The sequence below is a fragment of the Flavobacterium palustre genome, assembly GCF_014639535.1.
Classification (GTDB): domain Bacteria; phylum Bacteroidota; class Bacteroidia; order Flavobacteriales; family Flavobacteriaceae; genus Flavobacterium; species Flavobacterium palustre.
Window position 1 is genome coordinate 173,015 of record NZ_BMGA01000003.1, and the last position, 230,686, is coordinate 403,700.

The following is a 230,686-nucleotide window of genomic DNA, read 5'->3' on the forward strand; positions in this document are numbered from 1 at the left end:
AAGCGACTTTCTTTAAAAATTTATCAAACCCTAAAATGACAAATTCTATACTTTTATATTCTATTTTAATCTATTTCTAATGAGATGTTTTCCATAAAAATTTGTGGCTCTCTCTCATTTTGCCAATAATCAGCCAGAATACTCAAAACAACATCTTTTAATCCACTGAAAGAACTTTCTAACTGATTCTCTTCATCTTTGATTACTTCAATAAGTAAATCATTTACTTTTCTAATCTTATCGGAATTTGTCATCTTGTCTATAATTAATTCGTTAATTATTTCCTTTTTTTATTCGGGATAAAAGTATAAGAATTCCGTTTTTATGGCAATACCCACTTTTAGTGATTTTTCGATAAGAAATTAAGAAAAAACAACGTATTATCTTACTGTAAATCCAAAAACGTTATTATCACACTTTTTAAGACACGCAAACGCTTAATCCAAATTTGACATAACGCCAATAATTGAATTAAAAAAATGAGCAAAATAAAGGCCAGCAAAATATACTTAGTGGTTGTAAAATCAATATTATAGCTAAAGAATAACAACAATCCGCAAATGAAACCTACTCTGGCAATTATGGCAATCAAAGCATAGTGTTTCAATCTGACATAAAGACGTTCTAAAGCTGTTTTAATATCAGAACCATCCGTTAAATATTTATTGTAATAATAGCCGTAAAGCCCGTGAGCAATTGGTAAAATAAGACTGATTACCAAAATTAAGTTCACCCAGAAAGGCTTTGTCGCACCGTCAAACATGGAATAATATGCCACTAAAAATAAAAACCAGATCAAAACCTCCATCACAATTTGTTTACGAATTGACTTTAAAACAGGGTGTTTGTTTTCCTGTAAAAGCGATAACTGCATTTCATCGGTTTTCAAAACGGGTTTTACAGCATTCCAATCGGACTTTAAATCGTCTATTTCCATGATTTATTGCATTAAGGTTTTAATTTTAGCTTTGATTCGATTGAGTTTTACCCCAACATAATTCTCATTGACACCTGTGATTTCAGCAATTTGCTGATAAGACAGTTCTTCAAAGTACAAGCTGATTAAAGCTTTTTCGCTATCATCAAGCAGTTTTAAAACAGCAAACAATCGTTCTTGTCTTATTAGGACCTCATCATTTGGATGTTCTTCTGCAAAATCGGGCAATTGATTCTGATAATTAATTGTTGTGGTTTTCTTTCGAAAAGAAGCGATAGCGGTATTCAAAGCAATACGATATATCCAGGTACTCAACTTTGATTCTCCTTTAAATTTGGGATAGGATTTCCAAAGCTGGAAAACAATTTCCTGAAATAAATCTTCCCGATCTTCAGGACTATCCCGATACAATCGACAAAGTTTATGAATCATCGCATTGTACCGGGAAAGCGTAGCTAAAAAATCTTTCTCAATAGATTCCATTTATAATCATTTCGTTTTGAATACAGACTAAGGTACACAAATTCTATTTCTGTCCCTTGTTTTCTATTTTTAATTCTTTCTTTATCAAACGAATATCTTTAATAATCTGCTCGTTTTGAACTTTCAGACTATCTATTTTTTCCTGTAATTTTTCATCTCTGATTTTTGATCTTCCTTCTGGCGAAGATTCTTTTCCACAGCTCACTACTACAAAGAGAAGCATCATAAATATTGTTTTCATAATAATTGTTTTTTGACTCATTAGTTGTTCGAATTTTAAAAAACTTACAACTTTTATAAAAAAATATTTCAGCAATAAAGATTAGAGACTAAAACAAAATTATAACCAATTAATTTAAAACACTTTAAAACAATTTTAGCGTTTTTTTTGTAAATTTATTTAGATTCAAAACCTCTCTAAAAAACGGAATAATCTAAATTTATAAAACAAATTCAAAGATGGAACCAGAACTACAACAAATCCGTGAGCAGCAAAAAGACTCCTGGAACAAGTTTTCCCCGGGCTGGAAAAAATGGGATGACTTAATTATGGATTTTTTAAAACCCATAGGCGATAAAATGATAGAACTTATCAACCCTAAAGAAAATGAAAACGTGCTCGATGTAGCATCGGGAACCGGTGAACCCGGCATTAGCATTGCTGCAAAAATTGGAAACGGTAAAATAATATTTACCGATTTATCAAACGGAATGCTGGAAATAGCTAAAGAAAATGCAAGTAAAGCAGGAATTCCTAATTTTGAAACTCAGGTTTGCGATGTTTCCGAACTTCCTTTTGATGATAACAGCTTTGATATTGTTAGTTGCCGACTCGGTTTTATGTTTTTTCCTGACATGCAAATGGCGGCTAAGGAATTAGTAAGGGTTCTCAAACCCGGAGGACGATTCACAACATCAGTATGGTGTGGTCCTGAAAAAAACTTTTGGGTAACAGCCGTTGGCGGAACCATAAACAAAAACATGGGACTTACACCTCCTCCTGAAGGTGCACCGGGAATGTTTAGATGTGCAAAACCCGGTTTTCTTGCCGATATTTTTAAGGAAGCCGGACTTAAAAACGTTTCAGAAACTGAAGTAGCAGGAGCGGTAAATTGCGGAACTGCCGAAACCTATTGGGACATGATGACTGAAATTGCTGCTCCATTTGTAGCTGCATTAAGTAATGCCGATGATGCTATGAGAGCAAAAATAAAACAGGAAGTTTATGAATTAATCAACGAAAAATACCCTGATGGAAATGTTTCAATTCCCTCCAGTGCATTCGTTATTTATGGTGAAAAATAATATTTAGACATTTTCATCCGTTAATTTATATATAGCCAAATTAAAAAACATTCAAAAAACTTGCGCAACCAATTAATTGCATTTATATTTGCAACTAATTGGTTTCTTAATTTTTCAAAGTGAGAAGAGATATTTTTCAGGCAATTGCCGATCCTACCCGACGCGCCATTATGGGTCTTATTGCGGTTCAGGCAATGACGCCTAATGCCATTGCCGAACATTTTAATACCAGCCGACAGGCTATTTCTAAACATTTACGCATACTTTCGGAATGTGAACTGCTGCAACAAGAACAAAAAGGCAGAGAAATTTATTATCAATTGGAAATAAACAAAATGAAAGAAATAGACCAATGGCTGGCGCAATTCAAAGCCATTTGGGAAAACCGTTTCAACGAATTGGATAACATATTAGCAACTCTTAAAAATAAAACCGATGAAAACGAATCTACAATTTGACTTTATTGTCAACAAAGAAAACCACACTGTAAACGTAACAAGAGAATTTGCAGCCCAATTGCCTCTGGTTTGGGATGCCTGGACTAAACCTGAAATACTGGATTTATGGTGGGCACCTAAGCCTTATAAAACCAAAACCAAATCGATGGATTTTAGAGAAGGAGGCTTTTGGTTTTATGGCATGGTCGCTCCTGACGGATTGATACACTGGTGTAGAAATGATTATCAAAAAATAGACATTTTAAAAAGTTTCTCAGGCTTAGATGCTTTTTGTGACGAAAACGGAGTAGTCAACACCGATTTTCCCCGCACCGTTTGGAACAATACTTTTACCGAAAACGGAGAAACCACAACAGTAACTATCGTTGCACAATATGAAAATTTAGCCGACTTAGAACAAATTATCACAATGGGATTCCAGGAAGGATTCACTATGGCTTTGGGTAATTTGGATGAGTATTTAAACGAAATAACTAAATGAATCCATTAAAACGTATAAGTTCAATAGCAGTTATTTTCTTTTTGAGCCAAATCAGTTTTGGTCAAGTCAATCTAAAAATTGAATCTGACAAGACTTATTTTACCGAAGGAAAAGACAGTGTTTTAACGTATCAGGCTTCCGAAAAATCAATCAACGGCAAGTTTGTCCGTTCTAATTATATTCATCCGTTATACACTCTGAATGGTGCTGTTCTAACTGAGGACTTCCCTGCTGATCATTTACATCATCGGGGAATATTCTGGTCGTGGCATCAGCTATATATTGGTGATAAACGAATTGGCGATGCCTGGGAAATACAAAATTTCAAATGGGAAGTCGCATCGGTAAAGGAGAAAAAACAAAAAGACAATAGCAAAGCAATACAAACAACTGTTTTATGGAAATCACCTTTATGGAAAGCCAAAAACGGAGAAGAAAAAGCTTTTGTAAAAGAAACAACAATCATTAAAGTTCATCCAAAACAACCGCAGTATCGTTTAATTGATATTGAAATTGCATTATTGGCACTCGAACCCAATATGAAAATTGGCGGCTCAGAAGACGAGAAAGGCTATGGTGGTTTTTCGCCCCGAATAAAACTGAGTGATGATATTGTTTTTGCTGCTCCGACCGGAAAAATCACTCCAACAAACCTGCCGATTCCTGCCAGCGAATGGATGGATATCTCGGGTTCGATAGGCAAAAATGGCTCAGCGGCAGGATTGACTATTTTATGTAATCCCAAAAATCCCGGTTTTCCAAATCTGTGGATTTTACGTGCCAAAAAAAGTATGCAGAATGCTGTTTTCCCTCATCCGGGAGCAAAAGCAATTCCGTTATCCAACAAAAAGCCAACTGTTTTACGCTATCGATTAATTATTCATGATGGCGATGCTGAAAGCATTCCAATTACTGAAATTTATAAGAACTACACTAAAAAAAAATAGCCACAGATTAAAAGATTTTCAAAGATTACTTTACTAAAATCTGTGTGAATCTGTGAAATCAGTGGCGAAAAAAAATAAAAAGGAGCCATCACAAATATCTTTATCGTGATGGCTCTTCTATAAAATTCAAACCTAAACATTAGTTCGAAACGACCTTGTACGTAGGATCTTCAATAATATTAACTACAATAATTCCCTCGGCATTTTGCAACAGCTGACGACAATCTTCACTTAAATAACGTAAATAGACTTTTTTACCTGCTTTAGCATAACGCTCAGTAATTTTGTTTACTGCGTCAATGGCACTCATATCGGCAATTTTACTTTCTTTAAAATCAATAACCACCTCATCCGGATCATTAACTACATCGAATTTCTCAGCAAAAGCAGTAGTGGAACCAAAGAACAAAGGACCGTATATTTCGTAATGCTTCACTCCTTTGTCATCCAGATATTTTTTGGCACGAATGCGTTTCGCACTTTCCCAGGCAAAAACCAAAGCCGAAATAATGACTCCAATTAATACCGCCAGAGCCAAATTATGCAATACAATCGTAATAATTGCAACAGTAACGCCAACAAAAATATCCTGTTTAGGCATTTTATTGATAATTCTGAAACTCATCCATTCAAAAGTACCTATTGCCACCATAAACATCACGCCTGTTAAAGCCGCCATAGGTAATTTTTCAATCACCGGAGCACCAAACAACACAATACAAAGAATCGTCAACGCAGCTACAATTCCCGATAAACGCGCTCTGGAACCTGCCGATAAATTCACTAAAGTCTGAGCAATCATAGGACAACCTCCCATCCCAAAGAAAAATCCATTCAATATATTAGCACTCCCCTGAGCCAGGCATTCCCTATTGCTATTTCCCTTAGTTGCTGTAATCTCATCAACTAAATTCAGAGTCAGCAAACCTTCGGTTAATCCCACACAAGCCATAATCAAACCATACGGAAGAATTAATTGAAAGGTTTCTAAATCCAAAGGAATATTCGGAATATGAAAAGGCGGAAATCCACCGCTTACCGACGCAATGTCAGCAACAGTTTTAGTTTCAATTCCAAAACCTAAAACCAATGCAAAAACTACCATAATAGCTACTAAAGAAGCCGGAACCGCTTTAGAAATTTTCGGAAACCCCAATACAATTGCGATAGTTAAGACTACTAATCCCAACATGATATACAACGGATTCCCTGACAACCAAACACTTTCACCATTGACAATGGTTTTAAACTGTTCCAATTGCGACATAAATATCACCACCGCCAAACCATTCACAAAACCATACATCACCGGTTGCGGTACCAGACGAATGAATTTACCCAATTTGAACAAACCAATTAAAATCTGGATGACTCCTGCCAAAGCCACTGCCGCAAAAACATAATCCAATCCGTGTGATTTCATCAAAGCAATTAGTACAATTACCGTAGCACCTGCCCCACCGGAAATCAATCCCGGACGTCCGCCAAAAATTGCCGTTACCAATCCCATAATAAAAGCAGCATACAAACCTACCAGTGGCGGAAATCCTGCCAGAATAGCAAAAGAAAGCGACTCAGGAATCATCGTCATAGCGACCGTTAATCCGGCTAATATTTCGGTTTTATAGTTTACTTTTTGCGAAAAATCAAATAGGTTAAAATACTGTTTCATGCTGTTGCAAAAGATGATTAAATAAAGCCAAACAAATTACTTGGTAAGCTTTTCAAGAATTGCAAAAGTAAGTTTTTTTAATCTGCTGAATCTGCAAAATCTGCGTGAACATTTTTTAGCTGTTTTTTAATTATATTTAAAAACAGAAAATAGTTTAGTTTTAAAATAAAATTTACCAATGGAAACCAACGCTTTTTTCGGAGACGCTTTCGAATACAACTATCATTTCAATCAGGAACTTATTGCTTTGTTTGAAAAACAGCAGCCATCCATTCCTGAAAAATCAATCCAATTACTCAACCATTTGATTAATGCGCAACAAATTTGGAATGAGCGGATTCTAGAAGAAAAAATCGCGATTGATGTTTGGGAAATCCGACCTTTGGAGAATTTGAAAAATATCAACCTAAGCAATTATAACAGAAGTCTCAGCATTTTAAATACCATTGCACTGAATCGAAAAGTAGAATATAAAAACTCAAAAGGAATTGAGTTTTCAAATTCGGTTCAGGATATTATTTTTCATGTGATTAATCACTCTACATACCATCGGGCACAAATTGCAAGCAATTTAAAAGCCAATGGAATTGAGCCCATAAATACTGATTATATCTTTTATAAAAGGAAATAATACTTAAAATTCATCAAAATTAATTCCCCTAACCCCTAAAGGGCGTAATTTTGATGAATTTTAAAGAAATTTTCACCCTTTAGAGCAGGGAAAAAAAATTTCTTATTCAAAATCTCAAAAAATCCTTTTTTACAATTTAAACAAAAATATGAGATAGATTTTTTAACTTCGTTGCCGCAATGAAAATAAGTACCTTCATATTATCTATTTTAATACTTGTTTTGTCTTTAAAACCTTGTTCTGACGGAAGTAATACAGAAGACCTGAAAAAAGACAACATTAGTCTGAAGCATAATCATCAGGAAGATCATGATGATTCTTGCCCTGTAACTTGTATTTGCAGCTGCTGCGGAATGTCGGTAACTTTCGAATCTATTAAAATCTTTACTTTTAGAATCCATTCAGCCATTTCTAATGTAGTAGTATCTTCTTATCAATCCAATTATCAATTTGATTCTGTTGCTGCTATTTGGCAACCTCCTCAATTAATTAGTTAAAATACCCAGACAACTCGTCCATTTTTTAATTAATTAAATTTCATTTCAAATGAATAAATTTATAATGAGCATTATGCTCCTACTCTTGTCGTGTCTGACAGTCAAAGCACAAAAAAGTGATATCCAAATCCAAGTTCTTTCTGAAAAAGAACCTATAATTGGTGCCAATGTGTATCTGGAATCCGAACAAAAATTAGCCGTTACAGATACTGATGGAAAAGTGCATTTTTCCAATATTTCCAATGGAAAACAAAACATAACTATTTCTTATCTGGGTTTTGAAACCTTAAAGAAGACTATACAAATTCCGAGTCAGTCGGCGTTTGTTTTTCATTTGGAACCCAATGAAAACGAACTCGAAGAAGTGGTTTTACAAACTTCAAGAACCAGCAGAACAGTTCGAAAAATACCCACCCGAATTGAATTTATCGGCAGCGAAGAATTAGAAGAAAAAGCCACGATGAATCCTACGAACATTTCGATGGTTTTACGCGAAAGCACGGGAATTCAAATGCAGCAAACTTCTTTGAGCAGCGGAAATTCGAATATTAAAATCCAGGGACTTGACGGACGTTACACCCAACTTTTAAGAGATGGTTTTCCTTTGTATTCCGGTTTTTCCAGCGGATTGAGTATCATGCAAATTCCACCTTTGGACTTAAAACAATTTGAAATTATCAAAGGAAGTTCGTCAACGCTTTATGGTGGTGGCGCTATTGCGGGATTAGTAAATATGATTTCCAAAACTCCAGATGAAGAAGCTGATTTAGACATCATGCTGACTCAAACCCATGCTTTAGGAAGTACCGCTAATGTTTTTTACAGCAAACGGAATAAGAGATTTGGAACAACATTGTATAGTTCGGCACATTATCAAAAAGCCTATGATCCCGAAGACGACGATTTTAGTAATTTACCAAAGACAAAATCCATCTCTTTCAATCCCAAATTCTTTTATTATCCATCCGAAAAAACAACACTTTGGTTGGGAGTTAATGGAACTTATGATGACCGGATTGGAGGCGATATGACTACCATCAAAAGTGGTCAAAACGGAATTCATCAATATACCGAAGATAATGTTTCCAAGCGTTTCAGCACCCAGGCCGTGTATAAAACCCAACTGGATTCGCTGAGTAATTTCAACATCAAGAACAGTGTTTCTTATTTTGACCGAACACTAAAAGTACCCGATTTTACTTTTAGCGGAAAGCAAATCAACAGTTTTACCGAAGTCAGCTACGAAAGAGCCACAGCAAAAACCGATTGGATTTTAGGTGCGAATGTGTATTCTGTCAATTTTGACGAAGCTGATGAATCGGTATTGCAACGCGATCAAAAAGAGCTTACTTATGGTTTGTTTGCCAACAGCATTTTTGATATTAGCGAAAACTGGATTCTGGAAACGGGTTTACGTACGGATTATAATGCCGATTGGGGATTTTTCCCTTTACCAAGAATTTCCTTGTTGTACAAAAATGAAAATGGTATTTCAAGCCGAATTGGCGGTGGATTAGGTTATAAAATTCCTGATATTTTTACCGAAGAAGCCGAATCCATCAATTTTAAAAATGTATTAGGTATTGACAAAGACAATCTAAAAGCCGAACGATCGTATGGAATGAATTATGATGTGAATTTCCAGACTAAATTGGGAGAAATCGGTTTCTCAGCCAACCAGCTTTTTTATGTTACCGCCATACAAAATGCGTTGTTATTAAACAGTTCCGGAACTAATTTCAAATTTGAAAATGCCCCTGAAATCATTTTAAGTAAAGGTGCCGAAACCAACATCAAGTTCAATTACAAGGATTTTAAATGGTTTTTAAACTATGCTTTTATAGATACCCGTTTGCATTATTTAGCAGGAAATCCTCAAAAACCATTGACTCCCAAACACAATATAGGCAGTGTGATTATGTATGAAAGCGAAGCCTGGCGCATTGGTTTTGAAACCTATTACACCGGAAAACAAGTTTTATCCAATGGAACGAACAGCCGTGATTACACCACAATGGGATTTTTGTTGATGCGCAATTTCAAATGGGGAGCGCTCTTTAGCAATTTTGAAAACTTTACCGACAGAAGACAAAGCCGTTTTTCCTCATTGGTTTTGCCTACACACAACAACCCCACTTTCCCCGAAATTTATGCTCCTACCGACGGATTTATTTTCAGCCTTGGAATTATCATAAAGCCTTTTGGGAATAAGGAACATTAAATTTTTTTTTTACCGCAAATTCGCAAATTATCACAATATTGGATTGTTTTAAAATTTGTGAATTTGCGGTTTCTTTTTTTTGGGCGTTCCCTTACGTAAAAACTTCGGGGCAGGCTGTATGCTGTATCTTTTATTCCGCTAAGCTCCATAAAAGGATGCCACTTCCATCCTTAACGCAAACCAACTCCACAATCACGGTCATTGCTAAGAATAAAGCAATCTCATAATCTAAAAATAGAAATCCAGCTCGAAACCTTAAGAGAATTAATGAAATAACTGAATTTGTAAGAAATTTTTATATCTTTGAGAAATCAATATTACGCATAAATTCAAACCAAAACATGCGCATAACATGCCACTTTAGAGTAAAATTAGTTTGTTTTATGCGCATATAAACTAGTTATGCAACATTTTAAACCAAACTGCTAAAAAGAATAAAATTAATATGGAAAACATAAAGGCTCTTTTTGACTTAACAAAGTTACCAGCAAAATTCTTCTTTTTGTTTGCTGTACTATCAGGATTTCTATTGTTTGCTGATTCAGATATTTTAAAAAAAATTCACCTTGAAAAATTGAATGATACTTACGGTTGGATAATCGGATTAGTTTTCATTTCAGCTACTGGATTAGTTTTCGTCAATTTTATAATTTGGGTATTTAAAGCTATTAATGATAAAGTTAAGTTTTTCAAAGTCAAAAAAGAATATCTTGAACGTTTAAAAAATCTTGACATACATGAAAAAGCAGTTCTAAGAGAATTTATTATCAATCAAAAATCCTCAATAGAAGTACCTATTGACAATCCAACAATAACAGGGTTAATCAGAAAAAATATTTTGTCAATTAATAAACAATTTGGAAATAGTTTTATTTTGAACGGAATGAATACTGCTGTTTCAATGAATAAGTTTGTTGAAAAGCATTTAACATTGTCAGATATCGATTTAACAGAAAATCCGACAGAAAAAGAAATAGAAATTATTAAATCAAGCAGACCAGAATGGATTGAACGTCATTCATGGCGATACTAAAAAAACGTTGCATAACCGTCGTTTGGCAATATGGCGGGATTAGGCTTAATTTAAAGACGGTTTTGTACTTGGAAAATTAGTCATTGACCGAAAGATTAGGCTTCCTTAATCCGCCACATCGCCCAGCGCCAAACCGCTAGCAGTAACATCTCAAAAACCATACGGATGAAACAAAATCAAATCTTAAAGATTACGTATTTTATATTCTTACTACTTATTACTGGAATAGTTTGGAATGGTTTATACCAAGCTCAGTTTTTGGAATATGACTTGAATTATGGATCGCTGATTGAAGCATTCTTAATATCGGTTGGTTCATTTTTTGGAATTGTATTTATTTGGAGAAAATGGAAAAATTTCATCCTAGAAAACAAATGGCTAACTATATCATTCTTAATAGCTTGCTCACCAGTTTCCATAATTTTAGTTGTTTGTAATTATTCAATATTTTTTGGAGAAAATTTAAAAGTATGAACCGTACAAACACACAACAGCTATCCGATGTAAATTTTCTTTTTACAACACCCGCATTTTAAAGTATAAATCCACACTAAAAATGTTCCTGAATGACTCAAAATCATTCGGGAACATTTTTTAACATTTAGCAGACTTAAAAACCCGATCGCTCAGATATGCGTAAACGTTGGCGCAGAATTGCATTCTGTGCCCACAATAGTGAGCAAATAAGCATAATGCTTAACCTTAAAAATTAAAACATGAAAGACTCAAATATCTTAGACATCCCTAAAATTCATTTTGAAATTGAAGCAAAATCTAAAGAAATCGGTTTTACGATGCCTTCCGATTTGTTTATTGGAACATTATTAAAAACACTTATTACCTCTAAACCAAAATCAAACCTATTAGAACTTGGTACCGGAATTGGTCTGTCGCTTTCCTGGATGATTGATGGAATGGATTCTGATTCTAAATTAATTACTATTGACAATGACCCAAAACTAACTGAAATAGCTAAAAGTTATTTTGGAACTGATGAAAGAGTTGAAATTATTTGTGTGGACGGAAGTGAATGGATTAAAAACTATAATGGAGAAAAATTTGATTTAGTTTTTGCAGATGCCTGGCCAGGTAAGTATAGTGAAATAGACGAAATTCTGGAATTGATAAAAGTTGGAGGTTTTTATATTATTGATGATATGTTAGCACAACCTAATTGGCCTGAAGGACATCAGGAAAATGTCAATAAACTAATCGAATATTTGGAAAACAGAAAAGATTTCAATTTGACAAAATTGAATTGGTCAACAGGATTAGTAATCGCTACAAGAAAGGACTAGATACAACGACTTTTTTTAAATAGTTTTGTAACTTCATTCTAACTCCCTCTGGCGCTCGAGTGCATCGAGTGCCTACTTACATTAAAAGATAAATTATAGCGTTTGCAAGGCAGTTCACTAAAAAATAATTCTTAAAATACAAAACCAACCAATTGCTACACTTCAACAAAACTTATTTTGCATTTACGGTTCTGCTATTTCTGGCTGAAACGTTAATTGATTTGTTTCTACACGATCAATTGATAAGACCTTATTTTGGGGATGTTTTGGTGGTGATTTTAATGTATTGTTTTATCAAGTCATTCTTCAATGTATCGGTTGGGACTGCTGCAATTATTGTAATATGTTTTTCTTTTGGTGTTGAATGCTCCCAACATTTGAATCTTATTTACAAACTGGGGTTGGAAAATTCCGGAATTGCAAAGGCTGTTCTTGGAAATTCCTTTTCCTGGCTGGATTTGCTTGCTTATGTTACGGGAATTTTTTGTGTTGTTATCTTCGAAAAAAAATACCTCAAAAATCCTCACTAATTCAACATATCACTTTACATTTTGAGTACCAATTAAAAATACGAAAAATCGTATTTTACAACAATTTATTTTTATATTTGATAGTTTTCAAAAAAGTTTTCACGGTTTAGATCAAAAACTATTTAACTGACAAGCAATTAATTACTCCAAATAATTAGTTTTTAAAACTATCATGAGAAAAACATCAAATAGCATTACTACCGGAATCAGCATTTTCCTTTTTTGGATTTTATGTTTATTGCCTAGATACACTTGGGCACAGGAAAATATTTTTAATGTTTCCAATACTTCTTTTGCTGAGAAAATATACCTGCAATTAGACCGAAAAGTTTACACTAATGGCGATACCGTTTGGTTTAAATGTATCGTGGCAAATGCTTCCGAACATTTTCCTTCCCCTTTAAGCGGGGTTTTATATTTAGAACTCATTGATGCTGATGAAGTCATTCGACAGAAAAAAATAATCAAAATTGAAAACGGAATTGGTCAGGGCAGTTTTGAATTGGATAAAAAAATACTCAAAGGCAATTATCTGATTAGAGCTTATACGCAATGGAATCAGAACTTTGATAATACTTTTGTTTTTGAAGAATACATTCAGGTATTTCCAACTGAAACTCTAAATACAGTGATCGAAAATGTTAAACTTGTCAAAGATGAAGCTATTGGCGATCATCTGGAAGTATTTTTCAACCCGCAAGTTATTGACTCTCTGCAAAAAAACAAACTCAATGTATATGTCACAATTGATGATAAAAAAGACAGCTTACTTATCAAAAAAGGGAAAAATGACAAATACATTCTGGATTATACCGTTGAAAAAGAAAGCCAATTTGCTACGATTAAAATAGAAACCGAAAACCAGAAAAATTACACGAAAACATTTGTTTTAAACAAAGATTATCTGGACTTACAATTTTTTCCTGAAAGCGGAGAACTGGTTCACGGACTCAGTAGCAAAGTAGGATTTAAAGCTTTGGACGCTAATGGGAAAGGGAAATATATTGAGGGCGAAATAATTGATGAGCAAGAAAACAGTATCGCTTCATTTAAAAGTAATTCGTTGGGAATGGGAAGTTTTTTTATTGCCAATGCCGATCATTCTAAAAAATATTATGCCCGATTAAAAGTCCCTTTTTTAAACAAAAATTCAATACGCTATCCGCTACCTAATGTTGCAGCTACCGGAAATACTTTGGCAGTCAACAAACAGGATGATAAAGTACTTCTTAAAGTTTCATCCAACTACATGAAAAACGATAGTATCATTGTACAAATTTCATTTAGAGGAATTGATGTATATGAAAAAAAAGTCGCGCTAAATCAGGGTTTTTACCAATCATTACTTGCTACCGATCAAATTCCGGAAGGAATTATTGCTTTTAGCATTTTGGATAATTCCAAAAATCCCATTGCCAGAAGACTTTATTTTAATGAAAAACCACAAAGCCGATTAAAAATTAATCTTTCAGTTGATAAACAAAACTACAGTAAACGTGAACTAACTCATTTGGATATCCAAACCTCAACTTTTGATGAAAAACCGGTAAAATCCAGTACTTCCCTATTGGTTATCAACAAAGAAGAATTAGGAACAATGCAAAGCTTACGTCAAAACATATTGTCTTATTTTTTAATAAACTCCGAATTAAAAGGAAACATAGAGAATCCGGGTTATTATTTCAAAGACAACAACAGCAACTTTTCTGATTTAGATGTGCTGTTACTCACACAAGGATGGAGTAAATACAATTATTCCAAACCCAATCCTTCGCTTGCTGTTAATCCCGAGAAATCACTAACGCTATCAGGCAGAGTAAACAAGCTCTTTTCTGAAAAAAAAGGCGTAAAAGACATCCAATTAACCCTAATGACTAATGGAAAAAACAAATCCTTTTATACGCAGGCTACCGACAGTCTGGGGCGCTTTAATTTTAATTTGAATGACGAATATGGAAAGGAAATAGAAGTACTTATTCAAACCAATAAAAATTCAGATAGAAAAGTAAGTAATTCGGTTGTTTTTGACCAAAAAAAATCGCCTGCTATTCTTTTTGAACGCAATAAATCCATTGAACCAATAGACAGTATTGTTGAAAAATTTATCAATAAAAGTAAAAAACAGAAAGAAATAGAAGAAAAATTCAAACTGCAATTTGGCGGAATTCTTTTAGACCAGGTAACAGTTAGTGGTAAAATGGCACCCAACAAACAAAAAGTAACCGAAAAATACGGCAAACCTAATACCATAATTAGTGGAAAAGAGATTCTCTCCAAAGAAAAAAAATGGTCTTATGGATTGTACAGTGTTTTGCTGTTTAATTATCCTGATAAAGTTAGAATAGAAAGAATGCCGGATCAAAATTTATATGCCACCGTCAACAATGAAGCGACCTTAGTTCTTGTGGATGGTATTGCTGTTCCTTTTTATGATTATGTTCATATCCCTAATATTTCTCCAAGTGAAGTAAAAAGTTTTGAAATTATTGAATATGCCAGCGGTTTTTCAACATTATTTTGTGAAGTACATACTGAACTCAATAATTGTGCTTTCATAGCTCCTCCTTGGGGTAATATTATAGCTATTTACACCCATGCCGGAATAGGTTTGGCAGGCGCACAAAAATCAAAAGGACTAACCAAAACAACTATTCCTGTTTTTGCTACGCCTCAGGAATTTTATGCTCCAAAATATGAAAACATTCAGCCCGACAGTTGGCAACATCCGGATATTAGAACTTTAATACACTGGCAACCGATATTAAACACAGACGATTCAGGTAAAGCAGCTGCTTCTTTTTACAATGCCGATAACAAAGGAGAAATTATGGTAGTTGTTGAAGCTATTTCAGATACCGGAGAAATGGGTTATCAGGAACTGAATTATGAAATAAAGGATTAATTCTGTACCAATAAAATTATAGACACTTTTGATAAAGTAATTCATTTATAGATTTCAGAATTTAGATAATATTGAATCCGATTGGCAAAACCAGTCGGATTTTTTCATGTATCCAACCATCAGAACATGCAATTATTTCACTGACAATCAACAAACTAAAACAAGTAAAAAAACAAGGTTTTTAATTTTATTTAGAATAATTAAAAATAATTTGCTTAGGAAAATTTTAGCGTTTACTTTTGTAGAATAATTCTAAATAACGAGTAAATGAAAATAGCTTACGTTCAAAAATTCTTTTGTTTATTACTGCTGCTGAGTTCTGTTAGCATTATAGCACAACCAGGAAACGGTAAAATAAATGGTAAAATTTCTCTTAGTGATAATACTCCTGCCGAAAGTGTAGGGATTGCTTTAAAAGACACAAAATACAGTACCAATGCCAATCATAACGGGCAATATGAAATTAAAAATATCAAACCCGGCAACTATACCCTAATCATCAATGGAATAGGAATTAAATCAATTTCAGAAAACATTACAATACAAAGCAATCAAACGATTACTAAAAATTTCAAACTGACTGAAAGCAAAGAAGAATTGAATGAAGTAATCATCAAAAGAAACAAATACAAACAGGACAAACCTTCCTTATCCCTTCGTTTGAATACTCCTGTTTTAGAAATTCCGCAAAACATACAAATTATTAGTGGTCAAACCTTAAAAGACCAACAAATTACCAGCATGAGCGATGGTGTAATCCGAAATGTGAGCGGTGCAGTACGCATTGAGCACTGGGGAGACATGTTCAATAATATTTCTATGCGCGGTTCCCGAGTTCAGGCTTTCCGCAATGGATTTAATGTAGTTTCTTCTTATTGGAGTCCGCTTACTGAAGACATGAGTTTTGTAGATCATATTGAATTTGTAAAAGGTCCGGCAGGTTTCATGCTTTCCAGTGGAGATCCGGCAGGATTGTATAATGTAGTGACTAAAAAACCAACCGGAATTACTAAAGGAGAAGTCAATATCCTTGGCGGAAGTTATGATTTTTACAGAGCCAGTATAGATCTGGATGGTAAACTGGATAAAAAAGGGAAATTACTGTACCGTTTCAACGCAATGGGACAAAATAAAGGTTCGCACCGATCATTTGAACACAACGATCGTTATGTAATTGCTCCCGTAATTTCATATCAAATTGATGATAAAACAAAAATCACTGCCGAATACAATTACCAACATGCTAATATGACTGAAGTAGGATCATTTTATGTATTTGGTACAGATGGATACGCAACATTACCAAGAAATTTTACAATGACACAACCGGGTTTACCTGATACCAAAATCAATGACCACAGTGCTTATTTACTATTTGAACATAATTTTAATCCCAATTGGAAACTTACAGCACAAACCACTTATTTTAAATATTTACAAAAAGGATACAGTTCCTGGCCTAGTGCTATGGGACCTGGTGCAGTAGATTTAGATTATAATGGAATTCCTGAAGGAACGCTTCAGGCAGGTGAAATAATCAGAGGAGTAAGTATTTGGGATGCCGATAGTAATATGTATTTAGGACAAATGTTCGTTAACGGAAAATTCAATACAGGAAATGTTTCTCATAAAGTCTTAGGAGGAATCGATTTAGGAAGTAAAGATTATATGGCTGATTGGGGACAATCACACAGTATAGATACCGTTGATGATCCTTTTAATGTCAACAATCCTGATTATGGAACTCCGGCAAATGGAATGCCTAATTTCGATCGAAACACACCTCTAAAAGACAGAGCAGTAGGTTTCTATGGTTCAGAATATGCCGCAGGATATGTACAGGATGAAATGGGCTTTTTAGAAAATAAAATAAGACTTACTCTGGCAGCACGTTATACCTGGATTAACCAGACGAGTACTTACAGCGATCCCGCTACTGACAGTCATATCACGCCTCGTATAGGTTTGAGTGTTTCACTTACGCCAAATACTGCTGTTTACGGTTTGTACGATCAGGCATTTACTCCACAAGCTGGAATTGTGAGAGAAGGAAGTATAAAACCATTAACAGGTAATAATATCGAATTTGGTATCAAACAAGACTGGTTTGACGGTGCATGGAGTACTACACTTTCTGCCTACAGTATTTTAAAGAAAAACGAATTGACTTCGGATCCTACCAATACACCATCGCAAAACTATAGTGTGGTTTTAGGTGAAAAAAGAGCCCAAGGAATAGAGTTTGACGCAAGAGGAAAAATAGTAGAAGGATTGAATTTGATTGCCAATTATGCTTTTACAGAATCCATAGTAAACCAATCTAACGTAGATGGCATTACTGAAGGTTCTAATGTTCCCGGTTTTTCAAAACACGTTGCTAACGCCTGGTTAAATTACACGGTAGTAAATGGGAAATTAAAAGGATTAGGTGCTTCTGTTGGAGGAACTTATCTGGCAGGAAGACAAACGGATACGTGGGCAGTAGGACTTCAAAAACTACCTAACTATTTTAAAATGGAAGGTGGCTTGTCTTACGAAACAGGAAATTTAAAATTTACTGCTAATATGTTTAACATTTTAAACAAATACCTGTACAGCGGTTCTTACTATGCTTACTCACAGGCTTATTACTGGCAAACAGAACAGCCAAGAAACATGAGACTTGGTGTTACATACAAATTCTAAAACAATTCCTTTTATTAGCAAAAAAGCCTGTGAATATAAGATTTACAGGCTTTTTTGTTATTCCAATTTACTTAATTGACAATTAAATTTAAAGTACTCAAATCCAATTGATACACAAATCCTCCTATTTTCTTGGTTTTTTCATCAGCAATTAAAAGCGTGGTTTTGTCTATAAAACAAATGGCTTCTTTTTGAGAAAAATGATGTAATTCGATACTGTTTACAGAAACTGAGAAAAAATTATCCGAAGTAAAATTTTGAAAAATCCATATTTTACTGTGGCTCAATAAAACTACTTTTTTTCCGTCAGGACTAATGGCGGCACTTGTTATGGCTGCGTTCTGAAAATCGCCTTCGGCTTTAAATTCGCCTAACAATTCCGCCTGATGTGATCCGGCTTTATTGGGAACTTTATACAACAAAGTAGTGCCATCAAAACCTTTACTCCTGTTTTTTGTAAACAAGTAAAAGTTATTTTTATATTCAACAAAAGCTTCTACATCATAAAAAAGTTTGGTTTTCTTAGGAGGAAATTCGGTTTGTTCCGGATAAGCAAAACTAATTTTGTACGATGGAATAACCGACTCTTTTTGCAGAGAATCTTTTGCAATTTTATAAATAGCCAAATCCCTTCTTTCATTATCGTTATTACCAAAATCGCCTATGTATAAATTATCCTGACTGTCTTTAGTAATATCTTCCCAATCCGTGTTAGCTGTCTCACTAATGGTTATTGTTTTTATAATAATTCCCTCGCTGTCTAATCCATAAATTTTGTTAGCATTTCCGCTATCTTCAAGAGTCCATATTAAACGGGAATTTTCAGTAAAAACTATTCCTGAAACTTCTTTTAATTGCTTCGGTAAATTATAAAGTTCTGTAATAATGGAAGATTCTCTTTGACAAAACACAAACAAAGACGATAAAAAAAGAATGGGCAGTATTTTTTTCATTTTTAAAATTAAATTAAAATCCGGGTTTGAATAGATCAGGATGTTTGAAGTTGCGGGTAACAAACTTGAAAGCGGCACTCAAAACATAGCCCATAGAAGTAGCGTTTTTAAAATTCATATCATTGGTATAACGATACAATTCTAACTTTAATTGTTTAATATGCTCCTCGGGAGCAATTGTATCATTAGACATGATTCGCAATATTTTTTGAATTCGGGTTTCGGCCGAAAGAATTCGCTTAGCCAAAGCCGCTCTTTCTTCATTTTTATATTGTTCAATCGAACTGTCCTGCAATTTTTCTTTTATTAATTGAATCATCGGAAAATTTTCCTTGAAAAATTGCGGACGGTAAATTTTAAAATTCCCTTCATAACACTGCTGATCAAAATCGATAGCTCTGATTTTATAAACCACCTGATCAAAATCGTGAATAGGAACAATTACATAATTATAAGCCCGCATATCGCCCAGGAGCCGAATCATACAGCGCTCATTGAATTTAACAAACTCTTTGGCTATCTGGGATTTTTCGGTTTCAGAACAACTTTCAAGCAAAGTCTCCATAAAAACATCGCCTGGAATTCCTATAATATGTTCTTCGATTAAAGTATCCTGATGAACCAAAAAATTGATTTTATCAGGAGACAAAATATGCTCTAATTCTAATCCGTAAATACGGGAAGCATCAGCTTTTTTAATGTAAAAATGTACGTAATTATCATTCAGCACATTACGCACTTTAATCCGGAAAGGTTTAGAATTTCCAAAAGTACAGTAATCGATAGCATCCACATTTAAGAACCTGATGATATCCGAATTTCCATCCGAATGCAGTAAAGAGTAGATTTTCTTTAAATTCAAATCAATTTCCTTTCTTTCAAATTCGCTGTAAAAAACCCTAACCCATAAAGTATCCTGATCCAATTTATCATACACATTAACAGAACCTGAAAAACGTAACAAATCATCATAGGAAATAGCCACTTTCGAAACCCGGTCAAAGCGTTCTAAGTAATCCAGAAGAAAATGATTTACAGGATAAGTTGGTTTTTTAAACAAAGGGGAAATATCGCTCATGCAACTGTTTATTTATACAAATTTACACTAATTATTTTAAAGCCAATTTTGAAAAGCCTTCTCAAAAAGAACCAAAGGCAAAAAAATCCTTTAAATCTTAAAAAAACACTTAACAACTGATTACCAAGAGTTAGGAATAAATGATTGAAATACACATAAAAACCGCTTAAAAAAAAGAATGTTGTTCATCGATTTTATTTGTGTGCTGCTGGTTTGTTAGGTACTTTTATTTTTTTATAATGATTTTCTCATCATTAAAACATTTAAAACAAGCCTTTAAATACTTACAAATTTGAAATTTTTCCCCTAACATAAAGTCATTTTTTTTGCTTTATTAGAACATTTATAATGAATAAACAGGAAATTTACAATAAGACAATCGATACTTTTGAAATTGGAATTTGGGATATTAACCTGAAAAATAATTGTATTTCATGGGATGTCAACACTAAATCTTTCTTTGAAGTCTCAGCCGATTTTATGCCTGATTTTAAAAATACTTTAGTTTTTTTTAATCGAAAAAATCTAATCCAATTCAAAACACTACTCCAAAAAGCGATTGAAAACACAGTTCCTGTTTGCGGAAAATTCCAAATTATCACAACTCAAAAAACAATCAAACACCTGGAATGTATTTGCCAGGTAGAATTTATAGCTAATCAACCCCTTCGATTCTACGGTACTTTTAAAGATATTACTTTAGAACAACAACGAACAAGTGCATTAGAATTAGCCATCCAAAAATTCTCTTCGGTATTTTCCAATGCTAATGATGCTATTGAAAATCTGGGGCTGTTAGCTCTGGTTGCTGCTGAAACCAAAGACTGCATTATTATTACCGATACCGAAGGTAAAGCCATCTGGGCCAATAAAGCCTATAGGAGTTTAACCGATTTATCATTAGAAGACATTATTGGTAAAGAACCTGATTATATTTCTATTGGGATTGAAACTAATTTTGAAAGCATAAAAAAAATCCGCCAGGCTCTGGAAAAAAAGCAGGAAACTAAGGTGGTTTTTCAAAATTACAACAAGTACAAAGAGAAATACTGGCTCGAATTAAACATTACTCCTGTATTTGACAGTAAAGGTAATTGCACCAAATTTATCGGCATTGGCAGAGATATTACCGCTACAAAAGAAAAAGAAATTGAACTCAAACACATTCTGGAAGTCAGTAATCAGCAGAACAACAAACTTTTAAATTTTGCGCATATTGTTTCTCATAATATTCGTTCGCATACCTGCAATTTACAAATGGTTTTAAACGTTATTGATGAAACCGATGCTATCGATGAAAAATTAAGTTTTATTGAAATGTTCAAAGAAGGTACCGAAAAATTATCCAAAACCATCGAAAATTTAAACGAAGTAATTACCATCCAAAAAAACAGTAAAACCAAAAAAACAAAAGTTAATTTAAAATCAGAAATAGAAAAAATTACGGCTGCTTTCAGAGAAAAAATCAGCATTACACAAAGTATTCCTGCTAATGTAAATATCAATGTTATACCTGATTATCTGGAAAACATTGTTTACAATTTATTAACTAATGCCATAAAATACCAATCTCATGAAAGATTTCCTGTATTAGATATTAGTTATAAAACAGCCGAAGGATTTCATGTTGTTTCATTTAAGGACAACGGATTAGGAATTAACATTCAAAAAAACAAACATAAATTATTTGGCATGTACAAAACGTTTCATGAAAATGAAGATGCTAAAGGTATTGGATTATTTATTGCAAAAAACCAAATTGAAGCCATGAAAGGGAAAATTGAAGTCGAAAGTACAGAAGGATTAGGCAGCACTTTTAAATTGTATTTTAATGAAAAATAAGAGCACTTACCTTATTGATGATGACAAATTATCCATTAAATTAATGAGTATGCTCATCTCAAAAAATAATTTTTGTGAAGAATTAATTTCATTTCACAATCCGCAAACCGCCTTGAACGAACTTAAAAACAACAGTAACAATCCGGCTAAACTACCTGATGTTATTCTGTTAGATTTGAACATGCCGGTACTGGACGGCTGGCAATTTTTAGACGAATTTGTATTAGTCCCATTTGCAAAAAAAATAACTGTTTTTATTGTTTCTTCTTCCATTGACCCTTCTGATTTAGAAATGGCAAAAAATTATCCAATAATAAAAGATTATATTATAAAACCCCTCAGCTCCGAAAAATTGAAACAGGCTACATTACAAATTGAAAATGACGTTGAATAAACTACTTTAGGGCAGAGTCTCAGGTGTATTAGTGAAATAATCGCCACTAATTCACTAATTTCTTTTTCATTCGTGAATTAGTGGTAAAAACCCAAGCAGAGCTTCAAAGAAGTAAACCTAAAGAGATTAAACTAAAAAGCTAATCCGAAAATCAGGCTACTAAAAAGAGAGAATTGTAGTAACTTTGTATGACTATGAAAGTCCTGCAAACCATTTTAATCAGTTTATCTCTCTGTTGCTTCTGTATAAAATTGCAGGCGCAATCTATTGTTGTTGATGACACTAAAAATGCTTTAGAACTGGTAAATCTGCTAACTAACAACAATCAATGCTTACAAATTAGTAATACAAATGTTGCCGGAGATTCGTTTGTTCCGGGAAAAAACAGCTATGGCGGATTTACAAACAGCTCCGCTAATTTCCCCTTTCAATCCGGTATTGTTTTAAGTACCTGGAGCAGCACCGAATCCGAAGGTCCTTTTATACGTAATCTTGGAGGAGGAAGTAATTCCTGGTTAGGCGACCCCGATTTAGACCAGATCTTAAACATCAAATCAATTAATGCTACTTATCTTGAATTTGATTTTATTCCGTTAACCAATATCATAAGTTTTAATTATTTATTTGCCTCCAATGAATATCAGGACGATTTCCCTTGCAGGTATTCTGATGGTTTTGCTTTTCTGATAAAAGAAAAAGGAAGTACGGCAGCCTACCAGAACTTAGCTGTCATTCCCAATACAACCATTCCTATTTCCTCAACAAATATTCATCCGGCTATTAATTTTGTTGATGTTAATGGAACATTGAAATCATGTGCGGCAAGCAATGAAACTTATTTTGGACAATTCAACACCAGCCCTACTAATACCAGTCCCATTAATTATGCAGGACAAACTAAAGTTTTTAACGCCACCACTAATGTTATTCCCGGAAAGACTTACCATATTAAATTAGTGATTGGCGATGATGCAGTTAATTATTTTGATTCGGCTATTTTTATCGAAGCCGCCAGTTTTAGTTCCACTATCAATTTAGGGACTGACAAATTATTGTCCACAAACAATGCTATTTGTTTTGGCGAAGACTACATTATTGACACTAAATTATCTTCTAATTATACCTACAAATGGTACAAAGACAATGTACTCTTAGCTGTCGAAACTAGCCCTTCTTATAACGTAAAAACTCCGGGAATATATAAAGTTGAAGTTACTCTAAGTCCATCCGCTTGTACCGTTTCGAACCAAATTAAAATTGAATACACTCCTGAAACTTTTTTAAAAAACACTGCTTTAATCCAATGTGATATTGATGAAGACGGAAAAGCTGTTTTTGATTTAACAACCGCTGATAGCGAAATTAAAAATAACAATACTAATTTAGGTCAAATAACTTATTATGAAAGTTTAGCTGACGCCAAAGCGAATCTAAACCCAATTCTTAACAGCACTAATTATATAAATAAATCGCTTAACCAATTACTGATTGCTAAAGCAAATAACTCTTACAATTGCCCTGTTTATGCCGAATTAAACCTGAAAATTTCTAACGAAACTATTCCCGACCGCTTAGCAACAATAACCGGAGTTAAGACAACCAATTTTGCAGGAAATAAAAATTCAGTAATTATAGAATATACCGGTACCAGTAATTATGAATTCTCAATAGACGGAAACTACTATCAGGAAAGCCCTGAATTTTCAAACATTGCCGCAGGAAACTATTTTGCCTATGCCCGTGATAAAAATGGATGTGGTATTTCGATTCCTTTTTCATTTTATGTTTTAGATTATCCGCATTATTTTACACCTAACGGAGATGGTTTTAACGATTTTTGGACAATCAAAAACTTATCACAATTGCCTCCGGCTACAATAACTATTTTTAACCGTTACGGAAAATTATTAAAACAATTCAATTCCTCCAATTTGATTTGGAATGGTACTTTAAACAATTTCTTACTTCCTGCGGACGATTATTGGTTCAATCTAATCTTTGAAGATGGCAGTAACATAAAAGGGCATTTTTCATTAAAAAGATAAAAATTATTTGATATTTTTATCAAATGAGAAAATTAATCTTAATATTATTAACTTTAACAGCAGTAAACTCTTTTGCTCAATTTAGCAAAACACATTACATTCCACCATTAACTAGTCAGGAAACACTGGCAGGTGACCATTATCTATATATCTCTACACCAAGTACAAAAAATGTTACTTTTAAAATAATCAACATTGGGGGATCGATTATTAATGCCGTAGTCAACAATAGTAATCCATATATACATGAAATTGGATACGGAAACAACACCCAACTATTTGTTCCAAAAGCAGCTACCGGAAAAATAGCAAACAAAGGATACATTATTGAAGCGGATGATTTAATTTACTGCAGTGTAAGAGTTAATGGTGGTTTCAATCCAAACAACCAAGTATTCAACCATGCAGGCGGATTAGTTTCTAAAGGAAACAGTGCACTTGGAACAACTTTTAGACTGGGCGCCATGCTTAATCCTCTATTTGACAGATCATTGCTTAATTTTACTTCTATACTTGCAACCGAAAACAATACAACAATTACCGTCAATCTCCCGGTTGGAACAATATTAGCCAATAATTCTGTGGTAAACGCCCCTATTCTAATCAATTTAAATAAAAACGAAAGTTATGTAATTGCACTGGAAAACATCGAAAACACAGTATCCTCAAATAGTGCTAAAATAATTGGTTCATTGGTTCAGTCAGACAAAGCAGTTGTAGTCAACTCCGGATCTTTTGGCGGAAGCAACAGCACTGAAAACGGAAGAGATATAGGATTTGACCAAATTGTTTCTTTTGAAAAAACCGGAAAAGAATACATTTTTGTAAAAGGAATAGGTACTAATGATGTAGAACGCGTTTTACTAATTGCTCATAATCCAAACACAATAGTATATTTAAATGGCAATTCAAATCCTTACACGACCCTTATTAATACCGGGGATTATATAACTATTGACGGAAACCAGTTTATTAATGGCAATTTATACGTTAGTACTTCTGAAAAAACATTTGCTTATCAAAGTATTGGCGGATCAGCTCCTGTCTATGACACTAAAACTAACGAACTCATCAACATGCCTCCTGCTAATCAAAATATGTTTTTTGTTCCTCCATTAAATTGTGCAACCCCTAATATTGTTGATAATATTCCTTATATCGAATTAATAGGTGATATAACATTTAATGGCGGACTAAATATTATAACAGAAAAAGGAGCCAGCGTTTTAATCAATAATAACCCTGTCAACTCCGCAGCTGTTGACATCACAGGAAATCCTAACTATGTACGCTACACCATTAATAATCTGAGTGGAAATATTAGTATAAAATCAACCAAGCAAGTCTATGTTTCTTATTTTGGAACAAATGGAGCTGCAACTTATGGTGGTTACTATTCCGGTTTTGACACAAAACCCGAAATTACTTCAGATGCACTCATTACAGGAAATTCATCTTGTATCCCTAATCTTAACCTGACTGTAAATAGTGTTTTAAATTACGATACTTTTGAATGGTACTTCAACAACACACTAATCAGCAACTCTAATTCAAATACCTATACTCCAACCCAACCCGGATTTTATCAGGTAAAAGGAAAAATATCAAATTGTAATACATCTATTTTATCTGATATTATTCCGGTGAGCAATTGCCCTTCTGATATCGACAATGATACTGTAAATGACAATATAGATCTTGATAATGACAACGATGGTATTGCAAATTGCACCGAATCCTACGGAGATCAAAACATCAATATCTCCAATTTAAGTTCGGGAAATATCATTATTGGCAACTATTCGAATAGTTTTAACGGAGTTTTAAGCACTTCTGCCCTGGCCAGTGGAACGCCTTTTGCTGGAAGTACTAATGGGAATTTTGTTTCTGAAATTCCAGCTGGAAAAGGAAATTTCGTTAAATACACCTTAACATTCGCTAAACCAATAAGTACCGGAATAGAATATATAACAAATGCAAATGCAAATGATTTACTCAATGCTAATGCCGAATATATTGTATCAACGGACACCGATAAAACCGTTACTGTTCTCAACCCGAACAACCAATTATTAATAGACACTAATTATGACGGAATTTACGAAAGCGGTGTAACCGAATACTCTTCATTTGAAATCCGATTCCAATTAAACGGAATTACTCCATTAACTGCCGGAACGGGTACGTTTAAATTTTTGACTTATTTAACTAACTCAATTAGTTTTACCCATAAAAACCTCTCAGATACTTATACCAATAAAAGTTCACTACGTTTTTTTGCCGTTTGCATTCCAAAAGATTCCGACGGCGATGGAATTACTGACCATTTAGACACTGATAGTGACAACGACGAAATCCCTGATTTAACAGAAGCTCATGAAAACAACTTTGTGTTAAATACCACAGATACAAACCGAAATGGTTTATTTGACATTTTCGAAACCAAAACCATTACAGATACTGACAATGACGGTATTGCTGATTATTTAGATTCAGACAGCGATAATGACGGAATTGATGATAAAACCGAAACAGGCAGCTCCAACACGGATACCGATAATGACGGAATAAAAAACTATAGAGACCCTGACAGTGATAATGATTTATGTTATGATGTTATCGAAGCTGGTTTTACAGATTCAAATGCTGATGGAATACTGGGAGGAATTACGCCTCCTACAGTAAATTCCAACGGAATAGTTACAAACGAAACCGCTTACACAACTCCTCATCCTGATTACATCACAACGGCTCTTATTACAATAAACACACAACCTCTTGCTTCTCCTACTTGCAATTTACAAAACACATCCATTTTGATTTCAGCAAATGCCGACACTTACCAATGGCAGTTTTCTGCCGATGGAACAAACTGGAACAACCTTAACAACAACAGTACTTATACCGGAACTTCCACCGCTACTTTGAATATCAATTCGGTCAGTACAGGAATAAATGGCTACAAATACCGTGTAATTCTGAACAAAACAGGAAATTCCTGTGGCTTAATTTCAAATGAAACCTCTTTAACTGTTTTAAATTTACCAGTTGTTAACCCAATAACCATTAGCCAATGCGATACTAATTCAGACACCAAAACCAGCTTTAACCTAACGGTTAAAAACAATGAAATTTCAACTAATTATCAAAACGAAAGCTTCAGCTATTTTACAACATTGACGGCTGCAAACACCAACGATGCATCTAAAAAAATAAACAATCCGTTAACTTATATGGCTAACAACGGAACAACTATTTGGTCCCGAATTGAAAACAGCAATAACTGTTTTTCGGTAGTGCCGATTAATTTGGTAATTTCAACAACTCAAATTCCGGTAACTTTTAATCCTGTTTTTGAAAGTTGTGATGATTTTATTGATGCTACAAATGATGATTATGACGGGATTAGTTCATTTGATTTCAGCAGTGCCCAAAACAGTATTTTAGCACTACTCCCATCGATTGGTAGCAACTACACTGTAAAATATTACGAAAACGAAACAGATGCTTTATCAGAAACAAACGAAATAACCAATACGACTGCTTACAGAAATACGATATCTCCTAACGAACAAAAAATATGGGTTAGAATTGATAATAATTCAGACAATAGTTGTTTCGGAATAGGACCAAACATTACACTCAAAGTAAATCCAAAACCAAATATTGACATTAATAGCAGTCGGATGTCGGATGTTTATGTTTGCCAAAATTTACCCAATTTCTTTGTAACACTAACTGCCGGAATCTTAGATAACAGCCCAACAAACAACTATACTTATATCTGGACAAAAGACAATCAAGTAGTAATCAATGAAACAAATCCGACTTTAGATGTCAATACTGCCGGATTCTACAGTGTTACTGTTACCTCACAATCCGGTTGCAGCAGAACAAGAACTATTACGGTAACTTCATCAAACATTGCCCATATCAGCACTATTGAAATCAACGAGTTAAGTGACAATAACTCTGTTTTAATTTTAGTAAACGGTGAAGGAAACTACGAATACAGTCTGGATGACAGTAACAACTTCTATCAGGATGCTAATCTTTTCGAAAATGTCCCTGCCGGAATTCATGAAGTTTACATCAGAGACAAAAATGGTTGTGGTATTACTAATGAAACAATAGCTGTTTTGGGAGTTCCGAGATTTTTCACCCCAAACAACGATGGCTTTAACGATTACTGGAATATTAAAGGAATCAATACCGAATTTAATTCAAAAACTATCATTCATATTTTTGATCGCTTTGGAAAACTCATCAAAAACATGAATCCTCAAAGTCAGGGCTGGGACGGCACTTTTAACGGACTACCGCTGCCCGCTGATGATTATTGGTACACCGCCAAACTTGAAAATGGCAAAGAAATAAAAGGACATTTCAGTTTGAAGAGATAACTTTCTAAAAAAATCAATTACTAAATTCTAAATTCCAATTAAAAATAGTCCTAAAAAAGAATCCCAAACTCCATCAATTGGAATTTGGGATTTTTATCCCGATAGCTATCGGGATTGGAATTTAAAACCTTAATTAGATTTTATATCTTTTTCTATCAGTTTCAGATAAGTAAATTTTTCTTAAACGAAGTGATTTTGGAGTAACCTCAACATACTCATCTTTTTGAATATACTCTAATGCTTCCTCCAAAGAGAATTTGATAGCAGGAATAATTCTTGCTTTATCATCAGCTCCGGAAGAACGAACGTTAGACAATTTTTTCGTTTTAGTTACATTCACAGTCATATCATCACTACGAGTGTTTTCACCAATTACTTGTCCTTCGTAAATATCTTCGTTAGGATCAACAAAGAATTTACCACGATCTTGTAATTTATCAATAGAATAAGGAATTGCTTTTCCATTTTCCATAGAAATCAACGAACCGTTATTACGTCCGGGAATTTCTCCTTTGAATGGTTCGTATCCAATGAAACGATGAGACATAATAGCTTCACCAGCTGTAGCAGTAAGCAATTGATTTCTCAATCCAATAATCCCACGAGATGGAATGTTGAATTTCACAATCATACGCTCTCCTTTTCCTTCCATAGAAAGCATTTCTCCTTTACGGATAGAAACAAATTCTACAGCTCTACCTGAAAGATTCTCCGGTAAATCGATAGTTAATTCCTCAATTGGCTCACATTTTACACCATCAATTTCTTTGATAATAACTTGTGGCTGACCAATTTGTAATTCGTAACCTTCTCTTCTCATGGTTTCGATAAGTACCGATAAGTGTAATACACCACGGCCAAAAACCATAAATTTATCAGCAGAATCAGTTTCAGCAACACGCATTGCTAAGTTTTTCTCTAACTCTTTAGTTAATCTTTCACGAATATGTCTTGAAGTTACAAATTTACCTTCTTTACCAAAGAAAGGCGAATCGTTAATTGTAAACAACATACTCATTGTTGGCTCATCAATAGCGATAGTTTGTAAAGCTTCCGGGTTTTCAAAATCAGCAATTGTATCACCAATTTCAAAACCTTCAACACCTACAACCGCACAGATATCACCAGCTATAACTTCTTCTACTTTTTTACGTCCAAGACCTTCAAAAGTATGTAATTCTTTAATTCTTGATTTGATGATTTTACCATCTCTTTTTACCAAAGAAATTGGCATACCTTCTTTTAAAACACCTCTTTCTAAACGACCGATAGCAATACGACCTGTAAAAGAAGAGAAATCTAAAGAAGTAATCAACATCTGCGGAGTTCCTTCAGAAACCTTAGGAGCAGGTACATTTGCAATAACCATATCCAATAGTGGTTCGATATTTTCTGTTTGAACTTTCCAGTCTTCAGACATCCAGTTATTTTTGGCTGAACCGTAAACAGCAGGGAAATCCAATTGTTCTTCAGTAGCACCTAATTCAAACATTAAGTCAAAAACTTTTTCGTGAACTTCTTCCGGAGTACAGTTTTCTTTATCTACTTTATTGATAACCACACAAGGTTTCAATCCTAAATCAATTGCTTTTTGTAATACAAAACGCGTTTGTGGCATTGGACCTTCAAAAGCATCAACCAAAAGACACACTCCGTCAGCCATGTTCAAAACACGCTCTACCTCTCCACCAAAATCGGCGTGACCAGGAGTATCAATAATATTAATTTTTGTTCCTTTATAAGAAACAGATACGTTTTTAGAAGTAATGGTAATCCCTCTCTCTCGCTCTAAGTCGTTGTTATCAAGGATCAAATCTCCAGTATTTTCGTTGTCACGAAATAACTGACAATGATACATAATTTTATCAACCAAAGTGGTTTTACCGTGATCGACGTGGGCAATAATTGCAATGTTTCTAATAGCTTCCATCTGTGATTTTTAATGGCTGCAAAGGTACACTTTATTTTGATATAAAAAATATTTCTCAAACACTTTACAATTTACTTACATTTAACACCATTGTTCAAACATTTTCCAATAAAAATAAGTTTTCACAGATATTTTGCTATTAACAATTATTAATTATATTTGATTAATGAAAAATAAAACCACCCAAATAACAACAATTTACATCCTTATTGCCTCAATTTTGGCGGTTTTTCTTTATAAAATTACCTCTTTATACTTTAAACAAGAAGATCAACTCATTTTCAACCTTTTTAAAGATTTCATTTTAATCCTTTTAACCGGATTTGCATTCAGATACATATTATCTAAAAACGAACGCAGAAACAAAACAATTTTTGAACGATTAGAAAACACCAATAATGAAATAAAAGAGTCGAATCAAAAATATGACATCGTATCTAAAGCAACCAGTGATACTATTTGGGATTGGAAAATCCAGGAAGACAAAATGATTTGGAGCAAAGGAATCAAAGCCGTTTTTGGATATGAAGAAGATCAGGTAGGCGACAGTTCGAGTTGGTGGTTTGGAAATATCCACCCCGAGGACAGCATAAAAATGTCTATAAAACTCTATTCTTTTATCGAACAAAAAACCGAAAAATGGCAAGACGAATACCGTTTTAAATGCGCTGACAACACCTATAAATATGTATTAGACCGTGGCTTCCTTTTAAAGGACGAAAACGGAAAAGCTGTTAGAATGATTGGAGCACTCCAAGATGTCACAAAACAAAAAGAAGAAGAACTAAGATTAAAATTACTGGAAACAGTGATTTTACAAACCAAAGAATCCATCGTAATTACCGAAGCTACTTTCAACAAAAAGCTTTTACCTAAAATAATCTACACCAATCCTGCATTTACCCAAATGACCGGATACCAAGCGAATGAAATCATCAACAATTCTCTTGACATATTAAAAGGACCCAATACCGAACTAAATGTCATTAAGAAAATCATTCAAATCATCCAAAACAAAGAAGAAGGTTTACTGGAAATCAGATGCTACAAAAAGGATAAAACCGAATTCTGGCTACGTTTTACAATGATTCCTATTTACAATTCCGAAAACGAATTATCACACTGGGTTTCTATTCAAAGAGACGTAACCGAAGAAAAAAATCAGGAAAAAGAAAAAGAACAACTGATTAAGGAACTTACACAAAACAATAAAGACTTAAAACAATTTTCTTACATAACCTCTCACAACCTGAGAGCCCCAATGTCTAACTTAACCGGATTACTTAATCTAATTGAAGACATTGAGATTGACGACCCTGAGCTGAACGAAATCATCAATGGTTTTAGCAAATCAACACATTTACTAAACGAAACTATCGAAGACTTAACAAAAGTCATGATAATCAAAGACAATACCTCTATTGAAAAAGAAGACATTTCACTAAAAGAGGTTTTCGAAAATGTTTTCAGCCAACTGTCCAATCAAATCGAAATAATCAAACCATACCTAAAATTAGACATTGAAAATGTAAGTGTACTCAACAGCAACAAAGCATATATGGAAAGTATTTTGCTGAACCTGCTAACAAACTCTCTAAAATACAGATCCACCGACAGAACTTTAAAAATCACCATAATCGCCAACCAAAACGGAAACACCGTAGAACTCATCTTCAAAGACAATGGTATAGGAATTGATTTGAAAAGAAATAAGGATAAAATTTTTGGATTATACCAAAGATTCCATGACTACCCTGATAGTAAAGGATTAGGATTATACCTTGTAAAATCACAAGTTGAAGCAATGAAAGGAACAATAAACATAGAGAGCCAAGTAAACAAAGGAACTACATTTACATTAACATTTAAAAGCAAATAAAACATGTTAGATTTAATTCTATGTGTCGATGACGACCCAATAACACTTATGTTATGTAAAAAGGTAATTAGCAAAGCCTCTTTTTCAAATACCATTATCACCGCTAAAAACGGCGAAGAAGCACTAGAATACTTCGACTCAATTATCAACAAAGGAGCCACAAAAGAACTCCCTCAATTAATATTTTTAGACCTGAATATGCCTGTTATGGACGGATGGGAATTTCTGGATAATTTCAACACCGATAAATACTCCGAAGTAAACTCAACTAAGATTGTGGTTTTATCCTCTACAATAGACCCCGAGGATCACGAAAAATCTAAAAAATACCCAATGGTAATCGATTTTCTTTCAAAACCAATCACTTCAAATATGCTAACCTATTTAGAATCCAAACTACAACTCTAAAATAAGAAAAATTACTCCATAAAAAAACCTCGAATTTCTTCGAGGCTTTTTTTTATATCTTAAAATCGTATGATTACAATTTACTAACAAATTTAGTTAATTTAGATTTCAAGTTAGAAGCTTTGTTATCATGAATAACATTCTTTTTAGCTAACTTATCAATCATTGAAATAACACCTGATAATTTTGAAGCAGCATCTGCTTTATCAGTAGCTAAACGCAAAGCTTTAATAGCGTTACGTGTAGTTTTATGTTGGTATCTGTTTAATACTCTTTTTTTCTCGTTGCTTCTAATTCTTTTTAAAGCTGACTTATGATTTGCCATTTTGACTTTTTTTTAATTGTAATAATTATTTTAACTATTAGCTAAAAAAGAAAAACCTCCCACAACTACAGTAAATATTGCAGTCACTTTGGTTTTAACTAATAAAACAAACATCAGAGACACTTGACATTTATTTCATAAAACTATTTAACAACTAATTTTGTAGTCCGTAGGGGAATCGAACCCCTGTTACCAGGATGAAAACCTGGCGTCCTAACCCCTAGACGAACGGACCAATTATTCCTCTAAGTTAGTTAAGCATTCTATCTTCTATAGATTAACTTGTAGTCCGTGGGGGAATCGAACCCCCCTTACCAGGATGAAAACCTGGCGTCCTAACCGATAGACGAACGGACCAATATTCCTCAATTTGAGTCGGAACTGTATTTTATTTTTTCGTAGTCCGTGGGGGAATCGAACCCCCCTTACCAGGATGAAAACCTGGCGTCCTAACCGATAGACGAACGGACCGTGCTTTACATTGCGTTGTGCATTTCTGTATTGCGGTTGCAAAGATACAACTGTTTTTTAATTGCACAATAGCTAACACAAAAAAAATATATTTTTTTAATACGCCTTTGCAAAATACACTCTTCTGCCTGACGGATTCCCAGTAAACACACAGCTTCCCGACTCTTCTACTCCATCCAGAGGAATACATCTGATAGTTGCTTTAGTCAACTCTTTTATTTTTTCTTCTGTAGCCGCAGTTCCATCCCAATGTGCTGATACAAAACCTCCTTTGTTCTCTAAGACCTCTTTAAACTCTTCAAAACTATTTACTTCAGTAATATGAGTCTCTCTGTAATTTAATGCCTTATTAAATAAATCTGCCTGGATTTGATCTAATAAATCGCTTATAAAAGTCGCAATTCCTTCTTTCGATTTTACTTCTTTAGTCAAAGTATCTCTTCTTGCTACCTCATAAGTTCCATTTTCAAGATCTTTTGGACCAACAGCAATTCGCACAGGAACCCCTTTCAATTCCCATTCTGCAAATTTAAATCCTGGTTTTTGCGTAGTTCTATCATCAAATTTAACCGAAATACGAAGTTTTCTTAAATCAGCAATCAACTTCTCTACTTCTTGCGTTATTTGCACTAATTGTTCATCTGTTTTATATATAGGAACAATCACCACTTGTATTGGAGCCAAATTAGGAGGTAACACCAATCCCTGATCATCCGAATGCGTCATTACCAAGGCCCCCATCAATCGGGTAGAAACCCCCCAGGAAGTCCCCCACACATATTCCTGCTTTCCTTCGGCATTAGCAAACTTCACATCAAAGGCTTCAGCGAAATTTTGCCCCAAAAAATGAGACGTTCCTGCCTGAAGCGCTTTTCCATCCTGCATCAAAGCCTCAATACAATAAGTTTCTTCAGCTCCGGCAAAACGTTCAGTTTCTGTTTTCAACCCCTTAACAACAGGAATCGCCATGAAATTTTGAACAAAATCAGCATATACATTCATCATTTTCTCTGATTCCTCGATAGCTTCTTTTCTCGTTGCATGAGCCGTATGACCTTCCTGCCATAAAAACTCAGCTGTTCTTAAAAACAAACGCGTACGCATTTCCCATCGAACCACATTAGCCCATTGATTAATTAACAAAGGTAAATCTCTGTAAGATTGTACCCAGCCTTTATATGTTGACCAAATAATCGCTTCACTTGTAGGACGAACTATAAGCTCTTCCTCTAACTTAGCATTTGGATCCACAATTAATTTTCCTGGTTTATCAGGATCGTTTTTTAATCTGTAATGCGTCACTACAGCACATTCTTTCGCAAAACCTTCGGCATTTTTTTCCTCGGCTTCAAACATACTTTTAGGAACAAATAAAGGAAAATAAGCATTTTGATGTCCTGTTTCTTTAAACATCCTATCTAACTCTGCCTGCATTTTTTCCCAAATAGCATAACCGTAAGGTTTAATAACCATACAGCCTCTAACTCCTGAATTTTCGGCTAAATCAGCCTTTACAACCAGCTCATTATACCATTTTGAATAATCTTCTGATCGTGTAGTAAGGTTCTTACTCATATTGAATAGTTTGGCACAAATTTTGTTTTGTTTTATTTAACTAAATAGTTCAGCAAAACTAACTATTTTTGTAATGTGCAACAATAAAAAACCTAACAGATATGAAAACTAATATTTTTTCATCCAAAGAAGCGCAAAATTATCTCTACATTGGATTACTCAGTCTTTTTATGGTTTCTTGTGGCTCTTATCAAAACAGTTCCTATTATGAAACTGACGGTATATATGGCGCTACAAACAATAGCAATACAGAAATAAATTCCGCCTCAGGCAATTATTATAAAGATTATTTCAGTTCACTACAAACCGAAAGTGAAACCCCTGAAGTTTTTACCGATATTGACCAATACAGTGATTTTGATTCATCCGACAACAATCTCCCTTCAAGCTACGCCGGCTGGGGCAACAACCAAACAGGAACCATAATTAATGTTTACCCTGACTACTGGGGTATGAATTATGGTTTTGGATGGAACAATTGGGGATGGAATAACTGGGGATGGAATAACTGGGGATGGAACAACTGGGGCATGAATTACGGTTTCGGCTGGAACAATTGGGGTTGGAATAACTGGGGATGGAATTACGGATTTGGCTGGAATAATTGGGGAATGAACTATGGTTTAGGCTGGAACAACTGGGGTTGGGATACTTACTACTATTACAATCGTCCTAACAACACCAGATACTATTCAAGCACTGTAAGCAGAAGAGGTACACCAACTGCAAACTCATCCTATTCTTCAAGAAACTATTCTACAGACAGAAGAAGCTACAGCACAAATAGAAACTATTCAACTAACAGAAGCTACTCTACAAGCAGAATAGGAACAAACAGAAACGCTACATTTACAAATTCCAGAAACTACAACAGCAACACACCTCAAACAACTACCAATAGAAGAAGTTCAACTCAATACCAAAACAATAATAATTCACAACAAAGCAGAACCTATTCCAGAAGCGAAAGCTACACCCCTTCAAGATCCTACAGCAGCCCCTCTTACGGCGGCGAGAGTAGCGGCCGATCTTATGGAGGCGGCGGCAGTAGTAGTGGCGGTGGCGGTGGTAGCTCAAGATCATCAGGAGGAAGCAGAAGATAATCAATCGTTTTAAAAAAATTACAATGAAAAAATATCTATTTTTAATATTATCCGGACTAGCTCTTAACTCTGTACAAGCGCAAGAAATCACAAGCGGTTTGAGGTTTGCTCAGGACAACACCACCGGAACAGCACGATACAGAGCTATGAGTGGTGCTTTTGGAGCTTTGGGTGGCGATTTATCTTCTTTAAATTCAAACCCTGCCGGTAGTGCCGTTTTTATCAACAACCAACTCGGTTTTTCATTAAGTAATTCTGATACTAACAACAAATCTAATTATTTCGGGAATCGCACTTCCGAAAAGGACAGTTCATTCGATTTAAATCAGGCAGGTGCCGTATTTGTATTTAACAATCATAATCCAAATAATAATTGGACTAAAATTGCTTTAGCATTAAACTACGAAAGAACAAATAACTTCAATAACTCCGTATTTTCAGCAGGTACCAACCTTAACAACTCTGTGGGTGATTATTTTTTAAGTTATGCCAATGCAAATCTTAGCAGAGGTCAGGCTGGTATCCCGTTAGGCACTATAACTGATTTTGATTACTACCAATTAAACTACGCCGACCAACAAGCGTTTTTAGGCTACGAAGGTTACTTAATCAATCCTGAAGAATACAACGACGACAACACTAAATATACTTCTAATGTACCTGCCGGTGGAAATTACTATCATGAAAACACAATAACAGCGGAAGGTTACAACGGAAAACTATCTTTTAATGCTGCTACAGCTTATAAAGACAAACTTTATCTTGGACTAACACTTAACTCTCATTTTACTGATTTCAGACAAAACACTTACTTTTACGAAGTAAACGATAATGCAAATGACAACATTGTAGATTTACTGGACACTTCTTTCGAAAACGAGATCTACACCTATGGCTCCGGATTTTCATTTCAACTTGGACTTATTGGTAAATTAAATGAACAGGTTCGTCTAGGACTATCTTATCAATCTCCAACTTGGAATAAATTAAACGATGAATTAAGACAAAATTTAGTTTCGACTATTCAGGATTACACCGAGAATGATAACCCTCCTATAACTTTTACCAATATAGACTCTAACAATACTGTTATTTACCAAACCTACAAACTAAGAACTCCGGGAAAAATAACAGGAAGTTTTGCTTATGTATTTGACAAAAAAGGATTAATCAGCTTTGATTACGGCTATAAAGACTATGGCAATATCAAATATTCGATTGAACAAGACAGCAGAAACGAATTAATCAATTCTGACATTTCCAATGCCTTAAAAGGAGTTTCTGAAATAAGAATAGGTGGCGAATACAAAATTGAAAGATTAAGCCTTAGAGCAGGATACCATTACGAAGACAGTCCATACAAAGACAAGAAAACGGTTGGTAATCTAAACAGCTATTCAACAGGTATCGGCTATAATTTCGGCGGAACAAGAGCTGACATTTCTTACGCTTACGCTAAGAGAAATTCGCAACAAGGTTTCTTTAGCCAGGGTTTTACAGATGGTGCAAAAATCAATTCCATCAACAACACCGTTTCTTTATCACTATTATTCGAATTGTAATTATCCCAAAACACCCTAATTACGTCTTGCTTTTATCACAACAAGGCGTTTTTTTTGACGTAATAAAAACGTAATCCTGTCCCGAAGCCTCATAATCAGAAAACAGCTCGGATTGACTTTTGAAAACCACACTAAAACAGATACAAAATAATGTTCTTTGAATAAAAAAACGTAATTTTGCACTCCTCCCGAACAATCGGGACACAATAATATGAGAACCAAGTCTTTAAAAAAGAATAAAATAAACGTAATTACCTTAGGGTGTTCAAAAAACATATACGATAGTGAGGTATTAATGGGTCAACTTCGTGCCAACGGAAAAGAAGTGGAACACGAAGCTCCTGTTGACAGAGAAGGAAATATTATCGTAATTAATACCTGCGGATTTATTGACAATGCCAAAGCAGAATCTGTAAATATGATTTTGGAATATGCTGACAAGAAAGAAAAAGGCTTGGTTGACAAAGTTTTTGTTACCGGCTGTTTATCCGAGAGATACCGTCCTGATTTAGAAAAAGAAATCCCTAATGTAGACCAGTTTTTTGGAACTACCGAATTACCTCAATTATTAAAAGCCTTAGGTGCCGATTACAAACATGAATTATTAGGTGAAAGACTTACTACAACACCTAAAAATTATGCTTATTTAAAAATTGCCGAAGGCTGTGACAGACCTTGTAGTTTTTGTGCTATCCCGCTCATGCGAGGCGCTCACGTTTCGCAACCTATCGAAAAATTAGTAAAAGAAGCCGAAGGTTTAGCTCGTGACGGCGTAAAAGAATTAATTTTAATCGCTCAGGACTTAACTTACTACGGTCTTGATATTTATAAAAAACGTAACCTTGCTGAATTATTGGAAGCTTTGGCTAAAGTAGAAGGAATCGAATGGATTCGTTTGCATTATGCCTTCCCTACCGGTTTCCCTATGGATGTTTTGGAATTAATGAAACGCGAACCTAAAATTTGCAACTATATCGACATTCCTTTGCAACACATTTCAGATTCTATTTTAAAATCGATGCGTCGCGGAACAACACAGGCCAAAACAACTCAACTGTTAAAAGATTTCAGAGCAGCAGTTCCGGGAATGGCTATTCGTACAACATTAATAGTTGGTTATCCGGGAGAAACCCAGGAAGATTTCGAAATTTTGAAGAATTTTGTTCAGGAAATGAAATTTGACCGAATGGGATGTTTTGCTTATTCTCACGAAGAAAATACCCATGCGTATCTATTAGAAGATGATGTTCCGGACGAAATCAAGCAAGATCGCGCCAATGAAATCATGGAATTGCAATCGCAAATTTCATGGGATCTGAATCAGGAAAAAATCGGACAAACATTCAAATGTATTATCGACAGAAAAGAAGGTGGTCATTTTGTAGGCCGTACCGAATTTGATAGTCCGGATGTTGATAACGAAGTACTGATTGATGCTTCAAAGTACTATTTAAAAACAGGCGACTTTGCAATGATTAAAATTACAGATGCAACAGAATTCGACCTTTATGGCGAGCCTGCATAATAATAATTTTAGCTTTATAAAAAAACAACTATGAACAAGACACAATTTTTCTTTGTATTAGCGTTTATAACTATAAGCTTTAATACCGTTTTTGCACAATATGGTTACGGAAACGGATACGGTAACGGCTATGGCGGTTACGGAATGGGCAGAAACAGTATGAGCCAAATGAACCAAACCGATATGAAACCAAAAGAAATTCCGGTTGAAGTGACTGTTGCTAAAATAATGGAAAAACTAAAACCGCAATTAAATCTTGACGAATTACAAACTATTGCTATCGGTAATGTTTATACCGACATTATAAAATCGCAAACAGCAATAATGAAAGATGAAAAACTGAGTCAACAGGAAAAGTCTAACGAAATAAAAGCTCTTTTTGAAATTAACGAAAGAAAAGTTAACGAATACCTAAGCGAAGAGCAAAGACAAAAATACAAAGCTCTAAAAGAAGAAGGCGGAAATAACAAAAAAGAGAAAAAGAAAAAATCAAAAAAGGAAGACGAATAGTTTTCCTTTTTTAATAAAAATAGATTCAAAATGAACAAACATCTTAGCTATTTAATTTCTGCATTAATCATTGCGTCATGCTCGACTAATCCTTATAAAAAAAGCGAGAAAGAATACGATACAAAACTAAAATCTTTCAAAGATCAAATTTCTGCCAAAGAGCCCGAACCCCTACCTATTGTTAACAAAACAATTATAACTATCGACAGCGTTTACAGCAAACAATTGTACACTTTTAAAGATAGTATTTTTAAAGTTGGCCCAACACAATTAAACGATAACATTTACACTGAATGGATTAGCACTGTAAACTTCAATCTTCGAAAACCCAACTTTATTATTATTCATCACACCGCTCAGGATTCGCTTCAGCAAACAATCAAAACCTTTACAAAAACAAGCACTCAGGTAAGTGCTCATTATGTAATTGCCGACAACGGACATGTAGTACACATGCTAAACGATTATTTACGCGCCTGGCATGCAGGAGTAAGTTCTTGGGGAAAAAATACCGATATTAATTCCTGCTCCATAGGAATTGAATTAGACAACAATGGTAGCGAACCTTTTTCCGAACCTCAAATCACCAGCCTGATGGCTCTTTTGAGCAAACTAAAAAGAGATTATAATATTCCGGCTCAAAATATCATTGGTCATTCGGATATTGCTCCAAGTCGAAAAAGAGATCCAAGCAGCTTATTTCCATGGAAAACCTTAGCAGAAAATGGTTTTGGAGTATGGAAAGACGACGAACTTCCCTTAGCTCCTTTTGATTTTAATGCCGAGTTAGCACTGCAAATTATTGGCTATAACACCAAAAATTTAAGCGCAGCCATTACAGCTTTCAAACTGCATTATATGCCTGAAGAAGCTAATGCAATTTTAGATCAAAACACCATCAATACTATTTATTCTATTTATTTAAAACAATAAAAGAAACTTTATCACAACAAAAAAAGTTCTTTGAGGTAAATACTCAAAGAACTTTTTTGTTATAGAAATGTCCGCCAAACGAACTAAATACATAATCGGTATTATACTTAAAAATTTCAGACTCTTTAAAATAGTAATCAGTATAAAAAAAGGGGTACAATACCGATAGATTCTGTGTTGTTTTCAATAATTGGTACAATAAAAAAACTGCCAAGATTCATTAAACGAACCTTGGCAGCAAAAAAAATTATCATTTATTGTATTTCGAATTTTGAAAATTCTTAGAATCCATAAACTAATGCTATTGAAGCTTGAGTTGCAGATTTTGTATCAAAAGTTAAACTATCAACTGAATCATAAAAATTATCATCTTTAGCAGAATCTAATCTGAATTCAGGAATAATTGTTAACCCTCCTACTTTATAATTAGCAGACAATGTAAAGGCAGTTACTGAATTATCAGCTGTTAAACCAAACATAGCACTATTTTCTTTTGCTTTAAAATATTCAGCACGTAATCCTAAGCCAAAGTTATCATTTACCGCTACAGAAGGGTACAAAGCAACACCTGTATAACCAAAATCACTATCCCCAGGAGCAGACCAATCAGCTGCATTTAAACCTAACTTGAATTTTTCAGACAATTGGAAAGTAGCTGTTAAATCAACAATAGTACCACTTTCTGAACCATCCATAAAGTTTAGGTAAGCGCTCACACCTTCTGTTGGAGTTAAAGACAATTGAGCACCAATCGCGTTTAATCCTTTCATTGGGTCAGATGAATAAAAATTCCAAGAACTGTTAAAACCACCTACCATCAAACCTACTTTATCTGAGATTGCATAATTTGCTTTAATCCCTGCATTTTGGAATGGTCCGTTAGTAAACAAATAAGAAGTTGAATAATGGAAGTTTGCTAAAGGAGAAATTACTTCATACCCAATAAATGTTCCCATATAACCCGCTGTAAAACTTAATTTATCCGTTGCTGCATAAGTAACATATAAATTTTGGATATGGAATGAATTTGATTCATTAGACGGATTCATATCTCCATTAAGAATCGATTGGTATTGTCCTCTTGGTCCAAAAGCAACTTCACCCACGAAAGAAGTTTTACCAGTTGTTTTTTTCAAAGCAATGTCGATCATCCCCAAAGACACTGAATTCTGATCTGATGCAAAACTAGTTCCTATGTTAGACGTTTTTGCAAAATCATACTTGTAGTAAACATCAGCAGAACCTGAAATTTCCAATGGGGTGTCTTGTGCAAATGTCATGCTTCCTGTCAGCGCTAAAGCTAAAATAAAAATTACTTTTTTCATGTTTTAATTTGTTTTGGTTATTTAAATTATTTTTACTCAAAAAGGAATATTAACATATTATCCTCAATATTTAACACGTTTTATTCCTTTTTGTTGAAGCAAATTTATCAACTTTTAGTTTCACAAAAATAAAATAATATAACTTTTTACCGTTTTTAGCGTCGAATTATCAAAAATCAGGATTCAAATAAAAAAAAATACATTTTCCTTATTTTTCAATAGCAAAAAAATGATTATTCTCATGATAAAAAACAAACATACCCACAAAAAACACACTTAAAAACAAAAAACAATCGAAAAAACATCAAAAATTCAATATAAAACAAAACAAAAACAACAATACCCCCTAAAAAAACAGGGGTCTTAAATTTTTAAACAAAAAAACACCTATTGATAATTCAGCAATAAAAACTCTAAAAAACAACAAAACCTCCCAAAAGGAGGTTTTGCATTATAAAAAGCCTGTAACGCCTAATCCATCACAAAATTAAAAGCCCAAATTCCCGCAGTGAATTAACAGCTTTAGAATACCAGAACAATTCAAAATCCTCTAAATCGGATTCAAAATCAGCCTTTACTTCCTGAAAAGTATAAGTTTTAGTATTTGAAACTGCAATCTTTTGTAGTATTACCACCAGCCACTCCCCTTCTTCTTTAGCAGTTTGAATCGTAAAACTTTCCTTTTTATCGTGAAAAGTCAAACTCATCATTTCCCAGGAACGACCTTTCTTTGTTTTAGTAAAACTTTCAAATGAAGGTTTTCCTCCTATCCAAACTACTTTTGCATTAGGTTTTGTATTAAAATCAACATCTGACTCTATGGCATTAAAAATAAAATCGGGATGAATTTTTGTTTTCGGAATTTTAAAATCAAACCATTCCTGCAAATCAAAATCAAAACAGATTCCGTGCATGTAATTAAAGAGTGATTTTTTCAACCCAAAACTGAATTTATCATGATTAATCCCAGTTGAATCTTTATAATTAATATCATTATTAGCAAATGTCCCAACAACTTCGGTTTCTTTTACAGCTCCAAATTTTTCGGGATACATCCCCACAGGACTGTGAGCCGTCATCGCAAACTGATGCCAAAATCCCGATTGCAGAATTCCGGCTTCAAACAACTGACGCACCATTTCGAGACTATCCACCGTTTCCTGCACGGTTTGCGTTGGATAACCATACATTAAATAAGCATGTACCATGATTCCGGCCTGGGTAAAATTGCGCGTTACCCTTGCCACCTGCTCTACCGTTACGCCTTTATCGATTAATTTTAACAATCTGTCCGAAGCTACTTCAAGACCTCCTGAAACAGCAATACATCCTGAAGCTTTCAATAATAAAGCTAAATCCTGAGTAAAACTTTTTTCGAATCGAATATTCGTCCACCAGGTTACCGATAATTTTCTGCGAAGAATTTCGAGTGCCAACGCCCGCATTAAAGCCGGCGGAGCTGCTTCATCAACAAAGTGAAAACCATTTTGTCCTGTTTGCGCAATCAATTCTTCTATTCGATCGCAAAGCAAACCAGCAGCTACAGGTTCGTATACCTTTATATAATCTAATGAAATATCACAAAAAGTACATTTTCCCCAATAACAACCATGAGCCATAGTGAGCTTATTCCAGCGCCCGTCACTCCACATACGGTGCATGGGATTTACAATTTCGATAACCGAAATGTATTTATCCAAAGGCAAATCGGAATAATCCGGAGTCCCTACCTGCGATTGTTTGTAATCTAACTTTGTGGAATTGTTTTTATAAACTACTGATCCATTTCCTAAAATAAAAGTTCTTTTAAATAAATTGTAATCAGGATTTTCTACATTCGAAATCAATTCTTCAATAGGAACTTCACCATCATCCAAAGTAATAAAATCGAAAAACTCAAAAACACGAGCATCCGAAAGCGAACGCAATTCTGTATTAGGAAAACCACCACCCATTGAAATCTTAATTTCAGGATAATGTTGTTTTACCCATTGCGCACATCGAAAAGCCGAATATAAATTTCCCGGAAAAGGAACAGAAATCAGAAAAAATGTAGGTTGAATCGTTTCAATCCTTTCTTTTAAAATCGAAAAAAGAATATTATCAATATAAGTTGGTTGCTGTTGCAAAGCCTCATATAATTCATCAAAAGAATTAGCACTTCGCCCCAAACGTTCGGCGTAACGACTAAAACCAAAATTCGCATCAACACATTCCACAATAAAATCGGAGATGTCTTCAAGATATAAAGTTGCTAAATGTTTCGCCTTATCCTGAGTTCCCATAGTACCAAAAGCCCAATCCAATTCTTCCAACTGTGCAAAACGGGATGCTTCCGGCAAATAATCTTCCTGACAAATTTGGAGTGCCAACGTTGGATTTTTCCCCTGCAAAAAAGCGATTACCGAATCAATTGTTTTAATATACTCGTCCTGCAAAGCAAAGATTCGTTTGCAATTATCCGATGTCGGTTGATGAGTACCTGCCTGAAAAAGATCTGTTAATGCTTCTTTCGAAAACAATTTCAAAATCACCTCAATCCCTAAATCTGCCTGTACTGATTCTACATTTATGGTATTCAGAAAACCTTTGATATAAGCAGTTGCCGGATACGGTGTATTCAGTTGGGTAAAAGGCGGAGTAACCAGAAAGAGTTTTGTTTTCAAAAGGAAATTATTTTGTGCAAAAATAAGGCTTATTTAGATAGTTTATACAAAATGAATTCGAGCTTTTATTTACTCAAGTTATTTTTAATACTTATTTTAAACAATTTCAAACTTACCTTTTGTAGAAAATAAATTACATTTGTACTCATAAAATTCATCAAATGAAACACATTTTACTTTTGCTTTTATTATTTACTATTACTTCATTTGGACAACAAAAAAATGGGTCAATAGGTTTTATTGAAAACAAAGGACAAATTATGGATCAAAACGGAAAACCAAATCCAACGGTCCAATTTTTATTAAACACCAACGGATTAAATGTTCAGATAAAAAAAACTGGTTTCTCTTATGATATTTATGAAACTAAAAAAATCCCTTTAAAACAGCGTATCATTGATAAAAGTACTCTCTCTTCTCTAGAGAGTAATAAAAAAGTTCCCGATTATACTTTAGAATACGTTTTTCACAGAATCGATATTGACTTTGTTAATGCAAATCCTAATGTTCAATTCGTTTCAGAAGAAAAATCAACTGATTACGACAATTACTACAATATCCCTAATAAACCTGAAGGTGTGTTACTGGTACACAAATTCAAGCAAATAACATATAAAAATATTTATCCTAATATTGATATTGTTTTCTCTATTCCTAAAGACACTTTAAAAGCTGTTGAATATAATTTTGTGATACATCCAAACGGAAAAATTTCAGATATACAGCTAAAATTCAACGGTGCTAAAACAGAATTGCTCGATAATAAAATCAAAATGAATGTTCGTTTTGGTCAAATGGAAGAAATCCTACCTGCCAGCTGGACGGAAGATGGAATGAAAAAAAATTCAATTACTGTTAATTACAAAAAAATTAAAAACAATGTTTACGGTTTTAATACTCGGAATGCTGTAAATGGAAAAACCGTGATTATTGATCCTGTGCCAACACGGCTTTGGGGGACTTTTTATGGAGATGAAAGAAATATACATTATACAATTGGCAATCCTAGTATTACAGTTGACTCTTATGGAAATTCATATATGACTGGTACTACAACCGCTTCAAATTCATCCTATGCAACTACAGGATCACATCAAACTTCAATCCCTAGTTATACCTATCTAAGCTCAAATGGAATAATCGTAAAATTTGCCCCGAATGGAAATCGTTTGTGGGGAACTTATTATGGAGGTCAAGGTCTTAATACAATAAACGATATAAAAATAGATTCTCAAAACAATCTTTTAATAACAGGAAACTCTCCTTCCATATCAAACATAAGTACTCCTGGCTCATACAAACCTAATCTTTCTGGTGGTAGCGATGCTTTCTTAGTCAAGTTTAATGATTCAGGAATCAGACTTTGGGGAACTTATTTTGGAGGTGAAAATGATGATATAGCCTACGCGATGGATATAGATCAAACCAACAATATATACATTGTAGGCCGTACTTTAAGTAATACAGGTATTGCTGTCAATAGTAATTTCCAAACACAATTAAATGATGGTTTTTATAAAATTGATGGTTTTTTAGCAAAATTTAAGTTTGATGGTAATTTATTCTGGAGCACGTATGTAGGAGGTGAAGGGACAGATGAATTAAAAGCAATTACAGTTAAAAATAATTATCTAATTACGGCAGGAAGTACAAATAGTTTTAATAATGTTGCGACGCCTGGAGTTTTTCAAGAAAATCATGATCTTAATACGCACACAGATGGCGTGGTCTATAAATTTTCTCTAGATGGACATAGAATTTGGGCAACTTATTATGGAGGAGAACAAGTTGACTATGTATATAGTGTTGAAGCGGATGATGAAGATAATGTATATCTAGGAGGAGAATCAGCAAGTACTACAAATATCTCAACATCAAATAAGTTTGATGGTTCAAATCAATATTTGTATAAAGGATTTTTTTCTAAATTAAACAGTAATGGACAAAGAATATCGGGATTTTATTTAGGTGCGACAAAAGTTTATTCACTTTTATTTAAAAATAATTCTATTTATGTAGGAGCAACCAATTCTGGGTTTTCTGATCCCAAAATAACTACTCCATGTTCGTATAGACCTACTGGAGTCTTTACAGGATATATTGGTAAATTTTCTAAACAAGCAGATTTAATTTGGGGTACGTATGTAGGCAATAATAGTTCTAGCTCAAGTACAAGAATAGTATTAGATAATAATAATTCAATATTTGTATGTGGACTTTCTTCTCAAAACAATGGTATTGCAGACAATACTTCTTATCAACCAACAGTTTTAGGTACTTTTAATAATTATTTTTTAATGAAATTTTTAGAAGATAATACTAATGTAACCGCTACAAACAACTCTCCAATCTGTATTGGAAACAATTTAGAACTTAAAGCATCCGGAGGCACCAATTATTTATGGATTGGTCCAAATGGATTTTCTTCTACAGAACAAAATCCAATAATTTTAAATGCAACAGCTTTAAATAGCGGTCAATATAGCTGTACAATTACAGGAACAGGTGGTTGTGATGGTACGAAAAAAACAGATGTAGTTGTCGGAGATTTTATTGCGCCAGTTCCTGACCTTACAGCTCTTTCCACAATAATAGGAGATTGTAACACAACTATAACTACAGTCCCAACGGCTACTGATGCTTGTGCTGGTACAATTATAGCCACAACTACAAGTTCATTAACCTATAATTTACCCGGAACTTACACTATAGTTTGGAATTACAATGATGGAAATGGAAACTCTTTTAATCAAAATCAAACAGTTACTATAACTAGTCAACCACGTCCATCAATCACAACTCCCCAAACCTTCTGTTTCAAACAAAACGCAGCAATCAATAACATTGCCATTACAGGTCAAAACATTAAATGGTACGATGCTCTAACAAATGGAAACCTTTTACCAAACACAACAACAGTTCAAAACGGAACAACTTATTATGCTTCGCAAACAATCAATGGTTGCGAAAGTGACAGAACTGCAGTTTTAGTAACTATTCAAAATACTTTGCTTCCAACGGCCAACACCAATCAGTCATTTTGTACCGGCACAAATCCTAGTATTGCAAACATTCAAATAACAGGAAATCAAATTAAATGGTATGACGCTCAAAACAATGGTGCTTTATTAGCAGAAACTACAACTCTAGTTAACGGTGTAACTTATTATGCTTCGCAAACTATAAATAATTGCGAAAGCGAAAGATTAGGGGTTCATGTTTCTATTGTAAACACACCTACGGCTCCAACAGCAAATGCAACGCAATCATTCTGTAAAAATGAAAATGCAACTTTAGGGGATATTCAAATCACAGGACAAAATACAAAATGGTACGATACCAATTTTTCTGCAGCCAGTTTAGCAAACACAACTCTATTAGAAGATAATAAAACCTATTACGCTTCACAAACCATCGGCTGTGAAAGTGACAGAACTCCTGTTTTGATTCGGGTTTATAATACTCCTTTACCAATAGCAAATAAAAATCAACAATTTTGTATTGATGAAAATGCGACTATAGCCAATATTAGTATTTCGGGTTCCAATATTACATGGTATGATGAACCTGCCAATGGAAACATTTTATCAGAAACAACTTTACTACAGGATGGTAAAACCTATTATGCTACACAAACTCTTAATAATTGTGAAAGTAACAGATTAGCTATTACTGTGAAAATTCAGGATACGCAAAGTCCAATTGCCAATTCACCACAAACTTTCTGTATTCAAAAAAATGCGAAAATTAGCGATATTGTCATTTCGGGACAAAATATCAACTGGTACGAAAGCGCCTCATCTTCCATACCTTTATCGGATTTCACCTTACTTGAAAACGGAATTACTTATTATGCAACGCAAACCATAAACAATTGCGAAAGTGAACGAATTCCTGTTGCAATAATAATTCAGGAAGCGACTACTGAAGATTGTATCAATTTTGTAGATGAACTTCCATATCCAAAATTTTTCACACCAAATAATGATGGATACAATGATACCTGGACCATTGATTTTGCTTATTTAAAACCCAATACCGGAATTCAAATCTTTGACCGATACGGAAAATTATTAAAAGTACTACTACCCGATGCTGCCTGGAACGGTCAATTCAACAATCTGGTACTCCCTGCAACCGATTATTGGTTCATAGTCACCAGAGCAAATGGTCAGGAATATAAAGGTCATTTTAGTTTAAAAAGATAAATTAAAAACAAAGGGCACAAAGTTTAAACTCTGTGCCCTTTGTTTATCGAAAATTTGCTGTTAAGAAATTTTAAAACTTATGTTCCTCTTTACTAATCACCAATAAGGATACTAAAGAAATACATGCTGCAACAGTAAGATACATTCCTACCGATGCTATGCCATAGAGATCCGACAACTTAATTGCAACCATTGGCGCAAAAGCAGCTCCTAAAATCCCTGCCATATTAAAAGTCAGCGAAGCTCCTGTATAACGAACGGTCGTCGGGAATAATTCAGACAAAAAAGTACCTAACGGCCCATAAATGAATCCCATTAATGACATCCCTAAACACACAAAAACAGTTACTAATACTATATTATTTGTCGTTAAAAACGATGAAAAGAAAAAACCAAAAACAGCTATCGCAATAGTGGTGTAAATCAACATTTTTCTCCTTCCAATTTTATCGGCTGCCAAGGCTGAAATCGGAATAAAGATAGCAAAGAATAACACTGAGAACAATTGAATCAAAAGCGCATCTCTATTAGAAAATCCTAAACCTTTAGTATTCCAGTTCAACATAAAAACGGTCATCAAATAAAACACTAAGAAAGTAGTAATTGCCGCCAAAGTACCAAAAATCAGCTGATTTTTATACGATTTAAAAACAGTTACAAAAGGAACTTTTACTTCTTTTTGCTCTTCTTTTGAATTCTCAAAAGCCGGAGTTTCTGAAATTTTCAAACGAATATAGAATCCAACAAGTACTAAAAGCGAACTCGCAATAAAAGGAATACGCCAACCATAATCCATAAAATCTTCGCTAGACATAGAATCTGTTAAAAGCAAAAATGTTCCTCCCGAAAGTAACAAACCTATTGGCGCTCCTAATTGCGGGAACATTCCGTACCAGGCACGTTTGTGTGGCGGCGCATTTTCGATAGCCAATAAAACAGCTCCACCCCATTCGCCACCTAAACCAACACCCTGTCCAAATCGGCAAAGCATTAATAATATGGGAGCTAAAACACCAATACTGGCATAACTGGGTAAAAACCCAATACTTACTGTAGAAATTCCCATAGTCAATAAAGCAACTACCAGAGTTACTTTTCGTCCAATTTTATCGCCATAATGACCAAAAACTGCCGAACCTAGGGGCCTGGCAAGAAAAGCAATTGAAAAAGTGGCCAAAGATTCTAAAGTCGAAGTCGTACTATCGGCTCCCGGGAAAAACAATTGTGGAAATACCAATACCGCTGCATTGGCATAAATATAAAAATCAAAAAACTCAATCGTAGTTCCAATTAAACTGCCAAAAAGTACATGTTTTAAAGAATTTATTTTTGTTGACTCTGCTTTCATTTTCAAAAATTTCAGATTTAAAATCCTGCAAAAGTCTTCCTTATTTTCGAAAGCAACAAATATTTAGTTCCAATATTTTTTGGTAATTTTACTCAAAACAAATTCAAACATGCCTAACGACTGTATCAGCTATCAAAAATCAGGATATTTCTCTCCTTTGATGAATGATTATTTAGACCAAAATTCAAAACTACATTCTTTATATAATCGGTTTCCAACTATTGAAAATTTCGAAGCCCAAATAATCGAAAAACTAAGTAATTTCAATAACAATCATAGAAACAGTCTGGTTGCTGTTTTGCAAAAGCAATACGCCGGAATTGAAATTTCGCATTTAACCGAGCAAAATATCGAGTCTTTAAAAGTCAACAATACTTTTACAGTAACCACGGGGCACCAATTAAATCTATTTTCCGGTCCTTTATATTTTCTATACAAAATTATCTCAACCATTAATTTAACGACCGAATTAAAGGTAAAATATCCGGCTTATAATTTTGTACCCGTTTATTGGATGGCAACCGAAGACCATGATTTTGAAGAAATCAATTACTTTAATTTCAAAGGACGAAAATTCCGTTGGAACGCAGCAAGTTCAGGACCTGTTGGCAGACTTTCAACTGATGGTTTAGCTGATTTTTTCGAAATATTCGAACAGGAATTAGGTCACAGCACTAATGCCGAAACACTAAAAAAAATGTTTCAGGATGCTTATTTAAAACATGACAATCTTGCCGATGCCACTCGTTATTTGGCTAATGCATTATTTGGTTCTCAGGGATTAGTTATTATTGATGCCGATGATGCCAATTTAAAAAGAAACTTCATTCCTTATATAAAAGAAGAATTATTGCAGCAAACTGCTCATAAAAAAGTGCTGGAAACGACGCAAAAACTAAAGGAATACGATGTTCAGGTAAATCCACGCGAAATCAATTTATTTTATATCGAAAACAACTTACGAGAGCGTATTATTTTTGAAAACGATAAATTCAAAGTAAACAATACTAAAATTGAATTTTCTGAAAGCGAGATTCTGACATTACTCGACAGCAATCCCGAAAAATTCAGCCCTAATGTAATTATGCGTCCGCTATATCAGGAAGTAATCCTGCCTAATCTTTGCTACATTGGCGGAGGTGGTGAAATTGCTTATTGGTTAGAGTTAAAATCCTTTTTCGACGCGGTAAAAGTTAGCTTTCCAATACTTTTAGTTCGTAATTCAGTTCTTTTGGCTACCGAAAAACAAATTAAAAAAGCGGATAAATTAAGTCTAAACTGGAATGACTTATTCTCAAAACAAAGTGAGCTAATCAATGAAAAAACAAAGATTTTATCGGAATTTGATATTGACTTGACTTTGTTAAAAGAACAATTGCAGAAGCAATTCAGCATCCTGAACGAAATCACCACAAAAACAGATCCTTCATTTGCCGGAGCAGTAAAAGCGCAGGAAGTCAAACAAATCAAAGGTCTTGAAAATCTGGAAAAACGTTTGCTTAAAGCCGAAAAAATAAAACTAAAAGACACTTTAAATCGCATCACGGATTTGCAAAACGAATTATTTCCTAATCAGAGTTTACAGGAACGTCAAGCCAATTTTTCTGAATTCTACCTGGAAAGTGGTGACCATTTGATTAACAAACTAATCGAACGTCTTAATCCTCTGGATCAGCAATTTGACATCATTGAATTCTAAAATTTAACAAAAGAAGCCGGATTTATGACGCATTTATTAAGAAATCAAAGTGCTAACCATTTTAAAAAAGCTACTTTTATAAAAAAGAAATTATAAAATGACAACCAACAGAACTTTTACCATGATTAAACCCGATGCTGTCGCTAATGGACACATTGGAAACATACTTGCCATGATTACTAATGCAGGTTTTAAAATTGTATCACTAAAATTAACCCAACTTACAGTAGCCGATGCAAAAGCTTTTTATGCCGTTCACGCAGAAAGACCTTTCTACGGAGAATTAGTTGAATTTATGTCCAGCGGACCGATTGTTGCAGCCATATTAGAAAAAGAAAATGCCGTTTTAGATTTCAGAACACTCATAGGTGCTACCAATCCGGCTGATGCTGCCGAAGGAACCATCCGTAAATTATATGCAACTTCAATGGGAGAAAATGCCGTTCACGGTTCTGACAGCGATGAAAATGCTGCTATAGAAAGTGCTTTTCACTTTTCAGGAAGAGAGCAGTTCTAGTATTCAGAACACAGATATCAGAATGCAGAAAGCAGATAAAAATCTATAAAAAGAAAATCCAGTCTCGTTTTTTAGAACGAGACTGGATTTTCTTTTTTATTCTAAATTCTGAGGTCTGAGGTCTGCATTCTGAAATCATCTCAAAACCACATCTTTCACCACATCTCTACGCAGTTCTTCATTAATCATCTTTATAATCTTAGATTTTCCGTGGCTGAGTTCCTCTCTTAATACTGATGATGTTAATTCTACATACAACGTACTGCCCTTTAAAACCACATTTCGGGTATAGCTGTTTACTCCGTTACCCATTAAATTTTGCCAGGCCTCTTTGACATTAATTCCATCCATTCCTGACTGCAATTTATTTGCCTGAATAATTTGCTTCAAAACATCACCTACGGTACTTTCATTATTTAGTCTTTTCGCCATCTTCCAGTAAATTTATTGGTCCTGCTTTTTTATATTGGTATTCTTTATTCTGATCATTTTTAATCAGCATCTCATCATCCGAAATACTCACTAATTCCTCAGTCCATTTAGCATAAGGAGTCGAATAATCAAGATAAACATGATCTTCTGTAAATCGTACTTTTACTTTTTCATAATCGTCATTAAACAAAAAAGTCCCGTTAAATTGTGGGCGTACCTTTCTTCGGATACCTTCATTTTGAGCAATTTTAAAATAATCAAAATTCTCATTCATTTTGTATTCCTTGTCATCGCCTTCTTTAAAACTCACCTTCTCAATTTCCCAATAACCATTCAATTTATTAATATCCTCAGGAGTAATTTTTTGTTGACAGGAAGCCAAAAACAAACAAACAAAAAGAATTTTTAAAGCATTTTTCATCATAAATAGTATTATTTGGAGCATTTTCCTGCTATCCGCTATATCTGTCGTGCCAAACCCTGGCACAACAGGATTCCGCTACCATCAGGACTAGGAATTGGTAACAAAAATACATTTTGTTTCTCAAACAAAGTTAGCTTTATTAAACTTTAAATTAGCGAAATTTAAAACCGACTTAAACTATTTTATATATTTTTGGTCTTAAAGCAGTTATAACTTCAACCGCCAAATCATGTCTAAAATCTTCCTTAGTTTCCTTTGTCTTTATCTATTTGTCAATTGCAGTTCGGAGTCTGATTCTGACTCAACAACTTCGGAAAATATGTATTTCCCTCCTGTAAGCGGAACTAATTGGGAAACAAAATCCATCAATGATTTAGGATGGAAACAGGAAGCTGTCCAACCTTTATTGGATTATCTAGAACTCAAACATTCTAAATCGTTCATGATTCTAGTGAATGGAAAAATCGTAATGGAAAATTATTTCAATGGACATTCAGCCACTACTAATTGGTATTGGGCAAGTGCCGGAAAAACCCTGACTGCTACACTAACAGGAATTGCGGAGCAGGAAGGTTTTATTAATACCAACAATAAAGTTTCTGACTACATTGGTACAGCATGGACATCTGAAACCTTAGCCCAAGAAAACCTAATTACTTGCAAACATTTACTCACCATGACATCAGGAATTGAAGACATTGCTAATGGCGACGATGTTTCACCTTCAAAACTAACTTATAAAGCTGATGCCGGAACACGCTGGGCGTACCACAATGTGTATGTAAAATTACAGGATGTCATTGCTCAAGCTACAGGGCAAAGCTGGAGTAATTATTTTAATGCCAAATTAAGAGACAAAATAGGGATGAATGGAGTCTGGCTTCCTTTGGACAACAACATTGTTTATTACAGCACCACCCGAAGTATGGCGCGTTTTGGTTTACTAATGCTCAACAAAGGAAAATGGGAGAATACAACTATTTTAAACGAAGCCTTTTTCAATTCGGCAACTACAACTTCTCAAAATATTAATCTGGGATACGGCTATTTATGGTGGTTAAACGGCAAAAGCAGTTATCATTTACCACAAAGCCAACTCCAATTTTCGGGAAGTATCATTCCAAACGGACCGAATGATATGTTCATGGCTTTAGGCAAAAATGACCAGAAAATCTACGTTATTCCAAGCAAAAAAATGGTTGTTATCCGAATGGGAGAGGCTGCCAATACAGACAATCCTTCTTTTGCTTTATCCGGATTTGATAATGAACTATGGCAAAAAATCAGTGCTTTGTATCAATAATTATCGTTTAGTACGGATTCTTTTTATCATTCCAATAAAAAAGAATACCAGACCCAAAACCAATAAAATATAATAAAAAGACAAACTTTTATCTTTTAAAACATTGGCTAAAACAAAACTGACAACGCTTGCAAAATAGAAAGCAACAGGGCTCATATTTTTCATTGACAAACTTTTTATTTAAAGAAAGAATCTACAAATTCATATTTATTAAAGACTTGTAAATCTTCAATACCTTCTCCTACTCCAATGTATTTTACCGGAATCTGGAATTGATCTGAAATACCAATAACAACACCACCTTTGGCAGTTCCGTCTAATTTAGTTACCGCTAATGAAGTCACTTCAGTTGCAGCTGTAAATTGTTTAGCCTGTTCGAAAGCATTCTGACCGGTAGAACCATCAAGAACTAATAAAACATCATGTGGTGCATCGGCAACCACTTTTTGCATTACCCTTTTCACTTTAGATAATTCATTCATTAAGTTCACTTTATTATGCAAACGTCCTGCAGTATCAATAATTACAATATCAGCATCCTGAGCCACCGCTGATTGTAAGGTATCAAAAGCCACTGAAGCAGGATCTGAACCCATATTTTGTCTTACAATTGGCACATCAACCCTATCGGCCCAAATTTGTAATTGGTCAATAGCCGCTGCTCTAAAAGTATCGGCAGCACCAAGAACCACTTTGTAACCCTGCTTTTTAAATTGGTAGGCTAATTTTCCAATGGTAGTTGTTTTCCCCACTCCGTTAACACCCACAACCATTAAAACATAAGGTTTTGTATTAACCGGAATTATAAATTCAGTAGCTTCACCGGTATTGGTTTCTGATAACAATGAAGCAATTTCTTCCTGAAGAATTTGGTTCAATTCAGAAGTACCCAAATATTTATCTTCAGAAACACGTTTTTCTATACGAGTTATAATTTTCAAAGTAGTATCGACACCTACATCAGAAGAAACCAGAATTTCTTCCAAATTATCCAAAACATCATCATCAACTTTAGATTTACCTACAATTGCCTTACTTAACTTCGAAAAAAAAGTAGTTTTTGTTTTTTCGAGACCTTTATCTAAGGTTTGCTTCGCCTGTTCGCTTATGCTCGGGTCTTTTTTCTCTGAAGAAAATATTCTTTTAAAAAAACTCATCGTATATACAGTATTAAAAAACAGAGGATTAGCAACAAAACACCAATACCTCTTTCAAAGGGTAAATATAGAAAATAAAAAAGCTACTTCCTGAAGAAAGTAGCTTTTCTATATATTCTTTTATGAATTATTTCTTTTTCAAGAATTCATCAACTAATTCAGGAGCAACAATCGTTTCTACGAAAGTATAAGCGCCAGTTTTTGGAGATTTAACCATTTTAATGGCTTTTGATAATCTCTTTGAAGAAGTTTGTAACGATGCTACGGTTTTCTTTGCCATGATTGAAATGTTATTTTAATTTTAATAAATCCCTATAAAATTAATTGAGATTCTATCAAAATTTCTAATTATTACTTAATTTCTTTGTGAACAGTTACTCTCTTCAATACAGGGTTGAATTTTTTAATTTCCAATCTGTCCGGAGTATTTTTTTTGTTCTTAGTTGTTATGTATCTTGAAGTACCAGCAACACCTGAAGCTTTGTGCTCAGTACATTCTAAAATTACCTGGATTCTATTACCTTTCTTTGCCATCTTGCTATATATTTATTTAGGAAATAAAGATTATTTAATAAATCCTTCTGACTGCGCTTTTTTCAAAACAGCAGAAATTCCATTTTTATTAATTGTTTTTATCGTAGATGCTGCTACTCTAAGAGTAATCCATCTATCTTCTTCTGGAAGATAAAAACGCTTTTTAACTAAGTTTACAGAAAACTTTCTCTTAGTTTTGTTCATAGCGTGAGAAACGTTATTTCCTACCATCGCTCTTTTACCTGTAAGGTCACAAACTCTTGACATTATACTTATCTTTTATATCGTTATTCAAAATCAGGGTGCAAAGAAAAGAAAAATAAACGGTTCAAACAAAAAAATTACAAGACATTTTTAAAAATTTCTTTCTTCAGCATTTCTAAACTTTTAATCAACGCTCTATCTATCACTTTTTCACGGGGTTGACCAAAATTAAACTCTTCCACAATTACCTCATTTGGCGTAGCCAAAGCTATAAAAACACTTCCTAATTCGGCTTTTTCATCTCCTTTTGTGGGCCCTGCATTTCCGGTTGTCGCAAGAGCATAATCGGTATTCATTAGCTTCTTCACATTTACTGCCATTGCCTTAGCTACCTCAGCACTTACCACAGCATGTTCTTTAATCAAATCTGCAGGAATTCCTAATACAGCTATCTTGGTTTCAGTTGCATAGGAAACCACACTTCCTTTAAAATAACTAGAAGCTCCCGCCACCGAAGACAAACTTGCAGCGATTTGACCACCGGTACAACTTTCGGCAGTTGCAATGGTTTTTTGTTGTTCTTTCAACATTTTACCTACCAAAACCTCAATAGTTTCATCTTCTTCAAAACCTACAATAATATCATTGATAATGGCACTTAAAGATGTCACATAAGAATCAATTGATTTTCCCAATGCTTCTTTATCTTTCCCTCTGGCCGAAAGACGCAAACGTACTCTTCCCGGAGCAGGCAAATAAGCCAGCTTAATAAATTCCGGCAGACTATTTTCCCAGTCTTCAATTCGTTCCGCCACCATACTCTCTCCTTGTCCATAGGTAAGTATCGTTTTATGAATAATATAAGGACGATCGTATTCTTTAACCACTTTTGGAATAATCTCATTTTCAACCAAATATTTCATTTCAAATGGCACTCCCGGCAGCGAAACAAACACCGTATTTTCTTTCTTCATCCACATCCCCGGAGCCGTCCCCACCTGATTGTGCAACACCGTACAACGCGAAGGAACCAATGCCTGATCTTTATTGATTTGAGTAATGGTACGTTTATAAAAACCTTCTATTAACTGTGTCACATGCGCTAAAACCGCCTGATCGACAACCAATTCATCTTCAAAATAATCACAAAATGTTTTTTTGGTAACATCATCTTTCGTTGGTCCTAGTCCACCCGTGATGATTACTAAATCTACTTTGTTTTGCAATTTTTCAAAAGTATCCAGAATATGTTGTTTATCATCACTAATAGAAATCATTTCATTGATTTCTACTCCTATTTTATCAAGGGATTTTGCAATAAAACCCGAATTGGTATCTATAATCTGACCTATTAAAATTTCATCTCCAATGGTAACAATGGTTGCTTTCATTTAGTAATCTGATAATTTGAGTTGCTTTATAAAATAAAATCAACATCCAAAAAATTGAATGTTGATTCTTATGTGTTTTTTTTTCGAATAAAAATTAAGACTTATTTACAAATCGAAGTCTTTCTTAATCTCTTTAATTGCTTCTTTAACCTGCGATTTTATACTATCAAAAGTATGCTCAATATCTTTTCTTTTCCCTTCTTCTTTTGTCCAGGCTTCTACCTGAAGAATTTCCTCAAAAGCTACCGTCATACCCAACAAATCTAATGTTGGCTTAATTTTATGCGCATAAGCATACGCATGTTTGTGATCTTTTTTCTTTATCCCTTCTTTTATTTGAGCCAAATCTTCCGGCACATCATTTACAAACAAGGTTAGAATTTCGTTTACAAACTCCTGATCATTATCTGAGATTGCATATACTTTTGCTAAGTTATAGTTTAAAGCCATTATTTTATTTGTATTCTAAATAGTTTTTGTCCTTCTAAATATCCTTCCAAAACGTCGTTCGGATTTACTTTTGCAACTCCTTTAGGTGTTCCTGTAAAAATAATATCACCTATTTTCAAAGTAAAATATTGCGAAACATAAGCAATCAGCTCATCTATTTTCCACAACATCCTGTTTACATTACCTTCCTGAACGGTCTGATTATTATTTTTCAATTCAAAAGTAAGATTTTCTAATGAACTAAATTGTGATTTAGGTAAAAAATCACCAATTACCGCCGAACCATCAAAAGCTTTTGCTTTTTCCCAAGGCAAACCTTTCTCTTTTAACTTAGTTTGCAAATCACGAGCTGTAAAATCAATCCCTACACTTATTTCGTCATAATATTTATGAGCAAATTTAGGTTCGATATATTTCCCTACTTTATTAATCTTAACAATCACCTCAACTTCATGTTGAATATCCTCTGAAAATTCAGGAATCACGAAAGGATGTTGTTTTAACAATATCGAAGAATCCGGTTTTATAAAAATTACCGGTTCTGCAGGGCGTTCATTTTGCAATTCTTCTATATGGTCAACATAATTGCGACCAATACAAATTATCTTCATTCTTTTTTATGGTTGGGAGTTAGGAGTTGGGAGCTGGAAATTAGAACAAACTTCTTCTAACTTCCAACTCCAAGCTTCCAACTTATTTCGTATTTAACTTTCTTAATTTTATTCCCGTTAATACCTTTTTAGTATATAATGGAAAATCGGCATTTTGAACCCAACTAAAATAACCCGGCTCTTTTTCCAAAACAACATCTACTTTTATTCCTTTATGCTTTCCAAAAGTAAAAATCTCATCTCCATCCTTATCAAAAGCAATCATACCGGCAAAATCAGCTATTTTTTTACGGGTTGTAAACTCCGACAAGAACTTCATATCGTTTTCCAAATCAGGGTAACGCTCTAATTGTGCTTTCAAGATTTCGTAAGTGGCCATCGTATCTGCCTCAGCCGAATGCGCATTGTCTAAACTTTGTCCGCAATAAAATTTTAAAGCCGCACTCAAAGTACGTTCTTCTTTTTTATGAAAAATAGTCTGAATATCTACCGAAACTCTGTTTTTCATATCAAAATCCACTCCTGCACGAAGCAATTCTTCAGCCAAAAGCGGAATATCAAATCGATCCGAATTAAATCCGGCCAAATCGCTGTCTTTTATCATATTGTAAACCTGATTAGCCAGTTCACTAAAAGTAGGTTCATTAGCTACTTTTTCATCGGTAATTCCGTGAACAGCGGTAGTTTGAGGAGGAATTGGAATGGTAGGATTCACCAGCCAGGTTTTGCTTTCTTTATTTCCGTTTGGAAAAACTTTAAAAATTGAGATTTCCACAATTCTGTCTTTTCCAATATCAATTCCTGTTGTTTCAAGATCAAAAAAACAGATAGGTCTGTTGAGTTTTAATTCCATTTTAATAATATATAGCTACAAATATAAAGTTTTGAGTTTGATTTAAACAAGAGTTTAAAAAAGAAAACCCGACAGCTTTTAAAAACTATCGGGTTTATTAATATAAATTTCAAGACTAAATCGTTCTTGTAACATCAAAATTCTCTAAATATTCGGTCACTCTTTTAACAAACATTCCACCTAAAGCGCCATCAATAATACGATGATCATAACCATGAGTTAAAAACATTTTTTGACGAATACCTATAAAATCACCTTCCGGAGTTTCAATGACCGCAGGAACTTTTCGAATAGCACCCAAGGCCAAAATCCCCACTTCCGGCTGATTCAAAATAGGCGTTCCAAAAACACTTCCAAAAGATCCCACATTCGTTACCGTATATGTTCCTCCTTTAGTTTCATCCGGTTTTAGTTTTCCTAATTTAGCACGATTTCCTAAATCATTTACAGCTTTTGCCATACCCACTAAATTCAGCTGATCGGCATTTTTAATTACAGGAACAATCAAATTACCATTTGGTAAAGCAGCTGCCATTCCTAAATTGATATTTTTCTTTTTAACGATATAATCGCCATCAATTGAAATATTCATTCCCGGAAAATCCTTCAATGCCTTAGCAACAGCCTCCATAAAAATAGGAGTAAAAGTCAGCTTTTCACCTTCTCTTTTCTCAAATTCATTTTTATGTTTCTCACGCCATTTTACCATATTGGTAACATCCACTTCTATAAAAGAATAAACATGAGCTGATGTCTGTTGAGAAGAAACCATATAACCCGCAATCAACTTGCGCATTCTGTCCATTTCAACTATTTCGTCTCCGCCGCTTATCGAAACCGGAGCAGCCGATTTTGCCAGAACAGCCTCTACAACTTCTTGTACCGCTTCAGTCTGAGGCTGATTGGTTCTGTTTTTTAAGTATTCTAAAATATCATTCTTAGTCACTCTGCCTTCACTTCCCGTTCCCGGAATTCGTTCTAATTCTTCGATTCCAATTCCTTCGGCAGCAGCAATATTTTTTACTAATGGAGAAAAGAATTTTTCAGAACTGCTACTTTTTATACTTTCAGAAACACTTAATATCTCTTTTGCTGTCTCAATATTTTTAGTAACCTCTTCAATAATTTCAGGAGCTATTGTCTCTTCAATTTCCACCTCTGAATCTTCACCTTCCGTTTCAATGATGGCAATAGTTTGCCCCACCTCAACCAAATCATCTTTTGAGAACAATTGCTCAATCAAAACACCCGAAACTTCACTTGGTACTTCACTATCCACTTTGTCGGTAGCAACTTCCAGCACTGCTTCGTCGGCTTCAATTTTATCGCCTACTTGTTTCAACCAATTGGTAATGGTTGCTTCTGCGACACTTTCTCCCATTCTTGGAAGCTTTAATTCGAATCTTGCCATATTGTTAACCTAAAAGGTAGTTTTTTAATTTCTGCTTGCGAAATTACTAAATTCCTAAAACATAAGTTATATTAAATGTAGCTTTCCTATATTAATTATAACAAGCAACTCATTTTCATAATAATAATCTGCTTATTAATAAAAATCAAATGACAAATCGATTGTTTTTTTACCAATTCGACAAAAAAACGAGATCTCTAACGGAGTATTTTTTTACAATAAATTAACTTTACTTAACATAACAGCCTTCACAAAAGTGTTATTTTTAATTTTTTCACTTCTAAAAATAGTCATTTTTTCAAACATATAAAAACACCCTTAAGATCATTCTTAATCCAAACAAACACCAAAACCATAAAATCTTTTACTTTTGAATAACAACAAAGAACTCTCTCTAAACTATTGCCTCACATTGAAAAAAATATTCTTATTAGTATTCCTATTTGCAATTAGCCCAATTCAATCACAAATTTCAGGTTGTACCGATCCATTATCTAAAAACTACAACCCAATGGCAACTATTAAGGACGGAAGCTGTCTTTATTCTAATATCAAAATCAAACCGGAATCTACCCAAAAACTGAGCGACAGCTTAATAGAAACTTCCGGACTGATTGCTTTCGACAATTTATTGTGGACACACAACGATGATACCGATACAACAATTTACGGACTGGATAACAATGGAAAAATTCAAAAGAAAATCAAACTCGAAAAAGTAAGCAACACCGATTGGGAGGAGATTTCACAGGACAGCAGTTACCTCTACATTGGCGATTTTGGGAACAACTATCAGGGCAATCGAACCGATTTGCATATTCTGAGAATTGAAAAAAACTCTTTTTTAGCAAATCAGCCTATAATTGACACCATCTCTTTTTCTTATTCCGACCAAAAGGACTTTACTATTCAAAAACCGAATAGTACCAATTTTGATTGTGAGGCTTTTATTGTTTCCAAAGACAGTATTTATTTGTTCAGCAAACAATGGAAATCAAACAAAACCGGCATTTATTCATTACCAAAAGAACCTGGAAATCATATTGTTCAATTAAAACAAACTATTGACACTAAAGGCCTGGTTACTGGCGCGACTTACTTAGAATCTAAAAAACTAATTACACTTTGCGGCTATTCTAAGCTCGGAAAGTCGTTTTTATATTTATTGTATGATTTTAAAAACAATGATTTTCTGTCAGGAAATAAACGAAGAATCAATCTCCAATTTTCTTTTCATCAAATAGAAGGAATCACCACAACCGACGGACTTCATTATTACTTAACAAACGAATCCCTGATTCAGAAACCGATTTTAAATGTTCCTCAGCAAATTCATTACTTTGATTTGAGCATGTATTTATCACCTTATCTTAATAAATTCAAAACGGATTAAAACCAACAATTCGCAATTAGTCATTTAATAGCTTACTTTTGCAAAAAAAATTACAGCTGTGAATTACTTATCCGTTGAAAATATCTCAAAATCTTTTGGAGAGAAAACCCTTTTTGAAAACATTTCTTTTGGAATTAACAAAGACCAAAAAATTGCCTTTATAGCCAAAAACGGCTCCGGAAAAACGACCATTATGAGCATTATTAATGGTTTGGATGAACCTGATACAGGACAAGTCGTTTTAAGAAAAGGCATCCGAATGGCTTTTTTATCTCAGGATAATAATTTACAGGACGAACTGACTATTGAAGAAAGTATTTTCGCTTCGGATAATGAGATTTTAAAAGTAATCGAACAATACGAAAAAGCATTAGAAAATCCGGAAGACGAAGAAGCTTATCAAAAAGCTTTTGATGCGATGGATCAGCACAATGCCTGGGATTTTGAAACCCAATACAAACAGATTTTATTCAAATTAAAGTTGGAAGACTTTAAATTGAAAGTAAAAAATCTATCAGGAGGACAAAAAAAGCGTCTTTCTTTAGCGATTATTCTAATCAATCGCCCTGATTTATTGATTCTTGACGAACCTACCAACCACTTGGATTTAGAGATGATTGAATGGTTAGAATCCTATTTTGCCAAAGAAAACATTACGTTATTTATGGTAACGCATGACCGTTTCTTTTTGGAACGTGTGTGTAATGAAATTTTAGAATTAGACAACGGAAAACTATATCCTTACAAAGGAAATTACTCTTATTATTTAGAGAAAAAAGAAGAACGAATTGCTTCTGAAAACGCCAGTATCGATAAAGCTCAAAACCTTTTTGTAAAAGAATTAGAATGGATGCGTCGTCAGCCAAAAGCTAGAACAACCAAATCCAAATCACGTCAGGATGATTTTTACATCATCAAAGAAAAAGCGCAAAGTCGCCGTAAGGAGAATAAAGTGGAGCTGGAAATCAACATGGAACGCATGGGAAGCAAGATTATTGAGCTTCACAAAATTTCGAAAAAATTCAAAGACCGTGTGATTCTGGATAATTTCAGTTTTGATTTCCAACGTGGGGAACGCATTGGAATCATTGGTAAAAACGGAACCGGAAAATCTACTTTCCTGAATTTATTGACAGGAACTTTACCTCTTGATTCTGGAAGAGTTGTAAAAGGCGACACTATAAAAATAGGTTATTACACCCAAAGCGGAATCAACCCAAAACCGGGACAACGTGTCATTGACGTTATCAAAGAATTTGGAGAATTTATTCCGTTGATGAAAGGAAAAATCATTTCGGCTTCGCAATTATTGGAGCGTTTCCTTTTTGATGCTAAAAAACAATACGATTTTGTAGATAAATTAAGTGGTGGTGAATTGAAACGTTTGTATTTGTGTACCGTTTTGATTCAAAATCCAAACTTCCTGATTCTGGATGAACCTACGAACGATTTGGATATTGTTACTCTGAACGTTTTAGAAAGTTTCCTTCTGGATTATCCTGGATGCTTGCTGGTAGTTTCGCACGACCGTTATTTTATGGACAAAATTGTAGATCATTTATTTGTCTTTAGAGGTCAGGGTGTAATTGAAAATTTCCCGGGAAACTACTCTGATTTCCGAGCTTATGAAGACAGTGCCGATGTAGCGCAAAAAGAGGAAAACAAAGCCGAAAAGAAAGATTGGAAACAAAAAAATCCAACCGGAAATCTGACTTTCAACGAGCAAAAGGAATATCAAAAAATCGAACGCGAAATCAAAGATTTAGAGATAGACAAAGCTAAAATTGAAAAACTCTTTTCTGACGGCAAAGTTGCCGACGCCGACATCGAGAAAAAAGCCAAAGAACTGGAAAACATCATTGCTAAAATTGAAACTAAAGAAGAAAGATGGTTTGAACTTTCGGCAAAAATGGAAGGATAAAATTCTTTATCAAACAGATACAAAAAAGCTGCATTATTTAGTAAATGCAGCTTTTTTTATAATCTAAAATCCTACTTTTTCATTGGTGGCAAATCAAATGCCTTTGGCTCGTGTTCAAAATTATTACGGTGAGAACCATCACAAAAAGGTTTATTAGACGATAATCCACAACGACAAAGCCCTAAAGCTGTTCTACCTTCTAATCCGTAAACTTTCCCATCACAGTCCATAATTTCGAAATCACCTTCAATTTTTATTGAACCATTATTATTGATTATTAACTTTGTCTTACTCATATAGCTTTTTTTGAGTCCAAAGATTGCAAAATATATCCTGAAAGCTCCTAATATAATCCAGTTTTTAGAATCCTAAAAGCTAATTTATACCGATTATATTTTAATCCAATTGTAATTGTTGGTTAACAGGAATGTTTATACTTTTTTTGTGAGATTATAAAAAGCAATTTTTTTAGATTAGATTTAGATACTATCTTTGAAATAAAAACTAAAAATATGGATATCAAACAAATTTTTGAAAACAACAAAAAGTGGATTGCTAAACAACTACAAGCTGATGAAACTTATTTTGATAAGTTAGGTGCCGGACAAGCTCCTGAAATTCTTTACATTGGTTGTTCTGATAGTCGTGTAACTGCCGAAGAAGTAATGGGTTTACAACCGGGTGAAGTTTTTGTTCACAGAAACATCGCTAATATGGTCCCTAATACCGACTTGAATTCGATGTCAGTTATTAATTATGCTGTTGGGAGTTTAAAAGTAAACCATATTGTAGTTTGTGGTCATTATGGTTGTGGTGGTGTTCTGGCTGCTATGCAACAATCTGATTTAGGAATTTTAAATCCTTGGTTAAGAAACATCAGAGATGTGTATAGAATTCACAGAGAAGAATTGGATGCTATTACCAATGAAAATGAAAAATACAAAAGACTGGTTGAATTGAACGTTCAGGAACAATGCATCAATGTGATTAAAACTGCCGAAGTTCAAAAAGCAAATAGCGAAAGAAATCTAAAAGTATACGGTTGGGTTTTTGATATTCATTCCGGTGAATTGATTGACTTGAAAATCGATTTTGATGAAATCTTAAAAGATATCACTAAAATTTACAAAATCGTATAAGAGCTTATTTAAATTTTCCATTTAGTACTAATTCAGAAATAGCCCACGGATGTAACGGACTGAACAGATAAAAAACGGATTTTTTAATTTAAGAATCTGTGTTAATCCGTAAAATTAGTTTAATCTGTGGCCCATTTTACAGATAAATAAAATCCCGTCCCGAAATACATCGGAACGGGATTTTTCAATTTTAAACTACTTAAGTAATAGGAAATATTTAATATCATACTGTAAACAACCATCTATAATATAAACATATAAGTCATGTAAGAATTAAATATTCAATGCGCTTATTTGTTACTTAGAGTTATATAAGTAAAAAAAACTTAAATGACTTATATGGTTGAAAAATGCGACATTATTTTGTTCTTACAACTTATATTAAACCAAATCAAAACGATCTAAATTCATCACTTTATTCCATGCTGCCACAAAATCGTTTATGAATTTTTCGTCAGAATCCGCACAGGCATAAACCTCAGCAATAGCTCTTAACTCCGAATTAGATCCAAAAATAAGATCCACACGGCTGGCTTTCCATTTCTCGATACCCGACTTGCGGTCACGACCTTCAAAAACATCCTGAGCATCCGAAGTCGCTTTCCAGCTAACATTAAAATCCAATAGATTGACAAAAAAGTCATTGGTTAATATTTCCGGACGATTCGTAAATACTCCTAATGTAGATTGGTCAAAATTAGTATTCAACACACGCATTCCTCCCAATAAAACAGTCAATTCAGGAACCGAAAGTGTCATTAATTGCGCTTTATCAACCAATAATTCTTCAGCAGAAATAGTGTATTTCGTTTTCATATAATTACGGAATCCATCGGCAATGGGTTCTAAAACAGCAAATGATTCCACATCAGTTTGCTCCTGAGTCGCATCGGCTCTTCCTGCTGTGAAAGGAACTTCTATTTTAGAACCAGCATTGTTTGCCGCTTTTTCAATAGCTGCATTACCTCCTAAAACAATCAAATCAGCCAGAGATACCTGCTTCCCATCAGATTGTGCGTTATTAAATTCCGCCTGAATAGCTTCTAATTTCGAAATCACCTTGGCTAACTGCGTCGGATTATTTACTTCCCAATCTTTTTGTGGCGCTAATCGAATGCGGGCTCCATTGGCTCCGCCACGTTTGTCTGAACCTCTAAAAGTGGAAGCCGAAGCCCAGGCTGTAGCTACTAACTCAGACACAGACAATCCGGAATCTAAAATTTTTGCTTTAAGCGAAGCAATATCAGCACTATCAATTAATTTATGAGTTACTGCCGGAATTGGATCCTGCCAGATTAATTCTTCTTTTGGTACTTCCGGTCCAAGATAACGGGCAATTGGTCCCATATCACGATGCGTTAATTTGTACCAAGCACGAGCAAAAGCATCAGCAAACTGATCCGGGTTTTCATAGAAATTTCTCGAAATCTTCTCGTAAATTGGATCAAATCGCAACGCTAAATCGGCGGTAAGCATTGTTGGCGCATGACTTTTTGATGGATTATGAGCATCCGGAACCGTTCCTGCTCCTGCTCCGTTTTTCGGTTTCCATTGATGTGCTCCCGCAGGACTTTTAGTCAATTCCCATTCAAAACCAAAAAGATTTTCAAAATAATTATTACTCCATTTGGTTGGCGAAGTCGTCCAGGCTCCTTCTAAACCGCTGGAAATTGTGTCCTCTCCATGTCCTTTGCCAAAAGTATTTTTCCAACCCAAACCTTGCTCTTCAATACTTGCTCCAGCCGGTTCTGCACCTACATATTTACTTGGATCAGCCGCTCCGTGAGTTTTACCAAAAGTATGTCCTCCGGCAACCAAAGCTACAGTTTCCTCATCATTCATTGCCATTCGACCAAAAGTTTCCCGAATATCTTTTGCAGAAGCCACAGGATCCGGATTTCCATTTGGTCCTTCCGGATTCACATAAATTAATCCCATTTGAACTGCAGCCAAAGGATTCTCTAATTCGCGATCTCCTGAATACCGTTGATCCTCTAACCATTTTCCTTCAGCTCCCCAATAAATATCCTGCTCTGTTTCCCAAATATCCTCACGTCCTCCTCCAAAACCAAAAGTTTTCAATCCCATGGATTCCAATGCGCAGTTTCCTGCCAATATCATCAAATCAGCCCATGAGATTTTCTTACCATATTTCTTTTTAACCGGCCACAACAACAAACGAGCCTTATCTAAATTCACGTTATCAGGCCAACTATTCAGCGGAGCAAAACGTTGCGAACCTGAACCTCCTCCTCCACGACCATCAGCTATACGATAGGTTCCGGCACTATGCCATGCCATTCGAATAAAAAACGGACCATAATGACCATAATCAGCAGGCCACCAGTCCTGAGAAGAAGTCATTAAATCAAAAATATCTTTTTTTACAGCAGCTAAATCAATTGACTTGAAAGCCTCAGCATAATTAAAATCTTCCCCCATTGGGTTTGAAAAATTAGCATGCTGACGCAAAATATTTAATTTCAATTGATTTGGCCACCAATCGTTATTTGTAGTACCAGAACCGGCACTTTGCTTAACAATACCACTTGAAAATGGACATTTACCCGCACCGTTTGAATTGTTTGTGTTTTCCATAATTATCTTTTTTATTTATTTTTTATAAAGTTGCAATGCTAATTTAATGATGATTTGTTTATTGGAATTAATTTATCAATAGATAAAAACTATACAACAATACTTAATATCCAATTCTGCTAAAGAGGCATTAAATTAATAAAAAATAATATACAAAAAACGAAAGCCTCAATATCAAATAGTTAAAAACACATCCATAGGTACCTCAGTTCGAAAAGACGGCAATTAAAGAAACCATTATTTTTAGCATCTTAAATTAAAAATTACACATTCTTTTTACACTTTAAAAATCAAAACTTCGGTTATTTTTTATATTTTGCATTAGGATTCCAAAACTATAATCATGACCTCAATCACCCGAATTTTTGATTTTCCGTACCATCAACAAGATGAGTTTACTTCAATTCCAGATGCTTTAGCTTCAAAGCAAAATGGCGTTTGGGTAAAAATAAGCACCGAAGAATATATTGCCAAAGCCAATAGCATTTCAAGGGCGCTATTGCGAATGGGAATACAAAAAGATGATAAAATAGCCATTATTTCATCAAACAACAGACCCGAATGGCACATTGTAGATATTGGCGTATTACAAACCGGAGCGCAAACCGTTCCTATCTACCCTACTATTTCCGAACAGGATTACGAATACATTCTGAATCATTGTGAAGCCAGCTATTGTTTCGTTTCTGACGAAGAGCTCTTCAAAAAAATTAACGCTATCAAAAGTAGATTACCGCATCTTAAAGAAATTTACAGTTTTAATCCTATTGGTAATTGCAAAAACTGGAATGAATTACTAGTTCTGGGCGAAGATGAAAGTAATCAGGAAGAAGTAGAATCCCGAAAAAACAGCATCAAGACTGAAGATTTAGCAACCATCATTTATACTTCGGGCACAACAGGAAATCCAAAAGGTGTGATGCTTTCGCACAAAAATATTGTTTCGAATGTATTGGGCAGTGCGTCACGAATTCCTTTTAAAGCAGGTGCTAGTCGCGCATTGAGTTTCTTGCCTATTTGTCATATTTTCGAAAGAATGGTTTTGTATTTATACCAATATTATGGCGTTTCGATTTATTTTGGAGAATCCATAGAGAAAATTGGAGAGAACATTAAAGAAGTACAGCCCACAGTAATTACAGCTGTTCCAAGATTAATCGAAAAAGTATATGATAAAATTTATGCTAAAGGTGCCGAACTAAGCGGAATCAAAAAAGCACTATTCTTCTGGGCAATCAACTTAGGATTACGTTACGAACCTTATGGAGCCAATGGATTTTGGTATGAATTCCAACTTAAAATTGCCAGAAAACTTATTTTCAGCAAATGGAAAGAAGGTTTGGGTGGTAAACTAGAAGTAATGGTTTCCGGTAGTGCCGCATTACAAACCCGTTTGTCCCGAATTTTTGCCGCTGCCGAAATTCCCGTTATGGAAGGTTATGGTTTGACCGAAACTTCGCCCGTAATTGCCGTAAACGACATGAGAAATTACGGTTTCCGCATTGGAACTGTTGGTAAAGTGATCGATAATGTAGAAGTAAAAATTGCCGAAGACGGAGAAATTCTGTGCAAAGGTCCAAACGTAATGGTAGGTTATTATAAAAATGAAACGCTAACAAGCGAAGTAATCACTGACGGTTATTTCCATACCGGCGACATTGGTAATCTTGATAAAGATGGATTTCTAAAAATTACCGATCGTAAAAAAGAAATGTTTAAAACCTCAGGCGGAAAATACATTGCACCTCAATTGATTGAAAACACCATGAAACAATCCCGCTTTATCGAACAAATCATGGTAATAGGCGAAGGTCAAAAAATGCCGGCCGCATTTATTCAACCTAATTTTGATTTTATAAAAGAATGGGCTAACAAAAACAAAACCGACATTGGGAAAAACAATCAGGAAATCGTGACCAACGAAAAAGTGATTGCCCGAATCCAACAGGAAATTGACAGTATTAATAGTAAATTTGGACACTGGGAACAAATTAAAAAATTCGAACTCACTCCTACCGTTTGGTCTATTGATGGTGGCGAAATGACTCCCACACTCAAATTAAAGCGTAAAAATATACTGGAGAAATATCAGGATTTGTACCAAAAAATATATAGTTTTTAGAAGAATCCAAATTACTACTTCAATACAAAAAAAAGAGCTTGTTTCAAATCGATGAAGCAAGCTCTTTTTTTTTACCTCAATTTTTTTTAACAAAAAAACAACTGTTTTTTATTATGCATGCATACTATTTTTTCTTATATTTGAAATAACAGATATGCTAATATCATAATTTTTAATTCAAATTAAAAAGATTATGATAAAAAATAGATTTTCTTTTTGAGAGAAACTTAATAAGCTTGCCACATGAAAAACAAAACAATAGATTACATCTTAAGAGCGACCTGGCAGGCTGTTTCCAGAATGTACAACGAAGAAGCCACCAAATATGGCGCTACGATGGCAACCGGATTTGCATTGTTAAGTATCGATAAAGAAAAAGGAACGCCATCGACGGCTTTAGGCCCTAAAATGGGAATGGAAGCTACAAGCCTGACCCGCACCCTGAAATCGATGGAAGAAAAAGGATTAATCATTAAAAAGAAAAATCCCAATGATGGTCGTGGGGTATTGATTTACCTGACGGATTATGGCAAAGAAAAAAGAGCCTTGTCTAAAAGTACCGTCATTCAGTTTAATGAAAGTATTAAAAAACATATTTCGGACGAAAAATGGGAACATTTTATAGAAGTTGCCGAAACCATCAACAAATTAATACACGATAAAAAAATATTTAATCAATCTGAAAATACAGAAGATGAAACGTACCATTAAAAAAGTTGCCGTAGTAGGTTCAGGAATCATGGGTTCGGGCATTGCTTGTCATTTTGCCAACATCGGTGTGGAAGTCTTACTTTTGGATATTATCCCAAAGGAACTTAACGAAGCTGAAAGTAAAAAAGGACTCACTCTGGAAAGTAAAGTGGTTAGAAACCGAATTGTAAATGAACATTTGGCTAATTCATTAAAATCCAAACCTTCCCCTATTTACAGCGCAAAGTTCGCTAGTAGAATCAGCACCGGAAACACTACGGATGATATGGCAAAAATTGCCGGTGTAGATTGGATTATTGAAGTAGTGGTGGAACGTTTGGATATTAAGAAATTAGTTTTCGAACAAATTGACCAATACAGAACTCCTGGAACTTTAGTGACTTCGAATACTTCCGGAATTCCGATTCATTTTATGAGTGAAGGTCGTTCGGAAGATTTCCAGAAACATTTTTGCGGAACACACTTTTTTAATCCGGCGCGTTACTTAAAATTATTCGAAATTATTCCGGGACCAAAAACCTCATCTGAAGTATTGGATTTCTTGAAAAATTACGGAGAACAGTTCTTAGGAAAAACTTCGGTTGTTGCAAAAGATACTCCGGCATTTATTGGAAACAGAATTGGCGTTTTCGGGATTCAGAGTTTGTTTCATTTGGTAAAAGAAATGGGATTAACCATCGAGGAGGTAGATAAATTAACAGGACCTGTAATTGGTCGTCCAAAATCGGCTACTTTTAGAACGGTAGATGTAGTTGGTTTAGACACTTTGGTGCATGTTGCCAATGGAATCTATGAAAATTGTCCAGAAGACGAAGCTCATGAGTTATTACAACTTCCGGAATTCATCAAAAAAATGGTGGAAAACAAATGGTTCGGAAGCAAAACTGCACAGGGATTTTACAAAAAAGTGGATAAAGATATTCTTTCCTTAGATTTAGATACGCTAGAATATCGTCCAGCTAAAAAAGCTTCTTTTGCGACTTTAGAACTCACCAAAACCATCGAAAAACCTATCGATCGTTTTAAAGTTTTAATCAAAGGACAGGACAAAGCGGGTGAATTTTACAGAAAAAGCTTCGCTGCATTATTTACTTATGTTTCGAATAGAGTTCCTGAAATCTCAGACGAATTATACAAAATTGACGATGCCATGAAAGCCGGTTTTGGCTGGGAAAACGGACCATTCGAAATTTGGGATTCGATAGGAGTTTTAAAAGGATTCGAACTGATAAAATCCGAAGGACACACTGCCGCTCCTTGGATCAATGAAATGTTGGCTTCAGGAAACAATAGCTTTTACACTGTCAAAGAAGGAGCTACTTATTTTTATGATATTTCCAAAAAATCGCAGGAAAAAGTGCCTGGACAAGATGCTTTTATTATTCTGAATAACATTCGCGAAAGCAAAAAAATATGGGGTAACAGTGGTGCTATCATCGAAGATTTGGGCGACGGAATTTTAAATATCGAATTCAAATCGAAAATGAATACTATTGGTGGCGATGTTTTACAAGCTATCAATAAAGGAATTGATTTAGCCGAAAAAGAATATTCAGGATTGGTTATTGGAAATCAGGCAGCTAATTTCTCTGTTGGTGCCAATATCGGAATGATATTCATGATGGCAGTCGAACAGGAATACGAAGAACTAAATTTAGCTATCAAAATGTTTCAGGACACGATGATGCGCGTGCGTTATTCTTCAATTCCTGTAGTAGTTGCGCCTCACGGAATGACTTTTGGCGGCGGATGCGAAATGAGCTTACACGCCGATAAAGTGGTTGCTACCGCAGAAACCTATATGGGATTGGTGGAATTTGGCGTTGGAGTGATTCCCGGTGGTGGCGGTTCGAAAGAGATGACTTTGCGTGCGGCTGATTTATTCCGTAAAAATGATGTGGAATTGAACACCTTACAGGAATATTTCTTAACTATTGCAATGGCTAAAGTCTCAACTTCCGGATATGAAGCTTTTGATACCGGTCTATTACAACACGGGAAAGACATTATTGTGGTGAACAAAGACCGCCAAATTGCTGAAGCCAAAAAACACGCATTGTTAATGGCAGAAGCGGGTTACACCCAGCCTATCAGAAGAAATGACATCAAAGTTTTAGGAAAACAGGCTTTAGGGATGTTCTTAGTAGGAACCGACCAAATGGTTGCCGGAAGGTACATCTCTGAACACGATAAAAAAATCGCTAATAAACTGGCTTATGTGATGGCCGGAGGCGATTTATCCGAACCGACATTGGTTTCTGAACAATATTTACTCGATTTAGAAAGAGAAGCGTTCTTATCACTTTGTACCGAAAGAAAAACATTGGAACGCATTCAATATATGTTGAAAGCGGGGAAACCGTTGAGAAATTAAAAGCTCCGTAGGAGCAAACTGTTGATAGAAAAAGCGTTGCAATATTAATAAGCTCCGTAGGAGCGACCTGTTAATCGATTATTATGGCAAATACCTATTCACAAATTTATATTCAAATTGTTTTTGCTGTTAAAGGAAGACAAAATCTCATTATAAAAGAAAACCGTGAAGAATTACATAAATTTATTACAGGTATTGTTTCAAATAGAGAACAAAAGTTATTAGCCATTTTTGCTATGCCGGATCACGTTCACATATTAGTTGGAATGAAACCAAATATTTCAATTTCAGATTTAGTTAGAGATATAAAAGCAGCTTCATCTAAATTTATTAATGATAGCAAATGGATTAATGGAAAATTTAATTGGCAGGAAGGTTATGGAGCATTTTCATACTCCAAAAGCCAGTTGGATAATGTAATAAAATACATTTTAAATCAAGAAAAACATCATAAAAAACAAACGTTTAAAGAAGAATATCACTCCTTTTTAGAAAAATTTGAAATAAAATATGATGAAAAATATTTGTTTGAATGGATTGAATAATAAACAGGTCGCTCCTACGGAGCTTCCTAACAAATACGCAATTTAATGCTACAAACAGTAAGCCTCTAAGAGGCAAATAGCAGAGGTAAAATAACATCATAATTTATATTTACTGAAATGACCTCGTAGAGGTCAACTGTTTGTAGAAAAAATAATTTGAATTTCAATTTAGCTCCCTAGGAGCAATCTGTAAAACATCAAAATAATAAAACAATGAAAAACACGACCGCATATATCGTTTCTGCCTATCGCACTGCCGTGGGAAAAGCTCCTAAAGGACTGTTCCGATTTAAAAGACCGGATGAATTGGCAGCAGAAACCATCCAACACATGATGAATGAATTACCGGATTTTGACAAAAAACGTATTGATGATGTTATGGTGGGCAACGCCATGCCTGAAGCTGAACAAGGTTTGAATTTTGGTCGTCTAATCTCGTTAATGGGATTGGAAATCAATGATGTTCCCGGAGTTACGGTCAATCGTTATTGCGCCTCGGGACTGGAAACTATCGGGATGGCAACAGCCCGAATCCAATCGGGAATGGCCGATTGTATTATTGCAGGTGGTGCCGAAAGCATGAGTTTTATTCCAATGGGAGGTTACAAACCCACTCCTGATTATGCTCTTGCCAAAGCAGGACATGAAGATTATTACTGGGGAATGGGACTGACAGCCGAAGCCGTTGCAAAACAGTTTAATATTTCCAGAGAAGATCAGGATTTATTTGCCTATAATTCACATCAAAAAGCATTAAAAGCGCAAGCAGAAGACAAATTTGACTCACAAATTGTTCCCATTACTGTTGAACAAACTTTTATTAATGCAAAAGGTAAAAAAGAAACCACATCTTACACTGTCAATAAAGACGAAGGTCCCAGAGCAGATACATCGCTGGAAGCATTAGCCAAATTAAGACCCGTTTTTGCAGCCGACGGAAGCGTTACTGCCGGAACTTCATCGCAAATGAGTGATGGCGCCGCATTTGTTCTAATTATGAGCGAAGAATTGGTCAAAGAACTAAACTTAAAGCCTATAGCCCGATTAGTAAATTATGCTTCGGCTGGAGTTGAACCAAGAATCATGGGAATAGGCCCTGTAAAAGCCATTCCAAAAGCATTAAAACAAGCCGGATTACATTTAAAAGACATTGATTTGATTGAATTAAACGAAGCCTTTGCCTCACAATCCTTAGCCGTAATCAGAGAATTAGGATTGAATCCGGATATTGTAAATGTAAACGGAGGCGCTATTGCTTTAGGACATCCATTAGGCTGCACAGGAGCCAAATTATCTGTTCAGCTATTCGATGAAATGAAACGACGCGGCAATAAATACGGAATGGTTACAATGTGTGTGGGAACAGGACAAGGAGCTGCGGGGATTTTCGAACTTTTGTAAATATTCATTCTTCTTTTGTTACTGCTACGAAAGAAGAATCCAAAAAATAAAAACCATCATGAGATTCCTCCTTCGTCGGAATGACAAGTTGGCTACCTCAATTAAGAAACTAAAAAAATCTGCAAAATGGACAACAAAACAAGAGGGGGACAATTCCTCGTAAAAGAAACAAAATGCGAAGACATTTTTATTCCTGAAGATTTCTCTGAAGAACAAAAAATGATGCGCGATATGGTCAAAGAATTCGTTGATAAAGAACTTTGGCCTAACAAAGATCGTTTTGAAAAAAGAGACTTTGGGTTCACCGTTGAATGTATGCACAAAGCAGCCGAACTGGGACTTTTGAGCGTTTCTGTTCCTGAGGCTTACGGCGGAATGGGAATGGGATTTGTGGATACCGTTTTGGTTTGTGATTATATTTCGGGAGCTACCGGTTCGTTTTCGAGTGCTTTTGGTGCGCACACCGGAATTGGAACATTACCAATCACTTTATACGGAACAGAAGAACAAAAACAAAAATATGTTCCCAAACTGGCTTCCGGTGAATGGTTTGGAGCATACTGCCTTACCGAACCCGGAGCAGGTAGTGATGCTAATTCCGGAAAAACTAAAGCCGTTTTGTCTGAAGATGGTACACATTATAAAATTACAGGACAAAAAATGTGGATTACCAATGCCGGATTTTGCTCTTTGTTCATCGTTTTTGCCCGAATTGAAGATGATAAAAATATCACCGGTTTCATTGTAGAAAACAATCCTGAAAACGGAATTTCTACGAACGAAGAAGAACATAAATTAGGAATTCGTGCTTCGTCAACAAGACAGGTTTTCTTTAACGAAACTAAAGTTCCTGTAGAAAATATGCTTTCCGAAAGAGGAAATGGTTTTAAAATTGCCATGAATGCCTTAAATGTAGGTCGTATCAAATTGGCTGCAGCCTGTCTGGATTCACAACGAAGAATCATTTCGGGTGCTGCCAAATATTCGAATGAAAGAATCCAGTTTAATGTTCCCATATCTAAATTTGGTGCCATCAGATACAAACTGGCCGAAATGGCTACCAGCTGTTATGCCGGAGAAAGTGCCGTTTACAGAGCTGCAAAAAGTATTGAAGAACGAATTGCTATTCGCGAAAGCGAAGGCGCTACACATCAGGAAGCCGAATTGAAAGGTGTTGAAGAATTTGCCATTGAATGTGCTATTCTAAAAGTAGCCGTTTCAGAAGATATTCAGAATTGCTCTGACGAAGGAATTCAAATTTTCGGAGGGATGGGATTCTCAGAAGACACTCCGATGGAAAGTGCCTGGCGTGATGCAAGAATTACCAGAATTTATGAAGGGACGAACGAAATCAACCGAATGTTATCCGTTGGAATGCTGATTAAAAAAGCCATGAAAGGTCATGTGGATTTATTAGGTCCGGCATCTAAAGTACAGGAAGATTTAATGAGTATTCCATCTTTTGACACTCCTGATTATTCTGAATTATTTGCTGAAGAGAAAGAGATGATAAGCAAATTGAAAAAAGCCTTTTTAATGGTTGCCGGTGGAGCCGTTCAAAAATATGGACCTGATTTAGATGAACACCAACAATTATTGATTGCTTCGGCCGATATTTTAATCGAAATCTATATGGCTGAATCTACTATTTTAAGAACTGAAAAATTAGCTAAAAAAGTAGGCGAAGCCAATATCAAAGAACAAATTGCGATGGCTAAATTGTATTTGTACAAAGCAGTGGATATTGTAACTCAAAAAGGAAAAGAAAGTATTATTTCTTTTGCCGAAGGCGATGAACAACGCATGCTATTAATGGGATTGAGACGTTATACAAAATACACTAACATGCCTAATATTGTTGAAATCAGAAGAACTATCAGTGCCAAAATTATTGCAGAAAACAAATATTGTTTTTAGACAAACCTTCTAAATCAAGCATAAAAAAACCGTTCCGATAGTTATCATCGGGACGGTTTTTTCGTTTAACGAAGATTCTATTTTTCCTCTTTCTCAATTGCTGAAATTTCTCCAAAATAAGAAATGGATTCTCTATTATTACTAATTATTGTCAATGTACTGTTTCCTTCAGAAGAAACAATAAGTGTTATATTAAAAAAATCCTGCTGTCCTCTTACTGACGCCTCAATTTGATATCCTTTTTTATGTTTATTGACTACAAATTTCTCGGGTTTTCCTTCAAATTTAAGTCCGGTATCACTACCTCCGTAACCTAATCCACTAAATCCCCGACCGAAAAAAGGCATTTCACTTTTTATAAAATCAGGTTTAAACGTAATAAAATTAGGAATAATACTCAAGTCAATCATCCTAAAAGTTGGAGAGTTCGAATTTCGGGCAACAAATTGAAATTCTTTCGCATTAATCAATTTTTCTATTTCTTTTTGCTTTTCTATTTTTTGTTCCATTCTGAGTTGTCTTCTCGATTTTTCCTGAGAAAATCCAATTAGAACATTACAACAAAACAAGAGCAAAATGACTATTTTAGGTGTTTTCATAATTTTTATTTTTTAATTACAATAAATGAATCTCTGATAAACAACAACTTAAATTGGAATAAAAATAATACAAACAGTGTTAATTAAATAATTCAATCAAAGTAAATTGCTCTTTTGAAATCACAAAAATTGTTCCTATTTTAGATAAAAACAAAATCAAATGAAATGAGCATGACTAAAAATTGATTACAAGTACCAATAGTGATATGCGAATTACATATGACCAATAAAAACAATAAATATCAACATATGAAAATACTAGGAATAGGATCACGAATTGCTCATCCTGAATACGGAAAAGGTGTAATTACCAATGTTTCATCAACCGAATACTGGGTAACATTTATAGAAAGCGGCTTAGAAACAATTGCATTAGACGATAGTTTCGAAATCATTGAAGCTGCGGAAAACGAAGTGGATACGGTAAGTTTCTCGGAAGTAGAAACAACTTTACGTAATCTTCTGAAAAAATGGTCGGATGTTTCCGAAATTGTTCCCATTGGCGATAAATGGAAAGGCGGAAAATTGATTCTGGAACCAGGACAGCCTGGTTTAGCTTCGAAAGAAATTCCGATTGATACTTTTTTCCATAAAATAGTTATGGTAAGAGACCGCTTGCGAGTGATGGAACAAAAAGTCAATTCGAGTAATCTGGAGGAAATAGAAAAAATAGAATTACAACAATACATCACAAGAATATACGGCAGTCTAACCTCTTTTAATATTCTGTTTAAATCACCAACGAACCATTTTGTAGGAGAAAAATCAAAATAGAATGTTATTTAACTTTGGCTTTCGATGCATTTTATAGTATTTTTATGGTTTCAAACCTTATTTTAAAAAATCATGAAAAAAATCATTGTTTTTACACTGGCAATTAGTACTGCTTTAATTGGATGTAAACCACAAAATAAATCAACTGATACAAAAAAATTAAATATTGTATTTGAAGCAAAAAGTAACAGTAGTGTTGCCGGAACTGCCTCTTTTATTGAAAAAAACGGGAAGGTAACTTTTGAAGCCAAAATATCCGGATTAAAACCGGGAGTGCATGCCATTCACATTCATGAAAAATCAGATTGTTCAGCAGCTGACGGAAGTTCAGCCGGTGGACACTGGAATCCTACTTTCAAAAAACATGGCAAATGGGGTGTTGGAGAATACCATAAAGGGGACATTGGCAATTTTACTGCTGATGAAAAAGGAAATGGAAAAATCACTTTGACTACCGACGAATGGTGTATTGGCTGTGGTGATCAAACTAAAGATATACTAGGAAAAGGCTTAATTGTTCATGACGGAGCAGACGATTTTACTTCGCAACCTGCGGGAAATGCCGGCGCAAGAGTAGCCTGTTCGGGAATTATAAAATAAGGAATAGTCCTTCAATATCATTTAAAACCGTCTTAATTTAACAAAATTGAGATGGTTTTTTCATTTTTAAATAACATCAAAACTAGAAAATACTATAGCTTTGTAGCATCAAAATAAGAATATGATAAATCCTTCGGCACCTGGTTGGGTTGATAAATTTTTTGTCAAGCAGGAATTCACGAAACAGCATGTTTTCATGGATGTTGATTTATTTTATAAAAAAACCAGAGCAACCGGTTTTATCTACGGTCATATTATTTCATTTGAAACTCCTGTATTTGTTGATACTAAAGGCTGGGTTCAGAATGAAATTCCTAAAGTTGCCTTATTAAACACCTTGTATAACATTTATGGATTAACCACTCAGGAAGTGGATCCGAATGCGTTTATCAAAAAATGTCTCGATTTTTATGATGATTTACACCCACAGGGTTTTAATTTGTTTAAAAAAGTGTTACCAAACGGTGCTCCTTCTTTAAACTTAGAAAAAATTATTGATACCCGGGTTCAGACTAATGTGGATATCATCAATAAAAACTTCTCTCATATTGTAACTAATGCGTTACTTTTTATAGATATTTTAGCTTTCAGGCAATACCTGATTAACGGCAAAATACCCGAAAAATACTTGAAAAAAATTGAAGAAGCTGTAATTAGTGTGGTTACTTTGGCTCTGAAAATCAAGACTAATAAATCGAATTACGATGATTTATTAATTAAACTCTTTGAAGCTTCGGTGCGTTACAGCAAGTTCTCTAAAATTAATACGCAAAATATTGACGAACTTAATTTAGATTATTTCAATTCTGATTTAGAGAAATACTATCTGCTTGACATGGCCGGAATGGCACTATGGAGTGATGGTGAAATTGAAAATGAAGAAATTTACTTTTTACATAAACTAGCCGAAAACATCAAAATACCAACTGATTTTGTATCAGAAAGTATCCAAAACACGGATAATTTTATAAGCAAATACAAAAAGGAAATTCCTTATTTTAATTATTCAAATCCGGTAAAACATTTTTACGATCAAACTACGCAAAGTGTCATTACGTTAATTAGTCGCAATAAAAACAGACTACTTAAAGAAATTATTCAAAGTAAAGAACTAATGATTCTGTTGGCTTATTCGACACGAAGAGACTTAGATGAAAAAGAAAAAAAGAAAGTAAAAAAACAACTATTAGACATTTGTAAAACCATACCTTCGTTGACTATTTTTTTACTTCCGGGAGGCAGTTTACTACTTCCTATCCTAATCAAATTTATCCCAAAATTACTTCCGTCTGCTTTTAATGAAAACTTAGATAATGAATAAAAAAAATCGCCTCAAATGGCGATTTTTTTTTTTACAAATTCAGTTGATAGACTTCATCTAATTCTTTATTGGAACTAATATTTACTTCTAAATCAGTCACAAAACCGGAATTCAAACCATAAACCCAACCGTGTAAAGTTAAATCTTGTCCGTTTTTCCAGGCGTTTTGTACGATAGATGTTTTAGCTAAATCGAAAACCTGTTCTTTAGCATTAATTTCTACAAAGGTGTTAAATCGCTGTGTTTCGTCTTTAATAGAATCCAAATACACATTGTGCATACGATACACATCTTTAATATGTCGGATCCAGTTATCAATAATTCCGATAGACTGATTTCCCATAGCTGCTTTTATCCCGCCACAACCATAATGCCCGCAAACAATTACGTGTTTTACTTTTAAAACGTTTACGGCATAGTCTAATACACTCAGCATATTCATATCAGTATGTACTACCATATTAGCAATATTTCGGTGAACAAAAACTTCTCCCGGTTTAGCGCCAATAATTTCATTTGCCGGCACACGACTATCAGAACATCCTATCCACAACAAAGGCGGAGTTTGACCTTTGGCTAAATCTGCAAAATAGTTAGGGTCTTTTTCTAATGATCTCTCAACCCATTCTTTATTATTTTCTAATATTTTTTTATAAAAATCAACCATACTTTTTCAAATTTACTCTGTTCAACTTTTCTCAGTAATAAATATAAGTTTCGTTTTTTTGTTTTAAAAAACTTCTCTTTTAACCATCATCCGTTTTGCCACATCATAATAATGCTCAATTGTAACGTGATTTGAAACCTCATCGGTATTCTCCAGCTGATATGCCTTTTTAAATCCTTTTAATTTCACTTTAATGTTCTCATCATGCGCTCGTATTTCTTTAAATTCGCGAATTAAATCCAGCACATCGTGAGCAATATACTCTGTATCATGAGCATTAATAACAACTCTTGAATTTTCAGGAATATCATTTAAAGTTTGCTTTATAGCAGCTTTATTTAAAAAAGAAACTTCCTGTGCCAAATCAATATGGATAATATCTCCGTCTTCGTATTCTTCTTTTTTAAAACTGTAAGCTTTTTTCAGATTTCCTTTTAAAACAAAAATTACACTAATAATAATTCCCAACATTACACCTTTTAACAAATCAGTCACTACAACAGCCACCATTGTTGCTATAAAAGGTACAAACTGATATTTTCCTTTTTCCCAGAAATGCTTGATTGTGGCCGGTTTTGCAAGTCGGTATCCTACTAAGATTAAAATTGTAGCTAATGTAGCCAATGGAATTTTATTTAAAATAGACGGAATAATCAAAACACTCAATAATAAAAATACTCCGTGGATAATGGTTGACATTTTTGATTTTGCTCCCGCATTACTATTTGCCGAAGAGCGAACCACTACCGATGTCATTGGTAATCCTCCTAAAAGTGAACTTACTATGTTTCCAATACCCTGTGCTTTTAACTCTACATTGGTATTAGTATATCTTTTTTGCTGATCCAATCGATCGGAGGCTTCAATACACAATAACGTCTCTACCGATGCCACAATAGCAATTGTCACGGCTACAGTCCAAACATCAGGATTGATAATTTGTGTAAAATTAGGCACTACAATTATGGCCTTAAAATCCTCTAATGATTCCGGAATAGGTAAAGACACTAAATGCTCCTTAGTGATAGCCAATGAACTTCCTGAATTAATAAAAATTTGATTTAAAACAATACCAAAAATTACAGCTATCAAAGCTCCGGGAACTAATTTAAATTTCTTTAAAAAAGCAATTTTGTCCCAGGAAATAAGTATTGCCAATGAAAACAAACTTACAAGGATTGCTCCTAAATGAAAATGATTGAAAATCTGTAATAATGAAGACAAGGTATTGCTACCATCAACTTGAGTAAAAGATTGATCTCCTTCAAAATCGGCATCATAACCAAAAGCATGTGGAAGTTGTTTTAAAATAATGATAATTCCAATTCCGGCAAGCATTCCTTCAATTACATTGGTTGGAAAATAATTAGATATACTTCCTGCTTTAATAAAACCTAATGCTAATTGAATAAAACCAGCAATAAAAACAGCCGTTAAAAAAACATCAAAAGCACCCAAATTAGTTATTGCTGTTAATACAATTGCTGTTAATCCGGCCGCAGGACCAGTCACACTAATATGCGACTGACTTAAATACCCAACAACTATTCCTCCTACGATTCCGGCAATAATACCTGAAAACAATGGTGCACCCGAAGCCATTGCAATTCCTAAACACAATGGTAAAGCTACCAAGAAAACCACTAAACCAGAAGCAAAATCAGATTTAAGGTTAGCAAAAAGATTTGTTTTTTTTGTCATAATACTAATTAATAAATTATACCAAATTACAACACAAACATTGTGTTTGCAATCCTAAAAACTTTAATAAAAGTATTACATACTATCGGGTGGAGGGGTAGCTATCGTTTGTATAACATTATCATGTTTAGAAAAATCTTCAAAAAGAATTAAATTTCTAAGTCCGGTTTTTTTTACTTTAAAAGTTAAATTAGATGTTATAGCATACACTAAATGCTTCGTTTCTTTTTTTACTTGTTCTTCCTCAGACACACTATAATATACCGCAACATCAGTTGACTTTTCTATCAACTTTACAATAGTAGGAGTTGCTAAAAAAGCGATGAAGACTAATAAAAATAAAAGTGCTATTGATTTCATATAAACAAAAATAAACCTAAAAAAATATAAATTTTAAAAAAACCAATCTTTTTTTATAAAAAATTAACACCAATATTCAAAAAAAACACAAAACCAACCTAACAATCTTACTTTCAGAAAAATACACTATTTCAAAACACCATTTATCAGGTTTCTACTTAAAAAAACAGAGCAAAAAAAGAACCTCTTTTACCATCAAATAAATTGATTGTTTTTATATTTGTATCAAAAAATTCTATCCATGACAATTACCCAACTCAAATATGTTTTGGCTGTAGCCGAACACAAAAATTTCACACTCGCTGCCGAAAAATGCTTTGTAACTCAACCTACCCTGAGCATGCAAATTCAAAAAATTGAAGAAGAATTGAACATTCAAATTTTTGACAGAACAAAAAAACCAATCCAACTAACGGATATTGGACAAAAAATAGTCAATCAGGCAAAAAATATTGTTAACGAAGCTGATAGAATTCAAGATATTGTAGAACAACAAAAAGGTTTCATTGGTGGTGAATTCAGACTGGGCATCATTCCTACAATCATGCCTACCTTATTACCTATGTTTTTGAACAATTTTATCAAAAAACATCCAAAAGTAAAACTCATTATCGAAGAATTAAATACCGAAGAAATTATCGCCAAGCTCAACAACGGTCATTTAGACGCTGCCATCGCGGCTACCCCTTTGATGGAAGAAAAAATCAAAGAAATTGTACTTTACTTTGAACCTTTTGTAGCTTATATCCCTGAAAGTCATCATACTTTCCAAAAAAAGGAAATTGAAGTAGAAGACTTAAATCTTGATGAAATTTTATTATTACAGGATGGACATTGTTTTAGAGATGGTATTTTAAACCTTTGCAAAAACAATACAAGAAGCGAAGGGAATCATTTTCAAATAGAAAGCGGCAGTTTTGAAACCTTAATAAAACTTGCCGATGAAGGACTGGGAACCACTCTTTTACCCTATTTACACACTTTAGATTTAAAAGAATCCGACAAAATTAAATTACGTCATTTTACAGAACCAAAACCTGCCAGAGAAGTCAGCCTTATTTATCCTAAGAGCGAATTAAAAATTCAAATTATTGAGGCATTAAGGAGTACCATAGCCGGCGTTGTAAAAGGAGCTATTGTTTTTCAAAATGTACAAATAATAAGTCCGCTGCAAAAAAAATAGAGTCAAGAAATCTTGACTCTATTGGATGATTTTAGTTTCTTTCGACTATAGAAAGACATTTTTGCAATTCAGGCTTTTCTTTAGTATAATAAGTAAGCCAATTTCTTAGATGATCCATCTCATGTGGCAATAAATTTCGAACTGCTTTTTTAAGTTCTTTTACAAATAAATCAGGTGCAAAACTAACTCTTTCTAATATCGACTTAGTGTAATCATATATCATTCGTGGCATATCTAATAGTATTAAAAGTTATCAAATTAAGATGTTGTAATTTACAAAAAAACGTCTTTAACCCACAAATCAAAAACAGTTAAAAAACACATAAATTACGACGAATTACATTTTCTTAAAAATTTAGAAATTTTTAACTTACAAAACAGAGTTGTTTCTTTTACTGTCTTCTATTGTAGAGAAAAGTTGAGTTCATAAAAAAAGGAATCAAAAATGATTCCTTTTTTATTTAAATATTTACTATCACTAAGGATGGTTTTAACTCGGGTTTCTCTACTATAAATGACATTAACCATTCTTTTAACTGATCCAACTCATAAGGGAGAAGTGTTTTTATGGCTTTTTCGAGTTCTTTACAAAAAAGTACCGGATCAAAACTAACTCTTTCTAATATCGATTTAGTGTAATCAAACATTATTTTGGTCATAATAGATTAACTTTAATGATTAAACATTAATTCAAGGCTATGTAAAATTAAGAATTAAAAACATACTTTACATCTATTTAACGGTATTTTTAAAAATTTATTATGTTCTGTTTCAAAAACTGTTATTTATTTAAAAGCCCTAAACATTTCTCTCTTTCCCGGAGGGCCTTCCAGTTTTTCGACTTTAAAACCTACTTCTATCATACTTCGTTTGACCACTCCTCTGGCAGCATAAGTAACTAAAACACCATTTTCTTTAAGTGCATCATACATTTTTTGAAAAATAGCCGTACTCCACAATTCAGGTTGTACCCTGTACCCAAAAGCATCAAAATAAATCAAATCAAACTGCGCCACATCATCAATATCCTGAAAAAACTGTTTTCTTTTAGTTAATGAAAAATCCTGGCTCAAATCATTCTTTTCATTCCAATCTGAATGGTGCATTTTTTCAAATATTGCCAATTGATCCTGAGCTTCTAATTCATCCACATAATTCATAGATAAAATTTCCTCAGGGGCAACCGGATAAGCTTCTACCCCAACATAATCAATAATCTGATTCATTTTTTGTGCTTCTAAAAAACTAATAAAAGCATTCAGTCCTGTACCAAAACCAATCTCTAAAATCGACACTGTTTTGTTTTTAAATAACGAAAGTCCGTTTTTAATAAAAACATGCTTAGCCTCCTGAATGGCACCATGTTTAGAATGATAACTCTCGTTCCACTCTTCCAAATGAATTGTTGTAGAACCATCCTGAGTTTGTATAATTTCTCTTTTCAATTTTTGTATCTGTTATTTTGAATCTGTACTAAACAAAGACCAAATTTACTTAAAAAGCCCCATACACGACCTTAAAAAGCGATGATTTATTGCATATTTCATAGAAATGATTGTCTTTTTTTTAGTTTTTTTTTGAATATACGAAAATCCTATTCAATAGTAACAATTATTAAAATTTTGACAAGTATTTTGTCCTTTTTTATTTAATTTTGCAGGAATCAAAGTTTAGTTCATCATAAAGTGAAATTTTATACTTAAGCTTCATTTATACATTCAAAAAAATAAAAAACATATTATTATGAGTACAACTCAAGCCGGCAAAATTGAAATTATAAAAGCACCTAATACAAAAATTAACGAAGTAGATTTTGACAACTTAACCTTTGGTTCTGTATTTACTGATCATTTATTTGAATGTGATTTTAAAAATGGAGAATGGCAAAACCCAACTATTAAACCTTATGCTCCGTTTTTGATGGATCCTTCATCAAGGGTTTTTCATTATGGACAAACTATTTTTGAAGGAATGAAAGCCTACAAAGATGAAAATGATGATATTTGGCTTTTCAGACCTGATGAAAATATCAAACGTTTTAACAGTTCAGCTGTTAGAATGGCTATGCCTGAAGTTCCTGAACAGTTATTCATGGAAGGTCTTAACCAATTACTAAAACTAGACAAAGCCTGGATTAAAAAAGGCTTAGGAAACACTTTATACATCCGTCCGTTTATGATTGCAACAGGTTTTGGTGTTGTTGCTAATCCTTCTGACGAATACAAGTTTATGATTATCTTATCTCCTGCAAAAGCTTATTATTCAGGAGAAGTTAAGGTACTTATTGCTGAGCATTACAGTAGAGCTGCTAATGGAGGGATTGGTGCTGCAAAGACCGGAGGAAACTATGCAGGACAATTCTACCCTACTACTCTGGCTAACCAGGAAGGTTACCAACAAGTTATCTGGACTGATGATGCTACGCATACTAAGCTGGAAGAAGCCGGAACAATGAATGTATTTTTCAGAATCAACGATACTTTGATTACTGCTCCTACCAGCGAAAGAATTCTGGATGGAGTTACCAGAAAAAGCCTTATTGACATGGCAAAAAGAGAAGGTATCAATATTGAAGTTCGACCAATTCTTGTGAACGAGTTAATCGAAGGTGTTAAAAATGGCAGCTTAAAAGAAATTTTCGGAGCAGGAACTGCTGCAGTAGTAAGTCCTATAAAAGGATTTGCATACAAAAACGAATATTTTGAATTACCTAAAACTGAAGATTCTATTGCATTGCAATTGAAAGAGAAATTAACAAACATCCAACACAAATTAGCTGAAGACACTTTTGGCTGGACTGTAAAAATCTAATTTCCTTATTTTTAGATATAGAAAAAAGCGATTTTCAAATTTGAAAATCGCTTTTTTTATTATAACTGCTAAGATTTATTTAAAACAAAATTTTCTTTTTCTCCGTCACTAAAGGGTGGAAAATTTCTTAAAAATCACCTAATATTTTAGAAAAATCAGGTTTGAAATAATTGGGACCTTTCATTACTTTTCCATCTTCACGATAAATAGGTTTCCCATCTTCACCCAGTTTACTCATATTACTTCTCTGAATTTCATCAAAAACAGCTTCAATTTTATCCTGAAGTCCGTGCTCAATAATTGTTCCGCATAAAATATACATCATATCGCCCAAAGCATCTGCAATTTCAACCAAATCATTATTTTTAACCGCCTCCAGATATTCTTCATTTTCTTCTTTCATCAAATGATAACGAAGTGTGTTTTTTGTTTCTCCTAAATCGGCAACAGGATTTTCGCTGTGACCAATTCCGAATGCTGTATGAAATTCTTTTACCGAATTGATTTGCTTTTGCATAATTATTATGAATTAAATGAAACGCAAATTAGTAACTAATCCTAAACATTTGACTATTTTTGCAATAAATTTTTAAAATTATGTTTAGCCAAGGACAATTATTATTTGCACTCTGTTTTGTTATTGCTTTTGTTATCATTATGATTATTTCTTATCGAAAAGACATCAAAACACACAAAATATTTTACAAAGGAAATTACAAAATCTTAATTGGTTTCTTTATTTTCATTGGAATTTTATTTCTGATTAAAATATTTTTTAAACATTAACCTGAATCTTTTCGCCTCAGCTTTTAGATTAAATTAAGAACACACAAAACACAACACACACAAAAACAATTAGTTAATTTAAACAAATAACTTCCTGACTGCTTTTTTCATTATCTCAACTCAAAATTGAATTAGGAAAAATTCAATAATTCTTTTCTTTTTCAGCATCTAAAGACCTTTTTTTATAATTTTCACGCTAATAGCTTCGGATATTGATAAAATTTCTAACTTTACAACAGAAAATAATCAATTTATTATGAGAATTTTAAAATATATCTTTCTTTTATTTTTACTTAGCTTAGTTGCATTATCTATTTTCGTTGCTACACAAAAAGGAGATTTCCTTGTAGAAAGAAGTAAGATTATTAATTCTCCCAAAACATCGGTTTATAATTATGTGAATGATTACAGAAATTGGAGTGATTTTGGTTCATGGACATCCGAAGATCCGGAAATAAAAGTTAACTATCCTAAAAATACTATTGGAAAAGGAGCTTCTTTCTCTTGGGAAGGAAAAGACGGTGCCGGAGAAATGAAAACTATCAGAATCATCGAAAACGACAGTATCGTACAATCGATGCAATTTGAAGGAACTAACTCAACTGTTTACTGGAATTTCAAAGATACCATTGGCGGTACAAAAGTTACTTGGAAAACCAAAGGAAAAATGAGCTTTTTCTTTAAAATTTATGCTGCTTTAAATGGTGGTGCTGATAAAATTATCGGAACTATTTACGAAAAAAGCCTGGTTAATCTTGACAAGGCATTAGATTATGAAATAAATACTTTTTCGACAGTGAACAACGGTGTCGTTAAAAAACCAATTATGAATTATATTGGTCAAACTTTCAATAGTGAACTAGTCAAAATAAACAAAAACTTCAAAATTGTAATTCCAAAACTTACTACATTTTGCGAAAAAAATAATATTGTAATCAACGGAAAACCGTTTATTCTTTACCACACTTTTGACACTGCAAAAGGTCTTGCTAAAATCACAATTGGAGTAAGTATTAAAGATGCTATATTTTTAAGTGCCGGTAGTGATATTGTAGCCGGAAAGTTAGATGCTTTTGAAGCCGCCAAAACCAGCTTAACAGGTGATTATTCACACCTGCAGGCTGCTTATGCTAAGACAAAAAACTACCTAAATCAAAACAAATTAACTCCAAATCCTATTTTTTCTCATTTAGAAATTTATGCTTCAGGGAAAAATGAAATCAAAAACCCATCTAAATGGCTTACTGAAGTTTATATCCCTATTGTCCCGAAAGTAGTTCCTCCGGTACAAACTTATAAAGCGGTTGAAACAATTGAAAGTTCGCCTGTAGAATCTCATACAAAACCTGAAGAAGAATCCGAATTTTAAAAAATCTTTTTTTAACGATTAAACCTTATAAGTACTTATTGCATCTAACCCAATAAAAAACTTGCTGGACGAAAAGGAATTCATACAACAATTATTAAATCCGAAAACGCAAAACGATGCTTTTCAAAAATTGTTGCATACCTATCAAAAACCACTGTACAATCATATTCGTAACATTGTTTTAGATCATGATGATGCTGCCGATGTTTTACAAAACACCTTTATTAAAGTTTTTCAAAATCTTAAAAACTTTAAAGGCGAAAGCAAATTATTTTCCTGGATGTACCGCATTGCTACTAATGAAGCTTTGACATTTTTAAATCAAAAAGCCAGAAAAAGCGGAATTTCATCCGAAAGCCTGCAAAACAAAGCAATAGACAACCTTAAAGCTGACGTTTATTTTGACGGAAATGACATTCAGATTGCATTACACAAAGCCATTGCAACTCTTCCCGAAAAACAACAATTAGTATTTAAAATGAAATATTTTGAAGAATTAAAATACGAAGAAATATCCGAAATCCTAGGCACATCAGTAGGTGCGCTAAAAGCCTCTTACCATCATGCCGTAAAAAAAATCGAAGCACTTTTAACCGTAAATTAAACCTTTTACATTTAATTTAGTCAAATAGCTATCATGAAAGAATTCAAATTAAATACAAACCCTAAAATCGAATCAGGATTCAAAACACCTGATGATTTTTTTGACAAATTTTCGGCAAATCTACTCGAACAATTGCCTAAAAACGAACCTAAAACCATCTCACTGTTCCAAAAAAAGAAAACAATTATTATGATGGTCGCGGCTGTTTTTGTTTTGGCTTTAGCTATACCTACACTAATAAAAAATGCGAGTGGCTCCAATGAAATTGACACAGTAACTTTAGAAAATTATTTAAGCTATCAGTCTAATGTAAATCAATATGATTTAATAAACGAACTGGATGAAGAAGATATTGATAACATTAACAACACCAATATTGTCTTAGAAGACAAAACCATAGAGGATATTTTAATTAACAACAACAATTTAGAACATTATATTATTGAATAATATTATAAAAAATGAAGAAGATGAATTTCAAAAAGTTTTTACCCCTGCTATTATTATTTTCTTTGAGCTTTTATGCTCAGGAAAACTTCAACGATAAAAAAGAACAAATTAAATCCTTAAAAGTTGCTTTTTTAACTACCGAGCTCAATTTGAGTTCTCAGGAATCAGAAAAATTCTGGCCACTTTACAATGCTTATGACAACAAGCAATTTGAAATAAGGCATCAAAAAATGAAAACGTATAAGCATAAGTTCAGCGATGATGCACTAAGCAAAATGAGTGAAAAAGATGCTGCTTTGCTGCTTTCGCAAATGGAAGCCACAGATGAGGAATTATTTTTATTGCGAAAAAAATTCAGTAAAAGTTTAAGAACTATTCTGCCGGCAACAAAAATCATTAAATTAAAAAAAGCCGAAGACGATTTTAATCGAAAATTACTCCAACAATACGGAGACAGATCTAAAAGAAAATAAACATTCAAAAAACACCGTAAAAGCCGTCTAAAATGACGGCTTTTGCATTTATACTACAATCTGATTTTACACGTTATTATACCGCATCTTACCAATACAAAAAGCAGTTTAAATTAATTGGCACAGTAATTGGATATTGCAAATTATCAAATGTAAAATACAGTCGCCATGAAAAATAAAATAATATTCTTAAGCTTAATAGCTTCTTTTTTGAGCATACAAACAGAAGCTCAAAACAGAAGCTCTGTAAACGCAATGAGTAATGAAATTAGTGATAATCTCGACTTAAGAGCGGTTGCATCCATTTTTGGAGAATCCAGAAATCTGGAAGATTTTGAAAGACGTTTAAACGATCCTGAGCTTCAAATTTCAAATCTGGATTTAAACAATGATAATGAAGTCGATTACCTGCGTGTTATAGAAACCGTAGAATACAATACTCACGTGGTAATTATTCAGTCGGTTTTAGATCGTGATGTTTATCAGGATGTAGCAACAATCGATATTGAAAGAAACAATAATAGCGTACAAGTACAATTTATTGGTAACGAATACATGTATGGTCCTAATTACATTTACGAACCTGTTTATTATTCCACACCATTAATTTACGCTTCATTTTGGGCAACAAATTACCGTCCTTATGTATCTAATTGGTATTGGAACTACTACCCGTCGTATTATTACGCCTGGAGACCGTATCCTATATACAGATACAGAAACAACATTAATTTGTGTGTAAATTTCAACAACTATTACAATTACGTAAGTTACAGAAGAAGCAACATTGCCATTTCTATTTACAACACCAGACGTGCTAATGCTTACGAAAGACGTTATCCAAACTATGCTTTTTCAAAAAGATACAGCAACTACTCTAACCGTTATGAACTGGATCAAAGAAGAGGTTCAAGATACAGCAACTATAATCCGGGCAGAAATACAACAGGAAGACAGTACAATGCTCCGCAAAGAAGAGAAACACAAAGAGATTACACTCAAAACAGAGCCAATACTTCTTCATCAAGACAAAATACAACAAGAGATTATACTAATAACCGAATTGCAGATTCCAAACAAAACGCCCCATCGAGAAACTACAATCAAAATAACAATATAAACAGCAACAGAGAAAACAACAGCTCAAAAGCTACTAACAGAACGTTCAATAACAATAACAATAGTAATAATTATTCCAGAGGAAATACAAGTCAAAACAGATCCGACAGAACCTACAATCAAAACAACTCGGCCAATTCGAGACAAAACGCATCGCCACAGCAAAGTCCTTCAACAAGATCTTATGCCCCAAGACAAGAAAGCAGTTCACAAAGAGCAGCTCAAAGTCCAAGAGACAACAGTCAAAACAGAGGAACATTTTCAAGACCAAGTACTCCGGCTGCTGCTCCGCAAAGAGCTGAAGCAGGCAGAAGCAGAAGTTCTAATCAGGAAAACAACAATTCTTCCAGAAATAATAACCGAAGAATCTAACAAAATAAAGTTCTATTATTAAAACACGATCAATTGGTCGTGTTTTTTTGTTTTTTAAAATAAATAAGTTTTGAATTACTTAAAAATGAGTAAATTTGATGCCTTTACCAAATTATTCATGAGCGCACACAGAACTTTACACAGCAAATTAACGCTAGGAGGCTTATTAATTACATTAGGAATTATATATGGTGATATTGGTACTTCGCCATTGTACGTAATGAAAGCCATTTTAGGAACTCACACTATCAATGCAGATGAAGTTTTAGGAGGAATATCAGCCGTATTTTGGACGCTGACATTACAAACTACCATCAAATATGTTATTATTACTTTAAATGCCGATAACCACGGCGAAGGTGGAATTTTTGCCTTATATGCTTTAGTCAAAAAAACCAAAATCAGATGGCTCATTGTTCCCGCCATCATTGGAGGTAGTGCCTTACTGGCCGATGGAATCATCACTCCTCCAGTATCAGTATCCTCAGCCGTAGAAGGAATTAGAACGTATTATCCTGAAATAAATACGGTACCTATTGTTATCGGAATCTTGTTTGTACTTTTCACCATACAACAATTTGGAACAAAATTAGTGGGGAAATTTTTTGCCCCAATGATGTTTATCTGGTTCAGTATGCTGGGAATATTAGGTGTCATTCAAATAGCAAAACACCCCGAAGTTTTTAAAGCATTCAATCCTTATTATGCTTATCATTTACTGACCATTCATCCGGACGGTTTTTTTGTACTGGGATTTGTTTTTTTATGTACCACTGGAGCCGAAGCCCTTTATTCAGACATGGGACATTGCGGAAGAAAAAACATCCGCATCAGCTGGCTTTTTGTTAAATCAACTTTAGTCTTAAACTATTTTGGACAAGGAGCTTACCTTATTACTAACGAAGGAGAAACATTGCAAAGTTTAGGCGGAAAAAACGGAAATCCTTTCTACTTAATAATGGACGACTGGTTTCAGCCATTTGGGATTGTCATTGCAACTACTGCGGCAGTAATTGCTTCTCAAGCCTTAATAAGCGGTTCGTTTACATTAATCAACGAAGCCATGCGATTGAATTTCTGGCCAAAAGTAAAAATCAATTACCCAACCGAATTACAGGGACAATTGTACATTCCGTCAATAAACTGGTTATTATTCCTTGGTTGTGTGGGAATCGTTCTGCATTTTGAAGAGTCCAGCAACATGGAACATGCTTATGGTTTAGCCATCATTTTATGTATGATCATGACCACTATTTTACTTAATTTTTATTTGATAATGAAAAGGGTAAAATTGTACTTTATGGTACCACTGATTACCATTTACCTATTAATCGAATTAAGTTTTTTAGCAGCTAATATTACCAAATTTGCCGACGGAGGTTATGTAACCTTAATTATTGCAATTGTTTTAATTTCGATAATGTCAATTTGGTTTACAGCCAAAAAAATTACCAAAAGCTATACTAAAATTGTAAAAGTTCAGGATTACATCAAAGTATTAAGCGAACTGAGTACCGACTTAACGATTCCAAAATACGCTACGCATTTAGTGTATATGACCAATGCCGGAAGAGTCGATGAAATTGAAGAAAAAGTAATGTATTCTATTCTTCAAAAAAGACCAAAACGAGCCGATATTTATTGGTTTGTACACGTAAATATCCTAACTGAACCTTATAAAACCGAATACCGAGTAACCGAAATACGCAAAGACGATTTGTATCGTGTTGATTTCAATCTGGGCTTTAGAGAGCCTACTAAAATCAATCTTTTATTCAAAGAAGTGATTAAAGACATGGTTAAAAATGGCGAAGTAGATATTAGAAGCCGTTATGAATCATTGAGCAAAAACAATATTATTGGCGACTTTAAATTTGTTCTTTCTGAGAAATTTTTATCGAATGACAATGACCTAAAATGGCACGAAAACATCATCATGAATTCGTATTTCCTGATTAAAAAACTAAGTTTATCCGAAGAAAGTGCTTTTGGATTAGACAGCAGTTCGGTGAAAATAGAAAAATTCCCAATGATTCTTCACACACCGGAAAACATGGACTTAACACGTTTAGAACCGAGAGAAATACATCTTTAGAAATTTACTCCTGTTAAAATACAAAAGCGATTGTGGAATATATTATTCTCAATCGCTTTTCTATTTTTATGACTATAGTTTCTAATAAATCAATTAAATTATTGACACACAGATTACACGGAGTTAAACAGATCACCACAGATTAAATAGATAAAATAAACATACAAAGATAGTTCGAAGCTCGTATCAAGGCATTCTTTTTGCTTCCGAAGCCTTATTTTACTGGTCGGAGCATAAAATGAGATAAAATAAAGAAAATTTGCGTTTTGTAAGTTTGTAGCTATTATTTTCTATATTTGGAAAAAAGATAAAACGTAGTAAAGTTTCGATAATCTACCCTATTTTAGGTGTATAGGCGCTACTTTATAGCGTATATATACAAGTTGGCAGTAATTCAGCCGAAGAAACGGAAATTTACAGCCTAAAATAACGTTGGAAATTAAAATTTATAAACATTGCAAAAAATAGAATCTAAAAAATCGTTCTCGAATATGATAAAATTTATTGAAAAACATAGAGTTGTAATGATATTCTGCATATCAACACTTTATATTTTACTTTATAAATTGTGGTTTATGAATTATTCTGAAATATTTAATCTAGCATTTGAAATCGGTGATATATTCTACAATATTTCTATAGCATTAATGACATCCACCATTTTTTATTATTACATAGTTTATTTAAAAGAAGAGAGTTCTAAGAAAAAAGTTGAAGCAGTCATAAATAATAGATTATTACATCTTGAAGCAATGAGTTCTATTATTTATAAAGATATTTGTTTAAAATCGACATATCAAAATATCCCTAAAGAATTACCCGATTTTACAGTTTTCACAGCTATTTGTTCAAATATAAAATTGAGAGACTTACCATCTCCTTACTGGAACGGGAATATGATTCAATTTAATAATTGGTTTGAGTACTTTCAATACACGTTCTTATTAGACAAAAGCAATATCGATTTACTTTTCAATTATTCTCAATTTATTAATGAAGAAACTTTAGCTAAATTTAATAATGTAATGCATACAACATTTCATTCAGGAATTACACAATACCAAGGTAGTAATGAACCATATGCAAATGAACTTTCTGCATTAGCAGGCGCATTATTAAACTATTTGAATATCTTGGATTCATTTAAACAAAATAGTTGGAAATAAAAAAGAACTACTACCAACACTTGCTACAAGAGATTTGGGCATTTGGCTTAATTTAAATATGGTTTTGTATTTGGGAGATTTGGCAAATCCGAATAATGGGCTTAATTTAGTCCCAAACCCGCTTTAGCGCGAGAACATTAGGTACGTACTAGTTAACATAAAATCAGACAAATAAAAACAATATATGAATAAAAAAACACAACATTCAATTTACGATATTATTGATTATTTGTATGGTATACTGCTTCTTATAATTGGATTTGCTATCTTTTGTCTTCTTCATATGTTAAGAATAAAAATTCTGTCATATTTTGAATTTAATCTTTTTTTATATTATCTGTCGGCTGTAATTTTTTTTGGAGTTTTTATGGCTTGTATTATGGTATTTCGTTTCTTTCATAATATCCTTAAAGAAAAGTATTTTAGTAAATTTGAAAAATATAGAAAACCTACGTATAGCGAAATATATGGAGAAGACTATCCAGAGCCAATTTTTTCAGACTTTAATTTAACACAAGAAGAATATATTGAATTATTGAGAAGTGATAAAAAAAATCCCAAAGTCAAAGCATATAAAAATTCATTGAAAATTTATCAGAAAATAAACAATGAAAAATGGCTGAAATCTGAATAAAATTATACGAAACAATCCAGCCCCCAGCTAGCGCAAGCGTCACGCTTGTGCCCACAAAGAAAAATTAAACACTGACAGCGAGGATTTCCAACTCGTACCCGCACAATGAATGATTAACTTTGTCGAGTTACTGGCTGAGATTGCTTCGTTCCTCCCAAGCTAGCGCGAGCGTCACGCTCGTGCACACATCGAAAATAAAAAAACACAGGAACGGGTACGAGCGTGACGCTCGCACTAGCAAAAGGCTCGTATTTAACAGAAACCCGATAGTGCGAATTTACAATCCGTACCCGCTACAATGATCAACTTTGTCGAGTTACTAGTAGAGATTCCTCATTCTTCGCAATGACAATATTGTGTAAAAATCAATCGCTCAGAAATACGCAAAGCTTAGCAACATTATAAACAAAAAAAAAGCTCCAAATTGGAGCTTTTTTAATATACAAATCCCATTTTATTGGAATTTGGAATTTTATTTATTGAGATTTTAAAACCTTTATTTACTCAAGTACATTTTTCTTCTGGAGTACAATTCATAGAATTGATCGTCTTTCAAGTCTTCAATAAACAAGATGCTTTCACCTGTAGATTTCATTTCAGGTCCTAAAGCTTTGTTTACATTCGGGAATTTACTGAAAGAGAATACCGGTTGTTTGATTGCAAATCCGTTTAATTGTGGGTTGAAATCAAAGTCAGTTACTTTATTGTGTCCTAACATTACTTTAGTAGCATAGTTCACATAAGGCTCACCGTAAGCTTTTGCGATAAAAGGAACCGTACGGGAAGCTCTAGGATTCGCTTCGATAATGTAAACCGTATCGTCTTTGATAGCAAACTGGATGTTGATTAAACCAACTGTTTTCAAAGCTACAGCAATTTTCTGTGTATGATCTTTGATTTGTTGCATTACAAACTCCCCTAAGTTAAATGGAGGCAATGTCGCATTAGAATCTCCTGAGTGAACTCCACAAGGCTCAATGTGCTCCATAATTCCGATGATATAAACATTACCATCAGCGTCACAAATTGCATCAGCTTCCGCTTCGATAGCTCCATCAAGATAGTGATCTAAAAGCAATTTGTTCCCCGGAATTGTTTTTAGCAAGTTCACAACATGTTCTTCTAATTCCTGCTTGTTGATTACAATTTTCATTCCCTGACCACCTAATACATAAGAAGGACGAATCAATAATGGGAAATCCAGTTGATCAGCTAAAGCCGAAGCTTCATCTGCTGTTTCAGCAATTCCGAATTTAGGGAAAGGAATCTTCAAGTCAGTCAATAAATCAGAGAAACGACCTCTGTCTTCCGCTAAATCCAGTGCATCAAAACTAGTTCCGATGATTTTTACACCATATTTAGATAATTTCTCAGCTAATTTCAAGGCTGTTTGTCCTCCTAACTGAACGATAACACCTTCAGGTTTTTCGTGTTGGATGATATCATAAATATGCTCCCAGAATACCGGTTCGAAGTATAATTTATCAGCTGTATCAAAATCAGTCGAAACCGTTTCAGGGTTACAGTTGATCATGATAGTTTCGTAACCACATTCTTTAGAAGCCAAAACTCCGTGAACACAAGAATAATCAAACTCAATTCCTTGTCCAATACGGTTTGGTCCTGAACCTAAAACAATGATTTTCTTTCTGTCAGTAACAACACTTTCGTTATCTACATAACGGCTTCCGTCGGCTTTTTCAATTTCAGCCTCAAAAGTCGAGTAGTAATATGGTGTTTTAGCTTTAAACTCAGCCGCACAGGTATCAACCAATTTGAAAACACGACTAATGTTCATTGTCATACGCAAAGCGTGTACTTCACTTTCCATACATCCCATCATGTGCGCAATTTGTCTGTCGGCAAAACCTTTTTGTTTCGCTTCAAGCAACAATTCTTTTGGCAAAGTAGCAACTGTATATTTAGCAATTTCTTTCTCAAGTGTATGTAATTCTTCGTATTGTTTCAGGAACCACATATCGATTTTAGTAATTTCGTGGATACGGCTCAATGGAATTCCCATTGCGATAGCATCATAAATTACAAAAACACGATCCCAACTTGCATAAGTTAATTTTTCAATGATTTGCTCGTAGTTAGTATAACCTTTTCCGTCAGCTCCTAAACCATTTCTCTTGATTTCCAATGATTGAGTCGCTTTGTGTAAAGCTTCCTGGAACGAACGTCCAATACCCATTACCTCACCTACTGATTTCATTTGAAGTCCCAAAGTTCTGTCTGAACCTTCAAATTTATCGAAGTTCCAACGTGGGATTTTCACAATCACATAATCCAATGTTGGCTCAAACAAAGCAGAAGTTGATTTTGTAATTTGGTTTTGTAATTCGTCTAAGTTGTAACCTAAAGCTAATTTAGAAGCGATTTTAGCAATTGGGTAACCTGTAGCTTTAGAAGCCAATGCTGATGAACGGGATACACGAGGGTTGATTTCAATCGCTACGATATCTTCTTTTTCATCCGGTGAAACGGCAAACTGTACGTTACATCCTCCGGCAAAGTTACCGATACTACGCATCATCAGGATAGCGTAATCACGTAATTTTTGGAAAGTAGTATCCGACAATGTCATCGCTGGCGCTACTGTAATCGAATCTCCCGTATGGATTCCCATTGGGTCCATATTTTCGATAGAACAGATAATTACAACATTATCATTTTTATCTCTTAAAAGCTCTAATTCGTATTCTTTCCATCCCATCAAAGCTTTGTCAATCAAAACTTCGTGAATTGGTGAGGCTTCAAGACCAGCTGTTAATAAACGGTCAAAATCTTCCGGCTTGTAAACTATAGCAGCTCCGGTTCCTCCAAGAGTAAATGAAGGACGAATTACTAATGGGAAACCAAATTCCTGAGCAATTTCTTTTCCTCTTAAATAAGAAGTACAAATTTCAGCAGGAGCTGTAGGCACTCCGATTTTCTTTAAAAGGTCTTTAAACTGATCTCTGTCTTCAGTAATATTAATAGCATTTACATCAACACCAATCAATCGTACTCCAAAATCGTCCCAAATTCCTTTTTCCTGAGCCTCTAAACACAAGTTAAGAGCTGTTTGTCCTCCCATTGTAGGCAATACAGCATCAATTTGCGGATGCTCTTTTAGGATTTCAATGATCGATTTAGTAGTTAAAGGCTTCAAATAAATATGATCCGCCATAGAAGGGTCGGTCATAATTGTAGCAGGGTTCGAATTGATTAGGATAACCTCAATTCCTTCTTCACGAATAGAACGTGCTGATTGTGATCCTGCGTAATCAAATTCGCAAGCTTGACCAATAACGATAGGACCTGAACCTATAATTAAAACTGATTTTATTGAAGTGTCTTTTGGCATTATGATGTAATTATTGTTTTTTCAAGTTTTTTTTATTTCTCATTCTTAATTTCAAAATGATGCAACTCACTATAAATCTTAAGTTTGAGTTTTATTTCTGACAAGGTATAAAAAAGGGCGGTACTAAAAAAAGTAACGCCCTTATTGATGTTTATACAAACATTATTTTTTGTGTCTAGGTTCGCTAGAAACAGTTAATTTATGTCTTCCTTTAGCTCTTCTACGCGCAAGAACTTTTCTTCCATTTGCAGAAGCCATTCTGTCCATAAATCCGTGTTTATTTCTTCTTTTTCTTTTCGATGGTTGAAACGTTCTTTTGCTCATTGCTTTGTATCTTTAAATCTTATTATTGGTATCTTTTATTTTTTGTTGTGGTGGCTATTTCTAAACCGAGTGCAAATATACAAAGACTTTTTTTTCTGGCAAGAAGTTTTATAAAAATATTTTTAATTCCTTTTACTATATTTGCAAACACAAATTATATACCCATCATGTTAAACAAGAATATCAAACTTATTATTGCCGGACTTATCGTAATTACAAGCATTTGGCAATTCACAGAGAACAATATCGGAAACGGAATCTTCTTACTATTACTTACTGTAATCCCGGTTTTTCTTTATTATAGAAACGAATTCATCTTATTGGCTTTCTTAAAACTAAGAAAACAGGATTTTGAAGGTGCTCAAAAATGGCTTTCACATATTAAAAATCCTGAATCAGCATTAATCAGAAAGCAACAAGGATACTTTAATTACCTTCACGGAATTATGCTTTCGCAAACAAATATCAATCAGTCTGAGAAATATTTCAAAAAAGCAATCGAATTAGGTCTGTCTATGGATATGGATTTGGCTGTAGCCAAATTAAACCTAGCTGGAATTGCTTTGTCACGCAGAAGAAAATTAGAAGCTACTAATTTGATCAGCGAAGTAAAAAAACTGGACAAACAAGGAATGTTGAAAGAACAAATCGCAATGATGAAAGAACAAATGAAGAAAATCTAAATTTTTCTAAAATAACAATACTAAAAATCCAAATTCCAAAAGAGTTTGGATTTTTTTATCAGTAAGAAAACCACATAACCACAATCAATAAAAATTGGAATTTGGAATTTCTCCATTGGAATTTTTTCCTAGAATAATATTAGCCAAATTAGCATTAAACCATCGGTACTTCGTATAAATCATCACATGCGTCCCGCCTGCTACAACAATACAGTTTTTTATATTTTTGACCGGAAACACCTCATCTCTGCTTCCATGAATATGAATCACTTTTTCATTAGCTACCGGGCAATTCCACAACAACACCTTTTCAAATGCCCATTTTAAATAACGCTCATCCCGCACCGAAAGAAATTTTTCATACAGCTGCATTTTGTGCTTCGTTTTCTCTCCTGAAATCAATTGCACTAACTTAACAAAACCCAACAGCAAACTAATTGGCACCAACTTATACAGTTTTGTTTTTTTGATAAATTGCAATCTTTTTGGCAATTCTAAATTGGTTTTTATACTCGAAATAATAATCAACTTTCTAACTGAAATATGTTTTGCCATTTCCTGAACTAAAATCCCCCCAAAAGAAACCCCAATTAAAACCGGATTTTCTTCTTTTATTTTTAACACCAATCGCTTTGCATAATCCTCCAGCGATTCCTCTTTTTCCGGAATTTCCCATTCTAAATAATAAACATCAAAAAGAGTTTCATCCAGCTTAATCCTTTCAAAAATTAAAGGATTCGCTGCCAGTCCGGGCATAAAATACACAGGGATTTTACTCATAATTGGATTTCAAATTTCATTTTACTAAAAAAACTAATTTAAAGTTTTTTACAAAGCCCACCTAATAAGAAAATATTCTTTTATCACAATGATACAAAATGAGAACCCAAAAACATTTTATTTTGATTATCAAATACTTAACTTTGCATTTCCCAATTCCTTTATTAAATCCCCAATAAAAGACATTCGCTTTTACAAAATGAGTATTTCTCAAAAACACCGTTGCACACAATTCTTTTTAACCGGAATTAAAAACAAATAAAAAATTATGGAAACAATTGCATCTCCCGAAATCAAAGACAATACTTTTGCCAGACAATTTGAAACCACAACCCCGGAAGGAATAATCACTGTCGAATATTCTATACAGGAAAGAAAAATATTCCTCACCAAAATAAACACTCCTGAAACATTCAACAACGAAAAATTCATTGACAATCTAATCAAAACCATTTTAGAAAATGCCATTGAACAACGTTTAAAAGTGGTTCCTACCTACCCCAGAATTGTGCAGTTTTTCAAAAAAAACATTTCCTACAAAGAATTACTTCCTCCCGGAATTAGAATTTAATCTGCATATAAAACCAATAAAAAAGGCATAAGAATCAACTTACACCTTTATACAATTTATTTCAGAAAAATTATTTTTCTATTTCTTTCATGCTATCCATTTTCTTGTGAGCTAAGAAACCGGTAATATCCTCAAAATGTTCCACTACTCTTTTGTTTCCAAATTCGAAAACTTTAGTCGCCAATCCATCAAGGAAATCACGGTCGTGAGAAACAAGGATTAAAGTTCCGTCAAAATCACGTAAGGCGTCTTTAATAATATCCTTAGTTTTCATATCCAGGTGATTTGAAGGCTCATCCAAAATCAATAAGTTTACCGGTTCCAACAATAATTTAATCATTGCCAATCGGGTTTTCTCACCTCCGGAAAGCACTTTTACCTTCTTAGTAATATCATCACCCTGAAACATAAAGGCTCCTAAAATATTTTTGATTTGGGTTCTGATATCTCCCACCGCAATACTATCAATCGTTTCAAAAATAGTTGCATTTTCATCTAACAACGAAGCCTGATTTTGTGCAAAATACCCAATTTGCGCATTATGACCAATTTCTAAACTTCCACCATCAATCCCTATTTCTTTCATGATAGCCTTAATCATAGTCGATTTTCCTTCCCCATTTTTACCTACAAAGGCTACTTTTTGTCCTCTTTCGATAACAATATTAGCATCTTTAAACACTACATGATCTCCATAAGATTTAGCCAAATCTTTAACCACAACAGGATACTGACCTGAACGGGCTGCAGGCGGAAATTTCAATCGCAAAGCCGAAGTATCTACTTCATCAACCTGAACAATTTCCAATTTCTCCAACATTCTGACACGCGACTGAACCGCATCAGTCTTAGAAAAAGTCCCTTTAAAACGCTCGATAAAAGCACGGTTGTCGGCAATCATTTTTTGTTGCTCATCATAAGCTTTTTGCTGATGAATTCTACGGTCTTTACGCAATTCTAAATAATGAGAATATTTCGCCTTATAATCATAAATTCTCCCCATCGTAACCTCAATAGTACGATTGGTAATATTATCAACAAAAGCCCTGTCGTGAGAAATCACCACAACCGCCTTAGCAGAATTAATTAGAAAATCCTCTAACCATTGAATACTTTCAATATCCATGTGGTTGGTAGGCTCATCCAGCAAAATCAAATCCGGTTTGCGTAATAAAATTTTAGCTAATTCTATTCGCATTCTCCATCCTCCTGAAAACTCCGATGTTTGACGTATAAAATCTTCACTAACAAACCCCAATCCTTTCAAAACTTTTTCTACTTCCGCCTCATAATTCACCTCTTCGATAGCGTAGAATTTCTCACTTAAATCCGAAACACGCTCGATTAATTTCATATAATCGTCGCTTTCATAATCCGTACGAATGGTCAATTGCTCATTGATTTCGTCAATTTCGGCCTTCATTTTAAAAACTTCAGAGAAAGCTTTCGAAGCTTCTTCCATTACCGTAGCACCATCAACAGTCAATAAATGCTGTGGCAAATAAGCAATAACCGCATCTTTAGGAGCCGAAATACTTCCTGTTGAAGGCTTAGAATTTCCGGCTATAATTTTCAGTAAAGTTGATTTTCCCGCACCATTTTTACCCATTAGGGCTATTTTATCATTCTCATTGATAGCAAAAGAAACATCGCTAAAAAGTGTTGTCCCACCAAATTGAACCGAAATATCATTAATTGTAATCATTATATAAAGTTAGAAGTTGGGAGTTTGAAGTTAGAAGATTCAAAGTCCTAAAAATTTTAAAAGTGCAAAGATAAATTAATTAAAGAATTAGACAATTGTAATTTAACTTTCTAAAAAACTAAAAACCGCAAATTCACTAATTAAAAAATTTGCGAATTTGCGGTTAAATTATTTTCGAATTTCATTATTCAATTATTCTTTTCTCCACTTTTTAGTTTCCTCAAAAACATGCTCTAAAATAGCAGCTTCTTTTTCATCAAATTCAATATTCCTTCTTCCCATGACCAATTTAGCCGTTTCAAAAGCTTTTTTAGTTACATAAATTGTAAAACCTGCAGCTCCTCCCCAGGAAAAACTTGGAACAAAATTACGCGGAAAGCCACTTCCAAAGATATTCGAACTCACCCCAACAACTGTCCCGGTATTAAACATGGTATTGATCCCGCATTTACTGTGATCCCCCATCATTAACCCGCAAAACTGCAACCCCGTTTTAGCAAAACCTTCGGTTTCGTAACTCCACAATCGCACTTCGTCATAGTTATTTTTCAAATTCGAATTATTACTATCAGCTCCTATATTACACCATTCTCCTAAAACCGAATTCCCTAAAAACCCTTCATGTCCTTTATTCGAATACCCAAATAAAACCGAATTATTGATTTCACCCCCAATTTTAGAATAAGTTCCAACTGTTGTAGCTCCATAAACTTTGGCTCCCATTTTAACAACAGCACCTTCACACAATGCAAAAGGTCCGCGAATTAAAGAACCTTCCATTATCAAAGTATCCTTTCCTATATATATGGGTCCGGTTGAAGCATTTAAAGTTACAAATTCCAATTGCGCTCCTTCTTCAATAAAAACATTCTCAGATGAAATAACATTGACACTTTGTGGAATTGGTTGCGATTTTCTGTCTTCGGTTAAAAACTCAAAATCTTCACGAATAGCAGCGTCATTTTTAGAAAAAATATCCCAGGTATTCATCACCGTCAAACAATCCTCGTTGTATTCGATAATTTCGTAATTGTCAAAATCAACCTCTTCCTGACTGTCATTTGTAAAAAAAGCAATTACTTCTTCTCCCTTAAAAATTGCCTGATTGGGTTCTAAATTAGAAACCATTTCAGCCAAAACATCATTTGGCAAAAAAGAAGCATTAATCATTACATTTTCCTCTAATTCCACCATTGGATATTTAGCAGATAAATATTCTTCGGTTAAAGTAGTGATGGTAGAACCCAAATACCTTTCCCATTTTTGGCGAATAGTCATAATTCCAATCAAAATATCCGCTACGGGGCGTGTAAAAGTAAATGGCAACAAAGCGTTACGGGCCGGACCATCAAAAAGTATATAATTCATAGAGTTTTCTTTTTATTAATTGCGGTTTCTTACAAAAACCGATGCCAAAGTTACAAAGTTTTCAAAGAGATAAAAATAAAAAAGCCTTCCAAATGGAAGGCTTAATCTATTATTTAAAAACAAATTAAAATTATTTAATGTGTTTAGCGTATTTAGTTTTGAATTTATCAATACGTCCTGCAGTATCGATAAGTTTAGATTTACCTGTGTAAAAAGGGTGAGAAGTTCTAGAGATCTCCATTTTTACAACTGGATATTCTACACCTTCGTGTACAATTGTTTCTTTAGTTTCTGCTGTAGATTTAGTGATAAAAACGTCGTCATTAGACATGTCTTTAAAAGCAACTAATCTGTAATTTTCTGGGTGTACACCTTTTTTCATCTTGAATCTTTTTTATTTGTTTGGTTATAACTCATTTTGAAGCTTTCCTTTTCAGAAAAGGTATAAATTAATTATAACTTTTTATTTTTAACTATTATTTTGAGGATGCAAAAATACAATTATTTTTCAATAAACAAATGTTTATTTCTTTTTTTTATCCAAAGTGCTAAAAACAGTTTTTTACGCTCCAATATAGAGGGAATTACTATATTTGTTGCTCAATTGAAAGCATCGAACAATGATTCATGAAACTATCAAAAAAAACGGGATTACTTTTGGTATTATCACTGGTTTTACCTCTGTTTTAATTACCACTTTAATCTACACTATTGACTTAAATTTATTCACATCACCGTGGATTGGTTTTTTCAATTTAGCGCTGTATTTAATCATTGCCATTATATTATTGATAAAAACCAAAAAAGAACTTCAAGGTATTTTCAGCTTCAAAGACGCATTTACTACTTATTTTATTTCTGCTTTAATAGGAATCGCGATTTCAGTAATATTCAATATTATATTATTTAATCTTATCGACCCAGCTGCTAAAGACACTGTTAAAGAACTAACTATTAAATACATGATTACTGCAATGGAGAAATTCAATGCTCCGGCAGAAGGAATCAACAAGGCAATTGCAGATTTAAAAGAAAACGACCAATTCTCAGTCGCAGGACTCTTAAAAGGTTCTTTATCTAATATTGTTTTCTGCACTATTTTCGGATTAATTTTAGCTGCTTTCTTTAAAAGCAAACCCACATCACAAGCATAAAATCGATGAATTTATCTATCCTAATACCTCTTCTTAACGAAGAAGAATCTCTAAAAGAACTTTACAGCTGGATTATTAAAGTAATGCAGGAAAACCGTTATTCGTATGAAATTATTTTTCTGGATGACGGAAGTACAGATGATTCATGGTCTATCATTCAGGGCTTTGCTGCTGAAAACGCTCATGTAAAAGGAATCCGATTTATGAAAAATTTCGGAAAATCTCAGGCTTTACATGCTGGTTTTGCAAAAGCACAAGGTGATGTTATCATTACTATGGATGCCGACTTACAGGACAGTCCCGATGAAATTCCGGGATTATACGAAATGATTACCAAAGAAAAATTCGACTTGGTTTCCGGATGGAAAAAGAAACGTTATGACTCAGTTGTAGCTAAAAATCTTCCGTCAAAATTATTTAACTGGGCTGCCCGAAAAACTTCTGGTGTTGAATTGAATGATTTTAATTGCGGATTAAAAGCCTATAGAAATGTCGTTGTAAAAAACATTGAAGTTTCAGGTGAAATGCACCGATACATTCCGGTTTTAGCAAAAAATGCCGGATTTGGAAAAATTGGCGAAAAAGTAGTGCAACATCAGGCCAGAAAATACGGGGAGACTAAATTTGGTATGGAACGTTTTATCAACGGTTTCCTTGATTTAATTACCATCTGGTTCCTGTCCCGATTTGGAAAAAGACCTATGCACTTATTTGGAGCCATTGGTTCTTTGATGTTTATTATCGGTTTTTTATTGGCAGGATACATTGGTTTTTCCAAATTATATCACATGTACAACAACATGCGTTATAGCTTAGTAACTAACAATCCTTGGTTTTACATCGCATTAACAACAATGATATTAGGAACACAATTATTTTTAGCGGGGTTTTTAGGCGAAATTATTTTACGCACTAAAAACAACGAAGAGAGATATAAAATTTCTAATGAAATTAATTTCTTGTAATTAAAACTCATTATCAACACAATACAAATCTATTTATTTCTTATATTTCGAATAAAATAGTCGTTTTAAAACAACGCATTATAAAAAACTAAAAACAACTGATTATAAAAACTAGAATCTAAAAACGCGACAAAAAATGGAATTGAAACAAAACATTTTAGATGCTGTTAAAGAATGGCAAAGCCCTATATTTGATGCTACAACCCAAGAAGCTCTTAACAAATTAGTAGCTACTTCACCTAAAGAAGTCGAAGAAAGTTTCTACAAAAACCTTGAATTTGGAACTGGCGGAATGCGAGGGATTATGGGTGTAGGAAACAACCGAATCAACAAATACACACTTGGAAAAAGCACACAAGGACTTTCAAACTATCTAAAATCTGTTTTTCCTGACCAACCTATAAAAGCGGTTATTGCTTTTGACTGTCGTCATAACAGTAAATCACTGGCTAAAATTGTTGCCGATGTTTTCTCTGCCAATGAGATTCAGGTTTATTTATTCTCTGATTTAAGACCAACACCGGAATTATCTTTTGCATTGAGACATCTTGGTTGTCAATGCGGAATTGTTCTTACTGCTTCGCATAATCCACCGGAATACAACGGATATAAAGTTTACTGGCAAGACGGCGGACAAATTGTACCTCCTGAAGACGAAGCGATTATTAATGCTATCGAGAAATTGAATTATAACGAAATCAAATTTGACGCTAATGAAGATTTGATTCAGTATATTGACCAGGAAGTCGATCAGGCTTTCATCAAATCGACTGTTGAAAATGCTAGTTTTAACACACCGCAAGAAGCAAAAGACAATCTAAACATTGTTTTCACTTCTTTACACGGAACTTCGATTACTGTTACTCCTGAAACTCTGGCTCAGGCAGGTTACAAAAACGTACAAATTGTTAAAGAACAAGAAGTTCCAAACGGAGATTTCCCAACTGTAAAATCTCCTAATCCTGAAGAACCGGAAGCCTTAACTTTAGCTCTGGAACTTGCTGACAAAACCAACGCCGATATTGTTATTGGTACGGATCCGGATTGTGATCGTTTAGGAATTGCCGTTAGAAATAACGAAGGCAAAATGACTTTGCTAAACGGAAACCAAACGATGATTTTAATGACTGCCTTTTTATTGGAAAAATGGAAACAAGCGGGTAAAATCAACGGAAAACAATTTGTAGGCTCTACGATTGTTTCTACTCCTATGATTATGGAATTGGCTTCTGCTTATGGTGTTCAGTTTAAAGTAGGATTAACCGGATTCAAATGGATTGCCAAAATGATTAAAGATTTCCCCGAACTACAATTCATTGGTGGTGGTGAAGAAAGTTTTGGATACATGGTAGGTGATGCTGTTCGTGACAAAGATGCGGTTGCAGCAACTTTATTAATTTGCGAAGTTGCCGCTCAGGCAAAAGCTAACGGTAGCACGGTTTACAAAGAATTACTAAATCTTTATGTTGACCACGGATTCTACAAAGAATATTTGGTTTCATTGACTAAAAAAGGAATGGAAGGCCTACAGGAAATCAACCAGATGATGATTGATTTAAGAGAAAATCCATTAAAAGAAATCAACAGTCAACGCGTGGTTATGATTGAAGATTACGATTCATCAATTGCTAAAAACTTACTTGATGGTTCCGAATCTACAATGGATATGCCAAAATCAAATGTATTGATTTATTACACTGAAGATGGTTCTAAAATTTGCGCCAGACCAAGTGGAACAGAACCAAAAATTAAATTCTACATCAGTGTAAACACTGAATTAGATGCTGTAGAAAACTTTAACGAAGTAGAAGCTTATTTAGATCAAAAAATTGCTGCTATAATTTCTGAAATGCAATTAAAGTAATGGATATCAACATAAAAAAACTAATTCCTTTTGTTTCAAATTATAAAAAACACATTTATCTAAATGTGTTTTTTAATATATTTTACGCATTGTTTTCCACTTTGCTGATGGTATCAATGATACCTACTCTGAATGTACTTTTTGGAATTGATAAAAAATTATACATAGAACCTCAATACGAAGGAATTGGAAGTCTTAAAAAATACAGCGGAGATTTCCTGAATTACCAAATGACAACACTTACTGACCTTTACGGATTCAAGATTATGTTATTATTTGTTATTTCAATTATCATCATTACCGCCTTTTTAAAAAACATCACCAATTATTTTGCTTCTTATCATGTTACCCGTTTAAGAACCGGTGTTTTGAGAGATTTAAGAAAAAAATTATATTCAACCATCATTAACTTACCTATATCCTACTATTCTGAGAAGAAAAAAGGAGACGTGATGGCTCGTATGCTGGGTGATATCAATGACGTTCAAAATTCCTTTTTTCAGGTTTTAGAATTGGTAGTAAAAGAACCATTGACTATCATTTTTTCGATTGCAACGATGTTCATCATCAGTCCAAAACTTTCATTGTTTGTTTTAGTATTTATTCCGGTGGCAGGAATTATCATTTCAAGAATTGGAAAAAACCTAAAAGCCAAATCCATAAAAGCTCAAAACGAAAATGGTATTTTTATTTCTATTTTAGACGAAACTCTGGGAGGATTAAAAGTGGTAAAAGGCTATAATGCCGAAGAATCTTTTATCGGAAAATTCAATAACTCGATTGATCGTCTCTTACATCTTTCGAATAGTATTGGAAACAAAAACAATTTAGCATCTCCTATGAGTGAGTTTTTAGGAATTGTAACCATTGCTGTTTTATTATGGTTTGGTGCCCAACTGGTTGTTGAAGATCACTCCATCACTTCGGCAACTTTCATTACTTATATCGCACTTGCCTATACCATCTTGACTCCGGCTAAGGCGGTTTCTAAAGCTTCGTATCAGGTAAAATCAGGATTAGCTGCCGCAGAAAGAGTCTTTACCTTAATGGAACAGGAAAACACTATTGTTGACGAGGCAAATGCAGTTGAAAAAGATACTTTTAACAATTCAATCAAACTGGAAAACATTAATTTCAGATACAAAAAAGAAAATGTTCTGAACAACTTTACACTGGAAATCCCAAAAGGAAAAACAGTAGCTTTGGTAGGCCAATCGGGTTCCGGAAAAAGTACGATTGCCAATTTACTGACCCGTTTTTATGATGTTAACGAAGGCAAAATCACCATCGATGGTCTTGACATCAAAGACGTTAAATTAAAATCCTTAAGAAGTTTAATGGGACTGGTTACTCAGGATTCGATTTTGTTTAACGACACCATCAAAGCCAACATTACTTTAGGAAAACCAGATGCAACCGACGAAGAAGTTATTGAAGCTTTAAAAATTGCCAATGCTTATGAATTTATAAAAGATTTACCTGAAGGAATCTACACTAATGTAGGCGATAGCGGAAACAAACTTTCCGGAGGTCAAAAACAACGTTTATCGATTGCACGTGCCGTTCTAAAAAACCCACCAATTATGATTCTGGACGAAGCCACATCAGCTTTGGACACCGAAAGTGAAAAATTTGTACAAGTGGCTTTGGAAAACATGATGCAAAACCGCACTTCTATTGTTATTGCCCACCGTCTTTCTACCATTCAAAAAGCCGATTTGATTGTTGTCATGCAAAAAGGAAAAATTGTTGAACAGGGAACCCACGAAGAATTAATTGCTTTAAACGGTACTTACAACAAATTAGTTTCGATGCAATCTTTTGAATAAATAATTAATAATTTAATATCATCTTGTTTTAGATTCAAAAAACGAATAATACCTTTATGAAACTTTAAATCTAAAAACAATGTATCACAATAATCCAAATATCAAACTTCCGGAAGATACTGAAACAATAGTCTGGAAGTATTTAGATTTATCCAAATTTTTAGATTTATTGCTTTCGCAAAAATTATTCATGTCCCGTTCAGACAAGTTTGAGGATCAATACGAAGGAACGTTTAGCGAACCTACTTATGAAGAAATCAAGAAATTAGCCATTGACAATCCTGAATTTATCAATTATTACAAAACACATCGCGAAAAAGTAGCCATTAGCAGTTGGCATATCAACGAATACGAATCTTTCGCTATGTGGCAAATTTTCACACAAAACAGCGAAGGTCTTGCCATTCAATCCACCATTAGCAGATTACAAAAAGCCCTGCATCCTGAGCATAATTTCAAACAATATATAGGCGAGGTAAATTATATTGATTACAAAAAAGAATACATTCCTTTTGATGATTTATTCTTCCCTTTTTTGTTTAAACGAAAAAGTTTTCAGTACGAACGAGAAGTTCGCATCATTACCGATGTTACTGATGGAAAAATTAAACTCAATGATGGTTTAAAAATCAATGTTGATATTAATCAGTTAATTGAAAAAATCTACATTCATCCCAAATCAGAGAACTGGTACAAAAACCTTGTAATTCAGTTAGTAAAGGAATTAGGATTTGATTTTACAATTGAAAAATCCGATTTAGAAAGTGATATTTTGATTTAAACCATTAAATCGGTTCGTAATTCACTACTTCCCAATCTTTAGCTAATAAATTGATGTAACCGTATTGCACTACATCATTTTTATCAAACTGCCCGTTTTTATTGGTATCTTCAACGGTTCTAAAATACAAACGGTTTTTAGATTCGATTAAATTCCAGTCAATTAACTCCTGAAAATCAGCCGATATTTTAGTAAAATTCGCTCCGCTAATATCACTTAAATACAAAGATTTAATATCACTTGTATCCAATTTCCCATCCTTATTAGTATCCACATCATACATGGTATATACTAAAATTTGCTTATTGTTTTTTTCAGCAATCGCTTTTAAATAAGTAACTGTCAAAATCAAAGCTGGTTTATCAGTCAATGATTGTATCGAATCAGAATCTATTTTTTGAAACTTTAAATTTTGCAAATACCCTGTAATTTCATCATCACCCAGATTAGAAACCGTAAAACTTAAGTCGATTACACTTGATGAACCGTATTTTACTTTTGTTCCTTTCTCATACACTCTTAAATCGCCAACAGGATGAATTAAATAATTCGTTCCCTCCATTTGAATTGGTAAATCAGCAATCGCAATCTGAGTCGAATCTATTTTAGTAATCGACTTATCATTATTGCTAGAATTATAAATCACTTTAGGCTTTTCTACATCTTTTTTACAACTTACCAAAAGTAATATGCTAATATTTATCAAGGCTACAGCTAGTGTTTTCATACAAATCTGTTATTAAAATATTTTCAAATGTAATGATTTTTAAAAATGCTTTTGAATTTTAAACTTAATTTATGACGTGATCCTACTCAAGTAAAACTCCTAAAATAATTACTTTATTACAATTTAGCATTCAATTTTAGATTAAATATTCTTGTAGTCATGTAATTAGGTACTGCATATTCATTTTTTGAATACACATCACGCACCCATGTATTGGTAATTGCATTTTGATTATTAAACAAATTGAATATTTCCAAGCCCAGAGACAATTCTTCAAAATTACCTAACCAACTCTTTCGAGCTTTTTTCGAATTGGAATCAATTAAAACTTTAGAAAAACCAATATCAACCCTGCGATAATCATTCAGTCGATTTTGATACACATAAGGATCGGCATAAGAAGGCGAACCTCCTGGCAAACCTGTATTATAAACTAAATTAAGATACACTCTCATACTGGGAATACTGGGCATATAATCCTGAAACAAAACAGCAAACTTTAATCTTTGGTCTGTTGGTCGGTCAATATAACCTCTGTTATTTGAATTTTCTTCTGTTTTAAGATAACCAAAACTAAACCAGGATTCCGTTCCCGGAACAAATTCACCATTTAATCTCAAATCCAACCCCTGCGCATAAGCTTTAGCATCATTATTAGCAGCATAACGAATCCTGACATTGTCAATTGTATAAGTATTCACATCGTTGAGTGATTTATAATACAACTCCGAAACCAGCTTAAAAGGACGATTCCACATCTGGAAATTATATTCATTCCCAAGAACCACCTGAATCGATTGCTGTGCTTTTACATTAGGTTGAACCGCACCACTGGCATCCCTGAGTTCCCGGTAAAAAGGCGGTTGATAATAATAACCTCCCGAAATTCTAAAAATCATTTCTTTTTCCCAATTGGGTTTCAAGGTCAGTTGCGCTCTCGGACTAAAAACAGTTTGTGAATTACCCGAAGAAACTGCATTCGTTCCTGTTACTCCCCAATTTTGCATTCGAATACCTGCTGTGTACCAAAGTTGCGCATTTTCCAGATTACTTTTGGCATTCCATTGTGCATAAGCCGAAAATCGGTTGATGGTATTAAAATTCGTAGCAAATACACTTTGATATGGAGCCAAAGGTCCGGTGAAAGAAGTATAAGGTTCGTCTTTTTTAGCAAAATTGATAATTGGCGGATTTATTGAAAATCCTGCCGAATCAATCACTTCCCACTCCACTACTCGATCCCGGATAGATTCACGAGTGTATTTTACACCAAACTCCAAATTACTTTTTTTCCAATCATAAACGCCTTTCACTTCGGCATTTACAATCATTGCGTCCAAATCATTTCGGGCATGATTCAACTGCGTTCCAATTCCACTGGTATAAGAAACATCATTATACGTTTCATTTCCTATAGTCGCATCGTTTTCTCCCAGACGATATTGCGCTAAAATATCAAAATATTCCTGTTCTAAAGTATGATAAACAGAACCAATAAACTTCAACGTAAAATTATCCGAAGCCTTAAAAGTTGTTTTCAAAGCACCAAAATAAGTATCATACTTATCTTTTTCCTGTCCGTCATAAAACACTGTTAATACCATAGGCTGATCCAAGGTTCCAAATCTTGTTTTTCTTAACAAAGGCTTGTAATTGTACTTATTTTGTGAAATATTCCCTAAAAAACTCCATTGCCACTTTTTAGAAGCACGAAAATTGATATGGGTTTGAACATCCACAAAAGAAGGTGTATAATTAGTTTGCGTTTCCTGACTTTTCACTAACAAACTATTATTCCGATAACGAATTCCCGTTACAGCTGTCCATTTTTTATTTTTAGATATAGCATCTACAGCAAGGCTTCCGCCAAGAAAACTCGTTTCAAAAGCAGCAGCAAACTGAGTTGGATTTCTATAGGTAATATCCAAAACCGAAGATAATTTATCGCCATACTTAGCCTGAAATCCTCCCGCTGAAAAATTGACGTTCTGCACCAAATAAGTATTGGTAAAACTCAAACCTTCCTGTTGTCCTGATCGAATTAAAAAAGGGCGGTAAATTTCAATTTCGTTCACATAAACCAAGTTCTCGTCATAATTTCCGCCTCTGACAGCATATTGCGAACTCAATTCGCTATTTGAATTCACTCCTGCCAGGGTTTTCAATACATTTTCAATTCCGGCATTCGCTCCCGGAATTTTTCGGATAACATCTGGAGTTATAGTGGTAATTCCCTGAATTTGGCTTTTCTTGTCTTTTGTAATGACTACTTCGCCCATTTGCTCCTCATGCTCATTCATTACCAAATTCAATTCGTAATCTTCCGAATTTTTCAGTAATAGAGAAATAGTCATTTTTTTAAATGTCAAATGACTAAAAACCAAATTGATTTTTTTATTTACCGGAACTTTAATAGTATAAAACCCCTTTGCATTAGACTGAGTCGAATGTCCTAAAAACGAAATAGTAACATTACTTACAGGATTATTTTGAGCATCAAGCAAAGTTCCCTTGACTCTGACCAATTGTGCCAAAGAAGAAAAACCAATCCAAAACAGTACAAAAACAAAAGCTAGTTTATGATTCAAAATACTCCCTATTATTTTTGACTTCTAAAAAAACGACTTTCAAATGTAGTTGTATTCCCTACCTGATCAGTCACCACAACTTTTAATTCATTGGCGCCTTCGGCAACAATTCCGTCACTAAAATGATGAGTAAGCTTTCTGGTTTTAGAATCATATTCCAATAAAATCCAATTCCCGTTCAAATAGCCATTGTATGATTTTATCCCTGAACCACTATCCCTGATAGAAAGTTGAATTGTTTTTTCGGCACTCAGCCAGCGTCCTTCAATAGGTTTAGCAATTGTAATGGTAGGCGGAGTAGTATCCATCGTCAAAGTATATTTACCTAAAGAACGTACTTTAGTGATGTAAAGATTTCCTTTTGCGGTTGTTGCATTATAACCTAAACTTCCACCGGCACTTAAACTTGCAATATAAACTTTGCTTTTTTGTTCCTCAGTATATTTATCGCTTTCTATCGCGATTTCAAAAGCGGAATGTGCCGGAACCGTATCATCATGCAGTGTTAAAACAGTAGCGTTTACAGCAAAATTCATTGCAAAATCTTCGTAAAAAGTTCCTGCCGGAAAAGTGGCTGTCATATTGTCTTTAGAAAAAATATTGTCTTTTTTAGCCTTAACAAAATAATTAGATATGACAAGCTCTTTCTCCACTATTGGACTGGATGAATCAAAAGCAATCGGAATATTGACAATAGTGGTGTTTCCAAAAAAATCGGCAACTTCAATTCGATACACTAAATTCAAATTAGGGACAACATTTACAATTCCGTTATCTGCATCGGTTTTAATGATACTTAAATTAAAAGATGAATTCATAAAGAGTTTTTGAACTCTTTGTGCTGTTTTTTTATAACGTCCATAATCAATAAAAGCATTGATATAGCGCATTTCATCAAAGGAATAAGTATCAAATTGATAGCCGAAAGTCTCTTTTCCATTCAGATAAGACTGTACTTTATAAACTCCGTTTTTATTAAAAGAAACATTATCATAATCATCAGCGGTGATTCCAAAACCAATTTTTCCATTAGCCAAAACCTTTGTGGCTAAATAAGTACCATCTTTCTGCAAATTCAAATTCAACAACAAAGGACGCTTCGACTGATTAGCCGTTGTTCCTTCCAACGGATAAACATAGACAGCTGAAATTATTGGCTTTTTAGAGTCTTTGAAATTTTTATCAAACCCAAACAACATTGGATTTATGATTTTTTCGGTTTGCGTATCTCTAAATTCAAAATGCAAATGCGGTCCTTCTGAAGAACCTGTATTCCCCGAAAAACCTATAATTTCACCTTTTTTTACAACTAATTCATTCGCTTTAGGAAACATTTCGATTTCGAAATTTTGCTCCTTGTAATGCGTGTTTTTGATATAATCAGCTATTGCACCACTGGCTTTTTGCAAATGACAATAGACCGTTGTATAACCATTAGGATGATTTATATAAATGGCTTTTCCATTTCCAAAAGGCGAAATTTTAATCCGGGAAACATAACCATCAGCCACCGCCATTACATCTAACCCCTCTCTTTGTAACGTTTTAAAATCAAAACCCGCATGAAAATGATTGGGTCTTAATTCTCCAAAATTCCCTGATAATTGCATCGGAATGGCTAAGGGAGACTGGAAATAATCTTTCGGATAAGTTGTCTGAGCCATAACAGCTCTGGAAATCAGTAGAAAAAAAAGGAAAAATCTCATGCGAATCATTTTTGCTAAGATAAAAAAACTAAACTGGAATGCTTTATAAAAAAAGTATTTTTGTAACCATTTACAAGACAACATTTTGATTATTTTATAATAAAAAAAACAATAAAATATTGCAATAATAAAAACTAATACTAAATTTGTAATATTAAGTAATGAATAGGATTTATAATGAGTGTAATTGCAGAAATAATTGATACTCTTGAAAATAAAGTTGAAAAGCTTATTCTAAAATTAAGAAATTTAGAAAAAAACAATCAGGATTTAACTATCGAATTAAATAAATCTGCCCAAATCATACAAAATCAGTCTCAGGAGATTGAAGCCTTAAAAGCACAGTATGAAACACTTAAAATTGCCAATTCATTATTAGGTAGTGACGAAAACAAAAGAGATACAAAGCTTAAAATAAATTCATTAATTCGTGAAATTGATTACTGCATAGCACAGTTATCAGATTAGTATAAAAAATGGACGAAAAGCTTAAAATTAAAATATCAATTGCTGACAGAGTCTATCCGTTAACGGTAGATCCGTCTCAGGAAGAAGGACTTAGAAGCGCTTCTAAAAAAATTGATAGTATGATAAAGCAATTCGAAGAAAATTATGCTGTTCGCGACAAACAAGACGTTTTAGCCATGTGTGCTTTGCAATTTGCATCGCAGGTAGAGCAAAAACAGATTGACAATGCTATCAATGGAAACGAAACTATTGACAGGATTCAAAAAATTAATGCTATTTTAGACGAAAATCTCTAAAAAATAACGTTCTTTAACAACTAAGATACTGCCTACATTAGTTCCTATTTGATAAACTCAACACTAACAACTTAGAATGAGCAAATCATCGTTACTATAGCAAGCCAATTCAGTTTGGAAGCTTGAACAGCGAGTTAGCTCAAAACTTGTCATCACGAGTTTATACAAACAACTTAATGTAGGCTTTTTTTATATATTAATTTTTAAATAAACATGGACATATTAACAATTATCATTTCAGGGATTATAGGCATCGCAATAGGATTTGCCATTGCCAAAATCATAGAAAAAAGCAACATTTCTAATCTAATTAAAAACGCTAAAAAAGAAGCCGCTTCGATATTAAAAGACGCCAATTTTGAAGCTGAAAACATAAAAAAAGACAAAATTCTTCAGGCAAAAGAAAAATTCATTGAATTAAAAGCCGAACACGAACAAGTAATTTTGGCTCGTGACAAAAAAGTAGCTGAAGTAGAAAAAAGAATCAGAGACAAAGAATCTCAGGTTTCTAACGAATTATCCAAAGCTAAAAAAGTCAACGATGATTTCGAGAAAAAAACAGCCGAATTTGAAGCTAAAATTGAAGTTTTAGACAAAAAACAAGCAGAAGTTGACAGATTGCACAAAAGTCAATTGCAACAACTGGAATTGATTTCCGGTTTATCGGCTGAAGAGGCCAAAGAACAACTAGTTGAAGGTTTAAAAGCTGAAGCTAAAACTACAGCAATGTCTCATATTCAGGACACTATTGAAGAGGCAAAATTAACGGCTCAGCAGGAAGCTAAAAAAATCATCATCAACACGATCCAACGTGTTGGAACAGAAGAAGCCGTAGAAAACTGTGTTTCTGTATTCAATATCGAATCAGATGATGTAAAAGGTAGAATTATCGGTCGTGAAGGACGAAATATCCGTGCTTTAGAAGCCGCAACTGGTGTAGAAATCATTGTTGACGATACTCCGGAAGCGATTATACTTTCTTGTTTTGACCCGGTTAGAAGAGAAATCGCACGTTTGTCTTTACACAAATTAGTTACTGACGGACGTATTCACCCGGCACGTATTGAAGAAGTGGTTGCTAAAACTGCTAAACAAATTGATGACGAAATCATCGAAGTTGGAAAACGTACCGTTATCGATTTAGGAATTCACGGTTTACACCCTGAATTAATCAAAGTTGTTGGTAGAATGAAATACCGCTCTTCTTACGGACAAAACTTATTACAACACTCTCGCGAAGTTTCTAAACTTTGTGGATTGATGGCTGCCGAATTAGGATTAAACGTTAAATTAGCAAAAAGAGCTGGTTTATTACACGATATTGGAAAAGTACCGGATACTGAAAGTGATTTACCGCACGCTCTATTAGGTATGCAATGGGCTGAGAAATATGGCGAAAAAGAAGAAGTTTGCAACGCTATTGGAGCACACCACGACGAAATTGAAATGAAATCATTATTGTCTCCAATTGTACAGGTTTGCGATGCTATTTCAGGGGCAAGACCAGGAGCCAGAAGACAGGTTTTAGATTCTTATATCCAACGTTTAAAAGATTTAGAAGACGTGGCTTACGGATTCAACGGAGTTAAAAATGCTTATGCTATTCAGGCTGGTAGAGAGTTACGTGTAATTGTAGAAAGTGAAAAAGTTTCTGATGACAATGCAGCAACTTTATCTTTCGAAATTTCACAAAAAATCCAAACTGAAATGACTTATCCAGGTCAGGTGAAAGTAACAGTGATCAGAGAAACCAGAGCAGTCAATATTGCTAAATAGGACTATAAAATTCCAATCCCGATAGCTATCGGGATAAAACTCCAAATTCTAATTTATAAATTATTGGAATTTGGAGTTTTTTATTTGCTCCCTAAAATTGGAATTTGATTTTTGGAATTTGAGATTTAACTACATATTCTTTCTGGGATGGCAACTCTCCAGTACTTCGGTTAGAAATGTCCGATCCAAATGCAAATAAACTTCGGTAGTAGTTATCGACTCATGACCAAGCATTAATTGAATCGAACGCAAATCGGCACCATTTTCTAAAAGATGGGTTGCAAATGAATGCCTAAAAGTATGCGGACTGATTTTTTTATTCAAATTAATCTTAGCAGCTAAATTACTGATGATAGTAAAAACCATCGCTCTTGTCAATTGCCCTCCTCTCCTGTTTAAAAACAAAACATCAGTACATTCTCTTTTAACCGAAACAAGCGGTCTTACATTATTTTTATAAAGAAGAATGTATTTTTTGGTCGAATTTGCAATTGGCACAAAACGTTCTTTATTTCCTTTTCCGGTAATTTTAATAAAACCTTCTTCAAAAAACAAATCGGATATTTTAAGCGAAACCAATTCCGATACCCGCAAGCCACAGCCATATAAAGTTTCTAACATGGCTCGATTACGTTCTCCTTCATTTGAAGACAAATCAATTGCACCTATTAAAGCATCAATTTCTTCCACCGAAAGAGTATCAGGTAATTTCCTACCTATTTTAGGAGATTCTATTAACTCCATTGGATTATCATTACGATAATCTTCAAAAATCAAATAACTAAAAAAGCTATTCAGACCCGAAATAATCCTGGCTTGGGAACGGGCATTAAGCTGACTAGAAATTGCATAAACAAACTGCTGAAGGGTCTCTTCCTTAATTTTTAATGGAGAAATCTCAATGCGATTCTCAGAAAGAAACAAACACAATCGCTCAATATCAAAAGAATAATTCGCAACAGTATTCTTTGACAAACCACGCTCTATTTTAAGATAGGATTGATAACTTTTGATATAGGATTCCCAATTCATACTACAAATAAACGACATTTATAAACATAAAAAAACCTCCCGAATCGAGAGGTTGTTTCTATAGTTGACAATTGAGTATTAAAACTTATAACTAAGTCCAAAAAAGAAACCACTTAGTTTTGAACTAAAATCGTTATTTCCGCCTTCAACCAAATTCGACAATCCAAAGTTATACTTACCATCCAATGAAAACTCTTCGTTCAAATCAAAAGATAACCCCAGATCTAAACCAAAATTCAAAGTTTTAGATCCCTCGCCTGCATCTAATAGAAATCCAAAATCTGGACCGGCTAATAAACTTAAATCTTCTACTACAGGAAACTTCGCTAAAACAGGAATTTGAATCTGGTCTAAATCATTAACTGAAACATACAATAACTCTGGCTGAACATGAAACTTATCTGAAACTGTAATATCTACAAATCCTCCAGCATAAAAACCTGTTTCAGCATTATTATAGGAACTTCCATCTAATTTACCATGAGCATTAGCAAAATCAACACCCGCTTTTAAACCAAACTTAGCTTCTTGTGCATTAGCAAAACCAAAAACAAACACAGCAACAACTGATAAAATAACTTTCTTCATTTTTTTACTTGTTAAAATTCGACACAAATATAAGATTTATTCTAATAAAAAAACCTCTCCTTTTGAGAAGAGGTTTTAAATAAAATTTTAAAAATTATTAAAAATGCAATGCAAAACCAATATTTAGCTGAAAAATACCTTTATCAGTAAAATCTTCATTCAAACTAAGATTATAACGCAATCCTGGCTCAATAGAAACATTATCCCCTAAAAAGATAGCATATCCAGCTCCAATACCTAACCACATTGGGTTTTCAGACGCGTCTTTAATTGATGCTCCTGTCAAATCCAAAGTCACGGGAATCATACTTTCTACATAATATTTGGCTCCTAATCGATAAGAAAAAATACTTGAATCAAAAACACTTTCTCCACCGTAACCTAAACCTGCTTTTAAAGCAAAATTATCTGCTATAAAATAACCTCCATCTAAACCAATATTATACTCCGATTCTCCATCAGAAGTAGCAAGAGAAAAACTAGTACTACCAAGCATAGCATTTCCTGTATTTGCTTCAATTAACCACTTACCTTTTGCTGTTTGTCCTCCTGAAGAACTTTTCATGTCTTGCGCATTAGAAAACACAAATGCCAACATTGCCGCTGCTGTTAAAATGATTTTTTTCATAGTTTAAGTTGTTAAATTAATAATTTATTAACTTAAAATTATCAAATTCGCAAAACCAAAAAACAAGTCCTATTAAAAACTTATCAACAACACTATTAACAATGTTTTAACAAGAATAATATAAAGCATAAAAAAAGACCATTCTCTCGAATGGTCTTTGTAGTTTTTTTTAATGGCTTGATTAGAATTTATATCCTAGACCAAGAAAAAAACCATTAACTTTAGCACTATATCCTGACGGAGCGTCTTCAAAAAAATCTGTTAATCCTAAATTATATTTGGCTTCTACCATAAAATGCTCATTTATATCATAAGCAGCACCAAAATCGATACCAACACCAAAGCTTTTGAATCCTTCTATCTTCTCATTTAAATCAAATAACAAATCCGGACCAGCTAAAACACTTACCTTATCAGCTATATAATATTTAGCCAAAATTGGTAACTGTAACTGACTACCTCCATCAGCAGTTACTATTACTAACTCTGGTTGAACATGAAACTTTTCTGAAGCAGTAAAATCAGCAAAGAAACCTCCAAAAAAAGCAGTCGTATTATTACTTACATTAAGCCCTTCTACTTCAATTTTTGAAGTCGCAAAATCAGCACCTGCAATAACCCCAAATTTAACTTCTTGTGCATTAGCCAATCCAAATGCAAACACTGCCACAACTGATAAAATAACTTTTTTCATTTTTTTTATATTTGTTAAAATTTGAGCACAAACCTAAAACAAATACTACCATAAAACCTAATTTTATGTTAAAACAAAATCTTAAAAACAGATGCGTCATCGAAAAAAGAAAAATAACAAAAAACTCATTTACAGACAATTACAAACAACACTCTCACCTAATTCCGTGATTTTTTAAAACATCAACAACACAGACACAAAAACAAGTTTTTTCTTTCAAAAACAATGTCTTTTTTCATTTTTTTAATGTTTATTTTACAAAAGAACACAATAAAATAAACAGCAAACTGTTTTATATTTACAGTCTCGAATCTTAAACAAAAAAGTATTATGAAAAAATTAATTTTAATTGCAATCATGCTTTTTAGCATAACAACAGTACTACAAGCACAATCTATTCGTTTTGGTGTTAAAGCTGGAGCAAATTTTGCTAATCAAAACGGAGACACTCCTCCTGAATTTGAAAGCAAAGAATCTATTACCAGCTATCACGCTGGTTTATTAGCTGAAGTTAAACTGTTTGACAGTTTTGCAATCCAGCCGGAGCTTTTATATTCTACTCAAGGTGCAACCTATAAAGATGCTGTAGAAGAATTTAAAAATGAACTAGGATACTTATCTATTCCTGTTTTAGCTAAATTTTACCTAAGCAAAAGCTTAAGTCTGGAACTAGGTCCACAAGCTTCATTCTTATTGAGTGAAAAAAATGATTTTGATGTAGAAGATGCTGAAACTTTCGAATTTGGTGTAGTAGGCGGATTAGGTTTAAATATTACCAAAAATCTTTTTGTTCAAGCCCGTTACGGACTTGGATTAACAGAAGCATCTAAAAATGCCGATATTAAAAACTCAACTATTCAGCTATCCGCCGGAATTATGTTTTAAAAAAACTGATAATTATTTAAGAACCGTTTCGAATTATCGGGACGGTTTTTTTATTTTTACAAAAAGATAAAAAAAATGAAAATTAGCATTATAAATGGCCCTAACCTAAACTTATTAGGAAAACGCGAACCTGAAATTTATGGAAGTTTAACTTTCGAAGAATATTTTGAAGAAATCAAAAAAAAATTCCCTTCCATCGAATTTACTTATTACCAAAGCAATATTGAAGGTGAATTAATTGACAAAATACAGGAATTTGGGTTTTCTTATGACGGAATCATTCTGAATGCCGGTGCCTACACACATACGTCTGTGGGTATTGGTGATGCTGTAAAAGGAATCACAACTCCAGTAGTTGAAGTACATATTTCAAATACTTTTTCCAGAGAAAGTTTCAGACATCAATCGTATATCTCAGGAAATGCTAAAGGTGTAGTTTTAGGATTTGGACTTAAAAGTTATGATTTAGCCATACAATCGTTCTTATAGTCCCTCCTATTTTATAAAGAAAAAAAAAGGTATCAATGACACTCAATCATCGATACCTTTTTTTTATTGTATTTTCCATTATAAATCACCCTCTAATCACAGCTTTTTCCTCTATCTGACGATTAGATTTTACCTTGTTCAAAACCAGCATTTTTGAAAAACAAAAAGCAACAAAAAACCCTTAAACAATTGATGTTTAAGGGTTTGTTTTCGTAGCGAAGACGGGAGTTGAACCCGTGACCTCAGGGTTATGAATCCTGCGCTCTAACCAACTGAGCTACCTCGCCAAATGTTCAGGTCTATACTGTTCCTGATTGCGGGTGCAAAGATAGAAATAAATTTAAATTCCGCAAGCATAAAATGAAGAAAAAAAATATTTTTAAAAACGTTTTTTTTTAGACATTATATTCTATATATTCGAAAAAAAATAAATATGCCCCTATGGATAATAAAGTACGTTACGAAATTGAGTTTCCTATAAATTCTTCGCCACAATTATTATATCAATATATTTCTACTCCTTCCGGTTTATCTGAATGGTTTGCTGATGATGTTAATTCCAGAGGAGAATTTTTTACCTTTATCTGGAATGATTCAGAAGAAAAAGCAAGATTAGCATCAAAAAAATCAGGAGAAAAAGTAAAATTCAAATGGGTTGACACCGCTAATAAGGACACTGAATATTTTTTTGAATTACATATTCTCGAAGACGAGTTAACAAAAGACGTTTCTTTATTAATTATTGATTTTGCCGAAGAAGACGAAATTGACGAAGCGAAACAATTATGGGAAAATCAAATTTCAGATTTGAAACATCTCTTAGGTTCTGTATAGCGAATTCTATATTTATAACTTATATTTGCCCTGAACAAAATTCAGGGCTTTTTTTATGATTAATTTCAACGGAACTTTAGTAACTCAAGATTCAAATATATTAACACAAAACCGTGGTTTTTTATACGGAGATGCTGTTTTTGAAACGGTTAAAATTTTCAATTCTAAAGTACTTTATTTAGAAGACCATTACTTTAGATTAATGGCATCAATGCGGGTAGTACGCATGGAGATTCCAATGAATTTTACCATGGAATATTTTGAGGAACAACTTCTTTCTGTAACCAACAAATTGGCTATTTCCAATTCCGCCAGAGCCCGGATTACGGTTTTCAGAAATGATGGCGGTTATTATTTACCTATTGACAATACCGTTTCTTTTTTAGTTCATGCTTCTGCAATAGAATCAGCACCTTATTCTTTTGAAGAAAAAGAATATGAGGTGGATTTATTTAAGGATTTTTATATCACAAAACAGTTATTATCTTCAATTAAGACCACAAACAGAATTCTGAATGTAACAGCAAGTATTTTTGCAAATGAAAATACTCTGGACAATTGTTTGTTATTAAACGACAGTAAAAATGTAGTAGAAGCAATTCAGGGAAATCTTTTCATGTTGACAGGAAATAAATTAATTACTCCTCCGGTTTCTGAAGGCTGTTTGAACGGCATTATGCGCAAACAAGTTTTAAAATTAGCTAAAACTATTTCCGGAATTGAAGTTGTTGAAGAAGCAATCTCTCCATTTGAACTTCAAAAAGCCGATGAATTGTTTATTACCAATGTTATAAAAGGAATTCAGCCAATTACCAAGTACAGGAAAAAGACTTTTGGAGTGAGTTTTTCTAAACAAATAATAGCTAAGCTAAACGAGGAAATAGTTGCTGTTGTTTAATTTAGGTATGGATTTTCAGGTGAATTAGACCATATTAAATAGTCTCCGCCTAACTCTATAATTTGCTCTTTCCAAAAATGAGCTGCCGATTTGCCTATAATTTTATTTTTATAAGTATTAGAAACAATAATCCAAGAATTAGCATCCATTTCTGATTGCAATTGACTTTCTGACCAGCCGGTGTAACCTAAGAAAAAGCGAATATTATTTTTGTTGATTCTTCCGCTGTTAAGAAGTTCTTTGGTGGACTCAAAATCACCGCCCCAATAAATTCCGTTAGAAATCTCAATACTGTTGGGAATCAGATTGGGAACATTGTGAATAAAATAAAGATTATCTTGCTCAACAGGCCCGCCATTGTAAATTTTTAGACGGGAATTTATTTCAGGAATTAAATCGTTTATGGTATATTTCAAAGGTTTGTTGATGATAAAACCAACCGATCCGTCTTTGTCATGATCGGCTAATAAAATCACAGATCGATTAAATGATGAGTCTCCTATGATAGAAGGCTCAGCAATAAGTAATTGTCCTTTTATTAATTTTTCTGAAATCATGACTGCTTAAGTTTTTATTAAATTTAAGAAAAAAAAATAAAAAACTCCAAACATAATCGTTAAAAAGCATAAAAAAACCCTCAAAAGAGGGTTTTTTATATTGATGGATTTTGAAACTTATTTCTTAGTTTACAGCTCCTTCTAATTCAGCTCCAGCTTTGAATTTTACAACGTTTTTAGCAGCGATTTGAATTGTTTTTCCAGTTTGAGGATTTCTTCCGTCTCTTGCAGCTCTTGGAGAAACTGACCATGATCCGAAACCTACAAGAGATACTTTCCCACCTTTTTTCAAGGTACCACCTACATTTCCTAAAAATGACTCTAAAGCTAATTTAGCAGCAGCTTTAGTAATTCCTGCGTCAGCAGCGATAGCATCGATTAATTCTGATTTGTTCATAATGATAGTTATTAATTGTTGGTTAAAAATAAATTGTCGATACACAAATTTAGCAGTAAATACAGACCCTGCAAGTGTTTTCCTTGATTTTAGGGTATTTTGTTAATAACTTCTGTTTTTTGTTCATAACACTGCCGTTTTTTGAGTTTTCCACCCCCTTACACCCTATTTTTATTGGGTTTATAACGCTTTTGTTTCTTCAGAAAATGAAATTCCATTGAGCAATTCAGCAGTAGTCATTTTCTTTTTACCCGGAAATTGTAAACTTAACACTTGTATAAAGCCGTCTTTTGTTGCAATTTTTAATTCTTTTTTAGAACTAACGATTGTTCCAATACTAAAACGATGCGTTTCAGGAATTATTTTAGATTCGTATATTTTCACATTCCACTCCTGACCTTTATCAGTAAAAAAACACCATGAAGCAGGATAAGGACTTAAGCCCCTAATTAGGTTATGAATATCCGAAGATGATTTTGTCCAATCTATTTTGCAGTTTTCTTTATTGAGTTTGTAAGCCGTCTTGATATCGACATCTTCAGTTTGAATAATTGTTGCAACATTTCCTTTTTCTATTAAATCCAAAGTATCGATAACGGTAGTACTCCCTAAATTCATTAAACGATCATGAAGCTGTCCTGCGTTTTCGTTCGGATCAATTTCAGTTTCTGAACTTAAAATCATGGCGCCGGTATCTATTTTGTCATCAATAAAGAATGTGGTGACACCTGTTTTAGTTTCTCCATTGATAATAGCCCAGTTAATAGGTGCTGCACCACGATAATTTGGCAACAAAGAAGCATGAAGATTAAACGTCCCAAATTGAGGCATTTCCCAAACTACTTTTGGTAACATCCTAAAAGCAACCACAACTTGTAAATTAGCATGAAGCGATTTTAATTCGGCAAGAAAAGATTCGTCTTTTAGATTAGTTGGCTGCAATAAGTTTAAATCATTTGCCAAGGCATATTCTTTTACAGCCGAATATTTTATTTTTTGCCCGCGTCCGGCTGGTTTGTCGGCAGCGGTTATTACACCCACTACTTCGTAATTATTTTTCAATATACTGTCAAGGATTCCTACCGCAAAGTCAGGAGTACCCATAAACACAATTCGTAATTTTTCCATTATTGTTTTAAGCTATATTTATTGTTTGGTTTTATCAGAATGCTTTGGTTTTCTAATAATTCTTGAAGTGCAAAGATAACATCGTCCGAAGGATTATTTAGTTTGATTTGAATTTCTCTTGAATTCAAATCAGCATTTTTTAATAAACTTAGTATTTCGTCTGAAAGCGAAACTTGAGTTTCTTTTTTCTTTTTCTGTGTAATACAATAAGAGCAAATCCCGCAATTAGCTTCTTTTTTTTCGCCAAAATAGTCTAATATCAATTTGCTTTTGCAGACTTTATCTTTTCTGATATAATTTAAAACAGCTTCAAATTGTTCTTTCTTTAACTGATTTTGATTTTCGAGGTATTTGGCAATTCGGTTAATAGTTCTTTCGTCTTCCCTGATTTCGTTAAAAACCAAAGTGGTGTCGTTATTTTTCGAATGATAATCAACAATTCCTTTTTCTTTCAGTTTTTCTAAAACGTTTTGCACTTCCGTTTCACTGTGTTTCGATTTTCGGGCAATTAACGGAAGATTAAAGTTAGTTTGCATGTCATAAATTCCGGGATAAGTACGCAAGATAGCCAGCAGAATTTCTTCATTGTTAGGATTCAGGCTCATGTAACGAATTACTTCTTTAGAAGGAATAACGAATTGTAATGTTATTTTTTCTGAGAATTCCTGCGATAAACTAATCACCCCCTGTCGATCTAAAAACTGAATGGCATTGTAGGTTTTTAAAACCGGGAATTTATATCGGTTACAAAATTGGTTTAGATTAAAGGAATATTGCTCATTAATACCCTCACCGTATGCAATTTGAAAATAATTACACATTTTGATAAAAACTTCTTTGAGAAATTGTTTGTCAGGAAGTGTGTAGATAAACTGATTTTCGGTTTGAGCAACATCCGATGGATTAGTGAGTAAAACAGCGAAGGCTTTTTCTTCGTTTCTACCGGCGCGGCCTGCTTCCTGATAGTAATTTTCAAGATTTTCAGGTAGTTGAATATGAATTACCGTTTTTACATTGGCTTTGTCAATTCCCATCCCGAAAGCATTGGTGGCAACCATAACCAGTGCTTTTTCTTCCATCCAAAGTTGCATGTTGTTATTTTTGTCTTTGGTCGAAAGTCCGCCGTGATAATAAGTAGCTTTAAAACCTAAAGAATTAAGTTGCTCTGCAGTATCAATGCAGGCTCTTCGGTTTCGCACATATATAATGGAAGGCTGTGGGTTTTTGCTTAAAATCTGTTTTATCCTAAAAAGTTTGTCTTCGATTTCAAAAACCATGTAGGCAATGTTCTTTCTTTCAAAAGATTTTTCAAAACATTTAGGATTCTCCAGCCCTAATTCTTTAATGATATCTTCTTTTACTTTTGGCGTAGCTGTTGCTGTGAGCGCAAGAAAAGGAATTTTTGGGAAATGGGTTTTTAGATTTGAAATCTTTAAATAAGCCGGACGAAAATCATGTCCCCATTGTGAAATACAGTGCGCTTCGTCTATGGCAATTAAATTGACCGGAAGGTTTTTAATTCGTTCCAAAATCCAATCGGATTGCAGACGTTCGGGAGATAAATACAGAAATTTGTAATTTCCAAATTGGCAATTATCCAGTAAATCGATCAATTCATCTGTTTTTATTCCGCCGGTAAGCGCAATGGCTTTGATATTGCGTTTTTGTAAGTTGGCAACCTGATCTTTCATTAAAGCAACCAGAGGTGAAATTACCAAACAGATTCCTTCTTTGATCATGCCGGGGATTTGAAAACAAATGGATTTTCCACCGCCTGTAGGCATTAATGCAAAAGTATCCTGACCGCCTAAAACGGAATCGATAATTTCTTCTTGAGGCATTCTAAAACTATCGTGATTCCAGTATTTTTTTAGAATTTGTAAAGTTTCAGACATCAAATTTCAGAAAGAGTTAATTCGTTTTTTATAATCAAAAAGCTGTTCTAATGTGATTTTTTCTTTTTTTACTGACAAAAAAGCAGCATCAGCAACAAACTTACTCAAACTAATTTAGATTTTGAAAAATACAGCGAATCAAAATAATGATTTTGCTAAAAATCATAGTGTATAATTCATATTTTAGAATTGAAACTGTATATTTGCTTTTATTTTTAAAGACAAAATGGATAAGAAAACGGAGGAGTTTTTTGATAGATTAAAAAACGAATTAGAAAAAAGCAATACCTGGCCAGCAATATATTTGTTCAAATTTATTGTGCCAACAGACGATGAGAAAATCAAACAAGTTGAACAAGCCTTTAATTGCTTAGGTGCGGTTATCAAAACCACTCAATCTAAAACCGGGAAATTTACAAGTGTTTCGGTTGATGTTCAAATGGCGAGTCCACAAGCTGTAATTGACAAGTACATCGAAGTATCTACAATAGAAGGAATTATTTCATTATAGTTTTATTTTCAAAAATGAAACAAATGTAGTTTAAGCTTTTTGTAATAAAGCTTTAAATAAATCAAATATGAATCAGAAATATATAAAAGAAAATGCGAATGATGTAGTGCATCATTTAGAATATAATGCCGAAAGATCGCATTTGATTATTCCTGAATACGGACGTCATTTGCAAAAATTGATCGACCAGGCTACCGAAATTGAAGATGCTGAAACCAGAAATAAAGCAGCTAAGTACATCATCCAGGTTATGGGAAGCTTGAATCCGCATTTGAGAGATGTGCCTGATTTTCAACATAAATTATGGGATCAGCTTTTTATAATGTCTGATTTTAAATTGGATGTACAATCGCCTTATCCTATTCCTTCCAGAGAAGTATTGCAATTAAAACCGGATGCTTTAAAATATCCTCAAAATTTCCCAAAATACCGTTATTATGGCAACAACATCAAATACATGATTGACGTTGCTAACAAATGGGAAGAAGGAGAAATGAAAAGTGCTTTGGTAAAAGTAATTGCTAATCACATGAAGAAATCCTATTTGAGCTGGAATAAAGATACCGTAAAGGACGATGTAATTTTCGAACATCTTTATGAATTATCGGGAGGCAAATTGAATTTATTACAAAGTTCGGAAGAATTGATTAATACAACCGATTTATTGCGAACTAATAAAAGAATGTCAAATAAGACTTCTTCTCAGGGACAGCCAAAAATTCAAAGTAATAAAAATAACAAAGGACAGGGAAAACAAAAGTCTTTTCAAAAAAATAACAATCAAAAAAATCAATAAAGTGGCTAAGCAGCTAAGTCTTTTTTAAGAAAAACTTAGAATCTCAGTAACTCAGAAACTCTAAAAAAAGAATATGGGAATTTTTAAAATTGAAGGAGGAATCCGTTTAAAAGGAGAAATCACTCCACAAGGCGCAAAAAACGAAGCATTACAGATTTTATGTGCTGTACTTTTAACTTCTGAAAAAGTAACCATCAACAATATTCCCGATATTATTGATATCAATAAATTAATTACACTTTTAGGAAATTTAGGTGTAAAAATCACTAAGAATGGTTCAGGTTCTTATACATTTCAGGCAGATGAAGTAAATGTAGATTACTTAGAAACCGAAGCTTTCAAAAAAGAAGGTGGAGCATTAAGAGGTTCTATAATGATTGTTGGACCGCTTTTGGCTCGTTTTGGAAAAGGATATATTCCAAAACCGGGTGGAGATAAAATTGGAAGAAGAAGATTAGATACCCACTTTGAAGGATTTATCAATTTAGGAGCTAAATTCCGTTACAACAGAGAAGACCATTTTTATGGTGTAGAAACTCCCGCAGAAGGTCTTAAAGGAACTGATATGCTGCTTGATGAGGCATCTGTAACTGGAACAGCAAATATTGTAATGGCTGCTGTTTTAGCAAAAGGAACAACTACAGTTTACAATGCGGCTTGTGAGCCTTATTTGCAACAATTGTGTAAGATGTTGAACTCTATGGGAGCTAAAATTACCGGAGTTGGATCTAACTTGTTAACTATTGAAGGAGTAGAACGTTTAGGTGGTTGTGAGCATAGAATTCTTCCTGATATGATTGAAATTGGAAGCTGGATTGGTCTTGCTGCAATGACCAGAAGTGAGATTACAATTAAAAATGTAAGCTGGGACAATCTAGGATTGATTCCAAATACTTTCAGAAAATTAGGAATTACTTTAGAGCGTCGCGGTGATGATATTTATATTCCAACACACGAAAATGGATACGAAGTAAAAACCGACATTGATGGTTCTATCCTAACTATTGCCGATGCACCTTGGCCTGGATTTACACCTGATTTATTGAGTATTGTTTTAGTTGTGGCAACACAGGCTAAAGGTGATGTGTTGATTCACCAAAAAATGTTCGAAAGCCGTTTATTCTTCGTTGATAAATTAATCGATATGGGGGCCAAAATTATGTTGTGCGATCCGCACAGAGCGGTAGTTATAGGACATGATTTTAAATCAACTTTAAAAGCTACTACTATGTCATCTCCTGATATTCGTGCGGGAATCTCTTTGTTGATTGCTGCGCTTTCTGCAAAAGGAACCAGTACAATTCAAAACATCGAGCAAATTGATCGTGGTTATGAGCGTATCGATGAACGATTGAGAGCTATTGGAGCTAAAATAGTTCGTGTTGAATAAAAATTATGAGTAAAGAACAACAAGCCGTTGAGGCAACTTACTTTAGTATAATAGGAAATACCTGCTTAGCAATTATAAAAGGCTTAGCAGGTTTTTTTGGCAATTCTTATGCCTTAATTGCTGACGCTATCGAATCTACAACGGATATTTTTGCTTCGTTTTTAGTATTATTCGGAATCAAATATTCTAATAGACCAGCCGACGAAAATCATCCTTATGGGCATGGTCGTGCCGAGCCTTTAATTACGTTTTTAGTGGTAGGTTTTTTGATTACCTCGGCAACCGTTATTGCTTATGAAAGTATAGCCAATATTCAGGAGCCTCATGATTTACCCAAATCCTGGACATTATTTATTTTAGGAGCCATTATTTTGTGGAAAGAATATTCTTTCCAACTGGTTATAAAAAGAAGTATCGAAACTAACAGCTCTTCTTTAAAAGCAGATGCCTGGCATCATCGCAGTGATGCTATCACTTCGATTGCGGCATTTATTGGAATTACAATTGCTTTGGTATTAGGAAAAGGCTACGAATCGGCCGATGATTGGGCAGCTCTGTTTGCTTCCTGTTTTATTTTTTACAATAGTTATTTGATTTTTAGACCTGCTCTTGGCGAAATCATGGACGAACATTTGTATGATGATTTAATTGAGCATATCAGGATAGTTGCTAAAACTGTAGAAGGAATTATAGATACCGAAAAGTGTTTTATTAGAAAATCCGGAATGAAATACCATGTGGATTTACACGCGATTGTAAGTGCTGAAATCTCGGTCAAACAAGGACATCAACTAGCTCATATTTTAAAGGATACATTACGAAAAGAAATCCCTGAGTTAGGACATATTTTAATACATATTGAGCCGGATGACGAATAGTTTACGGCTATTTTTTTTACAAAAGGGGATGTTTCAAAAAGACAGCCTCTTTTTTTTTTTTTGAACTATAGTCAATCTAAAAAAAGACCTCAACAAATTTACAACAGCATACAATTATTCCTTTTTAAAACCCGAAACCAATTATTTACAAACAACTCTTTACTTCTTTAAAAAAGAAAGATTTTTCTTTATTTTAAATAAAATAATTACACTTTATCGATTTTTATTGCATTTAATCGGTAATTCAAACAAAAGGTAGTATTTTTATTTCGTGAAAAACATCATTTTTTATCTGACACTAAAACTGATTCGTTCTAATCTTAAATAGAAACTATGGAACACCTTTACTTTATAAAAACAAATCGTCACTTTTATTTACTACTTCTCCTTATATTTTTGGGGTTTTCTATTCATACAAAGGCTCAAACGGTTACCTCGCCGCAAGTTAATTTTACACAAAGAACAGCCGCTGCTACTCCCGCAAAAACTATTTATAATATAAAAGGTGACTTCACAATGTTAGGTAATACCAACTTAACACTAAACACCTACGGAGACAATACCAACAACGAAGGAAATGCAATGAAATATGTAGATATTGATGGCGATAGCAACACCTGGAATTCATCTATGGCAACAATGGAACTTTCCAATGGAGGAGAAAATAGTGCTAGTCAAAATTGCTCTACTGTTATTTATGCCGGTTTGTACTGGACTGGTAAATCACAAGATGCTGATACTTTTACGGTATCTAAAGAAACAGCCTTAGAATCTTCAAAAAACGTTACACACAATACTACAACAAACATCACAAACTCTAACTATAAATTAACTGTAACAAGAGGAGGTGGTAGCAACGATTATTATCCAATATATACTTTTACAAATACCTTAGGCAACACCTATGCTTTTCATTTCACCAATAATAGCGGAGGAAACAGAGTCAAACTTTCTATAAACGGAGGATCGTTAAATAATATTACTGTATCGCATAATTCAGGAGTCGCAACATTCAGCACTCCTTACTCTTTACCGCTAGATGGTACAATTTTAAAAATAAACAGTATAACAAGAAACACATCTCAAACATTAACTGAAGCACAATATCAAGATGCATCAAATTCTATAGCAAATGTTCAGGTTTTCAACTCTGTTGACAAAAACTATGACAAAAAAGTAATTTCTTTAAAAGGTCCGGGAGCAACTTCATATACCACAATAACTGCGAATTCAAATGTTTACTTTCCGGGCTCCTCTTATAGCGGGATATTTGTAGGTTATCAGGAAGTTACCGATTACGTAAAAACACATGGTCCTGGTGCTTATACCGTTGCTGATATTGCCTTAATAGAAGGAAGCAACTCAAATCCAGGATATTCAGGAGGTTGGACAATGGTAGTTATTTATGAAAATCCTGTAATGAAAAGCCGCGCTGTTACCCTTTTTGACGGTTATGCTTATGTTAACGGACAACGTAGTGGTGGTGGAGAATTTGGAAACATTCCTATTTCAGGATTTACCACAGTAGATTCCGGTCCGGTAAACATGAAACTGGGAGTAATGGCTGCCGAAGGTGACGTTGCTACCAATTCAGGAAGTGATTATCTGGCGGTACAAAAATTAAATGCAGACCCTAACACCTACAACGCCACTAACTATCTAACCTTAAACCATGCAGGAAACTCAACAACAAATTTCTTTAATTCATCTATTTTTCCGCAACCTGCTGTAGGAACCAGTAACCCTATTTATAAAAACAATACCGGGGTTGATTTTAGTATGTTTACTATTCCAAATGCAGGAAATACAGTTATTGGAAACAATCAAACCTCAACTACTTTTAGATTTGGTTCTACTTACGAGGTTTATACCATTTTTGGTTTCGCTATGTCCGTTGACTCTTATGTCCCTGAACCTAAAGGACTAATAAGCATCAACTCCATTAACAATGTTACTAATCCTCCTGTACTGACTGCTTTACCGGGACAGGCTATCAACTATTCCCTGAATATTAGTAACAGTGGTACCGAAGCTACAAACAACACCATAGTTACTATCCCTATTCCTAATACAGCTATTTTTAATACAGGAAGCAGTATTTTATACAACACATACAATGGTTTTTCAACAGCCAATGTTCCTTATTATGATTCAGGATCGAATAGTATTATCTGGAATTTAGGCACCTTACCGATAACTGCCGGACATCCTGAATATATTTACGCTGACTTGAGCTTTGATCTTAACGTGACTGACAATTGTATTATTATTTTAAATGAAGGCTGTAGTCCCGAAGTATCACTCGAAACAGGAAACATCACTGGTATAGGCGCTATTTCCGGAACTTCTACAACAGAATACTTCTTTCAGGGTTATGACAATTCGGAATGTGCAAAACCGATTGATGGCTCTATAATAGTAGCAATAGACGGCAGTTCATGCTTATCCGCATTAGCCGGTGATGACCAAATTGCTTCATGCGGTTTAGAATCAGTACAACTTGCTGCAACAGCCGGAGCAGTTGGAAACTGGTCCATCATCAGTGGTCCTTCAGGTGGCGGAGAACTTTTCTCAAACAGTACCAGTCCTACTTCTGAATTTTTTAGTCCTAACAATGGTACTTACACCTTAAGATGGACTGTTTCTGGCGGTGGTGAATGTCCTGATGTTAGTGATGATGTACAAATAACATTAAATCCTTGTAACCATCTTGACTTTGACGGAACTGACGACAACGTGAACTTCAAAGATAATTTCAATTTGAACAATGGTTCTTTCAGTATTGAAGTATGGGTAAAATCAGAAACTACAAATGGAAACATCCAAACTATTTTATCAAAACGAAATGCTTCTAACTTAAACGATGGTTACGATTTAAGATTAGTCAACAATACCCTTTCATTCAACTGGAACAACGGAAACAGCATTAGTTCTAATTACGCTATCAGCACCGGAAGATGGTACCATGTTGCTGTTACTTTTGACGGAACAAATTACAATCTTTATGTTGACGGTGTGAACGTTCATAATGCTGTAGCCGGTACAAATCCTATTGCTAACAGCAATGCCAAATTTATACTTGGAGCTATGGCACAAAATACTGTTTTCCCATACAACCCAATACATTTTTTTAGCGGATGGACACAGGAATTGCGTATTTGGAATGTAGCTCTAACCGATGCGCAAATACGTCAAATGATGAATCAAAAAATTCAAAACGACAACAATACTGTTATGGGGGCTACAGTACCTTTATCTATCCCGGGATTAATATGGACTAATTTGGAAGGCTATTACCAAATGGTTCAGACAACCGATTTAAGCAATGGTTATTTATTAGACAATTCAACTAATGTGCGAAATGGAAGATTACTAAACATCTACACGCCACAACCCGAAACAGCTCCGCTACCCTACACTTCTATTGTTGACGGAACATGGGAAGACAATGCTACCTGGACACACGGTGATGTTTGGAACATTCCAAATACTTTAGCCATTGACAACAACAGCTATATTGACTGGAATATTGTTAAAACCGATAACAATATTACAACTGCAGGAAATAAAACCGTATTAGGATTATTAGTTACCAGTAATACCCTTACTGCAAACAGTAACAACAAAATAGAAATTTCCCATTATTTAAAATTAGATGGAAAAATTGACCTGGTAGGTAAATCTCAATTAGTACAAACTCAAGGAAGTATTTTGGATACCAGCAGTAGCGGTTCTATCGAAAGAGACCAGCAAGGACAATCTAATCTGTATAACTACAACTATTGGAGTGCTCCGGTAGGCACAATAAATACAACTGTCAATAATCAAAATTATACTGTTGCAGGGGCAATGAAAGATGGTACTACCACTACACCACAAAACATAAACTGGATTGGTGGTTACAACGGCGCTCCTACAAGCCCAATAAGTATTGCCCGTTATTGGCTTTATAAATTTGATAATTATGCTAATGCTTATGCTAATTGGGTTCAAATGAATGAAAACTCAACTGTTAGAGTTGGACAGGGTTTCACAATGAAAGGCAGCGGAGCAGCTACTGCCACTCAAAACTATACTTTTGTTGGTAAACCGAATAATGGATTAATCAATTCAAATTCCGTAAGTGCTAATCAGTTACTATTAGCAGGCAACCCATATCCTTGCTCACTGGACAGCGAAGCATTTATTAATGACAACAGCAACTCAATAAACGGAACCATCTATTATTGGGAACATTATGCTACTAACAACACTCATGTTTTAAGAGATTATCAAGGAGGCTATGCTACTCGAAATTTAACAGGAGGGGTCGCTCCATCTTCTACAAATGTAGATTACATCAGTAAATTAGGAACCCCGTCAAGAGGAATTCCGAATCGTTTTATTCCGGTAGGACAAGCTTTCTTTGTTGTAGGAAAAGCAGGTAGCGGAGGTACAATCATATACGATAATAACCAAAGAAGCTTTCATAAAGAAGACGATGGTACTAATTCGAATGTGATGTATAAAATAAATCCAACTGCTAAATCGACCTCAACCTCCACTTCAAGATCCAATGAAAATGATGTTGTCACTGACTCTAAATACAAAAAAATTCGTCTAGGATTTAACTCTCGTAATAATTATCACAGGCAAATTTTATTAGGTTTCATAGACAATAAAGCTACCAACGAAATGGATTTTGGTTACGATGCCTTTAATATGGACAGACTACCTAATGATATGTATTTTGTATGCCAGGAAAATGCCTTAGTCATTCAAGGTGTTGGCACTTTTGACCGATTTGCTTCCTACCCGCTTGGTGTAAAAACAGATGCAGAAGGAATTGTAAAGTTCATGATTGATGATTTAGAAAATTTCGATACTAATCAGTCAATTTATATTTACGATAATGTAACCAATACATACAACAATATTAAAGGCAGTAATTTTGAAATCAATCTACCGGCAGGAACAAATAAAACCCGATTTTCATTGCGATTTTTCAACCCGGATGTGGACATAATAGTTCCTGAACCGGAACCAGAGCCAATTCCTGAGCCTGAAGTGAATGCTAATTTAACTATTATACACATTCAGAAATCGAACAATATTAACATCAACAATCAAATTAAAGATTGCAGAGTTCAAAAAGTACGATTATATAATGATGCAGCTGTTGAAATTGATAATTGGAAAGTAGAAGAAAACAGAAATCAATCTAACATTCAGGTTCACATTAAAAAAACAAAACCTGGGGTTTATATTGTAAAAGTCGAAACTACAAAAGGAGAATTCACTAAAAAGATCCTTATTGAATAAAATTTCTAAAATCGAATAAGTCCACATCAATAAAAACGATAACAATCTGTATCACCCAAAAGCAATTCCTCAGGAGTTGCTTTTTTATTTTTACTATTATTTTCGAAAATTATTTATTTTTTTCGAAAAACAAGTTTATTCGTTTGTATATGTTATTTTATGTGTTATTTTTACATAATTGATGTTTTTTCAAAATTAAGAAAACCAAATCAACACAAATAAAACTCAAACTCTATATCAAATACAGCAAATGGAAAGAATTTTTGCAGAATATTACATTGAAACCCCTTATGAAGTAGAACAAGCGGCGGCGGTATTGGCAGGCGAACAATCATCAGGAACATTTGTATCCGTTCCGGGAGAAACTGCAGAACTAAAACAACGCTTTGCTGCCCGTGTAGAACATATTGAAAAACTGGATACTATTGACGAACCTTCCATTCCCGGCAACAGCATTCCGGGTAGAAAATACCAAAGAGCCAAAGTTCAGATAAGCTGGTCTATTGAGAATTTTGGTTATAATTTACCCGTTATAATCAGCACTTTACAAGGAAATCTATACGAAATCAGCCAGTTTACAGGTTTAAAACTAATGGATTTTGATGTTCCGGATTCTTTCAAAAATCATTATAGAGGACCTCAATTTGGAATCAAAGGCTCTAAAGCCTCTTGCGGCGTTACTGACAGACCAATGATTGGAACCATTATCAAACCAAGTGTGGGTATGGGCGTGGATGAAACGGCTGCTTTGGTTAAAACCTTAATCGATGCAGGTATCGATTTTATCAAGGATGATGAATTGATGGGATCTACCGCCAACTCTCTTTTTGAAGATCGTGTAAACGTTATCATGAAAGTAATTAATGAGCACGCACACAAAACAGGGAAGAAAGTAATGTATGCTTTTAACATCAGCGATGAGATTGATGCGATGCAGCGAAAATATGACCACATTAAAAAAAATAAAGGAACTTGCGCGATGATTAGTATCAACAGCGTGGGATTGAGTGGCACGAAGAAAATCTGTGATCAGGGCGATTTAGTGATTCACGGACACAGAAACGGCTGGGGAATGTTAAACCGTCATCCGTTATTGGGAATTGAATTTCCTGCTTATCAAAAAATATGGCGTTTGGCCGGTGTGGACCAAATGCACGTAAACGGAATCCAGAATAAATTCTGGGAATCCGACGACTCGGTTGTAAAATCGATACAATCCTGCCTAAAACCATTTGTGTGTGGCAACAATCCTTTACCGGTAGTTTCTTCGGGACAATGGGGCGGTCAGGCACCGGAAACTTACAGAAGAACTCAAACCACCGATTTATTGTACATGGCAGGCGGCGGAATTTTGGCACATCCAATGGGTGCAACTGCAGGCGTAAACGCACTGCAACAAGCCTGGAAAGCGGCAGTTGATGGATTATCAGTAGAACAAGCCGCTGCACAATATCCTGAATTTGCTGCATCAGTAAAAAAATTCTCAAAATAATAATCAAAAACAGCCACAAATCACACTAATTAGCACAAATATTAATGATTCTAAAATAAATTACACCAATATCTTAACTGTTTCTGACAGATTCGTGGAATATTATGAGATACAAATTGGTTTCAATTCGTGTAATTCGTGGCAAAAAAAATAAATTTTTACATATGAACAAAGAACATCCCTTACTATTGGCATACTATGGAGATGATTTCACAGGCTCCACGGATGCTTTGGAATTCCTGACTTTGGCCGGTATTAAAACCGTTCTGTTTCTGCGGTCTCCACTTCATAAAGATTTAGAACTTTTTCCCGGAGTACAGGCTATTGGTCTGGCGGGAAAAAGTCGTTCAATGTCTCCGATAGAAATGGAGGGCGAATTATACCCTGCTTTCGAAACCTTAAGAGATTTTAATCCGGAGCAAGTGCATTACAAGGTTTGCTCCACATTCGACTCGGCGCCACATGTGGGAAACATTGGCAAGGCTATCGAAATAGGCGGTGAAATTTTTAACCAAAAAACTACCTTTGTCTCCCCTGCTGCACCGCATTTGGGGCGTTATTGCGCTTTTGGAAATTTATTTGCCCGAATGGGAACAATTGGAAATGGCGAAATCCATCGTATTGACCGCCATCCATCGATGAGTAAGCATCCCGTGACTCCTGCTCATGAAGCCGACCTGAGACTGCATTTGGCACAACAAACTTCAAAATCAATCGATTTAATCAATATTACCACAATTGAAGCCGGTAGTGAAGCGGTTTTGGATGAAATTCAAACTAAAAAAAAGAAAGAAATTTTGTTTTTTGACGGCATGAATCAAGCACATTTAAAAACCATTGGAGAAGTTTTTCAGCAAAAAGGAAAAGAAAAAACACTTTTTACGGTAGGTTCTTCGGGTATCGAAATGGCATTAGGATTAGCCTGGAAAGAAAAAAATACAATTAATAGTAAATTCGAATTTGAACCTCCCGGCGAAGCAGCTCCGCTATTGGTTATCTCTGGAAGCTGTTCGCCAGTGACCGCTAACCAAATAGAATATGCACTGGAAAATGGTTTTGAAGGCATCGCTTTAGAAAGTAAAGTTATGCACCACGATCATCAGGAGCAAAGCATTGCCGATGTTGCCAGAGAAATAATTGGCAATATTAAAAAAGGAAAAAGTAGCATTTTGCATACCAGCATTGGAACAAACGATAAAAGAATTGCTGAAACCGAAGATTATTTAAAACAAAGTGGTCTAACCCATAAAGAAATTCAAAAACAAAGCAGCAAAATTTACGGTCGCGTTTTAGGACAAATCATCAAAGGGGTTTTAAAATCTGTAAAGATTAAAAGAATTCTTTTTGCCGGCGGTGACACTTCGAGTTATGCCGCTTCTGAACTTGGAATTTTTGCTTTAGAAATGATAGCGCCATTAGCACCGGGAGCACCGCTTTGCAAAGCCATTTCGGAAGACGCATCGGTAAACGGATTAGAATTAAATTTTAAAGGCGGCCAGGTAGGCACACCGGATTACTTTATCAAAGTACAAAAAGGAGAAAAACTTGTCTAAAAAACACTCCGTTATTACCACATAAAAACCAACAAAAATAAACTCAAGAAAACATAAATATAAATTTAAATGAAACCAAAAACATTAGGATTCGTCCACACTTCAGCCACTTTAGTCCCATTATTCCAGCAATTAACTTCAGAACATTTAAACGGCGTAGAAACTTTCAACATTGTCGATGACAGCTTAATTAAAGATGTTATCAAAAAAGGAAAATTAATGCCTAATACGGCTGCAAGGGTAGTCAATCACGTAAAAGCAGCCGAAGAAGCCGGTGCCGATGTAATTTTGGTAACCTGTTCTTCTATTGGCGTAGCTATAGAAACGGCAGCAACTTTATCCAGCGTTCCAGTAATTAGAGTAGATCAAGCGATGGCTGACGAAGCCGTACAAATAAGTGAAAAAATTGGTGTAATTGCCACTTTGCCTACTACTCTTGAACCAACGAGTGATTTGGTACGAAGAAGAGCCTTAGCTGCTGGAAAAAATGTAACTATAGTTTCTAAATTATGTGAAGGTGCTTTTGAAGCCCTGATGAGTGGTGACGCTGCCAAACATGACGAAATGGTAGCTAAAGCCCTGAAAGAATTAATGCAGGAAGTGGGCGTAATTGTTTTAGCACAGGCTTCAATGGCTCGTGTTGTTGACGGTTTGACTGATGCCGAAAAAGTAGTTCCTATCCTTGCCAGCCCTGCAATTGCGATGAAAAAATTAGCCGAAATTTACTTTTAATAAATCTCCTATGCGTAAATTTTTTCTTTGGGCTAGCCCTGTTTTATTTATCGTTGCAGCAATTGGCTGGTTTTTAGAAATTGACCCTGTTTGGAAAATGAGTTTAATTGCTGCCTTTTCAAGCTTAGCAATAGGGATTGGTCACAGCAAACTTTTAAGTGGTTACCAATATACCTTTTGGATTATCACTGCCGTATGTGCCGGTTTAATTTATCCGCAAACTTTTTTGCACATTGGCTCGATAGATTTACGCAACAAGTGGCTCATTCTAATCATTATTCAATTAGTGATGTTCGGCATGGGAACCCAAATGAGTATTGAAGATTTTACAGGTATTCGAAAATCAGGAAAGGGAGTTATCATTGGTCTTTTAGGACATTTTACGATTATGCCTATTAGCGGTTTTATTTTGGCAAAAACATTTCATTTCGAGCCCGAAATTGCAGCAGGAATTATTCTGATTGGTTCTTGCAGCAGCGGTTTAGCATCAAATGTAATGACTTATATTGCCAAAGGAAACCTGGTCTTATCAGTAACTGTAACTGCTATTTCAACATTGGCAGCTCCGGTTATGACTCCGTTTTTGATGAAAATATTTGCCGGAACCATGGTTGAAGTCCAATTTTTCAACATGATGATGGAGATTATCAAGATAGTTTTAGTTCCATTAGCAGCAGCTATGATTCATGATATTCTTAAAAACTACGGAGCCACTGCCCGAAAAAGAATTGATATTTTAACTATAATCTCAGCAATTTGGCTGGCAGTATTGTTCTTTTTTGATAATTCTTTCAACTACCAAGCGGATAGTACAATTGCCCACATAATCGAAATTAGTGCTTTTATAGCCGGAGCATTTTTAGTTGGAAAAGGCTATCATTTGGCTTACAAAGCCTATCCGAAAATAGACAGTATCATGCCTTATTTTTCTATGTTTGGCATCATTTATTTCACCTTAGTAACCACCGCAGCAGGAAGAGACAATTTAATGCAAATTGGTTTTTTACTTTTTTTAGTGGCCGTATTACACAATGGAGCAGGCTATTTTTTTGGCTATTATCTGAGCCGCATTTGTGGTTTAGACAAAAACAGCAGCCGTACCATAGCCTTCGAAGTAGGTTTACAAAACGGCGGAATGGCCTCCGGATTAGCCGGTTCTATGGGAAAATTAGCCACAGTAGGCCTGGCATCAGCAGTATTTAGCCCTTGGATGAATGTTTCGGGTTCTCTGTTAGCTAATTACTGGAGGAAAAAAGCTGAGATTGAAGAAGAAGAAAAAACAGAAGCCAATTTATGTAACACCTAAGAAACTTTCATTTCCACCGTATAAAAATCATCTGGTATCTAAATGATATTAGATGATTTTTTTATTTCCAACAGAAAAACAATAAAGACTTCATAAGACTTTAATTGTAAATTGATTATATTTAAAATTCTAAAAAGAACCACCTATTAAATCTATTAATCAACCTTAATTTAAAACCACAATTTATGGAAGTTACAAGAAGAAAATTTTTAACATCTATAAGCATGCTTGCCGCTTATACAGCATTTCCACTTAGTTCTTTTGATTTTGACACTACCAAAAAACTCCGTATTGTTCTGGTAGGAACAGGAATCAGAGGTATTAGTTTTTGGGGCAAAAGATTAATTCAGGAATATTCAGACATCCTTGAATTTGTTGGTCTTAGCGACATTAATCCCGGAAGGTTAGAATATGCCAAAAAATTTATGGGAGTCAATTGCCCTACATTCATAAATTTTGATGAAATGTTGCAAAAAACAAAACCCGATTTGATTATTGTTACCACAAAAGATTCAACCCATCATGAATTTATCATTAAAGGATTAAATTCCGGCTATGATGTACTCACTGAAAAACCACTTACCACCGACGAAAACAAATGCCAGGAAATTTTAAATGCCGAAAGAAAGTCAGGCAAAAATTTAATTGTTGGTTTTAATTACAGATGGAGTCCTTACAGCACTAAAATTAAAGAACTGTTAGCCAATAACACTATTGGAAAAATCACTTCCGTAGATTTCAATTGGTATTTAAACACCTATCACGGTGCTTCTTATTTTAGACGATGGCATGGTCAAAAAGAAAGTGGAGGATCGCTTTGGGTTCACAAAGCCACACACCATTTTGATCTGCTGAATTGGTGGCTTGATTCTGACCCTACAGAAGTTTTTGCCTTAGGCGATTTAGAACATTATGGAAAAAACAATCCTTTTAGAGGTAAAAATTGCAGAAGTTGCGAACACAAAACCACCTGCGATTATTATTATGATATCACCAAAGACCAACAATCGATGAACTTGTATGTGGCCAATGAAAAATATGATGGCTATCTTAGAGACAACTGCCTTTTTAGAGAAGAGATTGATATTTATGATAAAATGTCGGCTCAAATAAAATATGCCAATAATACTATTGTCAACTATTCCCTTACCACCTACTCACCTTTTGAAGGCTGGAGATTAGCTTTTAACGGTACCGAAGGACGCATTGAAGCTTCTTTAGACATTCCGTATGATAAAAAAACAAAGGTCGATCAGGCCGAAATGCACGCCAAAGAAATGGAACAATCTGCCTTAGAAGAAGCCAACTATGAAACTATTATAGTACATAAACTTTGGAAAGATTTTGAAAAAGTAACGGTTCCAACCGAAAAAGGCGGACACGGTGGCGGTGATCAACGACTACATGATAAAATATTTAAAACGCCTAATACCGAAGATCCTTTTGCCAGATCAGCAGGGTTAAGAGATGGTGTGATGTCAGTTCTAATTGGAATTGCTGCCCGAAATAGTATTGAATCTCAAAAACCGATACAAATTAAGGATTTAACCGATTTGACTCCTATGCCTAACAGAGGTAAATAACGTTAGATTCAATGAAAAACAGCCTACTTTCATTCTATTTTTTGGTACTTATTTCAGCACTAACTTACAGTCAAAAACGAGGTTCTTGGGGAGATCAAGGAAATGGAACTTATATTAATCCGATTATCAATGCTGATTATTCCGACCCGGATGTGATTCGGGTTGGAAATAAATTTTATATGATTTGCTCTGAATTTCATTACGTGGGTATGACTATTCAGGAATCAGAAGATATGGTCAATTGGAAAATTATTGGTCGTATTTATGATCGCTTCGATTTTCCAGCTTACGATACTTTTAAAAGATATGCCGGAGGCAGTTGGGCTCCGGCAATCCGTTTTCATGATAATAAATTCTGGGTTTATTTTTGCACCATCAATGAAGGTTTGTTTATGACCAATGCGACTGATCCTAAAGGCCCCTGGTCACCTCTTTTACTAGTCAAAAACATTGAAAAATGGGAAGATCCTTGTCCGTTTTGGGATGATGACGGCCAGGCTTATTTGGGACACAGTGTACACGGTGCTGGTCCTATTATCATTCATAAAATGAGTACCGATGGAACAAAACTACTTGATGAAGGCAAAACGGTTTACACAGGCCCAGTTGCCGAAGGAACTAAAATTTACAAACGCAACAATTACTATTACATCAGTATTCCCGAAGGCGGAGTTTCAGAAGGATGGCAAACCGTTTTACGCTCCAAAAACATTTATGGACCTTATGAAAAAAGAGTCGTTTTAGAAAAAGGAAGTACAAACATTAATGGTCCGCACCAGGGATCAATTGTAGATAACACAAATGGCGAATGGTGGTTTTATCATTTTCAATCGGCGGGTGCTTTAGGTCGTGTGCTGCACTTACAGCCTATGTTTTGGCATGACGACTGGCCTGTTATAGGAATTGATATTGATCGAAATGGTATTGGTGAACCTGTTACTGTATGGAAAAAACCGAATATATACACTACAATTCCAATAACTGCTCCCCAATCGGATGACGAATTTAACGCAGCAAAACTAGGGCTTCAATGGCAATGGAACCATAATCCTGTAAATGCAAATTGGTCTTTAATTGATAAAAAAGGATGGTTGGTTTTAAAAGCAAAAAAAGCTGCCAATATTATGGAAGCTCACAATACTTTGACTCAAAAAGTAATGGGAAATATCGGAGAAGTTACCATTCAAATGGACGCTAGCCAAATGACCACAGGGCAAAAAGCAGGACTAAGCAGCTTGTCGAAGATTTATAACTCGATTGGAGTCAAAAATGATAATGAAAAATTATATGTTTATTTCGAAGGCAAAGACAAAACTTCAGAAGAAATTTTAATTACCAAAAAGATTATTTATTTTAAGTTGAAATTAGACCTTATTCATCAGAAAAACCAATTTTACTACAGTACTGATAATAAAAACTTTAAAGCTATGGGATCTGAATTCAATACGGTTTTCGGATATTGGAAAGGCACACGAGTTGCTTTATTTAGTTACAATCAATTAAACGATGGCGGAAAAGCAGCGTTTAATTATTTTCACTATAACTATGATGGTCCAAAATAGTCTAATCAAAATTTAACCAAAACCATTTCAAATAAAACCATGAGAAAATATCTTATAGCACTATTCACTTTTTTATCCATAACCTTTTTAAATGCTCAGGTAAAACAGGCAGTTTACAATGTACGTGATTTTGGTGCTAAAGGAGACGGTATAACTAATGACCAAACTGCCATTCAAAAAGCTATTGATGCCTGTAAAAAAAATGGAGGAACAGTTGTCCTTGAAAAAGGAACTTTTTTAACTGGTCAAATAGTACTTGTAAGCAATTTAATATTAAAAATTGATGCTTCAGCAACTATTATAGGGATAAAATCAGATGCTGAGAAAGATTATCCGCATCATCTTATCGAAACAAAGTATCCAAACAGAATGTTGCAAGATTGCCAGAGAAGATTACTTTATGGCAACAAAGTACAAAACGTTACGATAACCGGAGGCGGAACTATTAATGGACAAGGCGATTATGAACTCTGGATGCATGTAAAAGAAATTGGTACTGAAAAAGACCGCCCCTCTATCCTGGCATTTGTAGGCTGCAATACTATTACAGTATCAAACATAAGCCTTGTCAAACCCGCCTGTTGGACGCAGGTATATATCGAATCGGATAATATTAGTATTCAAAAAATTAAAGTAAACACAGGACAACTAACACCTAATCGCGATGGAATAGACATTGTTGACTGCCATAATGTACTTATTGAAGATAGCCATATAGAATCAGAAGATGATGGAATTTGCTTTAAAAGCGGAAGTGAATTTGGCTGTAAAGACATTATCGTAAGAAGATGTACTTTGGATAAATTAAATGTAAAAGCCGGAAACTGCTTCAAATTAGGTACAGATGGTTTAGGAAGTTTTATGAATTTTGATGTTTCTGAATTGATGCTACAAAATGCGTATCAAAATTCTGCTTTCTGCATAGAATCTATGGATGGAGCTGTCATTGACAACTTAAATTTCCGTGATTGCCTAATTTCAAACTGTGGACAGGCTATCTTCATACTTTTAGCCGATAGAAAAAGAACCGTTCCTAACCGACAAACCCGTATTGGAACTATTTCAAATATCCAGTTTAAAAATATTGTTGGAACTGATTTCACCCAACAATATCCTTCAATTATTACCGGAATAAAAGGACATAATATCCAGAATGTAACTTTGGAAAATCTAAATTTCGAATTAAAGGGAGGAATTCAAACAAACGATCAAACCGTTATGGAATATGATGGTAAATATCCCGAAGGCAGTTATTTTGGAAACACCAATGCTTTTGGCTTTTTCATCCGGCATACAGATACTGTTACTTTCAAAAATTGCAAAATAACGACTAAATTACCGGATAAAAGACCTTGGCTGGTTCACGAAGACACTAAAAATGTTTTTGAACTAAATTAAATGAATAGTTGAATAACCCAAATTTATTTTAGTACTTTGAGCCTACTATTAAAAACACTTATGGAAGTAATAAAAAGTACCGAAGGCTTTGAAGCCATCAACTCCAATCCTTCATTGATGCGAAAAGTAGTTCATTTGGATCATTTAATGGTTACAGTGATGGAATTTCTTAATGGTCCAATGGAAACTCCCGATCCGCCTCACAAACACGTTCACGAACAAATTACCTATGTAGCCTCGGGTTCTTTAAAATTGTTTGTAGAAGACAGAGAATATCTTTTACATGAAGGTGATGTTTTTAAAATCGCATCCAATCTCAATCATTGTATTCAAACCTTAACTGAATATGTAAAACTGGTGGATAGTTTCACTCCTTTACGCGAAGAATTTTTATAAATTCTAAATTTTCCAAAATAAAATAATCACCCTCATGAATACTATTTACCGCTTACTGCTAGTTACTTTATTTTTTGTTTCACAAAATAATCAAGCTCAAAAACGTATTGCTCTTTTTAATCAAAAAGACCTAAAAGGCTGGTATGCTTTTGGCGAAGAAAAAGGAAAAACAAATAATGCTGATGAACTATTTTCGGTAGAAAATAATATGATTCGCATGTTTGGTCCAAAAGCAGGTTACCTAATGTCAGAACAGTCTTTTCGTAATTTTGAACTGACAGTAGAATACCGCTGGAATACCGATGTTAATGTTGTTAGAAAAAACAACAATAAAAACAGCGGTGTAATGTACCTTGTTCCTGCTGAAACTCCAGATATTTTATGGCCAAAAGGAATTCAGTTTCAAATAAAAGAAGGTGCTACAGGAGATTTCGTTTTCCTTCAGGAAACTACTTTAAACATTAACGGAACCAAAACTACTCCGGGAAAAAGTGTGGTTAGCAAACGTTTTGCAGATGCTGAAAAACCTATTGGAGAATGGAATCAATTAGTTATTATATCCAAAAACGGTGTAATCACTCAAAAACTAAACGGAAAAACAGTAAATCAAGGTACAGAATCCTCAGTAACTGAAGGCAGAATTTTATTGCAATACGAAGGCTTCCCTATTGATTTTAGAAAAGTGAATATTAAAAAAAGTAAATAATTCACTTCAGACCAAAAGTCTCTAATTTAAATTCTTTTATTTTTGCCACAGATTTAAAAGATTAGCACGGATTAATCTGTGAGAATCTTTTAAATCTGTGGCTTTTTTTAATGCCAAAAGTTAAACTCTCTAAAACCTATGTTTTTCCAAATTAAAGCTTACTTAAAATTCCTTTGGAACTCTAAGAACGAACATGCGGTACACTCCCCTTTTGTATTCAATTTGATTACCAAATGTTTTTATGACAAAAAATCAAAACCCGCCTATTCTCTTTTAGAAAAATACCGAAAAACACTTTTAGAAAACAAAAACACGATTGAAGTCACCGATTTTGGTGCCGGTTCCAGAGTTTTTAAATCAAATAAAAGAAGTATTGCCGAAATAGCCAAAGTAGCCGGAATTTCAGTTAAACGTGCCAGATTACTTTACCGAATTACTGATTATTTCCAACCATCAACAATTTTAGAAATAGGAACTTCATTAGGATTAGCCACTTCTGCTCTGGCATTAGGATCCCGAAGCCTCGGAACAAAAGCTACCCTAACAACATTAGAAGGCTGCCCTAATACCATGGCAATTGCAAAAAAACAATTGCAATTATTCAATAATCCTAATGTTAAATTTATTACTAGTGAATTTAAAGATTATCTGCAAAACTGCAATCTAAAATCTGAAAGCTACAATCTAATTTATTTTGACGGTAATCATTCGAAAGAAGCTACTTTAGACTATTTCGAACTTTTATTACCTACCATCACTAACGATTCAGTCTGGATTTTTGACGATATCCATTGGTCAGCCGAAATGGAAACAGCCTGGAAAACGATAAAAAAACATCCAAAAGTCAGTGTTACCATTGATACTTTTCAATGGGGATTGGTTTTCTTTAGAAGAGAACAACCCAAAGAACATTTTATCATCCGTGTATAATAGTTTTTTTGTCTTATAAATCATAAGATTTTCACAATTCTATCCACATATTAGTAAATGATTTTTTAGCTTTGGTTTTTCGAAAATAATTTCAAAAATTATGAGCAAGCCATTAATTAAAATATCCAACATAAAACGTGATTTTGTACTGGGAAACGAAATTGTTTATGTTTTAAAAGGTATTGATTTAGAAATCAACAAAGGCGAATATGTGGCACTCATGGGACCTTCAGGTTCCGGAAAATCAACCTTAATGAATATCTTAGGCTGTTTAGACACTCCTACTTCCGGAAGTTATATTTTAAACGGTAAGGATGTCAGTAAAATGAAAGACGATGAACTGGCCGAAATTCGCAATAAAGAAATTGGTTTTGTTTTTCAAACGTTTAATTTACTTCCCCGAACTACCGCACTGGACAATGTAGCATTACCTATGATATATGCCGGTCTTCCAAAACCGGAAAGAAATAAACGAGCCGTAGAAGTTTTGCAACAGGTCAATCTTGGAGACCGAATGGATCACCAGCCCAACCAACTTTCGGGAGGACAACGTCAGCGTGTGGCTGTAGCGAGAGCTTTGGTCAATAAACCTTCCATTATTTTAGCCGATGAACCTACGGGAAATTTGGACAGTAAAACATCTATCGAAATCATGAATCTTTTTAATGATATTCATGCTAATGGAAATACAGTAATTTTAGTAACCCACGAAGAAGAAATTGCCGCTTATGCACACAGAGTGATTCGTCTGCGCGACGGATTGATTGAAAGTGACACTACAAAATAATTTTAGATTTCTGAATTTAGATTTTAGATTATTTTCTAAATCTTAATTTTTAGATTACAACATTTAATCTAAAATCAGAACTCTAAAATCTAAAATTTTTAAAATGAAAATATATACTAAAACCGGAGATAAAGGAACCACAGCTCTTTTTGGCGGAACCAGAGTCCCAAAAGATCATATCCGCATTGAGAGCTACGGAACGGTGGACGAATTGAATTCTTATATCGGACTCATTCGCGATCAGGAAATCGATTCGCATTATAAAGAAATCCTAATCGAAATTCAGGACCGTCTTTTTACTGTTGGTGCTATTTTAGCAACTCCGGAAGACAAGACAGTTTTAAAAAACGGCAAATCCCGATTGCAAAATTTAGGAATTATAACCAGCGATATTGAATTTTTAGAAAAGGAAATCGATACCATGGAAAAGGATCTTCCACAAATGACGCATTTTGTTTTACCTGGTGGTCATCCTACTGTGTCACATTGTCATATTGCCCGTTGTATTTGTCGCCGGGCTGAGCGTATGACAGTACATTTGAGTCATAACGAAACGGTTCCTGAAATAGTAATCAGCTATTTAAACCGACTTTCTGACTACCTTTTTGTATTGGCACGAAAGTTGACCCTCGATTTAAACGCTGAGGAAGTGAAATGGATTCCAAGGAAATAGTAATCAGTCTGCAGAAGCCAGTTGGCAGTGAAAACTGAACACTAAAAACTGAATACTGACCACTAAAAAAGAACGTTCTTAATTTTTTTTAAAATAAATGGTTTTTTACTTGTCTTTTTCAGTAAAAAATTTATTTTTGCACAAAACTAAATCGACAAAAGATGTATTGGACATTAGAATTAGCATCCTACCTTAGTGATGCACCGTGGCCTGCTAACAAAGACGAACTTATTGATTACGCTATACGTGCAGGAGCTCCATTAGAAGTAGTAGAAAATCTACAGTCTATTGAAGATGAAGGCGAGATATATGAGTCAATGGAAGAAATTTGGCCAGATTACCCTACTGACGAAGATTATCTTTGGAATGAGGATGAATATTAAAAAAAACTAAGAAAAAGTCTCAAAAGAGGCTTTTTTTTTGGTTCAACATAGCGATTAATTAATTAGAAATACAAACCTATTATGAGTTTCATAAACAGCATTATTAAAGCTTTTGTCGGAGACAAATCGGAGAAGGATGTTAAAGCTTTACAACCCTATATTACTAAAATAAAAACTTTTGAAAGCAGTCTGACTGCCTTGTCTAATGACGAACTTAGAGGAAGAACTATCTTTTTTAAAGACGCCATCAAACAAGCCCGGGCTGCTGCCGATGCTAAAATTGCCGCTTTGAAAGCTGAGGTAGAAAGCATTGATGATATTGACAAAAGAGAAGATATTTATGTAGAGATTGATAATCTTGAAAAAGAAGCTTACACTATTTCGGAAAAAACCTTAATGGATATTCTTCCTGAAGCTTTTGCTGTGGTAAAAGAAACAGCAAGACGTTTCAAAGAAAATTCAGAAATCACCGTTACTGCCACTCCAAAAGACCGCGAATTTTCAGCTACAAAATCTTATGTAACTATTGAAGGAGACAAAGCAATCTGGCAAAACAAATGGAATGCTGCCGGTAAAGACATTACCTGGGACATGATTCATTATGATGTTCAGCTGATTGGTGGTATGGTTTTACATCAGGGTAAAATTGCCGAAATGCAAACAGGGGAAGGAAAAACTTTAGTGGCTACACTTCCTTTGTATTTGAATGCCTTAACCGGAAACGGAGTGCATTTAGTAACCGTGAATGACTATTTAGCAAAACGTGATAGTACTTGGAAAGCTCCTTTATTCGAATTCCACGGAATGACTGTAGATTGTATCGACAATCACCAGCCGAATTCAGAAGGCAGAAAGAAAGCTTACGATGCTGATATTACTTATGGAACTAACAACGAATTTGGTTTTGACTACCTAAGAGACAACATGGCGCATTCGCCATCTGATTTGGTTCAAAGAAAACACAACTTCGCCATTGTCGATGAGGTGGATTCGGTATTAATTGATGATGCCCGTACACCTTTGATTATCTCCGGACCGGTTCCGCAGGGAGACCGTCACGAATTCAACGAATTAAAACCAAAAATCGAAACTCTTGTTGGATTACAACGTCAGTTAGCAACCGGTTTCTTAACTGAAGCCAAACGATTAATCAAAGAAGGAAACACTAAAGACGGTGGTTTCATGTTATTGAGAGCCTACCGAAGCTTACCTAAAAACAAAGCTTTAATCAAGTTTTTAAGTGAAGAAGGAATCAAACAATTGCTTCAAAAAACCGAAAACCAATACATGCAGGACAACAACCGCGAAATGCCAAAGGTTGACGAAGCATTGTATTTTGTTATCGAAGAAAAAAACAATCAGGTGGAATTGACTGATAACGGAATCAAATTCCTTTCAGGAGATACTGATGCTGACTTTTTCGTTCTACCGGACATTGGAACTGAAATTGCCAATATCGAAAAGAAGAAATTAGACAAAGACGCTGAAGCAGAGGAAAAAGAAAGATTATTCCAGGACTTTGGTATCAAAAGTGAGCGTATTCATACTTTAACGCAACTTTTAAAAGCTTATACTTTATTCGAAAAAGACGTAGAATATGTAATCATGGACAACAAAATTTTGATTGTCGATGAACAAACAGGTCGTATTATGGACGGTCGTCGTTATTCTGACGGTTTACACCAGGCAATTGAAGCTAAAGAAAACGTAAAAATCGAAGCTGCTACTCAAACCTTTGCAACAGTAACTTTGCAAAACTATTTCAGAATGTACAGCAAACTGGCAGGTATGACCGGTACTGCTGTGACTGAAGCCGGTGAATTGTGGCAAATCTACAAATTAGACGTAGTTGAAATTCCAACTAACCGTCCAATTGCCAGAAAAGACAAAGAAGATTTTATCTATAAAACTACCCGTGAAAAATTCAACGCCGTTATCGAAGACGTAACCGAATTATCTAAAGCAGGTCGTCCTGTATTAATTGGTACCACTTCAGTTGAAATTTCCGAATTATTAAGCCGTATGTTGAAAATGCGTGGTGTAACGCACAACGTATTGAATGCTAAAATGCACAAACAAGAGGCTCAAATTGTTGAAGAAGCAGGAAAAGCAGGTGTGGTAACCATTGCTACTAACATGGCAGGTCGTGGAACGGATATTAAATTATCTGCCGAAGTTAAAGCTGCCGGAGGTTTAGCCATCGTAGGTACGGAGCGTCATGATTCCCGTCGTGTGGATCGTCAGTTGCGTGGTCGTGCCGGTCGTCAGGGAGATCCGGGAAGTTCTCAATTCTATGTTTCTCTTGAAGATAACCTGATGCGTTTATTTGGTTCTGAAAGAGTAGCCAAAGTAATGGACAGAATGGGTCTTGAAGAAGGTGAAGTAATCCAGCATTCGATGATGACTAAATCTATCGAACGCGCTCAGAAAAAAGTAGAAGAAAACAACTTTGGTGTTCGTAAACGTTTATTGGAATATGATGACGTAATGAATGCGCAACGTGAGGTAGTTTACAAACGTCGTCGTCACGCTTTGTTTGGTGAGCGTTTGAAACTGGATATCGCGAATATGTTGTATGATACCTGCGAATTATTTGTTCAAAACACAAAAGCAGCTAACGATTACAAGACTTTCGAATTTGATTTAATCCGTTATTTCTCTATCACTTCTCCTGTGACTGAAGCGGAATTCACGAAATTAAACGAATTAGAATTAACCGGAAAAGTATATAAAGAAGCGTTGAAATTCTATAACGAAAAATGTGAGCGTAGCGCCAGAGAAGCCTTCCCTATCGTGAAAAACATTTTCGAAGATCCAAACAATCAGTTTGAGCGCATTGTAGTTCCGTTTACTGATGGTGTAAAAACCTTAAGTGTTGTAACTGACTTGAAAAAAGCTTACGAAACCGAAGGAAGACAATTAGTAGCTGATTTCGAGAAAAACATCACCTTATCAATTGTAGATGAAGCATGGAAAAAACACTTACGCAAAATGGACGAATTGAAACAATCTGTTCAGTTAGCCGTTCACGAACAAAAAGACCCATTGCTTATCTATAAATTTGAAGCTTTCAACTTATTCAACAGCATGTTGAACGGAATCAACAAAGAAGTAATCTCCTTCTTATTCAAAGGTGATTTACCGCAACAATCGGCTCCGGAAATTGAAGAAGCCAGAGAAGAAGTTCGTCCAAAAGAAAAATTACAATTGACTAAAGACGAAATTCCAAATAGCGAAAGTATCAACCACGAAGCTGGTGAAACGCAACAACGTCAGGTAACGGAAACTATCGTAAGAGAGATGCCAAAAATCAACCGCAACGATACGGTTACCTTATTGCAAATAGCTACCGGAAAAACCGAGTCTATGAAATACAAAAAAGCAGAAGCCTTATTAGCTACTGGAGAATGGGTTATTGTGAATGAATAGTTTGCAGACCGCATAAATTAAAAGAATCCTCGATGAAAGTCGAGGATTTTTTTGTTTTAGGAGCAGCACTTTTTGTGTTTTCAATGAGCATCCCTCCCGCTTTCGCCTTTATCTCTTCGCTACGCTACGAGGATATCGGCTCTATCGGGGCTAAAATAACTTTTATTTCCTTAATTAATTTTGTAAGAATATTTTAATACATTTGAAGATTATTGATGTAAAATATTTGCCAATACTATAACCAGTCATAAACATATAAAAAACGAAATCCTAAATGAAAAAAGTAATAATAGTGGGTAGTTCAAGAAATGATGGGGATACAGCAAATTTAACAAACCAACTAATTGAAAAATCAAATTGGAACTTATTGATTTTAAACGATTATGAATTTAGTTATTTTGATTACAAACACGAAAATAAAAACGACGACTACATAAACCTAATGAAGAAAATTGTAGAAAAATATGAAACGTTAATTTTCGTAACGCCAGTTTATTGGTATTCAATGAGCGGAATAATGAAAGTTTTTTTCGATCGATTTACTGATTTGCTGACTATTGAAAAAGAACTCGGACGAAAACTTCGAGGAAAAAAAATGGCGGTATTAAGCTGTTCAATAGGAGAAAATCTTGGAGAATATTTTTGGCTTCCTTTTTCCGAAACAGCAAAATATTTAGGAATGGAATATATTGGAAATTTACATACAATAACAGGAGAAGAAAACGAATTAAAAATAACTGAATTTATAGAACTAATTGAAAAATAACCTATTCTAAAAACATATTAATGAAAACTTCACAAAGAAGAAAAACAGCACTTATATTGATATCAATGTCAATTCCCATGTTCATTCCGTTATTAATGCAGATGCTGGGATATCGATTGATAATATTCAATAATATTGGATTAGACGAAAATAATTTAGCATCTTGGTATGCATGGATTACTGCTTTAGTAGTGACTTTATTATATGTTTTATATACTTTTAAAAAGATACCTTTTGTTTATGAAATGCAAAAGGAAGTTTCGTTATTTAAATTGATCGGACTACTATCAATAATAGGCGGTTTGATTGAGGAATTAGTATTTAGACAATGGTTAATGGATTTATTGGACTCTAAAGGATACGGTGCAATTATTCAAGTGCTTATTTCAGGTATCCTGTTTGCACTCATACATATCATTTGGGTAATATTCAGCAGAGATATGAAGTTTTTACGAGGAGCATTCATTTCAACATTTCTTCTGGGCACTTTATTAGCAATTGTATATTTGATTGGTAATAGAAATGTTGGTCCATGTATCATTTCTCATGCATTGATAAATGTAATAATTGAACCTTGGTTGTTATTAGCAGCTATTTCGAAAAATTGGAAGACAAAAATAGCCTAACAAATCCCCCTTCGCTCGCGTAAGCGTCACGCTTGCGCCCACAATAATGAGTTAAATACTTTGCCGAGTTACTAAATGAGATTGCTTCGTTCCTCGCAATGACCCCTGCTAGCGCAAGCGTCACGCTTGTGCCCATAACAATGAGCTAAATACTTTGTAGAATTACTGGACGAGATTGCTTCGTTCCGATAGTTATCGGAACTCGCAATGACTCCAATCAACCAGTCTTTGCGAGCGATAGCGAAGCAATCACACTAAGCTAAGCCCAGCCAGCGTAAGCGTCACGCTTGTGCCCGTAACAGTGAGCAAATTACTTTGTAGAATTACTTAATGGGATGCTTCCTTCGTCAGCATGACAAGTTTGCGGATAATATCACTAAATTCCCAGCTCAAAATTGTTTATGTAACCTGATTTTTCTGTTAAAAAAATCCCCTAAAAAAATATTTATCTGTACTTTTGCAGTCGTAAACAAAAAAGCGCTTTTTTGAAGTCATTATTCAGCATAGTACTTTCTATTCTTTTATTACTACCTTCTTTTGGTAGTTTCTTTGTTTATACTTCTTTCAAATTGAATCAGGACGAAATTGCTAAAACCATTTGTGTGCAACGCAAAATGGTAAACAACAGCTGTAACGGTCGATGTGAATTGCAAAAAAGCCTTAAAAAATACGAGAATAACGAAAAAAGAATGCACAACAATCTGGACAACAAAATCGATTTGGTTTTTATCCAGAATACTGTTGTAGCTGATGATTTCAAAATTATTGCATTCAATTACAGTTCAAAACCTAATTGCTATATTCAGGAAAAGAAACCTGTTTCAGTAGCACTTCCTTCGTTTAGACCTCCATCCGCTTTAATATAAATTTCAGTACTGCTTTTCCAAACGTTTGGAAAGGTCTTTTCTTGGATTTCATCTAAGAAAAACTTGTTATTCTTAAATTTATATCATTTAAAATGAAAAATATATTGCTGGCTTTTCTTGTTATGAGCCAATTTGTTGCGGGACAAAACAAATCACAAAAAGATACTGTTAAGATTGTAGAATTAGAAAACGTTTTTGTAACTGCTAACCGTACTGCTACTTTACGCAAAGAAACTCCTGTTGCTATTAGCAAATTAACTGCCAAAACCATCAACGAAACTAAGGCGGTTGCTGCTTATGAATTGGTCAATAAAACTCCCGGAGTATTAATGGTGAATCTGGGCAACGAACAACACATGATGGCTATCCGCCAACCTATGACCACCAATGCGTATTATTTGTATTTGGAAGACGGCTTGCCTATTCGCCCAATGGGGATTTTTAACCACAATGCTTTATTGGAAATCAATCAATTTAATCTTCAAAATATCGAAGTTATAAAAGGACCTGTTTCTTCCCTTTATGGCCCGGAAGCAGTGGGCGGAACCATTAATTTGATTTCGCTAAAACCTAGTATTCATCCCGAATTTAAGTTTGGCGTTCAGGCCGATCAGTGGGGATACAAAAGACTTCAGGTTGCCGGCGGAGCTACCATTGGAAAAATTGGTTTTCATATTGCAGGAATTTCCAGTTTACAGGAAAATGGCTGGATGACTTTCTCAGATTACAACAAAGACAATTTGAATATTCGAATTGATTATAACATTACTCCTTCTACCCGATTAATCAGCAATACAATGTGGGGTAAATACTATTCGGATATGAGCGGAGGAGTTAATGAGAACGATTTTTACAACCGGGATTACAAAAGTACTTCTGATTTTACCTATCGAAAATCAGATGCTTTGCGTACCCGATTAACATTGGAACACGACTGGAACGAAAATGCAAGCAGCTATTTAACAGTGTATCACAGAGACAATAAATTGGGACAAAATCCTTCTTATGGAATTCGCTGGAGCGCCATCAATAATCCTACAACAGCTACAGGAGAAATCAATTCGAATGATTTTAAAAGTTACGGAGCTATTGGACAACACACTCAAAAATTTGATTTTTTAAACACCAAACTGGTAGCCGGAGCGCTTTATGACTTTTCGCCGGTGAGCTATTGGTCTCATCGTATCGATCTAAAAGCCAACTTAAATCCGGGTGGATTAACGGTAAATAAGTATGAAGTTATAGCAGAACGTCCTGATATAAAAATAGCCGATTATACTGCTGATATTTATAATGCTGCCGGTTATGCGCAACTGAGTTTAAATCCTATCGAAAAAGTGATTCTGTCAATCGGTGGTCGTTACGACAATATGAAAGTGGATTATGCCAATGCCTTAGACCAATCTACAGGGAATAAAATATATGACCGCTTTACTTTTAAAGCAGGCATCAATTACAATCCGTTTAACAACATAGGATTTTATGGTAATTATTCTCAGGGATTTTCACCACCCAATATCACTTCAATTTTTAGAGCCAAACCCAGAACCGGAGGAACAACAGGAGTTCCGGCTGAGTTTTATTACAACCTAAAACCAGCTACTTTTGAAAATTATGAAATTGGAGGCTGGATTTCTTTGCTTAAAAACAAATTAAATTTTGACTATGCCCTGTACTACATGGACGGTAAAAACGAATTACTGAATGTTCGCCTGGAAAACAATGATACCGATTACCGTTCGGCAGGAGAAACCCGTCATAAAGGAATTGAGTTTGGACTGAACTACAAACCTTCAACCCAAATCAGTTTCCGTTTGGGAGGAACTTATGCGCAACACACTTTTATTGATTTCCAGATTTCAGATAAATCTACTGACGCTTTACAAGACTTAAATGGCAAAGAAATGCCTAATGCACCAAGATGGTCGGGCAATTCAGAATTGAGTTATTATCCTAATTGGCTTCCTAATTTCAGAACTGCTGTAGAATGGCAACATGTGGGTAATTATTATCAGGATCAGGTTAATACTGTAAAATACTCCGGTTATGATATTTTCAATTTTAGAGCCGGTTACCAATGGAAAGGCATTGAAATTTATGGAAACATTATCAACTTAACCGATAAATTATACGCTTATAATGTATCCAGAGCCAACCTGAGTACCTCACAACCTGCCTATTTAGCTGCTGCTCCGAGAACTTTTTTACTGGGAATACAATATAATTTTTCATTACGATAACAAAATAAGCCACAGATTTAAAAGGATTAACACTGATTACAAAATCCTTAAAATCTTCTAAATCTGTGGCTAAAAAAAAAGAAAACAATGACTTCTAAAACAAAATCTTCTAAAAAGAAGGATTCGAAATTCGTCAAGAAAATCAAACAGAATATGTACCAATGGCATCGTACCATTGGGATTATCACTATTATTCCGGTTATTTTATGGACTTTATCGGGCCTGATGCACCCGTTTATGGCACATTTTTTCAAACCGGAAATCGCCCATGAAAAATTAGCTTTCGAAACTATTCCTCAAAATAAATTATCGCTTTCTATTCAGGAAGTTTTAGATAAAAACCAAATTCGACAATTTACAAACTTCCGTATCGTTGCTTTCAACAACACTACCTATTATCAGGTAAAAAACCTTATTGGTGATTTATTGTATTTTGATGCTTCCAATGGAAAAGAACTTGAAAACGGAGACTCCATCTATGCCGAATGGCTGTCGCGTTACTTCTTAGACGATCAAAAAAGCCCTGTAAAAAAGAACGAAATCATTACTGAATTTGACAATCAGTATAAATATGTCAATCGCTATCTGCCTGTTTACAAAATAACGCTGGATCGTCCCGACACCATGGAAGTTTATGTGGAAACTTCATCCGGTAAATTAGCTACTTTTAATCCTTCATCGAGACAATTTTTCATCTGGTTTTTTGATACATTTCACAACTGGTCGTTTATCGATGCCATCAGCAACAATAGTATTCGAATTATCACAATGATTTTTTTATTGTCTATTATTGGATTTTCTGCCATCAGCGGAATTGTGATTTATGGTTTTCTTTGGAAACAATTCAAAAAATCAGATCGTGTGGAACCTAAAAAAGGAATCAGAAAATACCACCGCAAAATTGGGATTTGGATTTCTTTATTTACACTAACCTTTGCTTTTAGCGGAGCCTATCATGCTACTACCAAATGGGATCCTTACACTCTGGATAAAATGGTTTACGAACCTTCTTTTAAAACCAGGGAAATTGCATTAGCGAATAACCAATTGGATTTAGACTGGAATCGCTTTCAAAATGCGAGTCTTATTACCTTCAACGACAGTATTTATTACCGTTGTGAGTTAGAAGAAAAAGCCAAAGGCAAATTCAAAAAACCTAAATTAGATAATAATTCGAAATGGAATAAAAAAGATACTCCAAAAACCGAAGTGGTTTATATCAATGCTGCGACCAATAAAATAGTTCCAAATCTCGACCTGCAATATGCGGAATTTTTAGCCTATTATTTTACCGATGGTGCTCCAAAAGCAGCCTGTTGCGAAATGATGAGTCCTGAAATTCCCGAAGAATCAGAAGTTTCATTAGAAAATGTAAAATTATTAGAATCGAAAGTGATTACTAATTTTGAAAACAGAGAATATGGTTTTGTCAACAAGCGTTTACCGGTTATAAAATTAGTTTATGATACTCCTGAAAAAACCACTTATTTTATAGAAACCGCCACCTCCAGACTGGCTGCAAAAATCACAAATGCGGATATTGCTGAAGGTTATTCTTTTGCAATTCTGCACAAATTTTTGTTTATGGACTGGGCCGGAAAAAACATCCGTGACCTTACAATGGTTTTAGCCGCACTGGCAATTTTAATTGTGAGTGTGTTGGGGTTAATTCTTTTTATTAGAAAGTAAAAAAGTTGTGAGTTATACGTTATGCGTTGTTGGGAACAACCTATAACCCATAACTCATAACTCACAACTTATCCTGATAATATCTCGCTTCAATTCCCTTGATATTTTTAATCGATTTACGCGCCCAATCCAAACGCTTTTCTAAAATTTCAGCATCGGTCAATTTCCAGTCAATATCCGACCGTCTCAATCTATTAGTCAAATCCTGAATAATAATCGCCGCCGAAACCGAAATATTCAAACTCTCAGTAAAACCTACCATTGGAATTTTAAGAAAACCGTCGGCCTGTTGCATCACTTCTTCCGACAAACCTTCTTTTTCAGTGCCAAAAAACAAAGCGGTTGGTTTAGAAATATCAAATTTTTCAAGAGTACAATCCTTTTCATGAGGAGTTGTTGCAATAATTTGGTATCCCTTTTCCCTCAATGACGAAATACAACCCGAAACCGAATCATGACGAATAACGTCCACCCATTTTTGAGCACCCATTGCTATTTGCTTATCGATTCTCTTGCCAAAACGCTCTTCAATAACATTCAGCTCCTGAACTCCAAAAACCTCACAACTGCGCATCACCGCAGAAGTATTATGCAACTGATACACATCTTCTACCGCCACAGTAAAATGCTTGGTACGGTTTTGTAATACTTCTAAAAAACGTCCTTTACGATTATCGGTCAATATCGTTTCCAGATAGTTCAAGTAATCTAAATCAATCATTGTGCTTTTATTTTGCGTGCAAAAATAGTAAAAAGAAAAAAAAACATTTTGGAACACTGATTGAAGAAATTAAAAAAATCTTAATCTGTAGTTATTTATCTAATTTCTCCAATCTGTGTTCCTTTTTCATCAAACATAATAACAACATCAATCTAAAAAAACTATATTTAGCATCAAATTAGTTCATTCGTGGCAAAAAGAACAAAAAATGAAGAAAAAATTAGTCGTTTTAACCGGTGCCGGAATCAGTGCCGAAAGTGGTTTGAGAACTTTTAGAGACAGTGACGGACTCTGGGAAGGACACGATGTCATGGAAGTAGCTTCGCCGGAAGGCTGGCAACGAAATCCGGAATTGGTTTTGGATTTTTACAATCAAAGAAGACGCCAACTCAAGGACGTAAAGCCTAATTTAGGGCATCGGGAATTAGCTCAACTGCAAATTCACTTTGACGTTCATATCATTACCCAAAATGTAGATGATTTACACGAACGCGCCGGAAGCAAAAAAGTGTTACACCTGCATGGCGAACTTTTAAAAGTGAGAAGTACCAAAAATCCGAAATTCATTTTAGAATGGGAAGGTGATTTGAATTTAGGCGATGTGGATAGCCAAAAACACCAATTGCGTCCGCATATTGTGTGGTTTGGCGAAGCCGTTCCTGCGTTTGATGAAGCCATTACCATAGCAAAAACTGCCGATTATTTTGCTGTTATCGGAACTTCGCTACAGGTCTATCCCGCGGCTGGCTTAGTTGACTTTGTTCCTGCAAACATTCCTGTTTTTTATGTTGATCCCAATCCAATTCAAATACCTAATTTAAGAAATCCGCTGGAAACAATTCCGTTACAGGCTACTGAGGGAATTCCGTTTTTAAAAAACCGATTATTAGCTGAATTTCAATAACCCTGTCCGATAAAAATAGCAGACAGATTACACAGATTAAAACAGATAAAAAACTGATTTTAAGTAACTTTTTAAAATCTCAATCTGCGATAATCTGCTTAAATTCGCTTCATCTGCGTTCCATTTTTATTATCGTGAAAATCAATTCTAAAATAGCCTGAAATTCCTAAAATTCTGCCTATATTTGTGCCTTTCAAAAAAATAAGTCCGATTTCTTTAAACGGTTTCGGATAAAATAACAACTTTTATTAGCATAAAAAGACAATGACGACTTTAAACGAATTGAATGCAATTTCTCCAATTGATGGAAGATATAGAAATAAAACCCTTTCTTTAGCTCCTTTTTTCTCTGAAGAGGCTTTAATCAAATACCGCGTATTAGTAGAAATTGAATATTTTATTGCTTTGTGCGAAGTGCCTTTGCCACAATTGAAAAATGTAAACCCGGCTTTGTTTGAGAGTTTGCGTAATATCTATAAAAATTTCTCTACAGAAGATGCACTTTGGATAAAAGAAACAGAAAAAGTAACCAATCACGATGTTAAAGCCGTTGAATATTTTATCAAAGATGCCTTTGAAAAATTAGGCTTGTCAGAATACAAAGAATTCATCCACTTCGGACTGACTTCTCAGGACATCAACAATACCGCTATTCCGCTTTCAACCAAAGAAGCTTTTGAGAAAGTATATATGCCCTCTTTAATTAATGTCATTGCTAAATTGAAAGAACTGGCTATAGAGTGGAAAGATGTACCAATGCTTGCCCGTACCCACGGACAGCCGGCTTCTCCTACCCGTTTAGGAAAAGAAATTGCTGTTTTTGTGGAGCGAATCGAAGAGCAAATGCGTTTGTTATTCAACATTCCGTTTGCTGCTAAATTTGGGGGAGCAACCGGAAACTACAATGCGCATCACGTGGCTTATCCACAAATTGACTGGAAACAATTCGGGACTAAATTCGTAGAAGAAAATCTGGGATTACACCATTCTTTCCCTACAACACAAATTGAACATTACGATCATTTTGCTGCCTTTTTTGATGCTTTAAAAAGAATCAACACCATTATCATCGATTTAGACCGTGACATTTGGACTTATGTTTCGATGGAATATTTCAAACAAAAAATTAAAGCGGGAGAAATTGGTTCTTCGGCTATGCCACATAAAGTAAACCCTATTGATTTTGAAAATTCAGAAGGAAACTTAGGAATTGCTAACGCGATTTTCGAACACCTTTCTGCCAAATTGCCTATTTCAAGATTGCAACGTGACCTTACCGATAGTACGGTTTTAAGAAACATAGGAGTACCAATGGGACACACCATCATTGCTTTTGAAGCTACTTTAAAAGGATTAAACAAATTGTTATTAAACGAAGCTAAATTCCATGAAGATTTAGAAAATAACTGGGCTGTAGTGGCTGAGGCGATTCAAACAATTTTACGTCGTGAGGCTTATCCAAATCCTTATGAAGCATTAAAAGGTTTAACCAGAACGAACGAAGCGATTACTAAAAAATCAATGCACGAATTCATTGGTACACTAGAGGTTTCGGATGAAATTAAAGCGGAGTTATTACAAATCACGCCTAGCAACTTTTTAGGAATCTAATTAGAAAAAACATATTTCTTTCAAAAAGCTATCTTAATCGATAGCTTTTTTTATAATTATGTGTTAATTGCACAACAAAATTGCATAACAAAACTCCTTTTACTATATTTAGCAGAATTGCAATAATAAAGAATAATATATGAGTACAGTATCGGCAGTTGCTGAGGCATCACACCATTTAAAACCCTTAATTAGTGATTTAGGTTTAATTCTTATGACTGCGGGAATTGCGGTTTTAATCTTTAAAAAATTAAAACAACCCTTAGTTTTAGGTTATCTGATTGCCGGTTTTTTAGCAGGAAACCATTTTGATTTTTTTCCTTCTATAAAAGACATTAAGAGTGTTGAAGTCTGGGCCGAAATAGGTGTTATTATTTTATTATTCAGTTTAGGACTCGAATTCAGTTTTAAAAAATTAATGAAAGTAGGTGGAACTGCCTCCATAACCGCTATCACCCAAATCATTGCCATGGTACTCATTGGTTATCTGGTGGGAAAATGGTTGGGATGGAAAAATATGGATTGTATTTTCCTGGGAGTTATCCTCTCAATTTCATCTACTACCATTATACTTAAAACCTTTGACGAACTGGGTGTTAAAGCGCAACAATTTGCGGGAATTGTAATTGGCTCCCTTATTGTTCAGGATATTGTTGCCATTTTAATGATGGTATTATTATCAACTGTAGCTGTAAGTCAGCAATTTTCGGGCAGTGAATTGATGTTATCTGTTTTAAAACTGGGCTTTTTCCTGATTGCTTGGTTTGTAGGAGGCATCTTTTTTATTCCAACTTTATTAAAAAAAACAAAACACTTACTCTCAGATGAAATGATGCTTATTCTATCTTTAGCCCTATGTCTAATGATGGTCATTTTAGCTTCCAGTGTTGGTTTTTCTCCTGCTTTAGGTGCTTTTATTATGGGCTCCATCATTGCCGAAACCACTCATGCCGAACACATTGAACACCTGGTAAAGCCTGTAAAAGATTTATTTGGCGCTGTTTTCTTTGTATCAGTAGGAATGTTGATTAACCCACACACCTTATACGAATATGCTCTCCCGGTAATTATATTAACCTTTGTTACTATTTTTGGACAATCTATCAGTTCTACACTCGGAGCCATCATTTCGGGACAACCTCTAAAACAATCGGTTCAAACAGGAATGAGTCTTTCGCAAATAGGTGAATTCTCTTTTATCATCGCCACCTTAGGAATGACTATGAATGTAACTAGTGGTTTCTTATATCCTGTGGTTGTTGCAGTATCAGCAGTAACTACTTTCACCACTCCTTTCATGGTTAAAATGGCAGTTCCGTTCTCTAGTTACCTTGAAAAAGAATTACCCCGAAAATGGACCAAAAGAATTGCCCGATACAGTACTAATGCTCAGGCTATTCGAACCGTAAGTACCTGGCAGGTGGTAATTAGAGCGCATTTACTTCAAATTTTATTACATACTATTATTATTACTTCAGTAATTTTATTGTCTTCTAAATATGTATTGCCTTTAGTAGAGGATTCTAAATTCGGGAACATGATAGCGGCATTAATAACCATGGTGGTTATCTCTCCTTTCTTATGGGCTCTTTCACTTCGAAGAGTTGCTGTAAAAGAAGTAGATCAGTTATTTGAAGAAAAAAAATATCGCGGTCCTATTTTAATGCTTTTCTTTTTCCGAATGGGATTGGCGGTATTTTACATTGGATTTTTATTGAATATCTTTTTCTCTCCTGTAATTGCTTTTTTTGCTTTGGTATTGGCTATTATAGTTTACTTGTTTTTTCCAAAACAACTACACGAGCAGTACCACAAAATTGAAAGTCATTTCCTAACCAACCTTAACGATCGAGAAGAAAAGAAAATAGATCGTCGCTATGCCAATTTAACTCCTTGGGATGGACACATGACTACTTTTGAAATTTCAAAAGAATCCAATCTGGCAGGAAAAACACTTCGTGAAATAAAAATGAGAGAATTAGTGGGAGTTAATATCGCTTACATCAAACGTGGAGAAATTGTAATCCAAATTCCAAATAAAAATGAACGCTTATTCCCCGGTGATGAAATTTGCGTTATTGGTACTGATGCACAAGTCAAAGAATTTGCTAAGTTTTTGACACAAAACGAAGTTGAAGTTCCTGAAAAAGTAACTAGCGAAATTATTTTACGTCAAATCGAATTGAATAACGACGATTTTATAGGTGTTAGTGTAGGACAATCAAAACTAAGAGAACGTACCCATGGATTATTAGTCGGAATTGAACGAAAAGGACAACGCATTCTTAATCCCGAATCCAATATCATTTTGGAAAAAAATGATTTATTGTGGCTTGTAGGCGATAAAAAACTAATGTCGGAGATATTCAAAGAGTAATGCTTCTTCTTTTATCAAATTATAAAGTGCCTGAACAAAAAAAGTTCAGGCATTTTTTATTTTTTTCTATCGTTTTCTCCAAAAATAAAGTCACTACAGCTATTTTTTGAATTGAAATTTGAGTAAATTTATAGTACCAAGACAATCGTAACAACTGATTTCATCTTGCTGTTTCCCATCGGAAATTCTATAATAGCACTAACGGAATAGTAATTCTTAAAACAATTCAACATGGCATTTATAGACTATTACAAAGTATTAGAAATAGACAAAAAAGCAACGGATGCCGAGATAAAAAAAGCATACCGAAAATTAGCCCGTAAGTACCATCCTGATGTCAACCCAAATGACAAAGAGGCTGAAAAAAAATTCAAAGAAATCAACGAAGCCAACGAAGTCCTTAGCAATCCTGAAAAAAGAAAAAAATACGATGCTTATGGCGAAAACTGGCAACACGCTGCCGAATATGAAAAAGCCCATCAGGATCAAAGGTATTACAACCAAAGTCAGCCTCATGAAGATTTTAATGCTTATGGCAGAGATGGCGATGATTATTCTGATTTTTTCGAATCGCTTTTTGGAAACAGCAGCAGAAGTCGTCGCAGAAATCAACAATACAAAGGTGCCGATTTTAGTACCGAACTAAGTTTAGACTTAAAAGAAGTTTATAGCACCCACAAACGCACCATTAACATCAACGGTCAGAACATTCGTTTTACCATTCCTGCCGGAGTTGAAAACGGTCAGACTATCAAGATATCCGGACATGGCGGCGATGGTATGAACGGAGGCCCTAAAGGCGATTTATACATTACTTTCTCCATAAAAAATCATCCTGATTTTAAACGGGATAAAAACAATTTGTACACCACCGTTACAATAGATTTATACAAAGCAGTACTAGGCGGCGAAATTACCGTAGCCACCTTTGACGGAAAAGCAAAACTTAAAATAAACCCGGGAACACAAAACGGTACCAAAGTAAAATTAAAAGGAAAAGGATTTCCAATTTACAAAGAAGAAGGGCATTTTGGAGATTTATACATTACTTTTCAAATTAAAATACCTACCAATCTTTCTCCCAGAGAACTTGAACTATTTACCGAACTATCTAAACTAAGAACATCATGAATACCGAAAATTTTATCCCGATAAATACATTATGCCAGCATTATAAAGTGGAAATTAACTTTTTTCACAATCTGAATGAAAACGGATTAATTGACATCCAGCTGGTGGATGATATCCAATACATTCACAAAGATTCTATTTATGAAATCGAAAAAATAGTACGCATGCACAAAGACCTTGATGTCAATATTGAAGGAATCGATATTGTTCTTAATTTACTTCAAAAAATTGACGCTCTGCAAACCGAGTTACACAAGGTTAGAAACCGATTATTGTTATACGAAAACTAAATTGAACTTAAACTATCAGGCTAAAAAACTCAAAAAAGCAGGAAAGCTGAACCGATTATTTTTTATATTTTGGCATCCAAGTAAAAAATAACCAAACCGCTATTAATGAAATCCATAAAACAATCTTTGATTCTATTATTCCTGTTTTTTTCGTTTATCCAAATCAATGCTGCCAATCCAAATCCTCCCTTCAACCTTAGAAGTTTTGACAAGCAAAACCCTATCGGAACTAATGACAAACCTTATTTTGGGTGGTATCTAAGCGATCCGGACACTAACGAAATACAATCGGCTTATCAGATTATTATTTCCTCAAGTTTAGCTAAACTGAAAGGAAACAAAGCGGATATCTGGGACAGCAAAAAAACCAATTCCAGAAAGCAAAATTATATTTATCCCGACAAAATGGTTCTTAAAGCCGCAACTACTTATTACTGGAAAGTACGCTGTTGGGACAAAGATGGTAACGTGAGTACTTATTCAACTCCTGCCAATTTCACAACAGGTTTATTAACCAATAGCGATTGGAATTCTGCACAATGGATCAAAAGAGATACTAAAGACAACGACGATTTTACTTATTTTAGAAAAAAAACCAATCTGCCTGACAAAATCATCAAAAAAGCAATCACCTACATTTCGGCCTGTCATAGTTACGAATTGTATGTTAACGGAAATTTTGTGGGTAAAGGATTCAACCACCATTATCCACAATACAGCTATTATAATGCCTGGGATATTACTGCCTTATTAAATAAAAATTCCGAAAACCTATTGGCTTGTCTTACGCACTGGTATGGTGGAGGTCAGGGGCGCGCCACAGGAAGCCGAGGTATGATTTTAAAAACAATTATCGAATACAATGACGGAACTCAAACTGTTATTGGTTCGAACAAATCCTGGAAGCAAACACAAGCTTCGCAATGGATTCAGGGACAACCGCAACGCAATGGCGAAGGTGTAGGCAGAGTCGAATTTGTAGATAGCCGAAAAAGTATTACTGATTGGAACAAAGTAAATTTAAACGACTCTAACTGGAAAAACGCCAGCGAAATTGGTCCCCAGCCTACCGCTCCCTGGACAGCTATTTTACAATCGGACTTAAGCCGTGTCATCGAAAAAGAGATCAAAGCAAAATCAATCCAAAAACTCGGAAACGGTAAATATATTATTGATTTAGGCAAAATATATGCCGGTAGTTTTAAAATTGCTTTCAACGAACGTGTTGCCGGAGATACTATCAAAATGCTGGGCGGATATGTTTTAAACAATGACGGAACTGTTTCATCCAAAATAAAACAATCTACCAATTTAAGTTTTAAGTACATTCCAAACGGAAACAATTCCATTTTTAATCCAAATGTTTACTTTGGAATGCGTTATTTACAAGTGGATAATGCACCAAACGAACTGAATCAAAACAATGTAAGTTTTATTAGTCGTCATTTCGAATTAGACTCTTCCAAATCTTCATTCGAGTCTTCAAATGAGATGCTTAATAAAACATGGGAATTGATGACTCACACGCTAATTCTGGGTGCACAGGAAAATTTTGTTGACACACCTACCCGGGAAAAAGGGGCTTTTTTATTAGATAGTTGGTCACAGGCGGTTCCTTGTATGAGTGTGATGTATGATCGAACAATGAATATGCGTGCCCTAAAAGAATTTCTTGAATCACAAGACCAATATTGGCCTGATGGAAGACTGAATGCTGTTTATCCAAATGTGGATGGAGCAAGAGACATTCCTGATTTCACCCAATCGTATTTGCTATGGGTTTGGGATTATTATATGCAAACTGGAAATATAGAATTTTTAAAATCTAATTATTCACGCCTGAAAAAAATTGCCGATTATGTCGATACTTACAAAAATGAAAATACAGGATTAATTCACCAACTAAAAGGTGGAAAAGGTTCTTATGAATTTGGAATTATAGACTGGCCCCCTACAATGCGCTATGGCTATGATACCGCTACTGATTCCAGAACAGTTATTGATGCTTATGCTTATGAGGATTTTAATATTCTTTCAAAAATTGCAGATTTCATTGGCAATACTACTGACAAAATGCTTTATGCCAACAAAGCCGAAGCCATCAAAAAAGCCATTAATACCCATTTAATTAATCAAAACGGACTGTATATTGACGGAATTAACAATGATCAAACCGTGAGTACGCATATCTCGCAACATGCTAACATCCTTCCTTATGCGCTAAATATTGTTCCTGAAAACAATAAAAAACAAGTCATTGACGAAATCAAAAGACTTAAAATGAGCGTTGGTATGGTTCCTCTGCGTTGGTTACCGGAATCTTTGGGGCTTGCTGATGAAGGAGCGCATTTGATTGATTTATACACCAATACTGAATGGGATGGCTGGGCTAAAACTATTGCACTTGGAGGAACTGCCACTTGGGAATCCTGGGATGCTAATGTAAGTGACCAAAGTATGTCGCATCCATGGGGTGCTGTGGGATTATTAGCCATTCAAAACTATATTTTAGGAATAAAAGCTTTAGCTCCTCAACACGAGAAAATCCAAATCAAACCATTATGGTTTGGAAACAAACTAACCTATGCCAAAGGAAATTATACAACCGATAAAGGCGATATTAAAGTAGATTGGAACTATTCTAACAACAAATACACTTTAAAAATCAGTGTTCCTAATAACTGTACGGCAAAAGTTTACCTGCCAAAATGTGGCAAAACCGGAAATACGATTAAAATGAACAACAAAGAAATCGTAGCTTCCGAAGAAGGAAACTATCTTTATATCGATACAATTGGTTCAGGAGAACACCTTTTGGAAAGATAATTCATTTTGAAAAACAATAAAAATTCCTTATTTCACAAGAGTTATACAGGTTTTTGAAAAAATATTTTAAAAAAATTTATTTTTATTTGTATATACAAATAAAAAAAGTGTTACATTTGTACCAACAAATAAAACAACTGGAATGAAAATTGAAGATGAAATAAAAAGTACGGTTGCATTAGACCTTTCGAAAAAAATTATTCTCAATATCATGTACACACAAAATATATTGAGTGAAAAATTTAATGAAGTCTTAAAACCTTATGATTTATCGGGAGAACAGTACAACGTATTGCGAATTCTGAGAGGTCAAAAAGGTAATCCGGCTAATATGTGTGTCATTCAGGAACGCATGATAGCTAAAACGAGTAATACTACCCGACTGGTTGACAAATTATTATTAAAAGAATTAGTAACGAGAAATGTCTGTCCGGAAAACCGAAGAAAAATTGAAGTTTTGATTACGCAAAAAGGATTAGATGTTTTAAGCGAATTAGATCCTAAAGTAATTGAACACGAAAATGCTCTGACCAGTAATTTAAGCACTGAAGAGCTAGAACAATTAAACACATTATTAGAAAAATACAGAAATCAATAATAAAATCATGAGCAAATTTATAGAACACCAAAATTGGAGATACGCAACAAAGAAATTTGATGCTGCAAAAAAAATATCAAAAGAAGATTTAAATATATTGAAAGAAGCCATTCGATTAAGTTCTTCTTCTTATGGATTACAACCTTACAAAGTAATCATTGTTGAAAATCCTGAATTAAGAGCCAAAATTCAACCGGCTGCCTGGGGACAATCTCAAATTGTTGAGGCTTCTCATCTGATTATTTTTGCTAATGAAACGCAACTGGACGAACAACACATTGACGATTACATTACGAACATTAGTGAAACAAGAAACATTCCTGTTGATTCATTATCCGGATATTCTGATTTCATGAAAGCAAAAATCCTGACACTTCCTCAGGAGACTAAAAATATCTGGACTGCAAAACAAACCTATTTAGCCTTAGGAAACCTGTTGAATGCAGCAGCCGAATTAAAAATTGATGTCACTCCAATGGAAGGTTTTGTTCCTGAACAAGTAAACGAAATTTTAGGTCTAGAAAAACTGGGATTAAACACTTCGCTTATCGCAACATTGGGTTACAGACACGAAGAAGATGCAACTCAGCATTATAAAAAAGTAAGAAAATCACAAGAAGAATTATTTATCACTCTATAATTATTAATCAAAATTTAAATTAAACAAAAATGAAAAATTTAAAAACAATTGCACTTGCATTATTCGTAGCTGTAGCTAGTATTTCAGTAAACGCACAAACTAAAAAAATTGACGCAAAAGCTTCTACTATCAAATGGGTAGGTAAAAAAGTAACAGGAGAACACTCCGGAACTGTAAACTTTAAAGATGGAGCTGTAGTATTTAAAGGAAAGAAATTAGTTGGTGGTACTTTTACTGTGAACATGACTACACTTACTGCTACTGATTTAACTGGTGAATACCAACAAAAATTAGACGGTCACTTGAAAGCTGACGATTTCTTCGGAACAGATAAATTCCCAACAGCTACTTTAGTAATCAAAAAAATTGGAGCAAAAGCTAAAGATGTTTATGCTGTAACTGCTGATTTAACTATCAAAGGAATCACAAAACCGGTTAATTTTGAACTTGCTGTAAAAGGAAACACTGCAACAACTGCATTTAAAGTGGACAGAACGAAATATGACATTAAATACGGTTCAGGAAACTTTTTCCAAGGTTTAGGAGACAAAACTATCTATGATGATTTTGAATTAGCTGTTGCTTTGAAATTCTAATCCAGATTACCATTTTACTTAGACAACCCCGGCATTTTTTGCCGGGGTTATTTTTTTATTCCTATTTCAATACCCAACAGTACTTTTATTACTCGTTTTACTTCAAAATCTTGCACTTTTATTGTAACTTTGAGAAAACGAACATCTTACACCAATACCAGAAAACCCAAAATTAGTACTAACCTAAACCATACATAAAATGAAAACCTTAAAACTACTATTCCTAACTGTTATTTTATTACTTTCTTATACAGTTACAAAAGCTCAAGCTAAAAAAATAGATGTTACTAAAAGTATCATTACCTGGACAGGAAAAAAAATAACCGGAGAACATGAAGGAACCATAAAATTTAAAGAAGGAGAACTTATTTTTAAAGACAACAAAATCACCGGAGGAAATTTTGTTGCCGACATGACTACTTTAAACAACACTGACCAAACCGGAAGTTCAAAAGCAAAACTGGAAGGACACTTAAAATCGGATGATTTTTTTGGAATCTACAATTTCAAAACGGCTATTTTAACTTTCAAAAACATTACCAGCAAAGGCAATAACACTTATACGGTGATTGCCACCTTAACCATTAAAGGTATTTCTCATCCTATAATTTTTGATTTAAACGTAAAAGGAAATACCGCAACAGCAAATTTAAAAATTGACCGAACAAAATATGATATTAAATATGGTTCAGGAAGTTATTTTGATGATTTAGGAGATAAAACCATTTATGATGTATTTGAATTAGCTGTAGCTTTGAAATTCTAATTTTAAAAAAAACTGTAATACAAAGGTTGTCTAAAGGACAACCTTTTTTATTTATCCAAAACCGCTTCATTTATAGAAAAAGTAACACATTCTTAACCTTTAGACAATTTAAAAAAAACATCCTCAAAAAAGCAGTTTCTAATTTTGTATTCCCCGATTTACCTAAACAATCAGACCTATTAATACAAAACTATGAAACTAAAAATTACATTCTCAATCTTAGGAATTATTAGCACTTTAATTTCTTTTGCCCAAGAATCGAAAGGAATTACCACTGCAGCCAATTCATTTAACAATTGGACTAATTTCAAACCTGCTTCAACAGAATACAATGAGCCAACCCATATTTTATCCGGTATCATTGACAAAGACATGACTTTATCAAACAAAAACACCTATTTACTTCTTGGTGTAGTTTATATAAAAAATGCTAATCTTACTATTGAGCCAGGAACCATTATTCGAGGAGATCAAAAAACATGTGGAACCTTAGTAATTACCCGCGGAGCAAAAATCCTTGCCGAAGGTTTAGAAACCAATCCGATAGTTTTTACTTCTAACAAAGACGGATACAGCCGAAAACCCGGAGATTGGGGAGGAATTATTTTATTAGGAAATGCTCCAATTAATAAAATTAACGGCATGAGTTTTCTTGATTTCAATCTTGATTCTTCCATGTGTCAATATGGAGGCAAAAATCCTGATGACAATTCAGGGATTTTAAAACATGTTCGCATTGAATATTCAGGCAGAAAACTCAATGAATTAAAAGAACTAAATGGATTGTCTTTAGCCGGAGTAGGAAAACAAACGGTACTTAGTAATATTCAAATCAGCTATTCGAATGATGATTCTTTCGAATGCTATGGCGGTGATGTGAATTTAGACCAGCTCATCTCCTACCGATGTACCGATGACGATTTTGATTTTACACAAGGTGCCCAATGTACTATTTCAAACAGCATTGCCATCAGATACCCTTACAATTCTGATTTTTCAGGTTCCCGATGTTTCGAAATCGACTCTTATGACAAACTTGAAAATGCTGATTTAAATAAAAAAAGCACTCAAATCACAGCTAATAATATTACGCTGATTAATATGGAAAGCAACAATCAGGGATTAGTTCGGGAATCTATTTTTATAAAAAAAGACAGTAATCTAACTTTAACTAATAGTGTCATTTCCGGATTTGCCCCTTTTATCCTAATGGGAAAAGATATTGAACCAATAGCTGAAAATTTATCTAAAATTAATTTCAATAATTTACTGATTAACAACTGCAAGGGAAGTTTTGAAAGTGAAGAAAAGAATTTGACAAACGAACTAACAAATTGGTATCTGAATAATTCTGTTTTGGAATTTAAAAACCTCGCTAACAGCGAATTATTCATGGATGCTAATTCAAAAAACAAACCTGATTTTAGAATTCGATTAAACAATAATGTTGTAAGCAACCATTAATTCTTAGAATCCAAACTCAGACATTAAACGAATATTACATTTTAAATTCATTTTTTATTTTATACTATTTGTAAATTAAAATTACATTCCTATATTTGCGTTATGGAAATGATTACAAATAATACTTGGTGGTGGAACAATTTACGTCAATAGTCGTGAACTAAGCTCCTATGGTATTATCTAAAATATAAAGGCTTGTCATCACGACAGGCCTTTTTTTTATGCTAAACGAAATAAAAAACAAAAACATATAATTTAAAAATACAGTACAATTGAAATCATTTAAACTCAATACTAAATTCAAACAAATACTGGCTGACACCATAACGCCTGTTAGCGTGTATTTTAAAATAAGAGACAAATTCCCTAATAGTCTTTTACTGGAAAGTAGTGATTATCACGGAAATGACAACAGTTTCTCCTACATCTGCTGCAATCCTATCGCATCGATTAAAATTGAAAACGAGACTATTTTCAAGCAATTCCCTGACGGAACTACTGAAACAATAGCTATCGATGCTCAAACCGATATTCCTGAGGTGATTCAGAATTTCTCAGGACAATTTCAATCTGAGAAAAACAATTTCAAATTCATCAACAACGGTTTGTTTGGTTACATTTCTTATGATGCTGTGCGCTATTTTGAAAAAGTAACTATCGCTAAAAAAGAAAACAGCAATACTATTCCTGATGTGTATTATGCCGTTTACCAAAATATTATTGCCATCAATCATTTTAAAAATGAGGCTTATATTTTCTGTCATAGTTTAGACGACCGCAACAACATTGCCGAAATTGAACAATTAATGCAATCCCGAAATATTCCTTCTTATAAATTTTCGAAAGAAGGTGAAGGTTATTCTAATTTGACTGACGAAGAATTCAAACAGAATGTGGCTTTAGCCAAAAAACACTGTTTCCGTGGTGATGTGTTCCAATTAGTACTTTCCAGACGATTTACCCAGGGTTTCAAAGGAGATGAGTTCAATGTGTACAGAGCACTAAGAAGCATTAACCCATCCCCTTACCTATTCTTTTTTGATTATGGTGATTTCAAAATATTTGGTTCTTCGCCTGAAGCCCAAATTATTGTAAAAAACAGAAAAGCCGAAATTCATCCTATTGCAGGAACCTTTAAAAGAACTGGCGATGATGAAAAAGATGCTGTTTTAGCCAAACAATTATCAGAAGACAAAAAAGAGAATAGCGAACACGTCATGTTGGTTGATTTGGCTCGAAATGATTTGAGTCGTCATGGACATAATGTAAACGTGGAGCGTTACAGAGAAGTGCAGTTTTTCTCTCACGTAATTCATTTGGTTTCAAAAGTAACAGGGCATTTGCATGAAGATGCTACCACTATGCAAGTAGTTGCCGATACTTTCCCGGCGGGAACTTTAAGTGGAGCTCCAAAACACAGAGCGATGCAGTTAATTGAAGATTACGAAAAAACGAATCGTAATTTTTATGGTGGCGCCATCGGTTTTATGGATTTTGAAGGCAACTTTAACCACGCCATTATGATTCGTACTTTCCTGAGCAAAAATCATCAGTTGCACTCTCAGGCCGGTGCCGGAATTGTAGCCAGTTCTGATGAAGAAAGCGAAATGCAGGAAGTATATAACAAATTAAGGGCATTAAATACGGCTTTGGATTTAGCTGAGACTATTTAGAATTAAATGACAGACAAAAAAAGTTAAGAGTTAAATGTTAAGCGAAAAAACGGATAACCTCTAACTCATAACACACAACTTTAGATAAAATGAAAAAAATATTAGTTATAGACAATTACGATAGCTTCACTTACAATCTGGTACATTATCTGGAAGATTTAAACTGTGAAGTAACGGTGTATAGAAACGACGAATTCGAATTAGACGAAATTGCTCATTTCGATAAAATCCTTCTTTCTCCGGGACCTGGAATTCCTGACGAAGCTGGTTTATTAAAACCGGTTATTGCAAAATACGGCTCTACCAAAAGCATCTTTGGTGTTTGCCTTGGACAGCAAGCCATTGGAGAAGTTTACGGCGGAACGCTTTCTAACTTAGATAAGGTTTATCACGGTGTTGCCACAAAAGTAAAAACCGTTGTGGATGACGAAATTTTATTTCAGGGCTTAGAAAAGGAATTTGAAGTAGGCCGTTACCATTCCTGGGTTGTAGATGCTACCTTACCAGAGGATTTAGAAGCCACTTCTTTTGACGAAAATGGTCAGGTGATGTCTTTACGTCACAAAACATTTGATGTTCGTGGAGTGCAATTTCATCCGGAAAGTGTGTTGACACCAAACGGAAAAAAAATGCTGGAAAACTGGGTTAATTCATAGTATTCAGTCAACAGATTTCAGTATTCAGTTAAAAACTTAGAACCTTAGTTACCTAGAGATTCTTAGCAACTTAAAAAAAATGAAAAACATATTAAATCGATTAATCAATAACGAATTACTTTCCAAAGAAGAAGCTAAAAACGTATTGGTTAACATTTCTAACGGAAGCTATAATCCGAGTCAAATTGCAGCTTTTTTAACCGTTTATATGATGCGAAGCATTAGTATTGACGAGTTGGCTGGGTTTAGAGAAGCGCTACAGGAATTGTGTGTCCGCATTGATTTATCCGATTATAACACCATCGATTTAGTAGGAACCGGAGGTGATGGAAAAGACACTTTCAACATTTCTACTTTAGCTTCTTTTTTAACGGCCGGAGCAGGAATAAAAGTAACTAAACACGGTAACTACGGTGTTTCTTCTATTACCGGTTCCAGCAACGTAATGGAAAGTTTAGGCATCAAATTCAGCAACGACGCTGATTTTCTAAGAAAATGTGTGGATCAGGCGGGAATTTGTATTCTGCACGCTCCCCTATTTCACCCTGCTATGAAAAATGTTGGGCCTATCCGAAAAGAATTAGGCGTAAGAACGATTTTCAATATTTTGGGACCAATGATTAATCCATCATTTCCAAAGAATCAACTGTTAGGGGTTTTCAATTTAGAATTGGCCAGAATGTATGGTTATTTATATCAAAATACCGATAGCAATTTTACCATTGTACATGCCTTAGACGGTTATGATGAAGTATCCTTAACAGGGGCTACAAAGGTAATTACCCATAACACTGAAAGAATGATTAACCCTGAAGATTTTGGAGTAAGTTTAATCAAACAAAGCGAAATTGAAGGCGGTAGCACTGTTCAGGAATCAGCGCAAATGTTTATCGATATCATTTCCGGAAAAGGAACCGAAGCGCAAAACAATGTGGTTTGTGCCAATGCAGGTCTGGCAATTGCTACCGTTACAGGATGCACGCCATTAGAAGGATTTGAACAGGCTAAGGAAAGTTTGTTCTCCGGAAAAGGATTGGCTGCCTTGAAAAAATTACAGGAATTGAGCAGATAAAAACAAACACGAATTTCACGAATTAGCACGAATTATTTTTTGTGCCTTTTTGACAAAATAATACAAAATGAACATACTAGACAGAATCATAGTTGACAAAAAACAAGAAGTAGTTTTAAAAAAATCAATCATTCCGGTTTCACAATTGGAAGCTTCAGTATTTTTTGGAAAAAAGACTATTTCTTTAAGCAACAATTTAAGAAACAGCAACTCAGGAATCATTGCCGAGCACAAACGCCGTTCACCTTCTAAAGCCGAAATCAATTATGGTTTTACGGTGGAAGAAGTGGTAAAAGGTTATGAAAGTGCCGGTGCTTGTGGGATTTCTGTTTTGACTGACGGAAAGTATTTTGGTGGTTCTTTAGACGATTTATTATTAGCAAGAGCTTCGGTGAACATTCCGCTATTGCGAAAAGAATTCATTGTGGATGAATACCAAATCCTGGAAGCTAAAGCTCATGGAGCCGACTTGATTTTACTGATTGCAGCTGTTTTGACACGCGAAGAAATCAAATCATTATCCGAATTTGCCAAAAGCTTAGGATTAGAAGTTTTATTGGAAGTTCACAATCAGGAAGAACTGGAAAAATCAATCATGCCTACACTGGATATGATTGGGGTAAATAACCGAAACCTGAAAACTTTCGAAGTAAGTCTGGATTTCAGTAAGCAATTAGCTGACTTAATCCCGAATGAATTTGTGAAAGTTTCTGAAAGCGGAATTAGCTCAGTTGATGCTATCAACAAACTAAAACCTTATGGTTACAAAGGTTTCCTTATTGGCGAAAATTTTATGAAAACCGATAATGCCGGAAAAGCAGCAACGGAATTTATTCAAAAGTTAGAAGTTAGAAGTTAGATTTCAGAAGGCAGAAGGCAGAAGGCAGAAGGCAGAAGGCAGAAAAAAACTTTGCGCCCCTTTGCGACTAATCCTTTGTGAATCTTTGCGGTTAAAAAACTTTGTGGTTAAAAAATTACAAATTATGAAACTAAAAGTCTGTGGCATGAAATATCTCGACAATATGCTCGAAGTAGGCGCACTCCTACCCGATTATATGGGATTTATATTTTGGGAAAAATCGTCCCGTTATTTTGATGGAGTAATGCCTGATTTACCCAATTCAATTAAAAAAACAGGCGTTTTTGTCAATGAAACTGTTGAAAACATTGTCAAAAAAGTACAAACGCACGATTTGCAAGCCGTACAATTACACGGACATGAATCTTTGGAATTTTGCGTAAATTTGAAAACGCAATTAGCGGCTGGTATCGAAATCATAAAAGTCTTTTCGGTTGCCGATGATTTTGATTTCTCCGTTTTGGAACCGTTTGAAGAGGTATGTGATTATTTTCTTTTTGATACCAAAGGAAAATTACCCGGAGGAAACGGAACTACCTTTGACTGGAAAGTTTTAGAGAAATACCCATCAACCAAACCGTTCTTCCTTAGTGGCGGAATTGGTTTAGACGAAATGGATGCTGTCAATGAAATAATAAAAACGCATTTACCCGTTTATGCTATTGACGTAAACAGTAAATTTGAAATAGAACCAGGATTGAAAAATTTAGAAGCACTACAGTGCATCGCAATAAAAAACAAATAAAATGTCATACAACGTTGATGAAAAAGGCTATTATGGCCAGTTTGGAGGAGCTTACATTCCTGAAATGTTATATCCAAATGTAGAGGAATTACGCCAACAATATTTGAAAATCATGGCCGAACCGGATTTTAAAGCCGAGTTCGACCAATTATTAAAAGATTATGTAGGACGTCCTAGTCCGTTGTATTTTGCAAAAAGACTTTCTGAAAAATACAATACCAAAATCTACTTAAAAAGAGAAGATTTAAATCATACCGGAGCGCACAAAATCAACAATACCATCGGACAAATTTTGGTTGCTAAAAAACTGGGAAAGAAACGTATTATTGCCGAAACCGGTGCCGGACAGCACGGTGTGGCAACCGCTACCGTTTGTGCTTTAATGGGACTGGAATGTATTGTATATATGGGAGAAATTGACATTGCCCGCCAAGCTCCAAACGTTGCCCGTATGAAAATGCTGGGAGCTACCGTTCGTGCTGCTCTTTCTGGTTCAAGAACACTGAAAGATGCTACCAACGAGGCTATTCGCGACTGGATTAACAATCCTGTGGATACGCATTATATCATTGGTTCAGCCATTGGACCTCATCCTTATCCGGATATGGTAACGCGTTTTCAAAGCGTGATTTCTGAGGAAATCAAATGGCAGTTAAAAGAAAAAGAAGGACGTGAAAATCCGGATTATGTAGTAGCCTGTATTGGTGGCGGAAGTAACGCTGCCGGAACTTTTTACCACTTTTTGCACGAACCGGAAGTAGGAATCATTGCTGTGGAAGCAGCCGGAAAAGGTGTGAATTCCGGTCATAGTGCCGCAACGAGTAAGTTAGGAAAAGTAGGTATCATTCACGGTTGTAAAACACTTTTGATGCAAACGCCTGACGGACAAATTACCGAGCCTTATTCTATTTCAGCCGGATTGGATTATCCTGGCGTAGGACCTATGCACGCACATTTGGCAGAAACAGGTCGTGCCGAATTTTTCTCAGTAACCGATGATGAGGCTATGACAGCAGGATTAGAACTTTGTAAATTGGAAGGAATTATCCCTGCTATTGAATCTTCTCATGCTTTGGCGGTGTTGAACGAAAAGAAATTCAAACCCGAAGATGTGGTGGTTATCTGTCTTTCAGGTCGTGGTGACAAAGATTTAAATAACTACATCGAATATTTTAAAATATAATCAGGGCGTTACCTCCGATAAAAAAAATCGGGGGTCGGGCTTCCCGATAGCTATCGGGACGTTCCCACTACCATCCCTAACGCAAACAAAAAGAACGTTCAATTTTCAAACCAGAACAAATGGAAAAATTATTTGCTTACGGAACTTTAAAAGACAAAAACATTCAGGAAAATATTTTTGGACGTACCCTAAAAGGAGTTCCGGACAGATTAATCGGTTATGTGATTAATTATATCGAAATTGAAGAAGAATTTGGACTGGAAAAATATCCGATTATTGTTGCAACCAATAATCCCGAAGACATTGTCAATGGTGTGGTATATGACATCAGCGAAAAAGACGTTTACCTTGCCGACACCTACGAAGGTCTGCATTACAAACGCATCGAAGTAACTCTGGAATCCCTGCAAACTGCCTGGGCTTACATTGTTACTAATTAAAATAGAAAACTAAAATAGTTACCCAATATATCATTCCGAGGGACGAAGCAATCACATCAAGTGATTCAGATAGTGAGATTCCTTCGTTCCTCGGAATGACTTTTCAGGTGTTTAAAAAAGATACAATGAACAGAATCGAACAAAAATTACAAGAAGACAAAAAAATACTTTCCATCTATTTCTCGGCGGGATATCCTAATCTAAATGATACGGTACAAATTATTCAGGACTTAGAAAAAAACGGAGTTGACCTAATTGAAATTGGATTGCCTTTCAGTGATCCATTGGCCGATGGCCCTACTATTCAGGCCAGTTCCACTGCTGCTTTGCACAACGGTATGACCACTCAAATTTTGTTTGACCAACTAAAAGACATCCGTAAAACGGTTGCTATTCCGTTAATTATCATGGGCTATTTTAACCCGATGTTGCAATATGGTGTGGAAGCTTTTTGCCAAAAATGTGCCGAAATTGGTATTGATGGATTAATCATTCCTGATTTGCCTGTGAATGTCTATGCCGATGAATACAAAGCTACTTTTGACAAATACGGATTAATCAATATCTTTTTGATCACACCACAAACTTCTGACGAGCGCATTCGTTTTATAGACAGCGTTTCCAGCGGATTTATCTATATGGTGAGCTCGGCAAGTGTTACGGGATCACAATCCGGTTTTGGAAGCACACAGGAAAACTATTTCAAACGTATTGCCGATTTGAACCTTAAAAACCCACAAATTGTAGGCTTCGGAATCAACAATGTCGAAACTTTCAATCAGGCTACTCAATATGCCAAAGGTGCTATTATTGGAAGTGCTTTCATCACCCACCTTAAAGAAAATGGAAGCGGAAAAATTGCTGATTTTGTGAAAGCGATTCGATAATCCCTCACATAAATAATGAACATAAAAAAATCCGATTTGATTACACAAATCGGATTTTTTTATGGCGTTTGCTATTTAATAGTATTAAAAGAAAAAATAATAGTATGCCTTTTGATATGTAAGAAATAATTCTATTTTTGTAGAGTACATAAAAAATAATGCGCAATAATAATAACAAAAAACATGCGTATAACATACCAATAAAGGATATAACTAGTCCAATTTATGCGCATATAAACTAGTTAGCCGTAATTATTTAGAACCTATCATTATGAAAATTAAATATCAAATATTTGTAAGCTCAACTTTTGAAGACTTAGTTGAAGAACGCGAATTAGTTATTAAAGCTATTCTCGAAATGGGACATATACCTGTAGGAATGGAAATGTTTAGTGCGGGTGATGAAGAACAATGGAAACTTATTCAGCGACAGATAGATGATTGTGATTATTACGTTGTAATATGTGCGCATCGTTATGGCTCGCAAGATGGAGACTTGAGCTATACAGAAAAGGAATATGACTATGCATTCTCAAAAGGAATTCCAACATTAGGATTTGTCATTGGAGATAAGGCTGAATGGCCAGTTAATAAAAGTGATACTGATACTCAGAAGAAAACAAGTCTAGATCTCTTTAAAAATAAAATCAAAAAGAAATTGATTAGTTACTGGCAAAACAAAGAAGATCTTTATGGTAAAGTATCTATTGCTTTAATGAAACAATTTACTACTAATCCTGGGGTTGGATGGATAAAAAGTAATGAATTGGCTGGACCAGAAGTTCTAATTGAACTTACGAGATTGAGTAAAGAAAATTCTAATTTCAGAGAAGAAATTAAACAATTAAAATTCAAAATTGAAGCAGAAGAAACTTCAAAATATGACAAACTAATTGCTTCCTTAAGAAATCACGAAATTAACCTAAGTTTTTATTATAAAAACGGTTCTGATTGGGAAGACTCAGAAAAGCTAAGTCTATATAGGATTTTTAAATTACTTGCTCCTGAATGTATGAGTGAACTATCTTCAGTAGATACTGCAATGTATTTGAGTTATTTCAAAACACAGAAAGAGCGAGAGTTAAGAGCAACTTTTCCAGTCCCAAGAAATACAATCAAACAGATTTTTGCTGACTTTGTCGTCTTGAATTTAGTAAAACCATCATTGAAGAAACATAGTGTAAAAGATGAAAATGAATATTGGACTTTGACAGAGGAAGGAATAATGGTATATAAAGAAATTAGACGTCAAATTATTGATAATCCAAAATCAGAAACTGAAACTAATAGTGACGGAAATGACAAAAAAGAAATTACTAATGAGAAGACCAGTAAAAAATAACCCCAATCTGGTGCTCGATTGCATTGAGTCCCCACTTACATGAAAAGTTAAATCGTAGCGTTTGCAACACGGCTCAATAAAACCAAACCATGAAAAAATTTCCTTTTTTTAAACCTTTCTTTTTATTTTCCATCATCTTCAGTTGTTTTTGTGCTGCAAATGCTGCTCCTGTAAACCTAATTTCAAAAGAAATACGCTCCAATTTCAACTATACTTTTGGAGAAAAACCAATTGGCGGAAAAGCTGTTTACATTCCTATTGAATTAAAAAATAACGATTTTAATTCGAGCGATAGCGAATGGAGTTACCAAAGAAGTGCATCATCAGACAATATCATTATTTTCTGGGCAAAAGGATTTGGACAATATCCTGACAAAGCTCCAAATCCAAAACTGAATGTCGATATCAATGCTGTTTTGACAAAGGCCGAAAAGTATTATTCCTATTATCGGGATACGATGCAATTTGTACAAAAAGGAAAATCAAAAACTGATCAATACCGAATGATAATTATTCTTCGTTATCAGGAAGAATGGTTGGCCACAGGCGCGGGATATGATAATGTTATAGGCGCTTTATGGGTAAATCCCTGGGCTTCTAACACCGATTCTGCTTTGGCTCATGAATTTGGTCATACCTTTCAATATCAAACCGCCTGCGATGGCAATTATGGTTTTAGAGATCAAAACTATGTGGGGCAATTTTGGGAACAATGCGCCCAATTTATGTCATGGCAAATTAATAATGACAGCTTTACCAGAGAAATACCTCGTTTCTTAGAAAATACGCACAAACATTTTTCGCATGAAGATTACCGGTACCAATCGATGTATTTGATGGAATTTTGGAAACAAAAACACGGAATCGATTTTTTAGGAAAACTATGGCGAAGTGCTCAAACTCCTGAACATCCGCTGCAAACCTACAAAAGAATCACAGGAATCAATCAGGAACAATTGAATGACGAGTTTTTTGAATATGCCTGCAAAAATATCAGTTGGGATTATCCTTTAGGAAATCACAATAAAACCTTTATTAAAAACTTAGCTGCTGCTGAACAAACAAAATACACGCATCACACGGCATTAGAAGCCATTAATAATGGTTATTACAAAATAGCCGACAAGCAAATTCCTCAAGTTTATGGTTACAATGCCATTCCGCTTAGTGTTCCAGAATCAGGAACAAAAGTCGCTGTAGATTTCGAAGGATTAAAAGGGCAATGGTCAGCTATTGAAGGATGGCGTTACGGCTTTGTTGTGATAAAAGAAAATGACACTGCAATTTATGGGAAGATGAAAAAAACAAAAAAAGGCAAAACTACCATCACAATACCTCAGGATGCTAAAGAACTTTGGCTTGTGGTAACCGGAGCTGCTACCGAACACCGAAACCATGTATGGGATGATAAACCTGACAATGATGAAAATTTCCCCTATAAAGTTAAATTTACAAACACATCATTGAAAGATTAATCCAAATTGGTTCGATTGCATCAGGTCAACTTCAATTGGAAACAACCTAATTAACTGAAAATCTATCTCTTTAGAACCAACAAAATCCGTAACTTACTAAAAAAATAGTACGATGAAATTTTCCTTAGTATTCATTGCAATAATAGCCTCAATTACAGTAAAAGCCCAAGACCTCACCGGACAATGGAATAGTGTTTTGAAAATTCAGGGCACACAGTTTCGTCTTGTTTTTAATGTATCTAAAACGGATAATGGATTTAGTGCCACGATGGACAGCCCGGATCAAAAGGCAAAAGGCATTCCTGTAAGTAAAACCACAGTTGAAAATGCAAAAATTACATTTGAAATCACAAATGCAGGAATTGAATATAGCGGCGAATTAAAAGATGATGAAATTGTTGGTACTTTTAAACAAAACGGACATGAATTCCCTATGAATTTATCGAAGAAAGTCATTGAAAAGGAAATACTGAAAAGACCACAGGAACCTCAAAAACCCTATCCTTATCATCTTGAAGAAGTCACATTTCAAAACAACACAGCTCATATTACTTTAGCAGGAACACTGACATTACCTAAAAAAGCAGGCGTTTTTCCGGCTGTTATACTGATTTCAGGCAGTGGACCACAAGATAGAAATGAAGAAATATTCGGGCACAAACCCTTTCTTATAATGGCTGATTATTTAACCCGAAACGGAATTGCAGTACTGAGATACGATGATCGAGGAGTTGGACAATCGAAAGGAAATTTTAAAACAGCAACTTCAGCCGACTTTGCAACCGATGTGGAAAGTGCAGTTGCTTATTTGAAAACCCGAAAAGAAATCAGTAAAATTGGCTTAATAGGTCATAGCGAAGGTGGGTTGATTGCACCAATGGTTGCCAACAAATCTAACGATGTTGCCTTCATTGTTTTACTCGCTGCTCCGGGAATTCAAGGAGACCAAATCCTTTTATTACAACAAAAGTTAATTGGAAAAGCATCGGGAATTAGTGATGCAGATTTACAAAAAAATGAATTAGTCAACCGAAAAATCTATGATATTGTCAACAAATCAAGTAGTTTGGAACAACTCAACATAGACTTAGCCCATTACTTAAAAACTGCTTTAAAAGACAATTCCAAAAGCGAAAAACCGGCAACAATGAGCGATGACGAATTTGTAAAACTTCAGGTGAGTCAAATAGCAACGCCCTGGATGCAATATTTCATTAAGTACAATCCGACTCCTGCATTAGAAAAAGTAAAATGTCCTGTTTTAGCACTCAATGGTGAAAAAGATGTACAAGTAGCTGCCAATGAAAATATCGATGCGATAACGAAAGCTTTGGCGAAAGCCGGAAATAAAAAAGTAACTGCAAAAATACTCCCTAACTTAAACCATTTATTTCAGGAGTGCCAAACAGGTGCTCCATCCGAATATGCAACAATCGAGCAAACATTTTCACCTTTGGTATTAGAAGAAATAAACAAATGGATCAATACGCAAACGAAATAAAAACTCATAATCAATTCAATTATGCTCACTGATATTCACCCTAAATTACCAATGCGTGATAAAAAAATCACCAAAGATTTTTACATAAAAAAGTTGGGATTTCAAGAATTTGGAAACGCTGATTACGATTTTTACCTGATGATTCAAAAAGATCAGGTACAGTTGCATTTCTTTGAGTTTAAAGAGTTGGTACCAACTGAAAATTATGGTCAGGTTTATTTGCGTACCGATACTATTGAAGAATTGTACCAGGAGTTTTTAAATAATGAAGTTGAAATTCACCCCAATGGTCATTTAGAGACCAAGCATTGGGGACAAAAAGAATTTTCAATACTCGATCCGGATAATAATCTGCTTACTTTCGGTCAAAGTGCTTTTTGAATAAAAAACTAACTAATGTTAACTAATCTACGTAAATGAGTTCATAATGCTTACTTTTGATAGTCTAATTGATAGTATCGAAACATGAATACCCTCTTTATCAAAAATATGGTTTGCAACCGCTGTATTATGGTGGTTCAGAATGAAATGGATAAATTAAATTTAGCCGTTAAAAATATTAAATTAGGAGAAGTCGTATTCGAAAATGAATTATCGGAAGAACAAAAAACAACAATCGATAAAGCTTTAAGTCCTTTAGGATTCGAGCTCATAGACGACAAAAAAAGCCGGATTATTGAAAAGATAAAAAACACTATTATCCAACTCGTACACCATCAGGACAGTGGATTAAGAAACAATCTGTCGGAGGTACTCAGCAACGAACTCCATCACGATTACAATTATTTATCCAATCTGTTTTCGGAAATTGAGGGAACAACCATCGAAAAATATTTTATTTCGCAAAAAATAGAACGGGTAAAAGAATTGTTAGTCTATGACCAATTGTCCTTAAGCGAAATTGCATTCCAACTCAATTATTCCAGTGTGGCTTATTTGAGTAACCAATTCAAAAAAGTAACCGGCCTTACTCCCAGCTATTTCAAACAAATCAAGGAAAACAAAAGAAAGCCTTTAGACCAATTGTAAATCTTACAAATCTATTCCAAAATTACACAATAGTTCTCCTTGATTTTATCGCCAACTTTGTATGTATAATTAAAATTACACATCATGGCAACGAATCATCAAAATACTATAAAAAAAACCTTTCCCGTTTTGGGAATGTCCTGCGCTTCCTGTGCCATTAGTGCCGAAAGTATCGTAAAACCTATTGATGGCGTTATTGATGCCAGCGTCAATTTTGCCACAGCAACTCTGGCCGTTGAATATTTGCCTAATAAAACCAATCCTTCGGTTTTACAAAAAGCAGTACAATCGATAGGTTATGATTTGCTGATAGAAAACGAAGCAACACAGCAGGAAACGCTGGAAGCTATTCATGAGAAAAACTTCCATTTGCTAAAGCAAAAAACAATCTGGGCAATACTATTATCGCTTCCTGTAGTTGCCATTGGAATGTTTGCGATGAATATCCCTTATGCCAATGAAATCATGTGGTTCTTTACCTCTCCGGTAGTACTTTGGTTCGGAAAAGATTTCTTTATCAACGCCTGGAAACAAACCAAACACCGTTCGGCTAACATGGATACTCTGGTAGCTTTGAGTACCGGTATTGCTTATCTGTTTAGTGTTTTCAACATGCTTTTCACTGATTTCTGGCATCAAAGAGGCTTACATGCCCATGTGTATTTTGAAGCGGCTTCGGTAGTTATTGCTTTTATTCTTTTGGGAAAATTATTGGAAGAAAAAGCCAAAGGCAACACCTCATCGGCAATTAAAAAACTAATGGGATTACAACCCAAAACAGTCGTTTTAATTTTGCCCGATGGACAGCAAAAAGAAATAGCTATAGAAGAGGTCCATGTTGGCGATACAATTCTGGTGAAACCGGGCGAGAAAATTGCTGTTGACGGAATAGTACTCTCCGGCAATTCTTATGTAGACGAAAGCATGCTAAGCGGCGAGCCCATTCCTGTATTGAAAACGACCAACGAAAAAGTCTTTGCCGGTACCATCAATCAAAAAGGTAGTTTCCAGTTTAAAGCCTTAAAAGTGGGCAAAGAAACCATGCTGGCTCAAATAATCAAAATGGTGCAAGATGCCCAGGGAAGTAAGGCTCCTGTGCAAAAATTAGTAGATAAAATTGCGGGGATTTTTGTTCCAATAGTTATCGGAATTGCACTGCTTACTTTTATACTATGGCTGTTATTAGGAGGCAATAACGGCATCGTTCACGGACTTTTAGCAGCAGTAACCGTATTAGTAATTGCCTGTCCTTGTGCTTTAGGGTTAGCCACTCCCACCGCAATCATGGTAGGTGTAGGTAAAGCAGCCGAGCAAGGGATTTTGATTAAAGATGCCGAAAGCCTCGAATTAGCTAAAAAAATCAATGCCGTTGTACTGGATAAAACAGGAACCATTACCGAAGGTAAACCCAAAGTAACCGCTATAAAATGGCTGAATGAAGACACACTGGCAAAACAAATTCTATTGAGTATCGAAAAACAATCCGAACATCCTCTGGCAGAAGCGGTTGTCAATTATTTTACTGATATTAAAGACATTCAACTGCTTTCTTTCGAAAGTATTACAGGAAAAGGAGCTAAAGCAACTTATGCTGACGAAAGCTATTTTGTAGGGAATAAAAAATTAATGGCAGACAACAATATTAGCATTGACGACGAATTACAACAACAAAGTGATCAATGGAGCCAGCAATCCCAAACCGTGATATGGTTTGCCAATAGTAAAAAAAACCTGGCTGTAATTGCAATTTCGGACAAAATAAAGGAAACTTCTCTTGCTGCTATTGAACAACTGAAAGCAATGGATGTCGAAATCTATATGCTCACTGGCGACAATGAAACCACAGCTAAAGCAATTGCAGAACAAACCGGAATAGAACATTACAAAGCTGAAGTCTTACCACAGCACAAAGCCGATTTTATCAAAGAATTACAAAGTCAGGGAAAAATAGTAGCCATGGTAGGCGACGGAATTAATGACAGTACCGCTCTGGCAACCGCCGATGTAAGTATTGCCATGGGAAAAGGCAGCGATATTGCCATGGACGTTGCTAAAATGACGCTCATTTCATCTGACCTGATGAAAATACCACAGGCTATCAAATTGTCCAGACAAACCGTAGCAACCATTAAGCAAAATCTTTTTTGGGCATTTATCTATAATGTAATCGGTATTCCTATTGCGGCAGGAATCCTTTACCCTATTAACGGATTCCTACTGAATCCGATGCTTGCCGGAGCAGCAATGGCCCTGAGTAGCGTAAGTGTTGTAAGCAACAGTTTAAGGTTGAAATGGAAAAAATAACAAACGGCATTATACCAAAACAATCGGACTAAAATATAATTATAAATGGTATAAAAACCGTAAATATCATAAATCAAACAGGAAATAGCGCAATAAAAAAGAACGCTAATTTATCCAACTTTGTATCAGTAAATAACATTTAATTTTTAAACAAAATGGAAAATAAACATAAAACACATCAGTTCAAAACGAACATTAATTGTAGTGGCTGTATCGCAACAGTAACTCCTTTTCTAAATGAAATTGAAGGCGTATCTGATTGGGAAGTAGACACTGCTAACAAAGACAAAATTCTAACTGTAAAAACAGAAGAGACTAAAGAACAGCAAATTATAGAAGTGGTTCAAAAAGCCGGCTTCAAAATCGAATCATTAAACAATTAAATTCAAGCATCATGAAAAAGAACTTATTACTAGCGGCAATATTACTTTTTGGATATTCCGTTTTTGCCCAAAACACAAACACTCTTGTCAACAATTACATTGGCGTAAAAAATGCTCTGGTTAACAGCGATGCTAAAACAGCTAAGCAAACTATCAATTCATTATACCAAAGTATCAAAGAGGAAAGCAATTTTAAACAAAAAGAAAGCTTGTTAAAATCTACCGAAAAGATGGTCAAAGCCGACAACATCGAAAAACAAAGAGAAGCCTTTAATACGGTATCAACCACTTTATGGGACATTGTAAAAAACTCCGAAAAAATCAACCATACAGTGTACTATCAATACTGCCCTATGAAAAAAGCCTATTGGTTAAGTACTGAAAAAGAAATCAAAAATCCTTACTACGGTGCTGCCATGCTTAGTTGTGGTTCAGTTGTAGCAACAAAATAACCTCATCAAAACATGATTATGAACACCATTTATTCTTTACAAAAACAGCTATTTATAATTGTATTAGTATTCTTTACAATACAATTGACCTTTTCTCAAAAAGTAGTTCATTATGATCTTTTTGTAAAAGATACTATCGTAAACTATGCCGGAAAAGAAAAAAGAGCCATTGCTGTAAACGGTCAAATCCCCATGCCTACTCTTACTTTTACCGAAGGAGATACTGCCGAAATTGTTGTTCATAATCAACTCAAAGAGAGCACTTCTTTACATTGGCACGGTGTATTTCTTCCCAATAAAGAAGATGGTGTTCCCTATCTTACCCAAATGCCTATCCAACCCGGCGAAACATACACGTACCGATTTCCTATTATTCAAAATGGGACACATTGGTACCATTCACATTCCGGATTTCAGGAACAAATTGGTATGTATGGTAATTTTATAATGCTAAAAAAAACAAATGATACAACTTTCCGCAAAGGCATTGACGATTTACCTTCTATTCCCATAATTCTGAGTGAATGGACAAACCTAAAACCGGATAATATCCAGAGAATGCTGCGCAATGCCAATGACTGGGCTGCTATTAAAAAAGGTGCTACACAAAGTTATGCCGAAGCCATCAGAGAGGGACATTTTAAAACCAAACTTACTAACGAATGGAAACGAATGTTAGCCATGGACGTGAGCGATGTGTATTACGACAAAATACTGATGAACGGTAATCCCGAAACAGTATTGAAAACTATAAACGGAAAATCACTTAAAGCCGGCGACAAAGTGAGGTTTCGTATTGCCAATGGTGGTGCTTCTTCCTATTTCTGGCTTCGTTATGCCGGTGGAAAAATAACGGTGGTAGCCAATGATGGAAATGATGTAAAACCCGTTGAAGTTGACCGATTGCTTATTGCAGTTTCAGAAACGTATGATGTAATTGTGACCATCCCCGAAGATGGAAAATCCTATGAATTTATGGCTACAACCGAAGACCGTACCAACTCGGCGAGTTATTTTATAGGAAATGGAACTAAAGAATACATAGCTCCTCTGCCTCGTCTCAAATATTTTGAAGGGATGAAGATGATGAACGACATGATGAAAATGAACGGTGATCTTGATGATATGGGAATGAATATGAGTCTCAATCAAATGGATATGAATATGGTGATGTACCCTGAAATAACCGGAGAAACTAAAAAGAAAGAAGACCACAGCCAGCACAATATGGATATGGACAACAATCCCGACCGTTATAATGCAAATGCTTCAGGCGAAATTAAAACCCTAAACTATGCCATGTTACAATCGCCACATTCTACTGTACTTCCGAAAGATGCTCCGGTAAAAGAACTCCAATTTACCCTTACGGGAAACATGAACCGATATGTGTGGAGTATGGATAATAAAATCCTTTCCGAAACCGATAAAATCCCCGTAAAAAAAGGCGAAATACTCCGCATTACACTCTACAACAACTCGATGATGCGCCATCCTATCCATCTGCATGGCTTTGATTTTAGGCTTTTAAATGGTCAAGGCGATAATGCACCTCTCAAAAATGTACTGGACATCATGCCAATGGAAACAGACACCATTGAATTTTTGGCAAACGAAGAAGGCGATTGGTTTTTTCATTGTCATATTTTATACCACATGATGGCAGGAATGAATAGGGTATTTGAAGTAGGCGATTACAAAAATCCACAACTTCCCAATAAAAAAGAAGCCTATAAAATGTTGCAAAAAGAAAGTGATATGCCGCACCTGATGGCAACAAGTGATTTTGCAAACAATGGTATCGACGGAGAAGCCATGCTTCAAAAATCGCGATGGAGTTTGGGAACCGAATGGCGATTGGGTTATAATACAATGCACGGTTATGAAACAGAAACCCACCTGGGAAGATACATTGGAAAAATGCAATGGCTAATGCCTTTTATCGGTTTTGACTGGCGTTACCGCAAAATGGGAATCGACGAACAGGAAACGAATTTATTTAAACAAAGTAACAAAAAAGACAATCGAAGTGCTTTTAGTCTGGGAGTGATGTACACCCTTCCGATGTTAGTTAATTTTCAAACCGAAATATACCAGGACGGAATAATTCGTCTATCCTTAATGCGCGAAGACATCCCAATTTCGAAGAGATTAAGAGCCGGATTTATGGTTAATACCGATAAAGAATACATGGTTGATTTACGCTACATCATCACTAAAAACATTGGTATTCGTTCGCATTACGACAGCGACATGGGATTTGGCACAGGATTATCGATAAATTATTAAAATATCCACTAAAGTTTTCGTTTCCTATCCGATATAATCCAAGATACTTTTTTAATAAAGTATAAGAATAGCTATCTTTGCGCCCGAAAAAAATAATCATACAAAAAGACATAGCATGAGAAGTGATGAAGTAAAAAAAGGACATCAAAGAACCCCGCATAGATCATTATTTAGAGCAACAGGATTAGTTGATGAGGATTTTGACAAACCATTTATTGGTGTTGCCAATTCTTATATCGAGATTATTCCAGGACACTTTTTTCTGGACAGAGTTTCCAGAGTGATCAAAGAAGAAATCAAAGCTAATGGTTGTGTGCCTTTTGAATTCAACACAATTGGTGTAGATGACGGTATTGCGATGGGTCATGATGGGATGCTTTTTTCTTTGCCTTCAAGAGAAATCATCGCTAACTCTATCGAAACGGTAATGAATGCACACAAGTTAGATGCTATGATTGCTATTCCTAACTGTGATAAAATTGTTCCCGGAATGATTATGGGAGCTTTAAGAGTAGATGTCCCAACCATTTTTGTGAGTGGTGGACCAATGAAAAAAGGGCATACTAAAGACGGAGTGCCTATCGATTTAGCTACAGCTTTTGAAGCGGTTGGGAAACACGAATTAGGTGAAATCACCGATGAGGAATTAAAAGACATTGAGTGTAACGCTTGTCCTTCCGGTGGAAGTTGTTCCGGTATGTTTACAGCCAATTCGATGAATACCTTAATGGAAGCTATGGGAATTGCACTTCCTGGAAACGGAACTATTTTAGCATTGACTAAAGAGCGTGAAGAATTATACAGACAAGCTGCAAGAAGAATTTGCGAAATTGCAAAAGACAGCGCAAAAACTGAAAAATTCAAATTAAGAAATATCCTTAACGAAAATGCAGTGCGAAATGCTTTTGCAGTAGATATGGCAATGGGAGGAAGTTCGAATACCGTATTGCACATGCTTGCTATTGCTAAAGAAGCGAATGTTGATTTCAATTTGGAAGACATTAATAAAATCTCAAAAAGAGTTTCTCATATTGCTAAAATCTCTCCAAGTTTATCTACGGTTCACATGGAAGATATCAATACTGCCGGTGGTGTAAATGCAGTTATGAAAGAAATGACTAAAAGAGGTGATGATATCCTGTTAGACAACCTGACTATTACAGGAGAAACAATCTTGGAAAAAATCAAAGATGCTTACATCAAAGACACTAATATTATCCACACTATAGACAATCCTTATTCTCAGGTAGGTGGATTAGCTGTTTTATACGGTAATTTAGCCGAGCAAGGTGCGGTTATTAAAACGGCTGGTATTACCGGAGACCGCGTATTCACTGGTAAGGCTGTTTGCTTTGACGGACAACCGGAAGCTATCGAAGGAATTTTAGGCGGAAAAGTAAAAGCAGGTAATGTAGTTGTTATTCGTTATGAAGGTCCTAAAGGTGGTCCTGGTATGCAGGAAATGCTGGCTCCAACTTCATTAATCATGGGAATGGGATTAGGAAATTCGGTTGCATTAATCACTGACGGACGTTTTAGCGGAGCAACTCGTGGAGCATCAATTGGTCACGTATCTCCGGAAGCTGCCGAAGGTGGAATGATTGGTTTATTAAAAGACGGAGACGAAATCCACATCGACGTAGATCAATATATTTTATCAGTAGATTTGACTGATGAAGAAATTGCCAAAAGAAAAGCAGAATTTGTTCCTCTTAAAAAAGAATTAACTTCTAGATGGTTAGGACAATACCGTTCGTTAGTAACCAATGCCAGTAATGGTGCTGTTTTAAAATCGGATTTATAGTTTTTATAAATTGAAAGATTGAAATAACAATCTTTTAAAAATACGAAACCTCGTTTTCCTCATTCTTTTGAGAGAAAACGAGGTTTTTTTATTCAAAAAAACTAAAAAGCTGTCATTAACAAAACGAAGTACAATAGATTTAAAAATACAACTTTTCCTATTTACAATTCACTATTTTATTATATTTGAAGAGAATAACAGCTATCTTATTTAACTAATTTAAACACTTATTATCTTTTAACATGAAAAAAATAATTATTTTAGGAATATTTGCGTTGATAGGATGTGCAACAAAACAAAAGCCTGCTACAACTGATACTGACAAAGGTGTTGGAGATACCCGAACAAAAGCAGTCGAATACATCAATGAGGACACCTATTTATTAACTGAAATGGCTGATGATAAAACATACGGATATGACAAATCAAATCCTGTAAAAGTTGGCGGAGCACGTGAAAGCAGTGGTCCCAGAAATGAAAGAAGATTTTTAAACGCCTTATTTGGTCCTAATGACAAAAAGATGACCTACTACAGAGCCGGCAGTTGCTGTGCGTTTAAAACACCAAATGGTTTCAGCAATATTGGTATGCTTGACAGATATCGAATAACCGAAATAGGCAGTAAAGACACTCTTGACATTTACATCAACATGTATGATACAGGCGATTTAAAAATCCCTGTTGGACTTAAGGCAAAAGAAAAAACAAAATAAAGAATATTTTTTAACACAATAACTTAAAGCAACAATATGGGATTATTTTCAGCATTACTTGGAAACGCAGGAACGGTTAGCCAGGAAGATTTACTAAAAGATTACGGAAAATTATTAATCAGTGGAGAAGAAATTGAATTAGGATTCAAACTCATCAGAGATGTATTTATTTTCACTAACAAAAGACTGATTCTGGTTGACAAACAAGGTCTGACAGCCAGCAAAATCGAATACCAATCGATTTCATACAAAAGTATTTCACGTTTCAGCATTGAAACTGCCGGAACTTTTGATTTGGAAGCCGAATTGAAAATTTGGGTTTCCAGTGAACAGCATCCCAGCATTAAAAAACAATTCAACAAATCAGTGAATGTTTATGATGTACACAATGTATTAGCAACACACGTTTTAAAATAACACTTCTGCTTTTACAGAAAACAAAAAAGCTGTCTTAAAGTTTCAACTTCAAGACAGCTTTTTCTATGATTTTTAGCTTAAAAATTATCTGGAATAATTTGGAGCTTCTTTAGTAATAGTTACGTTATGAGGATGACTTTCAGAAATTCCGCTTGACGTTAAACGTACAAAACGTCCTGTTTCCTGCAAAGTCGCAATATCTTTAGAACCACAGTAACCCATACCTGCACGAAGTCCTCCAACGAATTGTAACATACTTTCGTTTAATTCTCCTTTGTAAGGCACACGACCTACAATTCCTTCCGGAACTAATTTCTTAACGTCGTCTTCTACATCCTGGAAATAACGGTCTTTAGAACCGGTTTGCATCGCTTCAACAGATCCCATTCCACGGTAAGATTTGAATTTTCTTCCTTCGAAAATAATCGTTTCTCCCGGAGATTCTTTCGTTCCGGCTAAAAGCGAACCTAACATCACACAGTCTGCTCCGGCAGCAATTGCTTTAGGAATATCTCCTGTATAACGAATTCCTCCATCAGCAATTACTGGAACACCTGAACCTTTAATAGCAGCAGCCACTTCTAAAACCGCTGAAAATTGTGGGAATCCAACACCGGCTACAATACGTGTAGTACAAATAGAACCCGGTCCGATTCCTACTTTTACACCGTCAGCTCCATTTTGAACTAAATATTGCGCTGCTTCCGGAGTCGCAATATTTCCAACAATAACATCTAAATCAGGAAATTGAGCTTTAACTAATTTTAAAACATCAACCACACCTTTAGTATGTCCGTGAGCCGTATCAATAATTACAGCGTCAACACCTGCATTGACTAAAGCAGTAGCTCTTTCAACTGCATCGGCAGTAACACCTAAAGCAGCAGCTACACGCAAACGTCCGTATTTATCTTTGTTAGCATTTGGTTTTTGATTCAATTTAGTAATATCTCTAAATGTAATCAAACCTACTAATTTATTGTCTTTGTCTATTACAGGAAGTTTTTCGATTTTATGTCCTTGCAAAACTACTTCTGCTTCTTGTAACGAAGTTCCTTCGGCTACAGTAACTAAATTATCTTTAGTCATCACCTCAACGATAGGTCTTGTTGTATTTTTTTCAAAACGCAAATCACGGTTGGTAACAATTCCTTTTAATGTTTGATTTTCATCAACAACCGGAATTCCACCGATACCGTATTCTTTCATTGCTGATTTTGCATCAGCAACAGTAGCAGTAAGCGGTAAAGTAACAGGATCGATAATCATACCTGATTCGGCACGTTTTACTTTACGTACTTTAGCAGCTTGCTGCTCAATAGTCATATTTTTATGTAAAACACCAATCCCTCCTTCTTGTGCCATAGCAATAGCCATAGAACTTTCGGTTACGGTATCCATAGCAGCAGATACAATAGGAACGTTAAGTGTTATGTTTCTTGAGAATTTTGTTTTGATACTCACTTCGCGAGGAAGCACCTGTGAGTAATTAGGAACTAATAATACATCATCGTAAGTTAAACCTTCGCCGATAATCTTGGAGTTGTGTGCTATCATGTTGCAATTTCTAGTTGAATTGCGTGCAAATATAGCAAATTATTTTGATTTTTTATAATTCAAAATCCAATTAATTTAAAGCTCAATAAGGAGGTTCGTTGCTGTCTGCAAAAATAAAATTAAATCCAAATTGAAACGAAAGACTATTAGCTTTAGAAACATCGCGGTACTCCAATAAATTATCCGCCATAAAATACATATTGAATTTCCCCAGATTTGCCGATAAGCCTAAGCCTATATTTGTATAAGAATAGGAATCCAATGTATAAGTAGCTTTAATCTGTAACTTATCTGAAACATTTCTCTGATAAAAACCAGTCAAAGCAGTAATAGGCAATCTTGGTGTACTCATCATAAAAAACTGGGCTCCTACAGCATTTTTATAGCGTTTTTCAGTTGCTGTACACACACAATCTTCATCGGTAGCCGTTCCAAATGAATACTGATAGGAAGCATTTAGTTTTACAGGTCGCCAGGTGGTGTATTTGTTATACAAGGTATCTAAAGGAATCGCCTCATTGAAATCATCATAAACACTGTCTGGATCATCCGTATCTGAGAAGTTAGGATTATTTCCTTCGTACTTATAATAACCTTTAAAAGTATAATTCTGAACATCTTTACTGTGATTTATAAAACCAACATCTAAAATACTCCCCGTAATCTGGATATTTTTTTTAGGATAATAGGTAAATCCTAAATCAAATCCCAATCCCATATCGCCTCCCAGTAAAAATTGTTTTTGCACATCAGCAGCTACATCACCATCATAATTATCGTCTAAATATTTTGAAATCCCGGAAGTATTCAGGGATAAATTGGAGTTAATTTCCTGATTGTAAACGGTGGTTGTAGGGTTTACTGTTGTTGTAATCGAACCTGAATTTTGAGTTGTAGTAGCATTAAAACCACTGAAATAAATTTTACCTCTTGCTCCTACTATCAGTTTTTCAGAAATATTTTTATGATAACCCAGATGCAAAACAGAAACCATTTCGGATTTCATGCTCAAATCACCCAGATTGAAAGATTTACCAATATAATTCTGATTTCCGTCTAATGCTAAAATGGCTAAATCCTTTGGCACATAAGCAAACAAATCAAATTCCTGATACATTCCGAATGAAAGATAACCTTTGTCTTCGAGCCAGTCTCCTAATTTGATTCCGCCATTAAAGATTTCGATTTGTTCATTTATGGCTCCATGATCATTTCTATTTGTAGAATAAACCACATTTCGCAACTTCTGATTGAAATCGACTCCGTCATTGGCAAATAAATCATAAACCGAAAATCCGGTCGAACCTACTTTAAAAGACATTCCGGAGAGCAAAGGAACACCAAAATAATACTTGTATTTGAAATCAGCTCCCGGATTCAACATCATCGATTGAGGAACTGAAGTTAAATTATATAAAATTTGCTTATTTTGAGAAAAACAAGTAGTCACAATGAGTAACATCAGGAGTAAAAAACTTTTTCTCATTATATTTCCAAATAAACAGTGGCACTGGAACGTAAAACAAGATTTCCGGCACTACTTGTATTCAAAGCCGAACCTTGCCCTATCATTACCAAAAAACGCATTTTTCTGGTTCTTTTAAGCAATTCCAATCTTGCATTTTCAAAAACTTCTGTTCTTGTAATCGTATTTGTGTTACCGGAATAAGCCGGAATATTAAAATTCATAGTCGTCAACGCATTGTCATTAGCATCTAATAAAACAATACTAAGAGAAAATGAACGATTAATGGTATTGCTAATTTCAAAATGAAAATCAGCTCTTTGCAAATAACTATTAAAATATTTATCTCTAAATATGTCAAATTCCTGTTCATCATAAGCCCATTGAACAGGCAAACCTCCATTAGCTGCAAAAACTTCTGCGGGAACATCAAAATAGCTTAAATTTCCCTCAATGACAGGGGTTAATTTCAAATCGTTGGCCTGATTGAAATCTAAATCACTGGAACAGGATAAAGAGCACATTAACAAAAGTGCCAGACTCAATACTTTTATAAAATGATATTTCCTCATCTTTTTGATTACAAATTTCAATTTAAGTAAACGATTAGTAACAGCATTATTTCAATTGTATCTACTAATAAAAAGTCCCAAACAATTTAGAAGCCTCGTTATAAGCACTTTCAAAACTCAAAGGATTTAAGTACAACTTTTCCTTATTAGCCGTAAAATAAGAAAGTAATTTTTCGGTTGGCATATTTCCTGTCAACTCGTCTTTTGCCATTGGACAACCTCCAAATCCCTGAATTGCACCATCAAATCTTCGACAACCCGCCTGATGTGCCGCCTCTATTTTCTCAAACCATTTATCATAAGTGGTATGTAAATGAGCGCCAAACTCAATTTGGGGATATTTAGGAATCAAATTCAAAAATAAATACTTAATAACTTCCGGAGTAGAACTCCCAATAGTATCTGAAAGCGATAGAATTTTCACGCCCATAACAGCTAATTTTTCCGTCCATTCGCCTACAATTTCTACATTCCACGGATCTCCGTAAGGATTCCCGAAACCCATAGACAGATAAGCAACTACTTCTTTATTACTTTTATCGGCAATTTCCAGAATCTCCTCTAAACTAATAATGGACTCGGCTATGGTTTTATGCGTATTTCGCATTTGAAAATTCTCCGAAATAGAAAAAGGAAAACCTAAATAATGAATGGGTTCAAATTGAGCAGCCATTGCAGCTCCCTGCGTATTAGCAATAATGGCCAATAATTTACTGCTAGTTTTGGATAAATCCAATCGGTCTAAAACAGCTGCCGTATCCTGCATTTGCGGAACCGCTCTTGGCGAAACAAAACTGCCAAAATCAATGGTATCAAATCCTACCCGCAATAAAGACTGAATGTACGAGACCTTTCTTTCCGTAGGAATAAAAGTTTTAATGCCTTGCATGGCATCGCGCGGACATTCGATAATTTTTATTGGCTCCATAGATTTCAAAGATACTAAAACTTGCAAAGTGGCAAAATGTAGAACCAACAAAAAAGCGCAACTCTGTTGAAGAATTACGCTTTTATATTTTTTACACAAAGATTCGCTAAGAACGTACAGAGCTACGCAAAAAAATTATAAAACCTTAACCGCAAAGTTTAAAAAAAGTTTTCGCAAAGAATCACAAAGTAAGCCACAGAGACACACAAAGAAATGAAAAACTTTGCGAACCTTTGCATTTTTCTCTTAGTGTATCTTTGCGTTACAACTATAAACGACTTAAAATCTTTTTGTTGATGGCTTTCACTAATGCCGGACCTTCATAAATAAAACCTGTGTACAGTTGTACCAAACTAGCTCCGGCTTCTAATTTTTCGATAGCGTCATCAGCAGAATGAATCCCTCCCACTCCAATAATTGGAAAAGCCTTATTGCTTTTTTGTGAAAGAAAACGAATAACCTCAGTAGAACGTTTTGTCAATGGTTTACCTGACAATCCGCCCATTTCAGTTTTATTTGCTGATTGCAAACCTTCGCGGGAAATCGTAGTGTTGGTTGCAATAACACCTGCAATCTTAGTTTCTTTTACAATATCAATAATATCTAATAATTGCTCATCAGTCAAATCGGGAGCAATTTTAAGCAAAATTGGTTTTTGCTTTGGCTTAGCCAAATTTTTATTTTGCAAAGTCTGTAACAACTGTGTCAATGGCTCTTTGTCCTGTAGTTCACGAAGATTAGGTGTATTAGGCGAACTCACATTTACCACAAAGTAATCTACATAATCGTATAAAGCATCAAAACAAATTTCGTAGTCCGAAGTCGCTTCTTCATTTGGAGTCACTTTATTTTTACCAATGTTTCCACCAATTAAAACACCCGGATTTGATTTCAGTCTTTCCACCGCTTCCAGAACACCACCGTTATTAAACCCCATGCGGTTAATAATTGCCGAATCTTCTTTTAAACGAAACAAACGTTTTTTAGGATTCCCTTCCTGTCCTTTTGGTGTTAAAGTCCCAATTTCGATGAAACCAAAACCAAAATTAGACAACTCCTTATACAACTTGGCATCTTTATCAAAACCGGCAGCAAGACCTACGGGATTTTTAAATTTCAATCCAAAAACTTCCGTTTCTAATCTTTTGTCATCTACTAAATAAAGTGATTTATAAAGTGCTGAAAAACCTGGTATTTTAGAAGTAATACGAACTAACGAAAACGTAAAATGATGTATTTTTTCAGGATCAAAACAAAAAAATAACGGTCGGATAAGCTGTTTGTACATAGGATTTTAATTTGTGTGCAAAAATAGAATTATCTGATGGATAATTGAAGATTTCGAAAAAAATTATACCCCAAGAATTGATTTCGCTGCTTAAAGAAGCATACAAACAAGCTAAACAGTAGTTAAACTAAGCACAAAAACAAACAATAAAACACTAAAAAACAAGAACTTACCAACTAAAACAACCCATTAACTTTTTCAAAACTAAAAAATCATCGCTTTTTAAAATGATTTTTCTTATATTGTAATTGAGAAATTAATAATTATGACTCATTTTTATTATTAACTTAAAAACACATTATCATGAAGCTACAATTTTTTTTTACCGGCGTATTACTGGCTAGTTTTCAGATTTTCTTAGCGCAGGAAACTACAAATGACACTATAACATCAGTTAAAAAAACAACAATAACAACAGTCACTACCGTTAAAGACACAATTATAAATGTAGTACCCGAAGCTGCCGCAACTATTTCGGACAAAGAAGCATTAAAGAAAGAACAAAAAATGCTTCAGGCAAAAATGAAAGAAGAGAAAAAAGCGCTAAAAGAAGCTAAAAAAAGGGAACAGGAACAGAAAGATTTTGAGAAAGAACAAAAAGCATTTGAAAAACAGCAAAAAACAATTCTCTCGGCCGAAAAATCAATTAGTAAGTTAAAAAGTAAAATTACTAATGAAGAAAAAAGTCTAATCAGAAACAAAGAAAAACTGGAAAGTAAAAAATCAAAAGGAAAATTAAGTTCTACTGATATTGAAAAAGAAAACATTCGAATCAGCAAACAACAAATTAAAATCAACAAACTTAACGCCGACCTTATCAAAGAAGAAGAAAAATTAAACAAATTGAGAAATTAAACAGTCATAAAAACAAACAAATCAGCTGTAAATTCAACAATTGAGTCACTTAAACAAAATGACTGATGATTGAATTTGCAGTTTTTTTTTAACTAAACTCTCACTACTTTTAAATAAAAATTCGAATTATGAATCTGAAAATCAATAAAAACTGGCATCAACAACACTATGAGAGTCTGGAATTTGGTAGCCGTATAGCCGATATGGTAGCCAAAGGAATGGGATCCTGGCGTTTTATAATTCTCCAAACTGTATTTGTAGCCATTTGGATGGGACTGAATTTACTGGCTTATGTCAAACACTGGGATGCTTATCCTTTTATTTTACTCAATCTGTTATTTTCTACTCAGGCCGCTTATGCAGCTCCGATCATTATGATGTCGCAAAACCGTCAAAACGAAAGGGATCGTATTCAGGCTCAGGAAGATTATATTACCAATAAAGAAGCCAAATTGGAAATTGAAGCTTTGGCTAAAAAGCTAAACACAATCGACACTGACAAACTAGATAAAATAATCAAAATGTTGGAAGACATGAAATAGACCTCTTCGTCAGGACAAACGCATTAGTTTTAAAAAAAAGCCACAAATTACACAAATCAACACCAATTTTGATGTTGTAATATTGCACGAATCCCTTCAGAATCGAAAATTAGTGTAATTTGATTTTAAGAATCACTGAAATTAGTTCCAATCTGTGTAATTCGTGGCAAAAAACAACTAGTGCGTTTGCCCTGACTTCGCCATCCTATTCCTCAAATTAATTCTATCTTTGGACTCCAATAAAAAATCACTTTATGCAAAATATTATTGATCGTTTTATCAGTTATGTAACTGTAGATACGGAATCCAATCCGAATTCAGAAACGACTCCAAGTACCGAAAAACAATGGGATTTAGCCAATAAATTAGTCGAAGAACTAAAAGCTATTGGTATGCAGGATGTTACCATTGACGACAAAGCCTACATCATGGCAACCTTACCAAGTAATGTAGCGCACGAAGTCCCAACAATAGGATTTGTTTCTCATTTTGACACTTCTCCTGATTTTTGCGGAGCTAATGTAAAACCACAAATTATCAGCAATTATGACGGGAAAGATATTATTTTGAATGCAGAACAAAACATCATTTTATCGCCTGATTACTTTAAAGATTTATTGCAATACAAAGGACAAACCTTAATTACCACTGACGGAACCACACTTTTAGGCGCAGATGATAAAGCCGGAATTACCGAAATTGTTACCGCTATGGAATTCCTTATCAATAATCCTGAAATAAAACACGGAAAAATCAGAATAGGTTTTACTCCTGACGAAGAAATTGGTCGCGGAGCTCATTTTTTTGATGTGGAGAAATTTGGCGCACAATGGGCTTACACTATGGACGGAAGCCAGATAGGTGAATTAGAATATGAAAATTTTAACGCTGCCGGAGCAAAAATTACTTTTAAAGGAAAAAGCGTTCACCCGGGATATGCCAAAGGCAAAATGATTAATTCGATGTTAGTAGCCAATACTTTTATCAGTGAATTACCTACCGACGAAGTTCCTGAAAGAACCAAAGGTTACCAGGGTTTTTATCATATACACCATTTAAGCGGAAGTATCGAAGAAAGCGTTTTGGAATTAATTATCCGGGATCACAACCTAAAGAAATTCGAAAAGAGAAAAGAAAAAATTCAAAAAATAGCCCGCAAAATCAACAAGAAATTTGCGAAGCAATTTGGAGAAGATATTGTTGTTGCAGAAATCAAAGACCAATACTACAATATGAAGGAAAAAGTACTTCCTGTAAAACATATTGTAGACATTGCCGAAAAAGCAATGAAAGAACTAAAAATAAAACCGATTATTAAACCTATTCGCGGTGGAACTGATGGTTCGCAATTATCCTACATGGGATTGCCTTGCCCTAATATTTTTGCCGGAGGGCATAACTTTCATGGCAAATACGAATATGTCCCTGTAGAAAGCATGCAAAAAGCAGTGGAAGTAATTATAAAAATTGCCGAACTCACAGCCCTACCTAACTTTGGTCTGGAAGAACCTAAATCCAAAACGAAAAAAAGAAAATAACCCACTAATAAGAAGCTCCTGAAGGAGCTTTTTTTATGCCTCTGTCCCAACATAAAAATCTTAACATTACAACTGTAAATTTTATATGAATTTTATGTAAATTTAAAACTGCAATACATTTTTAATTAGCAAACTAACATCTCAAAAAACATCTGTCTTATTTTATAAACTTCCAAATCTTTAAATGTTATGAGCGAAAATCAAGAAGAGATCGAAAAAACTACCGAAACCGAAAAACCCAAAACAGTTAACAGAAGAAGAACTAAAACTTCTGTAGTTACTGAAACTTCCGAAAATCCAATTGAAGAAGTAACTGAAATTCCCGCTGAAACTGTCTTTGAAGAAAATCCAGCTTCTCAAAACGAAATCGAAGCCGAGACAGCAACTCAAACATCTGAAGAAATTTCGAAACCTAAAAAAGAGAAAAAAAACAAGTCCAAGAAAAAAGATAAAAAGAAAGCTAAAAAAGCTGCTGCCAAAGAAAAAGCTAAGAAGAAAAAAGCCAAAGCTAAGAAGGCTAAAAAAGAGAAAGCCAAAAAGGCAAAAATCAAGGCAAAGCTTAAAGAGAAAAAAGCAAAGGCTAAATCCAAAAAAACGAAATCTAAAAAGAAGAAAAAATAATTCTTTTTAAACAAAAAAAGTCCCAATAACGGGACTTTTTGTTTAGACTAAAATAATTTTCAGCCTTATTTTTTAGCTAATGAAGCACTCATTTCCATAGAAATAGCAGAACGCTCCATTTTTAATTTCCCAGCCATAGTTTCAATCACTACAGTAGTATCAGCCAGTTCAACCACTTTTCCGTGAAGACCGCTTTTAGTGATGATTTTATCTCCTACTTTTAAACTAGCTTCAAATTCTTTTTCTTGTTTCATTTTCTTTTGTTGTGGCCTAATCATGAAGAAATAGATAACCACAAACATTAAAATAAACGGCAAAAACTGATTTAATTGACCCATAATTTTTAATTCTTTTTTAATTTATTACTATTACATTAAACCGCGACCGGCTTTTATCATTTTTTTACTGGTTTCTAATTCTTTCACCAGATTATCTAAAATTCCGTTGATGAAAATACTACTTTTAGGAGTAGAATATTCTTTGGCTAATTCCAAATATTCATTCAATGTTACTTTCACCGGAATGGATGGAAATTTCAAAAATTCACAAATAGCCATTTTTAAAATAATGGTATCCACCTCAGCAATCCTGTCGCTATCCCAGTTAGGTGTTTTATCTTCAAATTCTTTCGCTAATTCTTTTTCGTTCAGCACTGTTTTACGGAACAAATCCTTAACAAAATCCTTATCTTCATTGTCTTTGTACAATTTTGGCACTTTGAAATTATCGTTTTCGATAGGTTTCATCGCTTTCAATTGTTTGATGATTTGCGTATTCACCATCGGAATATCATCAATCCAGGTTAATTTATCGTCTTCTAAGAATTCGTATAATTTCTCATTCGGAACAATAACTTCGGTAAACAAATCTACAATCAATTGTCGGTCTTCTTCAAATGAACGAGCCGGATTACTCATGTATTTTTGATAATACGAACTCTCTTTTACAGCAGCCAACAATAGTGCTATATAATCTTCGTGTAAATGCCAGGCATCGATTTTTCTGGTTTCTAAAGCAATACTTAAAGAATTATTTTCGGCAAGAATTTCGAAAATACTGTTCTTAATAAATTTTTCGTTCGGATTGCGTTCGGCTGCGGTAGCCAGGTGTTTTTGACTGGATAAATGCAAAAACTGTGTTTCTTTTTTACATATTTCCAACAAGGAAGAAATCATTGTAAGGTATAAATCCTGAATATTGTCGATACTGTGAAAAAGAAATTTTTCTTCCTTTTCTAAGTTATCTGAGCCGTTTTGATGCATCGCATAAATGGTTTGCATAACTTTAACGCGAATGTGTCGTCTATTTACCACCTTGTAAGAACTTTTAAAAAAATTAGGCTGCAAAAATAAGGATTTCCTTTTGTAAAATAAAATTTAAAGCAACAAAAAGCAGGACAAAGTAGCTGAGTTGTTGCCACGAATTCACTAATTTTATTTTTCAAATTTAAAATCAGCAACATATCCTATAAATCCCTCTATTGAATAAATTAAATTTGTGAATTTGTGGCTTTATTTTAAACTGATGAATTAATGAAACGTTAAATGAGACTTAACAGCCAACCGATTCCTAAAATTATTACTTTTAAAACTTTATCTTTGTTTTTTATACAATACACAGCCCAAACCGGAAATGAAAGAATTACTCTATCTTAATAAATATTTTATCAAATACAAATACCGTTTCATTTTAGGAATTGTATTTACCATAGTCGCACAAATATTTTCACTTTTTACACCTAAATTAATCAGTAAATCCTTTGCTTCCATCGAAGAATTTGCCAAAGATAAAACCATATCCAATTCGGCAATTCAGAATGAATTAGTAAATAATATTATACTGATTATCGTCACTACAATTGTTGCCGGTTTTCTGACTTTTTTAATGCGCCAGACTTTAATTGTGATGTCGCGTCATATTGAATTTGACTTAAAAAACGAAGTCTTTAAGCAATACGAAAAGCTGTCGCAAAATTTCTACAAACAAAATCGTACCGGAGATTTAATGAACCGCATAAGCGAAGATGTTTCCAAGGTAAGAATGTATGTAGGACCGGCGGTTATGTACACGATAAATACCATTATTCGTTTTGCAATTGTTATTTTGTTCATGTATCGTGTTTCGCCATTGCTTACTTTATACACTCTTTTACCCCTGCCTTTATTATCTTATGCAATCTTTAAACTCAGCACTGAAATCAATATCAGAAGCACCACTTTTCAACAATATTTGTCTAAAGTATCCAGTTTTACACAGGAAATATTCTCAGGAGTTCGTGTTATAAAAGCCTATTCATTAGAAAACCAGCATCAGAATAACATGCACGATTTGGCCTTAGAAAGCAAAAGTAAAAGTTTGGATTTAGCCAAAGTCCAGTCTTTATTTGGACCATTAATGCTAGCCTTAATCGGAATCAGTAACTTGGTTGTGGTTTATTTTGGAGGAATCATGTACATCAACGGCAGTATAAAAAGTATTGGTACCATTGCTGAATTTATCTTGTACATCAACATGCTAACCTGGCCTGTAGCATCATTAGGCTGGGTTTCATCGATGGTTCAGGAAGCCGAAGCCTCTCAAAAAAGATTAAATGAATTTCTAAAAATAGAGCCTGAAATTAAAAACAATAATCCTGAAAAATCTACGATTGAAGGAACCATCACATTCGAAAATGTGAGCTATACCTATGAAGACACCAATATCAAGGCGCTTCAAAACGTATCATTTACAGTACACAAAGGCGAAACTCTGGCAATCCTTGGAAAAACAGGTTCCGGAAAATCGACTATTTTATCGTTAATTTCCCGAATGTATGATGTAACTGACGGAGCTGTAAAAATTGACGAACAGGAAATCAGTCGTTTGAACTTATTTGATTTGAGAAACAGCATTGGAATTGTACCTCAGGATGCGTTTTTATTTTCAGACAGTATTAAAAATAATATCAAATTTGGCAAAGAAGATGCCGAAATTGAAGAAGTTATGGCTGCCGCCAAAAACGCTGTGGTACACGATAACATTATGGGCTTCAACAAACAATACGACACTATTCTGGGCGAAAGAGGAATTACTCTTTCAGGCGGACAAAAACAACGTGTTTCGATTGCAAGAGCCATTATCAAAAACCCTCCTATTTTACTTTTTGACGACTGTTTATCAGCGGTGGATACCGAAACCGAAGAAGCTATTTTAAACAACCTGAACACTATTTGCAAAGACAAAACAACCATAATTGTGAGTCACCGGGTTTCCTCAGCAAAAAATGCCGATAAAATTATCATTCTCGAAGATGGCAAAATTATTCAACAAGGCACTCATAACCAGTTGATAAATAAAGAAGGATATTACGCATCACTTTATTTAAAACAACTTTCTGAAAAAGAATTACTTTAAATCTTGCTTAATACATATATTTTTATCATTTTTGGTTTTCAATTAACAACCATATTATTGTACAGAACGGATTATGAGAGAAAATGACATGTTAGAAAAAGAAGAAATCTTTTCTAAAGTTTTACGTGCAGGAAGAAGAACCTATTTCTTCGATGTGAGAGCTACAAAAGCTGACGATTACTACATTACCATTACCGAAAGCAAAAAATTTACTGAAGAAGACGGTTCGTTTCACTTTAAAAAACATAAAATATATTTATACAAAGAAGATTTCGCCGCTTTCAGCGAAATTCTGGAAGAAATGACTTCTTATGTTTTAAACCACAAAGGAGAAGAAGTAATCTCTGAAAGACATCAAAAAGATTTTAAGAAAGAATACGCAACTGAAAGAATAACTTCTGAAGAAAGCGCTCCTCAAATATCTAATTTTACCGATATTGATTTTGATGATATTTAATATTCATCAACTGTTATAAGGTTAATTATTAAAGATTTAAAAAGTCCAAAAATCGATTGATTTTTGGACTTTTTCATTATACACAACTTCACAATTTCGTATCTTAGTACTGCTTATTTTTCAATTAAAACATCATCAATATGAAAATTCCAATCGTATCCGTAAACTGGCTTCAGGAAAACATCAACAATCCTGAATTAATTATTCTCGATGCCGTTTTAGACATTCCTCCGCATGATTTACAAATCTCCGGAGCACGTACTTTTGATATTAAAAATAATTTCAGCGATACTTCAAATCCACTACCGAATACCCTTCCTAAACCGGAAGCTTTTGCTACCGAAGCAAGAAAACTGGGCATCAGCAAACACAGCAAAATTGTGGTTTATGACACCAAAGGAATCTATTCCAGCCCAAGAGCCTGGTATTTATTCAAAAGCATGGGACATGAAAACGTATGGGTGCTGGATGGAGGATTCCCTGCCTGGGAAAAAGAAGGATTTGCAACAGAAAAAGTAGCACCAAAATCTTTTAAACAAGGAGATTTTGAAGCGCATTTTAAAGACGAAATGTTTAAAAATAAATTTCAAATTTTACACAACATTACTTCAAAAGAAGCTATTATAATTGATGCCCGTTCTGCCGACCGTTTTCACGCCGAAACCGAAGAACCTCGTGTAGGCTTAAGAAGCGGACATATTCCTAATGCCGTAAACCTGCCTTTTTCCAAAGTTTTAAAAGACGGTCATTTTCTATCAAAAGAAGAACTCAAACAAATTTTACCACATCAGGACGAAAATCTTTATTTTTCCTGCGGTTCGGGAATTACCGCCTGCATTAATTTAATTGCTTACGAACTGATTTCAAACAATCCAAAAGCCATCTATGACGGTTCCTGGACTGAGTGGGGACAAGATCTTAATTTACCAATAGAAAAATAGACTAAATTTTATTAGCCACAAATTACAAGATTAGCACAGATCAATCCGTGTGAATCCTTTAATCTGTGGCTAACTTTTTAAAACTACCCTATTCGCAGGCCATTTTCAACCTTAAAATCAGGTGCTAACAAAATAACATCTCCTTCTTCTCCAACTGCGCCTAAAACCAAACATTCACTCATAAACTTTCCTATTTGTTTTTTAGGAAAATTAATTACTGCAACAATTTGACGGTTTAGCAATTCTTCTTTAGCATATCTTTTAGTGATTTGCGCCGAAGTTTTCCTTATTCCGATAACTTCACCAAAATTAATAGTCAGCTGAAAAGCCGGTTTTCTGGCTTCAGGAAAATCATTCACAGCCATTATTGTTCCAACATACATGGCTACTTTTTCAAATTCAGCCCAAGTCAAATTTGTGTCCATAAAAATCAATCTATTAGTAATGTTTTCAAAATTAACTTTTACAATTCAAATAATTTTCAATTTTACTAACTTTAAGCCTTGAAATTAATTCTAAAACAATGGCAAGAACACCATCAAACATGCTTGAATTAGGGACAATCGCTCCTGAATTTTACTTAAAAGATACCAAATCCAATACAGAATCCTTTTCTTTTTCCGATTTAAAAGGAGAGAAAGGCACATTGGTGTTTTTTATATGCAACCACTGCCCTTTTGTACATCATGTAATCGAAGAAGTCGTTCGAATTGCCAATGATTACAGGGTTCAGGGAATTGGCTTCATTGCTATTTCCAGTAATGATGTTGTCAATTATCCACAGGACTCACCAGAACTTATGACCGAATATGCTTTCGAAAATAATTTTGAATTCCCTTATTTATATGACGAAACTCAGGAAGTTGCCAAAGCTTATGACGCTGCCTGTACCCCTGATTTTTATTTATTTGACAACCAAGATAAATTAGTCTATCGCGGACAACTGGACGATAGTCGCCCCGGAAATGGGATTCCTTTAAGCGGAAACGATTTACGTGGCGCTATTGATGGTGTTTTATACAATCGAAGCATTAATCCGGATCAAAAACCTAGTATTGGCTGTAATATTAAGTGGAAATAGCAGCATAAATACAAATCTTTAACTAACTTTGTTTTTGGATAAATAATTGAATAATGACCACTTTTAAACTTGCTTCAACACTTCCTCTATTGTTTTCTGCCTCAGGAAAACAAACTGTTGCTGCACTTTTTCCACACAACAAAGCCTTTATCAATTAAACCTCCGCTCATTTCCATTTTCTTCGACGCGGAGGAAACTTTCTTCTATTACGACTTTAATTGAATTCGAATTTTCGAATAAATTCTTCTTATTCATTTTTTCCAAATAACTAAGCCGTTTTAGTCATTTAGACAATCATTTTGTATTTACTTTAATAAATAAACTTTCAAATTTTAATAATTATGAAACCAACACCTATTTTAACAATTACAGATTATAACATTTTGCGCGAACTAACAAAAAAAGCAAAAGACAGTACCAACATTCGGGAAATTGCATTATTAACACAGGAATTAGACCGGGCTATTATTAACAATGAACCCACACTGGATGAAACCATTATCCGAATTAATTCTCATGTTATTATCGAAGACATGAAAACCAATAAACAAATGAAGATTCAAATTGTTATGCCTTCACAATCCAATCTCAAAGAAGGAAAAATATCAATTTTGGCACCTTTATGTGTTGCTGTTATTGGATTTAAAGAAAACGATGAAGTAGAATGGCAATTACCGTCCGGAATTAAAACATTAAAAGTTATTGCTGTAAATAATTCTAAAAACGCCTAGTTTCTTATTTTTAACACCTCTATTACGAAGGTGTTTTTTTTGTCCTAAATTCAGACAAAAAAAAATCCCAAACTCATTTAAAAAACAAGTTGGGATTTTAATTAGTATTTAATAATCAAAATTCAGTCTAAAATCTGCAATCTGAATTCTTAAATCTATAATTACTTAACGTCCATCAATTCAACGTCAAAAATCAACGTAGCATTTGGTGGAATTACTCCCCCTGCTCCACGAGAACCATATCCTAAATGAGCAGGAATCACAAAACGGGCTTTATCTCCTACTTTTAACAAAGCAATACCTTCGTCCCATCCTTCGATAACATTCCCTTGTCCCAATGGGAATTCGATTGGTTTTTTACGAGGATAAGAGCTGTCAAATACTTTTCCGTCAGGTAATTGTCCTGTATAGTGCACAGAAACTGTTTTTCCGTTTTGAGCTTGTTTCCCTTCACCTCTTTGGATGAATTGGTAACGCAAACCGCTTTCTGTTTTTTCAAAACCGGCAGCTAATTTCTCCATTGCTTCTTCAGCAGCCGCTTTTTCAGCTTCTAAACGTTTTTTTCTGTTTCCTTCAAAAACTCTGAAAGCTTCAACCGCATTCCAGTTTTGAGCTTCTTCTCCAACTCTGATAATTTCCAAAGTTTCTAAAGCATCTCCCTGAGCAACAGCATCAACCACCTCTTGTCCTTCGATTACATGACCAAAAACAGTGTGTTTTCCGTCTAACCAGGAAGTTGGCACGTGTGTAATAAAGAACTGAGAACCATTGGTTCCAGGCCCTGCATTAGCCATAGAAAGTACCCCTGGCTTATCGTGTTTTAAACTTGGATGAAACTCATCATCAAATTTATACCCCGGATCTCCTGTTCCTGACCCCAGAGGACATCCTCCCTGAATCATGAAATCAGGAATTACTCTGTGAAAAGTTAATCCGTCATAATATTTAACTCCTTGAGGTTTTTTATTATTCTCTAAATTCCCTTCAGCCAAAGCCACAAAGTTACCAACTGTTCCAGGCGTCAAATCGTGTGTTAATTTCACTAAAACAGAACCTTTTGAGGTATTGAATTTAGCGTATATTCCGTTTTCCATTGTTTTATTTTTTTATTGAAGCGCAAATTTACAAATTAAATTAGAGAATTGAAAAATTGATTTTCTCATTCTCATTGCCTTTATTATTGTCATTGCCACTGCCATTGCTATTGTTATTGACTTTTGCTTTCGTAACTTTGCAACTCAAAATTTAGAAAAAAATCATGCGAATTGACATTATAACCGTTTTACCGGAATTGTTACGCAGTCCGTTTGAGGCTTCGATTATGAAACGAGCCATTGACAAAGGTCTTGTAGAAGTTCACATTCATAATTTAAGAGATTACACTACCAACAGACAAAAAAGTGTGGACGATTATCCTTATGGCGGTGGAGCAGGAATGGTGATGACCGTACAACCTATTGATGATTGTATTACACATTTAAAATCACAAAGAGAATACGACGAAGTTATCTACATGTCGCCGGACGGAGAAACTCTGAACCAGAAAATGGCCAATACCATGTCGATGTATGAGAATATCATCATTTTATGTGGACATTATAAAGGTGTGGATCAAAGAGTACGGGATCATTTTATTACCAAAGAAATTTCTATTGGCGATTATGTTTTAAGCGGAGGCGAATTAGGAGCTTTGGTATTATCTGATACTCTAATCCGATTAATTCCGGGAGTTTTAAGCGACGAAACCTCAGCCCTAACCGATAGTTTTCAGGACAATTTATTGTCAGGTCCCATCTATACGAGACCAGCCGATTATAAAGGATGGAAAGTCCCTGAAGTTTTATTAAGTGGACATTCGTCCAAAATTGACAAATGGCGCGAAGATATGGCGTATGAACACACTAAAAACAGAAGACCGGATTTATTAGAATAAATTTCCTTTAAAATTTCCAAAATTTTAAATTCCAAATTCCAATTGATTAAGCTGTTAAAAAATTGGAATTTGGAATTTGACTTTATTGAAGTTTTATTTTCTTTATTGGAATTTGGATTTTTTTTATTGGAATTTAATTTTTTTAACTACTTTTGCAGCCTCATTTAATTAACCTCTGGCGATACCCGTGAATGTTGATTAGATTTTCAAACCATAATTAGCAATTAAAATGGCAAATTTAGTAGATTTCGTTAATAACGAATTTGTTACAAGAAAAGATTTCCCTGAATTCGGAGCTGGAGATACTATCACAGTTTTCTACGAAATTAAAGAGGGTGAAAAAACTAGAACTCAGTTCTTCAAAGGAGTTGTAATCCAAAGAAGAGGTACTGGAAGTACTGAAACTTTTACAATCCGTAAAATGTCAGGTTCAGTAGGTGTTGAGCGTATCTTCCCTATCAACTTACCAGCTTTACAAAAAATTGAAATCAACAAGAAAGGTGCTGTACGTAGAGCAAGAATCTTCTACTTCAGAGAACTTACTGGTAAAAAAGCAAAAATCAAAGACAAAAGAAGATAATTTATTATCTCTTTATCATAAAAGTCCCGACATATCGGGACTTTTTTTTTAGACTTTAATCAAAAAAAAGAACAACTAAGCCCAAAAAAGGACACTTATTCTTTAAAAAAATAACATTTTAAAGCCTTGTCGTTAGTTATCCTATAATTCAGCTATTTCTATAACAAACCAGACTGTATTTTAGTCTGATTTACATATCTTTGCACCGCTTTATTCAAAGCAAACAATACATTTCACATTCTTCGCGGAAGAATTACGATTATAAAATAAAAAAAATGACACAAAAATCAAAGATTGTTTACACATTAACTGACGAAGCACCTTTGTTAGCTACTTATTCGTTTTTACCAATTGTTCAGGCTTTTACTGCTACTGCAGGAATCGAAATTGAAACAGAAGACATTTCTGTTGCTGCTCGTATCCTTGCAAATTTCCCTGAGTTTTTAACTGAGGAGCAAAGAGTAAAAGATTCTTTGGCTGAATTAGGAAAATTAGCTACTGCTCCAGAAGCAAACATCATCAAATTACCAAACGTTTCTGCATCTGTTCCTCAATTAAAAGGAGCTATTGCTGAATTACAAGCTCATGGATATGCGGTTCCTGATTACCCGGAAGCACCACAAAACGATGCTGAAACTGCAATCAAAGCCAAATATGCTAAAATATTAGGGTCAGCTGTAAACCCGGTTTTACGTGAAGGAAACTCTGACCGTAGAGCTCCTAAAGCAGTAAAAAATTACGCAAAAGCAAACCCACACTCAATGGGAGCCTGGTCTGCTGATTCTAAAACAGCAGTTGCCTCTATGGAAAGCGGAGATTTTTACGGAAGTGAGCAATCAGTTACTGTGGCTGAAGCGACTGATGTTAAAATCGAATTTGTTGATCAGGACGGGACTACTAAAGTTCTTAAAGCAAGTACTCCATTAAAAGCCGGAGAAATTATCGATAGTTCAGTAATGCACTTAAACGCTTTGAAATCTTTTGTTGCTAAAACAATCGCTGAAGCAAAAGCACAAGGAGTATTACTTTCTGTTCACTTGAAAGCTACAATGATGAAGGTTTCTGACCCAATTATCTTTGGAGCTATCGTTGAAGTATATTTCAAAGACGTTTTCGAAAAATACGCTGCATTATTTGCTGAACTTGGAGTAAACACTAAAAATGGTTTAGGTGACGTATATGCAAAAATTGCAGGTAACGCACAAGAAGCTGAAGTTAAAGCTGCTATCGATCAGGCAATTGAAAACGGACCAGCTCTTGCAATGGTTAACTCTGACAAAGGAATCACTAACCTTCACGTACCATCAGATGTAATTGTTGATGCTTCTATGCCGGCAATGATTCGTACTTCTGGTCAAATGTGGAACAAAGAAGGAAAACAACAAGATACTATCGCTATTATCCCGGACCGTTCTTACGCTGGTGTATATACTGCTACAATTGATTTCTGTAAAAAACACGGAGCTTTTGATCCAACTACAATGGGAAGTGTTCCTAACGTTGGTTTGATGGCTCAAAAAGCTGAAGAATATGGTTCTCACGACAAAACTTTCCAAATGTCAGCTAACGGAGTGGTTCGTGTGGTTGATGTAAACGGAAACGTTTTAATGGAACAAACAGTTGAAGCAAATGACATTTTCAGAATGTGTCAGGCTAAAGACGCTCCTATTCAGGACTGGGTAAAACTAGCCGTAAACAGAGCTCGTCTTTCTAACACTCCTGCTGTTTTCTGGTTAGACGAAAACAGAGCACACGACAGAGAATTGATCGTAAAAGTTCAAAAATACCTTAAAGATTACGATACAACCGCATTAGACATCCGTATCTTAAACCCAATTGCTGCTACTGAATTTACATTAGACAGAATCATCAAAGGACAAGATACAATCTCAGTAACAGGAAACGTATTACGTGACTACCTTACTGACTTATTCCCAATCTTAGAAGTTGGAACTTCTGCTAAAATGTTATCTATCGTTCCATTAATGAATGGTGGTGGATTATTCGAAACAGGTGCAGGTGGATCAGCTCCTAAACACGTAGAGCAATTTGTAACCGAAGGATATTTACGTTGGGATTCATTAGGAGAATTTTTAGCTTTAGGTGCTTCATTAGAGCATTTAGGACAAACTTTAAACAATGAAAAAGCAATCGTTTTATCTGAAACTTTAGACCAGGCAAACGACGCTTTCTTGAAAAACGATAAATCTCCGGCTAGAAAAGTTGGTCAAATTGACAACCGTGGTTCTCACTTTTACTTAGCTTTATACTGGGCTCAAGCCTTGGCAGCTCAAACTAAAGACGCTGACTTGCAAGCTATCTTTGCTCCTATTGCAAAAGAACTTACTGAAAACGAAGCTAAAATTGATGCTGAATTAATTGGTGCTCAAGGAAAAGCTCAGGAAATTGGTGGTTACTACCAACCAAATCCAGCTTTAGTAAGCAAAGCAATGCGTCCAAGCACAACTTTGAATACTATTTTAGATAAAATCTCAGCATTAAAAACTGCTTAATCGTTTTTATCCAAATATTAAAAAGACAACTCGAAAGGGTTGTCTTTTTTTTTGTTTCAAACATACCTCTTTGATGTCCTTAGCTCCCGCAGTCGAGTGTCAAATGTTTGAAGAATGCGTAAAAAGAAAAGAACTCGTCCCGAAAGCTTTCGGGACGAGTTCTTATCTTTTAGCATTCGAAAACTAATTTGACCGACGAGGAAGTGTAAGACTTGATTTTTTTGTTTCTTTTTTGATCAAGCAAAAAAGAAAATTATATTTTCTTCATAAATAAACGAACATTCATTTATAATTTATACTTTTGCTCCGTTATACCAAAACAATGAGAACAAGAGACAGCAATAAAGAAGAAATCGTCAAACAAAAAGCCATCGAACTACTTGTAGAAAAAGGCATCGAAGGCTTTAGTATGAACCGCCTTGCTAAAGAAAGTAAAATATCTGTAGCGACTTTGTACATTTATTATTCAGACAAAGACGATTTGGTTCGAAAAATCGGAATCGAAATTGGAAAGAATTTCTTTGATGAGATGGCTAAAGATTTTTCTCCTGCTATGTCCTTTCGAGAAGGCTTATACAAACAATGGGAAAACCGGATTTATTTTACACAAAACAAACAACTCGAAGCAGCCTGTTGGGAACTTTTAACCCATTCCAGTTATGGTGAATCCATCTTAGAAGAAAGCTTACAGGAATTCAAGATTATTATGGGAAGTTTTTTCAAAAATGCTATCGACAAAAAAGAATTAGTATCTGTATCCAAAGAAGTATTTTGGAGTATCGCTTACGGTCCATTGTACTCCTTGTTGCGCTTTGAAAGAGACGGAAAAAATTTCAGAGGAGGTCCTTTCAAACTCAACCAAAAAACAACCGACGAAGCATTCGAATTAGTCCTTAAAGCATTAACACCGTAAAATTTCGACTCATGGAAACTGATTTCAACAACATATTAATTTTTGGCACCAATATCAAAACCGAAAATGACAGGCAAATTATAAGCAAGCTATTAAATAGCAATCCCGAAATTGAACAATGGAATATTGATTTAGAAGATATCGATTCGGTATTGCGAATAGAAAGCAAAAGCCTAAATGCCTCACAAATAATAAAAATGATAACAGAACAGGACTTCAAATGTTCTGAATTAACAGAATAAGCATAATGGAAAATACCGCTCAACAACCCCCTTCATTTACATCCTATCAAAAATTTGCTGTTTTTATTCTGGCTATCACCCAGTTTACAGTAATCTTAGACTTTATGGTGATGTCGCCATTAGGCGATATTTTAATGAAAACTATGCAGTTAAAACCATCTCATTTTGGTTTGGTAGTATCAGCTTATGCCTTTAGTGCCGGAATTTCAGGATTGCTGACCGCTGGTTTTGCCGATAAATTCGATAGAAAAAAATTACTGTTATTCTTTTACACCGGATTTATTCTGGGAACCATTCTATGCGGAATAGTTACCTCCTATCCTCTTTTGGTCACAGCCAGAATCATCACCGGGTTATTTGGAGGAGTTATCGGCTCCATTTCGATGGCCATCGTAACCGATTTATTTTCGATGCAGCAACGTGGTCGCGTAATGGGTTTTATCCAAATGGCTTTTGGCGCAAGCCAGATATTTGGAATTCCCGTTGGCCTTTACATAGCAACTGCCTGGGACTGGCATGCACCATTTTTAGCAGTAGCCGCATTAGCTGTACTAATTGCTGTTTTGATTGCATTAAAACTAAAACCACTTACGGAACATCTTGCCATACAAAAAGAAAATTCGGCATTTCAGCATTTACTTCATACTATTACAAAACGCGAATACCGCATAGGATTTTCTGCAACCGCCGTCCTTTCTGTTGGTGGATTTATGTTAATGCCTTTTGGTAGTGCCTTTGCCATTAACAATTTAAAAATTACCGAAGAACAACTACCACTTCTTTTTATGATTGCAGGAATGTCCACTTTAATCATCATGCCATTTATTGGAAAACTAAGTGATAAAATAGACAAATTCAAAATTTTTGCCGCAGCTTCCATCTGGACCATCCTGACTGTAGCTGTTTATACTAATTTAAGCGAAACGCCATTTTGGTTAGTAGCACTTATCAATGTTTTAATGATGATGGGAGTTATGAGCCGAATGGTTCCTTCTACCGCCTTAGTAACCTCAGTTCCTGCTAAAGAAGACCGAGGTGCATTTATGAGTATCAATTCCTCATTACAACAAATTTCAGGAGGAATTGCCGCTGCTTTTGCCGGAACAATAGTAGTCCAAAAAGACAATTTCAGTCCATTGGAACATTACAACAGTTTAGGATTTATTATCATCGGAATATCAGCTTTATCAATTCTTTTATTGAATCGGGTGAACCAACATTTGAAAAAAAATCCGGAGAAAAATTCCAATTCCGTTTTAGCTGTTTCAGAAATCTGATTAGCGTAAAAACCGACAAAATATTAAACATAAATTAACAGCTGTTCAGTTGGCTTTTTTGTACTAATAATTGACCTTTGCATTTCAAACATCTTAAAATGATTACAAAAAAAATAAATTTTCTTTTTGTCTTACTGTTGATTAGCATGACTGCTTTTGCACAGCAAAAATTCACCCTGAGCGGAATTATTACCGATGCTAAAAACAACGAAACTCTGATAGGTGTCAATCTTTATTTTCCAGATTTAAAAATTGGAACTACCACTAACGAATACGGATTTTATTCGATAAGTGTCCCTCAGGGAAATCAGAATTTAATCATCAGTTATTTAGGTTACCAAAACATCCAACAAAGCATTTCGCTGACCAAAAACAGCAAAATGAATTGGGCACTTACCGAAAATGGCGAAATGTTAAATGAGGTAATTATTAGCACTAATCAAGGGCAGACAAATACCCGAACTCCCGAAATGAGTGTGAACAAATTATCGATGGCTACCATCAAAAAAATGCCGGTTGTTTTAGGAGAAGTCGATGTGATAAAATCCATTTTATTGTTGCCCGGAGTCACAAATGCCGGAGAAGGCGCTTCAGGATTCAATGTTCGCGGTGGTGGTGCCGACCAAAATTTAATTCTTCTGGACGAGGCTACCATTTACAATTCTTCGCATGTTTTTGGTTTTTTCTCCGTTTTTAATCCCGATGCTATTAAAGATTTAAAATTGTATAAAGGCGGAATTCCTGCCCGTTTTGGAGGAAGAGCGTCATCGGTTTTAGATATTTATCAAAAAGACGGAAACAGCAATGATTTTCACATGAATGGAGGAATTGGCCTGATTTCAAGCCGACTTCTTGCCGAAGGTCCAATTGTTAAAGACCGTGGTTCTTTTTTAATTGGCGGAAGAGCTTCTTATGCGCATTTATTTTTAAAATTATCCGAAGAACAAAAAAACAACTCCGCTTATTTTTATGACCTTAACACTAAACTGAACTACAAAATCAACGACAACAATAATATTTATTTATCGGGTTATTTTGGTCGTGACGTTTTTGCCATCAATAAAAGTTTCAGTAATATTTATGGAAATTCCACTTTAAACCTGCGTTGGAATCATTTATTTTCTGATAAATTATTCTCGAATCTTTCATTTATTTACAGCGATTACTATTACGGATTAGACTTAGACTTCATCGGTTTTAAATGGGATTCCGGAATTAAAAACTACAATATCAAATATGATTTCAAGAATTATATTTCTGATAATTTCAAATTAAACTATGGAGCCAACGCTATTTATTACAATTTCAATCCCGGAACGATCAAACCTTCAAGCGCAGAATCAGGAATCAATCCTGACCAATTGGACCGAAAATATGCTTTTGAACCTTCACTCTATATTGAAGCCGAAAACAAACTAACCAAAAAACTGAGTCTGTCTTATGGACTGCGTTACAGCATGTTTTATCGTTTAGGAAATTCAGCCATTAACCTGTATGAAAATAACAATCCGGTGATTTTCAATTCTGATTTTCAGATTTACGAAAAAGCAACTCCAATAGGACAAAAAAATTATGGCAAAAACAAAACCATAAAAAGTTTTGACAATTTTGAACCAAGATTTTCAGTTTCTTACCAACTAAAAGAAAATCAGGCTATCAAAGCCAGTTACAACCGAATGGTACAATACCTGCAATTAATTTCCAACACCGCCTCGCCTACTCCATTAGACATTTGGATGCCTAGTGATACCTACATTAAACCACAAATTGCCGACCAGGTTGCTATTGGTTATTTTAAAAACATTCGAAATGGCGATTATTCTCTGGAAATTGAAAGTTTTTATAAGAAAATTCAAAATCGTATCGATTACATTGATGGTGCCGATTTGATTGCTAATAATGCTATTGAACAGGTTATTCTCAACGGCAGAATGCGCTCTTATGGTTTAGAGTTGCTATTTAAGAAAAATGAAGGTCGATTAAACGGCTGGATTTCATACACTTTGTCAAAATCAGAGCAGCAAACCCCGGGCAGAACTCCAGACGAAATAGGAATTAATTATGGAAAATGGTATAATTCGGCTTACGACAAAACCCATAATTTAGCCATTACTTCAGCTTATAAACTGAATGAGAAATGGGACTTTGGAGCTAATTTTGCGCTACAATCAGGACAACCGGTAACCTTCCCTGATGGCGGATACCAATACGGAGATGTATTTGTGCCAAGCTACGGTTTGCGAAACCAAAATCGCTTACCTGCTTATCACCACTTAGACATTTCGGCTACTTTAACGCCTGCCAAAAACAAAGACCGAAACTGGAAAGGAGAATGGGTTTTCAGTATTTACAATTTGTACAATCGTCAGAATGCCGCTTCAATTACTTTTAGACAAAATATAGATACAGCAGTAAATGAAGCCGTAAAAACATCCATTTTTGGGATAGTTCCTGCGGTGAGTTATAATTTTAAATTCTAAAAATTTACTTTCGAAAAAAGATATTATGAAAAAGATACTATTCCCCCTTTTACTAGCCTTCATCAGCCTTTTTAGCAGCTGTGAAGAGGTAGTCAACATCGACTTAGATACAGCTCCGCCCCGATTAGTTGTAGAGGCTTCGATAATTTGGATTAAAGGTAGTTCAGGCAATGCCCAAAAAATTAAATTAACCACCACTACCGGTTATTACGATACCGAAATTCCTGTTGTAACCGGAGCAAATGTTACTGTAACCAACAGTGATAACGTGGTTTTCAATTTCGTAGAAATTCCGGAAACGGGAGAGTATGCCTGTACTAATTTTGTACCCGAAATTGGCGAAAATTATACTATGACCATTATCCACAATGGTGAAACCTACACCGCAAACGAAACATTTCAATCACTGGCTCCCATCACCAGAATTGAACAAAACAACGAAGGCGGTTTTACAGGGAATGAAATCGAAATTAAAGCCTATTTTGACGATCCTGCCGGCGAAGACAACTATTACCTTTACAAATACCAATATTCTAACGAAACAACTGTAAGTTACAATGTTGACGACGATCGTTTTTTTCAGGGAAACGAGTTTTTTAGCCGTTCACAAAATGATGATTTAAAAAAAGGAGATGTGATTGATTTGACCCACTTTGGAGCGTCTAAACAATATTACAATTACATGAACATTCTAATTGGAATTGTGGGATCTAATTCCGGCAGTCCTTTTCAGACGCCTCCTGCCACCGTAAGAGGAAACGTCAAAAACATTACAAATCCTCAAAATTATGCTTTGGGTTATTTTGCCCTCGGTGAAACCGATATGCGTCGTTATGTTGTGCAATAAATTTTTAGAAAAAAATATTTGTTTTTTGCAATCTAATTACAAAACAAGTGGTGTTATTCAAGAGATTCAATGTCCTTAACTTCCGCAGATGAGTGTCAAATGTTTGAAGAATACGTAGAAAGAAAAGCTGTTTGAGCGTAGCGAGTTCTTTTCTTTCAGTATTCGAAAACTAATTTGACCGTCGAGGAAGTGTAAGACTTGATTTTTTTGTTTCTTTTTTGATCAAGCAAAAAAGAAAAGTAAACAAACCTTAAATCCAAGCCCAAAAACATTCAAAAACAAATAGCTATATTTGCTAACTAAAAAACTACAACTTTGTCATCACATCACATTGTTCGCGACGATCAGGAACCCGCTTTAATTATTGCCAACGGCGCTGCTTGTAACCCGGAATTATTAGGGCAATTACTCGAATGGTCACCACTGGTAATTGTATTGGATTCCGCCATTGAACGCGTAATGGAACTCGATATCAAAGTTGATGTTTTGCTTGGAGATTTCGACAGGGACTTTGACCCTTATTATTACAAAGAAAAACAATATCCGCTGGAAATTGTCCACACCCACGATCAGGACAAAACCGATTTAGAAAAAGCATTCGATTACCTTATCGAAAGAAATATTCCCGCGGCAAATGTGGTTTGGGCAACCGGAAGAAGAGCCGATCACACCATCACCAATCTGACGAATATTGTTCGTTATCGCGACAAACTGAAAATTGTAATTCTGGACGACCATTCAAAAGTTTTTTTGTTACCCAAAAGATTCGAAAAATGGTACACTGCCAATACGCCTATTTCGCTAATCCCGGTAGGTCACGTCAGCGGAATTCATTCCGAAAATCTATTCTATCCATTACAGGACGACAGCCTGACTATTGGCTACCGCACCGGAAGCAGCAATCATGTTGCTCAGGACGGATTGGTCGTAATTGAACACCTTGAAGGCGATTTATTATTGATGGAATGTATGGATTAATTTGTCCAATTAATTAAGACAACCGATCGGTAAAATTACCCAAAACATTATCTTAAACATTATTTTTTGTAAAAATATCATTATTTTATCAAGATTCTATTGTCCTTAGCTTTCGCAGTCGAGCGTCAAATGTTTGAAGAATACGCAAAAAGAAAAGCTGTCTGAGCGTAGCGAGTTCTTTTCTTTTAGTATTCGAAAACTAATTTGACCGACGAGAAAGCGCAAGACTTGATTTTTTTGTTTCTTTTTTGATCAAGCAAAAAAGAAAATCATAATTTCTTTAACCTGCTTTGTAAAAAAAACTTAACCCCTAATTCACTATAAAATAACCATTTGTAAATAGCAAACCCATTTTAATTAACTACCTTTGCAGCGAAATTAAAAACACAATAATGTCCAAAACAGTTACGGAAAAGATTAGTTTACATCCCAGAAACCAACACCGATTGCGCTATGATTTTAAATTGCTGATCGAAAAATGTTCTGAGTTAAAATCTTTTGTTTTCATTAACGAACACCATCCCGACACTTCGGGACAAACAATCGATTTTAGTAATCCGCAAGCTGTAAAAACTTTAAACAAGGCATTATTAACTACTTATTACGACATTCAAGACTGGGATATCCCACAAAATTACCTTTGCCCGCCTATTCCCGGCAGAGCAGATTACATTCATAACATTGCCGATTTATTAGCCGAAAGTAACAACGGAATTATCCCAACCGGAATCGAAGTTGAAGGTCTGGATATTGGTGTGGGTGCCAATTGTATTTATCCAATCATCGGAAATTCGGTTTATGACTGGAGCTTTGTGGGTACTGATATCGACGAAAAAGCCCTGAACAATTGCAGTGAAATCATCAAAGCCAATCCAAAATTGATCGATGCCATTAGTTTACAGCAACAAGTAGAATCCCGATTTATTTTTAAAAATATCATCACCCCCGAAGACAAATTTGCTTTCACTATTTGCAATCCTCCTTTTCACAAATCGGCTGAAGAAGCCGGAAAAGGAAGCCTTCGAAAAGTAAATAATTTGCAGGACAAAAAAGTTACCAAAGCCATTTTAAACTTTGGTGGTCAAAATACCGAATTGTGGTGCGAAGGCGGCGAACTGGCTTTTATTACCCAAATGATTTACGAAAGTGCCAAATACCCAATGCAATGCCTGTGGTTTACTACTTTGGTTTCTAAACAATCCCATCTTAAAAGCCTTTACAAAACTCTAAACAAGGTCAACGCTGCCGATATCAAAACCATTGACATGGCACAAGGTCAAAAAACCAGCCGAATTCTGGCCTGGACTTTTTTGAGTAATGCTCAAAGGAAAAACTGGAAGTTTGAAATACAGCCAGCAAATACCCGATTTTAGATTCTGATCTTAGACAATTGTAATTCACTAATAAAATCCATCCTCTTTATTTAAAAACTGAATACCCCATTATATCAGTAGGATTCGTATAGCCGATTAATTGTTTTTAAAACTATTTTATTTATTAATCTTTTTAAATATAAAAAAAAGCAAAAAACCTTGCCTTTACTTTCTTTTATTTTCTTTTTTCTTTTATTATTTTCTTTTATTTACAAAAATAAGCTATCTTAGCTAGCCTAATTTCTTAACGAAATAAGATTATTAATTAGAAAACTATGAGAAATCCAATTTTAATTGCCCTATTTTGTTTAACACAAAGCCTGATTTCAGCACAAAACCCAACACCTTCAAAACCCCGAATTTTAATCAGTACCGATATCGGCGGAACAGATCCTGACGACAATCAATCGATGACGCATTTACTGATGTATAGTGATTTATTCCATTTTGAAGGGCTGGTTTCTTCTCCTTCTTATGGTGAAGGAAATAAAGAAGAAATTTTAAGAATGATTGATTTGTATGAAAAAGATTTGCCAAAACTTCGTAAACACAATAAAAACTTAGAAAAACCGAATTATTTACGTTCGATAACCAAACAAGGGCGTAAAGGAAATGCTCCCTATCTTGGATATACAACAGCAACTGAAGGTTCTGACTGGATTATTAAATGTGCCAAAAAGAAAAGTACACAACCTTTGTGGATTTTGGGCTGGGGTGGTTTAGAAGATGTTGCTCAGGCATTGCATGACGCACCGGAAATTCAAAATAAAATTAAAATTTACTGGATTGGTGGTCCCAATAAAAAATGGAGCGCCAATAGTTATGCTTATATCGCTGAGAATTTTCCAAACTTATTCTTTATCGAAGTAAATTCCAGTTATTACGGATTTTTCTCTGACAATACCGAACTGGACAGCGTAAACAGTTCCAATTATTACGACAGCGTCATTAAAGGAGCAGGCCATTTAGGACCGGATTTTAAAAACTACTACAATGGAGAAATCAAAATGGGCGATTCTCCTTCCCTTTTTTATATGATGGATGGGAATCCTGAAAATACTGAAAGAGAAAGCTGGGGTGGCAGTTTTGAAAAAATATCCTACAGCCCCAGAATGATTTACAATCAAGTCACCACTTTAAAAGATACGGTGTCATTTTGTTCTATTATCGAAATTCATCTAAAAGGTCCAAAAACAGCAATTGCTTCAGATTCCATTTGCTTCTGGATGGAAGTTCCCTACGGGAAAACCGTTCAAAAATGGCCAGGCTATTATTTGGGTAACGGAGATTACGCGATACGCTACATCCCGAAAAAAGCCGAAAATTTACATTATAATTTCACATCTGAAATAGCCGAAATCAACGGACTGAAAGGAAGTATTGTTGTAACCAATTTATGGCCCGGCAAAAAACACAATGCCGATTATCCACTAGGCAATAATTGGTACAGTGACAAATCAGATCCGGATTTATACGATGGAAAAATCCAGGGAGGCAAAACTGTTTTAAAATGGAGAAAGGCTATTCTGGACGATTGGGCAAAACGCTGGAAATGGCTGAAATAAAGTCATCGTAATTCCATAATCTGTTCATTTCTCAACAAAAGCCAAATGCCCAAAAATTGCCAATAAACTTTGTACCTTTGCAATTCCAAACTTTGCATTGAAAAACAAATGAAATTCCAAGTCGTATCCGATTACAAACCGAAAGGTGACCAACCACAAGCGATTGAGAAATTGGCTCAGGGCATTGAAACCGGCGAACAGTTCCAAACCCTTTTGGGAGTTACGGGTTCGGGGAAAACATTTACTGTTGCCAATGTTATTCAGGAAGTGCAAAGACCGACTCTGGTATTGGCACATAACAAAACTCTGGCGGCGCAATTGTACTCGGAATTCAAGCAATTTTTCCCTAACAATGCTGTGGAATACTTTGTTTCTTATTACGATTATTACCAACCCGAAGCTTTTATGCCGGTAACAGGCGTTTTCATTGAAAAAGATTTATCTATCAACGAGGAGCTCGAAAAAATGCGTCTGAGTACTACTTCTTCGCTACTTTCAGGTCGAAGAGACATTCTGGTGGTAGCTTCCGTTTCCTGTTTATACGGTATTGGGAATCCGGTTGAATTTCAGAAAAATGTCATTGCAATAGAAAGAGATCAGGAAATCTCCAGAACCAAATTATTACATTACTTAGTACAAAGTTTATATTCCAGAACCGAAGCCGATTTTACACCCGGAAATTTCAGAATTAAAGGCGACACGGTAGAAGTTTTTCCAAGTTATGCCGATGATGCTTATCGCATTCATTTTTTTGGAGACGAAATTGAAGAAATCGAATCTTTTGATGTAAAAACTGCCCAAGTCATTGAACGATTTGAAAAACTGACTATTTACCCTGCTAATATGTTTGTGACCTCGCAGGATGTATTGCAAAATGCCATTTGGGAAATTCAACAGGATTTGGTCAAACAAGTCGATTATTTTAAAGAAATTGGCAAACATCTCGAAGCAAAACGATTGGAAGAAAGAACCAATTTCGATTTGGAAATGATTCGGGAATTGGGTTATTGCTCCGGTATCGAAAATTACTCGCGTTATCTCGATGGCAGACAGGCTGGAACGCGTCCTTTCTGTTTATTAGATTATTTCCCTAAAGATTATTTGATGGTGGTGGACGAAAGTCACGTAACCCTTTCACAAGTACACGCCATGTATGGAGGCGACCGAAGCCGTAAAGAAAACCTGGTCGAATACGGATTCAGACTTCCTGCGGCCATGGACAACCGCCCATTGAAGTTTGATGAATTTGAGGCAATGCAAAATCAGGTAATTTATGTTTCGGCTACACCTGCCGATTATGAACTGCAAAAATGCGATGGGGTTTATGTAGAACAAATTATTCGTCCTACGGGATTATTGGATCCGGTCATCGAAATCCGTCCAAGCTTAAACCAAATTGACGATTTAATTGAGGAAATCCAGCAACGTTGTGAATTGGACGAACGTGTTTTAGTGACTACCCTAACCAAAAGAATGGCTGAGGAGTTAGCTAAATATTTGACTAAAGTTAGCATCCGTTGTCGCTACATTCATTCAGATGTGGATACATTGGAACGCATCGAAATCATGCAGGATTTACGTAAAGGAATCTTTGATGTTTTGATTGGAGTCAACTTATTGCGTGAAGGATTAGATTTACCCGAAGTTTCTTTGGTTGCCATTTTGGATGCAGACAAAGAAGGATTTTTACGCTCGCATCGTTCGTTGACACAAACTGTTGGTCGTGCGGCGAGAAACCTAAACGGAAAAGCGATTATGTATGCTGACAAAATTACCGACAGTATACAAAAAACAATTGACGAAACCAATTACAGAAGAACCAAACAAATTAATTTTAATACCGCCAACAACATTGTTCCGCAGGCATTGAACAAAAAAATCGACAGTGCTTTTACCAAAAATCCTTTGGTAGAATACGAATTGGGACATACTATAAATACTGCCGCAGAAACGGTAAACGAATATTTATCGAAAGAAGAAATCGAAAAACGCATTCGCGAAAAACGTAAATCGATGGAAAAAGCCGCAAAAGAACTCGACTTTATGCAAGCCGCAAAATTGCGTGATGAAATCAAAAAATTACAGGAACAACTGGCTTAACAAAGTCTATTCTTCCTGAAAAATTTTCCATAAAGCTTCGTCTGAGATAATTGTATTGGGAGCATTTCTCACCTTTTTGATTAACACCTTAATCGCATCGGTATCTAATCCCATACTAATTGCGATATGAACAATTAAATCCGGATCCTGTTTGTAGAACACTCCGTCATTCTGAAAAAAGACAAGCAACTGATAGAATTGTTTGATTCGGTTCAGTTTCATATTCTCCGGCAAAGCAGGTAACTCATGACTCAACAAATCGATGAATCCTCCTTTTTCAAAATTCAATTCGTTAGCTATTAAAAATAAAAAATCATAGCCTTTTTTACTCAACTGACCATCAACTGTCGCAAAGGCAATCATCTCTAAAAGCAATTTCTTTTTCTCTTCGTAAGCATCCATATCGTAAATAATTTAAGCTAATTTATCATTTTTTATGACAAAACCCCAAAAAATCATCCACAATTAAACAATTTTATCGCAAAATCACATTTTTTTTCCAACATAAAAAAGCAAAAAACAGCATAAAATTAACTTTTAGAGACAAAAATACATAGTACCAAAAACCAGTTTTTAAACAAACCGCTTTTATCGATATACTTTTTTATGATATCGACAAAATGAGATTAAAAAAATCCGAAAATCAAAATTCTGCATTTCCGGCATTTCTTTTTCATTTTTATAGCTTAATTTTATCATAAAACGAGACTATTATGGAATTGATTATAAGAGAATACGAGCTACAATTAAAGCACACCTTTACAATCTCTAGAGAATCAATCGATACTCAGCCTTCCTTAATTGTACAATTAAAAAATGGCGGATTCTCAGGTTATGGTGAAGCTACTTCAAATCCTTATTACAACATTAGCGTGCCAATGATGAAACAGGATTTAGAAGCAATACGTTCCATCATAGAATCCTCTGTTGATGAAACTCCAGAAGAATTCTGGGCAAAAGTACACCCTTACTTAAAACACGATATGTTTGCACTTTGTGCACTCGATATGGCCTATACCGATTTGTATGCCCGAAAAAAAGGCAAAAAACTGCATGAAC

The 230,686-nt window shown here is 34.7% G+C and carries 207 protein-coding genes and 4 tRNA genes (1 of these 211 only partly in view); 144 read left to right on the forward strand and 67 right to left on the reverse strand.

The features are described from left to right. Positions 1 to 65: 65 nt before the first annotated feature. From IEV84_RS07715 to IEV84_RS07730, 4 genes are all read right to left on the reverse strand, one after another. Positions 66 to 254: a hypothetical protein gene (locus IEV84_RS07715; protein ID WP_188493714.1), complete on the reverse strand. Its 189-nt coding sequence runs from the start codon at positions 252 to 254 to the stop codon at positions 66 to 68. 131 nt (positions 255 to 385) lie between these two features. Then, complete coding sequence (locus tag IEV84_RS07720) at positions 386 to 937, reverse strand: hypothetical protein (protein WP_188493715.1); 552 nt, start codon at positions 935 to 937, stop codon at positions 386 to 388. Positions 938 to 940: 3 nt separating this feature from the next. After that, a complete protein-coding gene (locus tag IEV84_RS07725; RefSeq protein ID WP_188493716.1) occupies positions 941 to 1,420 on the reverse strand; it encodes an RNA polymerase sigma factor in 480 nt (159 codons plus the stop codon). A 43-nt stretch (positions 1,421 to 1,463) separates the two neighbouring features. Continuing rightward, positions 1,464 to 1,661 carry a hypothetical protein gene (locus IEV84_RS07730; protein ID WP_188493717.1) on the reverse strand — a complete coding sequence of 66 codons (198 nt, stop codon included), beginning with the start codon at positions 1,659 to 1,661 and terminating at the stop codon, positions 1,464 to 1,466. Positions 1,662 to 1,879: 218 nt separating this feature from the next. Here IEV84_RS07730 and IEV84_RS07735 point away from each other — a divergent pair, with 218 nt between their 5' ends. The 4 genes from IEV84_RS07735 to IEV84_RS07750 all read left to right on the forward strand — a co-directional run bounded on the left by IEV84_RS07735 (position 1,880) and on the right by IEV84_RS07750 (position 4,611). After that, positions 1,880 to 2,725: a class I SAM-dependent methyltransferase gene (locus tag IEV84_RS07735; RefSeq protein ID WP_188493718.1), complete on the forward strand. Its 846-nt coding sequence runs from the start codon at positions 1,880 to 1,882 to the stop codon at positions 2,723 to 2,725. A 119-nt stretch (positions 2,726 to 2,844) separates the two neighbouring features. Further along, positions 2,845 to 3,183 carry an ArsR/SmtB family transcription factor gene (locus IEV84_RS07740; RefSeq protein WP_188493719.1) on the forward strand — a complete coding sequence of 113 codons (339 nt, stop codon included), beginning with the start codon at positions 2,845 to 2,847 and terminating at the stop codon, positions 3,181 to 3,183. Continuing rightward, positions 3,161 to 3,664 carry an SRPBCC family protein gene (locus tag IEV84_RS07745; RefSeq protein ID WP_188493720.1) on the forward strand — a complete coding sequence of 168 codons (504 nt, stop codon included), beginning with the start codon at positions 3,161 to 3,163 and terminating at the stop codon, positions 3,662 to 3,664. Before IEV84_RS07740 ends, IEV84_RS07745 begins: the two co-directional genes overlap by 23 nt. Next, on the forward strand, positions 3,661 to 4,611 hold the full coding sequence (locus IEV84_RS07750; protein ID WP_188493721.1) for a DUF6807 family protein: 951 nt from the start codon (positions 3,661 to 3,663) through the stop codon (positions 4,609 to 4,611). Before IEV84_RS07745 ends, IEV84_RS07750 begins: the two co-directional genes overlap by 4 nt. Before the next feature lie 139 nt (positions 4,612 to 4,750). Here the strand turns inward: IEV84_RS07750 and IEV84_RS07755 are convergent, their stop codons facing one another. Continuing rightward, positions 4,751 to 6,283: a SulP family inorganic anion transporter gene (locus IEV84_RS07755; RefSeq protein ID WP_188493722.1), complete on the reverse strand. Its 1,533-nt coding sequence runs from the start codon at positions 6,281 to 6,283 to the stop codon at positions 4,751 to 4,753. Between the two features lie 178 nt (positions 6,284 to 6,461). Here IEV84_RS07755 and IEV84_RS07760 point away from each other — a divergent pair, with 178 nt between their 5' ends. The 9 genes from IEV84_RS07760 to IEV84_RS07800 all read left to right on the forward strand — a co-directional run bounded on the left by IEV84_RS07760 (position 6,462) and on the right by IEV84_RS07800 (position 18,080). After that, positions 6,462 to 6,914 (forward strand): DinB family protein, encoded by a 453-nt coding sequence (locus IEV84_RS07760; RefSeq protein WP_188493723.1) that lies wholly within the window; start codon positions 6,462 to 6,464, stop codon positions 6,912 to 6,914. A gap of 179 nt (positions 6,915 to 7,093) precedes the next feature. Continuing rightward, positions 7,094 to 7,411 carry a DUF6660 family protein gene (locus IEV84_RS07765; protein WP_188493724.1) on the forward strand — a complete coding sequence of 106 codons (318 nt, stop codon included), beginning with the start codon at positions 7,094 to 7,096 and terminating at the stop codon, positions 7,409 to 7,411. A gap of 49 nt (positions 7,412 to 7,460) precedes the next feature. Continuing rightward, complete coding sequence (locus IEV84_RS07770; protein WP_188493725.1) at positions 7,461 to 9,632, forward strand: TonB-dependent receptor; 2,172 nt, start codon at positions 7,461 to 7,463, stop codon at positions 9,630 to 9,632. A 445-nt stretch (positions 9,633 to 10,077) separates the two neighbouring features. Beyond that, positions 10,078 to 10,665: a super-infection exclusion protein B gene (locus IEV84_RS07775; protein WP_188493726.1), complete on the forward strand. Its 588-nt coding sequence runs from the start codon at positions 10,078 to 10,080 to the stop codon at positions 10,663 to 10,665. A gap of 165 nt (positions 10,666 to 10,830) precedes the next feature. Further along, positions 10,831 to 11,139, forward strand: coding sequence for a hypothetical protein (locus IEV84_RS07780; protein ID WP_188493727.1), 309 nt, complete (start codon positions 10,831 to 10,833; stop codon positions 11,137 to 11,139). Positions 11,140 to 11,381: 242 nt separating this feature from the next. Beyond that, positions 11,382 to 11,963: an O-methyltransferase gene (locus tag IEV84_RS07785; RefSeq protein ID WP_188493728.1), complete on the forward strand. Its 582-nt coding sequence runs from the start codon at positions 11,382 to 11,384 to the stop codon at positions 11,961 to 11,963. 152 nt (positions 11,964 to 12,115) lie between these two features. Continuing rightward, positions 12,116 to 12,493 (forward strand): ribosomal maturation YjgA family protein, encoded by a 378-nt coding sequence (locus tag IEV84_RS07790; RefSeq protein ID WP_188493729.1) that lies wholly within the window; start codon positions 12,116 to 12,118, stop codon positions 12,491 to 12,493. A 172-nt stretch (positions 12,494 to 12,665) separates the two neighbouring features. Next, positions 12,666 to 15,395 (forward strand): MG2 domain-containing protein, encoded by a 2,730-nt coding sequence (locus tag IEV84_RS07795; RefSeq protein ID WP_188493730.1) that lies wholly within the window; start codon positions 12,666 to 12,668, stop codon positions 15,393 to 15,395. Positions 15,396 to 15,662: 267 nt separating this feature from the next. Further along, complete coding sequence (locus tag IEV84_RS07800; protein WP_188493731.1) at positions 15,663 to 18,080, forward strand: TonB-dependent receptor; 2,418 nt, start codon at positions 15,663 to 15,665, stop codon at positions 18,078 to 18,080. Between the two features lie 71 nt (positions 18,081 to 18,151). Here the strand turns inward: IEV84_RS07800 and IEV84_RS07805 are convergent, their stop codons facing one another. Then, a complete protein-coding gene (locus IEV84_RS07805; protein ID WP_188493732.1) occupies positions 18,152 to 19,033 on the reverse strand; it encodes a hypothetical protein in 882 nt (293 codons plus the stop codon). 13 nt (positions 19,034 to 19,046) lie between these two features. Beyond that, complete coding sequence (locus IEV84_RS07810) at positions 19,047 to 20,111, reverse strand: hypothetical protein (RefSeq protein ID WP_188493733.1); 1,065 nt, start codon at positions 20,109 to 20,111, stop codon at positions 19,047 to 19,049. 348 nt (positions 20,112 to 20,459) lie between these two features. On the opposite strand from IEV84_RS07810, the gene IEV84_RS07815 reads away from it, so the two are divergent. The 4 genes from IEV84_RS07815 to IEV84_RS07830 all read left to right on the forward strand — a co-directional run bounded on the left by IEV84_RS07815 (position 20,460) and on the right by IEV84_RS07830 (position 28,795). Beyond that, positions 20,460 to 21,953 (forward strand): sensor histidine kinase, encoded by a 1,494-nt coding sequence (locus IEV84_RS07815; protein WP_188493734.1) that lies wholly within the window; start codon positions 20,460 to 20,462, stop codon positions 21,951 to 21,953. Then, a complete protein-coding gene (locus IEV84_RS07820) occupies positions 21,943 to 22,347 on the forward strand; it encodes a response regulator (RefSeq protein WP_188493735.1) in 405 nt (134 codons plus the stop codon). Before IEV84_RS07815 ends, IEV84_RS07820 begins: the two co-directional genes overlap by 11 nt. 194 nt (positions 22,348 to 22,541) lie before the next feature. Further along, the gene (locus IEV84_RS07825) at positions 22,542 to 24,392 is read left to right on the forward strand and encodes a T9SS type B sorting domain-containing protein (RefSeq protein ID WP_188493736.1); all 1,851 of its coding nucleotides are present in this window, start codon (positions 22,542 to 22,544) and stop codon (positions 24,390 to 24,392) included. A gap of 23 nt (positions 24,393 to 24,415) precedes the next feature. Further along, positions 24,416 to 28,795 carry a T9SS type B sorting domain-containing protein gene (locus IEV84_RS07830; RefSeq protein WP_188493737.1) on the forward strand — a complete coding sequence of 1,460 codons (4,380 nt, stop codon included), beginning with the start codon at positions 24,416 to 24,418 and terminating at the stop codon, positions 28,793 to 28,795. A 133-nt stretch (positions 28,796 to 28,928) separates the two neighbouring features. Here the strand turns inward: IEV84_RS07830 and typA are convergent, their stop codons facing one another. Beyond that, the gene (gene typA, locus IEV84_RS07835) at positions 28,929 to 30,725 is read right to left on the reverse strand and encodes a translational GTPase TypA (protein WP_188493738.1); all 1,797 of its coding nucleotides are present in this window, start codon (positions 30,723 to 30,725) and stop codon (positions 28,929 to 28,931) included. A gap of 166 nt (positions 30,726 to 30,891) precedes the next feature. Here typA and IEV84_RS07840 point away from each other — a divergent pair, with 166 nt between their 5' ends. Continuing rightward, the gene (locus tag IEV84_RS07840; protein WP_188493739.1) at positions 30,892 to 32,604 is read left to right on the forward strand and encodes a sensor histidine kinase; all 1,713 of its coding nucleotides are present in this window, start codon (positions 30,892 to 30,894) and stop codon (positions 32,602 to 32,604) included. Between the two features lie 3 nt (positions 32,605 to 32,607). Further along, the gene (locus IEV84_RS07845; protein WP_188493740.1) at positions 32,608 to 33,012 is read left to right on the forward strand and encodes a response regulator; all 405 of its coding nucleotides are present in this window, start codon (positions 32,608 to 32,610) and stop codon (positions 33,010 to 33,012) included. Between the two features lie 73 nt (positions 33,013 to 33,085). Here IEV84_RS07845 and rpsT read toward each other — a convergent pair whose 3' ends face one another. From rpsT to proS, 5 genes are all read right to left on the reverse strand, one after another. Then, positions 33,086 to 33,337: a 30S ribosomal protein S20 gene (gene rpsT / locus IEV84_RS07850; RefSeq protein ID WP_188493741.1), complete on the reverse strand. Its 252-nt coding sequence runs from the start codon at positions 33,335 to 33,337 to the stop codon at positions 33,086 to 33,088. Between the two features lie 163 nt (positions 33,338 to 33,500). After that, positions 33,501 to 33,572 (reverse strand) — tRNA-Glu (locus tag IEV84_RS07855). Between the two features lie 50 nt (positions 33,573 to 33,622). Beyond that, positions 33,623 to 33,694, reverse strand: a tRNA-Glu gene (locus IEV84_RS07860). Positions 33,695 to 33,736: 42 nt separating this feature from the next. Continuing rightward, positions 33,737 to 33,808, reverse strand: a tRNA-Glu gene (locus IEV84_RS07865). A gap of 96 nt (positions 33,809 to 33,904) precedes the next feature. Then, a complete protein-coding gene (proS, locus tag IEV84_RS07870; protein WP_188493742.1) occupies positions 33,905 to 35,383 on the reverse strand; it encodes a proline--tRNA ligase in 1,479 nt (492 codons plus the stop codon). A 101-nt stretch (positions 35,384 to 35,484) separates the two neighbouring features. Here proS and IEV84_RS07875 point away from each other — a divergent pair, with 101 nt between their 5' ends. From IEV84_RS07875 to IEV84_RS07895, 5 genes are all read left to right on the forward strand, one after another. Then, a complete protein-coding gene (locus tag IEV84_RS07875) occupies positions 35,485 to 36,486 on the forward strand; it encodes a hypothetical protein (RefSeq protein WP_188493743.1) in 1,002 nt (333 codons plus the stop codon). Positions 36,487 to 36,509: 23 nt separating this feature from the next. Continuing rightward, entirely contained in the window at positions 36,510 to 38,048 is a 1,539-nt protein-coding gene (locus tag IEV84_RS07880) for an OmpP1/FadL family transporter (protein ID WP_188493744.1), read from the forward strand. 211 nt (positions 38,049 to 38,259) lie between these two features. After that, a complete protein-coding gene (rimO, locus tag IEV84_RS07885; RefSeq protein ID WP_188493745.1) occupies positions 38,260 to 39,573 on the forward strand; it encodes a 30S ribosomal protein S12 methylthiotransferase RimO in 1,314 nt (437 codons plus the stop codon). 30 nt (positions 39,574 to 39,603) lie between these two features. Further along, complete coding sequence (locus IEV84_RS07890) at positions 39,604 to 40,083, forward strand: hypothetical protein (protein WP_188493746.1); 480 nt, start codon at positions 39,604 to 39,606, stop codon at positions 40,081 to 40,083. Positions 40,084 to 40,113: 30 nt separating this feature from the next. After that, a complete protein-coding gene (locus tag IEV84_RS07895; RefSeq protein WP_188493747.1) occupies positions 40,114 to 41,016 on the forward strand; it encodes an N-acetylmuramoyl-L-alanine amidase in 903 nt (300 codons plus the stop codon). A gap of 281 nt (positions 41,017 to 41,297) precedes the next feature. On the opposite strand, the gene IEV84_RS07900 is transcribed toward IEV84_RS07895, so the two are convergent. Both IEV84_RS07900 and IEV84_RS07905 read right to left on the reverse strand, forming a co-directional pair. Further along, a complete protein-coding gene (locus IEV84_RS07900) occupies positions 41,298 to 42,341 on the reverse strand; it encodes an outer membrane beta-barrel protein (RefSeq protein WP_188493748.1) in 1,044 nt (347 codons plus the stop codon). Positions 42,342 to 42,820: 479 nt separating this feature from the next. Beyond that, entirely contained in the window at positions 42,821 to 45,007 is a 2,187-nt protein-coding gene (locus IEV84_RS07905) for a B12-binding domain-containing radical SAM protein (protein ID WP_188493749.1), read from the reverse strand. A 161-nt stretch (positions 45,008 to 45,168) separates the two neighbouring features. Here IEV84_RS07905 and IEV84_RS07910 point away from each other — a divergent pair, with 161 nt between their 5' ends. Continuing rightward, complete coding sequence (locus tag IEV84_RS07910; RefSeq protein ID WP_188493750.1) at positions 45,169 to 49,215, forward strand: T9SS type B sorting domain-containing protein; 4,047 nt, start codon at positions 45,169 to 45,171, stop codon at positions 49,213 to 49,215. 70 nt (positions 49,216 to 49,285) lie between these two features. Here IEV84_RS07910 and IEV84_RS07915 read toward each other — a convergent pair whose 3' ends face one another. Beyond that, a complete protein-coding gene (locus IEV84_RS07915; RefSeq protein WP_188493751.1) occupies positions 49,286 to 50,563 on the reverse strand; it encodes an MFS transporter in 1,278 nt (425 codons plus the stop codon). Between the two features lie 109 nt (positions 50,564 to 50,672). Here IEV84_RS07915 and bshC point away from each other — a divergent pair, with 109 nt between their 5' ends. Both bshC and IEV84_RS07925 read left to right on the forward strand, forming a co-directional pair. Then, positions 50,673 to 52,262: a bacillithiol biosynthesis cysteine-adding enzyme BshC gene (gene bshC / locus IEV84_RS07920; RefSeq protein WP_188493752.1), complete on the forward strand. Its 1,590-nt coding sequence runs from the start codon at positions 50,673 to 50,675 to the stop codon at positions 52,260 to 52,262. Positions 52,263 to 52,359: 97 nt separating this feature from the next. Next, positions 52,360 to 52,779 carry a nucleoside-diphosphate kinase gene (locus tag IEV84_RS07925; protein WP_188493753.1) on the forward strand — a complete coding sequence of 140 codons (420 nt, stop codon included), beginning with the start codon at positions 52,360 to 52,362 and terminating at the stop codon, positions 52,777 to 52,779. Between the two features lie 135 nt (positions 52,780 to 52,914). Here the strand turns inward: IEV84_RS07925 and IEV84_RS07930 are convergent, their stop codons facing one another. Then, positions 52,915 to 53,211, reverse strand: coding sequence for a DciA family protein (locus IEV84_RS07930; protein WP_066324642.1), 297 nt, complete (start codon positions 53,209 to 53,211; stop codon positions 52,915 to 52,917). Further along, positions 53,192 to 53,635: a hypothetical protein gene (locus IEV84_RS07935; protein WP_229732637.1), complete on the reverse strand. Its 444-nt coding sequence runs from the start codon at positions 53,633 to 53,635 to the stop codon at positions 53,192 to 53,194. The genes IEV84_RS07930 and IEV84_RS07935 overlap by 20 nt, the downstream gene beginning before the upstream one ends. A 229-nt stretch (positions 53,636 to 53,864) precedes the next feature. Between IEV84_RS07935 and IEV84_RS07940 the strand changes: the two genes are divergently transcribed. Beyond that, positions 53,865 to 54,938 carry a serine hydrolase domain-containing protein gene (locus IEV84_RS07940; RefSeq protein WP_188493754.1) on the forward strand — a complete coding sequence of 358 codons (1,074 nt, stop codon included), beginning with the start codon at positions 53,865 to 53,867 and terminating at the stop codon, positions 54,936 to 54,938. On the opposite strand, the gene IEV84_RS07945 is transcribed toward IEV84_RS07940, so the two are convergent. From IEV84_RS07945 to IEV84_RS07990, 10 genes are all read right to left on the reverse strand, one after another. Continuing rightward, positions 54,939 to 55,103, reverse strand: coding sequence for a hypothetical protein (locus IEV84_RS07945; protein ID WP_229732638.1), 165 nt, complete (start codon positions 55,101 to 55,103; stop codon positions 54,939 to 54,941). It lies immediately after the preceding gene. An 11-nt stretch (positions 55,104 to 55,114) separates the two neighbouring features. Beyond that, positions 55,115 to 56,095: a signal recognition particle-docking protein FtsY gene (gene ftsY, locus IEV84_RS07950; protein ID WP_188493755.1), complete on the reverse strand. Its 981-nt coding sequence runs from the start codon at positions 56,093 to 56,095 to the stop codon at positions 55,115 to 55,117. Between the two features lie 127 nt (positions 56,096 to 56,222). After that, positions 56,223 to 56,375 carry a DUF4295 domain-containing protein gene (locus tag IEV84_RS07955; RefSeq protein ID WP_081824680.1) on the reverse strand — a complete coding sequence of 51 codons (153 nt, stop codon included), beginning with the start codon at positions 56,373 to 56,375 and terminating at the stop codon, positions 56,223 to 56,225. A gap of 71 nt (positions 56,376 to 56,446) precedes the next feature. Further along, positions 56,447 to 56,629: a 50S ribosomal protein L33 gene (gene rpmG / locus IEV84_RS07960; RefSeq protein ID WP_011963553.1), complete on the reverse strand. Its 183-nt coding sequence runs from the start codon at positions 56,627 to 56,629 to the stop codon at positions 56,447 to 56,449. Positions 56,630 to 56,659: 30 nt separating this feature from the next. Continuing rightward, the gene (rpmB, locus tag IEV84_RS07965; protein ID WP_007805815.1) at positions 56,660 to 56,896 is read right to left on the reverse strand and encodes a 50S ribosomal protein L28; all 237 of its coding nucleotides are present in this window, start codon (positions 56,894 to 56,896) and stop codon (positions 56,660 to 56,662) included. 74 nt (positions 56,897 to 56,970) lie between these two features. After that, positions 56,971 to 58,224 carry a competence/damage-inducible protein A gene (locus IEV84_RS07970; RefSeq protein ID WP_188493756.1) on the reverse strand — a complete coding sequence of 418 codons (1,254 nt, stop codon included), beginning with the start codon at positions 58,222 to 58,224 and terminating at the stop codon, positions 56,971 to 56,973. A 105-nt stretch (positions 58,225 to 58,329) separates the two neighbouring features. Beyond that, positions 58,330 to 58,674: an Hpt domain-containing protein gene (locus IEV84_RS07975; protein ID WP_066324629.1), complete on the reverse strand. Its 345-nt coding sequence runs from the start codon at positions 58,672 to 58,674 to the stop codon at positions 58,330 to 58,332. Next, a complete protein-coding gene (locus IEV84_RS07980; protein ID WP_188493757.1) occupies positions 58,674 to 59,285 on the reverse strand; it encodes a fumarylacetoacetate hydrolase family protein in 612 nt (203 codons plus the stop codon). The genes IEV84_RS07975 and IEV84_RS07980 overlap by 1 nt, the downstream gene beginning before the upstream one ends. Before the next feature lie 82 nt (positions 59,286 to 59,367). Beyond that, positions 59,368 to 60,138: a 3'-5' exonuclease gene (locus IEV84_RS07985; RefSeq protein ID WP_188493758.1), complete on the reverse strand. Its 771-nt coding sequence runs from the start codon at positions 60,136 to 60,138 to the stop codon at positions 59,368 to 59,370. A 115-nt stretch (positions 60,139 to 60,253) separates the two neighbouring features. Then, on the reverse strand, positions 60,254 to 61,549 hold the full coding sequence (locus IEV84_RS07990; RefSeq protein ID WP_188493759.1) for a dihydrolipoamide acetyltransferase family protein: 1,296 nt from the start codon (positions 61,547 to 61,549) through the stop codon (positions 60,254 to 60,256). Between the two features lie 412 nt (positions 61,550 to 61,961). Between IEV84_RS07990 and IEV84_RS07995 the strand changes: the two genes are divergently transcribed. Next, positions 61,962 to 62,942: a T9SS C-terminal target domain-containing protein gene (locus tag IEV84_RS07995; protein WP_188493760.1), complete on the forward strand. Its 981-nt coding sequence runs from the start codon at positions 61,962 to 61,964 to the stop codon at positions 62,940 to 62,942. A gap of 58 nt (positions 62,943 to 63,000) precedes the next feature. After that, positions 63,001 to 64,863, forward strand: coding sequence for an ABC-F family ATP-binding cassette domain-containing protein (locus IEV84_RS08000; protein ID WP_188493761.1), 1,863 nt, complete (start codon positions 63,001 to 63,003; stop codon positions 64,861 to 64,863). A gap of 71 nt (positions 64,864 to 64,934) precedes the next feature. Here IEV84_RS08000 and IEV84_RS08005 read toward each other — a convergent pair whose 3' ends face one another. Continuing rightward, the gene (locus IEV84_RS08005; RefSeq protein WP_188493762.1) at positions 64,935 to 65,159 is read right to left on the reverse strand and encodes a CDGSH iron-sulfur domain-containing protein; all 225 of its coding nucleotides are present in this window, start codon (positions 65,157 to 65,159) and stop codon (positions 64,935 to 64,937) included. 216 nt (positions 65,160 to 65,375) lie between these two features. On the opposite strand from IEV84_RS08005, the gene IEV84_RS08010 reads away from it, so the two are divergent. Continuing rightward, entirely contained in the window at positions 65,376 to 66,002 is a 627-nt protein-coding gene (locus IEV84_RS08010) for a carbonic anhydrase (RefSeq protein WP_188493763.1), read from the forward strand. A 381-nt stretch (positions 66,003 to 66,383) separates the two neighbouring features. Here the strand turns inward: IEV84_RS08010 and katG are convergent, their stop codons facing one another. Then, positions 66,384 to 68,600 carry a catalase/peroxidase HPI gene (gene katG / locus IEV84_RS08015; protein WP_188493764.1) on the reverse strand — a complete coding sequence of 739 codons (2,217 nt, stop codon included), beginning with the start codon at positions 68,598 to 68,600 and terminating at the stop codon, positions 66,384 to 66,386. Between the two features lie 343 nt (positions 68,601 to 68,943). Between katG and IEV84_RS08020 the strand changes: the two genes are divergently transcribed. From IEV84_RS08020 to IEV84_RS08045, 6 genes are all read left to right on the forward strand, one after another. Continuing rightward, complete coding sequence (locus IEV84_RS08020) at positions 68,944 to 70,722, forward strand: AMP-dependent synthetase/ligase (protein ID WP_188493765.1); 1,779 nt, start codon at positions 68,944 to 68,946, stop codon at positions 70,720 to 70,722. 243 nt (positions 70,723 to 70,965) lie between these two features. After that, positions 70,966 to 71,433: a MarR family winged helix-turn-helix transcriptional regulator gene (locus tag IEV84_RS08025; RefSeq protein WP_188493766.1), complete on the forward strand. Its 468-nt coding sequence runs from the start codon at positions 70,966 to 70,968 to the stop codon at positions 71,431 to 71,433. Then, positions 71,417 to 73,807, forward strand: coding sequence for a 3-hydroxyacyl-CoA dehydrogenase/enoyl-CoA hydratase family protein (locus IEV84_RS08030; protein ID WP_188493767.1), 2,391 nt, complete (start codon positions 71,417 to 71,419; stop codon positions 73,805 to 73,807). Before IEV84_RS08025 ends, IEV84_RS08030 begins: the two co-directional genes overlap by 17 nt. Before the next feature lie 83 nt (positions 73,808 to 73,890). After that, positions 73,891 to 74,352 carry an IS200/IS605 family transposase gene (gene tnpA / locus IEV84_RS08035; RefSeq protein ID WP_188493768.1) on the forward strand — a complete coding sequence of 154 codons (462 nt, stop codon included), beginning with the start codon at positions 73,891 to 73,893 and terminating at the stop codon, positions 74,350 to 74,352. Between the two features lie 213 nt (positions 74,353 to 74,565). Beyond that, positions 74,566 to 75,753, forward strand: coding sequence for an acetyl-CoA C-acyltransferase (locus IEV84_RS08040; RefSeq protein WP_188493769.1), 1,188 nt, complete (start codon positions 74,566 to 74,568; stop codon positions 75,751 to 75,753). Between the two features lie 126 nt (positions 75,754 to 75,879). Then, positions 75,880 to 77,670 (forward strand): acyl-CoA dehydrogenase FadE, encoded by a 1,791-nt coding sequence (locus IEV84_RS08045; protein WP_188493770.1) that lies wholly within the window; start codon positions 75,880 to 75,882, stop codon positions 77,668 to 77,670. 77 nt (positions 77,671 to 77,747) lie between these two features. On the opposite strand, the gene IEV84_RS08050 is transcribed toward IEV84_RS08045, so the two are convergent. Further along, positions 77,748 to 78,269 (reverse strand): DUF4251 domain-containing protein, encoded by a 522-nt coding sequence (locus tag IEV84_RS08050; RefSeq protein ID WP_188493771.1) that lies wholly within the window; start codon positions 78,267 to 78,269, stop codon positions 77,748 to 77,750. 249 nt (positions 78,270 to 78,518) lie between these two features. On the opposite strand from IEV84_RS08050, the gene IEV84_RS08055 reads away from it, so the two are divergent. From IEV84_RS08055 to IEV84_RS08065, 3 genes are all read left to right on the forward strand, one after another. Further along, positions 78,519 to 79,043 (forward strand): DUF8685 domain-containing protein, encoded by a 525-nt coding sequence (locus IEV84_RS08055; protein ID WP_188493772.1) that lies wholly within the window; start codon positions 78,519 to 78,521, stop codon positions 79,041 to 79,043. Positions 79,044 to 79,115: 72 nt separating this feature from the next. After that, positions 79,116 to 79,643 carry a superoxide dismutase family protein gene (locus IEV84_RS08060; RefSeq protein WP_188493773.1) on the forward strand — a complete coding sequence of 176 codons (528 nt, stop codon included), beginning with the start codon at positions 79,116 to 79,118 and terminating at the stop codon, positions 79,641 to 79,643. 121 nt (positions 79,644 to 79,764) lie between these two features. Further along, entirely contained in the window at positions 79,765 to 80,964 is a 1,200-nt protein-coding gene (locus tag IEV84_RS08065; protein WP_188493774.1) for an LETM1-related biofilm-associated protein, read from the forward strand. 31 nt (positions 80,965 to 80,995) lie between these two features. On the opposite strand, the gene can is transcribed toward IEV84_RS08065, so the two are convergent. The 3 genes from can to IEV84_RS08080 all read right to left on the reverse strand — a co-directional run bounded on the left by can (position 80,996) and on the right by IEV84_RS08080 (position 83,692). Then, complete coding sequence (can, locus tag IEV84_RS08070) at positions 80,996 to 81,631, reverse strand: carbonate dehydratase (protein WP_188493775.1); 636 nt, start codon at positions 81,629 to 81,631, stop codon at positions 80,996 to 80,998. A 63-nt stretch (positions 81,632 to 81,694) separates the two neighbouring features. Beyond that, entirely contained in the window at positions 81,695 to 83,332 is a 1,638-nt protein-coding gene (locus IEV84_RS08075; RefSeq protein WP_188493776.1) for a SulP family inorganic anion transporter, read from the reverse strand. Positions 83,333 to 83,407: 75 nt separating this feature from the next. Further along, positions 83,408 to 83,692: a hypothetical protein gene (locus tag IEV84_RS08080; protein ID WP_188493777.1), complete on the reverse strand. Its 285-nt coding sequence runs from the start codon at positions 83,690 to 83,692 to the stop codon at positions 83,408 to 83,410. A gap of 241 nt (positions 83,693 to 83,933) precedes the next feature. On the opposite strand from IEV84_RS08080, the gene IEV84_RS08085 reads away from it, so the two are divergent. Further along, the gene (locus tag IEV84_RS08085; RefSeq protein ID WP_188493778.1) at positions 83,934 to 84,875 is read left to right on the forward strand and encodes a LysR substrate-binding domain-containing protein; all 942 of its coding nucleotides are present in this window, start codon (positions 83,934 to 83,936) and stop codon (positions 84,873 to 84,875) included. 31 nt (positions 84,876 to 84,906) lie between these two features. Here IEV84_RS08085 and IEV84_RS08090 read toward each other — a convergent pair whose 3' ends face one another. The 3 genes from IEV84_RS08090 to mnmC2 form a co-directional block, all read right to left on the reverse strand. Continuing rightward, complete coding sequence (locus IEV84_RS08090; RefSeq protein ID WP_188493779.1) at positions 84,907 to 85,107, reverse strand: hypothetical protein; 201 nt, start codon at positions 85,105 to 85,107, stop codon at positions 84,907 to 84,909. A 229-nt stretch (positions 85,108 to 85,336) separates the two neighbouring features. Then, positions 85,337 to 85,534 (reverse strand): hypothetical protein, encoded by a 198-nt coding sequence (locus IEV84_RS08095; RefSeq protein WP_188493780.1) that lies wholly within the window; start codon positions 85,532 to 85,534, stop codon positions 85,337 to 85,339. A gap of 126 nt (positions 85,535 to 85,660) precedes the next feature. Next, positions 85,661 to 86,320: a tRNA (5-methylaminomethyl-2-thiouridine)(34)-methyltransferase MnmC2 gene (mnmC2, locus tag IEV84_RS08100; RefSeq protein WP_188493781.1), complete on the reverse strand. Its 660-nt coding sequence runs from the start codon at positions 86,318 to 86,320 to the stop codon at positions 85,661 to 85,663. Positions 86,321 to 86,618: 298 nt separating this feature from the next. Between mnmC2 and IEV84_RS08105 the strand changes: the two genes are divergently transcribed. Next, positions 86,619 to 87,686: a branched-chain amino acid aminotransferase gene (locus IEV84_RS08105; RefSeq protein WP_188493782.1), complete on the forward strand. Its 1,068-nt coding sequence runs from the start codon at positions 86,619 to 86,621 to the stop codon at positions 87,684 to 87,686. A 127-nt stretch (positions 87,687 to 87,813) separates the two neighbouring features. On the opposite strand, the gene IEV84_RS08110 is transcribed toward IEV84_RS08105, so the two are convergent. Beyond that, on the reverse strand, positions 87,814 to 88,203 hold the full coding sequence (locus IEV84_RS08110; protein WP_188493783.1) for a pyrophosphohydrolase domain-containing protein: 390 nt from the start codon (positions 88,201 to 88,203) through the stop codon (positions 87,814 to 87,816). An 80-nt stretch (positions 88,204 to 88,283) separates the two neighbouring features. On the opposite strand from IEV84_RS08110, the gene IEV84_RS16510 reads away from it, so the two are divergent. The 10 genes from IEV84_RS16510 to IEV84_RS08155 all read left to right on the forward strand — a co-directional run bounded on the left by IEV84_RS16510 (position 88,284) and on the right by IEV84_RS08155 (position 96,754). After that, the gene (locus IEV84_RS16510) at positions 88,284 to 88,472 is read left to right on the forward strand and encodes a hypothetical protein (protein ID WP_229732639.1); all 189 of its coding nucleotides are present in this window, start codon (positions 88,284 to 88,286) and stop codon (positions 88,470 to 88,472) included. A gap of 256 nt (positions 88,473 to 88,728) precedes the next feature. Beyond that, the gene (locus IEV84_RS08115; RefSeq protein ID WP_188493784.1) at positions 88,729 to 89,841 is read left to right on the forward strand and encodes an SRPBCC family protein; all 1,113 of its coding nucleotides are present in this window, start codon (positions 88,729 to 88,731) and stop codon (positions 89,839 to 89,841) included. A 61-nt stretch (positions 89,842 to 89,902) separates the two neighbouring features. Continuing rightward, positions 89,903 to 90,445 (forward strand): RNA polymerase sigma factor, encoded by a 543-nt coding sequence (locus IEV84_RS08120; protein ID WP_188493785.1) that lies wholly within the window; start codon positions 89,903 to 89,905, stop codon positions 90,443 to 90,445. A 33-nt stretch (positions 90,446 to 90,478) separates the two neighbouring features. Next, positions 90,479 to 90,895 (forward strand): hypothetical protein, encoded by a 417-nt coding sequence (locus IEV84_RS08125; protein ID WP_188493786.1) that lies wholly within the window; start codon positions 90,479 to 90,481, stop codon positions 90,893 to 90,895. A 20-nt stretch (positions 90,896 to 90,915) separates the two neighbouring features. Further along, positions 90,916 to 91,368, forward strand: coding sequence for a sensor of ECF-type sigma factor (locus tag IEV84_RS08130; protein WP_188493787.1), 453 nt, complete (start codon positions 90,916 to 90,918; stop codon positions 91,366 to 91,368). A gap of 32 nt (positions 91,369 to 91,400) precedes the next feature. Continuing rightward, the gene (locus IEV84_RS08135; protein WP_188493788.1) at positions 91,401 to 91,547 is read left to right on the forward strand and encodes a hypothetical protein; all 147 of its coding nucleotides are present in this window, start codon (positions 91,401 to 91,403) and stop codon (positions 91,545 to 91,547) included. Beyond that, on the forward strand, positions 91,537 to 92,859 hold the full coding sequence (locus IEV84_RS08140; protein ID WP_188493789.1) for a hypothetical protein: 1,323 nt from the start codon (positions 91,537 to 91,539) through the stop codon (positions 92,857 to 92,859). Before IEV84_RS08135 ends, IEV84_RS08140 begins: the two co-directional genes overlap by 11 nt. A 118-nt stretch (positions 92,860 to 92,977) precedes the next feature. Next, the gene (locus IEV84_RS08145) at positions 92,978 to 94,954 is read left to right on the forward strand and encodes a KUP/HAK/KT family potassium transporter (protein WP_188493970.1); all 1,977 of its coding nucleotides are present in this window, start codon (positions 92,978 to 92,980) and stop codon (positions 94,952 to 94,954) included. Between the two features lie 575 nt (positions 94,955 to 95,529). Then, on the forward strand, positions 95,530 to 96,120 hold the full coding sequence (locus IEV84_RS08150) for a hypothetical protein (RefSeq protein WP_188493790.1): 591 nt from the start codon (positions 95,530 to 95,532) through the stop codon (positions 96,118 to 96,120). A 184-nt stretch (positions 96,121 to 96,304) separates the two neighbouring features. After that, on the forward strand, positions 96,305 to 96,754 hold the full coding sequence (locus IEV84_RS08155; RefSeq protein WP_188493791.1) for a hypothetical protein: 450 nt from the start codon (positions 96,305 to 96,307) through the stop codon (positions 96,752 to 96,754). Positions 96,755 to 97,250: 496 nt separating this feature from the next. On the opposite strand, the gene carB is transcribed toward IEV84_RS08155, so the two are convergent. Next, positions 97,251 to 100,106 (reverse strand): carbamoyl-phosphate synthase large subunit, encoded by a 2,856-nt coding sequence (carB, locus tag IEV84_RS08160; protein ID WP_188493792.1) that lies wholly within the window; start codon positions 100,104 to 100,106, stop codon positions 97,251 to 97,253. Positions 100,107 to 100,268: 162 nt separating this feature from the next. Continuing rightward, positions 100,269 to 100,430 carry a 50S ribosomal protein L34 gene (gene rpmH, locus IEV84_RS08165; protein ID WP_008464848.1) on the reverse strand — a complete coding sequence of 54 codons (162 nt, stop codon included), beginning with the start codon at positions 100,428 to 100,430 and terminating at the stop codon, positions 100,269 to 100,271. Between the two features lie 167 nt (positions 100,431 to 100,597). Here rpmH and IEV84_RS08170 point away from each other — a divergent pair, with 167 nt between their 5' ends. Beyond that, positions 100,598 to 101,113, forward strand: coding sequence for a DUF2892 domain-containing protein (locus IEV84_RS08170; RefSeq protein ID WP_188493793.1), 516 nt, complete (start codon positions 100,598 to 100,600; stop codon positions 101,111 to 101,113). Between the two features lie 84 nt (positions 101,114 to 101,197). On the opposite strand, the gene IEV84_RS08175 is transcribed toward IEV84_RS08170, so the two are convergent. Then, the gene (locus tag IEV84_RS08175) at positions 101,198 to 101,893 is read right to left on the reverse strand and encodes a lipase family protein (protein WP_188493794.1); all 696 of its coding nucleotides are present in this window, start codon (positions 101,891 to 101,893) and stop codon (positions 101,198 to 101,200) included. Positions 101,894 to 102,161: 268 nt separating this feature from the next. On the opposite strand from IEV84_RS08175, the gene IEV84_RS08180 reads away from it, so the two are divergent. Then, on the forward strand, positions 102,162 to 102,464 hold the full coding sequence (locus IEV84_RS08180) for a GNAT family N-acetyltransferase (protein WP_188493795.1): 303 nt from the start codon (positions 102,162 to 102,164) through the stop codon (positions 102,462 to 102,464). A 70-nt stretch (positions 102,465 to 102,534) separates the two neighbouring features. Here IEV84_RS08180 and IEV84_RS08185 read toward each other — a convergent pair whose 3' ends face one another. The 3 genes from IEV84_RS08185 to IEV84_RS08195 all read right to left on the reverse strand — a co-directional run bounded on the left by IEV84_RS08185 (position 102,535) and on the right by IEV84_RS08195 (position 105,919). Next, positions 102,535 to 104,169 carry an ABC-F family ATP-binding cassette domain-containing protein gene (locus IEV84_RS08185; protein ID WP_188493796.1) on the reverse strand — a complete coding sequence of 545 codons (1,635 nt, stop codon included), beginning with the start codon at positions 104,167 to 104,169 and terminating at the stop codon, positions 102,535 to 102,537. 192 nt (positions 104,170 to 104,361) lie between these two features. Then, positions 104,362 to 105,537, reverse strand: coding sequence for a GlmU family protein (locus IEV84_RS08190; protein ID WP_188493797.1), 1,176 nt, complete (start codon positions 105,535 to 105,537; stop codon positions 104,362 to 104,364). Between the two features lie 130 nt (positions 105,538 to 105,667). Beyond that, positions 105,668 to 105,919 carry a type B 50S ribosomal protein L31 gene (locus tag IEV84_RS08195; RefSeq protein WP_026714974.1) on the reverse strand — a complete coding sequence of 84 codons (252 nt, stop codon included), beginning with the start codon at positions 105,917 to 105,919 and terminating at the stop codon, positions 105,668 to 105,670. Positions 105,920 to 106,157: 238 nt separating this feature from the next. On the opposite strand from IEV84_RS08195, the gene IEV84_RS08200 reads away from it, so the two are divergent. The 5 genes from IEV84_RS08200 (at position 106,158) to IEV84_RS08220 (ending at position 112,130) form a co-directional block, all read left to right on the forward strand. Beyond that, positions 106,158 to 106,691 (forward strand): DUF4199 domain-containing protein, encoded by a 534-nt coding sequence (locus tag IEV84_RS08200; protein ID WP_188493798.1) that lies wholly within the window; start codon positions 106,158 to 106,160, stop codon positions 106,689 to 106,691. Between the two features lie 5 nt (positions 106,692 to 106,696). Next, complete coding sequence (locus IEV84_RS08205) at positions 106,697 to 107,656, forward strand: glycosyltransferase family 2 protein (protein ID WP_188493799.1); 960 nt, start codon at positions 106,697 to 106,699, stop codon at positions 107,654 to 107,656. A 136-nt stretch (positions 107,657 to 107,792) separates the two neighbouring features. After that, positions 107,793 to 109,520 (forward strand): phospho-sugar mutase, encoded by a 1,728-nt coding sequence (locus IEV84_RS08210; RefSeq protein WP_188493800.1) that lies wholly within the window; start codon positions 107,793 to 107,795, stop codon positions 109,518 to 109,520. Beyond that, positions 109,520 to 111,349: an ABC transporter ATP-binding protein gene (locus tag IEV84_RS08215; RefSeq protein WP_188493801.1), complete on the forward strand. Its 1,830-nt coding sequence runs from the start codon at positions 109,520 to 109,522 to the stop codon at positions 111,347 to 111,349. Before IEV84_RS08210 ends, IEV84_RS08215 begins: the two co-directional genes overlap by 1 nt. Before the next feature lie 79 nt (positions 111,350 to 111,428). Then, a complete protein-coding gene (locus IEV84_RS08220; protein ID WP_188493802.1) occupies positions 111,429 to 112,130 on the forward strand; it encodes a DUF2971 domain-containing protein in 702 nt (233 codons plus the stop codon). A gap of 4 nt (positions 112,131 to 112,134) precedes the next feature. Here IEV84_RS08220 and IEV84_RS08225 read toward each other — a convergent pair whose 3' ends face one another. The 3 genes from IEV84_RS08225 to IEV84_RS08235 form a co-directional block, all read right to left on the reverse strand. Next, complete coding sequence (locus tag IEV84_RS08225; protein WP_188493803.1) at positions 112,135 to 112,857, reverse strand: CREC-EF hand family protein; 723 nt, start codon at positions 112,855 to 112,857, stop codon at positions 112,135 to 112,137. Positions 112,858 to 112,973: 116 nt separating this feature from the next. Continuing rightward, positions 112,974 to 115,448, reverse strand: coding sequence for a TonB-dependent receptor (locus IEV84_RS08230; RefSeq protein ID WP_188493971.1), 2,475 nt, complete (start codon positions 115,446 to 115,448; stop codon positions 112,974 to 112,976). Between the two features lie 8 nt (positions 115,449 to 115,456). After that, entirely contained in the window at positions 115,457 to 117,151 is a 1,695-nt protein-coding gene (locus IEV84_RS08235) for a M23 family metallopeptidase (RefSeq protein ID WP_188493804.1), read from the reverse strand. 177 nt (positions 117,152 to 117,328) lie between these two features. On the opposite strand from IEV84_RS08235, the gene IEV84_RS08240 reads away from it, so the two are divergent. The 3 genes from IEV84_RS08240 (at position 117,329) to rny (ending at position 119,691) form a co-directional block, all read left to right on the forward strand. Further along, positions 117,329 to 117,619: a coiled-coil domain-containing protein gene (locus IEV84_RS08240; protein WP_188493805.1), complete on the forward strand. Its 291-nt coding sequence runs from the start codon at positions 117,329 to 117,331 to the stop codon at positions 117,617 to 117,619. A gap of 8 nt (positions 117,620 to 117,627) precedes the next feature. Beyond that, positions 117,628 to 117,915 carry a cell division protein ZapA gene (locus tag IEV84_RS08245; RefSeq protein WP_188493806.1) on the forward strand — a complete coding sequence of 96 codons (288 nt, stop codon included), beginning with the start codon at positions 117,628 to 117,630 and terminating at the stop codon, positions 117,913 to 117,915. 213 nt (positions 117,916 to 118,128) lie between these two features. Beyond that, positions 118,129 to 119,691 (forward strand): ribonuclease Y, encoded by a 1,563-nt coding sequence (rny, locus tag IEV84_RS08250; RefSeq protein ID WP_188493807.1) that lies wholly within the window; start codon positions 118,129 to 118,131, stop codon positions 119,689 to 119,691. Positions 119,692 to 119,820: 129 nt separating this feature from the next. Here the strand turns inward: rny and IEV84_RS08255 are convergent, their stop codons facing one another. From IEV84_RS08255 to IEV84_RS08270, 4 genes are all read right to left on the reverse strand, one after another. After that, positions 119,821 to 120,723 (reverse strand): site-specific tyrosine recombinase, encoded by a 903-nt coding sequence (locus IEV84_RS08255; RefSeq protein WP_188493972.1) that lies wholly within the window; start codon positions 120,721 to 120,723, stop codon positions 119,821 to 119,823. A 78-nt stretch (positions 120,724 to 120,801) separates the two neighbouring features. Then, positions 120,802 to 121,311 (reverse strand): outer membrane beta-barrel protein, encoded by a 510-nt coding sequence (locus IEV84_RS08260; RefSeq protein WP_188493808.1) that lies wholly within the window; start codon positions 121,309 to 121,311, stop codon positions 120,802 to 120,804. Between the two features lie 97 nt (positions 121,312 to 121,408). Beyond that, a complete protein-coding gene (locus tag IEV84_RS08265) occupies positions 121,409 to 121,939 on the reverse strand; it encodes a hypothetical protein (RefSeq protein WP_188493809.1) in 531 nt (176 codons plus the stop codon). 181 nt (positions 121,940 to 122,120) lie between these two features. Next, positions 122,121 to 122,633 (reverse strand): outer membrane beta-barrel protein, encoded by a 513-nt coding sequence (locus tag IEV84_RS08270; protein ID WP_188493810.1) that lies wholly within the window; start codon positions 122,631 to 122,633, stop codon positions 122,121 to 122,123. A 330-nt stretch (positions 122,634 to 122,963) separates the two neighbouring features. On the opposite strand from IEV84_RS08270, the gene IEV84_RS08275 reads away from it, so the two are divergent. Together IEV84_RS08275 and aroQ are read left to right on the forward strand one after the other, a co-directional pair. After that, positions 122,964 to 123,518, forward strand: coding sequence for a porin family protein (locus IEV84_RS08275; protein WP_188493811.1), 555 nt, complete (start codon positions 122,964 to 122,966; stop codon positions 123,516 to 123,518). Positions 123,519 to 123,593: 75 nt separating this feature from the next. After that, on the forward strand, positions 123,594 to 124,007 hold the full coding sequence (gene aroQ, locus IEV84_RS08280; RefSeq protein WP_188493812.1) for a type II 3-dehydroquinate dehydratase: 414 nt from the start codon (positions 123,594 to 123,596) through the stop codon (positions 124,005 to 124,007). A 213-nt stretch (positions 124,008 to 124,220) separates the two neighbouring features. Here aroQ and IEV84_RS08285 read toward each other — a convergent pair. Continuing rightward, positions 124,221 to 124,294: transfer RNA gene (locus IEV84_RS08285), tRNA-Met, on the reverse strand. A 154-nt stretch (positions 124,295 to 124,448) separates the two neighbouring features. Between IEV84_RS08285 and IEV84_RS08290 the strand changes: the two genes are divergently transcribed. Beyond that, complete coding sequence (locus IEV84_RS08290) at positions 124,449 to 124,841, forward strand: START-like domain-containing protein (RefSeq protein ID WP_188493813.1); 393 nt, start codon at positions 124,449 to 124,451, stop codon at positions 124,839 to 124,841. 55 nt (positions 124,842 to 124,896) lie between these two features. Continuing rightward, positions 124,897 to 125,739, forward strand: a complete 843-nt coding sequence (locus IEV84_RS08295; protein ID WP_188493814.1) for an aminotransferase class IV — start codon at positions 124,897 to 124,899, stop codon at positions 125,737 to 125,739. Here the strand turns inward: IEV84_RS08295 and IEV84_RS08300 are convergent. The 4 genes from IEV84_RS08300 to IEV84_RS08315 all read right to left on the reverse strand — a co-directional run bounded on the left by IEV84_RS08300 (position 125,736) and on the right by IEV84_RS08315 (position 129,716). After that, entirely contained in the window at positions 125,736 to 126,296 is a 561-nt protein-coding gene (locus IEV84_RS08300) for a YqgE/AlgH family protein (RefSeq protein WP_071183512.1), read from the reverse strand. The two genes, IEV84_RS08295 and IEV84_RS08300, sit on opposite strands and share 4 nt — an antisense overlap. 124 nt (positions 126,297 to 126,420) lie before the next feature. Further along, positions 126,421 to 126,693 carry an HU family DNA-binding protein gene (locus tag IEV84_RS08305; RefSeq protein ID WP_071183513.1) on the reverse strand — a complete coding sequence of 91 codons (273 nt, stop codon included), beginning with the start codon at positions 126,691 to 126,693 and terminating at the stop codon, positions 126,421 to 126,423. A gap of 180 nt (positions 126,694 to 126,873) precedes the next feature. Further along, positions 126,874 to 127,821, reverse strand: coding sequence for a methionyl-tRNA formyltransferase (fmt, locus tag IEV84_RS08310; RefSeq protein ID WP_188493815.1), 948 nt, complete (start codon positions 127,819 to 127,821; stop codon positions 126,874 to 126,876). Then, the gene (locus tag IEV84_RS08315) at positions 127,821 to 129,716 is read right to left on the reverse strand and encodes a RecQ family ATP-dependent DNA helicase (RefSeq protein ID WP_188493816.1); all 1,896 of its coding nucleotides are present in this window, start codon (positions 129,714 to 129,716) and stop codon (positions 127,821 to 127,823) included. Before IEV84_RS08315 ends, fmt begins: the two co-directional genes overlap by 1 nt. 226 nt (positions 129,717 to 129,942) lie before the next feature. Here IEV84_RS08315 and IEV84_RS08320 point away from each other — a divergent pair, with 226 nt between their 5' ends. The 25 genes from IEV84_RS08320 (at position 129,943) to IEV84_RS08440 (ending at position 161,709) form a co-directional block, all read left to right on the forward strand. Beyond that, positions 129,943 to 130,227, forward strand: a complete 285-nt coding sequence (locus tag IEV84_RS08320) for a DUF493 family protein (protein WP_188493817.1) — start codon at positions 129,943 to 129,945, stop codon at positions 130,225 to 130,227. Positions 130,228 to 130,294: 67 nt separating this feature from the next. Then, positions 130,295 to 131,023, forward strand: a complete 729-nt coding sequence (locus IEV84_RS08325) for a DUF4290 domain-containing protein (protein ID WP_188493818.1) — start codon at positions 130,295 to 130,297, stop codon at positions 131,021 to 131,023. A 73-nt stretch (positions 131,024 to 131,096) separates the two neighbouring features. Continuing rightward, complete coding sequence (gene murA / locus IEV84_RS08330) at positions 131,097 to 132,413, forward strand: UDP-N-acetylglucosamine 1-carboxyvinyltransferase (protein ID WP_188493819.1); 1,317 nt, start codon at positions 131,097 to 131,099, stop codon at positions 132,411 to 132,413. 5 nt (positions 132,414 to 132,418) lie between these two features. Next, complete coding sequence (locus IEV84_RS08335; RefSeq protein ID WP_188493820.1) at positions 132,419 to 133,291, forward strand: cation diffusion facilitator family transporter; 873 nt, start codon at positions 132,419 to 132,421, stop codon at positions 133,289 to 133,291. Between the two features lie 516 nt (positions 133,292 to 133,807). Beyond that, complete coding sequence (locus IEV84_RS08340) at positions 133,808 to 138,592, forward strand: DUF8693 domain-containing protein (protein WP_188493821.1); 4,785 nt, start codon at positions 133,808 to 133,810, stop codon at positions 138,590 to 138,592. 250 nt (positions 138,593 to 138,842) lie between these two features. Next, positions 138,843 to 140,084: a ribulose-bisphosphate carboxylase large subunit family protein gene (locus tag IEV84_RS08345; RefSeq protein WP_188493822.1), complete on the forward strand. Its 1,242-nt coding sequence runs from the start codon at positions 138,843 to 138,845 to the stop codon at positions 140,082 to 140,084. Between the two features lie 164 nt (positions 140,085 to 140,248). Continuing rightward, entirely contained in the window at positions 140,249 to 141,637 is a 1,389-nt protein-coding gene (locus tag IEV84_RS08350; protein WP_188493823.1) for a four-carbon acid sugar kinase family protein, read from the forward strand. Positions 141,638 to 141,706: 69 nt separating this feature from the next. Next, complete coding sequence (locus IEV84_RS08355; protein ID WP_188493824.1) at positions 141,707 to 142,369, forward strand: aspartate/glutamate racemase family protein; 663 nt, start codon at positions 141,707 to 141,709, stop codon at positions 142,367 to 142,369. Between the two features lie 10 nt (positions 142,370 to 142,379). Further along, the gene (locus tag IEV84_RS08360; protein WP_188493825.1) at positions 142,380 to 143,675 is read left to right on the forward strand and encodes a bile acid:sodium symporter family protein; all 1,296 of its coding nucleotides are present in this window, start codon (positions 142,380 to 142,382) and stop codon (positions 143,673 to 143,675) included. A 185-nt stretch (positions 143,676 to 143,860) separates the two neighbouring features. Next, the gene (locus IEV84_RS08365; protein WP_188493826.1) at positions 143,861 to 145,258 is read left to right on the forward strand and encodes a Gfo/Idh/MocA family oxidoreductase; all 1,398 of its coding nucleotides are present in this window, start codon (positions 143,861 to 143,863) and stop codon (positions 145,256 to 145,258) included. An 11-nt stretch (positions 145,259 to 145,269) separates the two neighbouring features. After that, a complete protein-coding gene (locus IEV84_RS08370; protein WP_188493827.1) occupies positions 145,270 to 146,820 on the forward strand; it encodes a glycoside hydrolase family 43 protein in 1,551 nt (516 codons plus the stop codon). Positions 146,821 to 146,859: 39 nt separating this feature from the next. Further along, complete coding sequence (locus tag IEV84_RS08375; protein ID WP_188493828.1) at positions 146,860 to 148,218, forward strand: glycoside hydrolase family 28 protein; 1,359 nt, start codon at positions 146,860 to 146,862, stop codon at positions 148,216 to 148,218. A gap of 60 nt (positions 148,219 to 148,278) precedes the next feature. Then, positions 148,279 to 148,614: a cupin domain-containing protein gene (locus IEV84_RS08380; RefSeq protein ID WP_188493829.1), complete on the forward strand. Its 336-nt coding sequence runs from the start codon at positions 148,279 to 148,281 to the stop codon at positions 148,612 to 148,614. Positions 148,615 to 148,648: 34 nt separating this feature from the next. Further along, the gene (locus tag IEV84_RS08385; RefSeq protein WP_188493830.1) at positions 148,649 to 149,320 is read left to right on the forward strand and encodes a 3-keto-disaccharide hydrolase; all 672 of its coding nucleotides are present in this window, start codon (positions 148,649 to 148,651) and stop codon (positions 149,318 to 149,320) included. 138 nt (positions 149,321 to 149,458) lie between these two features. Continuing rightward, positions 149,459 to 150,250, forward strand: a complete 792-nt coding sequence (locus IEV84_RS08390; RefSeq protein ID WP_188493831.1) for an O-methyltransferase — start codon at positions 149,459 to 149,461, stop codon at positions 150,248 to 150,250. Between the two features lie 100 nt (positions 150,251 to 150,350). Beyond that, positions 150,351 to 151,037 carry an ABC transporter ATP-binding protein gene (locus IEV84_RS08395; RefSeq protein WP_188493832.1) on the forward strand — a complete coding sequence of 229 codons (687 nt, stop codon included), beginning with the start codon at positions 150,351 to 150,353 and terminating at the stop codon, positions 151,035 to 151,037. Positions 151,038 to 151,140: 103 nt separating this feature from the next. Beyond that, the gene (locus IEV84_RS08400) at positions 151,141 to 151,710 is read left to right on the forward strand and encodes a cob(I)yrinic acid a,c-diamide adenosyltransferase (protein WP_188493833.1); all 570 of its coding nucleotides are present in this window, start codon (positions 151,141 to 151,143) and stop codon (positions 151,708 to 151,710) included. A gap of 161 nt (positions 151,711 to 151,871) precedes the next feature. Further along, a complete protein-coding gene (locus IEV84_RS08405; RefSeq protein WP_007138072.1) occupies positions 151,872 to 152,093 on the forward strand; it encodes a DUF2795 domain-containing protein in 222 nt (73 codons plus the stop codon). An 81-nt stretch (positions 152,094 to 152,174) separates the two neighbouring features. Further along, positions 152,175 to 155,522, forward strand: coding sequence for a preprotein translocase subunit SecA (gene secA, locus IEV84_RS08410; protein WP_188493834.1), 3,348 nt, complete (start codon positions 152,175 to 152,177; stop codon positions 155,520 to 155,522). Between the two features lie 32 nt (positions 155,523 to 155,554). Further along, positions 155,555 to 155,719, forward strand: a complete 165-nt coding sequence (locus IEV84_RS08415; protein WP_188493835.1) for a hypothetical protein — start codon at positions 155,555 to 155,557, stop codon at positions 155,717 to 155,719. A gap of 77 nt (positions 155,720 to 155,796) precedes the next feature. After that, a complete protein-coding gene (locus tag IEV84_RS08420) occupies positions 155,797 to 156,288 on the forward strand; it encodes a flavodoxin family protein (protein ID WP_188493836.1) in 492 nt (163 codons plus the stop codon). 20 nt (positions 156,289 to 156,308) lie between these two features. Then, positions 156,309 to 156,914, forward strand: coding sequence for a CPBP family intramembrane glutamic endopeptidase (locus tag IEV84_RS08425; RefSeq protein ID WP_188493837.1), 606 nt, complete (start codon positions 156,309 to 156,311; stop codon positions 156,912 to 156,914). Positions 156,915 to 157,399: 485 nt separating this feature from the next. Continuing rightward, on the forward strand, positions 157,400 to 157,780 hold the full coding sequence (locus tag IEV84_RS08430) for a hypothetical protein (protein ID WP_188493838.1): 381 nt from the start codon (positions 157,400 to 157,402) through the stop codon (positions 157,778 to 157,780). A gap of 92 nt (positions 157,781 to 157,872) precedes the next feature. Continuing rightward, positions 157,873 to 160,020, forward strand: a complete 2,148-nt coding sequence (locus IEV84_RS08435; protein ID WP_188493839.1) for a TonB-dependent receptor — start codon at positions 157,873 to 157,875, stop codon at positions 160,018 to 160,020. Positions 160,021 to 160,107: 87 nt separating this feature from the next. Then, positions 160,108 to 161,709: a PepSY domain-containing protein gene (locus IEV84_RS08440; RefSeq protein ID WP_188493840.1), complete on the forward strand. Its 1,602-nt coding sequence runs from the start codon at positions 160,108 to 160,110 to the stop codon at positions 161,707 to 161,709. Positions 161,710 to 161,770: 61 nt separating this feature from the next. On the opposite strand, the gene IEV84_RS08445 is transcribed toward IEV84_RS08440, so the two are convergent. Further along, complete coding sequence (locus IEV84_RS08445) at positions 161,771 to 162,430, reverse strand: TrmH family RNA methyltransferase (RefSeq protein WP_188493841.1); 660 nt, start codon at positions 162,428 to 162,430, stop codon at positions 161,771 to 161,773. Between the two features lie 208 nt (positions 162,431 to 162,638). Between IEV84_RS08445 and IEV84_RS08450 the strand changes: the two genes are divergently transcribed. The 31 genes from IEV84_RS08450 (at position 162,639) to IEV84_RS08600 (ending at position 196,857) form a co-directional block, all read left to right on the forward strand. After that, a complete protein-coding gene (locus IEV84_RS08450) occupies positions 162,639 to 163,334 on the forward strand; it encodes an SIR2 family NAD-dependent protein deacylase (protein WP_188493842.1) in 696 nt (231 codons plus the stop codon). Positions 163,335 to 163,598: 264 nt separating this feature from the next. After that, a complete protein-coding gene (gene purB / locus IEV84_RS08455) occupies positions 163,599 to 164,945 on the forward strand; it encodes an adenylosuccinate lyase (RefSeq protein WP_188493843.1) in 1,347 nt (448 codons plus the stop codon). A gap of 139 nt (positions 164,946 to 165,084) precedes the next feature. After that, positions 165,085 to 167,322: a cation:proton antiporter domain-containing protein gene (locus tag IEV84_RS08460; RefSeq protein WP_188493844.1), complete on the forward strand. Its 2,238-nt coding sequence runs from the start codon at positions 165,085 to 165,087 to the stop codon at positions 167,320 to 167,322. A 231-nt stretch (positions 167,323 to 167,553) separates the two neighbouring features. After that, a complete protein-coding gene (locus IEV84_RS08465) occupies positions 167,554 to 168,453 on the forward strand; it encodes a DnaJ C-terminal domain-containing protein (RefSeq protein WP_188493845.1) in 900 nt (299 codons plus the stop codon). After that, positions 168,450 to 168,743 carry a chaperone modulator CbpM gene (locus IEV84_RS08470; protein ID WP_188493846.1) on the forward strand — a complete coding sequence of 98 codons (294 nt, stop codon included), beginning with the start codon at positions 168,450 to 168,452 and terminating at the stop codon, positions 168,741 to 168,743. Before IEV84_RS08465 ends, IEV84_RS08470 begins: the two co-directional genes overlap by 4 nt. A gap of 105 nt (positions 168,744 to 168,848) precedes the next feature. Then, complete coding sequence (locus tag IEV84_RS08475; protein ID WP_188493847.1) at positions 168,849 to 171,569, forward strand: family 78 glycoside hydrolase catalytic domain; 2,721 nt, start codon at positions 168,849 to 168,851, stop codon at positions 171,567 to 171,569. A gap of 142 nt (positions 171,570 to 171,711) precedes the next feature. After that, entirely contained in the window at positions 171,712 to 172,167 is a 456-nt protein-coding gene (locus tag IEV84_RS08480) for a MarR family winged helix-turn-helix transcriptional regulator (protein ID WP_188493848.1), read from the forward strand. Positions 172,168 to 172,174: 7 nt separating this feature from the next. Further along, positions 172,175 to 172,807: an NAD(P)H-dependent oxidoreductase gene (locus IEV84_RS08485; RefSeq protein ID WP_188493849.1), complete on the forward strand. Its 633-nt coding sequence runs from the start codon at positions 172,175 to 172,177 to the stop codon at positions 172,805 to 172,807. Positions 172,808 to 172,836: 29 nt separating this feature from the next. Further along, positions 172,837 to 173,403 carry a YceI family protein gene (locus tag IEV84_RS08490; RefSeq protein ID WP_188493850.1) on the forward strand — a complete coding sequence of 189 codons (567 nt, stop codon included), beginning with the start codon at positions 172,837 to 172,839 and terminating at the stop codon, positions 173,401 to 173,403. 199 nt (positions 173,404 to 173,602) lie between these two features. Next, positions 173,603 to 174,169, forward strand: coding sequence for a YceI family protein (locus tag IEV84_RS08495; RefSeq protein ID WP_188493851.1), 567 nt, complete (start codon positions 173,603 to 173,605; stop codon positions 174,167 to 174,169). A gap of 192 nt (positions 174,170 to 174,361) precedes the next feature. Beyond that, positions 174,362 to 175,633, forward strand: coding sequence for a beta-helix domain-containing protein (locus tag IEV84_RS08500; RefSeq protein ID WP_188493852.1), 1,272 nt, complete (start codon positions 174,362 to 174,364; stop codon positions 175,631 to 175,633). A 272-nt stretch (positions 175,634 to 175,905) separates the two neighbouring features. Beyond that, entirely contained in the window at positions 175,906 to 177,306 is a 1,401-nt protein-coding gene (locus IEV84_RS08505) for an anthranilate synthase component I family protein (RefSeq protein WP_188493853.1), read from the forward strand. 89 nt (positions 177,307 to 177,395) lie between these two features. Further along, positions 177,396 to 177,962 (forward strand): anthranilate synthase component II, encoded by a 567-nt coding sequence (locus tag IEV84_RS08510; protein ID WP_188493854.1) that lies wholly within the window; start codon positions 177,396 to 177,398, stop codon positions 177,960 to 177,962. A 79-nt stretch (positions 177,963 to 178,041) separates the two neighbouring features. Further along, positions 178,042 to 179,034 (forward strand): anthranilate phosphoribosyltransferase, encoded by a 993-nt coding sequence (gene trpD, locus IEV84_RS08515; protein WP_188493855.1) that lies wholly within the window; start codon positions 178,042 to 178,044, stop codon positions 179,032 to 179,034. Positions 179,035 to 179,101: 67 nt separating this feature from the next. Beyond that, positions 179,102 to 179,893 carry an indole-3-glycerol phosphate synthase TrpC gene (trpC, locus tag IEV84_RS08520; protein ID WP_188493856.1) on the forward strand — a complete coding sequence of 264 codons (792 nt, stop codon included), beginning with the start codon at positions 179,102 to 179,104 and terminating at the stop codon, positions 179,891 to 179,893. Between the two features lie 124 nt (positions 179,894 to 180,017). Beyond that, the gene (locus IEV84_RS08525; protein WP_188493857.1) at positions 180,018 to 180,638 is read left to right on the forward strand and encodes a phosphoribosylanthranilate isomerase; all 621 of its coding nucleotides are present in this window, start codon (positions 180,018 to 180,020) and stop codon (positions 180,636 to 180,638) included. Position 180,639: 1 nt separating this feature from the next. Continuing rightward, complete coding sequence (gene trpB / locus IEV84_RS08530) at positions 180,640 to 181,821, forward strand: tryptophan synthase subunit beta (RefSeq protein ID WP_188493858.1); 1,182 nt, start codon at positions 180,640 to 180,642, stop codon at positions 181,819 to 181,821. A 119-nt stretch (positions 181,822 to 181,940) separates the two neighbouring features. Continuing rightward, on the forward strand, positions 181,941 to 182,261 hold the full coding sequence (locus IEV84_RS08535) for a gamma-glutamylcyclotransferase family protein (RefSeq protein ID WP_188493859.1): 321 nt from the start codon (positions 181,941 to 181,943) through the stop codon (positions 182,259 to 182,261). Between the two features lie 125 nt (positions 182,262 to 182,386). Next, on the forward strand, positions 182,387 to 183,148 hold the full coding sequence (trpA, locus tag IEV84_RS08540; protein WP_188493860.1) for a tryptophan synthase subunit alpha: 762 nt from the start codon (positions 182,387 to 182,389) through the stop codon (positions 183,146 to 183,148). 271 nt (positions 183,149 to 183,419) lie between these two features. After that, positions 183,420 to 184,490: a DUF4062 domain-containing protein gene (locus IEV84_RS08545; RefSeq protein ID WP_188493861.1), complete on the forward strand. Its 1,071-nt coding sequence runs from the start codon at positions 183,420 to 183,422 to the stop codon at positions 184,488 to 184,490. An 89-nt stretch (positions 184,491 to 184,579) separates the two neighbouring features. Further along, positions 184,580 to 185,965, forward strand: a complete 1,386-nt coding sequence (locus IEV84_RS08550) for a DUF6055 domain-containing protein (protein ID WP_188493862.1) — start codon at positions 184,580 to 184,582, stop codon at positions 185,963 to 185,965. A 112-nt stretch (positions 185,966 to 186,077) separates the two neighbouring features. Next, a complete protein-coding gene (locus IEV84_RS08555) occupies positions 186,078 to 187,466 on the forward strand; it encodes an alpha/beta hydrolase family protein (protein ID WP_188493863.1) in 1,389 nt (462 codons plus the stop codon). Between the two features lie 21 nt (positions 187,467 to 187,487). Further along, the gene (locus tag IEV84_RS08560) at positions 187,488 to 187,847 is read left to right on the forward strand and encodes a bleomycin resistance protein (RefSeq protein WP_188493864.1); all 360 of its coding nucleotides are present in this window, start codon (positions 187,488 to 187,490) and stop codon (positions 187,845 to 187,847) included. 84 nt (positions 187,848 to 187,931) lie between these two features. Further along, entirely contained in the window at positions 187,932 to 188,495 is a 564-nt protein-coding gene (locus tag IEV84_RS08565; RefSeq protein WP_188493865.1) for a helix-turn-helix domain-containing protein, read from the forward strand. 84 nt (positions 188,496 to 188,579) lie between these two features. Next, positions 188,580 to 190,799, forward strand: a complete 2,220-nt coding sequence (locus tag IEV84_RS08570; RefSeq protein WP_188493866.1) for a heavy metal translocating P-type ATPase — start codon at positions 188,580 to 188,582, stop codon at positions 190,797 to 190,799. Between the two features lie 155 nt (positions 190,800 to 190,954). After that, complete coding sequence (locus tag IEV84_RS08575; RefSeq protein ID WP_188493867.1) at positions 190,955 to 191,182, forward strand: heavy-metal-associated domain-containing protein; 228 nt, start codon at positions 190,955 to 190,957, stop codon at positions 191,180 to 191,182. A gap of 11 nt (positions 191,183 to 191,193) precedes the next feature. After that, positions 191,194 to 191,634, forward strand: a complete 441-nt coding sequence (locus IEV84_RS08580; protein WP_188493868.1) for a DUF3347 domain-containing protein — start codon at positions 191,194 to 191,196, stop codon at positions 191,632 to 191,634. 18 nt (positions 191,635 to 191,652) lie between these two features. After that, on the forward strand, positions 191,653 to 193,923 hold the full coding sequence (locus tag IEV84_RS08585) for a multicopper oxidase family protein (RefSeq protein WP_188493869.1): 2,271 nt from the start codon (positions 191,653 to 191,655) through the stop codon (positions 193,921 to 193,923). A 115-nt stretch (positions 193,924 to 194,038) separates the two neighbouring features. Next, entirely contained in the window at positions 194,039 to 195,727 is a 1,689-nt protein-coding gene (gene ilvD, locus IEV84_RS08590) for a dihydroxy-acid dehydratase (protein WP_188493870.1), read from the forward strand. A gap of 242 nt (positions 195,728 to 195,969) precedes the next feature. After that, a complete protein-coding gene (locus IEV84_RS08595) occupies positions 195,970 to 196,440 on the forward strand; it encodes a 2-dehydro-3-deoxyphosphooctonate aldolase (protein WP_229732640.1) in 471 nt (156 codons plus the stop codon). A 36-nt stretch (positions 196,441 to 196,476) separates the two neighbouring features. Then, positions 196,477 to 196,857: a PH domain-containing protein gene (locus IEV84_RS08600; protein WP_188493871.1), complete on the forward strand. Its 381-nt coding sequence runs from the start codon at positions 196,477 to 196,479 to the stop codon at positions 196,855 to 196,857. An 84-nt stretch (positions 196,858 to 196,941) separates the two neighbouring features. Here the strand turns inward: IEV84_RS08600 and guaB are convergent, their stop codons facing one another. The 5 genes from guaB to IEV84_RS08625 form a co-directional block, all read right to left on the reverse strand. After that, entirely contained in the window at positions 196,942 to 198,414 is a 1,473-nt protein-coding gene (guaB, locus tag IEV84_RS08605) for an IMP dehydrogenase (protein ID WP_188493872.1), read from the reverse strand. A gap of 82 nt (positions 198,415 to 198,496) precedes the next feature. Next, entirely contained in the window at positions 198,497 to 199,900 is a 1,404-nt protein-coding gene (locus tag IEV84_RS08610) for a DUF5723 family protein (RefSeq protein ID WP_188493873.1), read from the reverse strand. Continuing rightward, the gene (locus IEV84_RS08615) at positions 199,900 to 200,451 is read right to left on the reverse strand and encodes a hypothetical protein (protein WP_188493874.1); all 552 of its coding nucleotides are present in this window, start codon (positions 200,449 to 200,451) and stop codon (positions 199,900 to 199,902) included. The genes IEV84_RS08610 and IEV84_RS08615 overlap by 1 nt, the downstream gene beginning before the upstream one ends. A 64-nt stretch (positions 200,452 to 200,515) precedes the next feature. Continuing rightward, entirely contained in the window at positions 200,516 to 201,379 is an 864-nt protein-coding gene (locus IEV84_RS08620) for a hydroxymethylglutaryl-CoA lyase (protein ID WP_188493875.1), read from the reverse strand. Positions 201,380 to 201,647: 268 nt separating this feature from the next. Continuing rightward, positions 201,648 to 202,667, reverse strand: coding sequence for a quinone-dependent dihydroorotate dehydrogenase (locus tag IEV84_RS08625; RefSeq protein ID WP_188493876.1), 1,020 nt, complete (start codon positions 202,665 to 202,667; stop codon positions 201,648 to 201,650). A gap of 303 nt (positions 202,668 to 202,970) precedes the next feature. On the opposite strand from IEV84_RS08625, the gene IEV84_RS08630 reads away from it, so the two are divergent. The 4 genes from IEV84_RS08630 to IEV84_RS08645 all read left to right on the forward strand — a co-directional run bounded on the left by IEV84_RS08630 (position 202,971) and on the right by IEV84_RS08645 (position 206,223). Next, complete coding sequence (locus IEV84_RS08630; RefSeq protein WP_188493877.1) at positions 202,971 to 203,522, forward strand: hypothetical protein; 552 nt, start codon at positions 202,971 to 202,973, stop codon at positions 203,520 to 203,522. A 128-nt stretch (positions 203,523 to 203,650) separates the two neighbouring features. Next, positions 203,651 to 204,064 carry a DUF1003 domain-containing protein gene (locus IEV84_RS08635; protein WP_229732641.1) on the forward strand — a complete coding sequence of 138 codons (414 nt, stop codon included), beginning with the start codon at positions 203,651 to 203,653 and terminating at the stop codon, positions 204,062 to 204,064. A gap of 254 nt (positions 204,065 to 204,318) precedes the next feature. Next, positions 204,319 to 205,602: a peptidase T gene (gene pepT / locus IEV84_RS08640; protein WP_188493878.1), complete on the forward strand. Its 1,284-nt coding sequence runs from the start codon at positions 204,319 to 204,321 to the stop codon at positions 205,600 to 205,602. Between the two features lie 189 nt (positions 205,603 to 205,791). Continuing rightward, entirely contained in the window at positions 205,792 to 206,223 is a 432-nt protein-coding gene (locus IEV84_RS08645; RefSeq protein ID WP_188493879.1) for a hypothetical protein, read from the forward strand. A gap of 65 nt (positions 206,224 to 206,288) precedes the next feature. Here the strand turns inward: IEV84_RS08645 and yajC are convergent, their stop codons facing one another. Together yajC and nusB are read right to left on the reverse strand one after the other, a co-directional pair. After that, the gene (yajC, locus tag IEV84_RS08650) at positions 206,289 to 206,561 is read right to left on the reverse strand and encodes a preprotein translocase subunit YajC (protein ID WP_071183573.1); all 273 of its coding nucleotides are present in this window, start codon (positions 206,559 to 206,561) and stop codon (positions 206,289 to 206,291) included. A 30-nt stretch (positions 206,562 to 206,591) separates the two neighbouring features. After that, positions 206,592 to 207,503, reverse strand: a complete 912-nt coding sequence (gene nusB, locus IEV84_RS08655; protein WP_188493975.1) for a transcription antitermination factor NusB — start codon at positions 207,501 to 207,503, stop codon at positions 206,592 to 206,594. A 352-nt stretch (positions 207,504 to 207,855) separates the two neighbouring features. On the opposite strand from nusB, the gene IEV84_RS08660 reads away from it, so the two are divergent. The 3 genes from IEV84_RS08660 to IEV84_RS08670 all read left to right on the forward strand — a co-directional run bounded on the left by IEV84_RS08660 (position 207,856) and on the right by IEV84_RS08670 (position 211,014). Then, positions 207,856 to 209,616: an ABC transporter ATP-binding protein gene (locus tag IEV84_RS08660; protein WP_188493880.1), complete on the forward strand. Its 1,761-nt coding sequence runs from the start codon at positions 207,856 to 207,858 to the stop codon at positions 209,614 to 209,616. Positions 209,617 to 209,689: 73 nt separating this feature from the next. Beyond that, on the forward strand, positions 209,690 to 210,073 hold the full coding sequence (locus tag IEV84_RS08665; RefSeq protein WP_188493881.1) for a PUR family DNA/RNA-binding protein: 384 nt from the start codon (positions 209,690 to 209,692) through the stop codon (positions 210,071 to 210,073). Between the two features lie 140 nt (positions 210,074 to 210,213). Then, the gene (locus tag IEV84_RS08670) at positions 210,214 to 211,014 is read left to right on the forward strand and encodes a sulfurtransferase (RefSeq protein WP_188493882.1); all 801 of its coding nucleotides are present in this window, start codon (positions 210,214 to 210,216) and stop codon (positions 211,012 to 211,014) included. 83 nt (positions 211,015 to 211,097) lie between these two features. On the opposite strand, the gene IEV84_RS08675 is transcribed toward IEV84_RS08670, so the two are convergent. Continuing rightward, entirely contained in the window at positions 211,098 to 211,439 is a 342-nt protein-coding gene (locus IEV84_RS08675) for a tRNA-binding protein (RefSeq protein ID WP_188493883.1), read from the reverse strand. 98 nt (positions 211,440 to 211,537) lie between these two features. On the opposite strand from IEV84_RS08675, the gene IEV84_RS08680 reads away from it, so the two are divergent. Together IEV84_RS08680 and IEV84_RS08685 are read left to right on the forward strand one after the other, a co-directional pair. After that, positions 211,538 to 212,095, forward strand: a complete 558-nt coding sequence (locus IEV84_RS08680) for a thioredoxin family protein (protein WP_188493884.1) — start codon at positions 211,538 to 211,540, stop codon at positions 212,093 to 212,095. Between the two features lie 341 nt (positions 212,096 to 212,436). After that, the gene (locus IEV84_RS08685) at positions 212,437 to 212,826 is read left to right on the forward strand and encodes a GreA/GreB family elongation factor (protein WP_188493885.1); all 390 of its coding nucleotides are present in this window, start codon (positions 212,437 to 212,439) and stop codon (positions 212,824 to 212,826) included. 161 nt (positions 212,827 to 212,987) lie between these two features. Here IEV84_RS08685 and IEV84_RS08690 read toward each other — a convergent pair whose 3' ends face one another. Then, on the reverse strand, positions 212,988 to 213,920 hold the full coding sequence (locus IEV84_RS08690; RefSeq protein WP_188493886.1) for a peptidylprolyl isomerase: 933 nt from the start codon (positions 213,918 to 213,920) through the stop codon (positions 212,988 to 212,990). Between the two features lie 164 nt (positions 213,921 to 214,084). Here IEV84_RS08690 and trmD point away from each other — a divergent pair, with 164 nt between their 5' ends. The 12 genes from trmD to uvrB all read left to right on the forward strand — a co-directional run bounded on the left by trmD (position 214,085) and on the right by uvrB (position 229,627). Next, a complete protein-coding gene (gene trmD / locus IEV84_RS08695; RefSeq protein WP_188493887.1) occupies positions 214,085 to 214,759 on the forward strand; it encodes a tRNA (guanosine(37)-N1)-methyltransferase TrmD in 675 nt (224 codons plus the stop codon). A gap of 229 nt (positions 214,760 to 214,988) precedes the next feature. Beyond that, on the forward strand, positions 214,989 to 215,339 hold the full coding sequence (gene rplS, locus IEV84_RS08700) for a 50S ribosomal protein L19 (RefSeq protein WP_188493888.1): 351 nt from the start codon (positions 214,989 to 214,991) through the stop codon (positions 215,337 to 215,339). A gap of 275 nt (positions 215,340 to 215,614) precedes the next feature. Further along, entirely contained in the window at positions 215,615 to 217,852 is a 2,238-nt protein-coding gene (locus IEV84_RS08705) for an NADP-dependent isocitrate dehydrogenase (protein ID WP_188493889.1), read from the forward strand. A 322-nt stretch (positions 217,853 to 218,174) separates the two neighbouring features. Continuing rightward, positions 218,175 to 218,765, forward strand: coding sequence for a TetR/AcrR family transcriptional regulator (locus IEV84_RS08710; RefSeq protein ID WP_188493890.1), 591 nt, complete (start codon positions 218,175 to 218,177; stop codon positions 218,763 to 218,765). Between the two features lie 11 nt (positions 218,766 to 218,776). After that, the gene (locus tag IEV84_RS08715) at positions 218,777 to 219,007 is read left to right on the forward strand and encodes a hypothetical protein (protein WP_188493891.1); all 231 of its coding nucleotides are present in this window, start codon (positions 218,777 to 218,779) and stop codon (positions 219,005 to 219,007) included. A gap of 5 nt (positions 219,008 to 219,012) precedes the next feature. Beyond that, entirely contained in the window at positions 219,013 to 220,284 is a 1,272-nt protein-coding gene (locus tag IEV84_RS08720; RefSeq protein WP_188493892.1) for an MFS transporter, read from the forward strand. A 98-nt stretch (positions 220,285 to 220,382) separates the two neighbouring features. Beyond that, entirely contained in the window at positions 220,383 to 222,764 is a 2,382-nt protein-coding gene (locus IEV84_RS08725; protein ID WP_188493893.1) for a TonB-dependent receptor, read from the forward strand. Positions 222,765 to 222,789: 25 nt separating this feature from the next. Continuing rightward, positions 222,790 to 223,611: a DUF4249 domain-containing protein gene (locus IEV84_RS08730; protein ID WP_188493894.1), complete on the forward strand. Its 822-nt coding sequence runs from the start codon at positions 222,790 to 222,792 to the stop codon at positions 223,609 to 223,611. A 315-nt stretch (positions 223,612 to 223,926) separates the two neighbouring features. After that, a complete protein-coding gene (locus IEV84_RS08735) occupies positions 223,927 to 224,589 on the forward strand; it encodes a thiamine diphosphokinase (protein WP_188493895.1) in 663 nt (220 codons plus the stop codon). Between the two features lie 392 nt (positions 224,590 to 224,981). Then, positions 224,982 to 225,962: a 23S rRNA (adenine(1618)-N(6))-methyltransferase RlmF gene (rlmF, locus tag IEV84_RS08740; RefSeq protein ID WP_373282903.1), complete on the forward strand. Its 981-nt coding sequence runs from the start codon at positions 224,982 to 224,984 to the stop codon at positions 225,960 to 225,962. A gap of 275 nt (positions 225,963 to 226,237) precedes the next feature. After that, positions 226,238 to 227,527 (forward strand): nucleoside hydrolase-like domain-containing protein, encoded by a 1,290-nt coding sequence (locus tag IEV84_RS08745; RefSeq protein WP_188493896.1) that lies wholly within the window; start codon positions 226,238 to 226,240, stop codon positions 227,525 to 227,527. A 108-nt stretch (positions 227,528 to 227,635) separates the two neighbouring features. Then, on the forward strand, positions 227,636 to 229,627 hold the full coding sequence (gene uvrB / locus IEV84_RS08750) for an excinuclease ABC subunit UvrB (RefSeq protein ID WP_188493897.1): 1,992 nt from the start codon (positions 227,636 to 227,638) through the stop codon (positions 229,625 to 229,627). A 6-nt stretch (positions 229,628 to 229,633) separates the two neighbouring features. Here uvrB and IEV84_RS08755 read toward each other — a convergent pair whose 3' ends face one another. Beyond that, positions 229,634 to 230,029, reverse strand: a complete 396-nt coding sequence (locus IEV84_RS08755; RefSeq protein WP_188493898.1) for an excinuclease ABC subunit B — start codon at positions 230,027 to 230,029, stop codon at positions 229,634 to 229,636. 311 nt (positions 230,030 to 230,340) lie between these two features. Between IEV84_RS08755 and IEV84_RS08760 the strand changes: the two genes are divergently transcribed. Then, positions 230,341 to 230,686 carry the 5' portion of a dipeptide epimerase gene (locus IEV84_RS08760; RefSeq protein ID WP_188493899.1) on the forward strand. Its footprint extends 665 nt past the window's final position, so 346 of the gene's 1,011 nt are visible here — the first part of the coding sequence; its start codon is at positions 230,341 to 230,343; the stop codon falls past the right edge of the window.

What these genes read in the sequence shown, in the direction of transcription:
- IEV84_RS07715 (WP_188493714.1), bottom strand. Translation starts at nt 254, where the DNA reads ATGACAAATTCCGATAAGATTAGAAAAGTAAATGATTTACTTATTGAA.
- IEV84_RS07720 (WP_188493715.1), bottom strand. Translation starts at nt 937, where the DNA reads ATGGAAATAGACGATTTAAAGTCCGATTGGAATGCTGTAAAACCCGTT.
- IEV84_RS07725 (WP_188493716.1), bottom strand. Translation starts at nt 1,420, where the DNA reads ATGGAATCTATTGAGAAAGATTTTTTAGCTACGCTTTCCCGGTACAAT.
- IEV84_RS07730 (WP_188493717.1), bottom strand. Translation starts at nt 1,661, where the DNA reads ATGAAAACAATATTTATGATGCTTCTCTTTGTAGTAGTGAGCTGTGGA.
- IEV84_RS07735 (WP_188493718.1), top strand. Translation starts at nt 1,880, where the DNA reads ATGGAACCAGAACTACAACAAATCCGTGAGCAGCAAAAAGACTCCTGG.
- IEV84_RS07745 (WP_188493720.1), top strand. Translation starts at nt 3,161, where the DNA reads ATGAAAACGAATCTACAATTTGACTTTATTGTCAACAAAGAAAACCAC.
- IEV84_RS07750 (WP_188493721.1), top strand. Translation starts at nt 3,661, where the DNA reads ATGAATCCATTAAAACGTATAAGTTCAATAGCAGTTATTTTCTTTTTG.
- IEV84_RS07755 (WP_188493722.1), bottom strand. Translation starts at nt 6,283, where the DNA reads ATGAAACAGTATTTTAACCTATTTGATTTTTCGCAAAAAGTAAACTAT.
- IEV84_RS07760 (WP_188493723.1), top strand. Translation starts at nt 6,462, where the DNA reads ATGGAAACCAACGCTTTTTTCGGAGACGCTTTCGAATACAACTATCAT.
- IEV84_RS07765 (WP_188493724.1), top strand. Translation starts at nt 7,094, where the DNA reads ATGAAAATAAGTACCTTCATATTATCTATTTTAATACTTGTTTTGTCT.
- IEV84_RS07770 (WP_188493725.1), top strand. Translation starts at nt 7,461, where the DNA reads ATGAATAAATTTATAATGAGCATTATGCTCCTACTCTTGTCGTGTCTG.
- IEV84_RS07775 (WP_188493726.1), top strand. Translation starts at nt 10,078, where the DNA reads ATGGAAAACATAAAGGCTCTTTTTGACTTAACAAAGTTACCAGCAAAA.
- IEV84_RS07780 (WP_188493727.1), top strand. Translation starts at nt 10,831, where the DNA reads ATGAAACAAAATCAAATCTTAAAGATTACGTATTTTATATTCTTACTA.
- IEV84_RS07785 (WP_188493728.1), top strand. Translation starts at nt 11,382, where the DNA reads ATGAAAGACTCAAATATCTTAGACATCCCTAAAATTCATTTTGAAATT.
- IEV84_RS07795 (WP_188493730.1), top strand. Translation starts at nt 12,666, where the DNA reads ATGAGAAAAACATCAAATAGCATTACTACCGGAATCAGCATTTTCCTT.
- IEV84_RS07800 (WP_188493731.1), top strand. Translation starts at nt 15,663, where the DNA reads ATGAAAATAGCTTACGTTCAAAAATTCTTTTGTTTATTACTGCTGCTG.
- IEV84_RS07805 (WP_188493732.1), bottom strand. Translation starts at nt 19,033, where the DNA reads ATGAAAAAAATACTGCCCATTCTTTTTTTATCGTCTTTGTTTGTGTTT.
- IEV84_RS07810 (WP_188493733.1), bottom strand. Translation starts at nt 20,111, where the DNA reads ATGAGCGATATTTCCCCTTTGTTTAAAAAACCAACTTATCCTGTAAAT.
- IEV84_RS07815 (WP_188493734.1), top strand. Translation starts at nt 20,460, where the DNA reads ATGAATAAACAGGAAATTTACAATAAGACAATCGATACTTTTGAAATT.
- IEV84_RS07820 (WP_188493735.1), top strand. Translation starts at nt 21,943, where the DNA reads ATGAAAAATAAGAGCACTTACCTTATTGATGATGACAAATTATCCATT.
- IEV84_RS07825 (WP_188493736.1), top strand. Translation starts at nt 22,542, where the DNA reads ATGAAAGTCCTGCAAACCATTTTAATCAGTTTATCTCTCTGTTGCTTC.
- IEV84_RS07830 (WP_188493737.1), top strand. Translation starts at nt 24,416, where the DNA reads ATGAGAAAATTAATCTTAATATTATTAACTTTAACAGCAGTAAACTCT.
- typA (WP_188493738.1), bottom strand. Translation starts at nt 30,725, where the DNA reads ATGGAAGCTATTAGAAACATTGCAATTATTGCCCACGTCGATCACGGT.
- IEV84_RS07840 (WP_188493739.1), top strand. Translation starts at nt 30,892, where the DNA reads ATGAAAAATAAAACCACCCAAATAACAACAATTTACATCCTTATTGCC.
- IEV84_RS07845 (WP_188493740.1), top strand. Translation starts at nt 32,608, where the DNA reads ATGTTAGATTTAATTCTATGTGTCGATGACGACCCAATAACACTTATG.
- rpsT (WP_188493741.1), bottom strand. Translation starts at nt 33,337, where the DNA reads ATGGCAAATCATAAGTCAGCTTTAAAAAGAATTAGAAGCAACGAGAAA.
- proS (WP_188493742.1), bottom strand. Translation starts at nt 35,383, where the DNA reads ATGAGTAAGAACCTTACTACACGATCAGAAGATTATTCAAAATGGTAT.
- IEV84_RS07875 (WP_188493743.1), top strand. Translation starts at nt 35,485, where the DNA reads ATGAAAACTAATATTTTTTCATCCAAAGAAGCGCAAAATTATCTCTAC.
- IEV84_RS07880 (WP_188493744.1), top strand. Translation starts at nt 36,510, where the DNA reads ATGAAAAAATATCTATTTTTAATATTATCCGGACTAGCTCTTAACTCT.
- rimO (WP_188493745.1), top strand. Translation starts at nt 38,260, where the DNA reads ATGAGAACCAAGTCTTTAAAAAAGAATAAAATAAACGTAATTACCTTA.
- IEV84_RS07890 (WP_188493746.1), top strand. Translation starts at nt 39,604, where the DNA reads ATGAACAAGACACAATTTTTCTTTGTATTAGCGTTTATAACTATAAGC.
- IEV84_RS07895 (WP_188493747.1), top strand. Translation starts at nt 40,114, where the DNA reads ATGAACAAACATCTTAGCTATTTAATTTCTGCATTAATCATTGCGTCA.
- IEV84_RS07900 (WP_188493748.1), bottom strand. Translation starts at nt 42,341, where the DNA reads ATGAAAAAAGTAATTTTTATTTTAGCTTTAGCGCTGACAGGAAGCATG.
- IEV84_RS07910 (WP_188493750.1), top strand. Translation starts at nt 45,169, where the DNA reads ATGAAACACATTTTACTTTTGCTTTTATTATTTACTATTACTTCATTT.
- IEV84_RS07915 (WP_188493751.1), bottom strand. Translation starts at nt 50,563, where the DNA reads ATGAAAGCAGAGTCAACAAAAATAAATTCTTTAAAACATGTACTTTTT.
- bshC (WP_188493752.1), top strand. Translation starts at nt 50,673, where the DNA reads ATGCCTAACGACTGTATCAGCTATCAAAAATCAGGATATTTCTCTCCT.
- IEV84_RS07925 (WP_188493753.1), top strand. Translation starts at nt 52,360, where the DNA reads ATGACAACCAACAGAACTTTTACCATGATTAAACCCGATGCTGTCGCT.
- IEV84_RS07930 (WP_066324642.1), bottom strand. Translation starts at nt 53,211, where the DNA reads ATGGCGAAAAGACTAAATAATGAAAGTACCGTAGGTGATGTTTTGAAG.
- IEV84_RS07935 (WP_229732637.1), bottom strand. Translation starts at nt 53,635, where the DNA reads ATGATGAAAAATGCTTTAAAAATTCTTTTTGTTTGTTTGTTTTTGGCT.
- IEV84_RS07940 (WP_188493754.1), top strand. Translation starts at nt 53,865, where the DNA reads ATGTCTAAAATCTTCCTTAGTTTCCTTTGTCTTTATCTATTTGTCAAT.
- IEV84_RS07945 (WP_229732638.1), bottom strand. Translation starts at nt 55,103, where the DNA reads ATGAAAAATATGAGCCCTGTTGCTTTCTATTTTGCAAGCGTTGTCAGT.
- ftsY (WP_188493755.1), bottom strand. Translation starts at nt 56,095, where the DNA reads ATGAGTTTTTTTAAAAGAATATTTTCTTCAGAGAAAAAAGACCCGAGC.
- IEV84_RS07955 (WP_081824680.1), bottom strand. Translation starts at nt 56,375, where the DNA reads ATGGCAAAGAAAACCGTAGCATCGTTACAAACTTCTTCAAAGAGATTA.
- rpmG (WP_011963553.1), bottom strand. Translation starts at nt 56,629, where the DNA reads ATGGCAAAGAAAGGTAATAGAATCCAGGTAATTTTAGAATGTACTGAG.
- rpmB (WP_007805815.1), bottom strand. Translation starts at nt 56,896, where the DNA reads ATGTCAAGAGTTTGTGACCTTACAGGTAAAAGAGCGATGGTAGGAAAT.
- IEV84_RS07970 (WP_188493756.1), bottom strand. Translation starts at nt 58,224, where the DNA reads ATGAAAGCAACCATTGTTACCATTGGAGATGAAATTTTAATAGGTCAG.
- IEV84_RS07975 (WP_066324629.1), bottom strand. Translation starts at nt 58,674, where the DNA reads ATGGCTTTAAACTATAACTTAGCAAAAGTATATGCAATCTCAGATAAT.
- IEV84_RS07980 (WP_188493757.1), bottom strand. Translation starts at nt 59,285, where the DNA reads ATGAAGATAATTTGTATTGGTCGCAATTATGTTGACCATATAGAAGAA.
- IEV84_RS07985 (WP_188493758.1), bottom strand. Translation starts at nt 60,138, where the DNA reads ATGGAATTAAAACTCAACAGACCTATCTGTTTTTTTGATCTTGAAACA.
- IEV84_RS07990 (WP_188493759.1), bottom strand. Translation starts at nt 61,549, where the DNA reads ATGGCAAGATTCGAATTAAAGCTTCCAAGAATGGGAGAAAGTGTCGCA.
- IEV84_RS08005 (WP_188493762.1), bottom strand. Translation starts at nt 65,159, where the DNA reads ATGAGTAAGACAAAGTTAATAATCAATAATAATGGTTCAATAAAAATT.
- IEV84_RS08010 (WP_188493763.1), top strand. Translation starts at nt 65,376, where the DNA reads ATGGATATCAAACAAATTTTTGAAAACAACAAAAAGTGGATTGCTAAA.
- katG (WP_188493764.1), bottom strand. Translation starts at nt 68,600, where the DNA reads ATGGAAAACACAAACAATTCAAACGGTGCGGGTAAATGTCCATTTTCA.
- IEV84_RS08020 (WP_188493765.1), top strand. Translation starts at nt 68,944, where the DNA reads ATGACCTCAATCACCCGAATTTTTGATTTTCCGTACCATCAACAAGAT.
- IEV84_RS08025 (WP_188493766.1), top strand. Translation starts at nt 70,966, where the DNA reads ATGAAAAACAAAACAATAGATTACATCTTAAGAGCGACCTGGCAGGCT.
- IEV84_RS08030 (WP_188493767.1), top strand. Translation starts at nt 71,417, where the DNA reads ATGAAACGTACCATTAAAAAAGTTGCCGTAGTAGGTTCAGGAATCATG.
- tnpA (WP_188493768.1), top strand. Translation starts at nt 73,891, where the DNA reads ATGGCAAATACCTATTCACAAATTTATATTCAAATTGTTTTTGCTGTT.
- IEV84_RS08040 (WP_188493769.1), top strand. Translation starts at nt 74,566, where the DNA reads ATGAAAAACACGACCGCATATATCGTTTCTGCCTATCGCACTGCCGTG.
- IEV84_RS08045 (WP_188493770.1), top strand. Translation starts at nt 75,880, where the DNA reads ATGGACAACAAAACAAGAGGGGGACAATTCCTCGTAAAAGAAACAAAA.
- IEV84_RS08050 (WP_188493771.1), bottom strand. Translation starts at nt 78,269, where the DNA reads ATGAAAACACCTAAAATAGTCATTTTGCTCTTGTTTTGTTGTAATGTT.
- IEV84_RS08055 (WP_188493772.1), top strand. Translation starts at nt 78,519, where the DNA reads ATGAAAATACTAGGAATAGGATCACGAATTGCTCATCCTGAATACGGA.
- IEV84_RS08060 (WP_188493773.1), top strand. Translation starts at nt 79,116, where the DNA reads ATGAAAAAAATCATTGTTTTTACACTGGCAATTAGTACTGCTTTAATT.
- IEV84_RS08065 (WP_188493774.1), top strand. Translation starts at nt 79,765, where the DNA reads ATGATAAATCCTTCGGCACCTGGTTGGGTTGATAAATTTTTTGTCAAG.
- can (WP_188493775.1), bottom strand. Translation starts at nt 81,631, where the DNA reads ATGGTTGATTTTTATAAAAAAATATTAGAAAATAATAAAGAATGGGTT.
- IEV84_RS08075 (WP_188493776.1), bottom strand. Translation starts at nt 83,332, where the DNA reads ATGACAAAAAAAACAAATCTTTTTGCTAACCTTAAATCTGATTTTGCT.
- IEV84_RS08080 (WP_188493777.1), bottom strand. Translation starts at nt 83,692, where the DNA reads ATGAAATCAATAGCACTTTTATTTTTATTAGTCTTCATCGCTTTTTTA.
- IEV84_RS08085 (WP_188493778.1), top strand. Translation starts at nt 83,934, where the DNA reads ATGACAATTACCCAACTCAAATATGTTTTGGCTGTAGCCGAACACAAA.
- IEV84_RS08090 (WP_188493779.1), bottom strand. Translation starts at nt 85,107, where the DNA reads ATGCCACGAATGATATATGATTACACTAAGTCGATATTAGAAAGAGTT.
- IEV84_RS08095 (WP_188493780.1), bottom strand. Translation starts at nt 85,534, where the DNA reads ATGACCAAAATAATGTTTGATTACACTAAATCGATATTAGAAAGAGTT.
- IEV84_RS08105 (WP_188493782.1), top strand. Translation starts at nt 86,619, where the DNA reads ATGAGTACAACTCAAGCCGGCAAAATTGAAATTATAAAAGCACCTAAT.
- IEV84_RS08110 (WP_188493783.1), bottom strand. Translation starts at nt 88,203, where the DNA reads ATGCAAAAGCAAATCAATTCGGTAAAAGAATTTCATACAGCATTCGGA.
- IEV84_RS16510 (WP_229732639.1), top strand. Translation starts at nt 88,284, where the DNA reads ATGTTTAGCCAAGGACAATTATTATTTGCACTCTGTTTTGTTATTGCT.
- IEV84_RS08115 (WP_188493784.1), top strand. Translation starts at nt 88,729, where the DNA reads ATGAGAATTTTAAAATATATCTTTCTTTTATTTTTACTTAGCTTAGTT.
- IEV84_RS08125 (WP_188493786.1), top strand. Translation starts at nt 90,479, where the DNA reads ATGAAAGAATTCAAATTAAATACAAACCCTAAAATCGAATCAGGATTC.
- IEV84_RS08130 (WP_188493787.1), top strand. Translation starts at nt 90,916, where the DNA reads ATGAATTTCAAAAAGTTTTTACCCCTGCTATTATTATTTTCTTTGAGC.
- IEV84_RS08135 (WP_188493788.1), top strand. Translation starts at nt 91,401, where the DNA reads ATGACGGCTTTTGCATTTATACTACAATCTGATTTTACACGTTATTAT.
- IEV84_RS08140 (WP_188493789.1), top strand. Translation starts at nt 91,537, where the DNA reads ATGAAAAATAAAATAATATTCTTAAGCTTAATAGCTTCTTTTTTGAGC.
- IEV84_RS08145 (WP_188493970.1), top strand. Translation starts at nt 92,978, where the DNA reads ATGAGCGCACACAGAACTTTACACAGCAAATTAACGCTAGGAGGCTTA.
- IEV84_RS08150 (WP_188493790.1), top strand. Translation starts at nt 95,530, where the DNA reads ATGAATTATTCTGAAATATTTAATCTAGCATTTGAAATCGGTGATATA.
- IEV84_RS08155 (WP_188493791.1), top strand. Translation starts at nt 96,305, where the DNA reads ATGAATAAAAAAACACAACATTCAATTTACGATATTATTGATTATTTG.
- carB (WP_188493792.1), bottom strand. Translation starts at nt 100,106, where the DNA reads ATGCCAAAAGACACTTCAATAAAATCAGTTTTAATTATAGGTTCAGGT.
- rpmH (WP_008464848.1), bottom strand. Translation starts at nt 100,430, where the DNA reads ATGAGCAAAAGAACGTTTCAACCATCGAAAAGAAAAAGAAGAAATAAA.
- IEV84_RS08170 (WP_188493793.1), top strand. Translation starts at nt 100,598, where the DNA reads ATGTTAAACAAGAATATCAAACTTATTATTGCCGGACTTATCGTAATT.
- IEV84_RS08175 (WP_188493794.1), bottom strand. Translation starts at nt 101,893, where the DNA reads ATGAGTAAAATCCCTGTGTATTTTATGCCCGGACTGGCAGCGAATCCT.
- IEV84_RS08180 (WP_188493795.1), top strand. Translation starts at nt 102,162, where the DNA reads ATGGAAACAATTGCATCTCCCGAAATCAAAGACAATACTTTTGCCAGA.
- IEV84_RS08185 (WP_188493796.1), bottom strand. Translation starts at nt 104,169, where the DNA reads ATGATTACAATTAATGATATTTCGGTTCAATTTGGTGGGACAACACTT.
- IEV84_RS08190 (WP_188493797.1), bottom strand. Translation starts at nt 105,537, where the DNA reads ATGAATTATATACTTTTTGATGGTCCGGCCCGTAACGCTTTGTTGCCA.
- IEV84_RS08195 (WP_026714974.1), bottom strand. Translation starts at nt 105,919, where the DNA reads ATGAAAAAAGGTGTACACCCAGAAAATTACAGATTAGTTGCTTTTAAA.
- IEV84_RS08200 (WP_188493798.1), top strand. Translation starts at nt 106,158, where the DNA reads ATGATTCATGAAACTATCAAAAAAAACGGGATTACTTTTGGTATTATC.
- IEV84_RS08205 (WP_188493799.1), top strand. Translation starts at nt 106,697, where the DNA reads ATGAATTTATCTATCCTAATACCTCTTCTTAACGAAGAAGAATCTCTA.
- IEV84_RS08210 (WP_188493800.1), top strand. Translation starts at nt 107,793, where the DNA reads ATGGAATTGAAACAAAACATTTTAGATGCTGTTAAAGAATGGCAAAGC.
- IEV84_RS08215 (WP_188493801.1), top strand. Translation starts at nt 109,520, where the DNA reads ATGGATATCAACATAAAAAAACTAATTCCTTTTGTTTCAAATTATAAA.
- IEV84_RS08220 (WP_188493802.1), top strand. Translation starts at nt 111,429, where the DNA reads ATGTATCACAATAATCCAAATATCAAACTTCCGGAAGATACTGAAACA.
- IEV84_RS08225 (WP_188493803.1), bottom strand. Translation starts at nt 112,857, where the DNA reads ATGAAAACACTAGCTGTAGCCTTGATAAATATTAGCATATTACTTTTG.
- IEV84_RS08235 (WP_188493804.1), bottom strand. Translation starts at nt 117,151, where the DNA reads ATGAGATTTTTCCTTTTTTTTCTACTGATTTCCAGAGCTGTTATGGCT.
- IEV84_RS08240 (WP_188493805.1), top strand. Translation starts at nt 117,329, where the DNA reads ATGAGTGTAATTGCAGAAATAATTGATACTCTTGAAAATAAAGTTGAA.
- IEV84_RS08245 (WP_188493806.1), top strand. Translation starts at nt 117,628, where the DNA reads ATGGACGAAAAGCTTAAAATTAAAATATCAATTGCTGACAGAGTCTAT.
- rny (WP_188493807.1), top strand. Translation starts at nt 118,129, where the DNA reads ATGGACATATTAACAATTATCATTTCAGGGATTATAGGCATCGCAATA.
- IEV84_RS08255 (WP_188493972.1), bottom strand. Translation starts at nt 120,723, where the DNA reads ATGAATTGGGAATCCTATATCAAAAGTTATCAATCCTATCTTAAAATA.
- IEV84_RS08260 (WP_188493808.1), bottom strand. Translation starts at nt 121,311, where the DNA reads ATGAAGAAAGTTATTTTATCAGTTGTTGCTGTGTTTGTTTTTGGTTTT.
- IEV84_RS08265 (WP_188493809.1), bottom strand. Translation starts at nt 121,939, where the DNA reads ATGAAAAAAATCATTTTAACAGCAGCGGCAATGTTGGCATTTGTGTTT.
- IEV84_RS08270 (WP_188493810.1), bottom strand. Translation starts at nt 122,633, where the DNA reads ATGAAAAAAGTTATTTTATCAGTTGTGGCAGTGTTTGCATTTGGATTG.
- IEV84_RS08275 (WP_188493811.1), top strand. Translation starts at nt 122,964, where the DNA reads ATGAAAAAATTAATTTTAATTGCAATCATGCTTTTTAGCATAACAACA.
- aroQ (WP_188493812.1), top strand. Translation starts at nt 123,594, where the DNA reads ATGAAAATTAGCATTATAAATGGCCCTAACCTAAACTTATTAGGAAAA.
- IEV84_RS08290 (WP_188493813.1), top strand. Translation starts at nt 124,449, where the DNA reads ATGGATAATAAAGTACGTTACGAAATTGAGTTTCCTATAAATTCTTCG.
- IEV84_RS08295 (WP_188493814.1), top strand. Translation starts at nt 124,897, where the DNA reads ATGATTAATTTCAACGGAACTTTAGTAACTCAAGATTCAAATATATTA.
- IEV84_RS08300 (WP_071183512.1), bottom strand. Translation starts at nt 126,296, where the DNA reads ATGATTTCAGAAAAATTAATAAAAGGACAATTACTTATTGCTGAGCCT.
- IEV84_RS08305 (WP_071183513.1), bottom strand. Translation starts at nt 126,693, where the DNA reads ATGAACAAATCAGAATTAATCGATGCTATCGCTGCTGACGCAGGAATT.
- fmt (WP_188493815.1), bottom strand. Translation starts at nt 127,821, where the DNA reads ATGGAAAAATTACGAATTGTGTTTATGGGTACTCCTGACTTTGCGGTA.
- IEV84_RS08315 (WP_188493816.1), bottom strand. Translation starts at nt 129,716, where the DNA reads ATGTCTGAAACTTTACAAATTCTAAAAAAATACTGGAATCACGATAGT.
- IEV84_RS08320 (WP_188493817.1), top strand. Translation starts at nt 129,943, where the DNA reads ATGGATAAGAAAACGGAGGAGTTTTTTGATAGATTAAAAAACGAATTA.
- IEV84_RS08325 (WP_188493818.1), top strand. Translation starts at nt 130,295, where the DNA reads ATGAATCAGAAATATATAAAAGAAAATGCGAATGATGTAGTGCATCAT.
- murA (WP_188493819.1), top strand. Translation starts at nt 131,097, where the DNA reads ATGGGAATTTTTAAAATTGAAGGAGGAATCCGTTTAAAAGGAGAAATC.
- IEV84_RS08335 (WP_188493820.1), top strand. Translation starts at nt 132,419, where the DNA reads ATGAGTAAAGAACAACAAGCCGTTGAGGCAACTTACTTTAGTATAATA.
- IEV84_RS08340 (WP_188493821.1), top strand. Translation starts at nt 133,808, where the DNA reads ATGTTAGGTAATACCAACTTAACACTAAACACCTACGGAGACAATACC.
- IEV84_RS08345 (WP_188493822.1), top strand. Translation starts at nt 138,843, where the DNA reads ATGGAAAGAATTTTTGCAGAATATTACATTGAAACCCCTTATGAAGTA.
- IEV84_RS08350 (WP_188493823.1), top strand. Translation starts at nt 140,249, where the DNA reads ATGAACAAAGAACATCCCTTACTATTGGCATACTATGGAGATGATTTC.
- IEV84_RS08355 (WP_188493824.1), top strand. Translation starts at nt 141,707, where the DNA reads ATGAAACCAAAAACATTAGGATTCGTCCACACTTCAGCCACTTTAGTC.
- IEV84_RS08360 (WP_188493825.1), top strand. Translation starts at nt 142,380, where the DNA reads ATGCGTAAATTTTTTCTTTGGGCTAGCCCTGTTTTATTTATCGTTGCA.
- IEV84_RS08365 (WP_188493826.1), top strand. Translation starts at nt 143,861, where the DNA reads ATGGAAGTTACAAGAAGAAAATTTTTAACATCTATAAGCATGCTTGCC.
- IEV84_RS08370 (WP_188493827.1), top strand. Translation starts at nt 145,270, where the DNA reads ATGAAAAACAGCCTACTTTCATTCTATTTTTTGGTACTTATTTCAGCA.
- IEV84_RS08375 (WP_188493828.1), top strand. Translation starts at nt 146,860, where the DNA reads ATGAGAAAATATCTTATAGCACTATTCACTTTTTTATCCATAACCTTT.
- IEV84_RS08380 (WP_188493829.1), top strand. Translation starts at nt 148,279, where the DNA reads ATGGAAGTAATAAAAAGTACCGAAGGCTTTGAAGCCATCAACTCCAAT.
- IEV84_RS08385 (WP_188493830.1), top strand. Translation starts at nt 148,649, where the DNA reads ATGAATACTATTTACCGCTTACTGCTAGTTACTTTATTTTTTGTTTCA.
- IEV84_RS08390 (WP_188493831.1), top strand. Translation starts at nt 149,459, where the DNA reads ATGTTTTTCCAAATTAAAGCTTACTTAAAATTCCTTTGGAACTCTAAG.
- IEV84_RS08395 (WP_188493832.1), top strand. Translation starts at nt 150,351, where the DNA reads ATGAGCAAGCCATTAATTAAAATATCCAACATAAAACGTGATTTTGTA.
- IEV84_RS08400 (WP_188493833.1), top strand. Translation starts at nt 151,141, where the DNA reads ATGAAAATATATACTAAAACCGGAGATAAAGGAACCACAGCTCTTTTT.
- IEV84_RS08405 (WP_007138072.1), top strand. Translation starts at nt 151,872, where the DNA reads ATGTATTGGACATTAGAATTAGCATCCTACCTTAGTGATGCACCGTGG.
- secA (WP_188493834.1), top strand. Translation starts at nt 152,175, where the DNA reads ATGAGTTTCATAAACAGCATTATTAAAGCTTTTGTCGGAGACAAATCG.
- IEV84_RS08415 (WP_188493835.1), top strand. Translation starts at nt 155,555, where the DNA reads ATGAAAGTCGAGGATTTTTTTGTTTTAGGAGCAGCACTTTTTGTGTTT.
- IEV84_RS08420 (WP_188493836.1), top strand. Translation starts at nt 155,797, where the DNA reads ATGAAAAAAGTAATAATAGTGGGTAGTTCAAGAAATGATGGGGATACA.
- IEV84_RS08425 (WP_188493837.1), top strand. Translation starts at nt 156,309, where the DNA reads ATGAAAACTTCACAAAGAAGAAAAACAGCACTTATATTGATATCAATG.
- IEV84_RS08435 (WP_188493839.1), top strand. Translation starts at nt 157,873, where the DNA reads ATGAAAAATATATTGCTGGCTTTTCTTGTTATGAGCCAATTTGTTGCG.
- IEV84_RS08440 (WP_188493840.1), top strand. Translation starts at nt 160,108, where the DNA reads ATGACTTCTAAAACAAAATCTTCTAAAAAGAAGGATTCGAAATTCGTC.
- IEV84_RS08445 (WP_188493841.1), bottom strand. Translation starts at nt 162,430, where the DNA reads ATGATTGATTTAGATTACTTGAACTATCTGGAAACGATATTGACCGAT.
- IEV84_RS08450 (WP_188493842.1), top strand. Translation starts at nt 162,639, where the DNA reads ATGAAGAAAAAATTAGTCGTTTTAACCGGTGCCGGAATCAGTGCCGAA.
- purB (WP_188493843.1), top strand. Translation starts at nt 163,599, where the DNA reads ATGACGACTTTAAACGAATTGAATGCAATTTCTCCAATTGATGGAAGA.
- IEV84_RS08460 (WP_188493844.1), top strand. Translation starts at nt 165,085, where the DNA reads ATGAGTACAGTATCGGCAGTTGCTGAGGCATCACACCATTTAAAACCC.
- IEV84_RS08465 (WP_188493845.1), top strand. Translation starts at nt 167,554, where the DNA reads ATGGCATTTATAGACTATTACAAAGTATTAGAAATAGACAAAAAAGCA.
- IEV84_RS08470 (WP_188493846.1), top strand. Translation starts at nt 168,450, where the DNA reads ATGAATACCGAAAATTTTATCCCGATAAATACATTATGCCAGCATTAT.
- IEV84_RS08475 (WP_188493847.1), top strand. Translation starts at nt 168,849, where the DNA reads ATGAAATCCATAAAACAATCTTTGATTCTATTATTCCTGTTTTTTTCG.
- IEV84_RS08480 (WP_188493848.1), top strand. Translation starts at nt 171,712, where the DNA reads ATGAAAATTGAAGATGAAATAAAAAGTACGGTTGCATTAGACCTTTCG.
- IEV84_RS08485 (WP_188493849.1), top strand. Translation starts at nt 172,175, where the DNA reads ATGAGCAAATTTATAGAACACCAAAATTGGAGATACGCAACAAAGAAA.
- IEV84_RS08490 (WP_188493850.1), top strand. Translation starts at nt 172,837, where the DNA reads ATGAAAAATTTAAAAACAATTGCACTTGCATTATTCGTAGCTGTAGCT.
- IEV84_RS08495 (WP_188493851.1), top strand. Translation starts at nt 173,603, where the DNA reads ATGAAAACCTTAAAACTACTATTCCTAACTGTTATTTTATTACTTTCT.
- IEV84_RS08500 (WP_188493852.1), top strand. Translation starts at nt 174,362, where the DNA reads ATGAAACTAAAAATTACATTCTCAATCTTAGGAATTATTAGCACTTTA.
- IEV84_RS08510 (WP_188493854.1), top strand. Translation starts at nt 177,396, where the DNA reads ATGAAAAAAATATTAGTTATAGACAATTACGATAGCTTCACTTACAAT.
- trpD (WP_188493855.1), top strand. Translation starts at nt 178,042, where the DNA reads ATGAAAAACATATTAAATCGATTAATCAATAACGAATTACTTTCCAAA.
- trpC (WP_188493856.1), top strand. Translation starts at nt 179,102, where the DNA reads ATGAACATACTAGACAGAATCATAGTTGACAAAAAACAAGAAGTAGTT.
- IEV84_RS08525 (WP_188493857.1), top strand. Translation starts at nt 180,018, where the DNA reads ATGAAACTAAAAGTCTGTGGCATGAAATATCTCGACAATATGCTCGAA.
- trpB (WP_188493858.1), top strand. Translation starts at nt 180,640, where the DNA reads ATGTCATACAACGTTGATGAAAAAGGCTATTATGGCCAGTTTGGAGGA.
- IEV84_RS08535 (WP_188493859.1), top strand. Translation starts at nt 181,941, where the DNA reads ATGGAAAAATTATTTGCTTACGGAACTTTAAAAGACAAAAACATTCAG.
- trpA (WP_188493860.1), top strand. Translation starts at nt 182,387, where the DNA reads ATGAACAGAATCGAACAAAAATTACAAGAAGACAAAAAAATACTTTCC.
- IEV84_RS08545 (WP_188493861.1), top strand. Translation starts at nt 183,420, where the DNA reads ATGAAAATTAAATATCAAATATTTGTAAGCTCAACTTTTGAAGACTTA.
- IEV84_RS08550 (WP_188493862.1), top strand. Translation starts at nt 184,580, where the DNA reads ATGAAAAAATTTCCTTTTTTTAAACCTTTCTTTTTATTTTCCATCATC.
- IEV84_RS08555 (WP_188493863.1), top strand. Translation starts at nt 186,078, where the DNA reads ATGAAATTTTCCTTAGTATTCATTGCAATAATAGCCTCAATTACAGTA.
- IEV84_RS08560 (WP_188493864.1), top strand. Translation starts at nt 187,488, where the DNA reads ATGCTCACTGATATTCACCCTAAATTACCAATGCGTGATAAAAAAATC.
- IEV84_RS08565 (WP_188493865.1), top strand. Translation starts at nt 187,932, where the DNA reads ATGAATACCCTCTTTATCAAAAATATGGTTTGCAACCGCTGTATTATG.
- IEV84_RS08570 (WP_188493866.1), top strand. Translation starts at nt 188,580, where the DNA reads ATGGCAACGAATCATCAAAATACTATAAAAAAAACCTTTCCCGTTTTG.
- IEV84_RS08575 (WP_188493867.1), top strand. Translation starts at nt 190,955, where the DNA reads ATGGAAAATAAACATAAAACACATCAGTTCAAAACGAACATTAATTGT.
- IEV84_RS08580 (WP_188493868.1), top strand. Translation starts at nt 191,194, where the DNA reads ATGAAAAAGAACTTATTACTAGCGGCAATATTACTTTTTGGATATTCC.
- IEV84_RS08585 (WP_188493869.1), top strand. Translation starts at nt 191,653, where the DNA reads ATGAACACCATTTATTCTTTACAAAAACAGCTATTTATAATTGTATTA.
- ilvD (WP_188493870.1), top strand. Translation starts at nt 194,039, where the DNA reads ATGAGAAGTGATGAAGTAAAAAAAGGACATCAAAGAACCCCGCATAGA.
- IEV84_RS08595 (WP_229732640.1), top strand. Translation starts at nt 195,970, where the DNA reads ATGAAAAAAATAATTATTTTAGGAATATTTGCGTTGATAGGATGTGCA.
- IEV84_RS08600 (WP_188493871.1), top strand. Translation starts at nt 196,477, where the DNA reads ATGGGATTATTTTCAGCATTACTTGGAAACGCAGGAACGGTTAGCCAG.
- guaB (WP_188493872.1), bottom strand. Translation starts at nt 198,414, where the DNA reads ATGATAGCACACAACTCCAAGATTATCGGCGAAGGTTTAACTTACGAT.
- IEV84_RS08610 (WP_188493873.1), bottom strand. Translation starts at nt 199,900, where the DNA reads ATGAGAAAAAGTTTTTTACTCCTGATGTTACTCATTGTGACTACTTGT.
- IEV84_RS08615 (WP_188493874.1), bottom strand. Translation starts at nt 200,451, where the DNA reads ATGAGGAAATATCATTTTATAAAAGTATTGAGTCTGGCACTTTTGTTA.
- IEV84_RS08620 (WP_188493875.1), bottom strand. Translation starts at nt 201,379, where the DNA reads ATGGAGCCAATAAAAATTATCGAATGTCCGCGCGATGCCATGCAAGGC.
- IEV84_RS08625 (WP_188493876.1), bottom strand. Translation starts at nt 202,667, where the DNA reads ATGTACAAACAGCTTATCCGACCGTTATTTTTTTGTTTTGATCCTGAA.
- IEV84_RS08630 (WP_188493877.1), top strand. Translation starts at nt 202,971, where the DNA reads ATGAAGCTACAATTTTTTTTTACCGGCGTATTACTGGCTAGTTTTCAG.
- IEV84_RS08635 (WP_229732641.1), top strand. Translation starts at nt 203,651, where the DNA reads ATGAATCTGAAAATCAATAAAAACTGGCATCAACAACACTATGAGAGT.
- pepT (WP_188493878.1), top strand. Translation starts at nt 204,319, where the DNA reads ATGCAAAATATTATTGATCGTTTTATCAGTTATGTAACTGTAGATACG.
- IEV84_RS08645 (WP_188493879.1), top strand. Translation starts at nt 205,792, where the DNA reads ATGAGCGAAAATCAAGAAGAGATCGAAAAAACTACCGAAACCGAAAAA.
- yajC (WP_071183573.1), bottom strand. Translation starts at nt 206,561, where the DNA reads ATGGGTCAATTAAATCAGTTTTTGCCGTTTATTTTAATGTTTGTGGTT.
- nusB (WP_188493975.1), bottom strand. Translation starts at nt 207,503, where the DNA reads ATGCAAACCATTTATGCGATGCATCAAAACGGCTCAGATAACTTAGAA.
- IEV84_RS08660 (WP_188493880.1), top strand. Translation starts at nt 207,856, where the DNA reads ATGAAAGAATTACTCTATCTTAATAAATATTTTATCAAATACAAATAC.
- IEV84_RS08665 (WP_188493881.1), top strand. Translation starts at nt 209,690, where the DNA reads ATGAGAGAAAATGACATGTTAGAAAAAGAAGAAATCTTTTCTAAAGTT.
- IEV84_RS08670 (WP_188493882.1), top strand. Translation starts at nt 210,214, where the DNA reads ATGAAAATTCCAATCGTATCCGTAAACTGGCTTCAGGAAAACATCAAC.
- IEV84_RS08675 (WP_188493883.1), bottom strand. Translation starts at nt 211,439, where the DNA reads ATGGACACAAATTTGACTTGGGCTGAATTTGAAAAAGTAGCCATGTAT.
- IEV84_RS08680 (WP_188493884.1), top strand. Translation starts at nt 211,538, where the DNA reads ATGGCAAGAACACCATCAAACATGCTTGAATTAGGGACAATCGCTCCT.
- IEV84_RS08685 (WP_188493885.1), top strand. Translation starts at nt 212,437, where the DNA reads ATGAAACCAACACCTATTTTAACAATTACAGATTATAACATTTTGCGC.
- IEV84_RS08690 (WP_188493886.1), bottom strand. Translation starts at nt 213,920, where the DNA reads ATGGAAAACGGAATATACGCTAAATTCAATACCTCAAAAGGTTCTGTT.
- trmD (WP_188493887.1), top strand. Translation starts at nt 214,085, where the DNA reads ATGCGAATTGACATTATAACCGTTTTACCGGAATTGTTACGCAGTCCG.
- rplS (WP_188493888.1), top strand. Translation starts at nt 214,989, where the DNA reads ATGGCAAATTTAGTAGATTTCGTTAATAACGAATTTGTTACAAGAAAA.
- IEV84_RS08705 (WP_188493889.1), top strand. Translation starts at nt 215,615, where the DNA reads ATGACACAAAAATCAAAGATTGTTTACACATTAACTGACGAAGCACCT.
- IEV84_RS08710 (WP_188493890.1), top strand. Translation starts at nt 218,175, where the DNA reads ATGAGAACAAGAGACAGCAATAAAGAAGAAATCGTCAAACAAAAAGCC.
- IEV84_RS08715 (WP_188493891.1), top strand. Translation starts at nt 218,777, where the DNA reads ATGGAAACTGATTTCAACAACATATTAATTTTTGGCACCAATATCAAA.
- IEV84_RS08720 (WP_188493892.1), top strand. Translation starts at nt 219,013, where the DNA reads ATGGAAAATACCGCTCAACAACCCCCTTCATTTACATCCTATCAAAAA.
- IEV84_RS08725 (WP_188493893.1), top strand. Translation starts at nt 220,383, where the DNA reads ATGATTACAAAAAAAATAAATTTTCTTTTTGTCTTACTGTTGATTAGC.
- IEV84_RS08730 (WP_188493894.1), top strand. Translation starts at nt 222,790, where the DNA reads ATGAAAAAGATACTATTCCCCCTTTTACTAGCCTTCATCAGCCTTTTT.
- rlmF (WP_373282903.1), top strand. Translation starts at nt 224,982, where the DNA reads ATGTCCAAAACAGTTACGGAAAAGATTAGTTTACATCCCAGAAACCAA.
- IEV84_RS08745 (WP_188493896.1), top strand. Translation starts at nt 226,238, where the DNA reads ATGAGAAATCCAATTTTAATTGCCCTATTTTGTTTAACACAAAGCCTG.
- uvrB (WP_188493897.1), top strand. Translation starts at nt 227,636, where the DNA reads ATGAAATTCCAAGTCGTATCCGATTACAAACCGAAAGGTGACCAACCA.
- IEV84_RS08755 (WP_188493898.1), bottom strand. Translation starts at nt 230,029, where the DNA reads ATGGATGCTTACGAAGAGAAAAAGAAATTGCTTTTAGAGATGATTGCC.